The 229,314-nt window shown below is 72.5% G+C and carries 169 protein-coding genes and 3 tRNA genes (2 of these 172 cut by a window edge); 96 read left to right on the top strand and 76 right to left on the bottom strand.

The genetic code is table 11. The features are described from left to right. The 7 genes from WME75_RS12785 to WME75_RS12755 form a co-directional block, all read right to left on the bottom strand. Nucleotides 1-321, bottom strand: the start of a protein-coding gene (locus WME75_RS12785; RefSeq protein ID WP_437490114.1) for a roadblock/LC7 domain-containing protein. 333 nt of this gene lie to the left of the window's left edge; only the first 321 of its 654 coding nucleotides appear in the window; the start codon lies at nucleotides 319-321; the stop codon falls past the left edge of the window. After that, on the bottom strand, nucleotides 318-1,304 hold the full coding sequence (locus tag WME75_RS12780; RefSeq protein ID WP_437490113.1) for a foldase protein PrsA: 987 nt from the start codon (nucleotides 1,302-1,304) through the stop codon (nucleotides 318-320). The genes WME75_RS12785 and WME75_RS12780 overlap by 4 nt, the downstream gene beginning before the upstream one ends. Further along, nucleotides 1,301-1,483 carry a hypothetical protein gene (locus WME75_RS12775; protein WP_437490112.1) on the bottom strand — a complete coding sequence of 61 codons (183 nt, stop codon included), beginning with the start codon at nucleotides 1,481-1,483 and terminating at the stop codon, nucleotides 1,301-1,303. Before WME75_RS12775 ends, WME75_RS12780 begins: the two co-directional genes overlap by 4 nt. An 86-nt stretch (nucleotides 1,484-1,569) precedes the next feature. Then, nucleotides 1,570-2,406 (bottom strand): hypothetical protein, encoded by an 837-nt coding sequence (locus WME75_RS12770; protein WP_437490111.1) that lies wholly within the window; start codon nucleotides 2,404-2,406, stop codon nucleotides 1,570-1,572. Nucleotides 2,407-2,416: 10 nt separating this feature from the next. Next, a complete protein-coding gene (gene ttcA / locus WME75_RS12765) occupies nucleotides 2,417-3,268 on the bottom strand; it encodes a tRNA 2-thiocytidine(32) synthetase TtcA (RefSeq protein ID WP_437490110.1) in 852 nt (283 codons plus the stop codon). Nucleotides 3,269-3,271: 3 nt separating this feature from the next. Then, the gene (locus WME75_RS12760; RefSeq protein ID WP_437490109.1) at nucleotides 3,272-4,756 is read right to left on the bottom strand and encodes a leucyl aminopeptidase; all 1,485 of its coding nucleotides are present in this window, start codon (nucleotides 4,754-4,756) and stop codon (nucleotides 3,272-3,274) included. 261 nt (nucleotides 4,757-5,017) lie between these two features. Further along, nucleotides 5,018-5,944 carry a class I fructose-bisphosphate aldolase gene (locus WME75_RS12755; RefSeq protein WP_437490108.1) on the bottom strand — a complete coding sequence of 309 codons (927 nt, stop codon included), beginning with the start codon at nucleotides 5,942-5,944 and terminating at the stop codon, nucleotides 5,018-5,020. A 325-nt stretch (nucleotides 5,945-6,269) separates the two neighbouring features. Between WME75_RS12755 and fbp the strand changes: the two genes are divergently transcribed. After that, on the top strand, nucleotides 6,270-7,322 hold the full coding sequence (gene fbp / locus WME75_RS12750) for a class 1 fructose-bisphosphatase (protein ID WP_437490107.1): 1,053 nt from the start codon (nucleotides 6,270-6,272) through the stop codon (nucleotides 7,320-7,322). 65 nt (nucleotides 7,323-7,387) lie between these two features. On the opposite strand, the gene WME75_RS12745 is transcribed toward fbp, so the two are convergent. From WME75_RS12745 to nadC, 3 genes are all read right to left on the bottom strand, one after another. After that, entirely contained in the window at nucleotides 7,388-8,041 is a 654-nt protein-coding gene (locus tag WME75_RS12745; protein WP_437490106.1) for a radical SAM protein, read from the bottom strand. 119 nt (nucleotides 8,042-8,160) lie between these two features. Continuing rightward, a complete protein-coding gene (locus tag WME75_RS12740) occupies nucleotides 8,161-8,973 on the bottom strand; it encodes a biotin--[acetyl-CoA-carboxylase] ligase (protein WP_437490105.1) in 813 nt (270 codons plus the stop codon). Further along, the gene (nadC, locus tag WME75_RS12735; RefSeq protein WP_437494804.1) at nucleotides 8,970-9,821 is read right to left on the bottom strand and encodes a carboxylating nicotinate-nucleotide diphosphorylase; all 852 of its coding nucleotides are present in this window, start codon (nucleotides 9,819-9,821) and stop codon (nucleotides 8,970-8,972) included. The genes WME75_RS12740 and nadC overlap by 4 nt, the downstream gene beginning before the upstream one ends. 307 nt (nucleotides 9,822-10,128) lie before the next feature. Between nadC and WME75_RS12730 the strand changes: the two genes are divergently transcribed. The 3 genes from WME75_RS12730 (at nucleotide 10,129) to WME75_RS12720 (ending at nucleotide 13,484) form a co-directional block, all read left to right on the top strand. Further along, nucleotides 10,129-12,201, top strand: a complete 2,073-nt coding sequence (locus WME75_RS12730; protein WP_437490104.1) for a protein kinase domain-containing protein — start codon at nucleotides 10,129-10,131, stop codon at nucleotides 12,199-12,201. 33 nt (nucleotides 12,202-12,234) lie between these two features. Then, nucleotides 12,235-13,170, top strand: coding sequence for a hypothetical protein (locus WME75_RS12725; protein ID WP_437490103.1), 936 nt, complete (start codon nucleotides 12,235-12,237; stop codon nucleotides 13,168-13,170). A 110-nt stretch (nucleotides 13,171-13,280) separates the two neighbouring features. Then, on the top strand, nucleotides 13,281-13,484 hold the full coding sequence (locus WME75_RS12720) for a hypothetical protein (protein WP_437490102.1): 204 nt from the start codon (nucleotides 13,281-13,283) through the stop codon (nucleotides 13,482-13,484). 46 nt (nucleotides 13,485-13,530) lie between these two features. Here the strand turns inward: WME75_RS12720 and uvrA are convergent, their stop codons facing one another. From uvrA to WME75_RS12705, 3 genes are all read right to left on the bottom strand, one after another. Further along, nucleotides 13,531-18,870, bottom strand: a complete 5,340-nt coding sequence (gene uvrA, locus WME75_RS12715; protein ID WP_437490101.1) for an excinuclease ABC subunit UvrA — start codon at nucleotides 18,868-18,870, stop codon at nucleotides 13,531-13,533. A gap of 264 nt (nucleotides 18,871-19,134) precedes the next feature. After that, nucleotides 19,135-20,406, bottom strand: a complete 1,272-nt coding sequence (locus WME75_RS12710; RefSeq protein WP_437490100.1) for a collagen-like protein — start codon at nucleotides 20,404-20,406, stop codon at nucleotides 19,135-19,137. 13 nt (nucleotides 20,407-20,419) lie between these two features. Further along, nucleotides 20,420-20,779 (bottom strand): hypothetical protein, encoded by a 360-nt coding sequence (locus WME75_RS12705; RefSeq protein ID WP_437490099.1) that lies wholly within the window; start codon nucleotides 20,777-20,779, stop codon nucleotides 20,420-20,422. Between the two features lie 226 nt (nucleotides 20,780-21,005). Between WME75_RS12705 and smpB the strand changes: the two genes are divergently transcribed. The 3 genes from smpB to WME75_RS12690 all read left to right on the top strand — a co-directional run bounded on the left by smpB (nucleotide 21,006) and on the right by WME75_RS12690 (nucleotide 23,495). Further along, nucleotides 21,006-21,563 (top strand): SsrA-binding protein SmpB, encoded by a 558-nt coding sequence (gene smpB / locus WME75_RS12700; RefSeq protein ID WP_437490098.1) that lies wholly within the window; start codon nucleotides 21,006-21,008, stop codon nucleotides 21,561-21,563. Then, nucleotides 21,560-21,862, top strand: coding sequence for a hypothetical protein (locus WME75_RS12695; RefSeq protein ID WP_437490097.1), 303 nt, complete (start codon nucleotides 21,560-21,562; stop codon nucleotides 21,860-21,862). The genes smpB and WME75_RS12695 overlap by 4 nt, the downstream gene beginning before the upstream one ends. A gap of 157 nt (nucleotides 21,863-22,019) precedes the next feature. Then, nucleotides 22,020-23,495, top strand: a complete 1,476-nt coding sequence (locus WME75_RS12690) for a DUF362 domain-containing protein (protein WP_437490096.1) — start codon at nucleotides 22,020-22,022, stop codon at nucleotides 23,493-23,495. Here the strand turns inward: WME75_RS12690 and WME75_RS12685 are convergent. From WME75_RS12685 to WME75_RS12655, 7 genes are all read right to left on the bottom strand, one after another. After that, a complete protein-coding gene (locus tag WME75_RS12685; protein WP_437490095.1) occupies nucleotides 23,473-24,015 on the bottom strand; it encodes a hypothetical protein in 543 nt (180 codons plus the stop codon). The two genes, WME75_RS12690 and WME75_RS12685, sit on opposite strands and share 23 nt — an antisense overlap. Before the next feature lie 55 nt (nucleotides 24,016-24,070). Beyond that, a complete protein-coding gene (locus tag WME75_RS12680; RefSeq protein WP_437490094.1) occupies nucleotides 24,071-24,484 on the bottom strand; it encodes a hypothetical protein in 414 nt (137 codons plus the stop codon). A gap of 134 nt (nucleotides 24,485-24,618) precedes the next feature. Continuing rightward, on the bottom strand, nucleotides 24,619-25,383 hold the full coding sequence (locus WME75_RS12675) for a hypothetical protein (RefSeq protein ID WP_437490093.1): 765 nt from the start codon (nucleotides 25,381-25,383) through the stop codon (nucleotides 24,619-24,621). Further along, nucleotides 25,373-26,674 (bottom strand): ABC transporter ATP-binding protein, encoded by a 1,302-nt coding sequence (locus tag WME75_RS12670; protein WP_437490092.1) that lies wholly within the window; start codon nucleotides 26,672-26,674, stop codon nucleotides 25,373-25,375. The genes WME75_RS12675 and WME75_RS12670 overlap by 11 nt, the downstream gene beginning before the upstream one ends. Beyond that, the gene (locus WME75_RS12665) at nucleotides 26,671-27,333 is read right to left on the bottom strand and encodes a hypothetical protein (RefSeq protein ID WP_437490091.1); all 663 of its coding nucleotides are present in this window, start codon (nucleotides 27,331-27,333) and stop codon (nucleotides 26,671-26,673) included. Before WME75_RS12665 ends, WME75_RS12670 begins: the two co-directional genes overlap by 4 nt. A 261-nt stretch (nucleotides 27,334-27,594) precedes the next feature. After that, the gene (locus tag WME75_RS12660; RefSeq protein ID WP_437490090.1) at nucleotides 27,595-28,884 is read right to left on the bottom strand and encodes a formylglycine-generating enzyme family protein; all 1,290 of its coding nucleotides are present in this window, start codon (nucleotides 28,882-28,884) and stop codon (nucleotides 27,595-27,597) included. Between the two features lie 4 nt (nucleotides 28,885-28,888). Further along, nucleotides 28,889-30,334 (bottom strand): sigma-54-dependent transcriptional regulator, encoded by a 1,446-nt coding sequence (locus WME75_RS12655; RefSeq protein ID WP_437494802.1) that lies wholly within the window; start codon nucleotides 30,332-30,334, stop codon nucleotides 28,889-28,891. A gap of 351 nt (nucleotides 30,335-30,685) precedes the next feature. Here WME75_RS12655 and WME75_RS12650 point away from each other — a divergent pair, with 351 nt between their 5' ends. The 10 genes from WME75_RS12650 to cyaY all read left to right on the top strand — a co-directional run bounded on the left by WME75_RS12650 (nucleotide 30,686) and on the right by cyaY (nucleotide 38,906). Next, on the top strand, nucleotides 30,686-31,492 hold the full coding sequence (locus tag WME75_RS12650) for a tetratricopeptide repeat protein (RefSeq protein WP_437490089.1): 807 nt from the start codon (nucleotides 30,686-30,688) through the stop codon (nucleotides 31,490-31,492). Between the two features lie 145 nt (nucleotides 31,493-31,637). Then, nucleotides 31,638-32,852, top strand: a complete 1,215-nt coding sequence (locus WME75_RS12645) for a hypothetical protein (RefSeq protein ID WP_437490088.1) — start codon at nucleotides 31,638-31,640, stop codon at nucleotides 32,850-32,852. After that, nucleotides 32,849-34,099 carry a hypothetical protein gene (locus WME75_RS12640; RefSeq protein ID WP_437490087.1) on the top strand — a complete coding sequence of 417 codons (1,251 nt, stop codon included), beginning with the start codon at nucleotides 32,849-32,851 and terminating at the stop codon, nucleotides 34,097-34,099. Before WME75_RS12645 ends, WME75_RS12640 begins: the two co-directional genes overlap by 4 nt. 11 nt (nucleotides 34,100-34,110) lie before the next feature. Beyond that, nucleotides 34,111-34,689, top strand: a complete 579-nt coding sequence (locus WME75_RS12635) for a hypothetical protein (protein WP_437490086.1) — start codon at nucleotides 34,111-34,113, stop codon at nucleotides 34,687-34,689. Between the two features lie 147 nt (nucleotides 34,690-34,836). Beyond that, nucleotides 34,837-35,538, top strand: coding sequence for a winged helix-turn-helix domain-containing protein (locus tag WME75_RS12630; protein ID WP_437490085.1), 702 nt, complete (start codon nucleotides 34,837-34,839; stop codon nucleotides 35,536-35,538). A 3-nt stretch (nucleotides 35,539-35,541) separates the two neighbouring features. Then, nucleotides 35,542-36,915: a histidine kinase dimerization/phospho-acceptor domain-containing protein gene (locus WME75_RS12625; RefSeq protein ID WP_437490084.1), complete on the top strand. Its 1,374-nt coding sequence runs from the start codon at nucleotides 35,542-35,544 to the stop codon at nucleotides 36,913-36,915. Nucleotides 36,916-37,199: 284 nt separating this feature from the next. Continuing rightward, nucleotides 37,200-37,940, top strand: a complete 741-nt coding sequence (uppS, locus tag WME75_RS12620; RefSeq protein ID WP_437490083.1) for a polyprenyl diphosphate synthase — start codon at nucleotides 37,200-37,202, stop codon at nucleotides 37,938-37,940. 100 nt (nucleotides 37,941-38,040) lie between these two features. Continuing rightward, a tRNA-Arg gene (locus WME75_RS12615) sits at nucleotides 38,041-38,114 on the top strand. A 64-nt stretch (nucleotides 38,115-38,178) separates the two neighbouring features. Beyond that, complete coding sequence (locus tag WME75_RS12610) at nucleotides 38,179-38,460, top strand: hypothetical protein (RefSeq protein ID WP_437490082.1); 282 nt, start codon at nucleotides 38,179-38,181, stop codon at nucleotides 38,458-38,460. A 107-nt stretch (nucleotides 38,461-38,567) separates the two neighbouring features. Further along, nucleotides 38,568-38,906, top strand: a complete 339-nt coding sequence (gene cyaY, locus WME75_RS12605; protein WP_437490081.1) for an iron donor protein CyaY — start codon at nucleotides 38,568-38,570, stop codon at nucleotides 38,904-38,906. A 10-nt stretch (nucleotides 38,907-38,916) separates the two neighbouring features. On the opposite strand, the gene WME75_RS12600 is transcribed toward cyaY, so the two are convergent. Further along, a complete protein-coding gene (locus WME75_RS12600) occupies nucleotides 38,917-40,482 on the bottom strand; it encodes a hypothetical protein (RefSeq protein ID WP_437490080.1) in 1,566 nt (521 codons plus the stop codon). Between the two features lie 438 nt (nucleotides 40,483-40,920). On the opposite strand from WME75_RS12600, the gene WME75_RS12595 reads away from it, so the two are divergent. From WME75_RS12595 to WME75_RS12560, 8 genes are all read left to right on the top strand, one after another. Further along, nucleotides 40,921-43,128, top strand: a complete 2,208-nt coding sequence (locus WME75_RS12595) for a pseudouridine synthase (RefSeq protein WP_437490079.1) — start codon at nucleotides 40,921-40,923, stop codon at nucleotides 43,126-43,128. A gap of 223 nt (nucleotides 43,129-43,351) precedes the next feature. Continuing rightward, nucleotides 43,352-44,839 (top strand): HD domain-containing phosphohydrolase, encoded by a 1,488-nt coding sequence (locus WME75_RS12590; protein WP_437490078.1) that lies wholly within the window; start codon nucleotides 43,352-43,354, stop codon nucleotides 44,837-44,839. A gap of 2 nt (nucleotides 44,840-44,841) precedes the next feature. Next, nucleotides 44,842-45,690 (top strand): lipoyl(octanoyl) transferase LipB, encoded by an 849-nt coding sequence (gene lipB, locus WME75_RS12585; RefSeq protein WP_437490077.1) that lies wholly within the window; start codon nucleotides 44,842-44,844, stop codon nucleotides 45,688-45,690. A 187-nt stretch (nucleotides 45,691-45,877) separates the two neighbouring features. Beyond that, nucleotides 45,878-48,034: a hypothetical protein gene (locus tag WME75_RS12580; protein ID WP_437490076.1), complete on the top strand. Its 2,157-nt coding sequence runs from the start codon at nucleotides 45,878-45,880 to the stop codon at nucleotides 48,032-48,034. Between the two features lie 167 nt (nucleotides 48,035-48,201). Next, nucleotides 48,202-48,900 carry a hypothetical protein gene (locus tag WME75_RS12575; RefSeq protein ID WP_437490075.1) on the top strand — a complete coding sequence of 233 codons (699 nt, stop codon included), beginning with the start codon at nucleotides 48,202-48,204 and terminating at the stop codon, nucleotides 48,898-48,900. A 125-nt stretch (nucleotides 48,901-49,025) separates the two neighbouring features. Then, nucleotides 49,026-49,577 carry an outer membrane beta-barrel protein gene (locus WME75_RS12570; RefSeq protein WP_437490074.1) on the top strand — a complete coding sequence of 184 codons (552 nt, stop codon included), beginning with the start codon at nucleotides 49,026-49,028 and terminating at the stop codon, nucleotides 49,575-49,577. 78 nt (nucleotides 49,578-49,655) lie between these two features. Beyond that, nucleotides 49,656-52,643, top strand: a complete 2,988-nt coding sequence (locus tag WME75_RS12565; protein WP_437490073.1) for a hypothetical protein — start codon at nucleotides 49,656-49,658, stop codon at nucleotides 52,641-52,643. A gap of 69 nt (nucleotides 52,644-52,712) precedes the next feature. Beyond that, nucleotides 52,713-54,809 carry a S9 family peptidase gene (locus WME75_RS12560; protein ID WP_437490072.1) on the top strand — a complete coding sequence of 699 codons (2,097 nt, stop codon included), beginning with the start codon at nucleotides 52,713-52,715 and terminating at the stop codon, nucleotides 54,807-54,809. A gap of 111 nt (nucleotides 54,810-54,920) precedes the next feature. Here the strand turns inward: WME75_RS12560 and WME75_RS12555 are convergent, their stop codons facing one another. Next, nucleotides 54,921-55,664: a hypothetical protein gene (locus tag WME75_RS12555; protein WP_437490071.1), complete on the bottom strand. Its 744-nt coding sequence runs from the start codon at nucleotides 55,662-55,664 to the stop codon at nucleotides 54,921-54,923. Nucleotides 55,665-56,079: 415 nt separating this feature from the next. Between WME75_RS12555 and WME75_RS12550 the strand changes: the two genes are divergently transcribed. Together WME75_RS12550 and WME75_RS12545 are read left to right on the top strand one after the other, a co-directional pair. Then, complete coding sequence (locus WME75_RS12550; protein WP_437490070.1) at nucleotides 56,080-56,865, top strand: hypothetical protein; 786 nt, start codon at nucleotides 56,080-56,082, stop codon at nucleotides 56,863-56,865. Nucleotides 56,866-56,905: 40 nt separating this feature from the next. Next, on the top strand, nucleotides 56,906-59,149 hold the full coding sequence (locus tag WME75_RS12545) for a type VI secretion system Vgr family protein (protein WP_437490069.1): 2,244 nt from the start codon (nucleotides 56,906-56,908) through the stop codon (nucleotides 59,147-59,149). Between the two features lie 200 nt (nucleotides 59,150-59,349). On the opposite strand, the gene WME75_RS12540 is transcribed toward WME75_RS12545, so the two are convergent. Then, nucleotides 59,350-60,429 (bottom strand): hypothetical protein, encoded by a 1,080-nt coding sequence (locus tag WME75_RS12540; RefSeq protein WP_437490068.1) that lies wholly within the window; start codon nucleotides 60,427-60,429, stop codon nucleotides 59,350-59,352. 745 nt (nucleotides 60,430-61,174) lie between these two features. Between WME75_RS12540 and WME75_RS12535 the strand changes: the two genes are divergently transcribed. From WME75_RS12535 to WME75_RS12525, 3 genes are all read left to right on the top strand, one after another. Beyond that, nucleotides 61,175-61,308 (top strand) — tRNA-Ser (locus WME75_RS12535). 133 nt (nucleotides 61,309-61,441) lie between these two features. Then, nucleotides 61,442-63,037, top strand: a complete 1,596-nt coding sequence (locus WME75_RS12530; RefSeq protein ID WP_437490067.1) for a TROVE domain-containing protein — start codon at nucleotides 61,442-61,444, stop codon at nucleotides 63,035-63,037. Between the two features lie 181 nt (nucleotides 63,038-63,218). Further along, nucleotides 63,219-63,638 carry a DUF4150 domain-containing protein gene (locus tag WME75_RS12525; protein WP_437490066.1) on the top strand — a complete coding sequence of 140 codons (420 nt, stop codon included), beginning with the start codon at nucleotides 63,219-63,221 and terminating at the stop codon, nucleotides 63,636-63,638. Nucleotides 63,639-63,678: 40 nt separating this feature from the next. On the opposite strand, the gene WME75_RS12520 is transcribed toward WME75_RS12525, so the two are convergent. Then, complete coding sequence (locus WME75_RS12520) at nucleotides 63,679-64,698, bottom strand: hypothetical protein (RefSeq protein ID WP_437490065.1); 1,020 nt, start codon at nucleotides 64,696-64,698, stop codon at nucleotides 63,679-63,681. Between the two features lie 432 nt (nucleotides 64,699-65,130). Next, nucleotides 65,131-66,378 (bottom strand): aspartate kinase, encoded by a 1,248-nt coding sequence (locus WME75_RS12515; RefSeq protein ID WP_437494800.1) that lies wholly within the window; start codon nucleotides 66,376-66,378, stop codon nucleotides 65,131-65,133. Nucleotides 66,379-66,796: 418 nt separating this feature from the next. Between WME75_RS12515 and WME75_RS12510 the strand changes: the two genes are divergently transcribed. From WME75_RS12510 to WME75_RS12465, 10 genes are all read left to right on the top strand, one after another. Beyond that, the gene (locus tag WME75_RS12510; RefSeq protein ID WP_437490064.1) at nucleotides 66,797-68,005 is read left to right on the top strand and encodes an ATP-binding cassette domain-containing protein; all 1,209 of its coding nucleotides are present in this window, start codon (nucleotides 66,797-66,799) and stop codon (nucleotides 68,003-68,005) included. Between the two features lie 5 nt (nucleotides 68,006-68,010). Next, on the top strand, nucleotides 68,011-68,745 hold the full coding sequence (locus WME75_RS12505; protein ID WP_437490063.1) for an ABC transporter permease: 735 nt from the start codon (nucleotides 68,011-68,013) through the stop codon (nucleotides 68,743-68,745). An 8-nt stretch (nucleotides 68,746-68,753) separates the two neighbouring features. Continuing rightward, nucleotides 68,754-70,595, top strand: coding sequence for a GldG family protein (locus WME75_RS12500; protein ID WP_437490062.1), 1,842 nt, complete (start codon nucleotides 68,754-68,756; stop codon nucleotides 70,593-70,595). A 27-nt stretch (nucleotides 70,596-70,622) separates the two neighbouring features. Then, nucleotides 70,623-71,723: a DUF4340 domain-containing protein gene (locus tag WME75_RS12495; RefSeq protein ID WP_437490061.1), complete on the top strand. Its 1,101-nt coding sequence runs from the start codon at nucleotides 70,623-70,625 to the stop codon at nucleotides 71,721-71,723. Between the two features lie 343 nt (nucleotides 71,724-72,066). After that, nucleotides 72,067-73,881, top strand: a complete 1,815-nt coding sequence (locus tag WME75_RS12490; protein ID WP_437490060.1) for a fatty acyl-AMP ligase — start codon at nucleotides 72,067-72,069, stop codon at nucleotides 73,879-73,881. Then, complete coding sequence (locus WME75_RS12485; protein WP_437490059.1) at nucleotides 73,868-74,752, top strand: class I SAM-dependent methyltransferase; 885 nt, start codon at nucleotides 73,868-73,870, stop codon at nucleotides 74,750-74,752. The genes WME75_RS12490 and WME75_RS12485 overlap by 14 nt, the downstream gene beginning before the upstream one ends. Before the next feature lie 3 nt (nucleotides 74,753-74,755). Further along, nucleotides 74,756-75,007, top strand: coding sequence for an acyl carrier protein (locus tag WME75_RS12480; protein ID WP_437490058.1), 252 nt, complete (start codon nucleotides 74,756-74,758; stop codon nucleotides 75,005-75,007). Continuing rightward, complete coding sequence (locus tag WME75_RS12475) at nucleotides 75,004-75,882, top strand: acyl-ACP desaturase (protein ID WP_437490057.1); 879 nt, start codon at nucleotides 75,004-75,006, stop codon at nucleotides 75,880-75,882. The genes WME75_RS12480 and WME75_RS12475 overlap by 4 nt, the downstream gene beginning before the upstream one ends. Nucleotides 75,883-75,942: 60 nt before the next feature. Continuing rightward, on the top strand, nucleotides 75,943-77,256 hold the full coding sequence (locus tag WME75_RS12470) for a beta-ketoacyl-[acyl-carrier-protein] synthase family protein (RefSeq protein ID WP_437490056.1): 1,314 nt from the start codon (nucleotides 75,943-75,945) through the stop codon (nucleotides 77,254-77,256). A gap of 82 nt (nucleotides 77,257-77,338) precedes the next feature. Beyond that, on the top strand, nucleotides 77,339-79,495 hold the full coding sequence (locus tag WME75_RS12465; protein ID WP_437490055.1) for a thioredoxin domain-containing protein: 2,157 nt from the start codon (nucleotides 77,339-77,341) through the stop codon (nucleotides 79,493-79,495). Nucleotides 79,496-79,773: 278 nt separating this feature from the next. Here the strand turns inward: WME75_RS12465 and WME75_RS12460 are convergent, their stop codons facing one another. After that, on the bottom strand, nucleotides 79,774-81,546 hold the full coding sequence (locus WME75_RS12460) for an OmpA family protein (RefSeq protein ID WP_437490054.1): 1,773 nt from the start codon (nucleotides 81,544-81,546) through the stop codon (nucleotides 79,774-79,776). Nucleotides 81,547-81,784: 238 nt separating this feature from the next. On the opposite strand from WME75_RS12460, the gene rpmH reads away from it, so the two are divergent. From rpmH to WME75_RS12395, 13 genes are all read left to right on the top strand, one after another. After that, the gene (gene rpmH, locus WME75_RS12455) at nucleotides 81,785-81,934 is read left to right on the top strand and encodes a 50S ribosomal protein L34 (protein ID WP_437490053.1); all 150 of its coding nucleotides are present in this window, start codon (nucleotides 81,785-81,787) and stop codon (nucleotides 81,932-81,934) included. Nucleotides 81,935-81,944: 10 nt separating this feature from the next. Continuing rightward, complete coding sequence (rnpA, locus tag WME75_RS12450) at nucleotides 81,945-82,472, top strand: ribonuclease P protein component (protein WP_437490052.1); 528 nt, start codon at nucleotides 81,945-81,947, stop codon at nucleotides 82,470-82,472. Nucleotides 82,473-82,536: 64 nt separating this feature from the next. Further along, nucleotides 82,537-82,920: a membrane protein insertion efficiency factor YidD gene (gene yidD / locus WME75_RS12445; protein ID WP_437490051.1), complete on the top strand. Its 384-nt coding sequence runs from the start codon at nucleotides 82,537-82,539 to the stop codon at nucleotides 82,918-82,920. 155 nt (nucleotides 82,921-83,075) lie between these two features. Continuing rightward, on the top strand, nucleotides 83,076-84,857 hold the full coding sequence (gene yidC / locus WME75_RS12440) for a membrane protein insertase YidC (protein WP_437490050.1): 1,782 nt from the start codon (nucleotides 83,076-83,078) through the stop codon (nucleotides 84,855-84,857). Beyond that, complete coding sequence (locus WME75_RS12435) at nucleotides 84,850-85,407, top strand: protein jag (protein WP_437490049.1); 558 nt, start codon at nucleotides 84,850-84,852, stop codon at nucleotides 85,405-85,407. The genes yidC and WME75_RS12435 overlap by 8 nt, the downstream gene beginning before the upstream one ends. Before the next feature lie 304 nt (nucleotides 85,408-85,711). Continuing rightward, nucleotides 85,712-86,065, top strand: coding sequence for a 50S ribosomal protein L19 (gene rplS / locus WME75_RS12430; protein ID WP_436611162.1), 354 nt, complete (start codon nucleotides 85,712-85,714; stop codon nucleotides 86,063-86,065). Nucleotides 86,066-86,337: 272 nt separating this feature from the next. Then, entirely contained in the window at nucleotides 86,338-87,654 is a 1,317-nt protein-coding gene (locus tag WME75_RS12425; RefSeq protein ID WP_437490048.1) for an FHA domain-containing protein, read from the top strand. Between the two features lie 228 nt (nucleotides 87,655-87,882). Then, nucleotides 87,883-90,033, top strand: coding sequence for an FHA domain-containing protein (locus WME75_RS12420; RefSeq protein ID WP_437490047.1), 2,151 nt, complete (start codon nucleotides 87,883-87,885; stop codon nucleotides 90,031-90,033). Nucleotides 90,034-90,077: 44 nt separating this feature from the next. Beyond that, complete coding sequence (locus WME75_RS12415; protein WP_437490046.1) at nucleotides 90,078-92,378, top strand: protein phosphatase 2C domain-containing protein; 2,301 nt, start codon at nucleotides 90,078-90,080, stop codon at nucleotides 92,376-92,378. A gap of 153 nt (nucleotides 92,379-92,531) precedes the next feature. Beyond that, the gene (locus WME75_RS12410) at nucleotides 92,532-92,666 is read left to right on the top strand and encodes a hypothetical protein (protein WP_437490045.1); all 135 of its coding nucleotides are present in this window, start codon (nucleotides 92,532-92,534) and stop codon (nucleotides 92,664-92,666) included. Nucleotides 92,667-92,859: 193 nt separating this feature from the next. Beyond that, on the top strand, nucleotides 92,860-95,940 hold the full coding sequence (locus tag WME75_RS12405) for an FHA domain-containing protein (protein WP_437490044.1): 3,081 nt from the start codon (nucleotides 92,860-92,862) through the stop codon (nucleotides 95,938-95,940). 7 nt (nucleotides 95,941-95,947) lie between these two features. Further along, nucleotides 95,948-98,764, top strand: a complete 2,817-nt coding sequence (locus WME75_RS12400; protein ID WP_437490043.1) for a TonB-dependent receptor domain-containing protein — start codon at nucleotides 95,948-95,950, stop codon at nucleotides 98,762-98,764. Nucleotide 98,765: 1 nt separating this feature from the next. Beyond that, nucleotides 98,766-99,938 (top strand): hypothetical protein, encoded by a 1,173-nt coding sequence (locus WME75_RS12395; RefSeq protein WP_437490042.1) that lies wholly within the window; start codon nucleotides 98,766-98,768, stop codon nucleotides 99,936-99,938. A gap of 49 nt (nucleotides 99,939-99,987) precedes the next feature. Here the strand turns inward: WME75_RS12395 and WME75_RS12390 are convergent, their stop codons facing one another. From WME75_RS12390 to WME75_RS12365, 6 genes are all read right to left on the bottom strand, one after another. Continuing rightward, nucleotides 99,988-100,857, bottom strand: coding sequence for a PTS sugar transporter subunit IIA (locus tag WME75_RS12390; RefSeq protein WP_437490041.1), 870 nt, complete (start codon nucleotides 100,855-100,857; stop codon nucleotides 99,988-99,990). A gap of 5 nt (nucleotides 100,858-100,862) precedes the next feature. Next, nucleotides 100,863-103,058: a cation:proton antiporter domain-containing protein gene (locus tag WME75_RS12385; RefSeq protein WP_437490040.1), complete on the bottom strand. Its 2,196-nt coding sequence runs from the start codon at nucleotides 103,056-103,058 to the stop codon at nucleotides 100,863-100,865. Nucleotides 103,059-103,299: 241 nt separating this feature from the next. After that, on the bottom strand, nucleotides 103,300-104,913 hold the full coding sequence (locus WME75_RS12380) for an SDR family NAD(P)-dependent oxidoreductase (RefSeq protein WP_437490039.1): 1,614 nt from the start codon (nucleotides 104,911-104,913) through the stop codon (nucleotides 103,300-103,302). 76 nt (nucleotides 104,914-104,989) lie between these two features. Continuing rightward, entirely contained in the window at nucleotides 104,990-105,574 is a 585-nt protein-coding gene (locus WME75_RS12375) for a hypothetical protein (RefSeq protein ID WP_437490038.1), read from the bottom strand. Between the two features lie 111 nt (nucleotides 105,575-105,685). Continuing rightward, nucleotides 105,686-108,760 carry a DEAD/DEAH box helicase gene (locus tag WME75_RS12370; protein ID WP_437490037.1) on the bottom strand — a complete coding sequence of 1,025 codons (3,075 nt, stop codon included), beginning with the start codon at nucleotides 108,758-108,760 and terminating at the stop codon, nucleotides 105,686-105,688. A 227-nt stretch (nucleotides 108,761-108,987) separates the two neighbouring features. Further along, on the bottom strand, nucleotides 108,988-109,833 hold the full coding sequence (locus WME75_RS12365; protein WP_437490036.1) for a hypothetical protein: 846 nt from the start codon (nucleotides 109,831-109,833) through the stop codon (nucleotides 108,988-108,990). Between the two features lie 451 nt (nucleotides 109,834-110,284). On the opposite strand from WME75_RS12365, the gene WME75_RS12360 reads away from it, so the two are divergent. The 10 genes from WME75_RS12360 to WME75_RS12315 all read left to right on the top strand — a co-directional run bounded on the left by WME75_RS12360 (nucleotide 110,285) and on the right by WME75_RS12315 (nucleotide 123,259). Next, on the top strand, nucleotides 110,285-111,319 hold the full coding sequence (locus WME75_RS12360) for a hypothetical protein (protein ID WP_437490035.1): 1,035 nt from the start codon (nucleotides 110,285-110,287) through the stop codon (nucleotides 111,317-111,319). Between the two features lie 557 nt (nucleotides 111,320-111,876). After that, nucleotides 111,877-112,374: a hypothetical protein gene (locus WME75_RS12355; RefSeq protein WP_437490034.1), complete on the top strand. Its 498-nt coding sequence runs from the start codon at nucleotides 111,877-111,879 to the stop codon at nucleotides 112,372-112,374. A 90-nt stretch (nucleotides 112,375-112,464) separates the two neighbouring features. Beyond that, nucleotides 112,465-113,532 carry a hypothetical protein gene (locus tag WME75_RS12350; RefSeq protein WP_437490033.1) on the top strand — a complete coding sequence of 356 codons (1,068 nt, stop codon included), beginning with the start codon at nucleotides 112,465-112,467 and terminating at the stop codon, nucleotides 113,530-113,532. 45 nt (nucleotides 113,533-113,577) lie between these two features. Further along, on the top strand, nucleotides 113,578-114,930 hold the full coding sequence (locus WME75_RS12345) for an RNA polymerase sigma factor (RefSeq protein WP_437490032.1): 1,353 nt from the start codon (nucleotides 113,578-113,580) through the stop codon (nucleotides 114,928-114,930). A 234-nt stretch (nucleotides 114,931-115,164) separates the two neighbouring features. After that, nucleotides 115,165-115,959, top strand: a complete 795-nt coding sequence (locus WME75_RS12340) for an RNA polymerase sigma factor (RefSeq protein WP_437490031.1) — start codon at nucleotides 115,165-115,167, stop codon at nucleotides 115,957-115,959. A gap of 263 nt (nucleotides 115,960-116,222) precedes the next feature. After that, entirely contained in the window at nucleotides 116,223-117,290 is a 1,068-nt protein-coding gene (locus WME75_RS12335; protein ID WP_437490030.1) for a 3-deoxy-7-phosphoheptulonate synthase, read from the top strand. A 220-nt stretch (nucleotides 117,291-117,510) separates the two neighbouring features. Next, entirely contained in the window at nucleotides 117,511-118,818 is a 1,308-nt protein-coding gene (locus WME75_RS12330) for a hemolysin family protein (RefSeq protein ID WP_437490029.1), read from the top strand. A 306-nt stretch (nucleotides 118,819-119,124) separates the two neighbouring features. Continuing rightward, nucleotides 119,125-120,264, top strand: coding sequence for a site-2 protease family protein (locus WME75_RS12325; RefSeq protein WP_437490028.1), 1,140 nt, complete (start codon nucleotides 119,125-119,127; stop codon nucleotides 120,262-120,264). A gap of 206 nt (nucleotides 120,265-120,470) precedes the next feature. Further along, nucleotides 120,471-122,252 (top strand): MXAN_6577-like cysteine-rich protein, encoded by a 1,782-nt coding sequence (locus WME75_RS12320; RefSeq protein ID WP_437490027.1) that lies wholly within the window; start codon nucleotides 120,471-120,473, stop codon nucleotides 122,250-122,252. A 50-nt stretch (nucleotides 122,253-122,302) separates the two neighbouring features. Beyond that, entirely contained in the window at nucleotides 122,303-123,259 is a 957-nt protein-coding gene (locus WME75_RS12315; protein ID WP_437490026.1) for an alpha/beta fold hydrolase, read from the top strand. A gap of 60 nt (nucleotides 123,260-123,319) precedes the next feature. Here WME75_RS12315 and WME75_RS12310 read toward each other — a convergent pair whose 3' ends face one another. Continuing rightward, a complete protein-coding gene (locus WME75_RS12310) occupies nucleotides 123,320-124,063 on the bottom strand; it encodes a YqjF family protein (RefSeq protein WP_437490025.1) in 744 nt (247 codons plus the stop codon). A gap of 140 nt (nucleotides 124,064-124,203) precedes the next feature. Here WME75_RS12310 and dhaK point away from each other — a divergent pair, with 140 nt between their 5' ends. The 3 genes from dhaK to ptsP are packed head-to-tail and all read left to right on the top strand — an operon-like array spanning nucleotide 124,204 to nucleotide 128,303. Beyond that, nucleotides 124,204-125,205, top strand: coding sequence for a dihydroxyacetone kinase subunit DhaK (dhaK, locus tag WME75_RS12305; protein WP_437490024.1), 1,002 nt, complete (start codon nucleotides 124,204-124,206; stop codon nucleotides 125,203-125,205). 3 nt (nucleotides 125,206-125,208) lie between these two features. Then, nucleotides 125,209-125,856 carry a dihydroxyacetone kinase subunit DhaL gene (dhaL, locus tag WME75_RS12300; protein ID WP_437490023.1) on the top strand — a complete coding sequence of 216 codons (648 nt, stop codon included), beginning with the start codon at nucleotides 125,209-125,211 and terminating at the stop codon, nucleotides 125,854-125,856. After that, nucleotides 125,853-128,303, top strand: coding sequence for a phosphoenolpyruvate--protein phosphotransferase (gene ptsP / locus WME75_RS12295; protein WP_437490022.1), 2,451 nt, complete (start codon nucleotides 125,853-125,855; stop codon nucleotides 128,301-128,303). Before dhaL ends, ptsP begins: the two co-directional genes overlap by 4 nt. A 443-nt stretch (nucleotides 128,304-128,746) precedes the next feature. Here ptsP and WME75_RS12290 read toward each other — a convergent pair whose 3' ends face one another. The 3 genes from WME75_RS12290 to wecB form a co-directional block, all read right to left on the bottom strand. Beyond that, nucleotides 128,747-130,387 carry a pentapeptide repeat-containing protein gene (locus WME75_RS12290; RefSeq protein WP_437490021.1) on the bottom strand — a complete coding sequence of 547 codons (1,641 nt, stop codon included), beginning with the start codon at nucleotides 130,385-130,387 and terminating at the stop codon, nucleotides 128,747-128,749. 11 nt (nucleotides 130,388-130,398) lie between these two features. After that, a complete protein-coding gene (locus WME75_RS12285) occupies nucleotides 130,399-130,941 on the bottom strand; it encodes a Type II secretory pathway pseudopilin (RefSeq protein WP_437494798.1) in 543 nt (180 codons plus the stop codon). A gap of 350 nt (nucleotides 130,942-131,291) precedes the next feature. After that, nucleotides 131,292-132,410 carry a non-hydrolyzing UDP-N-acetylglucosamine 2-epimerase gene (gene wecB / locus WME75_RS12280; RefSeq protein WP_437490020.1) on the bottom strand — a complete coding sequence of 373 codons (1,119 nt, stop codon included), beginning with the start codon at nucleotides 132,408-132,410 and terminating at the stop codon, nucleotides 131,292-131,294. A gap of 196 nt (nucleotides 132,411-132,606) precedes the next feature. On the opposite strand from wecB, the gene WME75_RS12275 reads away from it, so the two are divergent. Genes WME75_RS12275 through WME75_RS12265 form a run of 3 tightly spaced genes read left to right on the top strand, consistent with a single transcriptional unit; the run spans nucleotide 132,607 to nucleotide 136,843 of the window. Next, nucleotides 132,607-134,370, top strand: coding sequence for a serine/threonine-protein kinase (locus WME75_RS12275; RefSeq protein WP_437490019.1), 1,764 nt, complete (start codon nucleotides 132,607-132,609; stop codon nucleotides 134,368-134,370). Then, on the top strand, nucleotides 134,367-135,413 hold the full coding sequence (locus tag WME75_RS12270) for a hypothetical protein (protein ID WP_437490018.1): 1,047 nt from the start codon (nucleotides 134,367-134,369) through the stop codon (nucleotides 135,411-135,413). Before WME75_RS12275 ends, WME75_RS12270 begins: the two co-directional genes overlap by 4 nt. Next, nucleotides 135,413-136,843 carry a hypothetical protein gene (locus WME75_RS12265; RefSeq protein WP_437490017.1) on the top strand — a complete coding sequence of 477 codons (1,431 nt, stop codon included), beginning with the start codon at nucleotides 135,413-135,415 and terminating at the stop codon, nucleotides 136,841-136,843. The genes WME75_RS12270 and WME75_RS12265 overlap by 1 nt, the downstream gene beginning before the upstream one ends. Before the next feature lie 126 nt (nucleotides 136,844-136,969). Here WME75_RS12265 and WME75_RS12260 read toward each other — a convergent pair whose 3' ends face one another. From WME75_RS12260 to WME75_RS12245, 4 genes are all read right to left on the bottom strand, one after another. Next, nucleotides 136,970-139,789: a cation-translocating P-type ATPase gene (locus tag WME75_RS12260; RefSeq protein WP_437490016.1), complete on the bottom strand. Its 2,820-nt coding sequence runs from the start codon at nucleotides 139,787-139,789 to the stop codon at nucleotides 136,970-136,972. A 255-nt stretch (nucleotides 139,790-140,044) separates the two neighbouring features. Then, the gene (locus WME75_RS12255; protein WP_437490015.1) at nucleotides 140,045-140,818 is read right to left on the bottom strand and encodes a class I SAM-dependent methyltransferase; all 774 of its coding nucleotides are present in this window, start codon (nucleotides 140,816-140,818) and stop codon (nucleotides 140,045-140,047) included. Then, nucleotides 140,815-141,765 (bottom strand): glycosyltransferase family 2 protein, encoded by a 951-nt coding sequence (locus WME75_RS12250; RefSeq protein ID WP_437490014.1) that lies wholly within the window; start codon nucleotides 141,763-141,765, stop codon nucleotides 140,815-140,817. Before WME75_RS12250 ends, WME75_RS12255 begins: the two co-directional genes overlap by 4 nt. 138 nt (nucleotides 141,766-141,903) lie before the next feature. Beyond that, complete coding sequence (locus WME75_RS12245) at nucleotides 141,904-143,208, bottom strand: glycosyltransferase (protein WP_437490013.1); 1,305 nt, start codon at nucleotides 143,206-143,208, stop codon at nucleotides 141,904-141,906. Nucleotides 143,209-143,293: 85 nt separating this feature from the next. Between WME75_RS12245 and WME75_RS12240 the strand changes: the two genes are divergently transcribed. Together WME75_RS12240 and WME75_RS12235 are read left to right on the top strand one after the other, a co-directional pair. Continuing rightward, nucleotides 143,294-144,940: an oligosaccharide flippase family protein gene (locus WME75_RS12240; RefSeq protein ID WP_437490012.1), complete on the top strand. Its 1,647-nt coding sequence runs from the start codon at nucleotides 143,294-143,296 to the stop codon at nucleotides 144,938-144,940. A gap of 282 nt (nucleotides 144,941-145,222) precedes the next feature. Continuing rightward, nucleotides 145,223-146,146, top strand: a complete 924-nt coding sequence (locus WME75_RS12235) for a DUF4123 domain-containing protein (RefSeq protein WP_437490011.1) — start codon at nucleotides 145,223-145,225, stop codon at nucleotides 146,144-146,146. Between the two features lie 24 nt (nucleotides 146,147-146,170). Here the strand turns inward: WME75_RS12235 and WME75_RS12230 are convergent, their stop codons facing one another. From WME75_RS12230 to xseA, 3 genes are read right to left on the bottom strand one after another with little or no spacing between them, the layout of a single operon-like run. Further along, entirely contained in the window at nucleotides 146,171-148,357 is a 2,187-nt protein-coding gene (locus WME75_RS12230) for an amylo-alpha-1,6-glucosidase (RefSeq protein WP_437490010.1), read from the bottom strand. After that, nucleotides 148,354-149,340 (bottom strand): shikimate dehydrogenase family protein, encoded by a 987-nt coding sequence (locus tag WME75_RS12225; protein WP_437490009.1) that lies wholly within the window; start codon nucleotides 149,338-149,340, stop codon nucleotides 148,354-148,356. Before WME75_RS12225 ends, WME75_RS12230 begins: the two co-directional genes overlap by 4 nt. Then, a complete protein-coding gene (gene xseA / locus WME75_RS12220) occupies nucleotides 149,327-151,060 on the bottom strand; it encodes an exodeoxyribonuclease VII large subunit (RefSeq protein WP_437490008.1) in 1,734 nt (577 codons plus the stop codon). Before xseA ends, WME75_RS12225 begins: the two co-directional genes overlap by 14 nt. Before the next feature lie 651 nt (nucleotides 151,061-151,711). Between xseA and WME75_RS12215 the strand changes: the two genes are divergently transcribed. From WME75_RS12215 to WME75_RS12205, 3 genes are all read left to right on the top strand, one after another. Then, a complete protein-coding gene (locus WME75_RS12215; RefSeq protein ID WP_437490007.1) occupies nucleotides 151,712-152,821 on the top strand; it encodes an IMP dehydrogenase in 1,110 nt (369 codons plus the stop codon). Between the two features lie 183 nt (nucleotides 152,822-153,004). After that, nucleotides 153,005-153,349, top strand: coding sequence for an SCP2 sterol-binding domain-containing protein (locus tag WME75_RS12210; RefSeq protein ID WP_437490006.1), 345 nt, complete (start codon nucleotides 153,005-153,007; stop codon nucleotides 153,347-153,349). Between the two features lie 198 nt (nucleotides 153,350-153,547). Continuing rightward, complete coding sequence (locus WME75_RS12205; protein WP_437490005.1) at nucleotides 153,548-154,741, top strand: CaiB/BaiF CoA transferase family protein; 1,194 nt, start codon at nucleotides 153,548-153,550, stop codon at nucleotides 154,739-154,741. An 89-nt stretch (nucleotides 154,742-154,830) separates the two neighbouring features. Here WME75_RS12205 and WME75_RS12200 read toward each other — a convergent pair whose 3' ends face one another. Beyond that, nucleotides 154,831-156,366 (bottom strand): hypothetical protein, encoded by a 1,536-nt coding sequence (locus WME75_RS12200; RefSeq protein WP_437490004.1) that lies wholly within the window; start codon nucleotides 156,364-156,366, stop codon nucleotides 154,831-154,833. 142 nt (nucleotides 156,367-156,508) lie between these two features. On the opposite strand from WME75_RS12200, the gene WME75_RS12195 reads away from it, so the two are divergent. Beyond that, the gene (locus WME75_RS12195) at nucleotides 156,509-159,358 is read left to right on the top strand and encodes a protein kinase domain-containing protein (RefSeq protein WP_437490003.1); all 2,850 of its coding nucleotides are present in this window, start codon (nucleotides 156,509-156,511) and stop codon (nucleotides 159,356-159,358) included. Nucleotides 159,359-159,368: 10 nt separating this feature from the next. Further along, nucleotides 159,369-160,448, top strand: a complete 1,080-nt coding sequence (locus WME75_RS12190; RefSeq protein WP_437490002.1) for a hypothetical protein — start codon at nucleotides 159,369-159,371, stop codon at nucleotides 160,446-160,448. A 43-nt stretch (nucleotides 160,449-160,491) separates the two neighbouring features. Here WME75_RS12190 and WME75_RS12185 read toward each other — a convergent pair whose 3' ends face one another. Continuing rightward, nucleotides 160,492-161,307 carry a uracil phosphoribosyltransferase gene (locus tag WME75_RS12185; RefSeq protein ID WP_437490001.1) on the bottom strand — a complete coding sequence of 272 codons (816 nt, stop codon included), beginning with the start codon at nucleotides 161,305-161,307 and terminating at the stop codon, nucleotides 160,492-160,494. A 240-nt stretch (nucleotides 161,308-161,547) separates the two neighbouring features. Here WME75_RS12185 and WME75_RS12180 point away from each other — a divergent pair, with 240 nt between their 5' ends. Next, complete coding sequence (locus WME75_RS12180; protein WP_437490000.1) at nucleotides 161,548-162,039, top strand: SMI1/KNR4 family protein; 492 nt, start codon at nucleotides 161,548-161,550, stop codon at nucleotides 162,037-162,039. Nucleotides 162,040-162,093: 54 nt separating this feature from the next. Continuing rightward, nucleotides 162,094-164,019 carry a serine/threonine-protein kinase gene (locus tag WME75_RS12175; RefSeq protein WP_437489999.1) on the top strand — a complete coding sequence of 642 codons (1,926 nt, stop codon included), beginning with the start codon at nucleotides 162,094-162,096 and terminating at the stop codon, nucleotides 164,017-164,019. 7 nt (nucleotides 164,020-164,026) lie between these two features. On the opposite strand, the gene WME75_RS12170 is transcribed toward WME75_RS12175, so the two are convergent. Then, nucleotides 164,027-165,019, bottom strand: a complete 993-nt coding sequence (locus WME75_RS12170; RefSeq protein WP_437489998.1) for a hypothetical protein — start codon at nucleotides 165,017-165,019, stop codon at nucleotides 164,027-164,029. Between the two features lie 164 nt (nucleotides 165,020-165,183). On the opposite strand from WME75_RS12170, the gene hisD reads away from it, so the two are divergent. Next, entirely contained in the window at nucleotides 165,184-166,569 is a 1,386-nt protein-coding gene (gene hisD / locus WME75_RS12165) for a histidinol dehydrogenase (protein ID WP_437489997.1), read from the top strand. A 163-nt stretch (nucleotides 166,570-166,732) separates the two neighbouring features. Here the strand turns inward: hisD and WME75_RS12160 are convergent, their stop codons facing one another. Then, nucleotides 166,733-167,662: a DUF4388 domain-containing protein gene (locus WME75_RS12160; protein WP_437489996.1), complete on the bottom strand. Its 930-nt coding sequence runs from the start codon at nucleotides 167,660-167,662 to the stop codon at nucleotides 166,733-166,735. A gap of 360 nt (nucleotides 167,663-168,022) precedes the next feature. Between WME75_RS12160 and WME75_RS12155 the strand changes: the two genes are divergently transcribed. Beyond that, nucleotides 168,023-169,102 (top strand): L-erythro-3,5-diaminohexanoate dehydrogenase, encoded by a 1,080-nt coding sequence (locus WME75_RS12155; protein WP_437489995.1) that lies wholly within the window; start codon nucleotides 168,023-168,025, stop codon nucleotides 169,100-169,102. 70 nt (nucleotides 169,103-169,172) lie between these two features. Here WME75_RS12155 and WME75_RS12150 read toward each other — a convergent pair whose 3' ends face one another. The 6 genes from WME75_RS12150 to WME75_RS12125 all read right to left on the bottom strand — a co-directional run bounded on the left by WME75_RS12150 (nucleotide 169,173) and on the right by WME75_RS12125 (nucleotide 177,782). Next, on the bottom strand, nucleotides 169,173-171,380 hold the full coding sequence (locus tag WME75_RS12150) for an ATP-binding protein (RefSeq protein WP_437489994.1): 2,208 nt from the start codon (nucleotides 171,378-171,380) through the stop codon (nucleotides 169,173-169,175). Nucleotides 171,381-171,487: 107 nt separating this feature from the next. Continuing rightward, nucleotides 171,488-171,889: a hypothetical protein gene (locus WME75_RS12145; RefSeq protein ID WP_437489993.1), complete on the bottom strand. Its 402-nt coding sequence runs from the start codon at nucleotides 171,887-171,889 to the stop codon at nucleotides 171,488-171,490. A gap of 4 nt (nucleotides 171,890-171,893) precedes the next feature. Continuing rightward, on the bottom strand, nucleotides 171,894-175,358 hold the full coding sequence (locus WME75_RS12140; protein WP_437489992.1) for a sigma 54-interacting transcriptional regulator: 3,465 nt from the start codon (nucleotides 175,356-175,358) through the stop codon (nucleotides 171,894-171,896). 276 nt (nucleotides 175,359-175,634) lie between these two features. Continuing rightward, nucleotides 175,635-176,498: a DUF2520 domain-containing protein gene (locus WME75_RS12135; RefSeq protein WP_437494797.1), complete on the bottom strand. Its 864-nt coding sequence runs from the start codon at nucleotides 176,496-176,498 to the stop codon at nucleotides 175,635-175,637. A gap of 5 nt (nucleotides 176,499-176,503) precedes the next feature. Continuing rightward, nucleotides 176,504-177,181, bottom strand: coding sequence for a nicotinate (nicotinamide) nucleotide adenylyltransferase (gene nadD, locus WME75_RS12130; RefSeq protein WP_437489991.1), 678 nt, complete (start codon nucleotides 177,179-177,181; stop codon nucleotides 176,504-176,506). Then, nucleotides 177,165-177,782, bottom strand: a complete 618-nt coding sequence (locus tag WME75_RS12125) for a hypothetical protein (RefSeq protein WP_437489990.1) — start codon at nucleotides 177,780-177,782, stop codon at nucleotides 177,165-177,167. The genes nadD and WME75_RS12125 overlap by 17 nt, the downstream gene beginning before the upstream one ends. A 194-nt stretch (nucleotides 177,783-177,976) precedes the next feature. On the opposite strand from WME75_RS12125, the gene WME75_RS12120 reads away from it, so the two are divergent. Next, entirely contained in the window at nucleotides 177,977-179,251 is a 1,275-nt protein-coding gene (locus WME75_RS12120) for a 2Fe-2S iron-sulfur cluster-binding protein (RefSeq protein ID WP_437489989.1), read from the top strand. A 51-nt stretch (nucleotides 179,252-179,302) separates the two neighbouring features. Here WME75_RS12120 and WME75_RS12115 read toward each other — a convergent pair whose 3' ends face one another. The 3 genes from WME75_RS12115 to WME75_RS12105 form a co-directional block, all read right to left on the bottom strand. Further along, on the bottom strand, nucleotides 179,303-180,034 hold the full coding sequence (locus WME75_RS12115) for a heme exporter protein CcmB (protein WP_437489988.1): 732 nt from the start codon (nucleotides 180,032-180,034) through the stop codon (nucleotides 179,303-179,305). 8 nt (nucleotides 180,035-180,042) lie between these two features. After that, nucleotides 180,043-181,974 (bottom strand): biosynthetic arginine decarboxylase, encoded by a 1,932-nt coding sequence (speA, locus tag WME75_RS12110; RefSeq protein ID WP_437489987.1) that lies wholly within the window; start codon nucleotides 181,972-181,974, stop codon nucleotides 180,043-180,045. Between the two features lie 226 nt (nucleotides 181,975-182,200). Beyond that, nucleotides 182,201-182,578, bottom strand: a complete 378-nt coding sequence (locus WME75_RS12105) for a hypothetical protein (protein ID WP_437489986.1) — start codon at nucleotides 182,576-182,578, stop codon at nucleotides 182,201-182,203. A gap of 211 nt (nucleotides 182,579-182,789) precedes the next feature. On the opposite strand from WME75_RS12105, the gene WME75_RS12100 reads away from it, so the two are divergent. Next, the gene (locus WME75_RS12100) at nucleotides 182,790-183,800 is read left to right on the top strand and encodes a CPBP family glutamic-type intramembrane protease (RefSeq protein ID WP_437489985.1); all 1,011 of its coding nucleotides are present in this window, start codon (nucleotides 182,790-182,792) and stop codon (nucleotides 183,798-183,800) included. A gap of 51 nt (nucleotides 183,801-183,851) precedes the next feature. Here WME75_RS12100 and WME75_RS12095 read toward each other — a convergent pair whose 3' ends face one another. Beyond that, a complete protein-coding gene (locus WME75_RS12095) occupies nucleotides 183,852-184,337 on the bottom strand; it encodes a hypothetical protein (protein ID WP_437489984.1) in 486 nt (161 codons plus the stop codon). 267 nt (nucleotides 184,338-184,604) lie between these two features. Between WME75_RS12095 and WME75_RS12090 the strand changes: the two genes are divergently transcribed. Both WME75_RS12090 and WME75_RS12085 read left to right on the top strand, forming a co-directional pair. Continuing rightward, on the top strand, nucleotides 184,605-185,294 hold the full coding sequence (locus WME75_RS12090) for a transglycosylase SLT domain-containing protein (RefSeq protein WP_437489983.1): 690 nt from the start codon (nucleotides 184,605-184,607) through the stop codon (nucleotides 185,292-185,294). Between the two features lie 209 nt (nucleotides 185,295-185,503). Beyond that, a complete protein-coding gene (locus WME75_RS12085) occupies nucleotides 185,504-186,892 on the top strand; it encodes a KamA family radical SAM protein (protein ID WP_437489982.1) in 1,389 nt (462 codons plus the stop codon). A gap of 157 nt (nucleotides 186,893-187,049) precedes the next feature. Here WME75_RS12085 and WME75_RS12080 read toward each other — a convergent pair whose 3' ends face one another. From WME75_RS12080 to WME75_RS12065, 4 genes are all read right to left on the bottom strand, one after another. After that, entirely contained in the window at nucleotides 187,050-188,300 is a 1,251-nt protein-coding gene (locus WME75_RS12080) for a helix-turn-helix transcriptional regulator (protein WP_437489981.1), read from the bottom strand. 277 nt (nucleotides 188,301-188,577) lie between these two features. Next, nucleotides 188,578-189,213, bottom strand: coding sequence for a hypothetical protein (locus WME75_RS12075; protein WP_437489980.1), 636 nt, complete (start codon nucleotides 189,211-189,213; stop codon nucleotides 188,578-188,580). A gap of 223 nt (nucleotides 189,214-189,436) precedes the next feature. Next, nucleotides 189,437-191,497 carry a MopE-related protein gene (locus WME75_RS12070; protein WP_437489979.1) on the bottom strand — a complete coding sequence of 687 codons (2,061 nt, stop codon included), beginning with the start codon at nucleotides 191,495-191,497 and terminating at the stop codon, nucleotides 189,437-189,439. Between the two features lie 191 nt (nucleotides 191,498-191,688). Beyond that, nucleotides 191,689-193,347, bottom strand: a complete 1,659-nt coding sequence (locus WME75_RS12065) for a hypothetical protein (protein ID WP_437489978.1) — start codon at nucleotides 193,345-193,347, stop codon at nucleotides 191,689-191,691. A gap of 223 nt (nucleotides 193,348-193,570) precedes the next feature. Between WME75_RS12065 and WME75_RS12060 the strand changes: the two genes are divergently transcribed. Beyond that, a complete protein-coding gene (locus tag WME75_RS12060) occupies nucleotides 193,571-194,899 on the top strand; it encodes a porin (protein WP_437489977.1) in 1,329 nt (442 codons plus the stop codon). A gap of 11 nt (nucleotides 194,900-194,910) precedes the next feature. Further along, nucleotides 194,911-198,564 (top strand): PHP domain-containing protein, encoded by a 3,654-nt coding sequence (locus tag WME75_RS12055; RefSeq protein ID WP_437489976.1) that lies wholly within the window; start codon nucleotides 194,911-194,913, stop codon nucleotides 198,562-198,564. 227 nt (nucleotides 198,565-198,791) lie between these two features. Here WME75_RS12055 and WME75_RS12050 read toward each other — a convergent pair whose 3' ends face one another. The 4 genes from WME75_RS12050 to WME75_RS12035 all read right to left on the bottom strand — a co-directional run bounded on the left by WME75_RS12050 (nucleotide 198,792) and on the right by WME75_RS12035 (nucleotide 205,647). After that, a complete protein-coding gene (locus tag WME75_RS12050; protein ID WP_437494795.1) occupies nucleotides 198,792-200,528 on the bottom strand; it encodes an OmpA family protein in 1,737 nt (578 codons plus the stop codon). A 572-nt stretch (nucleotides 200,529-201,100) separates the two neighbouring features. Next, nucleotides 201,101-202,678, bottom strand: coding sequence for an IgGFc-binding protein (locus WME75_RS12045; protein WP_437489975.1), 1,578 nt, complete (start codon nucleotides 202,676-202,678; stop codon nucleotides 201,101-201,103). Nucleotides 202,679-203,234: 556 nt separating this feature from the next. Continuing rightward, the gene (locus tag WME75_RS12040) at nucleotides 203,235-204,272 is read right to left on the bottom strand and encodes a cytochrome d ubiquinol oxidase subunit II (protein WP_437489974.1); all 1,038 of its coding nucleotides are present in this window, start codon (nucleotides 204,270-204,272) and stop codon (nucleotides 203,235-203,237) included. Next, complete coding sequence (locus tag WME75_RS12035; RefSeq protein ID WP_437489973.1) at nucleotides 204,262-205,647, bottom strand: cytochrome ubiquinol oxidase subunit I; 1,386 nt, start codon at nucleotides 205,645-205,647, stop codon at nucleotides 204,262-204,264. The genes WME75_RS12040 and WME75_RS12035 overlap by 11 nt, the downstream gene beginning before the upstream one ends. Before the next feature lie 146 nt (nucleotides 205,648-205,793). Between WME75_RS12035 and WME75_RS12030 the strand changes: the two genes are divergently transcribed. From WME75_RS12030 to WME75_RS12020, 3 genes are read left to right on the top strand one after another with little or no spacing between them, the layout of a single operon-like run. Then, nucleotides 205,794-207,104 carry a thymidine phosphorylase gene (locus WME75_RS12030; RefSeq protein ID WP_437489972.1) on the top strand — a complete coding sequence of 437 codons (1,311 nt, stop codon included), beginning with the start codon at nucleotides 205,794-205,796 and terminating at the stop codon, nucleotides 207,102-207,104. A gap of 40 nt (nucleotides 207,105-207,144) precedes the next feature. Then, the gene (locus WME75_RS12025; RefSeq protein ID WP_437489971.1) at nucleotides 207,145-208,170 is read left to right on the top strand and encodes a sensor histidine kinase; all 1,026 of its coding nucleotides are present in this window, start codon (nucleotides 207,145-207,147) and stop codon (nucleotides 208,168-208,170) included. A 23-nt stretch (nucleotides 208,171-208,193) separates the two neighbouring features. Further along, on the top strand, nucleotides 208,194-208,925 hold the full coding sequence (locus tag WME75_RS12020) for a response regulator transcription factor (RefSeq protein ID WP_437489970.1): 732 nt from the start codon (nucleotides 208,194-208,196) through the stop codon (nucleotides 208,923-208,925). 127 nt (nucleotides 208,926-209,052) lie between these two features. On the opposite strand, the gene WME75_RS12015 is transcribed toward WME75_RS12020, so the two are convergent. Both WME75_RS12015 and WME75_RS12010 read right to left on the bottom strand, forming a co-directional pair. Then, nucleotides 209,053-209,493, bottom strand: a complete 441-nt coding sequence (locus tag WME75_RS12015) for a hypothetical protein (RefSeq protein ID WP_437489969.1) — start codon at nucleotides 209,491-209,493, stop codon at nucleotides 209,053-209,055. A 129-nt stretch (nucleotides 209,494-209,622) separates the two neighbouring features. Next, nucleotides 209,623-210,090: a DUF3293 domain-containing protein gene (locus tag WME75_RS12010; protein WP_437489968.1), complete on the bottom strand. Its 468-nt coding sequence runs from the start codon at nucleotides 210,088-210,090 to the stop codon at nucleotides 209,623-209,625. Between the two features lie 274 nt (nucleotides 210,091-210,364). Here WME75_RS12010 and WME75_RS12005 point away from each other — a divergent pair, with 274 nt between their 5' ends. The 7 genes from WME75_RS12005 to WME75_RS11975 all read left to right on the top strand — a co-directional run bounded on the left by WME75_RS12005 (nucleotide 210,365) and on the right by WME75_RS11975 (nucleotide 218,656). Next, nucleotides 210,365-211,429 carry an ABC transporter ATP-binding protein gene (locus WME75_RS12005; protein ID WP_437489967.1) on the top strand — a complete coding sequence of 355 codons (1,065 nt, stop codon included), beginning with the start codon at nucleotides 210,365-210,367 and terminating at the stop codon, nucleotides 211,427-211,429. 10 nt (nucleotides 211,430-211,439) lie between these two features. Further along, complete coding sequence (locus tag WME75_RS12000) at nucleotides 211,440-212,186, top strand: ABC transporter permease (RefSeq protein ID WP_437489966.1); 747 nt, start codon at nucleotides 211,440-211,442, stop codon at nucleotides 212,184-212,186. Beyond that, nucleotides 212,186-213,877: a GldG family protein gene (locus WME75_RS11995; RefSeq protein WP_437489965.1), complete on the top strand. Its 1,692-nt coding sequence runs from the start codon at nucleotides 212,186-212,188 to the stop codon at nucleotides 213,875-213,877. The genes WME75_RS12000 and WME75_RS11995 overlap by 1 nt, the downstream gene beginning before the upstream one ends. Beyond that, a complete protein-coding gene (locus tag WME75_RS11990) occupies nucleotides 213,877-216,228 on the top strand; it encodes a DUF4340 domain-containing protein (protein WP_437489964.1) in 2,352 nt (783 codons plus the stop codon). Before WME75_RS11995 ends, WME75_RS11990 begins: the two co-directional genes overlap by 1 nt. Nucleotides 216,229-216,303: 75 nt before the next feature. Beyond that, nucleotides 216,304-217,215, top strand: coding sequence for an SH3 domain-containing protein (locus WME75_RS11985; protein WP_437489963.1), 912 nt, complete (start codon nucleotides 216,304-216,306; stop codon nucleotides 217,213-217,215). A 106-nt stretch (nucleotides 217,216-217,321) separates the two neighbouring features. After that, nucleotides 217,322-217,894 carry a hypothetical protein gene (locus WME75_RS11980; RefSeq protein ID WP_437489962.1) on the top strand — a complete coding sequence of 191 codons (573 nt, stop codon included), beginning with the start codon at nucleotides 217,322-217,324 and terminating at the stop codon, nucleotides 217,892-217,894. 420 nt (nucleotides 217,895-218,314) lie between these two features. Then, complete coding sequence (locus tag WME75_RS11975; protein WP_437489961.1) at nucleotides 218,315-218,656, top strand: hypothetical protein; 342 nt, start codon at nucleotides 218,315-218,317, stop codon at nucleotides 218,654-218,656. A 102-nt stretch (nucleotides 218,657-218,758) separates the two neighbouring features. Here WME75_RS11975 and WME75_RS11970 read toward each other — a convergent pair whose 3' ends face one another. The 9 genes from WME75_RS11970 to WME75_RS11930 all read right to left on the bottom strand — a co-directional run. Continuing rightward, a complete protein-coding gene (locus WME75_RS11970; protein WP_437489960.1) occupies nucleotides 218,759-219,244 on the bottom strand; it encodes a response regulator in 486 nt (161 codons plus the stop codon). 318 nt (nucleotides 219,245-219,562) lie between these two features. Next, a tRNA-Phe gene (locus WME75_RS11965) sits at nucleotides 219,563-219,635 on the bottom strand. Nucleotides 219,636-219,812: 177 nt separating this feature from the next. Further along, entirely contained in the window at nucleotides 219,813-220,760 is a 948-nt protein-coding gene (locus tag WME75_RS11960) for a hypothetical protein (protein WP_437489959.1), read from the bottom strand. Further along, on the bottom strand, nucleotides 220,757-222,814 hold the full coding sequence (locus WME75_RS11955) for a M1 family metallopeptidase (protein ID WP_437489958.1): 2,058 nt from the start codon (nucleotides 222,812-222,814) through the stop codon (nucleotides 220,757-220,759). The genes WME75_RS11960 and WME75_RS11955 overlap by 4 nt, the downstream gene beginning before the upstream one ends. A gap of 112 nt (nucleotides 222,815-222,926) precedes the next feature. Continuing rightward, nucleotides 222,927-224,327, bottom strand: coding sequence for a hypothetical protein (locus WME75_RS11950; RefSeq protein ID WP_437489957.1), 1,401 nt, complete (start codon nucleotides 224,325-224,327; stop codon nucleotides 222,927-222,929). Between the two features lie 34 nt (nucleotides 224,328-224,361). Next, nucleotides 224,362-226,191 carry a molecular chaperone DnaK gene (gene dnaK / locus WME75_RS11945; RefSeq protein WP_437489956.1) on the bottom strand — a complete coding sequence of 610 codons (1,830 nt, stop codon included), beginning with the start codon at nucleotides 226,189-226,191 and terminating at the stop codon, nucleotides 224,362-224,364. Between the two features lie 166 nt (nucleotides 226,192-226,357). Next, a complete protein-coding gene (locus tag WME75_RS11940) occupies nucleotides 226,358-228,091 on the bottom strand; it encodes a J domain-containing protein (RefSeq protein ID WP_437489955.1) in 1,734 nt (577 codons plus the stop codon). A gap of 83 nt (nucleotides 228,092-228,174) precedes the next feature. After that, nucleotides 228,175-228,777: a hypothetical protein gene (locus WME75_RS11935; protein ID WP_437489954.1), complete on the bottom strand. Its 603-nt coding sequence runs from the start codon at nucleotides 228,775-228,777 to the stop codon at nucleotides 228,175-228,177. Further along, a protein-coding gene (locus WME75_RS11930) for a hypothetical protein (RefSeq protein WP_437489953.1) crosses the window boundary here: on the bottom strand, nucleotides 228,777-229,314 show its 3' portion. 320 nt of this gene lie beyond the right edge of the window; 538 of the gene's 858 nt are visible here — the last part of the coding sequence; its start codon lies off the right edge, out of view; the stop codon is at nucleotides 228,777-228,779. Before WME75_RS11930 ends, WME75_RS11935 begins: the two co-directional genes overlap by 1 nt.

Genomic DNA, 229,314 nt, shown 5'->3' with positions numbered 1-229,314 from the left:
AGCGTAACCAGGCTGCAGCTGGCGAACGATGTAGCTCCGGCGATGGGCGCGCACCGTGAGCTGGCGCGGCACGCCCAGGGGTGTGCTCGCGATGTCGGCCAGCACGATCTGCCAGTGGGCCGCGGTGACCTTCACGTCGAAGGGCTCGAGCCGGCCCGCGTAGTCGATCGTCTCCCCCTCGAAGTCCACGAGCGCAGCGGCATGTGCGCCGGGGATCGCGCACAGGAGATCCTCGAGGATCGACGCGAACGAGGAGGGCGTCTGGTCGCGTGAAAGCCCGCACTGGCTCCGCTTACGAGCTCCGTTGCGCGAGGTGGTCATGGGTCTATCCGAACGAGCTCGAGCAACGCGTCGACGCCGCCGACGACCTTCGGCTCGCGCCGCAGCGCCTCGAGGAGCCTGGCCTGCGCGGCGCGTGCGCGGTCCGTCATGATCTCATCGCGCACAAGAGCGCGTCGCTCCTCGACGGGCACCACCTGCGACGGGATGCGCTCGAGGAGCATGATGATGTGCACGCCGAACGACGACGCGACCGGTGCGCTGACGTCTCCGCGCACATTCAACGACGACGCCGCCGCGCGGGAAAAATCGACGTCGAACTGCTGCGGCTCCGGGGTGAGCACGCGGCCCGCTGCAGTCACGGGAGGGAGCGCCTGCGCGACGACATCGAGGCCCTCGGCGGGGACGCTTTTCGCGGCGCTGATGAACGCGTCGGCAGCCGGATCGGTGGGCGGTTGCCGCGTCCCCGCGGCGCGCGGCGGCTCGGAGCGCCGGGCCACCTCGCGCGACGACAGCACCGCCGTCCGGATCGCGTCGGCGATCGCCCTCGCCTTGTCACGCGTGGCCTCGCCGGCGTCCGCCGAGAGCCTCACGACGGCGTGCACGGTGCGGTATCCCTCGGGACGATCGAGATCGAGCCAGTGCCGTTCGGTGGCGACGCGCAGCTCGTCGTCCGTCACCGGGCCGGCGCTCTCCGCCTCCTCTTTCAGTCGGTGAAGCAGGCGGCGGGCCAGCACCGCGCTGATGTCGCGCTGCACCTCGGGCTCGTGCTCGAGGCCGCGATCTCGTGCCTCGGCGGCAAAGAGCGCGTCGCGGACCACCGCATCCCGGGCCTGCGCGGGCGAGACGTGCTGCGCCGCCGCGATGCGGGCCACCGAGTCGACAGGGATGGCGACCGCGCCCACACGGGCCGCCACATCGGGCGGAAGCGGCAGCGCCCCCCGCGCGGACGTCGACAGAGCAGCCCAGGCCGCGCACGCGCACAGACACGCGGCGGCCGCGCTCATCCCGCGCACAGAGCTCACGCGCTACCTCCACGGGGACGAAGGATCTCCGTGGACGCCTTGAGCGAGAGCCCGCCGATCACCAGGAGGTAGACGGCCTTGAAATCCTGGCGATCGCCGAGGGCGTGGACCCCGAAGGCGAACGAGAACGCGGCGGCGGCGAGGAGCAGAATCGCGAAGACATCGACTGCACGGGACACGCGCGTGAGTGTAACGCGATTTGACACGGAACCGACGGGGATGCGCGGACGCTGCGGGCTGCGGCAGGCCACGGCCGGGCCGCTGCTCAGCGCAGCATCATCACCACCGCCCCCAGGACGGCGAAGACGATCAGGACCAGCAGCTGCCGGACGGCGCGGTGGCTGAGCCGGCGTGCGCCCGCCGTGTGTCGGCGGCCACGGGCGACCGCGACGCCGGCGGCCGCGGTGATCAGCGCGACGGCGCAGGCCACGGCGACAGCCTGGGCCAGGAGGGCGCGGTCCGGGTCCCGGACGCGCCATGCGAGCACGAGGATGGCGAGGCTCACCAGCGCGCCGAACGCGATGACCGCGACGGCGAGCGGAGGCAGGTGGGCCCGGGCCTGCAGGAGGGGGGCATCCGGGTCCGGCTCCGACTGGCGCCGCACATCCCAGCGATCGCGCCAGGAAAGCGCGAAGATTCCCCAGGCGATCCCGCCGATCGCCGCCCGGACCGGGTCGAGGCGGGACGGCTGAAGCGAAGGAGAGGCGAGCAGCCAGGTCAACGTGACGAGCGCCAAGAAGACAGAGATGCCGAGGTGCCGCGCCGCCCGGCGGTGGGACGCGGCGACCAGCGGCGCAGCGATGCCGCACAGGAAGGCGAGCGTGGCGGCGACGCTGGCGGATACCGGCGCGCCGCGGCCGAACCCGGCAGGCGCGACCGTGATCATCCAGGCGACGACCGCAGCCAGCAGCGCCTGCGGGGCGCCCCCATCCCCGAGACCCAGGCGCGCCGCGCCGGACGGCGCCGCCTCCGGGCCATCCGCGGCGGACGGCGCATCGCCCTCGCGCGCCACCGTTCCGCCGCGTCCGCCAGTTGCGGACGCGCCCGACTCCGCTTCGCGCGGAGCGCCGATCGAGATCGCGCCGGGGACATCCGTGCTCATGAGCGAGCCGCTAGGCCAGATTTCTCAGCAGGTTGCCCACGGGCAGCACATCCGGCGCCGGCGCGTCGACGCTTGCTTCGCCGCGCGCGCCCCCCTCTTCCCGGGCGACCTCGAGCCCGAGCCGCTTCCAGAGGCCCGTGTCGAAGAGGTGGCTCGGGCGCACGTTGCCGAGGGCGGCGAGCATGTTCTGCCGCGCCCCGGGGTGGCGCGCGTCGAGCTCGGCGAGGAGCCGGCTCACCGCCTTGCGCTGGAGGTTGTCCTGTGATCCGCACAGATCGCAGGGGATGATGGGGAAGCGCTCCTCCGCGGCGAACGCGGCGAGCTCGGCCTCGGCACAGTAGATCAGCGGGCGGATCACGACGTTGTCGCCAGCGTCGGAGATGAGCTTCGGAGGCATGGACTTCAGCTGGCCGGCGAAGATCAGGTTCAGGAGCAGCGTCGTCACGGCGTCGTCTCGGTGGTGGCCGAGGGCGATCTTCGAGCAGCCGAGCTCGCGCGCGAGACGGTAGAGGATGCCCCGCCGCAGGCGGGAGCAAAGGGAGCAGTACGTCTTGTTCTCGGGGATCTTCTCGGTGACGATCGAGTAGGTGTCCTCGGAGATCATCCGGAACTCGTGGCCGCCCGCGGCCATGTAGTCCGTCAGGAGGTGTCCGGGGTAGCCCGGGTGCCCCTGGTCGATGTTGACCGCGATCACGCTGAACCGGACCGGCGCGCGGCGCGCGAGGTCGACGAGGAGCGCGTGCATCGCGTAGCTGTCCTTGCCCCCCGAGACGGCGCAGAGGATCCGATCGCCGTCGGCGATCATGTCGAAGTCGGTGATGGCGCGGCCCATGGCGCGCGCGAGCTTACGGCGGAGTTGCACGGTTTAGCCGGTGAAGCCTTCGATGAGGCGGAGGAAGGTAAGCACGCCGTGGCCCGTCCCGCCCTTGGAGAAGATGCCGTAGGGCTTGCTCGCCATGGAGGGGCCGGCGATGTCCACGTGGATCCAGGGGACATCGCCCACGAACTCGCGCAGGAACAGGGCCGCGGTGATCGCCCCGCCCCAGCGGTCGGCCGTGTGCTTGATGTCGGCCCAGTCGCTCTTCAGGCCATCGCGGAGCTCGTCGACCAGCGGGAGCTGCCACATCGATTCGCCCGCGGCCTTCGCGGCGCTCCGGAGGCGCTCGGCGAGCTCCTCGCGGTTCGAGAAGAAGCCCGACACCGTGGGCCCGAGGGCCACGACGCAGGCGCCCGTGAGGGTCGCGTTGTCGACGATGAGATCCGGCTTCAGCGCGCGCGCATAGGCGAGGCAGTCGGCGAGGACGAGGCGCCCCTCGGCGTCGGTGTTGATGATCTCCACCGTCCTGCCGTCCAGGGAGCCGAAGATGTCCCCGGGCCGGTAGGCCGCGCCGTCAGGCATGTTCTCGGCCGCGCCGATGACGCCGTGCACCTCGACGCTCGGCTTGGCGGCCGCGACGGCGGCCATCAGCGCGATCACGTTCGCGGCGCCGCCCATGTCGCCCTTCATCTCTTCCATGCCCTGAGCTGGCTTGATGCAGAGGCCGCCGCTGTCGAACGTCAGCCCCTTGCCCACGAAGACCAGCTTCCCCTTCGGCTTCCCGGGGGGCATGTAGACCATGTGGACCAGCCGGGGCTCTCGCGCGCTCCCCTGCCCCACCGCCATGATGAGCTTCATGCCACGCTTGTTCAGCGCGGCTTTGTCGAACACCGTCACCTTGAGCCCGTGCTGCTTGCCGACGCCGACCGCGACGCGCGCGAGCGCCTCCGGGTAGACCTCGTTCGGCGGCTCGTTGACGAGATCGCGCGCGACGCAGATCGCCTCGCCGACCTGCTGGCCGAGCGCGACCGCGTCGCGCGCCGCCTTGCCCGCCTTGCCCTCGACGACCACCGTGCCGCGCGCGAGCCCGAACTTGGGCACGCGATCGCCGGTGAAGTAGCGGGTGAACCGGTAGGACCCGAGCACGAGCCCCTCGGCGGCGGCCCGCTCCGCACGCTCGACGCCGGGCGGCGCCACGACCGCGACGCTCTCGGCGCGCACGCCGTTCGCGAAGCGCGCCCCCTTCGCCGCGAGCACGCGGCAATCGATGTCGGTGAGCTTGCCGGACCCGAGCCCGAGCAGCAGCACGCGGCCGGGCTTCAGCGCGCCGTGCGTCGTGAAATCGATGCTCTGATCCTTCTTCCCCGTGAAGTCGTCACGCTTGACCTGGTGGACCACGGACTCGCCCAGCGCCTTCACGAGCCTCGCGAGCACGCCCTCACCCGTCGATGCGCCTTCGGGCACGCCGATGACGACGACGTCGACGGCGATGCTCAGCGGGTCTGACGAGGCGAGGTTCACTTTGATCGGCATGCGGTCTCCTGAGCCCGGATGGGGGGTGTTTCCAGCGCGGCATCTAATCACGAAGGGCTAACCCCGTCGACGTGGACGAGACCCGCGGGCGGTCGGTCCGAAGTGCGGAGGAGAGCGCTCCCGCGCGCAGCGCCGCTCAGGCTCCGCGCTCGGCGGCCGGCGGCGACGGGCGGCGAGGCGCCTCCGCCGCGACGCCTCGCGCGGCGACGCCGCGGACCACGGCCCGAGGGTCCCCGCCCCGAGCGCCGGATCGAGGGGGCGTCAGCGCGCCGCTCTGTAGATCTGGCTGACGTCCGAGAGGAGCTGCAGCGCCTCGGCGCGCGGGCGCTGGAACGCGTTGCGCCCCATGATCGAGCCGAAGGAGCCGCCCGCGGCCATCTCGCGCACCTCCTCGAGGACGGCGTCGGTCGCCTTGGACTCGCCGCCGGAGAAGATCACCACCCGCTTGCCGTTGAAGGTCGCCTGCACGACGTGGCGGACCCGGTCGGCGAGCGTCCGGATGGGGATGCCGTATTTCTCGTACATCTTTCTTGCCTCCTCCTGCTCGATATGAGCCGTCGGTGGCTTGACCTTGATGATGTGCGCGCCGAGCTGCGCCGCGATCGTCGCCGCGTAAGCGCAGACGTCGATGGCCGTCTCGCCCTGCTTCGACAGCCCGGCGCCGCGCGGATAGCTCCAGACGATGACGACCAGGCCCTTGCGCCTGGCCTCGAGGGCAATCTCGCGAAGGTCCTCGTACATGCGGTTTCTCGCGCCGGAGCCTGGATAGATCGTGTAGCCGACGCCGACACAGCCAAGGCGGAGCGCGTCCTCGACCGAGCCGGTCACCGCGGACAGGGGCTGCTCCACTTTTGCCAGCGTGTCGCTGTTGTTGAGCTTCAGGATCAGCGGCACCTGCCCCGCGAACCTGGCCGCGCCCGCCTGCAGCGACCCGAGCGGCGCCGCATACGCGTTGCACCCCGAGTCGATCGCGAGCTGAAAGTGGTAGTCGGGATCGTAAGCCTCGGGGTTCGGGGCAAACGATCGCACCGGACCGTGCTCGAAGCCCTGATCCACGGGCAGGATCACCAGCTTGCCGGTGCCCGCGAGCGCGCCGTGGTTGAGCAGCCGGACGAGGTTCGTCAGCGTGCCGGGGTTCTCCGAGGCGTACCAGGAGAGGATCTGCTCTACGCGGGAGGTGAGCGCCATGAATCACTCCGTCGAGGGTGTTACAGCCGGAACGCGAGGCCCCCCGGGGCGCGGGCCCGATCCGCCCTGCTCCGTGGCCCTGTGTCGGGGCCGGCGAACGAGCGGACTCGGGCCGTGTCTTCAGGATCTGGACGAACGTATCGAGCCGAACTCCCCGGTGGTCCAGCGCTCGGAGGATGTTGTGCGGAGCCGTCGGATACGCAATTCTCGGAGCTGCGCCGGTCGGCTCTCCAAGTGCACTCTCCAGGTGCAGTAGAGCAGCGGCGAGCGCGAGCGCGAGCACGTGGCGGGGCGGCGACGCCCTCGCCGACAACGCGGAGGGATCATGTCGCTCTCATCGGACCAACGGAACCTGAGCTGGACGCCGCCCGACGCGCAGTCACGCGTCGGGATCACGCTCGAGACGTACATCCTCGAGGGAATGCTCGGGTTCCCCTCGGCGACGGGGACGTTCACCTCCCTGCTGAACCAGATCGGCCTGGCGGCGAAGCTCGTGACGTCCAAGGTCCGGCGGGCCGGCCTCGCCAACGTCCTCGGGTACACGGGACAGACGAACGTTCAGGGCGAGGTCGTGCAGAAGCTCGACGAGGTCGCCAACGAGACGCTGCTCAGCGTGCTCGGGCGGCGCGGGCACTGCGCGGCCGTGGTGAGCGAGGAGCTCGGTGAAATGAGGCTCCTCTCCACGGACCCGCGCGCCAAGTACATCGTCGTCGTGGACCCGCTCGACGGCTCGTCCAACATCGATGTGAACATCTCGATCGGCACGATCTTCGGCGTGCTCCGCAAGAGCGACGCCAAGATGGGAGCCGATCCCTCGGATTTCCTGCGCCCCGGCCGCGATCTGGTCGCGGCGGGCTACGTGCTCTACGGATCGTCGACGCTGCTCGTCATCACCACCGGCCTCGGCGGCGTGCACGGGTTCACCTACGATCCAACCGTGGGTGAATTTTTCCTTTCTCACGAGAATATTCGGATCCCGGAGCGCGGCTCGACCTTCTCGATCAACGAGGGCCACAGCGCGGGGTGGTCCGAGGGCGTGCGCCGCTGGAACGCCTGGATCAAAGAGGAGAACAAGCACGAGGGGAGGCCGTACGGCGCGCGGTACGTGGGTTCGCTGGTCGCGGACGCGCACCGAACGCTGCTCAAGGGCGGCATCTTCGCGTACCCCGCCGATCGAGGCGGCCAGGGCAAGCTGCGGCTGCTCTACGAGGCGAACCCGTTCGCCTTCATCTTCGAGGCCGCCGGGGGCAAGGCGAGCACGGGGACCGATCGCGTCCTCGATCGGGTCCCGAAGTCGCTCCACGAGCGCGTGCCGCTCGTCCTCGGCTCGCCCCGCGACGTCGACGATTTCGAGCAGTTCCTGCGCGGTGAGCGCTGACGCTGCGAGAGAACGCCGCCACCCCTCACCGCGACGAGACCGCGTGGACGGGGCGGCCCTGCGCGTCAGACCCCCTGCGCGTCGGCGCCCCAGATCACCTTGTGGAGCTGGACCTGCACCCGGACGTGAAGGACGTCGTCGAGCACCCACTGGACGAGCTCTCTCGGCGCGAGCCTGCCCCAGACGCACGAGGCGAGCAGCGTCACGCCGCGCGCGTCGAGGCGGCGCTCGCGGATGGTGCCCCGCATCCACTCGTAGTCCGCCCGATCGGCGAGCACGAACTTGATCTCGTCGCGCGGCGTGAGGTGGTCCAGGTTCGACCAGCGGTTCCGGTGCGATTCCCCGGAGCCAGGCGCCTTCAGATCCATGATCTTGTGCACGCGCGGGTCGACGCGCGACACGTCCGCCTCGCCGCTGGTCTCGACCAGGACGGTGCGACCCGCATCGCAGAGCTCCGCGAGGAGCGGGAACGACCCGGGCTGGAGGAGGGGCTCCCCGCCCGTGAGCTCGACGAGCGGCGTGCCGAGGGCGAGCGCGCGCTCGAGGACATCGCTGCGGCCGATGCGCTTGCCGCTGTAGAAGGCCTGCGGCGTGTCGCACCAGGTGCAGCGCAGGTTGCACCCGGTGAGCCGGACGAACGTGCACGGCAGCCCGGCGAACGTCGATTCGCCCTGCACGCTGGCGTAGATTTCGTGGACGACGAGGGTGTCTTCTTTCAAGGAAGCGACGCCTCCGAGGAGCCTCGGGTCGATCCGGGCTGCTCCGCGCCGCCGGCGACCCGCGATGGGGCCGCAAGCTTTGGCCGCGCCGAGCGCGCAACGCAAGCGGCGCGAGGCGCTCAGCCGGTGATGACGCTGACCTCGCCCGCGGCCACCGCGCGGAGGACGCCGTCCTCGCCCCGGATCCGCAGGTGCCCCTCCGGATCGATCCCCGCCGCGACGCCGGCCACGCCGGCGACCTCGACGCGGCGGCCGCGCAGCCAGTCCATCCGCGCGAGCTCCTCGGCGAAAGGAGCGAGCTTTCCCGCCTCGAACCTCGCCGCGGCGTCGCCGATCGCCTGGAGCAGCTCCGCCGCGAGGAGCTCGCGCGGGACGTCGTCGATCCCGAGCATCGCGAGCGACGTGGCCCGCCCCGAGAGCTCCGGTGGGAAGCTCGACGCGTGGACGTTGAGCCCGACGCCGACGATCACGCTGCTCACGGAATCGCCGCGCAGCTGGGCCTCGACGAGGATCCCCGCCAGCTTGCGGCCCCCGGCGAGCACGTCGTTCGGCCACTTGAGACGCACCTCGGCGGCGGCGCCGTCGCCGAGGCGCGAGCGAGGCGCGAGCCGTGGACCGACGACCGACGCCACGGCGAGGCCCATGACGAGGGCGATGGGAGCGACGCTGCTCGCCGGCAAACCGGGGCGCAGCACCACCGACAGGTAGAGGTTCTCCCCGGGCGGAGAGTGCCAGGAGCGCCCGCCGCGCCCGCGCCCCTGCGTCTGCGCGTCGGCGAGGAACGCCGCCCCGTGCGGCGCCCCGGCAGCCGCCGCGCTCCGGGCGTCGTCGTTCGTCGACCCCGTCTCCGCCGCCGCGACGAGCGGCCTCCCGAGCGACGCGCCGAGGCGCGCGAGCTCGCGCTCGACGGCCTCCGCGTCGAGCCGCCTCACAGCGCGAGATCCAGCGCGATGTCGGCCGATCGCGCCGAGTGCGTCAGCGCCCCGACGCTGATGACGTCGATGCCCGCCGCGGCGAGCTCGGGGATGCGCTCCAGCGTGATCCCGCCGGAGACCTCGAGGAAGGGCCGGCCGTGCTGCGCCGAGCGGACGCGCGCGGACGCGATCTTGACGTCGGCCAGCGTGAAGTTGTCGAGCATGATGATGTCCGCGCCGGCGGAGAGCGCCTCGTCGAGCTCGCGGAGCGAGGCGACCTCGACCTCGATCTTCGTCGTGTGCGGGGCCCGCGCCCGCGCGCGGGCGATGGCGGTCGCGATGCCGCCCGCCGCGACGATGTGGTTGTCCTTGATGAGCACGGCGCTCCCGAGGCTGTCGCGGTGGTTGTGCGCCCCGCCGACGCGCACGGCGTAGCGCTCCAGCGCGCGGAGGCCGGGCGTCGTCTTGCGGGTGTCGGTGATGCGCACGCCGGACCCCTGCGGGATCGCCGCGGCATAGCGGCGCGCCTCGGAGGCGACGCCGCTCATCCGCTGCGCGAAGTTGAGCGCGGTGCGCTCCGCGCTGAGGAGCGTGCGCGCGAGGCCACGCACCGTCCAGAGCACGGCGCCGGTGTCGACGGCGGTGCCGTCCGCGACCAGCACCTCGCCCTCCACCTGCGGATCCAGGCGCTGGAAGACCCGGAGGAACACGGCCCCCCCGCATGCGACGAGCGGCTTGCGCGCCACCGCCTTCGCTGTCGCGCGCGCGGAAGCCTCGACACAGGCCTCGGTGGTGAGGTCGCCCCCCGCGAGGTCTTCTTCCAGAGCACGATCGATCAGGGCATCAAGCAGCGGCGCAGCCAGCACAGGCATCTCCTCGGCGCCGCACCCCGGCGGCGCTCCCAGGTATACTCGCTCCCGCACGCGCGCATCAGCGCCGTCGCACCTACCCGAGCCTGAATAACGCGATGCGTTAAATGGACTCGCGCCGGAGCGTGCGACCTCGGCGGCGAGCTGCCCAGGACGGGACCCCGGCGGAGCGGATGGGCCCCGCGGCGCCGAAAAGCGGTGCGGATTGCGACCATCACGACGCTGTGTCGCACAAATGGGGCTGACGTTCGTCTACCAGCCTGTGAGACTCTCCGAGCAACTCCAGCGCCCTCAACGGAGATCGATGCGTCCGCAGGCAGGCCAGGTCATCCACAACAAGTACCGACTCGTGCGCCTCATCGGCGACGGCGGCATGGGGAGCGTCTACGAAGCCCGCCACGAGGTGCTGGGGACGACGGTCGCCCTCAAATTTCTCCACCCCGAGCTGTCCCGCCGCTCCGGCCTGGTGCAGCGCTTCCTGCAGGAGGCGCGCGTCTCCGCGCAGATCCAGAGCGCGCACGTGGTCCGCGTGGTCGACGTCGACCAGACCGCCGCCGGCCTGGCGTTCATCGTCATGGAGTACCTGGAGGGGAAGACGCTCCAGGCCCTCTACGAGGAGCTCTACCGGGCCGGCATCCGGCTCGCCTACGCCGACGCCCTCGAGTACGCGATGCAGATCCTCGAGGGCGTCGAGGCCGCCCATCGCGCGGGCGTGGTCCACCGGGATCTCAAGCCGGACAACGTCATCATCACGAGGACGTCCAAGGGAGAGCCGCTCATCAAGCTGCTCGACTTCGGCATCGCCAAGCTGAAGGTCACGGGGGAGCTCGATCGCGGGCTCACGCGCCCGGGCGTGATCATGGGCACGCCCGAGTACATGGCCCCCGAGCAGGCCTACTCGGCCGACTCCGTGGACGCGCGCGCCGACATCTTCTCGCTGGGCGTCATCATCTTCGAGATGCTGGCCGGCCGCCGGCCGGTCGGCGGCGATGAGCCCCAGCAGATCGCGGGCGCCTACCTGTCGGGCCAGATCTCGCGGCTCTCGGACCTGGCGCCGGAGCTCGCGCCGGGCCTCTGCGCCGCCGTCCACCGCGCGATGGCGGCCTCGCCGCCCGATCGGTTCGCGACCACCGCCGAGCTCCGCAGCGCCCTCGAGCCGTTCGCCCGAGCCGCCCGCGCCCCGTCGGCGCTCACCCCCTCGCCGTCCGAGGTCAGCGTGGCGCGGTCGTCCGGGGCGGCCCTGCCGGCAGCCCTCGCGGCGCCCGGGATGCTCGCGGCTTCAGCGGCAGCGCCCGCGACCAACGCGATCGGCGACGGTCGCAGGAGCTCGGTCCCCAAGACGATCCCGCCCGAGGACGGCGGCGCGCACCACGCGTCGAGCGGCCCCCCGGGCGCGCTCGGGCCCTCGACCCCCATGGGCGGCTTCGCCTCGGATGCCCGGGGTCCCTCGGCGTCGGCTCCAGGGTTCACGCCCAGGCCAGAGCCCTCTTCCGGCCCGTACTTCGCCCAGGGCGGCTACCCCCCGGTCGGCCAGCCGGCGACCGTGAGCGCCGCGCCCTACCTGCCGCCGCATGGGGTGCCCGGGGTTCCAGCCACGAGCTACGAGCCTGGGCCGTTCGATGTAGCGCCTCGCCCAGGCGGGACGGCGGTCGGCAACGTGCCCTTCATGGATCGGAGCTCGGCTCCCGCCGGACCGTTCAACGGCGGCCCAGCGCCCGGCTACGGCGGCGCCTACGGGGGCGGCGGTATGCAGGGTTACATCCCTGGGACGGCGCCGATGGAGCCGCTGCCCCGGACCTCGCACGCCGCCTCGGCGCACGGAGCGAAGCAGCCCGCGCAGCGCGGGACCTCGCTGTTCACCATCCTCCTGCTCGCCACGGGGATCACCGGCGCCGTCGTGGGCGGCGTGTACATCGCCAGCGAGCTCGGCCGGGGAGAGCAGGCCGACGCGGGGCCGGCCATGCCGACGCTCCAGCCGACCAACACGGTGCCCCCGGAGCCCAGCCCCCCCGCCACGACAGCGCCTCCCGCCGTGGTGCCGCCCCCGGTCGAGACGCCGCCGGTGGTCGCCAAACCTCAGCCCCGGCCGACCGCGACGTCGACATCGAAGCCCCCGGCGACGCCGAGCGCGACGGGGACGCAGCCGACCACGCCGGCACCGACGACGCGCCCCAGCGCGACGTCGATCATCCCCAACCTGCCGCCCATCGTCATCCCGTCGACGTTCCCGTTCCCGTTCCCCGCGCCGACCAGCGTGCAGCCGCCGGCCGGCCCCCAGCAAACCCCCACGACGACGACGCCGACGTCGCCGACGACGCCGCCCACCACGCCGCCCAGCCGGCCGTCACGGCGCGTGATCATCGTACCGAACAACTGACTCGCCCGGCGCGGGCGGTAAGATGCGATCTCGATGAGCAACCAGAATAGCGGTCCGCCGCCCGGATGGCCTGCGCCCCCGAGCGGCATGTACGGCCCTGGCAAGACTGTGCCCGGCGAGCCTCCGCTCGCGGGGGTCAACTCGCCTCAGGGCGCCTTCCCCGTGCCGCCCGGCGCCGCGCCGCACGATCCAGGGGCCGCGGGCGCAGCCGTCCCGCGAACGATCGTCGAAGGCGGGAGCAACAGCGCGCCCCCGCCCGGCGCGCCGGGCCCTTACGGATCCCCGGCGGGCGCGTACGGCGCGCCGCCAGCGGGCGCGCCCGGGCCCTACGGCCCCGGCGCCACGGCGAACTACGGAGGCCCTCCCGGAGCAGGGGGCGCCTACGGGCAGCCGCCCCAGCCTCCCGCCAGCCCGTACGGCGGCTCGCCGTTCGGAGCGCCGGGCGGGCCCGGGGCAGCCGGCGCGCCGGGGTTTCACGCCGGCGGCGCTCCCGCGCTGCCGGGCAGCGGCGGGCTGTACTCGGCGCCGGTCCCCTCGCGGCCTCGCCCCAAGAGCTCCGGCCCGACGCTCGCGCTGATCGGGCTCGGCGCGTTCGTGGTCATCGGCGGCCTCACGACCGCCTTCTTCGTGATGCGCAGCGGAAGCTCGTCCGAGGACGTGACGGCGCTGCCGCAGGTCGACGCGCCGCCAGCGCCGGCGTCGGTCGCCGGCGATCCGGCACCGCCCCCGCCCGCGACCACGACACCCGAACCACCCCCGCCGGAGCCGGTCCCCGTGGCGGCCCCGAAGCCGCCGCCGCCGCGGGCGCAGCCCAAGCCGACGAACCCCACCACCACGCCGACGGTGCCGACGGTCCCATCGACCGCTCCGCCGACGACCCCGACGGCGCCCGCCGCGACGACCCCGCCGCCCACCCCTTCCGGGTCCTCGACGGGCCGGCGCAAGATCATCCTGCCCGGTCGGAATTGAGCTGATCTGCGCGGTCCGCCTCGACGCCGGCCGCGGCGCGGCGGCCGCGATCCGAGGCTTCCGCTCGAGTCCGCTTGACAAGGCGGTCAGGGTGATCAGCTTCCGACCTCATGAGCAAATCCGGGATCGCCGCAGTTCTGTCGTTCTTTATTCCGGGCGTTGGGCAGCTCTACAACGGCGCGTTCCTGCGCTGCATCTTCTGGCTGATCGTCACCCCCGGCCTGTGGATCGGCACGGGCGGGTGGCTCGGCTGGATCTGCCACCTGATCTCCGCCTACACCGCGTACAGGTACGCAAAGCGCTCCGACGGCTGAGCCGCGATCCGCGAGGCGGCGCGCCGGCCCGAGCCGGCGCGCCCGCTCAGGTCGCCTTCGCGAAGATCCTCTTCAGCACCTCGCCCGTCGCCGTCGGCTGACGGGCCACCTCGCGCGGGGTGCCCTCGGCCACGATGCGCCCACCACCCGCGCCGCCCTCCGGGCCCAGCTCGACCACGTGATCCGCGCACGCGATGACCGCCGGGTGGTGCTCGATGATCACCAGCGTGTCGCCGCGCTCGACCAGGCGATCGAGCACGCGGATCAGGCGCGCCACGTCGGCCAGGTGCAGGCCGGTCGTGGGCTCGTCGAGCACGTAGAGCGTCGGCTTGGGCCGCGCGCCGGCCGTCAGCTCCGCCGCGAGCTTGAGCCGCTGGGCCTCGCCGCCCGAGAGCGTGTGCGAGCCCTGGCCGATGTGGAGGTAGCCCACGCCGAGATCGCACATGGTCGAGAGCGGAGCGCGGATCCGCGGGTGGGCCGCGAAGATCTCGACCGCCTCCTCAGCCGTGAGGTCCAGGACGTCGCCGGCGGAGAGGCCGAGGTACCGCACGTCGAGCGTCGCCGGCTCGAAGCGCGCGCCGCCGCACGCCTCGCACGGGGTGGTCACGTCGGGCAAGAACGACATCTCGTGCGCGATGACGCCCTGCCCCTCGCACGTGGGGCACCGCCCGCCCGCGGCCGTGTTGAAGGAGAAGCGCGCCGGGCCGTAGCCGCGCACCTGCGCGTCGGGACAGGCGGCGTAGAGCTTGCGGACCTCGTCCCAGACGCCCAGGAACGTCGCCGGGATCGAGCGCGGCGTCCGACCGATGGGCGACTGGTCGACGGCCACCGCCCGCAGGATGCCCTTCGGCAGCCGCAGCGCCTTGTGCGGGCCCGGCTCGGGCGCCTCGAGCTTCAACGCGCGGCGCGCGGCAGGGTAGAGCACCTTCTGGATCAGCGTGCTCTTGCCGGAGCCGGACACGCCGGCGACCACCGTCATCCGGCCCGCAGGGATCCGGAGCGCGTCCCCCTGGAGGTTGTGCGCGCGGGCGCCGAGGAGCTCGATGTGCTCACGCACCGGCGGGCGCGCCGGGCGCGCGCTGAGCAGCGCGTCCTCACCGGCGAGCGCGCGAGCGGTCGGGGAGTCGGGGTTCGCGAGCACCTCGCGCGACGGCCCCGCGGCGACGATCCTGCCGCCCTTGCGACCGCCCGAGGGGCCGAGGTCGATCAGGTGATCCGCGGCGCGAATCGTGTCGGCGTCGTGCTCCACCATGAGCACGGTGCTCCCCATGCTGGCGAGCCGTCGCAGGTTGTCCAGCAGCCGATCGGTGTCGCGCGGGTGGAGGCCGATGGTCGGCTCGTCGAGCACGTACAGCGCCCCGGTGAGGCCGCTTCCGAGCTGCGCCGCGAGCCGCAGGCGCTGCATCTCGCCACCCGAGAGGGTGGACGCGCGCCGATCGAGCGTGAGGTAGCCGAGGCCCACCTCGCAGACGAAGTCGAGCCGGCGGCAGAGCTCCTTGTGCGGCGCCTCGGCGATCAGGGCGCGATCGCCCGTGAAGCGCAGGCTCCTCGCCCACGTGGCGGCGGCCGCGACCGATCGGCCCGACGCCTGGTGGTAACGCTCGCCAGCGAGGCGGACAGCCCGGGGGATCGGCGCCAGACGCGAGCCGCCGCAGTCCTCACACGGATCGGGCGTCGCGAGCGCGTCGTCGTCGAAGTCCGAGGCGCCCGTCCCCTCGCACGACGCGCAGCGGCCCTGCTTCGTGTTGAACGAGAACCAGCGGGGATCGAGCTCCGGGACGCCGACGCCGCAGCGCGGGCAGGTGCGCGTGGTGGAGAGCAGCTGCTCGCCTCCACGGCCGCCGGCGAGCTTCACCGCGCCCCGCCCGAACGAGAGGGCGCGATCGAAGAGCGCGCGATCGAGGGCGGACATGCGCCCCTCGTAGATCACGAGGTCGATCGAATGCTCGCGGCGCTTGTCGAGGCGGGGAGGGCTGTCGGTCGCGCACGGCTCGCCGTCGGCGAGCGCGCGGGTGATGCCGGCGCGGGCGGCGGCCGTGAAGACGTCGAGGTACGTCCCCTTGCGCGCCACGACGGCGGGGGCGAGCAGCGTCCGCGCGCCGCGCGTCGCGAGCAGCGAGCGGTAGACCTCGTCCGGCGAGCGCGCCTCGATGGGGACGTCGCAGTCCGGGCAGCGCGCCTCGCCGACCTTGGCGTAGAGCAGCCGCAGGTAGTGCGCGATCTCGGTCACCGTCGCGACGGTGGAGTTGGCGCCGGAGCGCGTGGTGCGCTGCTCGAGCGCGATCGACGGGGGTACGCCAGTGACGCGGTCGACGTCCGGCCGCGGCAGCGTGGGGAGGAACTGGCGCGCGTAGGGGGTCAAGGTCTCGAGGAAGCGCCGCTGGCCCTCGGCGAAGACCACGTCGAACGCGAGCGTGCTCTTGCCGGAGCCGCTCGGGCCGGTGACGACGACGATCTTGCCGTGCGGGATCACGGTCGAGACATCGGCCAGGTTGTGCTCGCGGGCGCCCTCCACCTCGATCCGCCGCCGGTCGAGCGACGCGCGCGCTGCGCCGTTGCCGCCACGTTTTCCGGGCTTCGTGGCGGCCGGCGCGCCGCGCCGCGGCCTTCGCGCGGGGCCATCGCCCCGAAGCGCGAACCACTCGGCCAGCGCGCCGCCGGTCCGCGTCGCCGTCGTGGCCACCTCCTCGGGCGTCCCCTCCGCGACGACGCGCCCGCCCTCGCTGCCCGCGCCCGGCCCGAGATCGATGACCCAGTCGGCCGCCGCGATGACGTCGAGGTCGTGATCGACGACGATCACGGAGGCCCCCTCGGCCACGAGCACGGAGAGGGAGGCGTTGAGGTGCTTCACCTCCTCCGGGTGCAGGCCGGCGCTCGGCTCGTCGAGGAGGAAGAGCGCGCCCGCGCAGGGCTCGCCGAGCGCGCGCGCGATCTTGAGCCGCTGCGCCTCGCCGCCGGAGAGCGTCGAGAGCGGCTGGCCGAGCGTGAGATAGCCGAGGCCGAGCTGCTTGAGCGGCGCGAGCGCCCGCCGGACCGCGGGCTCCCGCTCGAAGGCCGCGAACGCCTCGTCGATCGAGAGATCGAGCACGTCGGCGACCGAGCGGCCGTCGAGCTTCACCTCGAGCACCTCGTCGCGGAACCGCTTGCCCTTGCAGGTCGGGCAGGTCAGCGAGACGTCGGCCAGGAACTGCATCTCGATCGTCTCGCTCCCCTCGCCGGCGCACGCCTCGCAGCGCCCGAGCGCGACGTTGAACGAGAAGTGGCCGGGCCCGAGATCCCGCGCCGCCGCCTCGGGCCGCTCGGCGAAGAGCGCGCGGATGCGGTTCCACGCGCCGGTGTAGGTCGCGGGGTTGCCCCGCGAGGTGCGCCCGAGCGGCGCCTGATCGACGAGCGTGACGGTGCGGATGTCGGCGGTGCCCTCGATGCGCCTGTACAGGCCGGGCGCCTCGACGTCCTTGTATCCGCGCGCCCTCGCGACGTGCCGGTAAAGCACGTCGCTCACCAGCGTGCTCTTGCCCGAGCCGCTCGGCCCCGTGATCGCCACGACGACGCCGAGCGGAACGTCGACCGTCACGTCGCGCAGGTTGTTCTCGCGCGCGCCGTGGATCGCGATCTTCCCGCTCGGCGCCCGGCGCTCCGCGCGCGCCGAGGGCAGCGGGCTGCGCGCGTCGAGCCCCTCCGGCGGGCCGTCGAAGGTGACGCGCCCGCCCTGCTTGCCCGCGCCGGGGCCCAGCTCGACGACGCGATCGCTCGCGCGGATGACGAGGGGCTCGTGCTCGATGACGAGCACGGCGTTGCCGCAGTCGGCGAGCTCGCGCATGGCCGCGACGAGCGGCGGGATGTCCGTCGGGTGCAGGCCGACCGTCGGCTCGTCGAGCACGAAGAGCGCGCCCGTCAGCGACGTGCCGAGCGCCGCGGTGAGCGCGACGCGCTGCGCCTCGCCGCCCGAGAGCGTACGCGCCTGGCGAGCGAGCGAGAGGTAGCCCAGCCCGACGCGCTCGAGGTAGCCGAGCCGCGCGATGAGCTCGCGGCGCGCCATCTCCCCCTGGCCCGTCTGGGGGCGCTCGGCCTCGAGCCGCGCGCGCGCCTCGCGGAGCTCGAGCTCGTGCCAAGCGGCGAGATCGAGGCCGCCGACGCGGTAGAGGAGCGACTCGGGGGCGAGCCTCTTGCCGTGGCACGCGCCGCACACGTCGTAGGTGCGGTAGCGCGCGAGCAGCACGCGGACGTGCATCTTGTAGGTGCGCGTCTCGAGCCAGCGGAACCAGGCCTTCACGCCGGGGTACTTCCCCTGCTCCCACGTGCCCTCGCCCTCGAGCACGAGCGCGCGCTGCGCCTCGGAGAGGTCGCGCCACGGCCGGTCGGTGCGGATCTTGTTCCGCTCGCAGAACGCGCGGAGCAGCTTCCGCTCCCACGTGGTCGAGCGGCCGTTCCAGGGGCGGATCGCGCCGCCCGCGATCGACTTCGACGCGTCCGGGATCACCTTGTCGTAATCGATGCCGAGCGTGCGGCCGAAGCCGCGGCACGAGGGGCACGCGCCGGTCGGGGACTGGTACGAGAACAGCCCCGGGCGCGGCGGATCGAAGGCGCGCGCGCACGAGGGGCAGGCGAGCCCGCGCACGAGCCGGAGCCGCGTCGACCCCGCCCCGTTGCCGCCTGGCTCCTCGGCCTTGCGCTGCAGGTGGAGCGACGCGTCGCCTGCACCGCCCTTCCATGCCTCCTCGATGGCGGCGCCGAGGCGCCGGCGCTCCCGCGGGGCGACCCGGACGCGATCGACGATGACCTCGACCTTGTCGGTGCCGCTCATCGCCTCGGACGGGGCCACGCTGTCGAGGTCGCGCGCCTCGCCGCGGACGAGCAAGCGCCGGTAGCCGGAGGCGAGCAGCGACTCGCGCACGTCGAGGAACCGCTCGGTGCCCGCGACGGGGATCGGGTAGGTGACGAGCGCGGTCGCGCCCTCGTGCTGGCTCGCGGCGAGCTCGGCCGCGCGTGCGGGATCGGTCCGCGCGGCCGGCGCCTCGCAGGACGGGCAGACCGGCACCGCCTCGCGCGCGAAGAGGGCGCAGAAGTACGGCTCGAGATCGGCCATCGTGGCGACGGTCGACCGCGAGCTCTTGACCGGCGCGCGGCGGTCGACGGCGACGCCGGCCGCCACGGGCTCGAGCGCGTCGATCGGCGGCCGCTCGAGCCGCTCGAGGAACTGGCGGGCGTACGGGCTGAAGCTCTCGACGAACCGGCGCTGTCCCTCGGAGTAGAGCGTGTCGAGCGCGAGCGATGATTTGCCGGCGCCGGACACGCCCGCGATGGCCACGAGCTCGCCGGGCCGGAAATCGAGATCGATGCCCTGGAGGTTGTGCGTGCGGGCGCCGCGGAGACAGATGGATTGCATGGGAGGCGCTGAAGGGTGGGCCCCGCGGGATGGCGTCCGGGGTGGACGGGCTCCGCGTGAAACCGCGAGTGCTTAGCCCCCTTTCCACCCATCGTCGCGGACGATCGTACGTGGACAGCACGCAGAGGATGCGCGTCGCGGCATTGCGTTCTTCACCGCGGAATTATCGTGTCTTGTCGAGGTGCGCGCTCGGGATGACGTGGCGGAAGGCTCCGTGCGCTCCGGTCTGCCCGCTCTGCCCAGCGCGCCCGCCGAGCACAGCGGCTAGCCGCCGTTGACGAGGAGGAGCGAGAGATAGCCGTAGTCGTTGCTGGTCCAGTTCGGGCTGAAGGTCATGCCGCACATCCCGATGTTGTAGGTGCCTGCGTTGAGGCCGGTGATGACGGCGCTGAGCCCGAAGGACACGCGCGTGCTCGCGGGGACCCGGCCGCCTTTCAACCCAAGGCCGACCATCAAGATGTCGTCGAGCACCGGCGGGCCGGACGGCTGAGGATGAACCTGCTGGTAGCACATGAACAGGCTGAGGCTGTCCGCCGGCGTGGTGCCCGCTCCCAGGTACCGATGTGCGGTCGCGTAGATCGACTGGCTCATCGACGAGACCTCCACCTGGGCCGTCGGGCCGAAGAAGTCGACCGCTCTTCCAGCCGGGAGCGTGACGTGCGGGCCGACTCCGCTGACCATCAGCGAGAGCACCACCCCCTGTGGCCCGATCGGGCCAGCGGGGCCCGTGAAGCCGCGAGGTCCTTGCGGCCCGACGGGGCCCTCGGGGCCGATCGGACCGTCGAGCCCCTGGGGTCCGGCGGGGCCCATCGGACCTTCCGGGCCCATCGGGCCTATCGGGCCTTGGAGGCCCATCATACCGATCGGACCCATCGGTCCCTCCGGTCCCATGGGGCCGACCGGGCCTTGCGCTCCCGCTGCGCCCGCCGGCCCCGTGGGCCCTGCCGGACCCGTCTCACCGGCCGGCCCGGCGGGGCCATCCACCCCTTGCGGCCCCTGAAGCCCCGTCGGCGAGCCGACCCACTGCCCGTTCTCGTCGATCACCTGACCGCCGTTCACGGCGACCCCGCTCCCGTCGATGAGCACCGTGGTGCCGCTCTCGGTGTTCACCGAGATCGAGGTCGGCGTGATGTCGCCGTTCACGTTCCCGGCGAGGAGCGCGTACGGCACGCTCGCGACCGTCGCGCGCGGCTTCAGCTCGACGTCGTCGCCGACCGTGATGCCGAGGTACCGCTCGGCGCCGTTGAAGATCGCGCCCTGGAACGGGGTGATCGAGCCGAGGCGCACCGAGAAGAAGCCGTCGTCGAACGTGATCGAGTGGACCTCGCTCCAGATGGGGGTCGACGCGCCGCGATCGTCATAGAGGGCGAAGACGACATCGAGCGTCTCGCTGATGGGCGCGTTGCGCTCGTCGAAGAGCCGGCCCTGGTGGGTGATGGTCGCCGGCACCGCCGCAGTCGCGGTCCCCGCGCCCGCGACCGCGCCCGCCGCAAGGGCGGAAGCCATCATGCACCGCACGAACCTCGATGTCCTCATCACCAGATCCTCTTCATTGCAAGCTCCCGTTGGCTCCGATGAGCCCCCCCTGCATCCGAACCTTGGGCGAGGTCGACGCCTCCTGGTTCTGCGTCGGCTGGCCGAGCGTGAACACCATCCGGTAGCGCGAGCTCTTCGCGACCTCGCCAGCGGTCACCGTCTCGCTCGCCTCCACGCCCGCCGCAGCGTGCGCGGCCCCGCCCTGCCCCTCGCCGCCGCCGCCGCCCTCCCCGCCGCTGCCCGAGCTCACGGCTGCGCCCTGACCGCCGGCGCCGCCGGTTCCGCCGCTGCTCGCGGTGTAGGGAGCCTCGATCATCGAATCGGCGGCGCAGCTACAGCCGACCGCGGGGGTCAGCGCAGAGATCGTCACCATCACTCCGAGCCAGGCGGAAAAACGCAGTCCGCGATTCACTGAATCCTCCGGCCCGACAGCAAGTCGCGCTCGATAGAGCCATTGGACGAGCGGCGGCGCTCGGCGTCAAGCGACGGCGCCTCACCGCGCGCGGGGCCGGCAGCGGAGCGAGCCGCAGAGCGCCCCCCGCCGGCCCCGCGCGCGGTGAGGCGGTGGACAGGCGGCGGCGCGCGCGCTATGCGGCCGCGTGAGCCGCGCTGGGAAAGAGAAGGAACGCGAGGGAGAGAAGCTCATCGTGCGCAACAAGCGCGCGACGTTCGACTACACCCTCGACGATCGGTTCGAGGCGGGGTTGGTGCTGCTCGGCAGCGAGGTGAAGATGCTCCGCGAGGGCGCCGCCGAGCTGACGGACAGCTGGTGCGCCATCGAGCGCGGGGAGGTGTTCCTGAAGGGGGTCAACATCCCCATGATGTCCGGGGCCGCCTTCGGGCACGAGGCGAAGCGGCCGCGCAAGCTGCTGCTCCACGAGAGCGAGATCGAGGCGATCCGCAAGGGCGTGGAGCGGGAGGGCATGACCGTGATCGCGACCCGCCTCTACTTCAAGAACGGCCGCGTGAAGGCCGAGATCGCCCTCGCGAAGGGGAAGAAGACCGTCGACAAGCGCGAGAGCCTGAAGGAGAAGGACGCCGCGCGCGAGGCCCGCGCGGCGATCGAGCGCGCCCGCGGCGGCGGCGACCGCGGGCGCAGCCCGGCGCCCCGCGCGGCGCGCAGCGAGGAACGCCCCCGCCCGCGGAGGCCGGAATGACCTCGCACCTCACCTGGTCGAAAGGCGGCGAGGCGGAGCTCGTCGAGCTCGATGGCGATCGCGTGCGGCTCCGCTCCACCGCATCGTCGGCGCCGGGAGCGCGCGTCGAGGGCTCGCTCCGGTCGACGGGGACGGCGATCCGGCTGAAGGTGGCCCGGTGCCGCCTGCGCTCCCCCCACGAGCCCAGCGACCCAGCGCCGGCCGAGCGCATCTATGAGCTCGAAGGCCGGCTCATCGACGCGACGCGTGACGTCCGCGCCGAGCTCGCGCAGCTCGTCGGCGGCGAGCGTCCGGGCTGATCCGCGCTCGCGCCGACGAGCGTCCGGGCCGATCCGGACCGCGGAGCGAGCCGTCCGCCGCGGGTGTTGCGGTGATTCACCGCGACACTTACGCTGGCGGTCTATGAAGATCACGTCGCGCCCTCGTGTAATTTTGCGACGTTGCTCGACGTATGACGTGGAGAAGATCCGCAGCATCGTGCGCAGCGGGCTCGAGGAGCTGTCGCTCCGCCCGCGGGGCCGGACGCTCATCAAGCCGAACGTCGTCGCCTCCGGCGCGCACTTCCCGCACGCCTATACGCGGCCCGAGTTCATCGAGGGGGTGATCGGCGCGCTCAGGGATCGCGACGACGGGCGCGTGACCGAGCTCGCGGTCGGCGAGCGGTGCGGCATCACGCTCCCGACCCGCATGACGTACGAGGGCGCCGGCTACTACCCGATGTTCCGGCGGGCCGGGGTCAAGCACTACCACTTCGAGGAAGAGCAGCAGGTCGAGATCCGGCTCACGCACGAGGGCCGGCTGCGCGACTACGTGTTCACGCCGGAGCCCGTCGCGAAGGCCGACTTCTTCGTGAACTGCCCCAAGTTCAAATCGCACCCCTGGACCACCGTGACCTTCTCGATGAAGAACTACATCGGGATCCAGGACGATCGGCACCGGCTCATCGATCACGACCACCGGCTGAACGAGAAGGTCGCCGACCTCCAGTACATCGTGCAGCCGCAGTTCATCGCGATCGACGCCATCACCGCCGGCGAGGGCCGGATGCTCACGCCGTCGCCGTTCGACCTGGGCCTCATTCTCATGGGGAACAACCAGGTCGCGTTCGACGCGGTCTGCTGCCAGATCATCGGCGTCGATCCGAGGAGCGTCGAGCACATCCGCCTGGCCTCGGAGCGCGGCTTCGGCCCGATGAACCTCGGCGAGATCGAGATCACCGGGGACGTGACGCTCGAGGAGGCGAAGCAGAAGGCCAAGGGGTTCAAGGTGGGCCTCGTCCGCGTCGAGAAGTACTTCGAGGGCACCAACATCACCGCCTACGCAGGCTCGCCGCCCGAGCCCGAGCGCACCGACTACTGCTGGGGCGGCTGCCCGGGCGCCATCGAGGAGGCGATCGAGATCCTGCGCGAGTACGACAAGGAGTGCGACGCGAAGATGCCGCGGATGCACGTGGTGTTCGGCGCCTACGAGGGCCCCATCGACGCCAAGCCGGGCGAGAAGGTGGTCTTCATCGGCGACTGCGCGACGTACAAGGGCAAGATCGGCGATCAGCTGGTCAGCATCGACAGCCTGTACCGGGAGCGGAGCGCGCGGGACCCCTACACCGCGAAGCACGACGACGTGCTGGCGAAGATGGTGAAGGTGACGACCAAGCTCGCGATGGCCCGGAACGAGCGCGTCATCCGGCTCGAGGGTTGCCCCGTGAGCGTCGCGGAGCAGGTGCTCACGCTCGTCACGCTGGGCAAGACGAAGAACCCCTACTTCGCCGCCGATCAGGTGCTCGAGTTCAACAAGGCGTACGTCGCCTGGCGCGGGGCCTCGCTCGCCAAGCGCCTCTCCGGCAAGCCCTACCAGGTCCACGGGGCGTGCTCGCGCGGCGAGGCGGCCCCCGAGCTCCCGTCCGAGCCGCCTAGCCCGCCGGCCGCAGAGTGAGGTCGAAGAGGACCTCGAGCTCGTCCCGCACCTTGAAGGCGCCGAGCGGCCCCTTGACCTCGCGCACGCCGAGCGCAGCCAGCGAGAGCTGACAGCCCCCCGTCACGCCGACGGCCCCCTCGCCGCGATCGCGCGAGGACAGGCGCGCCGTCAGCGCGGCGCTCCCCGAGGCGCTCTGCACGCGCACGTCGGCGCGATCGCGCGCGACCCCCGAGGCGCGAACCTCCACGACCTCCGTGCCCCGGAGCACCTCGCCCTGGATGCGGCGCTCGATGTCGCGACGATCCCCGGACGAGAGCGCGTCCGGGTCGAGGCGATCGCCGCGAAGCACCCCCGCGACGCAGAGGCCGGCCACGCGGATCTCGAGCTCGGCCGTCCATGCATCGCCGTCGAGCCGCGCCCGGCCGCGCAGCTCCGACGCGGTGATCTCGAGGTCGTGCGCGAGGCGCGCGAGCATCCCGACGGCGCGGGTGCGGATCGTCAGACGGGACGCGGCAGGATCGAGGTGCAGCTCGTTCACGGGGCGGGGATCCTTGTCACCATGCGGGGGAGCCGGAGGACGAAGGCCGCCACGATCAGCGGCGCTTGGAGCGGCGTGGTCCGTCAGGGACGAGCACGTAGCGGCTCGATTGAGGCTCGGGCTGCCGGAGGAGCTCGGCGCGGAGCAGCGCCTCGGCGAGCCGCGCCTCGATGACCTCGTCCGTGACGCCGGGCTCCAGGGTCACCACCGCGGCCTGGACGTCGCGCGCCAGCGCGTCGAACTCCGCGCTGTCGAAGGCGTAGATGTCGTCGGGGAACAGGAGCGCGAGCGGCTTCCGCTCCACGGCCGTGTTCGTCAGCGCCGCGAGGTCGCTCTCGACGATGAGCATGACGCGGGCCCGCAGGCACATCCCCCTGCAGCGCGCCGCGAGCGCCTCCGCCGAGCCAACGAGCAGGACCGATCGAGGCGTATTGATCGCCTTGGTGGCGTCGTCGTCCTCGTGAGTCATTCCTCGAAGAGTACGTGAACGAGCGGATGAAGCCATCCCTCTTGCATCGCCGATGACCTCGCGCTCGGGAAGGAAGTCGAGCGGCCGGTCGCGGCAAGCTGGACCGAACGCCCTCGCCGCCCCGGCCCACAACGCTACTCCCTGCAGCGAGCGGACGCGGCGAGCACGAGAAGAACAGCGCTCAGCGCGAGCAAGCCGGCGCTCGCCGGCTGCCCGAGCCCGAGCGGCGAGGGACCGCCGAGGAGGTTCACGGCATTGCCCCGCGGCATCAGCGCGCCGACCACCCCGGCCGAGCCCCCGAACAGGAAGTCGGCCGCGAGCGGCACGAAGCGGCCGAGGCCGCGCCGGAGAAACGTCGCGCCGAGCGAGAACCAGCCAGCATAGGCGGCGCCGGTGAGCGCGCCGATCCACCCACTGAGGAGCATGTCTCGGATAAACGGCGCAGCGCCGGGGCCCCAGGCGGCCGCGACGACAACGACGGCGAGCAACGCGCCCACCAGAGCGGCGGTGAGGGCTGTGGCCAGAGCGATGCCGAGCGCGACATGGTGGGAGGAAGCGCCGAAGCGGGCCGCCGGCCAGGCCGCGTCACGCAGCGCGGTCCGATCGGCGGCGTCTGCGGCGAGGGCGAAGATCGTGATCGGCGTGACGAGGCGGAACGTGGCGAGCAGCGCCCGATCGACGGCCCCGGAAGACCCGAAAGCGACCTCGATGACCGCCGCCGCGGCGGCGAGCGCGACGCCGAGCCCGAGCGCCAGCAGCGGACGCCGCGCGCGGAGGCGGCTCAGGGCCATCTCCATCCCGAGCCGGACGCCCACCAGCGCGGGCGTCCTCCGATCGGAGCCCCCCGCCGCAGGAGACACAGGCTGCGCTGCTTCGACCGGGGCGCTCTCACCTCTCATGCTGGCGTCCTGTCCCCGTCGCGTGCGGCGAGCCGTCCGTCACCGGCGCGTCGGACCCGATCTGTCCGCCAGAAGCGGTGCCGCCGGGCGCCGCCGGCTGCATGTCTGCGGGCGCTGCGCCGGGCGGGATCGGGCTGAGCAGCGGCAGGCCGGGCGGCTCCTGGCCGGGTGGCGCCGGCGCGTCGAACGCCGCAACGGCGACCGGCCCCTGGGGCGGCGCGCCGGGCAGCGGCGCAGCGCCGGCACCCACAGCCGCGCCGAAGGGCCGGGCCGGGCGAACGGCGGCCAGATGCAGCGCGGTCGCAGCCCGCACGTCGTGCAGCGACGGGGCCGGGGAAGAGATCGCGATCAGCGTGACGTCCTCCCGGGCAGCCGCATCCAGGATCGCGAGCGCCGCCGCCTCCCGGTCCGCAGCCCGGATCCGCAGCGTCGAGGACGCCTCGACCGGCCCCTGCTCCCACGCGCCCGCGCGGACGGCGGGAGAGCCCGCGAACGCGGCGGCGAGCGCGCGAGCGCCGGGCGCGCCGGGCGCCCGCTCATGGACCAGCACGTGGAGCTCGACCTCGGCCCCCCCGGCGCCGGGCGCGGCCGAGCTCGGGGCGCCGGCGAGGCGCTCGCCGTCGCCGGGCTCGGTCCGGGCGACGACGCCGCGATCGAGCACGTGGATGCGATCCGCGAGGGCGCTCGCGTCCACCGTCGAGGACGTGATGAGCACGACGCAAGCGCCGTCCGCCGCGAGCGCGCGCAGGCGCTCGCGGACCGGCGCCGGCGACGGCACGGCGACGTCGGCGAACGGTTCGACGAGGCAGAGCAGGAGCGGCTGGGGCACCCCGAGGGCAAGCGACAGCTCGATCGCCCGGGCCTCGGCGAAGCTCAGCGAAGCCCTGCGGCGGGCGAGGAGCGGCGCGAGGCCGAGCGGCTCGAGCAACGCCGCAGCGCCGCTCGCGGGCGCGCCGCGGGCCCGGAGCGCCACGGACATGCAGGAGGCGACCGACGCGCCGTCGGGCAGCTCCGGGGCGATGGAGAGCACGCCGATCCGCGCCCGCGTCGCCGCGCTTCGGAACGGGTCGCGCCCCGCCACGAGGACGCGGCCGGCGAGGGGCGCGGCGCGCCCGGCGAGCACCTCGGCGAGGGCCAGCGTCCCGTCCTCCGGAGCGCCGAGGACCGCGTGCACGCCCGGGCCGAGCGCCGCCGCCGCGCCGAAGAGGCTCCCCCGGGGGCGCCCCGCCTCGCCGGCGCTGTCGCGCGCGCGCACGCCCTCGAGCACCACGATGGGCCCGCCCGGGATCATCCGGCGGGGGCCCCGGCCGAGCGGGCCGCGAAGGAGAGGAACGCGCCGAGCGCGCCCGGGATCGACCACCTGGAGTCGCCGGCGAGGTCGGCGAGGGCCCAGGGGACGAGGATCAGCGCCAGGAACAGGGCGCGCCCTCGCGCGCCGGCGATGCGGCCGCTCGCCGCGGCGAGGCCGCCGAGCGTCACGCCGGAGACGACGCCGAACAGGGCGAGCGCGGCGCCGAAGGCGAGGTGATGGAGGGCGAGCAGCGCCGAGCCGGAGAGGAGCGCCACGAGCGCCGAGAGCACGGCCAGCGGGAGCGCCACGACGCGCGCGATCTCCAGCATGGCGGCGAGGCTGCGCGCGCCGTGGAGCGAGGCCCGCGAGATCCCCCGCGCGGCGGCGAGCGCCTCGATGCCGTCGCGGCGGTCGGACGCGGGCCGATCGTGCGCCGCGGCGAGGGCGATGGGGCCGGCGGCCGCCCACGCGAGCCCGCGCGCCGCGGACCCGAGCAGGCCCTCCAGCGCCGTCGTCCCGTCGTCCAGCCGGAGCACGAGCGCCGTGACGCCGTACCCGAGCGAGATCAGCGCCGCCATGGCGAGGCCGAGCTGCCCGCCGCGCGCGCCGCGCAGCCGCGCGCATCCGAGCGCGACCGCGGCGCGCAGCGCCTTCCGCACGGCCGCGCGCCGCCGCCCGGGATCATCCGGACGCCTGCTCGGCGCATCGCGCGGTTCGGGATCGTGCGGGCGGGTCATCGAAGGGGGCGTGCGGACAGAGCGGCGGCGACGCGCGCCGCTAGCGCTGCCCTTCCAGGCGCGCGGGCGCAAGGCCAATGTGGCACGCGCCAGGGCGCGCCGTTGGAATGTGGTCGTCGCCGTACGCTGGCGCCACCCCCGCCGCGAACGGGGAGCCTCTGCGCGCAGCGGGAGCCCCCTGCCCTAGTCGAACGAGAGCCCGCGACGCCCCTTGTGCTTGCGCTTGCGCTCCTTGTCGGCGACGCCGATCTTCCCCCACTCGTAGGTGATGCGACGGCGGAAGACACCCAGCGCATCGCCGCCGTAGAGCAGGAGCTCGCGCGGCGAGTCCGTCTCCCCGATCGTGGGCTCCCAGAGGTCCGACGGGACGAACGCGAGCAGCGCGGGCGCGCTCAGGTGCATCCGCGCGATGAGGAGCCCGCACGTCGCCTTGTCGCCCGGCCGCGCTCGCTTCGCGCGCTTGCCACGCCCGCGCGGCCCCTCTTTGGCGCCGCCCGGGCGCACACAGCCGCCGCCGAGCACGAGTTCCTCGTTTCCCCGGGGGTGCCAGGTCCACATGCGCTCGACCTTGAACGCATCCTCGGACGCTCCGGCCTGGGCCGCGGCGCGCACCTCCTCCGGCGCGAGCTGCGCGAGCTGCGCCGCGACGCGCGCGTCGAGGAGCGGCTCCAGGCGGAGCGGGCGATCGCGCGTCACCTCGAGCACCACCTCGAAGCTGTTCACCTCCCCGGCGCAGCAGCGCACGCCGACCTCGGGGCGGCGCGTGTCCGGCTTGACGCCGCGCCCGTGGGCGCAGCGCCCCACGAGATCGCCCGAGGGCCCGTTGCCCCCGCGCAGCGTCACGAGCCCCGGCTTGCCGCTGTCCCGCTGCCACTGGCTCGAGGTCCACGTCCAGACACCGCCATGGAGATCATGCACCCCGAACGCGCTCACGCACCCGGCGTTCACCCCGTTCGGCGTCAGCACCCGGCTCTGCCCGGTCGCGCACACCGACGCCTTGTACGCGTCGCCGTACTCGTACGTGGTGTTCGCCGGCCCCTTGCAGGCCCGCTCGACCTCGAGCTCCGTGCAGAGGCGCTTGCCCTGCGCCTCGCAGAGAGCGCGCGCCTCGTCCTGCGTGATGTTCGTGGTCGGGATCGCGCCGACCTCGTTGGGGTACGAGAAGACGTCGATGTAGAAGCCGTGCATCACGACCTGCGCGCCCGCCATCTCCTCGTCGGCGATGCGCGGCAGCCGGTCCGGCGGCGTGCCCGCGATGAGCACGCCCTTCGGGATCCACGCCATGCCGGGGCGCGGCTCCGGCTCGGCCTGGCCCACGTCCCAGGGCGGCGCGGCGTCGAGGTCCACGTCCGCCCCAGGCGAGGCGCCGCCGCGCTCGCACCCGTGGGAGGCCGAGAGGACGGCGAGCGACACGGCGGCCGCGAGGGCCTTCCCCCTCGGCGTGCGGACGGAGCGCTGCTCGCCGGGGCCCACGAGGTCACTCGGGGTCGCGTTCGCGGAGGTTCAGCTCCTTCATCTTGAGCTGAAGCCCCTTGCGCGAGATCTTGAGGAGCCGCGCGGCGTGGGTGACGTTCCCGTGCGTCTGCTTGAGGGCGCGCTCGATGAGGTCGCGCTCCAGCTTGCTCATCGCCGCCTTGACCTGCTCCTTCAGGCCGTCGGGCGTCGACGGCGCGAGGGAGGTGTCCGCGGCCGCGGCCGCGAGCGGCAGCGAGGCGCCGGGCGCCAACGTGGCGCCGCTGCGGATCTCCTCCGGCAGGTCGTCGAGGCGGATGCGCGCGCCGTCGGCGAAGAGCAGCGCGCGCTCGACGACGTTCTCCAGCTCGCGGATGTTCCCCGGCCACGCGTGTGACGACAGGCGCTCGAGCGCGTCGGGCTCGATCCCCTCGATGCTCTTCTTGAGGCGCGCGTTGAACTTCGCGACGAAGTGGGCGCAGAGGTGGGGGATGTCACTCCGCCGGTCGCGCAGCGCAGGGAGCGCGATCGGGACGACGTTGAGCCGGTAGAAGAGGTCTTCGCGGAACGTTCCCACAGCGATCTCCCGCTTGAGATCGCGGTTCGTGGCGGCGACGAGCCGGACGTCGACGTGGATGGTCTTGATGCCCCCTACCCGCTCGAACTCGCTCTCCTGCAGGACGCGCAGGAGCTTCACCTGCATCTCGTTCGGGATCTCGCCGATCTCGTCGAGGAAGAGCGTCCCGCCGGAGGCGAGCTCGAAGCGCCCCGGCTTGGAGCCGACCGCGCCCGTGAAGGCGCCGCGCTCGTAGCCGAAGAGCTCCGACTCCATGAGATCCTTCGGGATGGCCGCGCAGTTGACCTTGATGAACGGCCGGTCGCGCCGGCTGGAGTTCTCGTGCAGCGCCCGCGCGACGAGCTCCTTCCCGGTGCCGCTCTCGCCGCTGATGAGCACCGTGGTCGGCGTGTCGGCGACCCGCTCGAGGATCGCGTAGAGCTCCTGGATCGGCGGGCTCTCCCCGATGATGCCGAAGCGGTCGGAGCCCCCGCGGGGCGGCGCCGCGGAGACGTCCCGCGTGGCGTCCGCGCTCGCGAGATCGCGGGTGCGGAGGGCCTTCTTCACGACGACGCGCACCTCGTTCTGATCGAACGGCTTCGTGATGTAGTCGAACGCGCCCGTCTTGAGCGCCTCGACGGCGTTGTCGACGGTCCCGTGCGCTGTGAGGAGCACGACGGGGCGCGAGGGGTCGTCGCGGAGCGCGGCCCGGAGCAGGTCCATGCCGTCGACCTTGGGCATCCGGAGATCGGTGATGACCAGATCGATGTGGTGCTCCTTCAGGAACGCGAGCCCTTCCTCGCCGTCTTCGGCGGTGTGGACCTCGTAGCCATCCCGGCCGAGCTGGGCGCTGAGGACCCGCCGGAGGTTCGCCTCGTCATCGACGACGAGGATCTGCTTCTTTTCGGGGAGCATCACAGGGCGAGACTAGCAGAACCGGCAACCGGGCAAGCGCCGTGACCGCCCCTCGATGCGCCAGGTGGGCCGCCGCGCGCGCGACGTGCGCGTCCTCGACGCCGCGCACCGCGCGCCGCGTGGTCGCGCCGACGGGCGCTCCGGGGCTCCTGCCCGCCGCCTCGCTCGGCCGCCCGTCCTGCCGGTCGACGGGCCGAACGCATTGCCCCGAAGTCCGCCGTGATTCCTTTTTCTCGCTGCCGGCGAGACGGATCAGTATGCTGCGCCCACTTCTCGTGGAGGGCGGCTCGGATGCGTGTGCTTCGGACTTGGCTGGTCGGTCTCGGCGCGGGGATGTTCCTCGCTGCGGGGTTGGCCGTAGCAGGAGATCCGGCCATCGAGTACCCCGAGTGCTACCGCACCGCCACGCCCGCGGACCTGGAAGGCGCCAAGGGCGCGCACAAGGCCGCCACGCAGTTCTACGAGCGGGCCGACTACGACCGCGCCATCCAGTACTGGAAGGACGCTTACCAGCTCGACTGCACGGCGCACCCCGTGCTCATCAACATCGCCAACGCGTACGAGAAGAAGGGCGACCGCGCCGAGGCGGTCACCGCGCTGGAGACGTACCTCGCTCGCACGCCGGACGCGAGCGACACCCAGACGATCCGGGACAAGATCCAGAATCTCAGGAACGCCATCCGGCCGGCGCCGACCCCGACCGCCAGCGCGTCCGCGTCGGCAGCCGTGCCGCCTCCGACGGAGCCCACCACCTCGGCGATCCCGAGCTTCCCCGTGGAGCCGCCGCCCCCTCCGCTGCCCCCCTATGGCTATGCCCCGTGGGTCGCGACGGGCGCCGGCGTCGTCACGCTGCTGGTCGGCGGGATCCTGACCTCGAGCGGCTTCGCGGACATCAGCGCCGCCGAGGACAGCTGCCCGTCGCGCATCAACTGTGAGCCGGACATGGCCGATCAGGGCAACCAGGGCCGCACCCACGCGACCGTTGGCGGCGTGCTCCTCGGGCTCGGCGCTGCCGGCGTCGCCGGAGGCCTCATCTGGGAGCTCGGGTTCAATCAGCCCCGGCCGGTCTCCGGCCTGCCTGCGCCCGCCGCCGGGGTCCGGCTGACCCCGGTCGCCGGTCCAGGTGCGGCCGGGCTTGGCGTGTCCGGCCGCTTCTGAGCAAGCTCCCCGGCGAGCCGCTGGCATCCGTGCGGGCGCAGGTGCGACACGGCCGGCTGCCCCGGCTCGGCGAGATTCGCCGGCACGGGAAACGAGGGATCGCCGGCGGACGAGCGATCGCCGGCGTATCGTCTACTCTTCTACCGTGCGCCTCCGCTCCTCCGCCCGCCTGCTCCTGACAAGGTGCTCTCGCAACAGGATCGCGCTTCCGGGCGCGCTGCTCGCCGCGCTGTCGGTCGCGGGGGCGGCGGTGCTCGCTGGCGGGCCGGCCCCGGCACCCGCGATCTCGCGGGTCGGTCGTCTCCTCGTGCCCCCGGCGCTCGCGGCGCCCGCACCGCGTCCCGCGGCCGCCAGGGTCGCGATCCTCGCGACCTCGCCGGGGGACGCCCGGACGACGCTCCACATCGCCGCCGTCGGAGGCGCCCAGACCGGCCCCGCGCTCGCCACGATCCGGCACCTGAGCGACGCGGCGGTCCGCGCCCGCGTCGTGCCGCGAACGCCGATCGTCGTCGCGACCGCCGACACGAGCCCGGCCCGCGATCGCTCGTTCAACGCGAGCCTCTTCCGCATCGAGCCGCACGCGGAGCCCGTCGCGCTCTGCGACGGCGTGGTGCACGCGAGCCGCCCGCTGGTCACCGCCGACGGGCGCGTCTTCGTCTCGCGCGGCGTCGCCGGCCCGGAGCCGCCGAGGGACGGCGACCTCGCGCGGCTGCGGGTCGACGCGCTCACCATCGACGAGGTCGACCTCGTCACCGGCGCGACGCGCACCGCGCACAGGCACACGGGCTACCTCGCCTTCCTCGCCGGCGAGTGGAACGGCGAGCTCGTCGTCTACCGCGTCTCCCCCGGATCGGCCGACATCGTCCTCGTCCACCCCGACTCCGGCGCGACGCGCGTGCTCGCCCCGTCGATCCCGCCGTTCGCGCGCGATTTCTCGATCGACGCGGCGACGGGCGCGCTCGTGTTCCAGGAGCGGCACGAGACAAATCCCCGCATGTGGGTCATCGATCGCATCGATCTCACCCGAGGCAAGCGCACCCGGCTCGAGGTGAGCGCGAGCAACGGCCTCGCCCCGCACGTCTGGCCGGGCGGCGGGCTCGCGTACACGCCCACTCGGGCCACCGGGCTCTTCCTGGTCGGCGCCCGCGCGACGGTCCGCGGCCCGCTCGGCGCCGGCGTCGACGCTATCCAGGCCGTCTCGTCGGACGCGGCGTGGGTGGCCGCGCTGCACACGAACCCCTCCGCGTTCGCCGTGCCGTTCGCGATCCACGTGGAGAGCGGGGAGGTCGCCGCGATCCCCGCGCCGTCCGGAGCGCGCATCGCCGTCGCCGGCTTCACCACCGCGAAGGAGGAGCCGTGAGGAGCCGCCTGCTCCTGATCCCGGCGGCGATCTCCGCGGCCGCGCTGGTCGCGCCGGCCGCGCGCGCGGCGTACTGCCCGTGCTTCACCGCGTCGAGCGCCTACAACGATCGCGGCTGCGCGATCGAGGCCGTGCCCGGGATCAACCCATCGGTCGCGGAGTGGAACGCCATCTTCGACCGCGTCTCGCTGGGCCCCGCGGCCTGGGGGGACGCCGGCCCGGCGACCTTCGACCTCGGCCAGGGCTGCAATCAACCCGAGGCGCCGCGGCAGATCCCCGCGGCCTTCCCCTGCGAGCTGCTGAAGGCGATCGCCATGCAGGAGTCGGGGTGGCAGCAGTTCTGCGAGCCGGACCGGCCCATGGACCAGGCGGGGGCGAGCTCGCGGACGGTCATCTCGTTCGACTGCGGCTACGGCGCCTCGCAGATCACGAGCGGCATGCGCAGCGGCGATAGCCCCGATTTCGATCCGCGCCGCGTGGCCGCCGACCCGACCTACAACGCGGCCACCGGCACGCACATCCTCGCGATGAAGTGGAAGGCCACGCGCTGCGTCGGCGACCGGCAACCGGCGATCGTCGAGCACTGGTACAGCGCCGTGTGGGCCTACAACGGGCTCTCGTACGTGAACAACCCGAACAACCCCAACTACGAAGCGGGGCGCGGCGTCTACGATCCGGCGATCGGCGGCGCGGTTCCGTACCAGGAGCGGGTGTTCGGCCGGATGGAGCACACAGGCGAGCGCTGGGAAAGCATCGAGGTCGCCTACCCGGCCCTGGGCGAGATCGGCGGCGGCGGCGCGCCGGCCGCGCTCTCCGATCCGCGCTGCGCTTCGCCGACGGACTGCACGCGCACGCGCCCCCTCCACGTCACGCGCTGCGCGGACGGCGGCGGCGCGGGCGGCGGCGGCGGCGGCAGCGGCGGCGCGGGCGGCGGCGGCGGCAGCGGCGGCGCGGGCGGCAGCGGCGGCAGCGGCGGAACAGGTGGCGCGGGCGGCAGCGGCGGATCGGACGGCAACGCTGGAGGGGCGCCCGTCACGGCAGGCCAGGGCGGATCCGGAGGCCCCTTGGACGACGAGGAGAACGACGGCGAGGCGACCTCGACGACGGTGGGCATCCACGGCCGGTGCTCCTGCGACGTGCCCGGGAGCGGCGCCGCCGCCGGCGCGGCGTCCTGGATGGCGCTCGGCTTCGGAGCGCTCGCCGCGGCGTGGCGGCGGAGGCTTCCGAGGCGTCGTCGCACGGACTAACCTCGCCGCTCATGCCACCTTCGCTCGGATCCGAGCTCATCGCAGCGTGGGCTGCCCGGCGTGGCCTCGCCTTCACCTCTCGCCCCGACGAGGCCTGGTTCCGTCGCTGGGAACCGTACGACACGATCGCGCCCCCCTCCGCCTACCTCTCCGCGTGCACGTGGACGGTGAACCCCGGGCACGCCGTCATCGCCGAGCCCTGGTACGCGGACGGCGAAGCCGAGCCGCTCGAGCGATCGCTGCTCGGCTTCGCGGCGCACCCGGCGCTCCAGCACCGCGCCGCGATGCGCGTCGGCGAGCATTTCCTGACCCGCGTCGCCTTCATCGAGAGCCCCCCGCCGCCCAGGGTCGTCCTCGACGACGCGCTCTGGGACGCCCACGTGACGACCTTCGCCGCCTCCCAGCGCGAGGCCGCCGCCGCGTTCCCTCCACGCTTGCGGAAGCTCCTCGCCCGCCGCGGCTTCCAGGGGCACCTCGAGCTCCGCCCCGGCGGGCTCGTTGTGCACTGCGCCGGCCTGCGGCCCATCCCCGAGCACTACGACCGGCTGCTCGGCATCGTGCGCGAGCTCGTCAACGCGGCGCTCCCGTGAACGCGAGGCGCCCGTGAGCGCCCCGCAAGCTCCCGTAATCCCACGTAATCCCACGTAAACACGCGTAAATACGCAGCCATGGGACAGCGCAGCCCCGCCGGCCAGCCCTGTCGACGCGTCCGCCGCGCCGTTCTAGGCTCCCCGATCATGGCCAAGGTCCTGGTCGTCGAGGATGAGCCGGCCATCGCCGAGTCCATCGCCTATTTCCTGCGCCGCGACGGGTTCGCGGCCACGGTCGCCACCACGCTCGCGGCCGCGGAGCGGGAGATCGACAAGGCGGACCTCATCATCCTCGACCTGATGCTCCCCGACGGCAGCGGCTTCGATCTCATCGGCCAGGTGCGGCGGAGCGCCGCGCGCGCCGCGATCATCGTCCTGTCGAGCCGCGACAGCGAGGCCGACCGCGTCGCCGCGCTCGAGACCGGCGCCGACGACTACGTGACCAAGCCGTTCTCGCCGCGGGAGATCGTCGCGCGGGTGCGCGCCGTCCTGCGCCGCGCCGCGCGACCGTCGCTGTCCGACGCCGCCCCCGCGCCGCTGCCGCTCATGGTCGACGAGGCCACGCGGCGGGCGCACGTCAACGGCCAGAAGGTCGACCTCACCCGCGTCGAGTTCGATCTTCTCGCCTGCATGCTCGCCGCGCCGGGCAGGGTGTTCACGCGCGCGCAGCTCATCGACCGGGTCTGGGGCGACGGGTTCGCGATCACCGACAGGACCATCGACTCGCACGTGAAGGGGCTCCGGAAGAAGGTCGTCGAGGCCGGGGGCGACGCCGACCTCATCGAGACGGTGCGCGGCGTCGGCTACCGCGTCACCGACAAGCCGAGCCCCACGGAAGGCGGCGGCTAGCTCATGGTGCGCCTCGTCGTCACCGCGGCGGCGGCGGTCTCGATCATCCTGCTCGTCGCGCTGTTCGCCTCCCGCCTCGTCCGGGCCCGGACGGCCGGGATGAGCATCCGGATGCAGATCTTCATCGCGCTCGGCGGCATCGTCGGCGCGTTCGCGTTCGGGCTCGGGCTGCTCGTCATCGATCGCATCGAGGCGCGCGCGACGCTGCTCGCCGAGGGCAGCGCCCGCGACGAGGCGGCCGCGTTCGCCGCCGTCGCCGCGATGGAGATGGAGGTCCGCGACGTCGACCTCGCGGCCGTGCGCGCGCTCGATGGCGAGGCCGACGGCCCCACCGCACAGAGCATCGCGCTGCTCGACCCGGAGGGGCGCGTGCTCCGGTCGCGCGGCGCCTCGCCGGGCGAGCCCGGCACCGTCTTCGTGACCGCGCCCATCGAGGTCCGCGGCCGGCGCGTCGGGAGCGTGCAGGTCGTGAAGCCGACCATCGTTGTGCAGCGGATGGTCGCCGACTTCGCCCCGCCGATCCTCGTGATCAGCACGGTGCTCGGCGCCGCGGCGGCGCTCTCGTCCTTCCTGATCGGCCGCACCATCGCGACGCCGATCGAGGCGCTCACCGAGTTCGCCGTGCGCGTGAGCGAGGGGGAGGTGCGCGCGGCGCCGCCGCCGGCCCAGGGCCGCGAGGTCCACCGGCTGACGCGCGCCATCGACTCGATGCGGCGCCAGATCGAGGGCCGCCCCTTCGTCGAGACGTTCGCCGCGGATCTCTCGCACGAGCTCAAGAACCCGGTCGCCGCGATCCGCGCGAGCGCCGAGGTGCTCTCGGAGGCGCTCGACGACCCCGAGGAGGCGGCCCGCTTCGTCGCGCGCATCCGCGAGGCGATCACGCGGATCGAGGCGCTCCTCGGGGAGCTCCTGTCGCTCGCGCGCCTCGAGGCGCGCGGCGTGGAGCAGGCCGCGGTCGTCGACCTTGTCGCGATCGCGCAGGCCGCCGCGGCGCGGGCGCGCGAGCGCGGCAGCCGCGTCGAGATCGACACGCCGAGCTCGGCGACCGTGCGCGGCGACGAGCTCTGGCTGTCGCGCGCGCTCGACAACCTGCTCGACAACGCCCGCACGCACGGCGATTCCGCGGCCCCCATCCAGATCGCCGTGTCCCGCCTGGGCGGACAGGTCGCGATCGCGATCCGCAACCGCGGCGAGATCGGGCGGCACGTCGCTGGCCGCCTGTTCCGCCGGTTCGTGACGACCCGCGCCGACCGGGGCGGCACCGGCCTCGGCCTCGCGATCGTCAAGGCGATCGCCGAGGCCCACAGCGGCTCGGCCGAGTGCACCCACCGCGGGCCGCCCGCGGTCGAGTTCAAGATCTCGCTGCCGGGGGCCTGAGCTGGTGAACCCATGAGCTCCCCCGCTTCGCCTCACCTCCCGGCGAGCACCTTGGTTTCCGGGAGGTTTCCCCGATTTGACGGTGCGTCAAATCGATGCTGCGAAGGCGTGGCCGGCGATCGGGCGGAGCGCACCGAGCGGCGCGCGCTAAGGTCGACGGACAGCGGCGCTTGAGCTCGCGCGCGCCATCCTCCACAGAACCTCCACAATCGCATCACCGTCGGCCCCCCCACCGCGCTCCTGCTCGGCGCAGAGTGCGTCGTCGTCCCCACCCAGGAAAGCCCATGACGTCCAGCACCCTCCCCAAGCACGTCGCGATCATCCTCGATGGCAATGGCCGCTGGGCAGCGGCTCGGGGCCTCGCCCGCATGCAGGGGCACCAGCACGGCGCGCAGGCCGTGCGCCTCTCGGTGCGCACCTGCCGCGATCGCGGCATCCCGTACCTCACGCTCTACGCGTTCAGCGTGGCGAACTGGTCGCGGCCCAAGGACGAGATCGACGCGCTGATGCGCATCTGCCAGGAGTTCGCCGAGGGGGAGCACGACGAGCTGATCCGGCGCGGCATCGCGGTGCAGGTGGTCGGCGACCTCGAGGAGATCCCGACCCCGACGCGGCGCGCGATGGAGAAGCTCGTGGAGGACACCTCGGGGGGCACCGAGATGACCCTGGCGCTCGCGCTGAGCTACGGTGGCCGCCGCGACATGGCGAACGCGATGCGCGCGCTCGCGGTCCGCGCGCGCGCCGGGCTGGTCATCCCGGAGGAGATCAACGAGAAATCGCTCCGCAACTTCCTGACGACCAGCTCGATGCCGGATCCGGATCTCATCATCCGCACCGGCGGCGAGAAGCGCCTCAGCGACTTCCTGCTCTTCGAGGCCGCGTACGCGGAGCTGTTCTTCACCGACACGCTCTGGCCCGATTTCGACGAGGCGACCTTCGACGAGGCGCTCGAGACCTACGCCCGGCGGCAGCGGCGTTACGGCCGGACCGGCGAGCAGGTCCGGCGGCTGGCCGCGTCGAGCTGAGCGGACATCGGCGGCGCGCCGCGCCCGTGCGCGCCCGCGTCGCTCGTGGCGCTCGATTCCGGGGCCGCGATGCAGTACGAAAGACGCGCTTGTCGTCCAAGCGCCCGTAGCTCAGCTGGATAGAGCAGCGGCCTTCTAAGCCGCGGGTCGCAGGTTCGAATCCTGCCGGGCGTGCCGAACGTCCTCGGTGCGTCGCTTGACGGTCCTGCCCGCAGCGGACCACCATGTTTCTGGAGTCATGGAAAAGCGGGGCGCGCTCGTGCTGGGAGGTCTGGTGCTGGGCGTGGCCTGCGCGCTCGCGGCAGGGCGGGTGCGCGCCCAGGTGGCCGCGCCGGGCGTCCCCGCCCCACGATGGGAGCAGGATTGCGAGCAGACGCACGGCGTGGAGGAAGCCCGCGCCGTCGCCAAGGCTCGCGGGGAGAGCGGCTGGGAGCTCGTGGCGCTGGACGCCGGCGTGATGTGCTTCAAAAGGCCGGCCCCGGCGCCTCTGAAGCCGGCCGAGCCCTGGCCGGGCTACTGACGCATCGGCGCGGCGCGCGGCGCGCCCCTGCCCGCCGTTCGAGGCGGAGCGGCCTCCCGAGCGCTTCCCCGTACCGCCGGGGCGCGCGCCGTTGTAAGCCGATCGGCATGAGCGGAGAGCCCCTGTCGGAGCGAGAGTTCGACGCCGTGGCCGATCGGTCGCTGGGCGCGCTGGATCGGGCGATCAATGAGATCCCCGACGGCGTCGAGGCCGACCTGCAGAGCGGCATCCTCACCCTGGAGTTCGAGGACGGCATCAAGTACATTGTCAACAGCCATCGCGCGGCGCGGCAGATCTGGATGGCCGCCGAGCGGGCCGCGTGGCACTTCGACTACCGGCAGTCCGAGGGCCGCTGGCTGGCGCAGAAGACCGGCGAGGAGCTCTGGAGCACGCTCGAGGCCGTGCTCTCGCGGAAGCTCGGCCACGCCGTGAAGCTCGATCGCTGAGCCCCGCCGCTCACAGCGCGAAGCGGATGCCGAGCGCTCCGAGCGGGCCCGTCACGGAGGCGCCGACCCGCAGATCGAAGGCGACGCGATCCCACGGGCGGAACGCGAGGCCGATCTCGGGGAAGAGGAGCCATGGATAGACGACCGGCTTCAGGCCCTGGGGTCTCCCTTTGGGACGGGTGAACCAGCTCGGCTCGACATAGCCGGGGTAATGATTCGCGTCGTAGTCGAGCTGATTGCAGTACCGGAAGCTCCCGGCCGGGTTGTTCGGTCCGCGGCACTTCACGTAGCGGTACGGGTCTCCCGGCGCGAAGGAGCTCTGGTCGCCGGGGACGGCGTCGCCCGGGTACGCCTGGGTCCGGTAGAGCTCACCCATGAACATCCAGCCCACGCCGAGGCCCGCCCCGACGCGGAAGGCGAACAGCTCGTCACGATCGAGCGGGATGTTCCAGACCAGGCGAACGTCCGCCTGGAGCGCCTGGAGATCACTCTCGATGATCTCGTAGTCGGTGTCGGGGTGCCCCTTCGGCTTGAACGGCGTCTCGTGCAGCCGGAAGCGCGCGTAGGCGACGGAGAAGACGAGATCGAACCGCCCGAGCCTCTTGGACAGCGAGACCTCTCCGCCGGGGAAGAAGGCATGCCGTCCCCCTTCTCCGAAGAGCTCGAACATGACCTGGGGGATGAAGAATCCCCGAAAGCCGGCGCCGAGCCACACGTTCCGCTGCTTGCGCACGTCCGGCGGCGTGGGCTCGGGCATCTCTACCGGCGGCTTCGCCTTCTCCTCGGGGCTCGCCGCGACGCGCGGCTTCTTCTCCGGCGGCTTCGTCGCCACGGGCTTCGGCGGCTTCTTCTCCGGAGGCTTCGTCGCCACGGGCTTCGGCGGCTTCTGCTCCGGCGGCTTCGTCGCCGCGGGCTTCGGCGGCTTCTTCTCCGGAGGCTTCGTCGCCGCGGGCTTCGGCGGCTTCTTCTCCGGAGGCTTCGTCGCCGCGGGCTTCGGCGGCAGATTCGTCGCGCCGGCCTTCGGCTTGAGGCGCAGCTTGATCACGCGCCGCTGCTTCTCCTTCAGCGAGATCTTCTGCGTGAGCACCTCGTACCCATCGGCCCGGGCGACGATCACCAGCCGCTTGCCGGGATCGAATCGCTGCGGTCTCGAGGGATCGCGGATCGCCGCGCCGTCGATCTCGACGACGAGCCCCTCGTAGGGCTCCACCGGCGCAACGACGAGCGTCGGGATGCGCCCGTCGAGCTGCGCTGCCTTCTTCTTGGCCGATGTGATGGCCGCGACATCGCGCGCGTTGTAACCGGGCTGCTTTTTCTCGCTCGCGACCGTGTGATAGATCTCGCTGGCCTTCAGCATGTCGCCCTGCTTCACGTAGCAGTCGGCGAGCGGGACCGCAGAGCTCGGGCGATGCCGCTGGCTCTCGGCGGCTTCGAGGAGCGGGATCGCCTGCTTGCATCGCCCGCCTCTGGCCGAGTTGATGCCCTGGTTCGCCTCCTTGTCGCCCGGCGCGGCGAGCGCCGCGTGAGCGAACAGCAGAGCCAGAACGCCGAAGAGAGAAGCGATCGGAAGACGCAAGAGGCGCTCAGTCTACCACCTCATCCGCGGCGCGCGCGGGACGGACGCGCCCTCTGCGGCCGCGGATGTCGCGAACGGCGCGGCGGCCCGAGGTATGGAGCAGCGCGAGGCGCCGCCCACATTGGCGCCTGCATCACCAGACGGCCGCCTTGACGGAGCGAGCGCGGCCTGGACGGCCCGCCGTCCGGGCAGATCGCGCAGGCCGCCGGGAAGACACGGGGCTTTGCCGGGATCCCGAGCGTCCCCCGGACGCGTCCCCGCAACGCCGAAGCGCTGCAGACGAAAAGCTCGACGGACTCCTCTTTACACCTTCGACGCTGACCGAGAGCCCCTGTAAGCTCCCCCGGAATGGCTTCCGGCGCAGGTATCGAAGAACCGCACGGGCTGGGCGAGAGCACCAGCGCAGAGGGATCGGGCGGCGGCGTTTTGTCCGGACCCGTGCGGCGCACACTGAAGGCAGGCGAAATCCCGAACACCCTGATCGAGTGCGGGCACTCGGTCGAGTGCGCGGGCTGTCCGCTCATCGCAGGTGATTACGCAGAGCAGCTCAGCACGAAGCGCGCGCGGGTCGTGTCCGCCGCCGCGCACTACCCGTCGCTCCAGCTGCTCCAGACGAGCCCGGTCATCCCGGCCGATCCGATCACCGGCTATCGCGGTCGAGCGAAGCTCATCGTCGCCCCCTCCGGCGCGATCGGGCTGTACGGCCGCACGGGGCATCACGAGGTCGTCGACATCCCTGGCTGCAGGGTCCTCGCCCCGGCCCTCGCCGCGGTGACCTCGCGGCTCCGCGAGCTGATCGCGTCCCCACCGCCGGAGGTCCGGCCGCTGCTCCTGCCGTACGATCCGACGAGGGGCGGCGTGCTCCGCGCGCTCGATCTGCGCGAGGTCCACCTCGCGCCCGGGACGCCGCTCTTCGCGGAGATGGGCGCGACCGAGGACAACCCGGCGTTCGTGCTGATCACGTTCGTCCTCCAGCGCGAGCGCGCGTGCACGCGCGACGAGCTGCGGGAGGCCGGCCGCGCCATCCGCCAGATGCTCCCCCGCGTCATCGGCATCGCGGCGAACTTCCACGACGCGGAGGCGCCGCAGATCCTCGGGCCCGAGACGATCGTGCTCGATGGCGTCTCGCACGCGGAGGACCGGATCGGGCAGACCTACCACATCGCCGCGTTCGGCTCGTTCGTGCAGGCGCACCGCGCGCAGGCCGCGCGCGTGCACGCCCTCCTGCTCCGCGAGATCGCGTCGCTCGAGAACGACGGGCCCGTGATCGAGGGCGAGGCCCCGATGGGCCCGGCCTCCCGGCGCAAGGAGCCCCCGCGCATCCTCGATCTGTACGGCGGCTCGGGCGCGATCTCGCTCGCCCTGGCCCAGGGCGGCAACCGGGTCCTGATGGTCGAGTCGTTCGCGCCCGCGGCGGTGAACGCGCGCGCCGCGGCGGAGGCGCAGGGGCTGAGCCAGCGCATCGAGGTGCGCACCGGCGACGTCTCGGAGATCGTGAGCTCCCTCGTCAACAGCACGGAGAAGTTCGACGGCATCGTGGTGAACCCGCCGCGCCGCGGCGTCTCCCCGACGGCGCGCGAGGCGATCGCGCGCCTCGGCGCGCCGCTGCTCGTCTACGTCTCGTGCGATCCGGACACGCTCGCGCGCGACCTCGATCACTTCTGCCGCCTCGGGTACTCGTCGACGGAGCTCACCCCGCTCGACATGATCCCGCTCACGGAGGAGATCGAGACGATCGCCGCCCTCCGGAGGACGCCCCCTCCGGCGCCGAAGGTCATCTACGACGACGACGACGTGCTGGTCGTCGAGAAGGGCCCGCACGAGCCGGTGGCCACGCAGCCCGAGTACCTCGGCTCGCTGCTCGCCCGCTGCGCCCGCATCCCCGGCAACACCACGACGCCCGTCATCGTGCACGCGCTGGATCCGGGCACGAGCGGCCTGGTCATGCTGGCGCGCAACGAGGAGGCGGCCGCGCGCTGGGGCGAGGCGCTCACGAAGACGGGGCGCCTCATCTACCTGGCCGCGGCCAAGGGCGTCACGCCGGGCAAGGGCGCGATCACCCGCGATCTCCGCGAGGGGACGCGCACGTACACGGCGCGCACGCGCTACCGCCGCCTCGCGGTCGCCTCGGGCCACTCGATCCTCCGCGTCATCCCGGACGGCGGGCGCACGCACCAGATCCGGCGGCACCTCGCCGCGATCGGCCACCCGATCCTCGGCGACGAGCGCTACGGCCACGTGCCCACGAACCGCTACTTCGAGGAGAAGCACGGGCTCGATCGCTCGTTCGTGCACCTCGTGCGCATCGAGATCGAGCACCCCCGCACCGGGGTGAAGATGATCATCGAGTCGACGCTGCCCGGTGATCTGCGCTCGGCGCTCGAGCGCTCGACCGGGCCGTCGGTCCTCCGCTTCCTCGAGCAGAAGCACGCCCTCGGCGAGCAGCGGGCGGTCGCCGTGCTGACGACCACCACGGACGAGCCCGCTCCGAGCAGCAGGATGATCCCGTTGCGCACCGAGGACTCCGAGTCCGCGCCGCCTCCCTCCATCCGCAGCCCCGGGCCCATCTCGATCCGCGTCCCGGATCTGGACGAGTCGCCCCGGACCATCCGGCACCCCATCGTCTCGACCGGCGACGAGGACTGAGCGGCCCCGCGCCGCGCGCGGGCAGGAGGCCGGCCGGCCGCCGCGGCCGGTGGCGGCGGCGGCCACCTCGCTCGCGGCGGCCGCCACCTCCCCGTAACGCCATCCGCCTCACCTGGGCGCCGCAGGTCCGTTGGACCTCATAGGGCGCGGGTCCGCCGGTGTGCCCGACCCGCCCACCTTGGAGCGATGGGTGGCGAGCGGATCTGGTAGGCTTGCCGGCCGCATGTCCACGTTTCCAGAAGACCGCCCTCGCATCCTCGTCGTGGACGACGAGAAGGTGATCCGCGACATGCTGGCCGACTTCCTCGGCATGGAGGGCTACTACGTCCGCACTGCAGAGGACGGCACCAGCGCGCTGAGCGAGCTCACGAAGGGTCACTACGACCTCGTGATCAGCGACCTCAAGATGCCGCGGATGGGCGGCATCGCGCTGCTGGACGAGATCGGCAAGACGGCGCCGAACGCGCTCACGGTCATCATGACAGGCTTCGGCACCGTCGAGACCGCGATCGACGCCATGAAGCGCGGCGCCTACGACTACGTGCTCAAGCCGTTCAAGCTGGACGAGGTGGTGCACGTGGTCCAGCGCGGCATCGAGAAGCAGCGGATGGCCGCGGAGAACATCCGGCTGCGCGAGGCGGTGTCGCTCTACAAGGTGAGCGAGGCCATCGCGGCGAGCCTCTCGCTCGATCAGGTGATCGAGACCGTCGCGGACAGCTGTCTCCACGAGGTGCGCGGCGATCTCATCTCGACGTGGCTCGACGACGGCGAGGGGAGCTTCTTCGAGCGGCAGCACCTCCGCGGCCCGTCGGTCCCGCCGGGGGCCGACCTCGGCCGGCTCGACCCGGCGCTCGTGCTCGAGCACTTCCGTCCCGAGGCGCAGCTCCTCGAGCAGGGCATGAAGGGGCTCAGGTTCTTCGCGGCGGAGCCGGCGCTGCCGCTCCAGTCGCTGGTCGCCGTGCCGCTCCGCATCCAGAAGCGGGTCATGGGCTTCGTCGCCGTCGCGTCGTTCACCCGGACGAAGCGCTTCGACGAGGGGCAGCGCAAGCTGCTCAGCATCATCGGATCGCGCGCCGCGGCGGCGATCGAGAACGCGCGCCTCTACCAGGACCTCCAGGCGACGTTCCAGCAGACGATCGAGGGCCTCGCCAAGGCCATCGACAAGATGGACCGCTACACCGCGGGCCACTCGGATCGGGTCGCCGTCTACGCGGTGATGCTGGCGCAGCGGCTCGGCCTCGGCCCGATCGAGATCGAGATCGTCCGGCAGAGCGCGCTCATGCACGACATCGGCAAGATCGGGTGCGTGCTCAACCTGAACAAGCCGGGCAAGCTCACGAACGACGAGTACGAGGTGTTCAAGCGGCACCCCGTCTACGGGCGCGACATCCTCGAGCCGATCAAGTTCCTGCACCCGCTCATCCCCGGCGTGCACCTGCACCACGAGCGCTGGGATGGGCGCGGCTACCCGCTCCGGATGCGTGGCAACGAGATCCCGATCATCGCGCGCATCATCTCCGTGGCCGACACATACGACGCGATGACGAGCGATCGCTCGTACCGCCGGGCGCTCCCGCACGAGGTCGCGGTGGCGGAGATCGAGCGGTGCTCGGGCTCGCAGTTCGACCCCGAGGTCGCCGCCAGCTTCACGACGCACATCGAGACGTACCGCGACGAGCGGCGAGCGCGCGGCGAGAAGGTCCCCGAGTAGCCATGCCGACCGACCCGCTCCGCGACCTCCTGCAGCCCGCGAGGGACCAGGTCGCCCCGCTCGGAGCCCCGAAGCCGCGGCGCGCGCGCGCCGTGTGGATCGGCCGGCGCCGCTACGCCCCGATCCACGATCTTCAGAAGCAGCTCGTCGAGGCGCGCGCGCAGGGGCGGATCGGCGACACGATCCTCCTCCTGGAGCACGACCCCGTCATCACGCTCGGCCCGCGGGCGAACCCGGAGAACGTGCTGCTCGACGCCGGCGCGCTGAACGAGCGCGACATCGACCTCGTCGCGACCGGCCGCGGGGGCGACGTCACCTACCACGGCCCCGGCCAGCTCGTGTGCTACCCGCTGCTCGATCTGCGGCCCGACCGGTGCGACGTGCGCAGGTACGTGCGGTCGCTCGCGGAGGTGATGATCCTGCTCGCGCGCGAGCACCACGTCGAGGGCGGCGTGGTCGACGGGATGATCGGCGTCTGGGTCGATCGCGCGGCGCCGGAGGAGTGGGGCGGCGCCGAGTGGGCGCGCGAGATCGCCAAGCTCGGCGCGATCGGCGTGCGCCTGTCGCGCTGGCTCACGATGCACGGCTTCGCGTTGAACATCGCGGTGGACCTCGAGGCGTTCGAGATGATCGTGCCCTGCGGCATCCGCGATCACGGGGTGACGTCGCTCCACCAGCTCACCGGACGGAAGCTCACCGTCGCCGAGGTCGCCCTCGCCAGCGCCCCGCAGCTCGCCCGAGGGCTCGATCTCGACGTCGCCCGCGTGGAGGATCTGTCGGCGGTCGCCGATCTCGCCGGCGCGCTGATCGCCCCGGAGGCCGTGGCCGGCGAGGGCCGGAGCGCTCGATAACGAGCGGCCGGCGGACGACGCCGCGCGATGGGCCGCGCCGCCGAGGCAGTGTCGCTCGGCCGTGCCGTGGGCTAAAAGCCGTCCCGTGCGCGCGCAGCCCACGACACGGCCCCGTGAAAGCGAAGGCTCCCTTGCGCAACGCGGCGCCTCGGCCGCGCGGCCGCGCGGGCGGCGGCCCCTCGCCCTGGTGCTCGCCACGGCGGTTGTGGCGCTGCTCGTGTTCGCGCTGCTCGCCCCCGTCGCGCTGGTCTTCGCCGGCAGGCGCAGCGCCGCGGCGTGCCTCGCGTCGATCGAGGCGCCGCGCGGCCCCGCGTTGCCCGACTGCCGGCCCGAGATCCGCTGGTTCGCGCTGCCGTCGCGCCTGCCGTGGACTTACCGGACGGCGAGCACGCTGGCCGAGGAGCTCGGCGTGCGCACCGCGGTCGCCGGGTACATCGACGCCGCCGTCGGCCGGCCGGCTCGCGCGGCGCTCGCCGGCGCGACCGGGGCGGTGGCGACGGCGGAGGCCGCGGTCGCCGCCGGCTCCAGGCGCATCACGTTCGACGAGCTGGGGCCCGAGGGCGGCGCGCCGAGCCTCGCGCGCGAGGCGGCGCGCCTCGGCGATCGCCGCACGCTCCTGGAGCAGCCGGATCGCTGGCCCGACTGGCACGCGCGCGTGCACACCCTCCGCGCGGCGCTCACCGAGGGCGACCTGCAGCGCGCGCTCGCGATCGCGACCGGCTACGCGGGGATGGACCCCCGCGACGAGGATCTGCGCACGACGGTCGCCGCGATCCTCTGCCTCGCCACGGGAGCAGAAGCCAAGCGTGGCGTCGACCTCCTGACGCTGACCCAGGACGACCGGGCATCGAAGCGCCACGCGGGCATGGTGCGCAACTGGGGCGAGGTCCGCGCCGTCCTGGTCGCCTGCGCTGCCCGGGCCGGCGTCGAGCCCCCGCCGATGCCGGAAGACCCCGAGGCCGGCCTGGCCGACGCCGTGGAAGCGCGGCTCGCGCAGCGCGCCCGCCTCGCCGCCGCCCGCGAGGACGCCGCCGAGGCGAAGCAGCACGCCGTGCGAGCGATCCGGGATCTGCTCGTCTCCGCCGCCGCGCTCGATCCGGACGCCCGCGGCGACCTGCTCGCCGTCGTGCTGGCGGAGGGCGGAACGCTCGACGCGACCGAAGCCGCCGCGCTCGCGCGGCCGGAGCCGGACGAGACCGAGGAGGCCGACGTCGCCGTCGGAGGCGCCGGAGCCGCCCCGGCACGCGGCGCGACCGGCGCTGCGCCGGCGCTGCGCGCGGGCTCGCTGCGCGCGCTCGACTGGCTCCCGGAGCGGGGGCTCGCGCGGCCCGCGATCGCCGGGTCGCTGCGCGCGCGCGCAGCGGCGCGCGCCGCCGAGCTGGCCGCCGACCCTCAGCTATCGCCGTCCGATGGCGACGCCCTGCGCGCCGCCGCGGGAGCCCTCGCGCTCCAGGCCGCCCGCGAGCTCGCCCTCGAGGGCGACGCGCCCCGGGCGCTCGACGCGCTGGATCGCCTCGGCGCGCTCGCCCCAGAGCTCGCGCCGGAGGCGGCGCGCGCGCTCGCTCGATCGAGCGTGTGGACCCTCGCCGGCGATCGCGATCGCGCGCTCGACCCGATCGAGCGCGTCGACCTCGCCGCGGCGCCGCCGGCCCTCCGCGCGGCCGTGCTCCTGCAGCGCGCCGAGCTCCTCGCCTCGCTCGGGCGCCGGCTCGAGGCCGCGCGCGCGGCCGTGCTCGCGGACGAGGCGGCCGCCGCCGCGCGCGCGGCGCGCCCCGGCGATGCGCCCTCGGGGCTCGCCGGGCTCGCGCTGCTCGACGCTCGCGCGCGGTGGACCCGGCTCGCCCTCGCCCTTCCCGGGGGCGGCTCACCGCTCCGGCAGGGCAGCCCGCCCGCGCTGCTGCCGGCGGACCTCTCCGCCGCCTGGCCGTGGGTCGGCTTCGCGCGCCCCGACGTCCCCTGGGCGCGCGACGGCCAGCCGGCGTTCTCGCGCGCGCTCGCCGCCTGGAGCGCCGCGCGCGACGCGCCGCCGCCCACGCGCCGCGCGCTCCGCTACGCCGCCCTCCGCCGCCGCGGCGACGCGCCGCCCGCGCTCGTCCCGTACGCCGCGCTCTCGGCGCAGCTGCTCGGCGACGGTGAAGGGGACGCCGAGGTGTGGCTCGACGCCTTCCTCGCGCTCGACGCCCCCCGCTTCTCGCTCCGGCACACCGCCTTCGCCCGGGCCGAGGCGGCGCGATGGCGCGGCGACGAAGGCAGCGCGGCCGCCTGGCAACGCCGGTACGAGGCCCTGCGCGCCGTGGCCTCCGACCCGGCCCGCGCCGAGATCGCGCGCTACCTCGGCCTCTGAGACCTGCGCGCAGAGCACCTCGCGCCGGGACGGACTCCACCGCCGGGGCGTTCCGTGGCATGCCTTGAACAACCTGGAGAGCACGTCATCGACCCGCTGGCGGTGGTGGTGCTCGGTTCCTACGCTACAGCCTGGCTCGCGAAGAATTGCTCGCGGGGAGAGTCCTCATGTGTCCTCATTGCGGAAAGAACGCGCCGGTCATTCACCGCGGGCTCGCTGCGTATTGCACCGCGTGCGGCCGGGAGCGCCTGCCCTTTGCGGGCAAGTCGGTCAGCCTGGCGGGGAAGCCGTCCAGGCTCGGCGGAGCTGTCGCGGGCGCTCTCGGCTGGCTGGTCCTCATCGGGGGCACCGGGCTGGCGCTTCTCCTCGGGCTGGGCTTGGCCGCGCTGTTCCCGGGCTCGATCGCCGGCCTCGCGATCGGCCTGCCGATCGGGTTCATCGCCCTGGCGCTCGGCGTGCTCCTCCTGATCGGCGGGCGGAAGCTCTCCCGGTCCGGGGTGAAGGCCTCGCGGGACGCGCAGATCCAGGCGATTTTCTCGCTCGCGTCGCACCGCCGCCGCCCGCTCACCGCGCAGGAGGTCGGCGTCGTGCTCGACCTGCCGGCGTCGGAGGCGGACACCCTGCTCACCGAGCTCGCCAAGGAGCGCCCCGACGACGTGGGCGTCGAGCTCGGCGACCACGGCGAGCTCCTCTACACCTTTCCGGGAATCATGGGGGCGGCCGGCGTCCGCTTCCCGCAGCCCTCGCTCCGCATCGATCCGAGCCACGGCGCGGCCGACCCCGCGGCGAGGGTCTTCACGGAGGAGTTCGAGGAAGAGGACGCGGGCGCGTCCCGCGCTCCCCGCCGCCGCGAGCAGCTCCGCTGAGGATGTCCCGTGGCCCGCATGCTAGCCTCGCGCCGCGCGCCCCTCGAGCACCCGGCGCGCGCCTCCATCGCCCTCGCTCCCTGGTTCGGCGCGGGGGCGCTCCGGGCTGCTCGCCGCCACCGACCATGAGATGCTCCCCTGCCGCCCCGCTGACCGCCGCCGCGCTCGCGCTCGTCGCGCTCCTCGCCCCCTCGCAGGCCGACGCCTTTGAACGGCAATGGCACGCCGGCGCCAGCATCGGGTACGCGCTCCTCGCGGACGGCGGAACGTACCCTGGGCTCGGCGGCGGTCTGCACGTCGCCTATGGGCTCACCGACGCGTTCAACGTGATGGCCGAGCTCGACACCGCGTCCCACCCGGGCGGCGATCTCATGTTCCTCGGCGCGTCGGCCGGCGCCGCGTACGTCATCGACATCCTGCAGTGGGTCCCTTACATCGGCCTCATGACCGGCGCGTACGACAGCGTGCGCCTCGCGCCCTGCGGCTCGTATGGCCAGCCGAGCTGCCACCGAGGGCAGTTCGGGGTCTCCATCCCGTTCGGCATCGACTACGCCTTCAACCGCCAGTTCGCCGCGGGCTTCGCCGGCAAGTACACGCTGCTCCTCCCCGGCGCAGGCGACGGCCCGGGGAGCTATTTCACGGCGTTCGCCCGCGCGGAGTTTCTCTGGGGCTACTAGCTCGCGCGTGACGTCCTTCGGAGAGATCGGGCGCAGGCGTGCGAGACCTCCGAGCGAGCGAGACGGAAGGAGCGGACCGTGGAACAGCTTTGGCAGCGTGTTTCTGAGGGCCAGCACACGGCCTTGCTCGACATCGTCCCCGGGGAGCCTCCGTCCCAGCTCGGGCTGCGCGTCCTGCGCGTGCGCTGCGATGTGCCGGAGGTGACGCTGGGGCCGCTGCACGAGGTGCGGACCCAGGTCGAGCGGCTCGTCGGCGGGGCGCCGCCGCTGCTCGATCAGGCGCGGAGCCGCGTCGTCTCGGGGCTGCGGCGCCGTCTCCTCGGCGATGTGCACGAGCGGAGGGTGGACGTCGAGCTCATCGAGAGCGCCAACCGCCTCGCGCAGCACACCGATCGCAGGTGGGCCATCGTCTTCGACGCCGTGGAGCTCGCCGACCACGCCACGCTCGACGTGCTGCGGCGGGTCGTCTCGCGCCCCGACGCGCTCCGGGTCGCGCTCGTCCTGTCCTTCCGCCTGCAGGCGCCCGCCGGCCCCGCCGGTGAGCTGCTCAACGCCGTGCGCGCCGGCTTCGGCGCCGACGCGATCCTCCGGCCGCCCGACGCCACCACCACGCTGACGAGCGTGACCGCGCCCCCGCCGCCGCCGCAGATCACGCTGCGCGAGCTGCCCGGCGAGGTGCTCCGGGTGCTCCGGGCCGGCGCGATCGTCGGCTCGGGGTTCGAGAGCGAGCTCGTCGCGGCGCTCCTCCGCGTCGATGCGATCGACGTGCTCGAGGCGCTGCAGCGCGCCGCGGACGCGGGCGTTCCACTCGAGGACCGCGGTGAGGGGCGCTTCCATCTGCCGCAGACGATCGTCGAGGCGCTCCGCGGGTCGATCCTCCCGTCGCTCGCGCGGCTGTGGCACCGGCGGCTCGCGACCCTCCTCAGCGAGGAGCCGATCGCGCCGGGCGCTCCGGCGGCGTACGATCCGCGCGCGGCGGCGGGCGCCGTCGCGCCCGACCCCCAGAAGAGCGCTGCCGCGGCGCCGGCGCACGCCGCAGCGCCGCCGACCCAGAACGTCGTCGCCGCGACCGCGGCCGTCGAGCGGCACCTCGCCGGCGCAGCGGGCCCGGGCGCGCCGCGCGGCGACGAAACGGCCGCGCGGGCGAGGCCCGGGGCGACGACGTCGCGCTCGACCGCGCCACCGTCGATGCCCGCCATCGCGACGCCGCGCACGAGCGGCACGATGCCCCCGCCGGCGGCCGCATCGCCGGGCGCGCCCACCGCCGCCGCCGTGCAAGTTGTCGAGAGCAGCGGCGCGGCGGCCGCCGACGAGCGGGAGAAGGGCGCCGACGCCGGATCGCTGGGAGCGCGCGGCGGGGTACCGCGGGCGGCGGAGACGCTCAGGCCGCCGCCTGCCGCCGCCCATGCCGGCGGCGCGCACATGAACAGCGCGCGCCGCGCGTACCCGCGCGTCGGTCAGGAGAGGTCCACGCCGATCGCGCCCGCCGGGCCGGGCAACCCGCCGTGGCCCTACGCCGAGCTGTTTCCTCGCAGCCCGGAGAGCCGCCGCCTCTCCGAGCCGCCCGAGTCCGTCCGTTTCGACGCCCCGCCCGACTCGCTGGACGCGCCCATCCCGGGGCCGGTGCGGATGCCCCGCGATCTCGCGCCCGGCGGCGCAGTCGGCCAGGCGGACGAGCCGGTCCTCTCGGTCCGTGGCGCCTCGCTGCGCGTCCCCGCCTCCCTGTCCGAGCGACCGCCCCCCGGCGGCTCCCGCTCGTCCTTCCCGTGGCCTGCGGCGCCCGACGCCGCGGCCGGCGCGCGCGTCGACCCCGCGCGCGCCGCGGCCGAATCCCTGCGCGCCGCCGCGCCGCTCGGCGTGTCCGTGCACCCGGCCCCGCCGGAGCCCGACCGCGCCGAGGCGGCGAGCGCCGCGGGCGCGCCGGTGCACGGCGCCGGACGCCGGCCCCACGACGCGCGCGCCGCAGCCCACCTCACCGAGGCCGGCGACCTCGAGGACGCGGCGCGGCGCTACCGCGGGGCCGCGGCGGAGGCAGCCGCCATGGGCGCGTATGCCCAGGCGCTGAGCTACGGCCAGAAGGCGCTCGCGCTGCTCGACGGCATGCCGGCGACCCCCGCGCGCCGGCGGCTCCGCGTCGGCGCGCTCGCGGGCATCGCCCGGGTGCAATGGCAGGCGGCCGGCCCGGACCCGGACTTCACGCTCGCGGGCGCGCTCGAGGTGCTCGACGTCGCGCGGGCGCTGCTCGCGCAGGGCGACCCGCCGGAGCTGCACGCCGAGGTCGCCGCGCTCATCGCGAGCGTCTGTTACGACGTCGGCGACATGGCCTCGCTGGAGCGCGCGCTGGAGGAGCTCACGACCGCGAGCCGCCAGCTGCTCGACGCCGGGGACGCGCTCGGCTCGGCCCGGCTGCTCAACGATCAGGCGGCGGTCTACGTGCGCATGGGCGATCCCGTCCGGGCGGCGCACCTCCTCACCGAGTCGCGCCGCGTCTTCGAGGAGCGGGCCCGGGTCGATCCGGTGGCGCGCGTCGAGCTGGCCGAGACGGACCACCTCTTCGCGCGGATCCCGCTCCACGTCCCTCCCCGGCCCGGGCGCGAGTCCGACGCCCTGTCGATGGGGCTCGACCACGCGCTCGCCGCGGAGCGCACCTACAAGCAGCTCGGGGATGGCCGGGAGCTCGCCCGGGTGTGGGAGACGATCGGCCGGCTGGAGCTCCGCAAGGGCCGCCTCGATCGCGCGACGCAGCGCCTCACCGCCGCGATCGAGGCAGAGGAGGCGCTCGGCGATCTCATCGGCCTGGCCCGCTCGACGGCCGCGCTGGCCGAGGTGCTCTCGGCGAAGGGGCTGCACCGCGAGGCGCTCTCGTTGCTGGCCGAGTCGATGGCGATGAACCTGGAGAAGGGCTCGCCGCTCGGGCTCGCGTACAACCGCCGCGCCCTGAACGCGCTCGTCCCGAACATCTCGCTCCAGGGCGAGGAGGCCGAGCTGCTGCGGAAGCTCGCGGCGCAGCTCGCGGCGGCGGAAGCGGCCCTCGGCCGCCTCAGGCTCCCGGGCGAGCCCGACTGAGCCAGCTCCCGGTCGCCGCCGCGGCCTTTGACCTTGCCGGCGCGCGGCCGCTCCGGCGAAATGTCCGACATGTCGTCCCCCTCGACGCGACGCTGGCGCCACGACGGCGCGCGGTTCTCCTTTCTCGGCCTCCTCGCCCTCTCCGCCGCGTGCGCGCCCGCCTCGTCGGCGCCTGCGCCGGCCGCGCCTCGGCCCGTCGCGCCCGCGCCGCCTGTGCCGTCGGTCTCCGCCGGGGCGCCGCGGCCTGCGCCCGCGCCGGAGCGGCCCGGGTACGAGGGCCACGGCGCGGCGAGCGTTTCTCCTGAAATCCTGGCACGTTACGCGCCGCCGCCGCTCCCGGACGACGTGTCGCGCCGGATCCAGCTGCTGCTCGACGTGCGCGCTCCTTCTGGCGGCGTCCTCGGGCCGGATGGCAAGGCGCTCTACTTCACCTGGACGATCACGGGGACGAGGCAGGTCTTCCGGCTCGACGGGCCACAGCGTTTCCCGCTGCAGCTGACGGGCGGCGAGGATCCGACGCTGGTGCAGGACGTCACGCCCGGCGGCGCGCACCTCGTCCTCTCGCGCGATCGCAAGGGCGAGGAGAACCCCGGGCTCTACTTGCAGGACGTCAAGGGAGGCCCGCTCCTCGCCATCCAGCACAAGCCCGGCGTGCAGACGCAGCTGCAGTTCGTCTCCGACGACGGGCGGCACGTCTATTACCGGGCCAACGACGTCAAGAAGGACGCGTATGCCATCTACCGATACGACATCGCGTCGAAGCAGCGCGAGCTCGTGTTCGATCGCGAGGGCATCTGGCGCGCCGTGGACGCCGCGGCCGGCGGCCGCCTGCTGCTCGCGAGGGACGTCGGCTCCAACATGAGCGAGTTCTACGAGTGGGCGCCCGGCGCGCAGGGCGCCGCGAAGGCCGATCCGGCGGCCGGAGCGCTGACTCCCCTCTTCGGGCAGGGCGAGCGCGAGGACTACAGGGCCATGTACGGAGCGGCGCCCGGCGAGGTCCTCGTGCTCACGCCGCGCCTCGGGGAGTACCGCCGGCTCTACAGCTGGAAGGCGGGCAAGCTCACGCCGCTCTCGCCGGAGCTCCCGTTCGACGTCAGCGCCTTCTCCATCGACCGGGCGCGGAAGAGGATCCTCTACACGGTGAATGAGCGGGGCCACACGCGGCTCCGCGCGCTCGACGCGAGGTCGCACCGCGAGGTCAAGCTCCCCGCGCTCCCTGCCGCGGATCATGTGGTGCCGGTCGCGACCACGCCGAATGGCCGGTTCACGACGCTGCTCCTGGAGACCTCGAGGGCGCCGGCGGCGAGCTATGTCCTCGACTGGACGACTGGCAAGCTGACGCAGTGGCACACCCCGAGCATGCCCGAGATCGCGCCGGACGCGTTCGCCGCGGCCACGCTGGAGTCCTATCCGGCGCGCGACGGGACGCAGATCCCGATGTTCGTGCGGCGCCCTGCCCGGTGCGAGCGGCCGTGTCCGGTGATCGTCCATTTCCATGGCGGCCCGGAGAGCCAGATCAGGGCGGGGTTCAGCGCGCGCGCGCAGATCTTCGTGGACGCGGGGTTCGTGTTCGTCGAGCCGAACGTCCGGGGGAGCGACGGTTACGGCAAGACGTGGCTGCACGCCGATGACGGCGCCAAGCGGCTCGACATCATCACGGACATCGAGGACGCGGCGAAGTTCGTCAGGGCGAGCTTCGGCCACGAGGGCCGGCCGCCGAAGGTCGGCATCTTCGGCGGCAGCTACGGCGGCTATTCCGCGCTGCTCGGCATGACGATGTTCGCCGGCGCCTACGACGCGGGCGCGGCCGTCGTCGGCATGAGCGACCTGGTGACGTTCCTCCAGAACACGGCGCCTTACCGGCGCATCCTCCGGATCTCGGAGTACGGTGATCCCGACAGGGACCGGGAGGCGCTGATCAAGCTCTCGCCGATCACGTACCTCGATCGGGTGAAGGCGCCTCTGCTGATCGTGCAGGGGGTGACGGATCCGCGCGTGCCGGCTGGCGAGTCGGTGCAGATCCAGCGGGCGCTGGAGGCGAAGAAGATCCCGTCCGAGCTCATCCTGTTCGCCGACGAGGGGCACGGGGCGCAGAAGCGGGACAACCAGGTGCTCCAGTACGGCCACCTCGTGCGGTTCTTCCGGACGCACCTCGGCGGGCGGTAGGCGCGTCTCCCTCGGACATCGGCCCTCCCGGCGCCGCGCCGCGCCGCGCGAGGAGCGCGCTCGCCTCGGACCTACCGAGTCGAGGCCTGCGAGGATGCGTGTCGGAGGCGGTCAGGCTCCGGAGGGGAGCGCTCCTGCGGCGCTGGGGGCCGGATCCTGCGCAGGGCTTTCCGGCTCGCCGGTGACGCGGGGCGCGTCGTCGGCGAGGTCGTCGAAGATCTGCGGCATCAAAGACACCTTGTCGTGGAGCCGGAGCACGCACTCGACGAGGAGCTTCGCGGCGCCATAGATGGTGAGCCACTCGGCGCGCGCGGCCTTCACCTCGGGGGTCATCGTGCGGCGGGCGAGCCGGGTCTTGCGCACGCTCCGGACGAGCGGCTCGAGGGCATCCCGGGAGCGCTTCAGCTCAGCCGTCCACGTCTCGTGCTCTGGCAGCTGACGCTTGCGCTGCTCGAGCACCTCGACCGCGTGCGCCATCGCCGCCGCGAGCTTCGCGGGGCGGCGGCGGAGCACCGTCGCGAGGGTCTCGCCCTGAAGGATGTCGCGGGCCAGCGCGACCCCGCCCGGCCGGGACGCGGCCTGCGCGACGAGGCGGCGCAGCAGGTCGCGGCCCATCGCGACCGGATCGACCTGGCCTCTCGTCGCGGTGCCGGGCGCGGAGGCCGTCACCGCGGCCGCGATCGCCGTCAGCCTCGCCGTGTGCAAGGCCTCCGTCGCGGCCTCGAGCCGCGCCGCGATGGCGCGCAAGGCCTGCTGGAAGCCCGCATCGATCGGCAGGACGAGCCGCCGGATCTGGGACGCGGTGAGGCGGCCATAGGGCTGGATGTCGCGCTGGTAGATGGTGGCGTCGGACATGGGGGCAGCTCCACCGCGGAACGGGCGGACCCAGCCAGAGCTCTCTACCCGAGGCGCGCGAGCGGCGGGAGAATTTCGTGGGCCGCGACGAGACAGAAGCCGGTCGGGTCGAGACACGCATGCGGGCGAGCGCCGGTGGGCAACCCACGCTGTCGAGGGCATCCAGCATGAGCGGAACCCCGCGCGGCGCCGGCGCTGCACGTTCCCGGGGAGGGCGACCGGGCGCCGTGCCGGTTCCGTGCGTCTTCGCGGCGAAGCGCAGCGGCGAGCGCGCAGCGGCGAGCGCGCGGCGTGGCGCCCGCCCGGTGCTGTGCGTTCTTGCGTCGAAACACGAGCATCATGATACCTGTCGTGGACAGCCATGGACGCAGCCGGCCTGGAGCGCGGCGGAGCGGCGGCGGGACAGACGACAGCGATGATCACGAAACAACTCAAGAGCCTGCTGATGATCCCGTCGCCCAACGCATCTCGCCCCCGGTCGCGCGCGCTGCCCCCCGAGGCGGCGGCGCACGCGCGCGCGGCGAAGCCCGGCGCGGCTCGCGCGGAGGCCTCTCTGCCCGAAGCCTCTGCGCCCCCCGCGCCGGGTGAGCCCCCCGCGCCGCGACCGACCGGCGACCCTGCCCCGCGTCGTGCGCCGGCGGTGCCGAGCTTCCTTCGCGCGGCGCCGGCCGACCCGGCGTCGCTGGTCCCGCCGGGCATGCGGAAGTTCACCGATCTTCGTGGCACGCAGCCCACCTCCGACGCCGCCTCCACCGCGCCCGTGCTGCCGTTCGGCCTCCCTGCGCCACCGCAGCCCGCGCAGCTCGGCGCAGCGATGGCCGAGGTGCCCAGAGGCATGCGCGGCTTCACCAGCTTGACCGGAACGCAGCCGACGTCCGGAGCGCCCGCGGAGGCGGCTTTGCCGTTCTCGTCCGGCGCTCGCGCCGCGCCCGCCGCGCCTCCGGGCGCCCCGCCGGCCCCGGCGCTCTCCCTGGAGCAGTACGCGTCCCTCTGCGCCGACCTCGCCGCCGCTCCCGCCGGCGCGGAGGCCCTCTTCGCGCAGTACGGGCTCAGGGACCCCGAGGCGCGCCGCGCGGTGGACGGCTTCTGGCGCGAGCGCCTGGCGCGCGACCCGGCGGAGCATCAGCGCTGGCAGGAGCTTTACTTGCAGCAAAGCGCCCGCTCTTCTCCCGCCGGGAAGGGCCCGAACGAGCCGAGATGAGCGCTGCGCCCGGCGGCGCAACCCCCGAGGAGACCCGACCATGGCCATCGACGTGCGCCTGACGTTCCCCACCTCCGGAGTCACCGGTTTCGAGGTCCACCAGCTCGACTACAGGGACGCGCTCAACGAGCTCTTCGAGCTGACGCTCGACGTGGTGACCACCGATCCGGAGGTCGATCTCTCCAGCGTGGTGGGCGAGGAGATCGTCGTCGAGCTCGACGGCGAGCCCTTTCTCAAGAAGGTCCACGGCATCGTGCGGCGGGTGCGGCAGCTCTCGGCGGAGCCCACCGGCGTGTCGCGCTACGAGCTCGCGGTCGTGCCTCCCCTGTGGCTCAGCACCCGGGCCGCGGATCACCGCATCATCCAGAACCTCACGGCGGACGACGTCTGCGAGGTCGTGGCGTCGGCGTACGGCGGCCGGATCCCGGCGCCGAGCTCGCTCATCGCCTCGCCGGATCGGCCGGCGCGCGAGTACCGCGTCCAGTACGGGGAGACCGACTTCGATTTCATGTTCCGCGCCCTCGCGGACGAGGGCCTCATCTCGTACTTCGATCACGGGTCCGGGAGCAGCGACTGGGTGCTCGCCGAGGACACGGCCTTCACCGACGACGGCGCGCCGCGGGTGCCGTTCGTGCCGCCGGCGGGCGCCGGGATGAGCGCGGCGGCGCCGACGGTCTCGTTCATCGCGATCACCTCGTCGATCGAGACGTCGATGGTCACGGTGCGGGATTACGACTTCAAGAAGCCGGAGTACGTCCTCGATCAGCGGGCCGAGACCTCGCAGAGGGCCTTCGTCCGCGAGGCGACGCTCGAGCGGTACGAGTTCACGACGAACAGGTTCACCGCCGCCTCCGAGAAGCACGGCGAGGCGCTGGCGAAGCGGTACCTGGAAGAGGCCCGGTCGGAGCGGCGGGTCTTCGAGTGCCACACGAGCTTCGCGCTCGGCGCCGGCGGCCGCTTCACGGTCGAGGAGCACCCGCGCGCCGACGTGAACGGCCAGCTGCTCGTGATCCGATCGCGCTGCACGGTGACGGAGGGGGCTGACGGGCACCCGGTGCGGCGGCACGTCCTCGTCTGCGTGCCTGCGGGCGATCCATGGCGTCCTGCGCGCCGGCCCAAGCCGCGCATCTTCGGCACGCAGACGGCCTTCGTGGTCGGCAACAAGGCTGGCGTGGACGAGATCGACGTCGACGAGCACGGCCGCGTCAAGGTCGAGTTCCGGTGGGATCGCCGCGACCTGCACGAGGGCAACCCGACCCGCTTCGTCCGCGTCTCGCAGGGCTGGGCGGGGCTCGACTACGGCATGGTGATGCTGCCGCGCGTGAACGAGGAGGTCATCATCGCCTACCTCGACGGCGACCCCGACGAGCCCGTCGTCGTCGGCCGCCTGCACAACGCGTGGAGCGTCTCGCCGCTCAAGCTGCCGGCGGAGAAGACGCGCTCGATCTGGAAGAGCAAGACGTCGCCCGGCGGCGAGGGCTTCAACCAGATCATGATGGAGGACAAGAAGGGCGAGGAGCTGCTCGAGCTCCACGCCCACCGCGACAACGTCGTCACGGTCGGCGCGAACCAGGGCGTGGACGTGGGCGGCGACCAGAAGATCCACGTCGCGGGCAAGCGCCAAGACCACGTCGAGGGCGCGGTCGAGGAGGACTACGACACCTCGTTGACGACGACCATCGGCGGCAAGCAGGAGACGACCGCCGAGGCCGTGGTCGAGCGCTACGCCAGCCAGGACACCGAGATGGCGGGCAAGAAGCACACGAAGGCCGGCGCCGTGGACGAGGACTTCAAGCGCCTCGAGACGACCGTCGAGGGGCTGCACAAGGACAAGTTCGGGACGCAGGAGCTCGAGGGCGGGAAGGTCCAGTGGAGGGTCGGCGCGCTCGACTGGGAGACGAAGGGGCTCAAGTGGAAGCTCAGCGAGAAGGCCTACATCGAGGCGCCGAGCTTCGTGATCGACGCGCCGGAGTTCAAGGTCACCAACGCGGGGAGCCACAAGGAGGTCAAAGGCGTCTGGGAGACGCTGGCCGCGGCGCACAAGGACACCACCGCGCACAAAGCGGCATTCCTCACGTCGGACACAAAGAGCGTGTACCACGAGTTCAAGGCCTTCGGCACGAGCGTCAACGCCGGGGAGGCAAAGTTTGACATCACCGGATTGAAGATCGACTTCGCCGGTTTCAAGCTCCAGAACAACGCTATCAACCTGAAGGACGTCGGGACCAAGATCGCCAAGAACGGCATCGTGTCAACGATCGCTGGTATCTTCTCGATCGCATGAAGCCGCCTTCCTGCGCATGATGCCGCCTTCCTGATCGCAGAGTGAAGCCCCCTATCTGCAACGACATGACTCCGAGGCGCTTCGCGCGACGAAACGACGCACCTCAGCGGCGATGCAGTGGCACGTAGCAAGTCTGAGTCCAGGACTAGCGCCATGCTCCAGCAGGCGCGGCAAGGTCAACTACTGCCCGAACGAGAGAATCATTCCAACGCAGTGGGCTTCGCCTCGACGTGGACCAGATCTGGCCTCCCCGGCACCGCCCATGCGCGGACCTTTCCGCCGTCGTCGCCGAGCTCGATGAATCGCGTGTTGGTGATGTGCTTGAGAACGGTGCGTCCGAGCACGGCGGCCGGCTGGTGCGGTGGTGTCACCAGCACGTCGGCGCGGTAGCCCTTGTTCCAAGGTGCACGGAGGCGACCGACGACCTCGTGTTCAGGGCGGCAAATGCGCGAGTAGCGCCAGTGCCCACGGAGCCAGAAGATGAGAGTGAGCGCAGCTGGAATGATGACGCAGGCCGCTGCGGCTGTGAAGTTGCGGAATCTCACGAAGCCGAGCGCGAGGAGTGTTATGCCGATGAGCCCCGAGATGCAGCCGACCGCTACCGCGGGCTCAATGAACCTGTCAGTGCTGGCCCGCGCCCGCCGCGGGTCGTCCATCACGTGCACGACGAGCCACCACCGCCTCTTGACGCGCGGCGGGTGCAGCGCAGCCCAGACCGCGTCCGGCAGCGCCACCCGCGCCAAGCAGTAGCCGCACGGCACTATCCGGCTCGACCCATCCGCCACGAGCGGCCCGCCGCACTGCGTGCAGGAGACGTGCACGGGCTCGCGCGGCCGCTCCTCGGCCACGGCCGGTTCGTCGCTCACGAACCCGAGCACCGGGCTATCCGGCGGCAACCACGGCGGCTTCGGCAGGATCGCGCGCCCCGCGCCGCACGCGGCGCACACGCAGCCCCCCTGCGGCGCCAGGCGCATCGGCCGCTGGCATCGCGGGCACGGCGGCGCGTCGTGGCCCCGCTGCCACTCGACGTGCGGCCCCGGCGGCGGCCCCCCCTCGCCCCACTCCGGCCCGTGCCGCAGGTACCCGTTCCCGAACTGCACAACGTCCTTCTCGACGCCGCGCAGCGCCTCGTCCCAGACCGGCGGCGGCAGCGCCGACTCCATGAGGCAGCTCGAGCAGCGGCACCGGTCGGTCAGCGTGTTGACCGCCATCGGCGCGCTGCAGTGGGGGCACGGGCTCAGGAGTTCGATGCCGGCAAACTCGACGGTCGCTGTGCTCATCCTGTCCTGGAGATCGACGGCGCGCTCGGGCGCGTTGCGCGAACTGTACACGAAGCGACAGCCCGCACGAACGCTGGCCGGCGCGCACCGCAACCTCGATCACGACACGCGATACTCCCCCTCGCTCCGCAGCCCCTGGGGAGGTCGCGACCCTGGCCGCCCCCTCGTCTCATAGCCCCCGCCCACGTCGCGACCTCTCCGCGCCGTCGAAATCATGCCCTCCGATGGGTCGCGACCTCTCCGCGCCGTCGAAATCATGCCGTGCGATAGGTCGCGACCTCTCCGTTCCGTCGAAATCATGCCGTGCGGTAGGTCACGACCTCGCAGTTCCTTCAAAATTATGCTGAGCCATCGGTCGCGACCTCTCCGTTCCGTCGAAAAGATGCGGCGCGCCCGGTCGCGACCTCCGCGCTCGCTCGTCACGAGCGCCCGCCACGGTCGCGACCTCACGGCCCCCTGCGACCCATCCGGCCGGCGCCGCGCCGACCCGCCCCCGGCCATCCGCCCTCCGTACGCCCAAGCCGAAGGCCCCACCGCACGCCGCCGGCCGGCGGCGGGAGCTCCGCCGGCCGCCAGTTCGCCCCCGCGCCCGTCGCGGTGAGCTCACCCATCTATCTCCCCATCTACAAATTTATCCTCCAGGATAGACCGCCCCCGCCTCCCGCGCTCGTCCCCCACGGCTCCCCGCGGAAAACCCCGCCCGAGGCCGCCTGGCATCGTCCCTGCAAGACCCCCCAGCGTCCACGCCAGAGTAGCTCAGCGGTAGAGCGCGCAAACAACTCCGGACGGTGTTCTCCGGCGCGATGAGCGCCGGTAGTGAGAACCGGGGTTACTTCCCTCCTAAGGACGAGGTCGCGGGTTCGAGTCCCGTCTCTGGCACAAGGGCGCAGCGCGGCAGTGAGCGTCACGGTTCCTTCGTTCAACCACGACCCACCCCGTGACCACCATTCTCCGCGCTGCGCCCGATCTCTCGACCCCTCGCCGCGCGTGCGTCGAGGAAGGAGGTGTCCTCATGGCTTTCTTTCAGCATCTCAAGCGCAAGGCTCAGCGCGACGGCGCCTCGCACCTGAACTGGATGGGCGGGCGCTCCTACGACATCGCCGATCCGCTGAAGCGCCTCCGCCTCGCGGCCGCGTCGTGCTTCTTCGGCGAGCCCATGTACTACCACCGCGAGCCGGCGGACCCGCGCCCGGCGAAGACCAGGAAGAAGGCGGAAGACCGCGCCCGGCTCTCCGACGCGGACGTGAGGCGCCTGCGCGAGACGCTCGGCGCCGTGGATCCGGCCGAGTGGCGCGCGCTCTCGCCGGCGGCGCTGATCGAGCGGGCCATCGACGAGGCGCTCGCGGCCGATCCGGAGGCGACGCTCGCCGAGGCGGCGCGGCTGCGCGAGGAGGAGCACCTGCGCACGACGCCCCAGGTCATCCTGGTGCGCGCGGCGAACACCGCCTCGGTGCGCGGAACCGGCCTCGTGCGCCGGTTCGCGCCGCGCATCCTGAAGCGCGCGGACGAGCCGGCGGTCGCCCTCGCGTACCAGCTCTACCGGTTCGGCAAGCCGGTGCCGAACGCGCTGAAGCGCGCGCTGCGCGACGCGCTGCAGCGCTTCGACGATCACGCCCTCGCGAAGTACCGCCTCGAGGGCAAGGGGAGCAAGACCGTGGACGTCGTGAACCTCGTGCACCCGAAGAGCCCGAGCGTCGACCGCCTCGCGAAGGGCACGCTCCGCGCGACAGGCCGCACCTGGGAGGCGATCGTCTCGGCCCGCGGCTCGAACCGGTGCGCGTGGCGCAAGGCGCTGCCGGCCATGGGCCACATGGCCCTGCTGCGCAACCTGCGCAACCTCATCGAGGCGGGCGTGCCGGCCGACGTGTTCCTGCCGAAGCTCGTCGCGACGGCCGCCGAGGGCAAGCAGCTGCCCTTCCGGTACTACAGCGCCTATCAGGCGGTGAAGGCCTGCGCGCCGGGCGCCGTGCTGGACGCGGTGGAGCAGTGCCTGCACCGCTCCCTCGGCCAGGTGCCGTTCTTCCCCGGGCGGGTGATGGTGCTCTCTGACAACAGCGGCTCGGCGCAGGGCACGACCACGAGCAGCCTCGGCACGATGCGGATCTCCACGATCGCGAACCTCACGGGCGTCGTGGCCGGGATGCGCGCCGACGACGGGCACCTCGGCGTGTTCGGCGACCGGCTGGAGAGCTTCGCCGTGCGCAGGAAGGAGAGCGTGTTCTCGCAGCTCGACCGCGCCGAGCAGATCGCCCGCACGATCGGCACGGCGACCGAGAACGGCGTGTGGCTGTTCTGGGATCGCGCGATCCGCGAGCAGCAGCGCTGGGACGCGGTGTTCGTGCTGAGCGACATGCAGGCCGGCCACGGCGGCCTCTACGGTACGCGACCGAAGGACTACGCGGACTTCGCCTGGAACAAGCAGTACATCGACGTGGCCAAGCTCGTCGCGACGTACCGCGCGCGCGTGCACCGCGACGTGCGCGTGTTCCTTGTGCAGGTCGCCGGATACAAGGACACCCTCGTGCCCGAGTTCTACGATCGCACGTACATCCTCGGCGGCTGGGGCGAGGGGCTCCTGCGCTTCGCCGCGGCGATGGCGCAGGCGTAGCGGCGCGCGCCGGGACCCTGCCGGGTCTCCGGCCGCCGCATTGACGGACGCGAGCGGCTCGGTGACAGTGCCGCCGCGGCGTGGCCCGCGGCGACCCTGATCCTCGGCTGGCCCCACGGGCTCGCCTCCCCTCGGCACGGGGGCCGTGGGCCTGCGCCCCCGCGGCGCGCCTCCCTTTCCCATGAAGACGATCAAGCCCCAGAAGCTCGGCCTCCTCCACAGGGTCTTCGAGGATGGAAGCGACTGCTATCTGTCGGTCACCGTCCTGGCCTTCTTCTCGTTCGACCCCGGAGCAGCCCTGCTGGCTCGGCGCGGTGGACAAGACACTCTACGTCATCGGCGACAGGACGTCATGGCCGCGCCGGCGCACAACCTGGCGACGACGATCCCGCTGACGAACGGGGACAACGCCGGCGTCGCGATGGGGGTCGCGTCGGGCACGGTGATGGGGCCGAGCCGCCACCTGACCGGGGCCTTCACGGTGCTGATCCGCGGGATGCCGGCGAGCAGGCTGACGAGCATGTCGCTCCAGAACAGCACAAACTGCCCGGGGATGAGGGTCGTGCCGAGCCAGGTGAAGGTGCTGATGCTGGCGCCGTGAGTGGGGTCGGTACAGCGCGCGAAGGGAGCGCGGTTACAGGTCAGGGGCACATCAACTCTTCCGCGATGCAGTCCTCGCTCGGCGGATCGATGTCCGTGCACTTGTTCGCCAGCTGCAAGCTCCAGATACAGAAGTTGTTATAAATGAAACCGTCGACTCGATTGAACACAACATTCACATTCGAGTAGACCGGTCCCTCGTGGCAAGCGCTCTCCGCGCCGCCGATGTAATACGTCTTGTTGCCCACCTGAACGAGCCCGCCCTCGGGTCCACTCTTGAGGTGAATATTCCCATAGGCCCCCGCGACGGTCTGCTCGCCCATGGTACCGGTCCGCAGCACCGGGGAGAGCGGTCCCTCCAGCCGGACCTTCACTCCGCCCCACGCGTGATGAAACGCCGTCTCGGTGGGTGAGCTGAGCTTCACCATCTCGTCGGCTGTGAGGACGTGGGGCTCAGGGACCTCGACACGACCGGTTCGCACGGCGCTCTTGATCCACTCGATCTGGAACTGCCCGATCGCGCTCTGAGGGATGAGCTCGGGGCTCGCGCTGCAATCCTGTTTACAGTTGCTTGCGTTCTCCGGCGGCTCGCTGGCGGAATCACACCTCAGATCGCCGCACGCATCTCGGCAGGACGAAGAGCTGAAGTAAGTCGTCTCACCAGCGACATCGAGCACGTCGCCCGGCGCGACGTCGTCAGGGAAAGGATCGCCCGCCGATGCGTCCTCCAGGCTCGGACAGACGGGCTCGCCGTTCCCGTCGGTCGCTGCTTTGCTGCGGGAGACCGCCAGGATGCCGGAGTTGGCCGCAGTCTTGTCGAGGCCCGGGCTGGAGAGAAACACCCCCCAGAGACAATCCCCGGAATTCGTATCACTGATGAAGAACTTCGGGCTCATCGCCACGACGCCCTTCAGCTCAACGACGGTGTCCCTCGGCACGACCTCGGTGGTGATCTCCTCGATCGTCACCACCTTCGCTGCCGGCAGGTCCTCCGCCCCTCCCCCTCCGCCAGCGCTCCCCGTCCCCGGCTCACCCCTGCTGCCGCCCTCGCCAGCGCTCACCCCCGCCCCCGCCCCCGCCCCGCTGGTGGTCCCTCCCGGCCCCCCGGGCCCCGTCGGCAGGCTGCTGTTCCCCTCGGGCTGACACCCGCCGGCGCTCATGGACAGCGCCACCACGCAGAGCGCGCCTCGCCACAGCAGCTCAACATCCCTGCCACGCATGCGAACCTCCACGACGACCAAAGCGGGGCGCATCTTCGTGCGCTACGGGCTCATCCGCGTCGTTCGGCTCGCTGCGGCGTACTTTCGTACGCCTCACTCGCCTGCCTAGCGGCTGAGCCCGTATCACACGAATCTACCCCCCGCTGTAAAGTAACGCCGTGCGCTCTCGGTGAGCGATCGCGACGCCATAACGCAACGCGCTGCGAGCAGCCTCACCGACCCTGTCGGCGGACCGCTCACCGCGAGCGCACTACGACGGTAGCACAGTTTTTGTCACGCTTTGGCGCCGAGCCCGAAGCCATCGTGCAGCACACGGACGGCGAGCTCAGCGTACTTCGTTCCGACCAGGCACGAGATCTTGATCTCGCTCGTGGAGATCGCCTGGATGTTGATCGCCTCCGCCGCGAGCAGCTGGAACATCCGCGCCGCCACGCCCGCGTGCGTGCGCATCCCGAGGCCGACAATCGACACCTTCACGATGTCCTCCTCGTAACGGATGCCCACCGCGCCCACGCCGCCGGCGACCTTCTCCATCACGAGCTTCGCCCGCGGAAGATCCGCCTTGCCGACCGTGAACGTCACGTCGGCCTTCACCTCGCCCGACGCGCCGCGCGCCTCGAGACCGTAGCTCGGGGCGTTCTGGATGATCATGTCGACGCTGATGTTCTCCTCGGCCAGCGCGCCGAAGATCTGCGCCACGACGCCCGGCTTGTCGTCGACGCCGACCAGCATCACCCGCGCCTCGTTCCGGTCGAGGGCCACGCCCGTCACCGTCACGCTCTCGAGCGACTGCTCCTCGCCGACGACCCACGTGCCCGGCACGTCCGAGAACGACGACCGCACGTGCACCGGGACACCATACTTCATCGCAACCTCCACGCTCCGTATCTGAAGGACCTTCGCGCCCAGCGAGGCGAGCTCCAGCATCTCTTCGTAGCTGATCCGCTCGATCTTCCGAGCCGTCTTGCAGATGTTCGGGTCCGTCGTGTAAACGCCGTCGACGTCCGTGTAGATCTCGCACTCGGCGCCCACCGCCGCCGCGATCGCCACGGCGCTCGTGTCGCTGCCGCCGCGCCCGAGCGTCGTGATGTTGCCCGCGTCGTCCACGCCCTGGAAGCCGGCGACCACCGCGATCTTGCCATCCGCCAGCGCCTCGTGCAGCCGCTGGGCGTCGATCGCCTTGATCCGCGCCTTCGTGTAGGCGCTGTCCGTCAAGATCTTCAGCTGGTGGCCGAGGAAGCTCCGCGCCTGGCCCCCCAGCGCCTGGATCGCCATCGCCATCAGCGCCGCCGAGACCTGCTCGCCGGTCGCCGCCAGCGCGTCCATCTCCCGCGCGTCAGGCACGGGCGCGATGTCCGACGCCAGCTTGAGCAGCCGGTTCGTCTCGCCGGCCATCGCGCTCACGATGACCACGACGTGATGACCGGCCCGCTGTGTGGCGAGCGCCCGCGCGGCCGCCCGCTGGATGCGCTCGATGGACCCGACGGACGTGCCGCCGAACTTCTGGACGATGAGGCTCACGCGAGGTGTGGCCAACTAGTCCAACGTGGACGCCCGGGTCAAGAGGAAATTCGATAGCTTCGCGGAGCTCGCGACAGCGCCGCAGAGCACGCGAAAACACCGCGGAGCAGACGAGCACAGCGCGCCCAGGACACGCCCAGGGAGCCCCCTCGTCACCCCACCCCGAGCGTGGAACCCCTGAACAACCACGCCCGGTGCAGGCCCGCCGGCCGGGAATAAACCCGCGGCTCAGGCGCTTCGGGTCGGCGCTGTTGACACAGATCCCCCCGTCGCTACGATGGCGCCGCCATTCGCCTGGGTAATGGGCGATCCAGGGCGCCACGACGGCGCGGCCGCCCGCCAGGGCGGGGGGGATCGCCCAGGGGCGAACCGCGGAGCACCCGCTCCGCTTCTCAAGGAACCATCTAAGGAGGTCATTTTGGCTAGCGATGTGATGATCGAGGCGAGCTCGCTGACCAAGCGCTATGGGTCGCTGCGCGCGCTCGACAAGGTGAGCTTCGAGGTCCATCGCGGCGAGGTCGTCGGCTTCCTCGGACCGAACGGGGCCGGCAAGTCGACGACGATGCGCATCCTCACCTGCTTCATCTCGGCGTCGGCCGGGACGGCGCGCGTTCACGGCTACGACGTCTTCGACGACCCGCTCGATGTCCGGCGCAAGCTCGGGTACCTGCCCCAGCGCGCCCCGCTCTACGGCGAGATGAACGTCTGGGAGTACCTGTCGTTCGTCGCCGACATGCGCGGGCTCGACCCGTCGCTCTTCAAGAAGCGGATGAAGGGGATCGTCGAGGTGTGCGGCCTCGCCCAGGTGCTCGGCAAGGACATCGGCACCCTCTCCCACGGCTACCGCCAGCGCGTCGGCCTCGGTCAGGCGCTCGTCCACGACCCGCCGATCCTCATCCTCGACGAGCCGACGAGCGACCTCGACCCGAACGAGAAGGCGGAGGTCATCCGCTACATCAAGGAGATCGGCAAGGAGCGGACGATCCTCCTCTCCACCCACAACCTCTCCGAGGTCGAGGCCGCCTGCGCCCGCGCCATCATCGTCTCCAAGGGGCGCGTCGTCGCCGACGGCCCCCTCGACGACATCCGCTCCAAGAGCGGGAAGGTCCGGTACGTGGTCACCGTCCACGAGAAGAAGGTCTTCGAGGGCGGCGAGGGCTACCGGTCGGGCGCGCGCAAGCCCCCGACGGCCCAGGAGGTCCAGGAGGCGCTCGCCGGGCTGCCCGGCGTCACGAGCGTCACCGAGCTGCCGACCGACGACAACGCCCACAGCTTCCAGCTCCTCGGCGCGCTCGGCGGCGACGTCCGGCCCGAGCTCTTCCAGCTCATCGTGCAGAAGGGCTGGCTCCTCCTCGAGATGCGGCGCGACTCGCAGAGCCTCGAGGACGTGTTCAAGGCGCTCACGCGCGGCGACGAGCGCAAGGACCGCGGCCGCGCCCTGATCACCGACGACCTCGACGACGAGGACAGCGCCGCGGACGACGAGGACGACGAGGACGACGAGGACGAGGACACCGCCGGCGACGAGAGCGACGAGAGCGACGAGAGCGACGAGAGCGACGAGAAGAAGAGCGACGGCGCCGACGACGGAGGCGCCGAGGAAGCGCCGGCCAAGAAGAAGGGCTGAACGGTATGAGCACCACCCTGACCATCGCGAAGCGGGAGTTCCGCTCCAACTTCGATTCCCCCCTGGCCTATGTCGTGATCTGCTTCGGGCTGATCGCGCTCGGCGTCATCTTCTTCTTCATGAACGGCGGCTTCTGGCAGGCGGACCGCGCCTCGCTCGTGCAGCTGTTCTCGTGGGCGCCGATAGGGCTCTCGTTCCTCATCATCCCCGTGATCACGATGCGCCTCCTCGCCGAGGAGAAGCGGAGCGGCACGCTCGAGATGCTGATCACCCTGCCCGTGCAGGACCACGAGGTCGTCCTCGGCAAGTTCCTCGGGGCGTGGGGGCTCGTCCTCGTGCTCGTCTTCTCGACCATCCTCTACCCGATCATGATGTTCATGTGGCCCTGGCACCTCGGCGCGCTCGACAGCGGGCCGGTGGTGGCGGGTTACGTCGGCCTCGTGCTCTACAGCGCGGCGGCGGTCTCGATCGGCCTCCTCATCTCGTCGCTGACCGACAGCCAGGTGATCGCCTTCTTCATCACCTTCCTGGTGCTCGCCTTCCTGCACGGCGTGGACAACTTCGCCGACTACGCCCCGTCGCTCTTCCGCGACGTCCTCTCCTTCATCAGCTTCGACACCCGCCTCACGCCGTTCGCGCGCGGCATGGTGTCCACCCGCGACATCGTCTTCTTCCTCTCGATCACCGCAGGCTGCCTCATGGCCGCGTTCAGGGCGCTTGAGCGCAGGAAGTGGGCGTAAGGATTACCATGGAACGCAAAGCCAAAGCCGCGACGCAGACAGGCGTCTATCTGGCCATCGTGGCCGCCATCCTCGTGGCGGCCAACGTCATCTCGCTCGGCGTCTACAAGCGCTTCGACATGACGAAGGCCGAGAGGTTCACCCTCTCGAAGGGCTCGGCCCACCTCGTCCGCGAGGGGCTCAAGCAGGATCTCCAGATCGACGTCTACGTCACCCGGGGGCTCCCGAAGCACGAGGCGTTCATCCAGGATCTCACCGACCTGATGAACGAGTACGAGCAGGCCTCGAACGGCAAGCTCCACTACGCGATCATCGAGGCGAAGACGGATGAGCAGCGCGCCGCCGCCAAGGAGGCGGGCCTGCAGGAGGCCGCGTTCGGCGAGGGGAGCGAGACCGGCCAGGACCAGGCGACGATCACCCGCGGGTTCATGGGCATCGCCTTCAAGTACGGCAGCGAGAAGGAGGCGATCCCGATGCTCTCGCCCGACCAGGGGCAGGGCCTCGAGTTCTGGATCACGAACACCATCCGGGAGATCCGCGACAAGGCGGACGGCATCGACACAAAGATCGGCGTCGTGACCGGCAAGGACGAGATCAAGCTCACGGACCCGAACCTCGTCGCGTCGCAGGGCGGCCGGGGCGGCCCGTCGATGCGGGCGCTGCTCGAGCACCACTTCCCGTTCTACAAGTTCGAGGACGTCGACCTGAAGGGCGGCGAGGCCGAGGTCAACAAGGAGCTCGCCGGCCTCGTCATCACGCAGCCGGGCAAGGAGTTCACCGAGAAGGAGCTGCGCCGCATCGACCAGTTCCTGATGCTCGGCAACAAGTCGCTCGCGGTGTTCGCCGGCGCGGTGAACCTCAAGGCGTCCGACCCGTCGATGAAGGCGACGCTGAACACCTGGGGCCTCGAGAAGCTGCTCGACGGCTACGGCGTCGAGATGAAGAAGGAGGCGATCCTCGACTGGAGCCGCTCGATGGCCATCCCGGTCCAGACGCAGTCGGGCCAGGTCATGTGGTTCCGCGCGCCGGGCATCCTCCAGCTCCAGGAGGACAGCCGCTTCGAGGAGAACGAGCAGATCCTCGACTCGTCGTTCCCCGGCTTCTTCCGCCTCCCCGAGCTCGCCTTCCCCTTCCCGTCGACCCTCGTGCCGCACCCGGAGAAGCAGCCCGAGGCGACGATGAAGGTCGTCGCGCGCTCGACCCCGAACACCACGGTCGACACGTCCGAGACCATCGACATGAAGTTCTCGGCCGACTGGAAGCCGAAGGGCGAGCACGCGCAGCGCGCGATCGCGGTGACGGTCGAGGGCAAGCTCAAGAGCGCCTTCGGCGGCCAGGAGGGGCTCGGGATCAGCGCGCCCGCGGAGAGCGCGGACCGGAGCCGGATCCTCGTGCTCTCGGCGTCGCAGTTCCTCGCGAACCCGTTCGCCCGCGCCGGCAACGCGCCCCCCATGCCGCCGCAGATGCAGATGATGGGCGGGATGGGCGGAGACGAGGATCTCCTGATGCTGTCGCAGCCCTACGCGCAGAAGTACCTGACCGCCACCATCCTGACGTTCAAGAACACCCTCGACTGGATGGCGGGGGACAGCACGCTGCTCGCGGCGACCGCGAAGATGTTCGGTGACACAAACCTGACCTACGCCGACATCGAGAAGCCGAAGCAGGACGCCGCGGACGACGAGGCCACGATGGCCAAGAAGACCGAGGAGTACCGGGCGCAGCGCAAGACCGTGCAGCAGCGCGTGCAGTGGACGCTCACGCTCCTGCCGGCGGTCTTCTTCGCCGCGTTCGGCCTCGTCCGGTGGCGGCGGCGCGAGAGCGCACGCGAGAACATCACGCTCGACTGAGCCAGGGCCCCCTGGGGTGAAAGAGCCATGAAGACCGAGCACAAAATCTACATCGCCTTCGTCGTCCTCGCGCTCCTCGGCGTCGGCGTGTACCTCACGCAGAAGCGGCAGAAGGACGAGCTCGCCGCGCACTCGGTGACCGCCGCTTCGGCGGATCTGCCGAAGGTCGGGGTCTCGAAGGAAGACGTCGAGAAGATCACGAAGATCTCGATCAAGAACGCCGACAAGTCCGACGTGACGCTCGAGAAGAAGGGCGAGACGTGGGAGGTCACGAAGCCGGTGAACGCGAAGGCGAACTCGGCGAACGTGCGGAGCCTCCTCGACAACCTGAAGGAGCTCAAGCTGAAGGAGGTGATCGACAGGACGAGCGGCACCTACGGCCAGTACGAGCTCACCGACGAGAAGGCGCTCCACCTCGTCGCGCACAAGGGCGACGAGAAGGCGCTCGACCTGTACTTCGGCAAGAGCGGGTCGCGCGGGCAGATGGCGCGGGTCGAGGGCACGGACGGCGTCTACGTCGCGGGCGGCTACTCGAGCTACCTCTACACGCGGGAGGCGAAGAACTGGCGCGAGAACTCGATCCTCAAGTTCGAGGACGAGAACGCGATCCAGGTCTCGGTGGAGAACAAGAACGGCCTGTTCAGCTTCTCGAAGAACGACGACAAGTGGGCCGGCACGTTCGCGCCGCGCGACAAGAGCGGCAAGCTCGGCGCGGCCTCCGCGAAGTGGGAGAAGTTCGACGAGGCCAAGGTGAAGGACCTGCTCCGCGCCTTCAAGGGCCTCGGCGCGGAGGACTTCGGCGACGGCAAGTCCGAGGCCGACACCGGGCTCGACGCGCCGACCACGAACGGCGGCATCATCACGATCAAGCTCAAGGACAACGCGGGCGATTTCACCATCAAGGTGGGTAAGACCGCGAAGGCGTCGAGCCGCTACGCCGTGAAAGAAGGCGGCGACGGCACGATCTACGTGCTCTCGTCGTGGTCGGCCGACTGGGCCCTCGCGGACCCGAAGCGATTCGAGAAGTCCGAGAAGAAGGACGACAAGCAGGGGGGCAATCCCCACGAGGACGAGGCCGCGGGCCACATGGGCATGCCGGGCATGCCGGGCATGGAAGACGGCGAGTAGCCGGCGACATCGCGCGTGAGATAAGGGAGGCGCCGGGAGACCGGCGCCTCTTCGCTTTTTGTGCAACGACGTGGCCTGCCGCCCGGGCCACGCGAATTCCGATTCGCACACGGGGGGCGATGTGACGAATATTCGACGCACTCTGCGCACGGATTTTCGTCACCCAGGACGCCCGTGTCAGGCTGGCCATGCGCCTGAATGGCCAAATCAGGCCTAAACCCTGGACTCCATTGTTTTCTGTTTGCCCTGGCCCGATTTTCGCTTATGGCTGCGCTCACTCAAGCCAGGGGCGTCCTTGTCGGACGGACACCTACGTCCGGTCGGCCTGAGCCAACAGAGAGCCATGCGAACGTTCGTCGAAGTTCTCCAGCAAAATTCGGTGCACGCCGATCGAGCCATCCGGTTCGTTCGCAGCTCGGGAGAGGAGCGGACGATCAGCTACGCCGAGCTCTGGCTCGAGGCGCGGCGCCGGGCCTACGCGCTTCGCAAGCTCGGGCTCGCCAAGGGCGACCGCGTGGCGCTGATCCTGACCGAGGCCGACGAGTTCGTCCTGACCTTCGTGGGAGCGCTCACGGCCGGCATCGTCGCGGTCCCGATGTATCCGCCGCAGTCGCTGGCCAAGCTCGAGGCGTACAGCGAGACGGTGCAGCACATCCTCGCGGCGTCCGGCGCGAGCGTGCTCGTCACGAACGAGCAGCTCAAGGAGATGATCGACGCCTACCTCGCCTCGAGCAGCGAGGGCCGAGCCGCCCTGCCGGGGCTGCGCGTCGTCCTGGAGCGCGACCTGCGCGAGCCCGAGGGGTTCGACGCGTCGGACGAGGCGGAGCCCTGGCGGGTGTCCCTCGACGACCTCGCGTTCCTGCAGTTCACGTCGGGGAGCACCTCGCGGCCCAAGGGCGTGATGGTGACCCACCGCAACCTGACGGTGAACAGCCACGCGATCATGTTCGACGGGCTGCGCTCCACCCCGGAAGATCGCGGCGTCAGCTGGCTGCCCCTCTACCACGACATGGGGCTCATCGGCTTCGTCATCGCGCCGCTCTACGCGCTCGTGCCGGTGATGTTCCTGCCGACGACGGCGTTCATCCGCCGCCCCTCGCTCTGGCTCGACGCGATCCACAGGTTCCGCGGCACGATCACCTTCGCCCCGAACTTCGCCTTCGCCCTCGCGACGCGCGCCGTCACCGAGGCGCAGGCGGGCCAGTGGGACCTCTCCTGCCTGCGCGCGCTCGGGTGCGGGGCCGAGCCGATCCAGGCCGACGTGCTCGGCGCGTTCCTCGATCGCTTCGGCAAGCACGGGCTCCGCCCGGAGAGCATCCTGCCCTCGTACGGCATGGCCGAGGCCACGCTGGCGATCACCTTCAGCGACCTCAAGGCCCCGCTCACCACCGACCGCGTGGACGCGAAGGCGATGCAGGCGGGGAAGGCGCGGCCCGCGAACGGCGGCGCGTCGCTGGAGCTCGTCTCCTGCGGCCGTCCCCTCCCCTGCCACGAGCTCGCCATCGTGGGGCCCGACGGCGCGCCGCTCGGCCAGCGCGAGGTGGGCGAGATCTGGGTGCGGGGCCCGAGCGTCGCCGCCGGCTACTTCAACGAACCGGAGGCGACCGAGGCCGCGTTCGGAGGGGGCTGGCTGCGGACCGGCGATCTCGGCTATACGGTCGCCGGCGAGGTGTACCTCTGCGGCCGCTCGAAGGATCTCATCATCCTCGGCGGCAAGAACTACTTCCCCCAGGACATCGAGCGCGTCGCGTCCTCCGTGGAGGGGGTGCGCGACGGCCACTGCGTGGCGTTCTCGTGCCTCACCGCGTCGGGCGCCGAGCGGGCCGTCGTCGTCGCCGAGGCCAAGCGCGGCGCGGACGGCGTCGTGCAGGCGATCACCCAGGCCGTGCGCGCCCAGATCGGCGTCCAGCTGTCCGAGGTCGCGCTCATCAAGCGCGGGACGCTGGCGAAGACGTCGAGCGGCAAGGTGCGGCGCCGCGAGATGAAGCGGCGATTCGAGGCCGGCGAGCTCGAGGTCGCCTCGGACGTTGACGAGGGCATCACGCCCTCCCCCCATGCCGAAGCGGTCCGCACGAGCGGAGCGGCGGCGCGAAACGAAGGGGGCCGCGCGGGCGGCGCCCCGGCACGTGTCGAAGGAGTCATCGATGGGATCCAGTAAGGCCGAGGTCGAGGTCAGCTACGACGTCTCGAACGAGTTCTTCAGGCTGTGGCTCGACGAGCGCATGAACTACACGAGCGCCGTCTACGAGTCCCCCGAGCAGTCGCTCGAGGCCGCGCAGCTGAACAAGCTCCGGATCCTGTCGGACTTCGCCAAGGCGGGGCCCGAGAGGAAGGTCCTCGACATCGGCTGCGGGTGGGGCGCGGCGCTCGAGTACGTGGCCACGACGCGCGGCGTGAAGCGCGCGGTCGGCGTCACCCTGTCGACCGCGCAGGCCGCCGAGGTGAACGCCCGCAAGCTCCCCGGCGTCGAGGTGGTCGGCGGCGACTTCCGGACCTTCGCGACGTCCGAGCGGTTCGACAGCCTCATCTCGATCTGCATGATCGACCACCTGTGCTCGCCGGAGGAGGCGCGTCAGGGCAAGGCGATCGACATCTACCGGGCGTACTTCAAGAAGGCCTGGGAGCTCACGAACAAGGGCGCCTGGTTCGGCCTCCAGACCATCCTCCGCAACCGGACGCCGCGGATGACGCCGTGGGGCGGGCTCCCGGCCGGCACGCGGAAGGACCTCGAGGACATCTACTTCGTCACCCGGGAGATCTTCCCCGGCGGCCTGAACCCGCGGCTAGAGGACATCATCCAGGCGGCGAACCCCTACTGGGAGGTGATGCAGGTGAACACGCGGCGCGAGCACTACCAGCGCACCACCGCGGAGTGGCTCCGCCGGCTCCGGCTGAACGAGAAGACCATCCGGTCGACGTGGGGGGACAAGGTCTTCGACGACTACGATCGTTACCTGTCGACGTGCGTGAACGCGTTCGACAAGCACTACAGCTCCCTCGCTCAATACGAGCTTCGCAGGATCGACTGAACCATGACGGACAAGACCAATCTGCTCGAGATGTTCAAGACGGTGGCCGCTCGCGTGGACAGGCGCGAGTTCCCCAGCGTCACCGCGACGTCGGTGATCACGGAGCTCGGCATCGACTCGCTCTCGATGATGCAGATCGTCGGAGAGATGGAGACCGAGCTCGGGATCATGATTCCGGACGAAGATCTGGTCGAGCTCATCACCGTGGGCGACCTCTGCAAGAAGGTCGGAGAGCGGCTGGAGGCGGGCGCATGAGCCGGCTCGAGGAGAAGATCTTCCAGGAGTACATGACCTTCTTCGAGAAGGCGGAGCGCGAGCGCCGCTGGAACCTCTTCGAAGACATCCCCTGGGACCGCGTGAACAAGGACGCCAGCGAGGAGCTCGCGCTCTGCGCGGAGACCTTCTGCTCGGTCGAGATGTACCTGCCCGACTACGTGTCGAACGGCATCAACCTCGTGCGCAGCTACTTCGGCCAGGCGTGGTTCCAGGCGAACTGGGCCTACGAGGAGTCGAAGCACTCGCTCACGCTGATGCAGTACCTCCTGCGGTCGGGCAAGCGCACCGAGGAGCAGCTCACCGATCTGCAGCACCAGCTCTTCACGAAGAAGTGGGATCTCCCGTTCCACACGCCGCGGCAGATGACCTTCTACGGCTGCGTGCAGGAGATGGCGACGTTCGTCATCTACGTGAAGCACCGGGAGCGGGCGGCGGGCGAGAACGACGAGTGCCTGCGGGCCGTCTACGACTACATCGCCCGCGACGAGATCGCCCACTGCCGCTTCTACCAGAACGTCATCAAGGTGCTGCTCGAGGAGGACCGGCAGGGGACGCTCGCCGACATGGCGCACGTGTTCGCGAACTTCGAGATGCCGGGCGTCGGGATCGTCCCCGATTACGACTCGCGCATCCTGAAGATGCGCGAGGCCGGCGTCGATCGGAACGTGTTCATCCAGAAGGTCTACATGCCGATCCTCAAGTACCTCGGGGTGGGCCGGCACGAGATGCTCGCCGCCCAGCGCGCCGCGCTCGACCTGCGCCACGGCGGAGAGCGCCGTCGCGACACGTCGATCGAGGGCCTCGCGGTCGCTCCCAACCCGAACGACGCCGGCCCGCAGGCGCTGTCCGCCTGAACCGTCCCCCGGCCCGCCCTGAACCCTCTCCCCCTCCCTGAAGCGAGCACGAGCAGTTTGATGCGAAGGCGGGTCGTCGTGACCGGGATCGGCGCCGTATGCCCGCTGGGCAACGACGTCGATACCACCTGGCAAAACCTCCTCGCCGGCCGGTCCGGCGTGGACTTCATCCGCGATTTCCCCGTCGACAAGCTCCGCAGCGACATCGCCGCCAGCGTGAAGGGGTTCGACGTCGGAAAGTACCTGTCGCCCAAGGAGGCGGACATCTACGGCCGGGTGACTCACCTGAGCCTCGCGGCCGCGGTGGAGGCGCTGCGCGAGGCGGGCATCGCCCCGATCCAGCGCGCCCCCGCCGCGGACCACGAGGCGGCGGAGGGCGCGCAGGCGCCGGGCGGCTCCGCGGCGCCTGCCGGCGGCGGCCTCGACCTGACCCGGATCGGGTGCCTGATGTCGACCGGGATGGGCTCCGTCGATATCTTCGAGGAGCAGATCGCCCGGAGCGCGGCGCGCGGCCCGAGGGCCGTGTCGCCTTACTTCATCCCGGGCGTCATGCCGAACGGCGCGGCGGCGCTCATCGCCATGCGCTACGGGCTCATGGGGCCGTCGTACAACCTCGCGAGCGCGTGCGCGACGGGCACGCACTCGATCGCGACCTCGGCCCTCATGATCGAGGCGGGGGAGGCCGACGTGATGGTCGCGGGGGGCGCCGAGGCCGCGACGCGGCTCAACACCGTCGCGGGGTTCGGCAACGCGAAGGCGCTCGCCAGGGCCATCGACGGCGACCCGACGCGCGCGAGCCGCCCGTTCGACCGGCGGCGCCACGGCTTCGTGATGGGCGAGGGCGCGGGCGCGCTCGTGCTCGAGGAGGAGCAGCACGCGCGGGCGCGCGGCGCGAAGCCGCTCGCCCTCGTGGCCGGGTTCGGGATGACCACGGACGCGCAGCACCTCACGCGGCCGCACTCGACCGGGCTCGGGCTCGCGCTCTCGCTGGAGCGCGCCCTCGCCAGGGCGGGCGTCGCGCCGGAGGCGATCGGGTACATCAACCCGCACGCGACCTCGACGCCACAGGGCGACGCCGCCGAGGTGCTCGCGCTGCGGCGGGTCTTCGGCGAGCGTCTCGCGCGCATCCCGATCTCGGCGACCAAGTCGATGATCGGGCACCTGCTCGGCGGCGCCGGCGCCGTGGAGACGATCGCTGTCGTGTGCTCGCTGCGCGACCAGCTGCTGCACCCGTCGATCAACGTGGATGAGCTCGATCCGGATTGCTCCCTGGACGTCGTGCGCGAGCAGCGCTCGGTCGACCTGCGTCACGCGGTGAAGTGCTCGGCGGGCTTCGGCGGGCACAACTGCGCCCTCGTGCTGGAGCGGGTGTAGCCCCAGAGCGGGCCTGGACCACGCGCCCAGCCCGCTACGGCCCGGCTGGCGGTCCCCTTCGCACGGCGCTAGGTGGGGCCCCATGGCATCCCCCATGAACCGGCTCGCGAGCGAGCCGTCGCCGTACCTCCTGCAGCACGCGCACAACCCGGTCGCGTGGTACCCGTGGGGGGCCGAGGCGCTCGAGCTCGCGCGGCGCGAGGACAGGCCGATCCTCCTGTCCATCGGTTACGCCGCCTGTCACTGGTGTCACGTCATGGAGCGCGAGTCGTTCGAGGACGAGGCGATCGCCCGGCGCATGAACGAGCTCTTCGTGAACATCAAGGTCGACCGCGAGGAGCGCCCCGACCTCGATCACATCTACCAGCTGGTCGTGCAGCTCATGGGCCGGAGCGGCGGCTGGCCGCTGACGGTGTTCCTCACGCCCGACCAGCGGCCCTTCTTCGCGGGCACCTACTTCCCGCCGAAGGACCAGCACGGCATGCCCGGCTTCCCGAAGGTCCTCGACGCGGTCGCCGACGCCTACAGGAGCCGGCGCGGCGAGGTCGAGCTCCAGGCGAAGGAGATCACCGAGGCGATCGAGCGCGTGCAGCGCGCGCCGGCGACCGCCGCCGCCGGGGCGGCGAGCGCCGTCGAGACCGCCTCGTCGGAGCTGCTCCGGCGCGCGTCGCGGCAGCTGCTCGCGCGCTTCGACAACCGCCACGGCGGCATCGGATCGCGGCCGAAGTTCCCGAACACGATGTCGCTCGACGTGCTGCTACGCCGCGGCGTGCTGGAGGGCGACCGCGTCGCGGCGGAGAGCGTCGAGCTCACGCTGGACAGGATGCGCGACGGCGGCATCTGGGACCACCTGCGCGGCGGCTTCCACCGCTACTCCACGGACGAGCGCTGGCTCGTGCCCCACTTCGAGAAGATGCTCTACGACAACGCGCTCCTCCTGCGCCTGTACGTCGACGGCTTCCGCGCGTTCAAGAAGCCGATCTACGCCGAGACGGCGCGCGAGATCGTGGGCTACCTGTTCGCCGAGATGCGCGCCCCGGAGGGCGGGTTCTACGCGTCGCAGGACGCCGACTCCGAGGGGAGCGAGGGCAAGTTCTTCGTGTGGACGCTCGACCAGCTGCGCGCGGCGCTCGGCGAGGATCAGCTCGCTTACGACGTGGCCCGCCTCGTCTTCGGCATCACGGAGGAGGGCAACTTCGAGCACACCGGCGCGACGGTGCTCTCGCAGCACCGCACGCTGGAGCAGGCCGCGGCGGTCGTCGACGCGGGCGCCGGAGAAGGCTCCGCGGCGCACCTCGATCGCTGCCGCGAGGCGCTCGCGCGCGCCCGGGCCAAGATGCTCGCCGCGCGCGAGGCGAGGCCCCGGCCGGCGCGCGACGACAAGGTGCTCGCGAGCTGGAACGGGCTGCTCCTCGGGGCGCTCGCCGACGCGGGCCGCGCCTTGGATGAGCCCGCCTGGGTGGACGCCGCGGCGCGCGCCTTCGCGGTGCTCGAGCAGAAGCTCATCCGCGGCGGGCGCGTCGGCCGGTACCTCAAGGACGGCGCGCCCGCGGGCGCGAAGGCGGAGGGCGGCGGCGCGGCCGCGGGCGACGTGCGGCCGGGGTTCCTGGACGACCAAGCGTACCTCGGGAACGCGGCCCTCGACCTGTACGAAGCCACCTCCGATCCGCGCTACGTCGGCGTCGCGCGCGCGATCGCCGACGCGATGATCGCGCACCACTGGGACGACGCGGCGCGCGGGTTCTTCTTCACGCCCGACGACGGCGACGCGCTGATCGCGCGCACGCAGGACATCTACGACCAGGCCGCGCCGTCGGCCGTCTCGATGGCGGCGCTCCTCTGCCTGCGCCTCGCCGAGATCGCCGACGAGCGCTACCTACCGCCGGCGGAGCGGCAGCTCGAGGCCCTCGCGCCGGCCGCCCTCGAGAACCCGTTCGGGCTCGGCCAGACCGTGTGCGTGCTCGACCGCCTCGCGCGCGGCAGCGTGACGGTGGTCGTGGTCGGTGAGGCGGGCTCGACAGCGGCTGGAGATCTCGCGCGCGAGGCGTTCGGGACCTACCTGCCGAACCGGGCGGTCGTCGTCGTGGATCCGGCGCGCCCGGAGACGGCCGCGGCGGCGCGGGTCATCGCCGAGGGCAAGCCGGCGCGCCCCGGCGTGGCCGTGGCCTACGTCTGCCGCGGCCGAACGTGCTCGGCCCCGGTGACAACGCCGGCCGAGCTCAGGGCTCTGCTGGGGTAGCGCGGCACGCGCCGAGCTCGCACGGCCCGCGCGCCGGAGCGCTCGTGCAGGAGCAGCCGGACACCGGGCCGGGCGCGTGGGTTTGCGCGCACCCGCGTCCGACGCCCTCGGCGCGGGCCTCGGTCGGCGAGCAGACCTCCACGTCCAGCTTCGCGTCGGCGTCGAAGTCCGTGACGAAGGTGCAGCTGCAGCGATAGGGCGTGCCCTGATCCGGGCGGCACGCGGCGGCGAGGACTGCACACAGCAGAGCTCCCGCGCGCGCCGCCCGGCGCTGGCATCTAGGGCGTGACCGTACCGCCACTGTTGCCGCCGGTGTTGTTGCCGGAGGCCTTGCCGCCCGTGTTGCTCTCCCGGATGTGGAACTCGACGCGCCGGTTCTTCTGGCGTCCAGCCTCGGTGTTGTTGTTGTCGATCGGCCGCCGCGGCCCGAAGCCCGCCGCCGTGAGCCGGGCAGGGTCGATGCCGCCGCGCTCGATGAGGTAGGTCCTCACCGAGTGGGCGCGATCGTTGGAGAGCCGCTCGTTGAGCTGGTCAGGCCCGCGGTTGTCCGTGTGGCCCTCGATCGCGACGAGCCCGATCTCGGGGTTCACCTTGAGCAGCCGGACGACCTCGTCGAGGATGCCGTAGCTGCTCGGCAGGATCCTCGCGCTGCCGGTGGCGAACTGCACCTGCTTCAGGATCTGGATCTCGCTCGATCCCGTGATGCGGCGGATGAACTGCGGGCAGCCGTTCTTCGCCGGCTCGGTGCTCGGCTCGCCCGGCTCCTTGGGGCAGGCGTCCTTGGCGTCCGGGATCTTGTCCTCGTCGGCGTCGTCCTCCGGGCAGCCGTCGGCGTCGTTGATCTTGTCGAAGTCCTCGGCCTCATCCGGGCACTTGTCGCTGACGTCGGGGATGCCGTCGCCGTCGCGGTCGGGCAGCGCCGGGCAGCCGTCGCTGGAGTTCGGCGGCTTGTTGTCCTCGGGATCGGTCGGGCAGAGGTCGATGTCGTCCGGGTAGCCGTCCTTGTCCGTGTCCGCGGCGCGCGGCGGGGGCCCCTTGAAGCGCGCGCCCGGCGACATGGGCTCGACATCCGAGATGCCGAACGCGTAGCCGAGGACCCCGGTCATCCGGAAATCCGGCGCGTAGCCGCCGGTGAGCCGCGTTCCACCGCCGACGCCGAGCCACGCCTTCTTCCGCTGGTCGAGGGCGAGCCGCCCCTCGGCCATCCACTCGAGCGGGGTGTTGTCCCCGGTGAACGTCGTGTCCCGACCGAGGCCGGTCGACCCGAAGATCTGCGCGCCGAGCCGCAAGGTCCCGTTCCGCAGCGGCACGAAGCCGCCGATACCCCACCGCCACTCGTGCGACACGTTGAAGTCGTTGAGCGAGGCGTACGGCCGGAACTGCACGCCGGTGTTGAGAACGAAGAACATGGACCTGAGGTCGATCTCGCCCGAGAGCCCGATCAGCGTGCTCGTGCTCTTGTCGCCGGCGAACGAGAACCTGTGGCCCGTCGGCACCCACGCGGCCGCGTTGACGCCCAGCTTGAAGAAGCGATCGTCCGAGCGGTACAGGACCGCCCGCGCCTCGAGCCGCATGTCCATGATCGCGGCGCTCGACGGGCTCGCCGCGTCCTGCGCGCCGGCGATGCTCGCGTCGTTCGTCTGGTTGCTCGTCTGCAAGCCGACGAACGGCAGCCCCACTTGGACGCTGAAGCGGTCGAGGAACTCGACGCCTCCGTTGAGGTACCCGATGAGCTGCGACGACACAGGCGCGCCGTGCTCTCTGCTGAAGCGCTGCGCGGAGCGCTCATCGTTCAGCATGTTCTCGATCCGGAAGGGATTGAGACCGAAGCCGAGCCCGAATTGCCCGAAAAAGCGCGTCTCCGGCGCCACCTGCGGCCTCCAGAGCGCGATCGAATCCTCGGGAGCGCCGGCCATGTAGAGCCGGTCCAGGTAGAACGTCCTCGTCTGTGCGCTGGCAGGGAGCGCGCTCAGGAACAGTGCTCCCGCCGCAGCAGCGCCCAGCGCGCGTCGTGTGACGCCCCGCGCAGCCGCGTGCTGCTTGTCCCCCACATGTCCTCCGGTGCGCGTCAAATTCCCTCCTGTGACCCGTCTAGAACGGCCGTCGCGGTCGATCGGAGGCTACACGCTAACCCAGGTACCTAGAAAGGTGAGAGAGAACGGCGAACCGAGGCGGCGCCGCGTCGTCTGGTGTTGACCTGAGCCGAACGCCGTGCTTTCTTGCGCGCCCGCTTGACGTGCGGCCAGGTCGCCGCCGTTCGCGGTCCAGAACGCCAAGGGACCACCAGCCATGAAGCGCACCTACCAGCCCCATAACACCCGCCGCGCCCGGACTCACGGCTTCCGTGCGCGTATGGCGACCGCCGGCGGTCGCAAGATCATCAACAACCGCCGCCGCAAGGGCCGCGCCCGGCTCTCGACCACCATCTACAAGAAGTAACGCGGGCGTGATGGCGCCAGCGCCCCCGCGCTCGTCGGCGTCCTCCCCCTCGTCGTTCCCCCGCGGGCGCCGCATCCGCAAGCGGACCGATTTCGTTCGCATCCAGAACGGCGGTCATCGCGTCAACACCCGGCACCTGCTGCTCCTCGTCGCGGCCCCCATCGACGCGCCCGCTCGCGGCATGAACCCTCGCGGCGCGGAGAGCGGCGCGGCGCCCGCTCCCGTACCGAGTGCGCCTCGGCTGGGCCTCGTCGCCTCGCGCAAGGTCGGCGACGCCGTGGCCCGCAACCGTGCGAAGCGCCTGCTCAGGGAGGCGTTCCGGAGGTTCCCGGAGCTCTTCCCGGAGCGCGTCGATATCGTGGTGATCCTGCGCACCGGCGCCGGCTCGCTCGGCCTCGACGACGTGCTCGCGGAGCTGCGCAGCGTGGTCCCGGTGCTCCGGCGCAGGGCACGGGACGCGCTCGCCGCCGCGCCATCCCTCGCCGGCGCGCCCGCGGCTGCGGACGAGCGCGGCGCAGAAGATCCGCCCGCCCGATGACGAGGCTTACCTTGCGCCGTGGTGCGCTGAGCCCCAAGCTCCCCGCTCACTCACGGGTCACCGCATGCTGGCGAAGCTCCTCCTCGCGCTGATCCGCGCCTACCAGATGACGCTCTCCAGGGTCATCGTGGCGTTGATGGGCCCGGTCTGCCGGTTCGAGCCTTCCTGCTCGCGCTACGCCGCCGCCTGCATCCTGGGTCACGGAGCGCTTCGGGGGAGCTTGCTTTCGCTCAAGCGACTGTGTAGGTGTCACCCGTTTCATCCGGGCGGGTTCGACCCTCCGCCACCACCTCGTCTTCCCCGTGGCGCGGCGGCTCAAATGCCGACGCAACGGGACGCTGACCCGCGGGATACGGCACGCTGTTCGGCTACTGGCACGGAGCTCGCCTCGTACGCCTCGCCCCCTCGGCGAGCGGGCTTCAGCGGCCGGGTCACTCTCATGGACTAATCCCGCTCGACCATCGACAAGGCCCCGGCGGCACGGCGCCCGACAAGCCGCGGAGCGAAGCCCGTCCGAAGCGACGCTGGGCAGCCTCGTGAGGCGTCACGAGACGCCAGCAGCGAAGGGCGCGGCTCGAGATCCTGGGATCGACGAAGGACTTCATGGAACGCAGCAATATCGCCAAATGGCTGTTCCTCGGCCTCGCCATCATCCTGTTCATCCAGTTCGGCAAGCCGCTCCTCTTCGGTGAGAGCGCGCAACAGTTCCAGCCGCTCGACGTGAACGACAGCACCGCCCCCGCGGAGCGCGCCCCCGCGGAGGCGTGCGTCATCGACGGAGATCGGTTCAAGGCGGAGCTCTCCACGCGGGGCGCTTCGGTCCGGCACCTCTGGATGACCGACCCGAAGTACACGACGGGGAACGGCGAGCGCAGGCCGATGGACCTGGTCACGACCTCGCTCGAGTCGCGGATGCCCCTGAGGACGGACCTGCGCCTGCCGGGCGGCAACACGCAGCAGGTGCCGTTCGACGACCTCGACTGGAAGCTCTCGGCGCAGGACGGCAAGAGCTGCACCTTCACCTACACCGACGACACGACGAAGCTCACGAAGGTCGTCGCCGCCTCCGGGCGCCCTTACGAGCTTTCGCTGCAGGTGACGGTCGAGAACGTCGGCCAGGAGCCGCGCAAGCACCGGTTCGCGGTCGAGCAGACCTCGTGGCGAACCCAGAAGGAAACCGAGGGCCACCTCGGCCTGCTCTCGGAGTGGATCACCGAGACGGTCGCCGCGACCGAGCAGACGACCGAGCGGCAGCACCCCGACGCCTTCGAGCCCAAGGACTTCGAGGACAAGGAGTTCACCGCCGAGCGCTGGCGGCGCACGCCGGGCAACGCGCGGTTTGCCGCGGTCGCGAGCAGCTACTTCAGCAAGATCGCGATCCCGCTGGAAGGGCCCGGGAAGCCCGTGGCCGAGACGCAGATCGAGGAGATCTGGGACACGTCGAAGTTCCAGCAGAAGGGCAACGACCCGACCTTCGGGCACGTCTACCGCGCGCGGCTCGCTTACCCGGAGCACGAGCTCGCGCCCGGCGGCGCGGTGACCTACAAGGTCCTCTCCTTCACCGGCCCGAAGGAGCGCGACCTGCTCGCCGCCGTGGACCACGGAGCGAGCGAGGTCATCAATCTCGGCTGGTTCTCGCCGATCGCGAAGCTCCTCGTCTCGTACCTCTATGTCCTCTACGGCGCGGTGGGCAGCTGGGGCTGGGCGATCGTCCTGCTCACCATCACCGTCCGGCTCCTGCTCTTCCCGCTGAGCATCCAGCAGATCAAGAGCGCCGCGGCGATGCGCAAGCTCAAGCCGGAGATGGATGAGATCAACGCGAGGTACAAGGACGACGCCACCCAGCGCGGCCTCGCGATGCAGGAGCTCTGGCGCAAGAACAAGGTCGCCAACCCGGTCATCGGCTGCTTCCCGATGCTGCTCCAGATGCCGGTATGGTTCGCCCTCTACACCGCGCTCCAGACCGCGGTGGAGCTCTACCACACCCCGTTCGGCCCCGTGATCCCGGACCTGTCGGCCCCGGGCAAGTACTTCATCATCCCCATCGTCCTCGGCGCCTCGAGCTTCATCCAGCAGAAGCTCATGCCCCCGCAGGGCGACCCTGCGCAGCAGAAGATGATGCTGTACCTGATGCCCGGCATCTTCACCGCCATGATGCTCTTCCTCCCGGCCGGCCTCGGCGTTTACATGCTGACCAACACCTGGCTCGGCATCGGCCAGCAGTTGCTCGTCGAGCGGTACCTGAAGGCGAGGGACGAACGGGCCGCCGGTATCGAGGTGCGAGAGATCGCGAGCGCGGAGCCCCAATCCGCGACGAAGAAGACTCCGGGCGACGACAAGTCGGCGCCTGCTCTCGGAAAGGGAAAAGCACGTGTCCGTGGATAGTGAAGCTGCCGAAAGGGGAATCGACGCGGCGGATGTCGATGCAGAGGCGCAGGGCGCTGGCGACGCGGCCGAGTTCGAGGAGGACGGGCGCGCCGACATCGCGCTCGACTTCGTCATCGATGTGCTCGCGTCGATGGGCATGGACTGCACCGTCGACCTCCTCGAAAACGAGGAGGAGGATCCGCCCGAAGAGATCCGCCTCGAGGTCGAGGGGAAGGACGCTGGTCGCGTGATCGGCAAGAAGGGGCAGACGCTCGCGGCGCTGCAGTTCCTCGCCAACCGCGTGATCAACCGGCCGGGCAAGAAGCGGCGCCACGTGATCATCGACGCCGAGGGCTACCGGCAACGCCGCGAGGACACGCTCTCGTCCATGGCGCGCCGGCTGGGCAAGCAGGCGGTCGAGGAGGGCAAGATCATCACGTTCGAGCCGATGAACCCGCAGGACCGCCGCGTCGTCCACCTGGCCCTGGCGAAGTTCCCCGGCGTCGTCACGAAGAGCGACGGCGAGGGAGAGGCCCGCCGCGTGCAAATCATCCCCGTCCGCCGCTGAGGCAGCGAGCTCGCGCGCAGAGCAGCGCGAGAGCGCGCAGATGCGCCGTTGCCGGCGTTGACACCGGATCGCCCGCATGCATAATGCCGCACCTCTCCGGTACCCCCCGGGGAGGTGCGCGGGCCGAGCTCGCGCCCATGCTCCCGGAACCGCGACCGGGCCAGCATCTGCGTCATGGCGTGAAGCACCGGGCCGCTCGCGGCCCCCGCTCCGCCGGATGCAGTCCACAAACGGCGGCGGCCCTGCCCCCTTGAGCACCGGCCCGCGAAGACGGATCCCCGACCCTTTGAAGGATTGACCGACCATGCAGACCTCGAACATCCTCGCGAAGATCGAAGCGCCCCTGTTCCGCGAGGGGATCCCGGATTTCCGCGTCGGCGATACGGTGCGCGTCCACTATCGGATCGTCGAGGGCGAGAAGGAGCGCATCCAGGTGTTCCAGGGTGTGGTCCTGAAGCGCCACCGCGCCGGGGTCCGGAGCACTTTCACCGTGCGCAAGGTGAGCTTCACGGTCGGTGTCGAGCGCATCTTCCTCCTCCACAGCCCCCGCATCGACAAGGTCGAGATCGTCTCGCGCGGCGTGGTCCGCCGCTCGCGGCTGTTCTACCTGCGCGGCCTCGCCGGCAAGGCCGCCCGCGTCCGCGACGCGAAGGATTGATCCGCGCCGGCCGGCGTCCCGGCCACGCGAACAGACGCAGCGCGCTCCCGCAGAGCAGATGGCAGCTGGCTCCGAGCGCGCGCGCCGGCGCGTTCATGGCGCAGCGCTTCAGCCGGCGCAGCGCCGAACAGCGCTGCTTGCAGGCGTGTGCGAGCCGCATTGTCGGCCGCCAGCAAGGATCCGCGCATACTTCTTCTTGATCCTCGGCCGAGCGCCCACGGTATGCTCGCGGCGGCGGCGCCGCGGCGCCGCGAAACCCGAGAAGGATCACCATGCTCTGTCCGCGTTGCGGTGCGCCCGCGACCCCCGCCGATAAATTCTGCGCTGTGTGCGCCTCGCCGCTCGCTCCCTCCGGGCCCGGAGCGTTCGGGGCGCCGCCTCCCCCGCCGCCTCCTCCTCCGCCGTTTCCTGCCCCGGGCTTCGGCTCGCCCCCTGAGCCTCCTCTCAACTTCGGCTCGCCGAGCGGTGGTTTCGGTCCGCCTCCGCCGGTGCCCTTCGGGGCTCCTCCTGGTTCGCCCCCCGGCTTCCCGCCGGCACCCGAGGGCGGCTCGTCGAGCTTCGGTCCCCCGCCGCCCTTTGGGTCGCAGCCCGGTGGCTACGGCGCTCCCCCGCCACCTCCTCCTCCGCTGCCGCTGAAGCCGCCTCCGTTCCCGCCCGAACCGCCGATCTACGGCGGGCAGGGCGGCAGCGGCGGCTATGGCTCGGCCCCGAGCTTCCCGGAGCAGCAGGGCGGCTATCCCGGCCCCCCGATCCCGCGGACCGGCTTCGGTCCTCCGCCGCAGCCGCAGGGCGCGCGCTGCGTGCAGGGGCACGCGATCCCGGCGGGCGGCTCGTTCTGCATGGAGGGAGGCCACCCGATCGCCCTCGACGGGATCCACATGAGCGGCGACGCCTTCAATCAGACGACGCACGCGCCCAACCAGCCAGGGCCGTCCGCGCCGCCGCCCGTGCAGCAGGGGGGCGGCATGGGCGGCTACCCAGGGCCGTCCGCGCCGCCGCCCGTGCAGCAGGGGGGCGGCATGGGCGGCTACCCAGGGCCGTCCGCGCCGCCGCCCGTGCAGCAGGGGGGCGGCATGGGCGGCTACCCAGGGCCGTCCGCGCCGCCGCCCGTGCAGCAGGGGGGCGGCATGGGCGGCTACGGCGAGCCTCCTTCGCTCCAGCAGCACATGCCCCAGCCGGCGCCGCCGCCTCAGTACATGTCCGCCCCTCCGGCTGTGCACCCGCCCACGCCGGCGCCGCCGCGGCCCATCGGGCAGGACCGGCGCGCCCTCGCCGGCTTCCTCGTGAGCTTCCAGGACGACCCGCTCGGCCGGTTCTGGCCGCTCTGGCAAGGCAAGAACGTCGTCGGCCGCGCCGAGACAGGACAGAAGGTCGACATCGAGATAGCCCACGGAACGACCTCCACCCACCACGCGACGATCGAGGTCGACAGCGGCCGGCTCGTCCTCGCCGACCTCGGCTCCACCAACGGGACGTTCCACAATGAGGAGGCGGTCGGCTTCCAGGGCCGACGAGAGCTGCGCGATGGCGACAAGATCCGCTTCGGCGGGTTCAGCGTCATCCTGTTCAACGTGGCCACGCGGGCCTGACGGGCCCATCGCACGAGGAGAGGCGTTGCCGAGTCTGGCCCCCTTCCCCCGCGACGTTCCACCGGCACCTGGCGCCCCGGTCAGGCTGCGTGAAAACCAACCGGATAGCCGCCGCCAGCGCGCGTCGGCCGCCCCGCTCGCGCGGGGAGCGCTCCTCTGCTCCCTCGCGCTCGCTGGAGATCCCCACGCATGACTCCCTCTCATGACGCGACTCGCCCGATCCACTCCATGAGCGCCTCCGCCCGTCGCGGCAGGCGCGGGGGCAAACCCCTCCGCTGCGCTCCGCTGCTCGCGCTCGCGGCCGCTGTCCTCGCGCTCCTCGGCGGACCGCGCCGCGCCGAGGCCGCGCCCGAAGCGCACCTGCTCCGCATCGACCCGCGCGCGAGCACCGCGGACGGGTCGCCCGTGCTCACGACCGTGCTCGAGGTCGTGCAGAGCAAGCGCCTCAGCGACATCACCCGCACCTGCGCCGCGCTCACGGGCGACGCGAACCTCGACTGCGTCTCCGACGCGATCGAGCAGCCGTCGGCGCTCTACTCGTCGTTCGACTTCCCGGACAAGAACGCGATCTTCTCCGTCACGGTCGACGGCACGGACCTGCCGGCGAAGTTCGAGTCGAAGGCCCGGTGGGGCGACAGCGCCGGGCAGCCGGGCGTCGGCACGGCGTGGCTCATCCTGATCGACGCCGCGTCGAGCATGGGCACCCGCTTCGACGAGGCCAAGGCGGTCGCGAGCGCGTTCGTGAACGCGATGCAGCCGAACGACATCGTCGACGTGATGTTCTTCAACGATCGCGGCGTCGTCGAGGACTCGAAGTGGGTGAGCAACAAGCAGACGGCGGCGCAGGCCATCGGCGGCGTCACGCGCACCTACCCGACGCAGGGGCGCACGCGCCCGCTCTTCACGATCATCAAGAACGCCGCGACCGACGCGTTCAAGGAGCTCGGCAACGCCGGCCAGGGGGTCCCGGTGCCGATGCACCAGGCGCTGGTCGTCCTCTCGAACGGCGCCGCCGGCGCCGACCCGAGCTCGACCGCCGCGGCGTCGAACCTGCTCCGGGACTACCTCACGAAGGGGCGGTTCCCCGAGAACAACGACGTCCTGCCGAAGACGCCGGTGCCCGTCATCTCGATCTGGTTCCCGAGCCGGCTCGTCGAGGAGTTCACCGCGAACGCCCGCGAGTTCATGGAGGGGATGGCGAACACCGAGATCGGCGGCTTCTTCAGCGTGGTGCGCGACGGCCAGCAGCGGCGCGCGGCCAACATCGTCAACGCGATCCGCACCCGCTTCAACAAGATGCACATCGTGAAGTGGCGGGTCTCGTGCGTCGCTCCGAGCATCACGCAGACGTTCAAGCTCGCCTTCATCAACACGGATCCGCCGATCGCGGGCGACGCCACGTTCCAGAACGTCCCCGTCGGCATCGATCCCACCGTGTGGCCGCTCGACATCGACCGGGACGCGACCGATCGCGCCGCGAAGAAAGCGCCGATCTACCCCGGCAGCACGATCAAGATCTTCGGTAACTTCTGCTGGGGCGGCAACGCGCAGCGGGCCGAGATCTACATGGTCCCGAAGAACCAGGCCGCGCCGCAGTCGCTGCAGGGCGGGAACATCGAGGACGCGAGGAAGGCCCAGCGGACGCTGATCGACAGCGGGATGCGCGGCAAGGCGGTCTCTGCCGGGGACAGCGTCGTCGAGTTCGAGCTCCCGGACACGGACAAGTTCCTCGTGGGCAAGGGCGACCAGATGACGGCGCGCCTCATCGTCTACGACAACCACGCGCGGCGGACGAGCGCGGTCACGGCCGACAAGATCCTCACGCTGAAGGCGAAGGAGGCGCCGCTGCCGTACCTGCTCATCGCCGGCGTCACCTTCGGCGGCGTCGTCATCGTGCTGCTGCTCGTCTCCATCTTCCGCGGCGGCAGCGGCGGCGGCCGGCGGCGCGGCGCGGCGGCGGCGGCGGCGCCCCCGAGGCCCATCGTGGCGGGCGGCGGGGCGCCTCCGCCCTACGCACCCGCGCCGCCTCCGCCGGGCGACTTCGGCTATGGCGCCGGGCCGATGATGGCGCCTCCCCCGGGCGGCGTCAGCCGGGCGACGCTCTCGGGCGCGGCGGGCATCTTCACCGTGCACCCCGGCGCCGAGGTGCGCGCCGGGCGCGACGGCGCCTCGTGCCTGATCGCGCTCTCGGAGCCGCGCGTGTCCGGCACCCACGCGAGCGTGAAGCTCGAGGCCGGCCAGCTGTTCGTGCGGGACGAGGGCTCCAACAACGGGACCTATGTGCACGGTCAGCGCGTGGCCGCCGGCGTCTGGACGCCCGTGCCGCCCGGTGCCTCGTTGCGGTTCGGCCCCGTCGAGTTCAACGTCCGTTTGGAGTAGCGTGTCCGGGGCCCCCGGCCTCACGCCCCAAGCGACGCCCCCCCATGATGCCCCCGACCGAGTCCTCCCCGCACCTCAAGATCGAGTTCGCCCAGGCCAGCGATGCGGGTCGGGACCCGAACAAGCAGGTCAACGAGGACGCGTGCGGCTACGCCGAGACCAGGTTCGGTCACCTCTGCGTCCTGTGCGACGGCATGGGCGGGCACTACGGGGGCAGCGAGGCGAGCCGCACCGCCATCCAGACCCTCTTCGAGGTGATCGAGCAGACGCCGGCCGCCATCGATCCGAGGGCGGCGCTCAAGGCCGCGATCGAGGAGGCGGGGCGCCGCGTCTATCAGCTGGGCGGGCCGGCGGAGAACCGCGTCCGCCCGGGCTCGACCGTCGTGGCGATGGTCCTCCACGGTGGCGGCGTCGACGTCGCGCACGTCGGCGACAGCCGCGCCTACGTGATCCGGCGCCAGCAGATCTACCCCCTCACGCGCGACCACTCGATGGTGCAGGGGATGGTCGACGCGGGCATGATCACGGAGGCGCAGGCGATCGGCCACCCCGACGCGAACAAGATCACGCGCGCGCTCGGGATGAAACCGGAGGTGGAGGTCGAGGTTCGACCCGAGCCGATGGAGTTGTACCCGGGCGACGTGCTGATCCAGGCGAGCGACGGCCTCACCGATCTCGTGCTCAGCGGGGACATCCTCGGGTGCACGCGGCAGGCGCTCGCGTCGGGCTCGATCGATCACGCATGCAGGATGCTCGTGCAGCTCGCGAACCACCGCGGCGGTCACGACAACATCACCGTCCAGATGGTCCGGGTGATCGAGACGGGCAGCCGCTCGCTGACGATCGCGCACGGGCCGCCGGGGGCGGGCGGCGACGGCGACGGCGTCGACCAGGCGCGCGCTTCGGGCCCTCAGGAGACCGTCGCGATGACGCGCCTCGAGGGGGCGGCGAGCGTCCCGCAGAGCGCCGCCGATGCGCTGCTCGCCCACGGGCACGGCGCCCCGGCGCCGGGCGTGGCGACCGCTGGAAGCGCGCCTGCTGCAGGCCCGGCGTCCCCCAGCAACGCGACGACCGTGATCCCGACGGGCACCACCGGCGCGCCCGCGCTGCATCCGGCGTCCGCCAGCGACGCGATGACCGTGATCCCGACGGGCACCACCGGCACGCCGGCGCGGCGTCCGGGGTCCACCAGCAGGGCGACCACCGCGGACCCGACAGCCGCCGACGGCGCGACCGCCCTGGCCTCGATGGCCGCCGGTGGCGCGACCGCCGCGGCCGCGACGGCCATCCACGGCGTGCTCGCCGTGACCCCGACGGCCACCGACGTCGTACCCGCGCTGACCCCGACGGCCACCGACAACCCGCCGACCGTGGCGCCAGCACCCGCCCACCGCGCGTCGGCGCTGCGCCCGACAACCGTCGACAGCGCGCCGGCGGTGCGCCCGACCGCCGCCGACCACGTGCCCGCCGTGGCGCCAACGATCGCCCACGGCGCACCGGCGGTGCGCCCGACCGCCGCCGACAGCGCGCCTGCCGTGAGTCCGACAGCGATGGATTCCGTCCACCCGCTGCCCACGACCGTGCCGGGAGGCCCTGCGCCGATGCCTCACGCGTTCGCGCCCGATGCGCGCGCCGTGCTGTCTCCCCTTCCGCTGAGCGCTCCCGCGGCACCCGCACCTCATCCGATGGTCCATGGCGCGCCGCCTCACCCGGGCGCCTTCGGCGCCCCGCCTCACCCTGGCGCCGCCTACGGCGCGCAGCCTCCGCCGGGAGCCTTCGGCGCCCCGGCCCACCCGGGCGCCGCCCTGGGCCCGCCTGGCGCCGCCTACGGCGCGCAGCCTCCGCCGGGAGCCTTCGGCGCCCCGCCTCATCCCGGCGCCGTCTACGGCGCACAGCCTCCGCCGGGGGCCTTCGGCGCCCCGGCTCACCCGGGCGCCCCGCCTCATCCCGGCGCCGTCTTCGGCCCGCAACCTCACCCGGGCGCCTTCGGCGCCCCGCCTCACCCGGGCGCCGCCTTCGGCCCACCGCCCCACCCGATCGACCAGGACGCTCCTCCCGCTTCGGTCGCCTTCTCGGGGCACCACGCAGCGGCGCCGGGCGGTCCCCCTGCCGCCGCCGCCCCGCACCTCGCCCCTGCCCCGCCTCACGCACCTGGCTATGCCGCGACCGGACCGCGCGCCCTTCCAGCGCCGAGCTTCTCCGGGCCCGTGTCCTCGTCCATGGCATCGGGCGTCCCGAGCACCGTGCGCGCCTCGCGCGGCGTCTACATCGCCCTCATCGCCTCGATCTCGCTCGTGATCGTCGTGCTGGTCGCCCTCCTTATCTGGAAGCTCGCCCCCGGCTGAGCGCGACGACGCGACGACGCGACGACGCGACGACGCGACGACGTCCCCACGCACCAACAGGAACGGATGACCGCCGCGCGACGACCTCGGCCGCGGAATGCAATTGAAGAAGGACCAGATTCCGGATTAGCCTAGCTCTCCGGAGGTTCCTCCATGCCTGGAGATCAAGAGCTCGAGTACGGACACGACATGGATGGCACGCCCACGGAGATGGACGACGAGCCCCCGTCGACCCGTATGCCCTCCCTCGAGGAGGTCCGCGCCGGCTTCATGCTCCTCGACCTGTGATGCGCGGAGCCGCCCGGCTCCCGGCCGTCACGACGCTCCGCTCTGAAGCTCTCCTCGCCCAGCAGACGAAATCCTCCCGCCGCGCTCGTCACGCGTCACCCGACACGCGCTCCCTCTCGCACACGGCCGCGCGCAGCGCAGCGTCGCGCCGGGCGCCACGCGCCTCTTTCCTTGCTCTCCCCAACCGCCTGTGGTGAAACGCGGCCGCATGATCCCGGGGCTAGGTAAACAAAGCATCACGATCGGCAGCGCCCCCACCTGCGATGTGGTGCTCGTCGCTCCCGGCGTCCTGCCCGAGCACGCGCGCATCATCAACCACGGTGGTGGCAAGCTGCTCTTCGCCTGCGGTCAAGGGCCTGCATCGGCGAACGGGCGGCCCCTCGCGCCGGGAGAGCAGCTCCCGTTCGACTTCCGCACCCAGTTCGTCGTCGCGCAGACGCCGGTGCCGCTCCACCACCCGGCCATCACGCTGATGATGGCGTCGCCCGGGTCGCTCGCGCCCGCGCCCGGACAGGTCGTGATCGGGCGCGACCCCACGCGCGCCTCCCTCGTGCTCCAGCACCCGAGCGTCTCGAGCCAGCACGCCACCGTCACGCTCGATCGCATGATGGTCATCGACCACAACTCGACGAGCGGCACCTACGTCGGCGCGCAGCGCATCGCTCCCGGCGCGCCGACGCCGATCGATCCGCAGGGCGCCGTCGCCTTCGGGCCCGTCCCGGTCCAGATCAGCCTGCTCGTCCAGCTCGCTCAGGCGGCCCGGCAGTCGGCGCTGCCCGCCGCGCAGGGCGCCATGGCCGGCACGAGCGCCCTGCCGCCGCAGCCCTCCGGCGGCTACACGCCGTCGCAGCAGCCCATCGCCGGGAGCTACGCGCCGCCGCCGCAGCCCGCCGGTGGCTACGCGCAGCAGCCCGCGCAGGCGGCGTCGTCCTTGCCCGCCGCCGGCGCGCCCGGGCGGAAGAACAAGACGGTCCTCGGCCAGCTCGACTTCTCCGGCGGCGGGTCGAACGTCAAGCGGATCGGCCGCACGCCCGACAACGACATCGTGCTCGCCCACCCGCAGGTGTCGAGCCACCACGCCCTCCTGCACTCGATCAACGGGCAGCTCTACGTCGAGGATTGCGGCAGCGCCAACGGGACCTACGTCCGCGGCAACCGCATCGCGCCCGGCCAGAAGATCGCCGTGCAGAGCGGCGAGAAGATCTACATCGGGCCCATGCCCCTCCAGATCGAGATGGGGGGCGCAGGCGCGGTCGAGGTCATCCAGGAAGCGTACTCCGCCGATCGCTGGGCTGGGCGCCCGCTCTACGAGATCGAGGCGTGGAGCCTCGCCCTCCAGGTCCCCGACAGGGACAACCCCCAGGAGCAGAAGACGCTCCTCGACAACGTGTCGTTCAAGGCGCTGCCGGGCGACATGATCGCGCTCATGGGGCCGTCGGGCGCCGGCAAGACGACGCTCCTGCTCACCCTGAACGGCTACCTGCCGCCGACGAGCGGCGTCGTCCGCATCAACGGCGAGGACCTCTACAACATCTACGACACGCTCCGCGGCTCCATCGGCTACGTGCCGCAGGACGACCTCGTCCACCCGGAGCTCACCGTCTTCGAGGCGGTCCGCTACAGCGCGAAGTTCCGCCTCCCGCCCGACTACACCGAGGCCGAGATCGACGCGCGCGTCGAGCAGACCATCACCGATCTCGGCCTGGAGGGCGTCAAGAACCTCCAGATCGGCAAGCCCGAGAACAAGATCCTCTCGGGCGGGCAACGCAAGCGCGTCAACATCGCGCTCGAGCTCGTCACCGACCCGGTCATCCTCTTCCTCGACGAGCCGACCTCGGGCCTCGCCGCCGACGACACGACCGCGCTGATCACCCTGCTGCACGACCTCACGAAGGCCACCGGCAAGACGATCATCATGACGATCCACCAGCCGGCGAAGGACGAGTTCGAGAAGTTCAGCCACACGCTCATCCTCGGCTACGGCGGCATCCCGATGTTCTTCGGGCCGACCCAGCCCGACGCGTACCGCTTCTTCGGCAGCTGGAAGGAGCGGCACGGCCAGCCCAACGACGTCGACAACCCGCGCGACATGTTCGAGATGCTCGCCTTCCGCGAGCGGCCCATCTTCGACCAGCTCCGCGCGCGGGACCCGAACGCGTCGCGCGGCGAGGCCAGGCGGCTCGCGGCCATCGAGTGGCGCAAGGAATTCTTCAGCGACGCCAACCCGACGTACCGGCGGATGTACTCCGGCCGGCGGGAGATCGGCACCGGGCAGGGGCAGCGCGGCATCCCGGCCGGCCGCGCCACGACCAAGGGGCAGCTCGGCCTGCTCCTGTCGCGCTACTTCAAGGTGAAGAAGCGCGACCTCGGCGGCACCCTGATCATGCTCCTCCAGGCCCCGATCATCGGCATCCTCCTCGCGATCGTCTTCGGCGGGCAGGAGAAGGCGATCCCGGCGTGGTGCCTCGGCGCCCTCCAGGAGCTCGGCCGCCGCGCGGGCGGCGCGGATCAGAGCACCGACGTCATCAAGGGCATGGAGGTCACCACCGACCACACCGCGGCGATCTTCTTCCTCGTCGTCGCCGCGGTCTGGTTCGGGACCTCGAACGCGGCGCGCGAGATCGTCAGCGAGCGGGCCATCTACCTCCGCGAGCGCATGGTCAACCTGGGGCTCGTCAACTACGTGCTCTCCAAGTACCTGCTGCTCGCCGGGTTCTGCCTCGTCCAGTGCAGCATCCTGCTCGCGATCGTGTTCTTCACCCTCGGCTTCCACGGCGGGATGCAGGCGTTCGCCATGCAGCTCGCCGCGCTGACCGCCACCTCGCTCAGCGCCGTCGCGATGGGGCTCCTCCTCTCCACGGTGGTCGCCTCGTCCGAGGCGGCCATGGCGCTCACGCCGATCGCGCTCATCCCCCAGGTCGTCCTCGGCGGGCTCATGGTGCCGATGACGACCGTGCCGCACCTCCGGCCGCTCATGTACATCATCCCGGCGCGCTGGGGCTTCGAGGGCGCGATCGCGCCCGAGCGCCTCGCGACCGCGGAGTCCTCGGCCTGGGTCATCGATCTGCACCGCACCGACACGAGCTCCGCGGACTTCATCGAGGGCGGCAAGTTCAAGTGCGCCATCGCGCAGATGGCCGCCGACAACTACGCGGGCGCGTGGGGCTTCACCACGTACGATCAGACCTGGATGCCCTACGCGGTGCTCTCCGGGATGACCCTCGTCCTCCTCGTCACGCTCTGCGTGGTGCTCAAGCGGCGCGACCCGGTGTGACCTCGTGATGACGCAGGAGCCCGCCTCCGCCCTCACCGATGTCGGCCCCCTCCCGCACCCGCGAGGCCACCGCGGGCCGGGCGCCGCGGCGCTCCTCTCGCTCGTGCTCGCCGCGCTCTCGCCCTCCGCGGCGCGCGCGCAGCAGCAGGAGCAAGGTCGGCAGGAGCCGCAGGCGCCCGCGGGCCCGACGAGCGTGCCCCGGGGCCAAGGCGGAGCGATCGTCACGCCCCCTGCCCCAACGGCCGCGCCGGCGGGCCGAGCGACGCCGCCGCGGGCGCTCAACTACACGGCCCCGGCGTACCCGCCGGAGGCCGAGAGGCAGGGGCTCGAAGGGTCGGTGACCCTGCAGCTCGACATCGATCGCAACGGGCGCGTGAAGCAGGCGGTCGTCGTCGAGAGCGCGGGGCACGGGTTCGACGAGTCGGCGGTGGCCGCGGCCCAGCAGCTCGAGTTCGAGCCGGCCCGCCGCGCCGATGGCACCCCCGCTGCGGCGCGCATCCTGTACCGCTACTCGTTCACCCTGAAGACAGCCGCGCCGCCGCCCGCCGCCGGCGAGCCGGCGAGGCCCGCCGAGAACCTCCGCGGCACCGTGCTCGCCAGCGGCGGCGACGTCCCGCTCGCCGGCGCCACCGTCTCGGTCGCGCGCGTCGCCGGCGCGCGCGCCGCCGGCGACGCCGCGGCGCCGGAGCTCACGACCGACGAGGGCGGCGCCTTCGTCTTCGTCGATCTGCCGCCGGGGCGCTACAAGGTCACCGTCGCCGCGCCCGGCTTCGAGCCGCTCTCCGTCGAGGAGGAGATCTCCGCGGGCGAGCAGATCGAGGTGAAGTACCGGCTCCTGCCCCGCGGCGAGGGCCTCGAGGTCACGGTCCGCGGCGACAGGCCGCCGCGCGAGGTCACGAAGCGCACGCTCGAGCAGCGCGAGATCAACCGCATCCCCGGCACGAACGGCGACGCGCTGCGCTCGCTCCAGAACCTGCCCGGCGTGGCGCGCCCGCCCACCCTCGCCGGCCTGCTGATCGTGCGCGGCTCCGGCCCGCAGGACACGCAGACCTTCGTCGACGGCACGCAGGTGCCGCTCATCTACCACTTCGGCGGCCTCTCCTCGGTCGTGCCGACCGAGATGCTGGAGAAGATCGACTTCTACCCCGGCAACTTCAGCGCCAAGTACGGCCGCGTGCAGGGCGGCATCGTCGACGTCGCCCTGCGCTCACCCAACGAGGACGGCAAGCTCCACGGCCTCGCGCAGATGGACCTCATCGACGCGCGCGTCCTGCTCGAGGGGCCCGTGCCCTTCCTCGAGAACACGCGCTTCATGGTGGCGGGCCGGCGGAGCTACATCGGCGAGTCGTTCGGCCCGGTGCTCGAGGCCGCGGGCGCGGGGGTGACGCAGGCGCCCGTCTACTACGACTACCAGGTCCTCCTCGAGACCGAGCCGACGCCCTCGTCGCGCCTCCGCCTCACGTTCTTCGGCTCGGACGACGCCCTCGAGGTGCTCCTCAGCGACCCGGTGCCCAACGAGCCGGCCCTCTCGGGCAACGTCGGGCTGCACACCGCGTTTCAGCGCCTGCAGCTCCGCTACGATCACGAGCTCACCGACCGGGACCGGCTCGACGCCGTGCTCGCGATCGCGCGCGACGACGCCGATTTTGGGATCGGGCCGATCTACTTCCAGCTCGATCTCAAGACGCTCTCCGGCCGCCTCGAGTACGTGCGGCGGCTGTCCAAGGGCGCGGTCTTCAACGCGGGGCTCGACGTCTTCGCCGGCCTCTACGCGGTGAACCTCCGCGCCCCCGCGCCGAGCCGCCCCGGCGAGCCGCCGAACCAGCCGTTCTCGACGCGCGCCCTCCAGGAGGTCTCGCGCGACGGCGGCTTCTTCTACCCCGCGGCCTACGCCGAGCTCGAGCTCGCCCCGAGCCCCCGGGCGAAGATCGTCCCGGGGCTGCGCTTCGACTACCAGGACCTGAACGAGCGGGCCACCGTGAGCCCGCGCGTGAACGGGCGCTTCGACGTGGTCCAGGGGTTCCCGCGGACGACGGTGAAGGGCGGCGTCGGGGTGTTCCACCAGCCGCCGCAGTTCCAGGAGGTCATCCCGCCGCTCGGCAACCCGGGCCTGAAGTCGACCCGCGCGCTGCACTACGCGGCCGGCGTCGAGCAGGACATCACCCGGAACATCGAGGCGTCGGCCGAGGGGTTCTACAAGCAGCTCGACGAGCTCATCGTCGGCGTGAATCGACCCGGGTCGATCCAGCTCGACTACCAGAACGTCGGGTCGGGCAGGGTCATCGGGGGCGAGTTCCTGCTCAAGTACAAGCCCGACGATCGCTTCTTCGGCTGGGCCGCCTACACGCTGTCGCGCAGCACGCGGGTGCCCGGGGTCGGCGAGGCGGAGCGGCCCGTTTCGTTCGATCAGACCCACATCCTGACGGTGCTCGGCAGCTACCGCCTGGGCGACGGCTGGGAGTTCGGCGCGCGGTTCCGCCTGGTCTCCGGCAACCTGGTCACCCCCAACGTGTGCAACGTCAACGCGCAGAGCTGCGACCCGTACCGCACCAACGCGCTCTTCTACGCGCCCACCGGGACCTATACGCCGATCCCGTTCTCCGGCCCGAGCAGCGAGCGGCTCCCGCCGTTCCACCAGCTGGATCTGCGCCTCGACAAGTCGTGGAAGTTCAAGAGCTGGCAGCTCTCGGCCTACCTCGACGTGCAGAACGTCTACAACAACGCGAACAGCGAGGCGATTCAGTACAACTACAATTATACCGCCCGACAGTACGTCACAGGGCTGCCCGTGTTGCCGAGCTTCGGGCTGCGAGGAGAGTTCTGAGATGCGATCGACGCGAGCGGTGGGCGGCGCGGTGAGGCGCGCCGGCGCGGATCGCGGGCGCAGGTGGCGGCGCGCGGTGCTCGGGACGCTCGCGCTGGGCGCGCTCACCGCGCCGGCGATCTCGTCCGGGTGCGTCGCGGGCTTCGACCCGCCGAGCCTCGTGAACGGGCTCCGCGTGTTCGCCGTGGTCGCCGACGTCGAGACCCAAGAAGGAGAGCCGGAGAGCTCTTCGTACGCCTCCCCCGGAGCTCAGGTCACCTTCAGGATCCATTACCAGGATGGGCTCGGCGGCCCCGAGGAAGGGTCGCGGCCGGTCTCGGTGTACTGGTTCGGCGGGTGCGAGAACCCGATCGGGGACGACTACTACGGCTGCTATCCGGCGTTCGCCGAGCTCGCCGCGAAGCTCGAGGAGTGGGAGGAGGCGCGGAAGGACGACCCGACGATCCCGATGCCCGATCTCAACGGCGTGCGTCCCGGCTTCGGCGACACGTACACGATCACGATCTCGGACGACATCCTCGAAGGCCGCGAGGCGCCCGCCACGGGGGGCCCGCGGTCCGGGAGCGCCTACGTCTTCTTCGTCGCCTGCACCGGGACGCTCGGCGTCGTGGAGGACCAGGGCACCGGGCGCGCCGGGACCTTCCCCGTCGCCTGCTTCGACGCCGGCGGGCGCCGGCTCGGCCCGGACAGCTTCGTGGCCGGCTACACGCAGATCTACATCTTCGAGGACGGCCGCACGAACGCGAACCCGGAGATGCTGGGGCTCACCCTCGATGGCGAGCCCTTGCCGGAGGACTTCGCCGAGATCCCCAACGTCGATCGCTGCCCCATCGGCCGAGAGGAGCGGCGCGAGGCGGGGTGCAGCGCGGAGGATCCGTTCACCGCGTGCCACGCCTACGAACTCGACGCGATCATCCCCGACAACGTGGCGGAGGACGATCCCGACGCGAAGCAGCAGGACCTGAAGGAGATCGTCTGGGTCGACTACTTCACCGATCTGGGCGACCTCGACCGGGGCATCAAGCTCGTGAGCGACGCGGCCAAGGGGGACCTCGGCGACCACGCCGTGAAGTGGATCCCGCCGGCGGAGCCGGGCATCGCCACGCTCACCGCGGTCCTGCGCGACGCGCGCGGCGGCTCGTCGGTCGTGCAGCGCCTCGTCCGCGTGAAGTGACGGCGGGCGTCGGGGCGTGACGCGCGCGCCGCCGAGGGGACCGCCTCCGTCACCCGCAGCCGGCCTCGAGCTGCGCGAGCAGACCGATGAGCTGCTCGGCGTCGCGCGCTGCGCACAGCACCTCGGCGGCGTTGTGGCTGGCGAGCCGGGCGACCTGGGCGAGCAGCTCGAGGTGCGCGCGGCCGCTCTCGCCGCAGACGAGGACGACGAGCAGCCGGAGCGGGGCGCCGCCCGGCGTGGGCACCGCGAGCGGCTCGGCCAGCGTCACGAGCACCGCCGCCGGGCAGGCGCCCGGGACGATCGCGTGCGGGACCGCGACGCCGTTGCCCAGCGCCGTCGACGACTCACGCTTGCGCGCCATGATCTCCTGGGCGAGCGCGCTCGCCGACAGCGCGCCGCCGGGGGGCGCGAGCCGGGACGCCGCGACGTCGATGACGTCCTCGATGTGCGCGCACGAGAGGTGCAGCACGATGCGCTCGGGCGTGAGCAGCCCGCTGAGGCGCCGCGCGGGCGCCACGCCGAACGGCGCGCTCGCCGCGAACTCGGCGTCGATGAACGCCTTGACCCGCGCGAGCTGCGGGCCGCTGAGGTTGCGGCGCGCGAGCTCGACGAAGAGCGCGTTCGCCGCCGGGACGCGCTCGAGGTAGCGCGAGACGAGCGGCTCGACCTGGTGGCCGAGCTCGAGGAGCACCGCCGGGGGCAGCTCCAGCGCGCCCGCGATCGCCGTGAGCCGGTCGGGCGTGGGGATGGCGTCGTGCCCGTGCTCGACGCGGCTCAGGTACGCGCTGGAGACGCCGATGCGATGCGCGAGCGCGCGCAGGCTGAGGCCCGCCTCGACGCGGAGGAGCCGCAGCGCGGCCCCGAACTCGGCGAGCACGCGCGCCCGCGCGGCGCTGTCAGCGTCGGAGATCGCCGGCATGGGGCTCAGGAGCGATCGGCCTCGGCCGCGAGCGCGGTCGAGAGGAGCTGCGGGGCGGGCGCCGGGGCCGGGGCCGGCACGGCGGCGGGCTCGTAGCACCGCACGACGAGCAGCGAGGTCGGGCACCCCTGGATGACGTGCTCGGCGCGGATGCCGAACCGGCGCTGCGCGAGGCCCCACTCGGTCCCGACGCCGACGAGGACGAGATCGTAGCCGCGCCCCGCCTCCTCGAGGGCCGCGTCCGCGGGTGAGTCGTGCTCGACCACCTTGAGCACCACCCTGGACTTCCGCAGCGCGCCGCCCTCCTCGCCCTCGAACACCTCGTCGACCGCCGCCTGCGCGCCGAGCGCGTCGTCGGACCTGCGCTTCGGCTTGACCACGTGGAGGATGGTGACGTCGGCGCCGACCTGCTGCGCCAGCCGGCGGGCCAGCGCGAGCGCCGCCTTGTCGTGCAACGTGCCGTGGAACGGCACGAGCAGCTTGCGGACCGCGGTGAGCCCGCGATCGATGAGCACGCCGACGTCGGTGCGGGCGCCGCGCATGACCTCGTAGACGGTGCCGCCGAGCACGGTCTGGCTGAGCAGCGGCTTGTGCCACCCGACGAGCACGAGGTCGGCCTGCTTCACGTCGGCGACGTTGCAGATGTCGTGGCTCGGCTTGGGCGAGACGAAGGAGAGCGGCCGGACGTCGGCGCTGAGCTCCTTGGCCCGCGCGAGGAGCGGCGCGAGCGCGGCCGCCCCGTGCCGCTCGGGCCCCTGGTCGAGGTAGAACGAGCCGCGGTCGGTCGGCGGGATGAGGCGCAGGGCGTAGAGGCGCCGCGCCTCGGGGCCGTGGCCGGCGAGCGCGCTCGCGAGCGTCACCATGCCGGGGCCGGAGCGCTCGTAGGAGACGCACATGAGCACGGTGAACACCTCTGCCGCCGTGGGCAGGGGCGTCCGGTCCGGCACGTCGGCGAGCTCCTTGGAGAGCTCCTCCGGCGGGTAGACCCAGCGCAGGAGCGGCGTGGTCATGAAGGTGGTGACGAGCGCCATGAGCACCATCATCGTGAACAGCGTGGGCGAGATGATGCCCAGATCGAGCCCGAGGTTCAGGACGATGAGCTCCATCAGGCCGCGCGTGTTCATGAGGATGCCGAGCGCGCTGGCCTCGCGCCAGCGCAGGCCCGTGAGGCGGGCGGCCACGGCGCTGCCGCCGAACTTGCCGACGCAGGCGACCACGATGATGAAGCCGCACATCAGCCAGCCGTCGGCCGAGTTGAGCAGCCCGATGTGCGTGCGCAGGCCGCTGTAGGCGAAGAACAGCGGGAGCAGGAAGACGACGGCGAAGTCCTCGAGCTTCTCGGCCAGGCTCTGCGCGAAGCCGGTGCCCTTCGGCATGATCGCGCCGAGCATGAAGGCCCCGAACAGCGGGTGGATGCCGATCATCTCGGTCGTCCAGCTCGACACGATGAGCAGGAGGAGCGTGATGGCGACGAGGTCCTGCGAGAGCCCTTCCTTGTTCGCGCCGCGCTCGCCGAGCCGGGCCAGGAAGGGCCGGACCACGAACATCATGCCGCCGATGTAGACGAGGGCAAAGACGGTGGTCCAGACGGCGCCCACGAGCCCGGTGGCACGCGCGATCGAGACGACGAACGCGAGGATGCACCAGGCGGTCACGTCATCGACGGCGGCGCACGTGATCGTGAGGGCGCCGACCTTCGAGCGCAGGAGGCGCCGCTCGGTGAGGATGCGCGCGAGCACCGGGAAGGCCGTGATGCTCATGGCCACGCCCATGAACAGCGTGAACGACATGAACGGGACGGAGGTGTCGGAGAGCCGGGGGTACAGGTAGAGCGCGAGCAGCCCGCCGAGCGCGAACGGCACGACGATGCTCGTGTGGCTGATGATGACCGAGGCGTGGCCTCGCCCGCGCAAGAGCTTCGGGTCGAGCTCCAGCCCGATGAGGAACATGAAAACGATGAGCCCGACCTCGCTCACAAGCTTCAGGAGCGGCAGCGACTCCGAGGCGAACAGGGCCGCCGATGGTTCGGGAAACACCCAGCCGAACAGCGAGGGGCCAAGCAGGATGCCCGCCGTGACCTCGGCGACGACCATCGGCTGCCCCAGCCGGCGGGCCACCATGCCCACGAGGCGCGCGCAGGCGATGATCAGGAAGGCCTGGATGAGGAAGCGGGTCAGCGGGGTGTGAATCAGGCTCTCCATGGGAGCGCTCCCTCCTCGTAAGTGTTAAGTTATCGCTTATCAGCGGCCCATCTCGGCTGTCAAGAATTGAGACGCGCGGCGTCAAACCGCCGGGGCGCGCCGGCGAAGACGCGCCGCCCGGCGCGTCAAGCGTGCCGCGCGGACGGCCGGTCGAGCCTCTCTCGAGCTGTTCGGCGCCGGGCGCCTCTCGCCGGCGGCCGGGCGGGGTGGGGCAGCGCCCTGGCGTGGGCGGCGGCGGCGCTCACCAGTCGGTCGGCATGTAGTCTTTGAGGAACTGGCCGTAGAGGTGCTGGCCGCTCAGGAGCCCGGAGAAGATGGGGTCGCAGATGCGGGCGGCGCCGTCGACGATGTCGAGCGGCGGGTGGAAGCCGTGCTCCTCCAGCTTGCGGGCGGCGAGCGTCGCGGGGTCCTCGTCCGTGACCCACCCGGTATCGACGCTGTTCATGAAGATGCCGTCCTTCGCGTAGTCGGGCGCGGAGGTGCGCGTCATCATGTTGAGCGCGGCTTTCGCCATGTTGGTGTGAGGGTGCCTGTCCGTCTTGTAACGACGGTAGAACTGCCCCTCCATCGCGGAGACGTTGACGATGTGCCTGTCGAACGTCGGGTGTCGCACCATGAGCGGCTTCAGCCGGGAATTCAGCACGAAGGGGGCGACCGCGTTGACGAGCTGGACCTCGAGCAGCTCGACGGTCGGGACCTCGGCGAGGGTCAGCCGCCAGCTGTTCATCGTGCGGAGATCGACCTGCTGGAGATCCGCGTCGTAACGGCCTCTGGGGAAGAGCACGCCGTCGAGGGGCTCGTCGCCGGGGCCGGGGATCTGGGAGAGCAGCGCCGGCTCGCGAAGGCCGGCGGCGGGGTCGCCGCCGGCGACGAGGGGGAGCTCGCCGCGCTCGCGGAGCGCGTCGTAAGCCCGGAGCGACGGCTGCGCGACCTCCGGGAGGGCGTGGACGGGCGCGGTCTCGCCCTCGATGAGGTGACCGTAGAAGCCCGGCGGGCGCCGGACGGTCTGGCAGGCGTTGTTGATGATGAAATCGAGCCGGTCGAGCGTGTGGAGGAGGTGCCGCGTGAAGCGTTCGACGCTCGGCGTGTGGCGGAGATCGAGGCCGTAGATCGAGAGCCGCGAGGCCCAGCCGTCGAAGTCGCGCTCGGACGCGAAGCGGCGGGCGGCGTCGTGCGGGAAGCGGGTCGTGACGATCACCCGCGCGCCGGCGCGGAGCAGCAGGATCGCCGCCTGATAGCCGATCTTGACGCGGGCGCCGGTGACCAGCGCGACGCGGCCGTCGAGCGGGGCCGTCTGGCTGCGCTTGCGGTAGTTGAAGTCGCCGCAGGGGCCGCACATCGCATCGTAGAAGAAGTGCAGCTTGCGGAACTCGACCTTGCAGACATAGCACTTGCGCGGCTTCGCGAGCTCCGGCGCGCCGCGCTCGCCCGGCGGCGCGGGCTCCTCCGCGGGGGGCAGCTCCTGCACGAGGGGCGGCGGCAGCGCGGGGGCGGCGGGCGCGGGGGGCATGGCCAGCGACGGGGCGTCCGGCGTGCGGAACACCGGCTCACGGCGGGCGGCGCGGATGCCGACCGCGTCGAGGAGCGCGGTGTCCGCAGACCGCTGAGCGCGCCGCTCGCTCTTGCGGAACGCCCTGGCGAGCTCGCGCTGCTCGGCGCGCTCGGGGCGCGAGACGCGGCCGGCGGCGAGGAGGAGCCGGCGGCGGTCCTCCGCGCTGATCGAGGCGAGCTGCGCGCGGTCGTCGACAAGGGACTCGAGCACCCGCAGGCAGGCGTCGAGATCGGCAGCGGTGAACGGCCCGCCTGCGCCGGCGGCTTCGCTCTCGGAGCTCATCGAAGCGGCGGTGCATAGCATGCGGGCGCGCAGGCGCGAACCGGCGGCCGAGCGGCCACGGGGGACCGCACCGGCGAGAGCCCGGGCGCGCGGAGGGTCAGCGCTGGTAAGGGCAAGGCTCGCCGCCCTCGCCGGCCTCGACGGGAGCGCCCGTCGCGGCGTCGACGGTGAGCGTGGTCGGGAACTCCTGGCCGCCCGGTCCCCGCGACGCCTCGGCGACCGAGAGGGAGAGGGCGTTGCCGGAGCGCTTGAACGCTCCCTTGCGCTGGACGATGCCCGACCAGACGCACGCCACCTTCGGTGGACAGGGCGAGACGCGATCCTCTGCGGTGAAGCTGCCGCCCTTCGCGAAGGCGAGCACGCGCTCGTATTTGCGGGGGCCGCACGCCGCGGACCTCCACGTGCCGAGCAGCGGGTCGTCGCCGCCGGGCCCCGGGGCCGCGGTCGGCGCCGTCGTGGTCGGCGCCTGCGTCGTCGGTCCTTGCGCGGTCGGCGCCTGCGTCGTCGGCGCCTGCGTCGTCGGTCCTTGCGCGGTCGGCGCCTGCGTCGTCGGCGGCTCGGAGGGCTCCGCGGGCGAGGCCGGTGGATGCGGCTCGGGCGCCGGCTCTCGCGGGCTGTTGACGGTGCACGCAGCGAGCGACGTGAGCAGCGCGGCGAGGGGAAGGATGACCGTTCGCATCATGGCCGCTCATCCCATGGAGGCTCAACCCTCGCAAGCCGGCGACGTGACCTGCACATGACGCCGGACGCGCGACGAGCCCCGGCGAGGCGCGCGCTCCCCCCCTTGCTCGCGCTACCCCAGCAGCGCGAGCAGGTCGTCCCGCGTCAGCGAGACCGCCCTGTCCGCCTCGCCCAGCGCGGCGCCCGCGATCGCGCGCTTCCGATCCTGCAGCGCGAGGATCCCCTCCTCCACCGTGTCCTTCGCGACGAGCCGGTGGACCAGCACAGGGCGGTGCTGCCCGATGCGGTGGGCCCGATCGGCCGCCTGATCCTCGACCGCCGGGTTCCACCAGGGATCGAGCAGGAAGACGTGATCCGCCGCGGTCAGGTTCAGGCCGGTGCCGCCCGCCTTGAGCGAGATGAGCATCACCGGCGGGCCGCCCGGCGACTGGAACGCGTTGACCACCCCGGCGCGGTCGCGCGTCGAGCCGTCCAGGCGGTTCCACGGGATCCCGGCCTCGGTGAGGTGCGGCTCGACGAGGTCGAGCAGCGAGGTCCACTGCGAGAAGACGAGCGCCTTGTGGCCGCCCGCCACGCACTCCTCCAGCGCCGCGAGCAGCCGCATCACCTTGGAGGAAGGCGCGCTCCGCAACGCCGCCGCCGCCGCCGCGTCGGCGGGGCCGGCGCTCGACCCCGGGATCAGCGCCGGGTGGCAGGCCGCCTGGCGCAGGCGGAGCAGCGCCTCCAGCGCCGCCATGACGCTCGCCCCCTGCGCGAGCCGCTCCACCACGTCCTTGCGCGTCGCCGCGCGCACCGCCTCGTAGAGCTCGCGCTCGGGCTCCTCGAGCTCGCAGTAGAGCACCATCTCCGAGCGCGGCGGCAGCTCGGGCGCCACCTCGCGCTTCATGCGCCGCAGCACGAAGGGGCGGATCTTCTGCCGCAGCTCTGCCGCCGCGCCGGCCGCGCCCTCGGCGATCGGCCGGCCGTAGCGCTCCTGGAAGGCGCCGCGCCCGCCGAGCAGGCCGCGGTTCGTGAAGTGGAGCAGGCTCCAGAGCTCCTCGAGCCGGTTCTCGACCGGCGTGCCGCTCAGCGCCACGCGCAGCTCGGCGCGGAGCGCGAACGCCGCCCGCGCCGCCTGGCTGTCGGGGTTCTTGATCGCCTGCGCCTCGTCCAGCACCACGATGTCCCACGCCTGCGCCGCGAGCAGCTCGACGTCGTTGCGGAGCACGGCGTACGTCGTCAGCGTGACGTCGGCCGCGGGATCGAGCGCGCGCCGCGCGCCGTGGTAGATCGCGAACCGGAGGCCGGGGCGGAACCGCCGGATCTCGTCGGCCCAGTTGTGCACGACGCTGCGCGGGCACACGACGAGCGTCCGACCGCGCACCGCGCAGAGCGTCTGCAGCGTCTTGCCGAGCCCCATGTCGTCGGCGAGCACCGCCCCGAGGCCGGCGTCGCGCAGGAACGACAGCCAGTCGACGCCGCGGCGCTGGTAGGGGCGCAGCGTCGCGGTCAGGTCGGCCGGCAGCGGCGCCTCCGGGAGCGACGCGAAGCCGTCGAGCAGCGGCATCAGCTTGTCGAAGCCGGACGGGCGCGGGTACTCGATCTCGTCGCACAGGGCGGCCAGCGCCGGGAGCGCCGCCGGCGGCACCTCCTTGTCGTCGCGCCGCGCCGCGAGCAGGTCGGCGACGCGCGCGCCGTACTTCTCGAGCCACGCCGCGGGCAGCGGCGCCCACCCGCCGCCGAGCAGCGGCACGAGCGGCAGGCCGTCCTGCCACGCCCGGATCACGGCCGCGGCGTCCGCGCGCTTCGGTGGCGCGCCGGCGGCATCGCCCTCCTCGCGCCCCGTCGAGAGCTCGAACTCGACGTCGAAGGCGCGGTCGTCGACGACGAAGCGCGGCACGAGCTCGGCCTTGCCGAAGAGCTCGCCGCGCGCCTCGGCGAAGGCGCGGGCGTCCCACGCCTCGAGGCGCGAGGCGAAGCGGATCGCCTCGGCGCCGTCGAAGTCGACCCGGCGGCCCGGGATGAGGTGCAGCTCGTCGCGCAGCCGGATGAGCAGCACGCGCTCCGCGGCCTCGTCGCGGACGGGCACGGGGCCGGACAGGTGCACGAGCCGGCCGTGCTCGATGCGCGCCTCGGGCGGGTCGCCGTACACGAGGCTGGGCACGACCGACAGCGTGTGATCCTTCTGGCTGAGCTCGAGGAGGATCCGCGGGCGGGAGGCGCCGCCCGCGCGGGGCAGGCGCTGGCTCTGGACGGTGATCGGGACGCGCTTGGTCAGCTCCGGCAGGACCTCGGTCACGAGCTTGCCGAGGTCGCCCCGCGAGAAGACGCGCCGGAGCGGCAGCCGATCGAGCTTCGGGCCGGTGAGGTCCATCTCCCGGAGCAGGTGCAGCGTGCCTCCGCACCGGACGACGCCCGACGCGATCACCTCGCCGATGCGCGGGTCCCGCTCCACGACGAGCGCCACGCCGTCGTCGTGATCGCGCACCGTCGCGCGGGGGCCGATCGCCTCGCTGGAGATGCGGACGGGCGCGCCGTCGAGCTCCACGTCGGCGACGCCGGCCAGCGCGGCAAAGAGCTCGGGCTGGCGATCCGAGGGGAAGTAGCCGTGCTGCTTGGTGCCCACGAGCCGATCGACCGCGAGGTCCTCGTGCGTCGGATAGAGCTCGGGCAACCTCGGCCCCGGCCGCTCGGCCCCCACCGGCGCCCTGACGGCGCGCCCGGCGAGGCTGGCGAGCGAGATCCGGAGCGGCTCCTCGGCGCCGTTCGCGTGGACGATCATCCGCTCGAGGGCGAGCACGAGGCCCTTGCGCCGGAGCCGGTACCGCAGCCGCGCCGCCGGAGAGGGCACGGCCGCGGCGCCGCCCTGCGCGGCCGGCTGGCCGGGCGCGGCTGGCTGGCCTTGCGCCGCCGGCTGGCCTTGCGCCGCCGGCTGGCCCTGCGCCGCCGGTTGCGCGAGCGCGATGACCGCCGCGGCGGCGTGGGCGCAGGGGTCGACCTTCCCGCCGCAGTCGCACGTCCACTCGGCGTCCGCGGGGTAGAGGGTGACGGTGGGCGCGACGGGCTGGCCGGCGGCCTTGACGCGGACCACGACGGAATCGCCGCGGTCCTCCCGGCCGAAGGCGGCGCCCTCGCGGGCGAGCTTCACGCCCTGGGACCAGAGGCCCGGAAGACAGGCTTTTCTGATGGCTTCGAGAAGACCCTGCACAGCGACTCCAGACGCCGACGACCTGCCCTGGCGGAACGCGCGCACGCGCGCTCGCCGGGGACCGGCGCCACTTCTTGAGAATGTACACAGGAAGACGGAGAGGACGGGAAGAGGCTCGGGCGTCTTTTTCCGCCGCCTCGTCTTCCAGATTCCAGGAGCTTGCCCTGCAAGGGCGGGGCGCTGCTGTAGCAGGAATTCGCACTGCGCGTGGCTTGACGCGACGGGCTCTACCGGCGCGTCAGGTGCTCGCGGTAGCGCGTCGTGAGCTCCATCCAGCGCAGGGTGAGGATCGGCTCGCGCTCGAGCCGGTCCTGCCAGCTGCGATCGACGGCCTTCCACAGGTCCCGGTCCGCGATGCCGTGGCGCAGCAGCGCCCGATCGAACGACGACGCCAGCCCGACCGACGACTCGGCGCAGAGGGCCGCGTACTGCTGCAGGCTGAGCGAGGGCAGCGCGCTCCGCTTGCTGGGCACGTCCTGCTCCGAGGCCGGCTCGCGGGCCGCGAGGCCCGACGGCGCGGGCGCGGCCGGCGCCGTGCTGGCCGTGCCGGGCTCGCCGGGCGACCGCCGGAGGGTGACCCCCGACCCCGCGTTGCCGCCGTCGAGCTCGATCAGCTCGGTCTCGTTCGGGGGCTTGATCGAGGGCAGCGGCATGGCCCGCGGCACCGCGACGGGCTCGGCGGCCTCGCCCTCCGAGGGGTAGCCCTTCCCGTTCGACAGGGGGACGATTGCGGACAGCGGCGGCGAGGCCGCGCGCCTCGGGGGTACGGACGACTCGCCCCCCCGGGCGCCCCGCCGCGAGCCGGGGCGCTCGCCGTCGGGCGCCGCGAACGACAGCACCGGGCCGGCGTCGGTGATCTCCATCTGCAGGACGATCTCGCCGTCCTTTCCGCGGACGATCAGCCGATCGCCCGCCACGGCCGCCTCCATCTCGTAGCACCGACCCGACGAGAGCAGGACGATCGCGGACGGGACCGGCGCGCCGCACGCCGCCCCCCGCGAGCCGATTTCTTCCTGAGGACGGGGCGCCGCCTGATGCAGCGCGGGCTCGGTATCCGGTGGATCCCCACTCATCAGGATGCAGAGCCTAACGCAGCAAGCGCGCGCTCCGCGAGCGCTTTCAGCCGCCGCCCGGCAGCGATCGGACGCTAGGCAACGAGGGGGAGCGCGGCTCTCCGCCCGGGAACCGGAAGGCGCGGCGCACCGCGTGCCGGCCACCAACGACGTCGTTGCGTGTGTTTGCGCGTGTTTGCGCGTGTTTGCGCGTGTTTGTGCGAGGTCGCGCGCGGCCGCTGAGAGCTTACGTGATGCGATGAACCTTCATTTCACAAAACGCGTCGCTGCGCCCAGCCACCCCGCGCAGCTGACAAAAACTGCCCACCTTCACGAACACGTAGAATTCGCCAGCCGGCTCCGTAATGCGTCCCGCAGCGTCATTCCTCGCATTACCCGGATCGATTTCGCCTGGAACCTCCGGATCTGTAGTAAGTCGAGGGCTGCGAGCTTCGCCCCAGAAGGAGGTCTCATGAAGAGGACCGATCTCGCGCTTGCGCTGCTGTTCACCGCGTGCCTCGTAGGTTGCGAGATGCTCGGCGGCACGACTCACCAGACGTGCGCGGAACAATGCAGAACGGCGCTCGACCCCGACGCGTGCATAGTGAAATGCGGCACATGCGCCGGCCTGTGTGTCAACCCGGCTCCAGAGGGCTTCGACGGCCCTGCGTTGCTCTGGGTGGGCAGGACGGTGGATGAGCCACAGTGCCCTGCCAACGCCCCGAGCACGGTGTACGTGGGACACAAGAGCCCTGATATCCCCTTCGCGTGCGACCCATGTCGGTGCAGCGAGCCAGCGTGTGCCCTGTCCGACGACCTCAGGACGGCCGCCTCGCTGAGGTGCGATGGAGCGGAGCTGGGGCAGCAGGACGCCCGGGACATCCTGAGCGGCACCTGCGTGGTGCCCAGCGAGGCTCTGGCGAGCGATCGCAAGTCGCTCCTGCTGGGCTCGCCCCGGATGAGCTCGTGCGAGCCCAGCATCGAGCCCCCTCCGGTGCCGCTCCTCGTCTCGCGTTGGTATCGCTCCGGAAAAGCCTGCGCGGGCACCCTCCCGGAAGATACCTGCATCTCTCCGAAGACGTGCGTTCCGGCCGCGGAGGAGGAGCAGCAGCAGAACTTCTCGCAGTGCATCATGCATCTCGGCGAGGGCGAGGTGACCTGCCCGCAGGACTATCCGGAGAATGTCGTCCTCTACAACAGCCTGAGAGACGAGCGCCGCTGCACGCCGTGTGCGTGCGACCCCCCCGAGGGTGGCGCGTGCTCTCTGATACTCCTTTCCTTCCGGGACGAGGCGTGCAGCGAGGTGCTCACCGCCGGCGTGGCGTCGAGCAAGAACGCGGGCTGCCTCACGCCGGTCCCCGGGGTCCAGCCCAAGAGCATGAAGGCGGTCTGGCACGTCAACAACCCCGGCCGCTGCGAGCCGCGAGGCGGGGAGGTGGACGGCGAGATCATCCTCACCGGTCCGACCACGTTTTGCTGCCAGACACGTCCGGACGAGAACAAGTGACGGCTGACCCCCCTCGCCAAGGACGCGTCGTCGGTGCCGCCCCGGGCGCGACCCGGGCTCCCCCTGAACCAGGGTCGGGCACAACCAGACCCGATGGCACGGCGAGAAGATCCTGAGTGCGGGGTTCGACTGACCTGACAAAAATTCTCTCGATAGAGAGAAATAAACAAACCAGAACGCAATGGGTCACCGAGCGATCTGACACGCGCACAAAAGCCTTTACGTGCGCTCCAAAGTCAGTATCTACAGGATCACAACGTGGGAGCGGCGACGTCAGCCCGCCTCCGCCACGCGGCAGAGGTGCACTGTCCCACGGGCGCCGGAGACGTTAGGGAGGGGGGGCACATGTCGGGGTGGTGCGTCCGGATGGGAGGCAGCGGGGTGCTTCGGGTCGAGGTGTTCCCTCCGCGCGATGCGGCACAGATCCCGCCCTAGCCGGGACGCCGATGCTACGCGCCGGTTGCGCCGCCATGGTCGCTGTCTTCCTGGCAACGACCCCGGTGCATGCCGATACGCCTCGGTCTGAATCGCGACGGGAGACGCAGGAGGGAGACGACATGTTGCGAGGCGAGATCTCCGCGTCGCCGCTGCTCGCGGTGGGCCTCCTGCCCGCGCTCGCCGGAGGGGCCTCATTCGCCACGACGTTCCGCTGGCCCAGCCTGTCGATCGCCGTCGAGGCGCGCATGCTCACCGCCCTGACGGATGCCTTTGCGGACGGCGTCGTGGTCCACGCGAGCCTGGCGATGCCGACGCTCGACATCTGCGGCCATCGCGGGGTCCTGTCGGTGTGCGCCGTCTTCGATGCCGGCGAGCTGCAGATCACGAGCGACCCCGGCGTCGGCATTCAGGCACGAAAGCCCTGGGTCAGCTCGATCGGGCTGCGGGCCGCCGGGGACTGGCGCTTCTCCGAGCAGCTGTCGTTGCGCGGGTTCGCCGAGCTGCACACGAACCACAGCCGCCCGTCGCTCTGGGTGAACGGCAGAGAGGTATGGCGGGTCCCACCGCTCTCCGGGGTGATCGGGTTGGGGCTCGTGCTCCCCGTGGACGCCTTCTAGCAGAGACACCCTGGTCGCTCCTCGATGGGGCGCGGCCGATTCGTCGTCGGCACTGGACTGAACGAACGGTCATCACCCGCGATGAGCACCATGTCAGCAGCTTCATCAGGAAACACCGGGGCCAGGGCGGCGACGCCGGGGCGACCGAGGGGCCGGGGGCCCGCGTGGCTCGTCGCGGCGGCCGCGGTCCTGCTCGCGCCCTGGCGCGCCGGCGCCGCGCCGCCCCGCGCCGCGGTGCAGCTCGAGTACCGGCGCGCGCCGGGGACCGAGCGCTGTCCGGACGAGGGGCTCTTGCGCGAGGAGATGGCCAGGCAGCTCGGCTACGACCCGGTGGAGCCCGATGCGGATTTGCAGGCCAAGGCGCTTGTTTTTCGCGGGCCGGGCAGGGAGGTGCACGCCGCCATGGAGCTCCACGACGCCGAGGGCTCCATCACGTGGTCGCGGCACCTTGTCGCCTACAACGACGACTGCAGGGAGCTTGTCATGAACATGGCGCTCTCGCTCCGGGTCGCGCTCGATCCGAGCCTGAACGTGCAGCCCGCGCCCGCCCCGCTCCCCGAGCCCGCGCGTCCGGCCGAGGCTGCGGCCAGCGCGCCCGTGCAGCCCGCGTGGCCCAGGATCAGCGTCGGCCTCGCCGGCGTCGTGGTGTTCGGGAACCTGCCGGACACGACCGCCGGGACGGCGCTCCACGTCGCGCTCCGCTATCCGTCCTTCTCGCTCGGCCTCGAAGGCAACGTCCATTGGCCCAGCACGGCCCAGGTCGACGGGGACAAGCTCGTCTCGACCTGGTTCGCGGCGGCGAACGCGATCCCGTGCTCCCAGATCCGTCGCCTCTTCGCCTGCGCCTTCGTGTCGATCGGGGTCGTGAAGAGCTCCGGCATCCACATCGAGCTCGTCAACACGCCGTCGCTCTGGCTCGCCACGGGGCCGCGCGTCGGCGTCGAGATGCCGCTCTCCGATCGGATCAGCGTGCAGCTCTATGGCGATCTCGTGCTCCGACTCACGGAGCTCCGCATCGAGAGCCTGTCAAGGGTCCTCTGGACCCCGCGGGCGCCCGGCGGGCTCGTCGGTCTCCGGGTGGACGTGAACCTGAGCCCGCGGCGCGATGCGCCCGCGCGGCGCGTTCCCCCTGCTCGGGGCACGGGGGCGCCGCATTGACCAGCTTCGCGACGGCGACGTCGCCGCGCTCGAGGGGGAAAAGAAATGGGGTCACCGTCACGCAAGAGCACGTCCGTGGAGCCATCCCACGCCATCATGCTGAACATCGCCGAGGAACATTTCTCGTTCATCGCCCGCTACCTCGCCCGCCTCGGGGTGCGCGCGCAGGACATCGAGGATGTCGCCCAGGAGGTGCTCGCCGGCGCCTACCGCGCGCTGCCGCGGTTCGATGCGAGCCGGGGCAGCGTGCGGTCCTGGCTCATGGGGATCGCGACCCACCAGGCGTCGAATCATTTCCGGCGGGCTCACCGCCGTCGCGAGCGTCTCCGACCGTTCGACGATCTCGCGGAGCTGCCCGACGCCACCCCCGACTCCGAGCAGCGCGCCATCGCGAGGGACCGGCGCTGCGTGCTCGACCAGCTGCTCGAGGAGCTGCCGATGGAGCGCCGCTGCGTGTTCGTCGCCCACGAGCTCGAGGAGATCGAGATGGCCGAGATCGCCCAGCAGCTCTCGATTCCCCTGAGCACCGCGTGGAGCCGGCACCGGCTCGCCTGGGTCGACCTCGAGGCGGCGAGGCGTCGCTGGCAGGCGCGTCATCGCGGCCGCGGGCTCGCGCTCATCCCCTTCAGCGCCGGCGCGCTCGTCCAGGAGGCGCGCGCGGGTCGCGAGGTCGCGCGCTCGCTGCTCGCGCGGATCTACCGCGCAGCGCGCCGCGCGCTCTCGCCGCAGCGGCTCGCCGGCGGCTCGGCCTCGCGCTCCGGCGCGGCCGGCGCGCTCCACGCCGCCGCGGCCGTCGCGGTCCCGCTGGCCGCCGCCGCCGCGGTCGTCGCGATCGCGCTCGGCGCGCTGCGCGCCGCCTCGTCCCCGGCCTCCGCCGGCGAGCGCGCCGCGACCTCCCCCACCCTGGCCGCCATCGCGGCGCCGCAGGCGCAGTCCGCCGCTGTCGCGCCGCAGGCCTCCGCGCCGCCGCCGTCCGCGGGCGCCGCGCCGCCTCCGCCCGGCGCAACTGCCGCGGCGGACGCTTCACGGGACCGCGGAAGCGCGGGCGCCCCGGGCGCTGTCGTCGGGCTCTCGCCAGCGAGCAGCGCAGCGCTCGCCGGCAGGAAGGCCGCGATCCGTCCGGCCGGCGGCGCTGCCGTGCCCGCCGCGAGGCGGGCCGTTGCATCGAGCGACGAGGAGATCGCCGCGGAGCGCGCCCTCATCGACGGCGCGATCACGGCGTTCTCGAAGGGCCGTTACGCCGAGGCGAACCGCCACCTCATCGAGCACCGGCGGCGTTTCCCTGCGGGCCGCCTCACCGCCGAGAGGAACGCGGCGCTGCGCGCGCTCCGCGCCAGAGCCACAGCCGTTTCAACCTCGCCGGCGCTCCAGCGCGATGCTCCGACGAGAATGAATTGAACCGCCAAGCCGCCAGGCCGCCGAGAAAAGAGATCTCCGGGTCGTCCTGCCGTCCTCGGCGCCATGCCGATTCCCTTCCTCCTGTCCGCCACTCCACATGCGGCCCGGCGCTTCCCGAGCTGCCGAGCTGTGCTCTCCCGTCCATGGCGCTTCGGGGTGCGCACAGGAGATCATTTTTGAGAGGAGGATGGCTTTTTTTGAGATGGGGGATCGGGTCCTCCTAATTAAGCGAGCATGGGACAATTGAACCACACGCTCGCTCCGTCGATGCCGCTGGACAGACAGCGCGCCTTTGTCCGGCTCTTTCGGGGGAAGACCTACGACTCCGTATGGAATTGGCTGAAGCGGCTCGGGGTCCCACGCCGCGACCGGCGCGACATCCTCCAGGATGTCTTCCTCGCCGGATACCAGAGCTTCCCCACCTACGATCCGCTCCGCGCGCGGCCGGAGAGGTGGCTCAACAGGATCACGGTCCACGTGGCCGCCCACTACCGCGACCGGGCACACCACCGGCGCGAGGAGCTCTCCTCCGGCCGGGCCCCGCGGCGCGTCGCCGACGAGCGCCCGAACGCCGAGGAGCAGATCGACGCGGAGCAGACGCGCTCGCTCATCCTGTCGCGGCTCGGGTCGCTGCAGACGGAAGAGCAGCGGATCCTCATCGAGCACGACATCGAGGGCGTGCCGATGGCGACGGTCGCCGAGCAGCACGGGATCCCGCTGTCGACGGCGTACAAGTGGCGCACGCGCGCGATCGCCTCGCTGCGCGCGCTGATCGAGGAGCCCCGCGCCGAGCACAAGCGAAAGCGACCGCCGCGACCGGCGGGGAGCGACGCCGGGGAGCCCGCCCCGCGGCCGGCGAAGGCCGCACGGCCGGCGAAGACCGCGCGACGGGGGACGGCCGAGCGAGCCGCCCGCGCGACCGCCGCGAGCACGAAGCAGCCGTCGGTTCCCTGCCGCATTCCCCCGCGCAGCGCCCTGCTCCCCCGGCGCTCGGACGCCGAGCAGGCGCGCCCGCCCGCGAGCGCATGAGCCGCGAAGGCCGCCGGCGCCGCCGGAGGCGCGCCCGCGCCGGCCCGCAACCGCGCGCCCCGGACGCCCCTGCCGCGCTCGAGCACCCGCGAGACAAATCTTCAAGCCGATCGGAATTGTTCGGTGCCGATCAGTCCCGGTCAGCACCGGCCGGCACCGAATTGATCGGAACGGACCGGAGCCGATCCGGACCGAGAAAGCGCTTCCGTCCCACGCGTGGGTAGTCGGGGCATATCGCATCGCGCTATGCTGGAACCTCAACGATGTACTACTCGACCGACGACCTTCGTATTGCAGGGCTCAGGCCCCTGATCCCCCCCGCGATCCTCATCGAAGAGATCCCCGTCAGCCCCGCCGCTTCCGAGACGGTGGCGTTCACGCGCAGGGCCGCCGAGCGCGTGATCTCGGGCGAGGACGACCGGATCATCGTGGTGGTGGGCCCTTGCTCCATCCATGACCCCAAGGCCGCCCTGGAGTACGCGGCGCGGCTCCGCGAGGCGCGCGACCGGCTGAGCGACGACCTTGTCGTGATCATGCGCGTGTACTTCGAGAAGCCGCGCACCACGGTCGGCTGGAAGGGGCTGATCAACGACCCCGACCTCGACGGGAGCTTCTCGATCAACAAGGGGCTCCGCGTCGCCCGAGGGCTGCTCCGCGACATCGCCGAGCTCGACCTCGCGAGCGCGACCGAGTTCCTTGACACGATCTCGCCGCAGTTCATCGCCGATTTCATCTCCTGGGGCGCGATCGGCGCGCGCACGACGGAGAGCCAGGTCCACCGCGAGCTCGCCTCCGGCCTCTCCTGCCCCGTGGGCTTCAAGAACAGCACGGAGGGCGACGTCCAGATCGCGGTCGACGCCGTGCGGGCCGCGCGCGAGGCGCACCATTTCCTGTCCGTCACGAAGCAGGGCATCTCGGCGATCGTGGCGACGCGCGGCAACCCGGCGTGCCACGTGATCCTGCGCGGCTCGCAGCGCGGGCCCAACTACGCGCCCGAGCACGTCCGCGATGCGGCCGAACGCCTGACCAAGGCGGGCCTGCCGCACCGGCTGATGGTCGACTGCAGCCACGGCAACAGCCAGAAGGACCCGGCCCGCCAGCGGATCGTGGCCGAGAGCCTGGCCGACCAGCTGCGCTCCGGCTCGCGCGACCTCCTCGGCGTCATGATCGAGAGCCACCTCGTCGGCGGCCGGCAGGACCTCGCGCCGGGCAAGCTCCCCACCTACGGCCAGAGCATCACCGACGCCTGCCTCGGCTGGAACGACACGTTGCCGGTCCTCGAGCTCCTCGCACAGGGGGTGCGGGACCGGCGGGCCAGCAAGGCGGCGTGACCCCGCCGCGCCCAGCGCCGCCCGGCGCGCGCGCTTGTTCCTCTCAAATAATTCCATCTTGAGCGCAATTTTCGGCTAGCGGCGCGGCTCCGGCTGTCCGCCGGGCCGCGTCCGCTGCGCGCTCCGCGCCGCTGCCGCGCCGGCGGGCGACGCGCTATGTCCCCGGAGCCCCTCGGAGGGAGACGTCATCCTCTCGGAAATCCTCATCATCCTGGCCCTCGTGCTCGTGAACGGCTTCTTTTCGGGCGCCGAGATCGCGGTGGTCACGATCCGCAAGACGCGGCTCGACCAGCTCGTGCAGTCGGGGAGCGCCCGTGCGCGCGCGGTGAAGCGCCTGCGGGGCAACCCGGAGCGCTTCCTCGCCACCGTGCAGATCGGCATCACCATCGTCGGCGCGACCGCGAGCGCCTTCGGCGGGTCGACCCTGGCGAAGGACCTCGCGCCGGTGCTCCGCGCCGTGCCGTGGATCGGGGACGCGGCCGACGAGCTCGCGCTCGCCGCGGTGGTCGCGCTCGTCTCCTTCCTCTCGCTCGTCCTCGGCGAGCTCGTCCCGAAGTCGCTCGCGCTCCGCAGCGCCGAGCGGTACGCGCTGCTCGTCGGCGCGCCGCTCCGCGGGCTGTCGTCGCTCGCCCGCCCGCTCGTGTGGCTGCTCACGGCGAGCTCGAACCTGGTGCTGAGGCTCTTCGGCGATCGAACGAACTTCGTCGAGGCGCGCATCTCGCCCGAGGAGATCCAGCAGATCGTCGACGACGCCGCCGAGGCGGGCTCGGTCGACAAGCGCGCCGGCGAGATCGCCTCCCGCGCCCTCGATTTCGCCGGGCTCACCGCGCTCCAGGTGATGCTCCCCCGCCTCCGCGTCGTGGCGCTCCCGCGCGAGACGACCGCCGAGGAGGCCCGGCGCATCGTGCTGGAGCACGGCCACACGCGGATGCCGGTCTACGAGGGATCGAACGACAACGTGATCGGCTACGTCACGATGCCGGAGCTGCTCGCGCTCCTCTGGGGCGACGGGGAGTTCTCGCTGGAGAGCATCCTGCGCCCGGCCTATTTCGTCGTCGCGTCGATCCCGGCGGTCGACCTCCTCGCCGAGATGAAGCGGCGCCGGCTCCAGCTCGCCGTCGTCGTGGACGAGCAAGGCGGCATGATCGGCATCGTCACGATGGAGGACCTCGTCGAGGAGCTCGTCGGCGAGATCTTCGCCGAGAACGAGGCGCACCCGCCCCCCGCCGAGACGATCCGGCGCGAGCCGGACGGGTCGGCGCTCGTGCCCGGCGACATGCCGGTCCACGACCTCAACCGGCAGCTCGAGATCGAGCTGCCGGACGACGTGCGCTGGTCCACGGTCGCGGGCCTCTGCATGGGGCTCGCCCGGCGCATCCCCGCGCCCGGCGACGTCCTCAGGACCCCGGGCGGGGTAGAGCTCCACATCGTCGACGCGAGCCCCCGGCAGATCCGCACGGTGCGGGTCCGCATCCCGCCCCCGGCGCCGGTCGAGCCCGAGGACGAGGAGCTGCGCGGCGCGGGCTGAGCGAGCGCGGCCCGCCTTGCTCGGGCGCGCTCTCCCGCTCGATGTTCCCGCGCAAACACCTCGCCTCGAATGCCCGGTGCGAAATGCCCCGCTGCGGCGAGGCGCCGCGGAGACACGCCGCTCGCCCGGCCCGCCGCCGCCGTGAAACCCGGTACGCGCATTGCTTCGCAGGTCCAAGGATCGTCGAGCAGGCATCGAGAGATCTCATGACCAAGCGACCCGGCCGCACCGCCAGGCGCGCGCGGTCGTCGGCTTCTCCCGCGCAGTGACGCGCCGCTCGCGCGCATCCAGCAGGAGCCAGACACCATGAAGTGGTCATTCAGGGTCGCCCGGGTCGCCGGTATCGACGTCAACGTGCACGCGACCTTCGGCCTCATCGTCGCCGTCGGGGCGCTCCAGTGGAGCGACCGCCACGGCGCCCGGGGTGCGCTGTTCGGCGCCGCGCTGATGCTGGCGCTCTTCGCCTGCGTGGCCCTGCACGAGCTCGGTCACAGCCTCGTGGCCAGGCGCTTCGGGCTGACCGTGCGCGAGATCCTGCTCCTCCCCATCGGCGGCGTCGCGATGTTCGCGGGTCGCCCGCGGAAGCCGCTCCACGAGCTGCTCATCGCGCTCGCCGGCCCCGCCGTGAACGTCGTCCTCGCCGCCGTCCTCCTGGTCGTGACCGGCGCGCTCGGCGTCCTCTCGGAGCTCCCCTCGCTCGGGGCGGGGGCGAGCCCCTCGCTGCAGACGGCGCTCCTCTGGCTCCTCGGCGCCAACGTGGCGCTTGCGGTCTTCAACATGATCCCGGCGCTGCCCCTCGACGGCGGGCGCGTGCTCCGGGCGGGCCTCTCGATGGCCATCGGCCCCGCGCGCGCGACGGCCGCGGCCGCCGCGATCGGGCAGGTCCTCGCCGTCGCCCTGTTCGCCGTCGCCGTGCTCTCGGGCCACCTCGTGCTCGCCTTCATCTCGGTGCTCGTGTTCTTCGGCGCCACCCAGGAGCGGGCCACGGAGCGCGCGAGGTCGATCCTCGGCGGCGTCTCCGTCGGGCGGGCCTACAACCGCCGGGCGATCGCGCTGTCGCCCTGCGACCGCGTGAGCGACGCCGCCGAGCACATCCTCACGACGTACCAGACCGACTTCGCCGTCCTGCTCGAGGGGCAGCCGATCGGCGCCCTGACGCGGGCCGACGTGGTCCGCGCGCTCGGCGAGGGCGCGGGCAACGCCTATGTCGCCGGGGTCATGCGGCGCGACGTCGCCCGCGTGAGCGCGGACCGCTCGCTCGACGAGGTCATGCACCTCATGTCCGAGAAGAGCACCCCTGTGGTCGCGGTGTACGACGGTGAACGATACCTGGGTCTCATCAGCCAGGACGACATCGCCGAGGCGCTCACGCTGCTGCAATTCCTGCCGGCCTCGCGCCTGGGCGGCGCCGCGTCGCCGGCAGCGCCGCGCACGCAATTTACGTGACGCCCTGACGCCGCGACGCCGCGACGCCGTGACGCCGTGACGCCGGCCTGAGGCGAGCGAGGCCGTCGCGACGCGGCGCGCGCCGGCGAGATCCGCGCGCGGGATGAGGCTGCAAGCATTGACAGCCTGGAAGGCCATCAGCGTATCCTCCCCGCTAGCTCCTCGTTCGACCCCCCGTCGCCGGCATCTCTGCCGAGGGAAGGCTCATGAAAAAGGTCAAATCGCGCTTCAGGCTCGCGCCGACGTACACCCTGCTCTGGCTCGTCGCGGCGGCGCTCGCCTCCGTGGCGTCGTGCTCGGACGGCGGCCCTTCCACGGCCCAGTGCGTCGCTCCGGAGACGGAGTGCGACGGCATCTGCATCAACACGAGCACAAGCTCGAGCCACTGCGGCGCGTGCGGCACGGTGTGCGCGAGCGGGCAGACCTGCAGCGCGGGCGCGTGCGTCTCGGCGTGCGAGGGCGGCCAGACGGCGTGCGGCGACGCCTGCGTCGACCTCGCGAACGACGAGGCGCACTGCGGCAGCTGTAGCGAGGCCTGCGCGGAGGGGCAGACCTGCCAGGACGGCGCCTGCCAGGCGGACGGATGCGCCGGGGGGCGCACCGACTGCGACGGCGAGTGCGTCAACACCGCGTCCGACCCGGAGAACTGCGGCGCGTGCGGCGCCACGTGCGAGGAGGGGGAGTCCTGCGAGGCCGGCGCCTGCCAGGCCGGCGGGTGCTCCGACGGGCTCACCGACTGCGGCGGGGCCTGCGTCGACGTCGGCAGCAGCGAGTCGCACTGCGGCACCTGCGGGACCGAGTGCAACGACGACCAGACGTGCGTGGACGGCGCGTGCCAGGGCGGCTGCGGCTCCGGGCTCACGACCTGCGGCGACGCCTGCGTCGACGTCCAGACCGACACCGACAACTGCGGCGCCTGCGGGACCGAGTGCAACGCCACGCAGGTCTGCCAGGCCGGGATGTGCGCGTGCACGGTGGGCCCGGGCCATGACCTCGGCGACGCCGTGCCGCAGTTCGTGAACGCCACGACGGCCGGCCTGCCGAACTCGTACGCCCCCTCGTGCGTGTCCGCGAGCTCGAGCGAGCGCATCTATTCGTTCACCGCCGCGACCGCGGGCGTCTACTCCTTCGACACGAGCAACTCCGGTTACCAGGTCGTCCTCGCCCTGCTCGACGCCACGGGCTGCTCCGAGCTCGCCTGCAACGCCGACCCGAGCGCGATCGTCACGGCCGACCTGGCCATGGGCCAGACCGTCTACATCGTGGTCGACGGCGCGGACGGCCAGGCGGGCACGTTCGAGCTGCACGTGACGCGGGCGAGCGCGCCGAGCTGCCCGGCGGGCACGCTCGCCCCCTCGGTGCCGCAGACGATCACCGGCAGCACGGTCGGCCGGCCCAACAGCGTGCGGCCGACCGCGTCCACGTGGTGCCGCGACGCGAGCGCGCCCGACGCGGGGTACGCGTTCACGGCGCCCGTCTCCGGCGACTACGTCTTCGATACGTACGGGTCCGCGTTCGACACGGTGCTCCACGTGCGCGACGCCACGTGCCGGGGGACGCAGCTCGCGTGCAGCGACGACACGGTGGTCGAGCAGTCCGAGGTCACGGTGACGCTCACCGCGGGCCAGACGGTCGTGATCGTGGTGGACGGGTCAAAGGACGCCAACTCGGGCGCGTTCACGCTCAACGTCCAGCGGGCCGTCCCGCCGCCGGTGTGCGACGGCTCGGGCGAGTGCGGGGATGGGAGCTCGGGGTGCGTCCGGTGCGCGGTCGAGGGCAACTGCGCCGACGAGATCGCGGCCTGCACCGACACCCTCGAGTGCATCCAATTCGTGGACTGCCTTGTCACGTGCGGCACGGCCGCCTGCAAGGCGGCCTGCATCGAGGCAGACCCGGCCAGCGCCGCGCTGTACGACACGTACACCGCATGCATCTTCTGCTCCGAGTGCCCGAACGACTGCAGCGGCGAGGTCGTCACCTGCCCGTGAGCGGCGGCGCGAAATAGAACGATCTCGGTGGCCGTGGTAGGAGCGCGTCGATGCGGCGCATCCTCCTCCACGGCCATTTCTGGACGATCGCTCCGTGGCTCAAGCATCAGCTGCGGGCCCCGCCGCTCCCCCCGTCTTCCCCCGTCTCGGTGCACGTCGACGAATCGCCTGCCGGGCCCGTCCGGTTGCTCGGCAGGGTGCGCCACCGGGAAGGCGCGACCTCGATCCTCGTCGTCGTGCACGGCCTCGGCGGCACGCTGGAGAGCCACTACGTGGTCGAGGCCGCTGCGCAGGCCGAGCGCGCCGGCCTCGCGTGCCTGCGCATCAACCTGCGCGGCGCGGGGGGCGACGGGGCCGATCTCTACCACGCCGGCCTGTTCTCGGATCTGCACGCCGCCGTCGCGTCGCCCGAGCTCGAGCGGTACGAGCGCGTGCTCCTCCTCGGCTACTCGCTCGGCGGGCACATCGCGCTCCGGTATGCCGCGTCCGGCGCGCTCGACGCGCGCGTGCGCGCCGTGGCCGCCATCTGTCCGCCGCTCGATCTCGAGCAGGCCGTCGCGGCGATCGACCAGCCGGAGCGGTGGATGTACCGCTGGCATGTGCTGTCGGCGCTGAAGGCGATGTACAGCGCCGTCGCGTCCCGCCGCGCCATGCCCCTGCCCGTCGGGGAGGCGCTCGCGATCCGCACGATCCGCGAATGGGATCGGCGCATCATGACGCCGCGGTTCGGTTACCGGAGCGCGGAGGCGTATTATGCGATCGAGAGCGTCGCCCCGCGCCTCCGCGACCTCGCCGTTCCGTCGCTGATCGTCGCGACGGAGGCCGACCCGATGGTGCCGCTCGACACGGTGCGACCGGCGATCGAGGCCTACCCGCGCTCACCGCTGCTCGACGTCCAGTGGCTCCGGTTCGGCGGGCACGTGGGCTTCCCGCAGACGCTGAGCCTCGGGTTCGGGGCCGCGCCGGGCCTCGAGGCCCAGGTCATCCACTGGCTGGAGAGCCACTGACGCGCGAGCGCGCGTCCCGCCGCGCCGCGCCGCGCCACGCCGCCGCGCGCGGCGACCGCGTCACGCCGGCGGCGCGACGGGCTTCAGCGCATACACGTCGACGTCCACGCCCGGGCTGTAGAGCACGTGCGGGGCCCCCTGGGGGGCGGGCAAGCCGGCCGCGGCCACGACGCTCTCCTCGACGTGGCTCACCTCGGCCCGGTGGAGCGGATAGGGCGCGTGATGCACCTGCCCGACCTTGAGCGCGCCCCGGCCCGCGGCGAACAGCAGGTAACGCTCTACAAGAAAGTGCTCGAACGTCCCCGGCGCCGCCGCGCCCCCGTCGATCGCCGCGCCGACGCGATAGCGCGCCTCGAAGCGCGCGGGCACCGGGCCGGGCCAGCGCCGCTCGCTGCGATAATGGACCTCGCCGTCCCTCGATTCGAGCGCCATCGAGGCGTGGTGATAGGGCAGGTGCCAGCCGGCGCGGGCCACGAGGACCGCGAGGGCCTTGGCCGCGTCCAGGCTGAAGAACCACACGCCCGGGTCGCGCCCCTCCCGGTGCACGTAGGTGCGGACGTTGAGCTCGTGGAAGTTCGAGATCCCCGGCACGCTCGGCGACCACCAGGGGCTGACGTCGCGCATGGTGAAGGCGACGACGCCGACGTAGGCCCTGCCCTCGAACGTGTCGATCTCGAGCGCCGGCGGCACGACGACGCGGAGCGCGTCGACCGGCGTCTCCCAGTGGAGGAAGAGCAGATCCCTCCAGCGCTGGAAGCCCGCCGGGCGGCCAGCTGGGCGGAGCGTGGGGGCGAGTCGGTCCATGGCGCTCGCAGCGTAGGACAGCGCCGCGGAAAGATCTCCTCTCGCGGCGGGCGATGGCCTGGGGATATCCTGCACCCGGAAGCCGACGGGAAGCCGACGGGAAGCGGACGAAGAGCGGACGAAGACGGAGCGGAGGCAGGATGAAGAAGCTCATCAATGCGCCGGACGATCTGGTCGGCGAGGCGCTCGAGGGCATGGCGCTGGCCCACGCCGAGCTCCTCCGGGTGAACGCCGCGCCGCTCTTCGTCACGCGCGCGGAGGCGAAGGGCAAGGGCAAGGTCGCCCTCCTCTCGGGCGGGGGCAGCGGTCACGAGCCGCTGCACGCCGGGTTCGTCGGGCGCGGCATGCTCGACGCCGCCTGCCCCGGCGCCGTGTTCACGAGCCCGACGCCCGACCCGATCTTCGAGGCGACGCGGGCCGTCGACGCCGGCGCCGGCGTGCTCCACATCATCAAGAACTACACCGGCGACGTCATGAACTTCGAGATGGCCGCCGAGCTCGCGCGCGAGGCCGGGCTCCAGGTCGAGGGCGTGATCGTGAACGACGACGTGGCGGTCGAGGACAGCCTCTACACGGCCGGACGGCGCGGCGTCGGGACCACCGTCCTCGCCGAGAAGATCTGCGGCGGCGCCGCCGAGGCCGGTCGCCCGCTCGGCGAGGTGGCGGCGCTGTGCCGGCGGGTGAACGCGCACGGCCGCAGCATGGGGATCGCGCTCTCCGCATGCACGGTGCCGCACGCCGGCAAGCCCTCGTTCGAGCTCGGCCCGGGCGAGATGGAGGTCGGCATCGGCATCCACGGCGAGCCCGGCCGGCGGCGGGCCCCGCTGGAGCCGGCGGACCGCGTGGCCGAGATCCTGATGCAGCCGATCCTCGACGACCTGCCGTTCAAGCCGGGCGACGACGTGCTCCTGTTCGTCAACGGCATGGGCGGGACGCCGCTCATCGAGCTCTACGTCGTTTACCGCAAGGCCCACGCGATCGCGCGCGAGCGCGGCCTCACGGTCGCGCGCAGCCTCGTCGGGTCGTACATCACGTCGCTGGAGATGGCCGGCGTGTCGGCGACCGTCCTCCGGCTCGACGAGGAGATGGTCCGCTGGTGGGACGCGCCGGTGCACACGCCGGCGCTCCGCTGGGGGGCCTGAGCCATGCAGACCCTGAGCGGCGAGCACATCGCGGCCTGGATCGAGAGCGCGGCCGAGGTCATGGAGCGCGAGAAGATGTTCCTGACCGAGCTCGACGCGCCGATCGGCGACAGCGACCACGGGACCAACATGGCGCGCGGCTTCGCGGCGGTGCGCGCCCGGCTCGGCGGCCTCGATCGCGGCGACGTCGGCGCGATCCTCAGGGAGGTCGGGATGACGTTGCTGTCGACCGTCGGCGGGGCGAGCGGGCCGCTCTACGGCACGCTGTTCCGCGACGCGGGCCAGAGGGCGGCCGGCGCCGCGGCGCTCGACCTCGCGGCCCTGGCGGGCTGCCTCGAGGCGGGCCTCGACGGCGTGAAGCGCCGGGGCAAGGCGTCGCCCGGCGACAAGACCATGGTCGACGCGCTCGGCCCTGCGGTCGACGCGCTCAAGGCCGCGCTGAGCGCGCCGGGCGCGGCGGACGGGCCGCTCGGGGACGCGCTCGGCCGCGCCGCCGAGGCGGCGCGGGCCGGGGCCGAGGCGACCGTGCCGCTCGTCGCCCGCAAGGGCCGGGCGAGCTACCTCGGCGAGCGGAGCGCTGGGCACCAGGACCCCGGCGCCACGTCGTGCTGGCTCTTGCTGCGGAGCCTGGCCGCGACGGCAGGCGCATGAGCGGGGCGGCGGGCCGCGTCGGGCTCGTCCTGGTCTCGCACAGCCGCGCGCTCGCCGAGGCCACCGAGACGCTGGCGCGCCAGATGACCGGCGAGTCGGTCGCCATCGCGTGCGCGGCGGGCACGGGCGACGGCGGCGCCGAGCTCGGCACCGACGCGACCGCCATCGCCGCCGCGATCGAGCGCGTCTGCGGGCCGGCCGGCGCCGTCGTGCTGATGGACCTCGGCAGCGCGATCCTGAGCGCCGAGACGGCGCTCGAGCTCGTCGACCCGGAGCTCGGCTCGCGCACGCGCCTCACCGGCGGGCCGATCGTGGAAGGCGCGGTCGCCGCCGCCGTGCGGGCGGCGGCGGGCGGCACGCTCGATCAGGTCGCCGCCGACGCGCGGCAGGCGCTCGAGCCGAAGGCCGCGCAGCTCGGCGAGGCCGAGGGCGCCGCGACCGTGACGGCGGCAGCTGCGACCGCCGCCGTCGCTCCGGCCGTGACGGCCGACGTCGCGATCGCCGATCCGAGCGGCCTGCACGCCCGCCCGGCCGCGCAGCTCATCGCGCGCGCGGCGAAGCTCGACGCGGCGATCACCCTGGAGAACGTGACCGCCGGCCGCGGCCCGGTGGCGACCTCGAGCCTGATCGCGCTCGCCTCGCTCGGGGTGCGCCGCGGCGACGTGCTGCGCGTGCGCGCGACCGGGCGGCAGGCGGCCGAAGCGGTAGAGGCGCTGGCGGCGCTCGTGCGGCGCGAGGCGCCGGCGGGCGCGGCGGCGGCGTCCGCGGCCTCCGGCCTCGCCATCCCCGTCGCGCCGGGCGTCGCGCTCGGGCCCCTCGTGCGGCTCGTGCGGTCGACCCCGGAGGTCCCCGAGACCACGGTCGACGATCCCGCGGCCGAGGCCGAGCGGCTGCGGCGGGCGCTCGAGATCGCGGCGCAGGACCTCGGCAGCGCGCTCCGCGGCAGCGACATCCTCGACGCGCACCAGGCGCTGCTCTGCGACCCGGCCCTCGTCGGCGCGGCCCTCACGCGCATCGAGCGGGAGCGCCGCAACGCCGCCTGGGCCTTCCGTCTGGCCATCGAGGCCGCGGCCGCGATCTACCGGCAGCTCGACGACCCCTACCTGCGGGCGCGCGAGGCGGACGTGCACGACGTGGGCGACGCGGTGGTGCGCGCCCTGCTCGGCGGCGCCGCGGCCACGGTGCCCGACGGGCCGCCGGCGATCGTCGTGGCCGACGACCTCACGCCGTCGGAGGCCGCGCGGCTCGACGCGGCGCGCGTGCTCGGGGTCATCGACCGGCGCGGCGGTCCCACGTCGCACGCCGCCATCCTGCTGCGCGGCGCCGGCATCCCCGCGGTCGCGGGGGCGGCGGCGCTGGTGCCCGAGGCCGGCGGCGCGCGCGCCGGCCTGGATGGCGCGACCGGCGAGGTGTGGCTCGACCCCGATCCCGGGACCACGGTCGAGATCGAGCGGCGGCAGGCGGCCCTCCGGGCGTCGCGGCGGCCTCCGGGCGCCCGCGACGGCCGCGTGCGCCTCGCCTGCGGTCGCGAGGTCGAGCTGTGGGCGAACGTGGCCGGCCCCTCGGACGCGCGCGCCGCGCGCGAGGCCGGGGCCCTCGGCATCGGGCTGCTGCGCACCGAGATGCCGTTCCTGGGGCGCGTGGACGAGCCCGACGAGGACGAGCAGGCGGAGCGGCTCGCGGAGATCTTCGCGGTGTTCGCCGGCGCGCCGATCGTGGTCCGCACGCTCGACGCGGGCGGCGACAAGGCGCTGCCCTACCTCGAGCTCGACGCCGAGGCGAACCCCAGCCTGGGCGTCCGCGGCGTCCGCCTCTCCCTCGCGCGGCCGGCGCTGCTCGAGGCGCAGCTCCGCGCGATCCTCGTCGCCGGGCGCGGCCACGACGTCCGCGTCCTGGTCCCGATGGTCTCGACCGCCGCGGAGGTGGGCGCGGTGCGCGCCGCGCTGGAGCGCGCGCACGAGGCGCTCTCGGCCGCGGGCAGGCCGCACCTCTGGCCCGTGGCCACGGGCATCATGGTCGAGGTCCCGTCGGCGGCGCTGATGGCCGAGCGCCTCGCGCGGCAGGCCGACTTCTTCAGCATCGGGACCAACGATCTGACGCAGCACACGCTGGCGGCCGAGCGCGGTCATCCGCGGCTGCATGCGCTCGCGGATCCGGCGCACCCGGCGGTGCTGCGGCTCGTGCGCGCGGTGGTGGAGGCGGGGCACGCCTCGGGGCGTCCCGTCTCGGTGTGCGGCGAGGCCGCCGGCGATCCCGGCGTCGCGCCGCTCCTTGTCGGCCTCGGGATCACCCGGCTCAGCATGTGCTCCTCCGCGTTCGACGCGGTGGAGGATGCGCTCGCCGGGGCCTCGTTCGCCGAGCTCGCCGCCGTGGCCGAGGACGCGCTCGCGGTCGACGACGCGGCGGCGGCCCGCGCCGCCCGCGCGGCGGCGCGACGTCCGGGCTGACGGCCGGCGGGGTGGAGGCCGGATTTGAACATGAAGGCGGGGAGGCGCGAAGAAAAGATCAATGATCTTCCTGCCTTCCCGCCTTCATGTGAATCACTCCGGGGCCCATAGGGCCACCGCCGGCGGGGCGGGGGCGGGGCGGGGGCGGGGCGGCCAGACGTCTGAGCACGCACCGCCGGATACCGGGCCAAGTACCGCCGGATACCGGGCCAAGTACCGCCGGATACCGGGCCAAGTACCGCCCGATGCCTGGCCAAGTACCGCCGGATACCGGGCCAAGTACCGCCGGATGCCTGGCCAAGTACCGCCGGATGCCTGGCCAAGTACCGCCGGATGCCTGGCCAAGTACCGCCGGATGCCTGGCCAAGTACCGCCGGATGCCTGACCAGCCCGGCGCCGCCTTCCGGAGCGCTCCGCGCCGCGGGCGCCAGCGCGCCCCTTCGCTACAGCGCCCCTGCCGGCGGCGCGCCCTCGTGCGTGGAGCGGGCGGTGGCGTCCTCCGCCGGCTGCGGCGCGCCGACCGGGTAGCCGAGCAGGCACGTGCCCTCGCCGGGCAGCTCCGTCGCCGGGTCGCACTCGGCGAGCTCCCAGCCGCGCGCCTGCTCGGCGTCCGTCCCGGAGAGGTCGGCGCCCCGGAGGTTCGCGGCGCTCAGATCGGCGCCCTCGAAGGTCGACTCCATCAGGGCGGCGCCCGAGAGGTCCGCCCCGACGAGGCGCGCGTTCCGGAAGCTCGCCTGGGTGAGATCGGCGCGGGAGAGGTCGAGCCCTGACAGGTCCCGCCCGTCGAAGCTGCGGTGGCCGCTCCGCGCGAGCAGGCGCACCGCGGCGGACCGATGCGCGGCGTCGCCCGAGGAGAGCGTGGCGCGCAGCCGGAAGACGGCGAGGCGCGAGGGGTCCAGGCCGTGGACGAGCGTCGCGGCGAGCGCGGCCAGCACGAGGCGGGCGCCGAGGGAGCGCGCGGCGCCGCGCTCGGCGCCGAAGGGCGGCAGCGCGAAGGTCAGGAGCGCCGCGCCCAGCGCGCCGCCGGCGTGCACGGCCCAGAGGAGCCCGGGCGGAGGGAGCTTCGCCAACGCGACGGCGGCCGCCAGGACGAGGAGCAGCGCGCCACCGGCGAGCGCGAGGCGGAGCTCGAGCGAGCGCGCGAGCAGGGGCGCGTCCGGCGCCGGGAGTGGGCCCGCGCCTACGGCGGCGCGGCGGACCGGCTGCGGCTCGGCCGTCTCGCCGGCGCGGCGCGAGGCCCCGGCGGCCGCGCCGGGGCGAGCGGCGTCAGGCGCCGCGGCCAGCCGCTGCGAATCGGGAGGCGCGGACATCCGTTGCGATGACGGTGCCGCGGACATCCGTTGCGATGACGGTGCCGCGGACATTCGTTGCGATGACGGTGCCGCGGACATTCGTTGCGATGACGGTGCCGCGGACATTCGTTGCGATGACGGTGCCGCGGACATTCGCCGCGAGTCCGGCGCTGCCTCCAGCCGCTGCGAGTCCGGCGCTGCCTCCAGCCGCTGCGAGTCCGGCGCTGCCTCCAGCCGCTGCGAGTCCGGCGCCTTTGCCGGCGCGGTGGAGCGGCCCCGCTCCGCGCTCGCGGGGTGCGCGTCCGCGCTCGCGAGCGCCTCGCGGAGCGGCGAGGCGAACGACGCGATGTCGTCGAACGACGCGCCCGCGCTCGCGAGCGCCAGGATGGCCTCCAGGTCGAGGCCGGAGCGCGCGCACGCCGCGGAATCGACGCGCGCGCCCGCGAGCGAGCTCGCCGACGAGAACGAGCGCGGGAGCTTGGTCCCGCGCAGATCCGCGGCCGTGAGCAGCGCCCCGCCGAGCAGCGCCCCCGAGAGATCGGCCCATCGCAGGTCGGCGCCGGTGAGGTCGGCGTTGACGAGCGACGCGGCGTCGAGCCGCGCCCCCGCGAGGTTCGCGCCGGCGAGCTTGGCCCCGTCGAGGCGCGAGCCCGCGAGGTTCGCGCCCTGGAGATCGGCGCAGAGCAGGTGCGCGGCCGCGAGGTCCGCGCCCGGGAGCTCGATCGCGGTGCCCTCACCGCCGCGGCGCGCCGAGAGGGCGCCGAACAACCTGTGCAGCGCTGCGGTATCCATGGCGGCGCCGCCTACTCATCCGGGTCGATGGTGCCGATCGCGCTCGCGAACACCACCTGCCCGTCCTTCATGTAGCCATCCAGCGCGAACCACGCGTGTGTGCCGTCGGCGTCGAGATCGCCTCGCGCGTAGGCGGCCCACCGGCGGTCCGGCGGCACGTCCGCCGGCCACGGAGAGGCCGACACAGGCATGGGAGAGCCGCCGAGTCGATATCGATACTGGTACGACTGAGGGTGGCTGATCTCGAATCCAAGGCACGTCCAGCCCACCGTCGGGCTCCCTGTGTTGTAGTCGACACCCGGGCGGGGATCGGGCTGATACTTGACCCCCTGGACGCGATAGAACGCGTTCGGCACCGTGACCGCATCGCTGCACAGCGGCTGGGCCGCCGTGCCATCCGAGCGCGCCTGAAGGCGATCGGCCGAAGCGACAACGGCCCTGGCGATGCCGCCGATCGTCTGCTTGGCCTCGGCCGACTTGGCGAGCACCAGATACTTGGACACCCCCTGCGTCGCCAGCGCGGCCAGGAGCGCCACGAGCCCGCCCGCGAGCATCACCTCGACGAGGGTAAACCCTCGTCGACCCCGCCCCCGAGATGCCCTATCGACTTCAACTCGGAAGATCCTTACCACGATACACCTATATCCGGACGATGGTTCGCTGAACAGCCATAAACCTGGGCGATAGGCCACAGCAAACGCTGTTTGGTCGGGTGTTGTGGGGAGCGCGGTCTCTCAGGCGGCGCGCATCCCACGTAGGCCACGTAGGCCACGTAGGCCACGTGAGCAGCGCCGCGATGCGGCGGCGAGCGCGCGTGGTGCGCCCTGCGCCCGGAAGCGAGCGAGCCGTTCGGAGCGGCCGTGAGCGCAACGGATGGGAGGTCGGCTCAGGCCGGGAGGTCGGCTCAGGCGCGCGGGCCGGCGGTCTTGGGCGGCGGGTCCCCCGCGAGGAAGGCTTCCAGCGCGTCGGCGATGCGCTCGCCGGTCTTGCCGTCCCACCCTTCGGGCACGGTGCCTCGCTTGCCGCGGCCGTCGAGGATGGCGTCGACCTCGCGCGCGATGAGGGCGGCGTCGAGCCCGACGACGATGTTTGTGCCCTGCGTCACGGTGACCGGCCGCTCGGTACCTTGACGCATCGTGAGGCACGGGATCCCGAGCGCGGTCGTCTCTTCCTGGATGCCGCCGGAGTCGGTGGCGACGAGCAGGGCATTGCCCATCACGGTCACGAAATCGTCGTACCCGAGCGGCTCCATGATCCGGAGCCCCGGGGTCTCCCGGAGGCGCGACGACAGCCCGAACGACTCGGCGCGCGCGACCGTGCGCGGGTGGACGGGGAACACGGTCGGCAGGCGCTGCGCGATCGCGGTGAGCGCGTCGAGCGTCTCGGCGAGCCGCTCGGCGCTGTCGACGTTGGCGGGGCGGTGGAGCGTCGCGATCGCGTACTTCTTCGGCTCGAGGCCGAAGCGCGAGAGCGCGTCGGTCTGCCGCTTGAGGGCGTAGTGGACCGAGTCGATCATCACGTTGCCGACGAACCGGATCCGCTCCGGGGCGATGCCCTCGGCGAGCAGGTTGGGGCGGGCATCGTGAGAGGGCGTGAGCAGGAGATCGGAGAGCTGGTCGGTGAGGACGCGGTTGATCTCCTCGGGCATGGTCCAGTCGCGCGAGCGAAGGCCCGACTCCACGTGGACGACGGGGATGCCGAGCTTCGACGCCGCGAGCGCGGCGGCCAGGGTGCTCGTGACGTCGCCGACCACGACAACCACCTTGGGACGGTGCTCCATCAGGTCGGCCTCGGCGCCGACGAGGACCGCGGCCGTCTGCTGGGCGTGCGAGCCGCCGCCCGCCTTGAGCGTGTGATCGGGCGTCGGCAGGCCGAGGTCCCGGAAGAACACGTCGCTCATCGTCGTGTCGAAGTGCTGGCCTGTGTGGAGCAGCCGCATCGGTAAGGCGCGCGCCTTGAGGGCGCGGCAGATGGGGGCGAGCTTCATGAAATTCGGGCGCGTCGCGGCGACGAGGTAGATCATTTCGACCGAGGAGCATGCCGCGGTATGCGGCGCGGCACCAGCGTTTTGAGGGCTCTCCAGGAGCGTGCCGGGGTGGCATCGCGTGCCTAGCGTGACTTGCGTGACTCGCGCGTCTCGCGTGACTTGCGCGTCTTGCGCCCTCGCCGCCGCGCCGATAGCCTGCCCGTGCCGAGCCCGTCGCCGCCCAGGCAGCGCCATGAGCATGCCAGACGATCTTCCGCTTCAGACAGGCGACATCCTCAAGGGAAAGTACCGTATTGTCCGGGTGATCGGCGCGGGCGGCATGGGCGCCGTCCTCGAGGCGCATCACCTCGTCCTCAACCAGCGTGTCGCGATCAAGGTCGTGCTCCCCGGCGCGGCGAAGCGCGCCGCGAGCGTGGAGCGCTTCCTGCGAGAGGCGCGCGCGGCGAGCAGCCTGCGGAGCGAGCACGTGGCCCGCGTGCTCGACGTCGACACGCTCGACGGGGGCCTGCCCTATCTCGTGATGGATCTCCTGGAGGGCGCCGATCTCTCGGACCGGCTCCGGTCGGAAGGGCGCCTGCCGGTCGAGGAGGCGTGCGAGATCGGCGTGCAGATCTGCGAGGCGCTGTCCGAGGCGCACGCGCGCGGGATCGTGCACCGGGACATCAAGCCGGGGAATCTCTTCGTCGTGCGGCGCGCCGACGGCAGCCCCCTCGTCAAGGTGCTCGACTTCGGCATCGCCAAGCACATTGGGCCGGCGGAGGCGATGAGCGCAGACAGCCTGACGAGCCAGGACGCCCTGGTGGGCTCGCCGCTCTACATGTCGCCCGAGCAGATGCGCTCGTCCCGCGCCGTGGACACGCGCAGCGATCTCTGGTCGCTCGGCGTCGCGCTGTACCAGGCGCTCTCCGGCAAGCTGCCGTTCGAGGCCGAGACGTTCGGGGAGCTGATCCTCTGCGTGATGCAGGAGCGCCCCGCGTCGCTGTCGTCCCTGCGCGCGGAGGTGCCCGAGGCGCTGAGTCGAGCGGTGATGAGGTGCCTGGAGCGAAGCCCCAAGGATCGATGGCAAGACGTCGCGCAGCTCGCGGCCGCGCTCGCGCCGTTCGCCCCGGCGCGGTGCCGGCCGCTGGTCGGGCGCGCCGAGGCGACGCTCGCGGCGAGCGAGCGCGCGCGCCCGGCCCTGGCGCACGGGCAAGCGCCGGCGGTCGGCCCTGGCGCTGCCGCGGGCACGCCGCTCGTGGCCTCCGCGACCCTGCCGGCCGCTTCCACCTTGCCGGCGGCTGCCACCCTGCCGGCCACCCCGCTCGTCTGCGCCGCGGGCACCCCGCCCGCCGACTCTACCCAGCTGCTGCTGGCCGCGGCGGGCGCGCGAGCGGCGGACCCGGGGCAATCCGTCGCGTTGCGCGACGCCGGCGATCCGGCGGCCGACCCCGGTTCCACGGGCGCGTCCGCGCCGACCATGACGCAGACGGCGGCGCCGTGGTCGGACAGCCGGCGGCCGCCGGAGGGGCGAGCGCATCCGCGCTGGCTGCAGCGGGCCGGCGCCGCCTCGGTGATCGCGGGGCTGGGCGTGGCGGCGCTGCTCTGGACGCGCCAGGAGCCGGCCGCCGAGACCGAGGACACGGCCGCGGCCGCGCCACCGCCGTCTCCGGCGCAGGCTTCGCCTGAGCCGCTCCCGCCGCCGGCCGCGCCCGAGGCGGTCCGAGCGCAGCCTGCGCTCGCCCCGCTCCCGCCGCCGCACGACCCTGCAACGGGATCGTCCGCCGCCGCGCTCGCGGGTTCGACCGCTCCCGAGCCGGCCGACCTCACGGCTGCACCGGTCGCTGCGACCGCATCGCGGCCCCGCAGCGCCCCCACCCGCGCTGGAGCCTCCCCTCGCGATGCGCGCACCGCTGCGCCACGACCCGCCGCTTCCGCCTCCCCTTCCGCTTCCGCCTCCCCTTCCGCAACCGGCGCGCCGGCGGGCGACGGCGTCCCCAACTACGGTGGGCGCAAATGAGCCGGCGCCGCGCGGCAAGGCTGGGCGCTGCCGCGCTCGCGATCGCGGGGGCGCTCGCGGCCATCCCGCGGCCGACGTACGCGCAGGCGGGCGGCGATGCCGCGGCGGCGGAGGTCCTCTTCGAGCAGGCGATCGCGCTGATGAGACAGGGCAGCTACGAGCAGGCGTGCCCGCGGCTCGCGGAGAGCCAGCGGCTCGACGCCGGCGTGGGCACGCTCCTGTACCTCGCCGCCTGCTACGAGCGGCTGGGCAAGACCGCGAGCGCATGGGCCACCTACCGCGAGGCGGCCGACGCGGCCCGCCGCCACGGTCAGGCCGACCGCGAGCAGAAGGCCCGCGAGGGCGCCGCCGCGCTCGAGGCGCGGCTGACACGGCTGCTCGTCGAGGTCCCCGCGGGCAGCGCCGCACCGGGGCTGTTCGTGCGGCGCAACGGCCAGGAGCTCGCCCAGGTGCTCTGGGGGTCGCCGATGCCGGTCGATCCGGGCGCCTACACGGTCGAGGCGAGCGCGCCGGGCAGGCTCCCGTGGTCGACGACGGCGGCGATCGACCCGGCCAGCGGCACCGTGACCGTCACCGTACCGCCCCTCGAGGCGGCTCCGCCGCCGCAGGGCGCGGCCCCCGCGGCGCCCGCGGCCGCTTCCCGGGGCGCCCCAGCCGCGCAGACAGCGCCGCCTGCGCGCCCCGCGCCTCCGGACGCGGCCGGCATGCCCGCGCAGCGGCTCGTCGCGCTCGTCGCGGCCGGCGCCGGCGTGGTCGGCATCGGGGTGTCGGTCGGCCTGGGGTTCGAGGCACGGGCGCGCTTCCAGGACGCGGGAGCGCACTGCGACGGCGACCTCTGCGACGACGCCGGGATCAAGATCCGCGGCGACGCCATGGATCTGGCGCGGGCCGGCACCGTCGTCTTCCTCGTGGGCGCGGCCGGGCTGGCGACGGGCGGGGTCCTCTGGTTCACCGCCCCGTCGCCCGACGCGGGCGCCGGCACGCGCCCGGCGGTCCAGGTCGGCCTGGGGCCGCTCGGCCTCTCGCTCGGAGGACGATTCTGATGCGCCCTGCCGGCCCGGCGCGCTTGCTCGTGATGGTCGCGGCGCTCCTCGGCGCAGCGGGATGCGACGTGGTCTTCGGCATCAGCCCCGGACAACCAAGGCCCTCCAGCGGCAGCGGGGGCCAGGGCGACGGCGGCGGCCAGGGCGGCGGCGGCCAGGGCGGCGGCGGCCAGGGCGGCGGCGGCCAGGGCGGCGGCGGCCAGGGCGGCGGCGGCGGCCAGGGCGTGCTCGACGTCGCGGGCCGCATCACGTCGGACACCACCTGGACGTCCAGCCGCCCTCCCCGGCTGCGCGCGCCCGTCGTGGTGGAGGCCGGCGCGACCCTCACCATCGAACCGGGAACGACCGTCCTGGCCGACGAAGGCAGCCTCCTCGCCATCAAGCCCGGCGCGCGGATCGTCGCGAACGGCACCCGCGAGGCGCCGATCGTGCTCACGAGCGCGCGCTCGCCGCGGAGCCCCGGCGACTGGGGCGGCCTCGTGCTCTGCGGCAAGGCCCGCATCAACGCCCCGGAGGGCAAGAAGATGATCGGCTCGTCGCCCCGCTCCCTCGATCTGGTCTGCGGAGGAGAGGACGACGACGACGACAGCGGCCAGCTGAGCTTCCTGCGGATCGAGTTCGCCGGCGAGGACGTCCGCGAGGGCGAGGACATGGCCGGGCTCGAGCTCGTCGGGGTCGGACGCCGCACGTCGATCCACCACGTCGAGGTGATTCACGTCACGGACGACGGTGTGTACGTGGTCGGCGGCACCGTGGAGATGAAGCACATCCTCGTGGTCGGCGGGAACGACGACAGCTTTGACTGGGAACACGGCTGGCGCGGCAAAGGACAGTTCCTCGCCGCGCTCAGGACGAGCTTCGACTTTCACGGGAGCGGGATCGAGGGGGACGATCCGGGCGACGACCCGGAGCTCGTGTCGAGCCCCACGCTGTACAACGTCACCCTCCTCGGCAACCTCGACGCCGACTCCGACGGCGCCGGCATCGAGCTCGCCGGAGGGACGCGCGGACAGCTGCACAACGTGCTCGTGGCCGATTTCGAGAAGGCGGGCGTCCAGGTCCTCGATCAGGCGACCGCCGCGAACATCGCGCCGCGCGCGCTCGACATGACCCATTCCATCCTCGCGAACGAGGCCAATTTCGACAACCTGAGCAGCGATCCCGAGGCCGACGATTACGATGAGGAGGCGTGGCTCCTGTCCGTGGATCCCGCGCGGTGGAACCGGCAGGAGCGCTCCTCCGGCCTCGGCATCCGGTCGCGCTGGTGGCTCGATCTCGACCTGTCGCTCGAGCCGGGATCGCCGGGGCTGCAGGGCGCCGCGCGGCCCCCGGAGGGCGACCCGTTCTTCGATGCCACGGCGAGCTTCGTCGGCGCCTGCGGCGAGACCTGTCCGGGCTTCGAGGGCTGGACCGCGTTCCCCGTCGACTGAGCGGCCGGCGCCCAGGTCCTCCCCGCGCGCAGCCTCGATGGCGCGATGATCTTCGCCGCGCAGCGCGCGCGGCGCGGCGGCGCCGGCCGCACCTCGTGCAGCCGGCGCTTCCGGTCTCTTCCGGCGCTAGGCGCCGCGGTTCGCCATCGCGCCCGCCACGCCGCGCACGTCGGACGTCGGGGTCCGGCGCTCGCGCTCCGCCGTGCGCCGCGCCCGGCGGAGGCGCCACCACCGCTCGACGCTCATCACCGGCAGGATCGTCATCGCCACCAGCGTCGACCTGACCCACGCGTCGAGCGGGAGCGGCGCCGAGCCGAACAGCGTGTGCATGAACGGCGCGTAGACGAAGCAGAGCTGCAGCGCGAGGAGCGCGCCGATCCCGACGTAGATCCACGGGTTCGAGAAGAGCCCGATCTTCAGGAGCGAGTCGCGCAGCGACCGGCAGTTGATCACGTAGAAGATCTGGAACAGCACGACCGTCGTGACGGCCGCGGTCTGGGCCTCGCGGTAAGCGACCTCCGAGACGACGCCGCCGCGCACCACCGTGAAGTACTCGTACAGGAAGAGCCCGATCGCGCCCGCCGCCATGAGCACCGCGACGATCGCCGTGCGCACGAGGACGAACCGGCTCAGGATCGGCTCGCTCGGATCCCGCGGCGGACGGCTCATGACGTCCTTCTCCATCGCCTCGAACGCGAGCGGCAGCGAGAGCGCCACCGTGGCCACAAGGTTGACCCAGAGGATCTGGACGGCCGTGATCGGCATGAGCGGCGCGCCGCCGAGGACGGGGAAGGTCATCACCGCCACGAGCAGGATCAGCGCCTCACCCAGGTTCGTCGGCAGCACGAACGCGAGCGCCTTGACCAGGTTGTCGTAGACGCGGCGCCCCTCCTCGACCGCCGCCTGGATGCTCGCGAAGTTGTCGTCCGTCAGCACGACGTCGGCGGACTCCTTCGACACCGCCGTCCCCGTGATCCCCATCGCCACGCCGATGTCCGCCTGCTTCAGCGCCGGCGCGTCGTTCACGCCGTCGCCCGTCATGGCGACGACCTTCCCCTGGGCCTGCAGCGCCTTCACCAGGCGGAGCTTGTGCTCCGGCGCCACGCGCGCGAACACGTTCGTCGACGCCACCGCCGCGCGCAGCTCGTCCTCCGAGAGCCGCGCGAGCTCGGTGCCGTTGATCGCCCGCCCGCCTTCGGCCACGATCCCGAGCTGCTCGCCGATCGCCCTCGCGGTCGCCAGGTGATCGCCCGTGATCATCTTCACGGTGATCCCGGCCGCGTGGCACGCCTTGATCGCGTCGATCGCCTCCGGCCGCGGCGGGTCGATCATCCCCTCGAGGCCGAGGAGCGCGAACCCCTCGGCGAGGTGCGCCTCGTCGAGCGACGCCGCGCCGCGGTCCGCGGGCCGCGACGCGACGGCGAGCAGCCGCATGCCCTGCGCCGCCATCCGCTCGACCTGCGCCATCACGTGGGCGCGCTCCGCCTCGCCGATCGCGACGCGGCCGAGCACCGCCTCGGGCGCCCCCTTCATGAAGATCACCCGGTCTCCGCCGGGCGCCTCGTGGAGCGTCGCCATGAGCTGCAGCTCGGACGAGAACGGGACGGCGTCGACGCGGGGGTACTCCCGCCGCGTCGCGCCGGCGTCGACGCCGAGCTTCTGCGCCGCGACGACGAGCGCGCCCTCGGTCGGGTCGCCCTCGATGCCCCAGGCGTCGCCCTCGCGCTTCATGCGCGCGTCGTTGCAGAGCATCCCCGCCCGGAGCAGCGCGCGCACCGCCTCGGGCGCCTCGCCGGCCGTCGCGCCGCCGCGGCGGAGCTCGCCGACCGGCGCGTAACCGACGCCGGTCACCTCGAGCGTCTCCCCGTCCCCGGCGGCTCCGGCCGGAGGCGTCCACAGGGCGCGGACCGTCATCTCGTTCCGGGTCAGCGTCCCGGTCTTGTCGGAGCAGATGACGCCCGTGCTGCCCAGCGTCTCGACCGCGGGCAGCTTCCGGATCACCGCCCGGCGCCGCGCCATCCGCTGCACGCCGATGGCGAGCGAGATGGTGATGATCGCCGGCAGCCCCTCCGGGATCGCCGCGACCGCGAGCGAGATGCCCGCGAGCATCGCGTCGACCGGCGGGTAGCCCCGGAGCAGCGCGACCCCGACGATGACCAGCGCGACCGCCACGATGGCGATCGTCAGCACGCGGCCCACCTTGGCCATCGAGCGCGTGAGCGGCGTCTCGATCTCGGTCGCCTCGTGGAGCATCGAGGAGATGCGGCCGAGCTCGGTCGCGGCGCCGGTGGAGATGACCACCGCGGTGGCCGTGCCGCTCGTCACGAGCGTCCCGCCGAAGGTGAGGTTCTTGCGGTCGCCGATGCCGGCGTCCTCGGGGACCACCGCGACGTGCTTGTCAGAGGGCACCGACTCGCCGGTGAGCGCCGACTCGTCCACGCGGAGGTTCTTCACCGAGAGCAGCCGCGCGTCGGCGGGGACCTTGTCGCCCGCCTCGATCACCACCACGTCGCCGGGGACCACGTTCGCCGCCGGGATCGCGCTCCGCTGACCGTCGCGCACGACCGTGGCCGTCTGGGGCACCATGTCGACGAGCGCCTCGATCGCCTTGCCCGCGCGGAACTCCTGCACGAAGCCGATCGCCGTGTTGAGCACCACGACCGCCAGCACGACCGCGCCGTCGATCGCCTCGCCCATGGCCATCGCCAGGGCCGCCGACGCGAGCAGCACGTAGATGAGCGGGTCGTTGATCTGACGGAAGAGCAGCTTGAGCGCGCCGTCGCCCTTGGCGCGCTGGATCACGTTCGGCCCGACCGCCTCGAGCCGCCGGGCGGCCTCGCTGTCTGCGAGGCCCGCCTCGGCGCTCTCGATCTTGGAGAGCGCATCGCTGGCAGACAGGTTGTGCCAGGCGATCGCGGCCGAGGGTGGGAGGACGCGTTGGGACATGGAGTCATCTCCTGCGGTGTGCAGCTGCGCTGTGCGCGCCGCGCTCACGGGCTATGGCAGCTTCGTGCCACGTGGTTTGCACGTGGCAGCGGCGTTCTCGGCACGTCCCATGCCAGCGCGTCACCGGGCTGTTCAGCATTCCGGTCATCTCGCACCCTGGAATCGCGGGGGGCCTTTTCACCCCGGTGGGGAATTTTGCCCCACTCCGGGACACCGCGCATCGGGCCCGCGACCGGCGATCGTTGCCCCGCGGCGCTAGCCGCGCGCGTAGGCGAAGGTGCCGTCGATGTTGAACAGGCGCGTCGCCTGGACGAGCTCGGCCACGGTCACCCCGAAGCGCTGGACGAGCCGGTCCGCGATCTCGCGGCGGAGGAGGTCCCTGCGGAAGACGCGCAGCGGGCGCGGGGCGAAGTACCCCTCGAGCTCCGCGAACGTCAGGCGCTGGTACTCGGCGGTGCCAGGGACGGGTCGCCGCGAGACGACGTCGTAGAAGAAGAAGATGCCGCCCGGCCGGAGCAGGCGGAGCGCCTTCTCCATGAGGCCGCGCTTGAGCTCCGCGTTCGTGACCGACGACAGGACGGCGAACATCATCACCATGTCGAAGGGACCGCCGAGGTCGGCCTTCAGGAAGTCGCCCGCGACGAAGCGGATGCCGGCGAAGCGCGAGCGCGCGAGCTCGGCGCGCTCGGCGACGAGATCGACGCCCGTGAGGCGCGACGGATCCGCGCCGAGCTCGACGAGCCACGCGAGGTTGGAGCCCGATCCGCAGCCCACGTCGAGCACGGACATCTCGCGCAGCGCCTCGGGCGTGCGCACGCCGCACTCGAACAGCGCCTCGCGCACGCGGCGCTGCCGCTGCCGCGCGACGAGGTACGGGTGGGCGTTGAGCAGGCTCGCCCAGGAGCTCGCGGGCAGAAAACGCTCGGTGTAATGCCGGTTGATCGCCTCGAGATCCCGCTCGAAGCCGCTGTCGTCGGCCATCCGCCCGCCTCCCTCTCCCGCGCGCGCCCCGCCGGCCTGCGCCGTCACGGCTTCCCCACCGCCCACGCCGGCAAGCGCAGGACCCCCCAGCGCACCGCCTTGAGCAGCCCGAGCGCCACCGTCTGCTCCACCGTGCGCGGGCGCTGCGGCTTCCGCCGCGCGAGGTAGTCGTCGAGGTAGCGCAGGAACTCCGGGTCCGGCTCCATGCCGCCCACCGCGCGCCGGATGCCCCGGTACTTGCGCGTCTTCCAGATGAAGTTTTCCCAGCTGTCGAAGTAGTCGTGCCGCATCAGGAGCTCCGGCACGTAGACGACCCGCATGTCGGGGAGCGCCCTGGCGATCCGGTAGACCAGGTAGACGCCCTCGGCGCCGTAGAACTGGTCCGGAAAGCCCCCGGTCTCCAGGTAGATGCCGCGCCGGATCGCCATGTGGCCCTCGGTCGCGAGGACGTCGTCGATCATGTCGTCGCCGCGGTCGTAGTGCCCCGCGAGCGTGCAGAAGTAGGGGTGCTCCTTGGGGATGATCCGGCCGCGCATCGCGGCGATGCGCGGGTCCTGGAAGACGCGGCAGACGACCTCGACGAACGTCGGCGCGATCAGGCCGTCGTCGTCGATGAAGGCGACGTGCTCGCCCCGCGCCCAGGCGATGGCCGCGTTGCGCGCGGCGTTCAGCGGGATGCCGTCGGTCAGGCGGAGCTCGACGTCGACGAGCGGGGCGGAGCGCGGCCGCAGGTGCTCGATGCCGCCGCTGTCGGCGAGCAGGACCTCGAACGGCACGTCGAGCGCCGCCGTCTGGCCGCGCGCGTGCTGGAGGCACTCGATGAGGTAGTCCTTCGCCTTGTAGGAGATGATGATCAGCGTGAGCTTCGGCGACGGGACCTCGCGCCGCACGATGAGCTCCTTCACCTCGGGCGCGTACTTCGCGCGCCACGCCTCCTGAAGGGCGCGCTCGCCCTCGGGGAGCCCCGCTCGATCCTTGGGAAGATGGTCAGGCATCGAGGGCTCGCATGCCACGGGGGCCGCCGCGCAGGCAAGGATGTCGAGCGGGCGTCGCTCGGGATGAGGACGGCGCCGCGCGCCGCGTGCGCGGCGTCGCTCGGGATAAGGACGGCGCCGCGCGCCGCGTGCGCTGGGTCAACCGCCGCCGCGCGCCGTGACGTCCTCGAAGAGGCGCGCGAGCGCGCCCGCTGTGGCGCGCGCGCTCAGGCCGGAGAGCGCTTCGTCGTCGGGCTCGACGAGCGGACGCCCGGCCGCGCGCGCGTCGACGGCGTCCTCGACGCGGCGCTCGATCGCCGCGGCGTCGCCGGCCGCATGCGTCCAGCCGAGGCGCGTCGCCTCGAGGATGCGCGCGACCTCGGGGGACGGCGAGACCGCGAGGATCGGCGCGCGCGCGAGGAGATAGTCGTAGAGCTTGCCGGGCAGCAGGTACGGCTCGTCGCCGAAGCCGATCAGCAGCGCGAGATCGGCGCCCGCGACGAGGCCGAGCCCCTCGGCATACGGCAGGACGGTGCGGTGCTCGATCAGCCGCGACACCCCGAGCTCCTCGGCGAGGAGGAGGTCGCTCTTCGCGACGCGCCCCAGGTTGAGCAGCCGGATCGCGCCCGGGCCGAGCGACCTCCGGCGCGCGACGGCCGCGAGCGCGCGGACGAACGGCGCGAGGGTGCGCTCGCCGTAGCAGTTGCCGAAGTGCACGAGCGTCACCGCCCCGTCGCGCCGCGGCGCGACCGCCGCGTCCGGATCGAAGCCGGTCCGGATCGACGCTACGCGGCGCGCGATGCCCCGCGCGGCGTAGGCATCGCGGGTCATCTCGGACGTCACCGTGAACGCGGCGGCGGCGCCCACCGCGGCCCGCTCGACGAGCGCAACCGCGGCGCGGACCCACGCGGGCCGCATCCCGCGCATCGGACCGAACGACCACGGATCGCGGAAGTCGGCGACGACCGGGCGGCCGATGGCCCTGCCGGCCAGCACGCCCGCGAGCACCGTCGCCCACGGCGCCCCGCTCGCGAAGATCACCTCGGCGCCCACCTCGCGGGCGAGGCGCCCGATGCGGGCCGCGAGGGCCGGGATGCGGCCCGCGTCCGGGCCGATCACCGGGACGTAGCGGAGCTCGGCGGCGACGCGCGCGAGGCCCCTCTGGCGCGCGACCTGCCGCGGCGCCTCGGTCGGCGCCTCCACGGTGCCGTCGGAGCCGAGCGCGCGGCGCGGCATGCGCGCGAGCTCGGCGTCCGTGAGGTAGTCGCGGCGCACGTCGCACGCGGGTAGAAGATCGGCCTCCGCGAACGACGTATCCAGCCGCTCGCCCGGAGGCGGCCTGGCCGTGAGCACCGTCGCCGCCCAGCCGTGCTCCGGCAGAAATTTTGCGAAACGGTACGCGCGCTTACCGCCGACGCTGAACCGCGGGGGGAAGTAGTAGCTCACGAGGAGCGCGCGCCTCATCGCCGCGCCTATATCACGGCCGAGCAGGGCGCCGCGCGCCGCCGCGGGAGGCGGCTCCTGCCCGCGCATGTGCTACCGAGCCGCCATGCGGGACGAGCAGCCCCCCCCGGCCGAGCCGAGCGCGCCCCCGCCGCGGGCGCCGGAGGCCACGGGGGCTGCGCCGGCCGCGCCGGCCGCGCCGACCGCGCCGGCCGCCAGCGACGCGCCGTCCCCCGCCGAGGCGCAGGGCGCGTCGCTGGCCGACCGGATCGGGATGATCGTCGGCGGGCAGTTCGTGAACACGCTCATCGGGCTCGTGCAGGGCGTCGTCGTGGTGCGGCTGCTCGGCAAATCCGAGTACGGCGTGCTCGCGTTCGCGACGATGCTGTTCATGACCGGGCGCGATCTCGCGCAGCTCTATCTGCCGGAGTCGTTCCTCTATTTCGCGCCCAAGGTGACCCGCCCCGAGCTCAAGGGGCTGGTGCGGCAGAGCATGCTCCTCCTGCTCGGCCTCGGGGCCCTCTCCGCGCTCGCCTTCTCGGCCTTCACCCTCGTCCCCGGCGTCTTCCTCGACGGCCGCCAGGGGGTCACGCAGCTCCTCCTGCTCATCGGCCTGATGAGCATGATCGCCTACCCGGCGAGCGTCTTCGGCCCGCTCTTCATCGCCACGAACAACCACCGCAAGTCGGCGGGCGTCGCGCTGCTCGTCACGCTCTCGAGCGCCGCGGGCGCGATCGTCCCCGCCGCGCTGGGGTGCTCGGTGATCTGGATCCTGGCCGCCCAGTGCGCGGCCCAGGCGCTCCGGCTGGGGCTCTCGTACCGGCTCTACGCGCGGCTCTTCCGGGACGTCGCCGCGGCCCCTTTCCCCGGCGGCGTCAGGGCGCAGCTCGCCTACGCGCTCCCGCTCTCGGCGACCCGCTTCGCCGGCCTCTTCAACCAGAAGCTCGACAAGTTCGTCATCGGCCTCTTCTTCAGCGCGGGGCTGTACGCCGAGTTCTCCGTCGGCTCGCAGGAGGTCCCGCTCGTGGGCGTCCTCGCCTACTCCGTCGCCTCGACGATGCTCCCCGACCTCGTCGCCCGCGTCGAGCATGGGTCCACGCGCGCGGAGGGCGCGAGGAGCGCGATCGCGCTGTGGCACTCGGGGATCCGCAAGACGACGCTGATCGTGCTCCCGGTCGCGGCGTTCCTCCTCCTCTTCGCCGAGCCGCTCATGCGCACCGTCTACGGCGACGCCTACGCCGGCGCCGCCGTCCCGTTCCGCATCTACTCCGCGCTCCTGCCGCTGCGCGTGACGGCGTACGCCATCCTGCTGATGGCGTTCGGGAAGACATCGATGATCCTGCGGATCCAGGTGCTGTGCATGGCGTTCAACGCCGCGGCAAACCTGGTCCTCCTCCCCACGATCGGCATGGTCGGCGCGCCGCTCTCGGCCGTCCTGACCCAGGCGCTCGGGATCGTCATGACGGTCGCCGCCATCGCGCGCTTCTCCGGCGTCGGCCTGCGCGGCGTCTTCCCGTGGGGTCACTACGGGCGCGTCGCGGCCACCGCGCTCGTCGCCGCGGCGCCGCTCACCGCGTTCCTGGTCACGGGCGCGGTCGACGAGCGCCCCGCGCTCTGCCTCACGGTCGGCGCCCCGCTCTACGCGGGGCTCTACCTCGTGGCCGCGTGGGTCACCGGCGTGCTCGCCCCCGAGGACCGGGCGTTCGTCGCGCGCTGGCTCCGCCTCGAGCCGCTGCGCAGCCGCCATGGCTGAGGCGCCCGCGAGCCCCGCGCCCTCAGCGTCGGCGCGGGGGATAACCGATCGATCGACCGGGCCGCTCGAAGCACGGTCGTCCACGGTCGCTGTCTCGGGCGGCAAACAGCGGATCCGGACGTGGAATCCGCGCCGGCAGCCTGGAAGAATGGGCAACCTGGAAAGGTGGGCAGTCGTCCGTTCGCGCCTCTTGTCGTTCCCGGCTTCGTGTGGATTTCCCGCCGATCGGTGTTCTAGGCTTACTCGCCGGCCTGATCGGCGCCTTGTGCGATGGAGACGACCATGAGCGAAGACCAGGAAGCAGGATTCGTTCTCCAGGTCATCTCGGGCCCCATGGCCGGACAGAGCGCGCACATCCCCGGCAACCGCCCGCTGCTCGTCGGCCGCGCGCCCGAATCGGACCTCTCGATCACGAGCGACGGTGAGCTCTCTGCCCTGCATTTCTCGGTCGAGCAGATCGACGGCAGCTACCTGCTCCGCGACCTGGGGAGCCGCAACGGGACGCAGGTCAACCGCGAGCGCGCGCGCGAGGTGTCGCTCCGGGACGGCGACGAGATCCGCGCGGGGGCGACCCTGTTCGAGGTGGTGCGCCGCGAGCCGAACCGCCGCTGCGCGCCGACCCGGCCCGCCCCGCCCTCGCGCCGGGCGCGGAGGACCGAGCTCGTCGCGACGGGCGCGCCGTTCACCGCGTCGGCGCGGGCGCGGCTCCGGCAGGAGCGCTCGCCGCTCTTCGCGGTGGTCGACGCCGCCCGGGACCCGCGCATCCGGCTGCTCCTCGGCAACGCGGGCGAGCAGACCGCCTCGCTCTATACCGGCTTCCAGGGCGAGATCCTCGCGGACGTCGGCCCCACGCTCGTGCGCCTCCCGCACGGGTCCACCCTGCTCGACGCGCTTGTCGACAGCGGCTGGGGCGCCAGCTGGGGCGTCTTCCTGACGAGCCACCGCGCGTTCGGCGACGTGCGGAAGCACCTCCGCCGGTTCCTCCTGGTCGAGAGCGGCACGGGCAAGCAGCAGTACTTCCGGTTCTACGACCCGCGCGTGCTCCGTGGCTTCCTGCCGACGTGCGGTCCGCGAAAGATCGAGGCGCTGTTCGAGGAGATCGAGGCCTTCGCGTTGGAGGCCGAGGATCCGGGCAAGCTGCTGCGCTTCACCGCGCAGGGCGGCAAGGCGATCCGCGAGGAGTCGACGCTCGAGCGCGAGGGCTGACGGCGCGCGGCGCGGGCCAGGCGCTCAGCGCGGCGCGCCCGAGGCGCCGCCCGGGTCCTGACCGGGCAGATCCCAGGCGAGCACGCGCAGGAGCTCCGCCACGCTGAAGGCCTGAGCGAAGCAGCCGCCGGGGTGGTGCGGCGGCTCGCCGGACGCGACCTCGGGCACCTGGCCGATCGCGATCTCGTTGGCGGCCGCGGAGGTGACCAGCCTGTGGAGCAGCGGGATGACGTGCTCGCCGAGCGCGGAGAAGTGCCGGGCCGCGCGCACGTAGAACCCGAGCAAGAACGGCCAGACCGTGCCCTGGTGGTAGGCGTTGTCGCGCGCCTCGGGGACCCCCTGGTACCGGGCCACGTAGGCCGGGTCGGCGGGCGAGAGCGAGCGCACGCCGGCGGGGGTCAAGAGCTCCAGACGGGCCCGCTCGAGCAGCAACGCGGCCTGCTCCGGCGTGAAGCAGGCGGGATCCACCGCCACGGCGATCACCGCGTTGGGGCGGATCGAGGCGTCGCGGAACGCGCCCTCGCCGTCCGCGTGCTCCGAGATGACGTCGTACGGGTAGCTGGTCGCCTCGCACCAGAAACGGCCGGCGAAGCCCCGGCGCGCCGCGCGCGCGGCCGCCTCCGCGCGCTCCGCGAGGCGCTCGTCGCCCGCGGCCCGCGCGAGGCGCGCGAGCGTCTCCGAGCCCTTCGCCCACAGCGCCGTGAGCTCGACCGGGCAGCCCGCGCGCGGCGTGACCGCGCGGCCCGCGACGCGCGCATCCATCCATGTGAGCCCGTCCATCGCGCCCTCGCCGCCGCGGCCCGCGGCGAAGAGGCCGTCGGCCGTGATGTGGATCGCGTTGCGGGTCCCGCGCAGGGCGGCCTCGAAGGCGTCGCGCAGCGCGCCGAGCAGCTCGCCCGTGACGAACGGGTGCGTGTCGCCGATCGCGTCGGCGAGCAGGCGGGCCGCCTCGAACAGCCAGAGCGTCGCGTCCGCGGTGTGGAACTCCGCGGGCTCGCCCGCGTCGGGGAGCCGGTTCGGCACGAGGCCGTCCTGCATGGCGTCGATCAGCGCGCGGAGGACGCGGATCGCCCCCTCGGTCTTGCGCGGCACCAGGTAGAGGCCGGGCAGGGCGATGAGCGCGTCGCGGCCCCACACCTCGAACCAGGGGTAGCCCGCGACGACGCCGGGCCGCGCGGCCGCGTCGGCGCGGAACGTCTCGGCCGCGATGGTGAGCCGCCGCTCCAGGAGCGGCCGCCGGGGCCCGGGGTCCTCGGCGCGGATCGCCGCCCTCGCCGCCGCGAGCAGGTCCTCCGGCTCGTCCTCGGGCAGCGCGCCCACCGCCACGAGCAGGTGGACGGGCTCGGCGCCGATCACCGTCTCGAAGTGGCCAGGCGTCCAGAGATCCTCGAGGAAGTCGAGGCCGCGATCCTGCTCGCCGAGATACTCGAAGCGGCGCCACCAGTCCTGCGAGCCGACGAACGTGCCCTGGTACCGGAAGCAGATCCGCGGCAGCGCGCGGTTCGGCTGCACCCGGACCTCGCCGGTCGACGGGCGGTCTCGCCCCGAGCCGGGCGCGCCGCGCGGCGCGCCGGCGCGGAGCTCGACCTTCTGGGAGATGCCGCCGTTCTCGCGGAGCAGCTGGTGCATGTGGCGGGCGGCGAGGAGCGGGCGCAGCGTCAGCATCACCGGCTCCGCCCCGCTCCAGGCATAGCGCAGGACGGCCGCGTTCTCGCCGCGCACGAGGCCGAGCGTCACCTCGATCTCGCCGCCCGGCAGGGCGTACGCCCAGCGCGGGAGAGGATCTTGATCGAAGCGCTCGAGGTAGAACGAGCTGATCTCGGGGTCGATGCCCGGGAACTGGTGCTTGGCGAGGTCCCACCGCGGCCACGACGCCCGGCGCTCGGCCGGCGCGCCCTGCTGCCGGATCGGGCGGACGCTGGCGTCGACGTGCGAGAGCATCACGTGCCGGCGCCGCGGCGGGTCGAGCGCCGCGACGAGCAGCCCGTGGTAGCGACGGGTGTGCATGCACGCGATCGTCGAGCTCGCGTAGGCCCCCGCGCCGTTCGTGTGCAGCCACTCCTTGCGCGCGATCGAGAGCTGGCCGCGCACCTCGACGTGCGGCCAGGGCGAGGCGTGCTCCCGCGCGGCGCCCTGGGCGCGCGACGCCGCGGGCGTGGACGAGAGCGCGTCGTGAGGCGGAGCGTGCCTCCGGGATCCGTCAGAGCTCATCGACCGCCGGTGGCCTTCCTGAGCGAGTCCTCGGCGGCGGCGCGCATCACCTCGACCGGCGCCGGGAGGCCGGTCCAGAGCGTGAAGGACTGCGCCGCCTGGCCGACCAGCATCCCGAGCCCATCGGACGCGCGGAGCCCTCGCTCGCGCGCCATGCGGAGGAACGGCGTCACCGGCGGGTTATAGACGACATCGTAGAGGCACGCGCTCGGCGAGAGCGAGTCCCACGGGATGATGCTGGTGACCTCCTCGCCCGGCGGCCCCCCGAGCATCCCGGCGCTCGTGGCCTGGATGATCAGGTCGGCGGCGACGGCGAACTCGCTCCAGTTGAGCCGCAGCGCCACCGAGGACTTGCTGCTGATCGACCGCTCGGTCGGGATCGGCCAGGGGGCCGTGAGCGCGCCGAGCTCGGACGCGCGCTGCCCCGCGGGCGACTCCAGCATCGCCTCGGTGCTGGTCCACGACCGGGTGGTCACGCTGATGAGGTGGTAGCCGAGCAGCTTGCAGGCGGCGATCGCCGCGAACGCCGCGCCGCCCGCCCCGATGATCAGCGCGCGCTGCCGCGGGCTCGCGATCGCGCCGTGCCGCCCTTCCGGATCGTCCCCCTGGGGCGGGTCGGATCGCAGGAGCAGCGAGAGCTCGTCGCGGAGCGCGAAGACGTCGGTGTTATGCGCCGCCACGCGCCGCGATTCGGTCGCGCAGAGGACGTTGGCGACGCCGACGTCGGCCGCGCTCGAGTCCACGTCGTCGACCATCGACATGATCGCGCGCTTGTGCGGGATGGTGACGTTCGCGCCCGCGATGAGGCCGCTCCGGATGTCGCTGACGAAGCGCGCGAGCTCCGCGCCGGTGGGCACGTCGAACGCGCTGTAGATGTGGGGCAGGTGGTGGGCCCGAAACGCGGCCGAGTGCATGGCCGGCGAGACCGAGTGGCCCACCGGGTGCCCGACCAGACCGAACATTCGCCGCTCAGGGTTCGACATGATGCCTTTCCTCCGGGCCGGCCTCTGCTCCGCCCTGCCCCGCCGAGACCTGGCCGGAGGCGCCCGCGCGACCGGAGGTCGGGGCGCGCTCGTCGGCCGCGAAGCCGAGCCCGAGCTGCTCGCACGCGGGCGCGCCGGGCTGCGCCCTGCCGCGCCTCGTCGCGCGGCCGGTCGCCGGAGCGCGCGGCCCGCCGCTCTGGCGCGCCGGCGGGGCGGGCGCCGCGGCTGGCGCGGCCGCAGCGGCTGGCGCGGGCGCCGCGGGCGCGCTGCGCTCGACGAGCGGCTCGTCCGGTCCTGCCGTGGCCACGACCCGCGCGAGCAGCGCGCCGTGGTGAACGCGCACCGCGATCGGATCGCCCGGGGCGACCTCGCGGTGATCGCGGACCGCGCGCCCCGACGCGTCCGTCGCGATGGCGTAGCCCCGCGCGAGCACGCGGAGCGGCGACATCGCCTCGAGCCGGGCGACGTCGCTCGCGAAGCCCTCCCGCAGGAGGGCGACGTGGCGGCGGGTGGCCGCGGTGAGGCGCACCGACAGCGGCCTGAGCGCCCCGCGCGCGCCGGCGAGCACCGCGCGCGGGTGGCGCGCGGCGAGCCTCCGCTCGAGGCGCTGGAGCCCGGCGCGGTCCTCGACGACGATGCGCTCCATCCGGCGCCGGAGCCTCGCCACGGCGTCGTCGATCCGCTGCTGCGGCTCCGCCAGGATCTGCGCGGGCGAGCCGAGCCGGGCGCGCTGCCGGTCGAGGTCGGCCCGCGCGGCCCGGAGCCGGTGGGCCATCGCGCGGCGCATGCGGGCCTCGAGGTGCTCCAGCGCCGCGCGGCGCGCGGCCGCGTCCGCGACGAGCATCTCCGCCGCCTGCGAGGGGGTGGCGGCGCGCGCGTCGGCGGCGAGGTCGGTCAGCGCGACGTCGATCTCGTGCCCGACCGCGCTCACGATCGGCACGCGCGCGGCCGCGACCTTCCGGACGACGATCTCCTCGTTGAACGCGCTGAGGTCGTCGGCGGAGCCGCCCCCGCGCCCCACGATGATCACCTCGATGCCCGGAAACTCCTCGAGCAGCGCGATCGCGCGCACGATCCGCTGCCCCGCGCCGGCGCCCTGCACCGGCGTGCGCGCGAGGATCAGCCGGGCGGCGCCGCGGCGGAACGCGACGGTCACGATGTCGTGGATCGCCGCGCCGTCGCCGCTCGTGACGACGCCGATGATCCGAGGATCGACCGGCAGCTTGCGCTTGCGCTCCGGCGCGAAGAGCCCCTCGTCGGCGAGCTTCTCCTTGAGGCGGAAGAGCGCCTCGAGCAGCGCGCCGCGGCCGGCGAGGCGCGCGTCGTCCGCGCAGAACTGGAGCCGGCCGCGCGGCACGTAGACCGTGGCGCGGCCCGTGAGCACGACGCGGGCGCCGTCGGCGAGCAGCTTGCGCGCGCGCGGCGCGGCGGTCCGATACATCACGCAGTCGATCGCCGCCTCTTCGTTCTCGTCCTTGAGCGTGAAGTAGGCGTGACCGCTGCCCACGACGCGCAGGCCCGAGATCTCGCCCTCGACGCGCACGTCCGCCGTCGACCCCTCGAGGATCCGCTTCAGCCGGCGATCCAGCTCCGCGACCGAGACCACCTCCGGCTCGGCGCCCCTCGGGCGGCGCGAGGGTGGCGGGCTCGTGAGCTCGCGCGGCTCGGCTGCGGGAAGGGCCGCAAACGAGAGCTCGGGCGTGAGTTCGCGGCGCTGCACAGGGCAGACCTACCCTTTTGCTCGGCCTGGGGAAAGACTCTCGCTGGCCTGATCCTGCGTCAGGCCTCGAGGATGAACACGAGGCTCCAGGTGGCGCACCCCATCACCGAGTGGACGACCGGCGTCCGGATCGCGCGGTGTCATCACGCGCATACGGCGCGCCGTCACCGAGCACGCCGTCGCGGGCATCAGGACGAGCCTCCTCTTTCACGGGAATCTCCTCTCGCACCCTGAGTTCCAGGCCGGTCGCTGCGACACGGGCTTCATCGCCGAGCCTCGGCGGAGCGCTGCGGCCCACCGCGACTCCCGCGCGAGAATGACGCGTCGCTCGCCGCCGCCCGCGCCGTCGGCCACGGGCGCGCGGTCTGGCGCTTTGGCGCGCCGCTCTGCGCGGCGCGACACCTCGCGACGCGCCGCCGAGCGCGGCGCGACACCTCGCGACGCGCCGCGCTCAACGGACCGACGACCTCCGAAGCCCGGCGCGCCCGGACGTTCCCGGTCAGCGCACTGCCTACTACGCAGCGCGTCGCCCCAAAGTCTCCTCTCGCTCTGGCCCCGCTCAATGCTATTCTACGCCCAACTTTCGGCTGGGGTGGAGGTGTGATGGGACGCGAGGCGAAGGGCCAGAAGGACCCTCTTGGGTCCGTCGCCATGCTCCCACCGATCGAGGCACGCGCGCACGAGCCTCCACCTGCGACAGGCTGGCCGGCCGCGCAGCGCCCGGGCGAGCCGGCGAGCGACGACGCCGTGATGCCTTCCCCGGAGACGCAATGGTTCGACGCGACCGCTCCCGACCCGGCGCCGTCGCGGGGGGTGGGCGCTCGACGGCTCTGGTCGATCCCGCTCCTCGTGGCTGCGCTCGTGGTGGTCGCGACCGCGCGCAGCGTGATGGTCCGCGCGCTCTTGCCCGTCGCCCTCGTCGCGGCGGCGGTGGCGCTGCTCGCGCGGGGGCGGCGGCACCTCCTGCCGGCCGCGCAGGCGAGCCGGCGCGGGCTGAGCCTCGACGGCGATCAGCTGCTGCTCCGGGGCAAGGGCGGCGCCGGGGAGCACGTGCTGCTCACGACCCGCGAGCGGTTCGGCGTGACGCTCCTCGCGACGCCGCGCCGGGATCGCATCGTCGCCCTGCTCAGCTCCAGCGCCGGGATGTCCTGCGTCGGGGCCACCTTCGACGGCCCCGCGCGCCGCACCTTCGCCGCGCTGCTCGACCGCGCGTCCGTCGTGGGCTCCGACGACGTCGGGCTCGAGGCGATCGGCCCGGACGGCCAGCCGATCTCGCTCGGCCCCCCGGTGCTCGCCGCGCTCCTCGAGGAGCTCACGCTGCGCTCGCCCGGGTGCCTCGATCGCTTTCTCCTGACCGACGCGCGCGGCGCGACGCTCCTCCTCGACAGCGGGGAGCTCCGCGCCGGCGGTCGCGTCTTCGATCTGACCGCGCCGCTCGAGTGGCGCGCGTTCGTCTTCCAGGAGGCGCTCGGGCAGGCGATCGCCGTGTACCAGGGGACGTGGGTGCGTCAGGGCACGAGCGAGGTCTTCCTCGTCTGCCTGCTCCCTGCGATGACGCCCGCGCTCGACGGGCTGGGGAAGTCGCTCGGCCCGCTCGATCGCGGCGCGCTCCGCGATCTCCGGCTGATGCAGGGCATCCCGGAGAGCCCGCCGCCCTCCGATCAGCGCGTCGCCATCGATCGCCTGCTGATGGTCCCGATCCGATCCGCGCTGGACAAGGCGCCCCGACCCGCCGCGCAGGCGCCGCGCGCGCGTGCATGAAAACGCTTACCAGGCGCGTCCTGACGGCGCGACAAGGGGATAGCGATAGACGTGCCCTGACGGTGCGATGCGAGCGCGCTCCAGCGTCGGGCTTCGCTTGACGCCCGCGCGCTGGCACGGGTAAACCGCGCCGGTACCCAGAGGTTGAGTCACCACGTCCCCTACGAGATCCGGAGGCGATCCATGGCCGTCGATATCCAGAGACTGTTCAACGAGGAGCTACCTGCTGCCCTGGCGAAGAATTCCGACGCGGCCAAGCAGCTCGGCGGGAAGTACCAGATCAACGTGACGGGCGAGGGTGGCGGCGAATGGCTGATCGACCTGTCCGACACCGGGCCCAACATCGCTTCGGGCAGCCCGGGCGGCGCGGATGTCACGATCTCGCTCAGCACCGAGGATTTCCAGAAGCTGCACGAGAACCCGCAGGCCAACTCGATGCCGCTCTTCTTCGCGGGCAAGCTGAAGGTCGCGGGCAACCAGATGCTCGCGATGAAGCTCCCGAAGCTGTTCCAGCTCAACGCGGGCTGATCCCGGCGTCGGCGGAGCCCCGCCGTCTCCTTCCGGCGTCGCGCCCGGCGCCGGCGACGGGCTGCTGGTGAGTCGCAGCCCCTGCATTCACCTCCCCGACCTCGAGGTGCCCGCCTCACGCCGTGGGCGCGGACGCGACCGGCCTTCTTCGGTGCTCCTCCTCGACCCCTCTCTCGCGCACCACAAGAACGACAGGCCATGCGCCCGCTCACCGATACGCGCATCCTCGATCTCTCGAGGCTCCTGCCGGGCCCCTTCGCGACCCTCGTGCTCGCGGATCTCGGCGCGACGGTGGACAAGATCGAGGATGTCGCCGGCGGCGACCTCCTCCGGCAGCTCCCCCCGCAGATCGCCGGTGAATCCGCGGCGTTCCAGCTCCTGAACCGCGGCAAGCGCAGCGCCCTGCTCGATCTGAAGAAGCCCGAGGGGCGCGACGCCTTCCGCCGGCTCGTCGCGACGTATGACGTGCTCTTCGACCAGTTCCGCCCGGGGGTGCTCGATCGGCTCGGGGTCGGTCACGCGGCGCTCTGCGCGGACAACCCGCGGCTCATCGTCTGCGCGCTGACCGGCTACGGTCAGACGGGCAGCCTGGCCACGCGCGCGGGGCACGATCTGAACTACGTCGCCCGCGCGGGAGTCCTCGGCGCGCAGGGGCCCGCGGAGGGCCCACCGCAGGTGCCTGGCTTCCAGGTCGCCGACGTGAGCGGCGGGATGTGGTGCGCGATCGCCATCCTCGCGGCGCTGCGCGAGCGCGAGCGGACCGGGCGAGGCGCGGTGCTGGACATCGCCATGACCGACGGCGCGCTCGGCTTCGCCCTTCCCACGCTCGCCGCGGCGCTCGCGGGCGGCGACCCCGCGCGCAGCAGGGAAGCGGCAGCGGAGGGGGCGCGCGGAGCGGGCGACGAGCCGCTCACCGGCGGGCTCGCGCCGTACAACACCTACCTTTCGAAGGACGGGCACGCGATGGCCCTCGCCGCGCTGGAGCCGAAGTTCTGGGTCGCGTTCTGCGACGGCGCCGGGATCGAGCCCGACCTGAGCGCGCTCGTGCCCGGCCCGCACCAGGCCGCGCTCAAGCGCAAGGTCGCCGCGGTCTTGCGGGGAAGGACGCGCGCCGAGTGGGAGGCGTTCGCCGCCGAGCGCGACTGCTGCCTCGAGCCGGTGCTCGATCCGGGAAGCGCTCCGGCCGATCCCCACCTCGCGTCGCGCGATCTCCTGTTCGAGATCGCCTCGCCGCGCGGCCCGATCCCTCAGCTCAGGACGCCCGTCACGCCGGCAGGCGTCGCGTTCGCGCCGGCGCCCCGCGCCGGAGAGCACACGCGCGCCGTCCTGCGCGACGCGGGCTTCTCGGACGACGAGATCGACGCGCTGATCCGCGCCGGCGCGGCGCGCTGAGGATCGCGCGCCTCGAAGAAGGTCGATCCGCACGCCGAGGACGCGCGCACCGAGCGCTCGCAGAGGCGCCCGGCGCACTTCCTTTCGCGTCAGATCTTCTTCAGCTCGTCCACGAACTCCCAGTCGGCGATGAGGTGCTTCTTGAGCAAGAGCGACAGGAGCGCGGCGAACATCGCCTCCCAGCGCACGTTGTTGCCGAGGATCTCGCTCGCGTCGGCGCCGTGCGAGACGGCGCGGAGCGCGGAGACGAGGTCGCGCGCGGTGAGGCCCGGATCGTCCGTCGTGAGCGGGGGCGGTGGCTCGGACTGGGCCGCGGCCCGCGGCGCCGGGGCTGCTTGCCGCGGCTGCTGCTGCTGCTGCTGGGGCTTGGTCCCGCGCGCGGGGAGCGTGATCGTCGTCCCGTCGAGGAGGGTGAGCGAGACCATCCGCCGGCGACCTCGGCCTTGCGGCGCGGGGATGTTGCGCACCTCGCGCTCGCTCGGGGGTTCCTCGCCGTGGTCCGGGGCGCTCTCCGGGACGGTGCGCGCCGCAGCGCTGGCACGCCCGAGCACGGCGCCCAGGAGCGCCGCGGCCGGCGTGCTCGACGTCGGCGCCGCGTCGGTGCTCGGCGCCGACTCGCTGGCGGGCGGCGTCAGCGGTCCCGGCGCTGAGCTGGGGCGCAGCGTCTTCCGGCGCTCCGACTGCGCCGACTGCGCGAACTGCGCCGGCTGCGCGGCCTGCGCCGCCTGGGCCGCCGCGAGCAGCTCGGGCGACGGCGCGACCTTCAGCGTCGGCCGCGAGCGCTCGTCGGGACGGCCGCGGATCTGCCGCTCCTCCGGCCGCCCGCGGATCTGCCGCTCCTCCGGCCGCTCGCGGATCTCCCGCTCCACGGGCCGCGTCGCGGGGCGAGGCGGCTCCCACGCCAGCTCGTCCTCCATGACGCCCATCTCTGCGGCGTCGATGTCGGAGGTCTCGATCGCCGGCACCGCGTCATCGACAAGCCGCGCCCCGGAGCGGAGCGCGGGCCGCGTCAGCAGCAAGGGCTCCGGCGTCGACGACACCTCCTCCGAGTGCCTGGCGCTATCCGGCGCTCCGGAGAGCTCGGAGGAAGGCGGCGGGTCGACCGGGCGCGCCCGCGACGGAGGCTCGTTCGCCTGGGCCGGCTGCGCCGGCGCTGGCGGCGGCACCGAGCGAGCGCGCGCCCCGTAGTAGACCCGGATCGCGTTCCGGATGTCGCTCGGCGGGGCGATCATCGCGCGCACGGGCAGGCCGGAGAACGCCATGCACTCCTTCATGCCGTCCTCGTTGGTCGGATCGTCCATCGCGACGTAGAGCGTCTCGCCCTGGTTGCGGACGTGGCGCACGTAGATCGGGACGAGGCAGTAACGCTCGGCCACGTCGTGCGGCACGAGGTTGAGCAGCTGCCGCGAGAACTCGATGTGCAGCAGGGAGACCCAGGGGACAGCGAGCTGGTGGGACAGGATCTGCGTCAGCTGGGTTTCGTTGATGAGACCTTGCTCGACGAGGAGTGTCCCCAACCGCCGGCCGTCCGTGCGCTGCTGCTCCAGGGCCCTCTCGAGGGCGTCCTGGGTGATCATCCGCGCGTCGACCAGGAGCTGACCGAGACGTAGGCGAGGCGTAACCATCGCGCCCGAGGTTACCCCAAGTGGGATCCAGGACCTAACAGACGACTGGACGAGCCCCCCCGCCCCCCTCCCGGCGAGGCCGCAGGGGCCGGGGGGAGACCGCGACTCCAATCGCTATCCCGAACGTGGTAAGGTCCCGCGCGTGTCCACAGTGGTCTGCCCGCAATGCGCGAATCCGTGCGAGCAGGCGCACAAATTCTGCCCGGTCTGCGGCTTCCCCATCTCGGAGTTCAACCGGACGTCCGACGATCCGCTGATCGGGACGACGCTCCCAGGCAACTACGTGATCCTGGAGCTCGTCGGGGTGGGCGGCATGGGCCGCGTGTACAGGGCCGAGCAGAAGGCCCTGGGGCGCACGGTGGCCGTCAAGATCATCCACCCCCACCTGCTCGGGGACGAGAGCGCGTCGGTCCGGTTCATCACCGAGGCGCGCGCAGCGAGCCGCCTCAACCACCCGAACTCGGTCGGGGTCATCGACTTCGGCAAGAACGGCGGGCAGCTCTACCTCGTCATGGAGTTCCTGCGCGGGCGCGACCTCGCCCGCGTGGTCTACGAGGACGGCCCGCTCCCCTTCCGCCGCATCGTCGACGTCCTCTGTCAGGTGCTCGCGGCGCTGGCCGAGGCGCACCACCTCGGCATCATCCACCGCGATCTCAAGCCCGAGAACATCGTGCTCGAGAAGATGCGCTCGGGCGGCGACTTCGTGAAGGTCGTCGACTTCGGCCTCGCGAAGATGAAGCAAGAGGTCACGACGACGAACATCACGAGCCCCGGCATCGTCTGCGGGACCCCGGACTACATGGCCCCGGAGCAGGGCCGCGGCGACCCGATCGACGCGCGGAGCGACCTCTACGCGTGCGGCGTCATCCTGTTCCAGCTGCTCACCGGCCGGCTCCCCTTCGAGGCGGAGTCGCCGACGCAGGTCGTGCTGATGCACCTCTCTTTGCCTCCGCCCGACCCCGCCCTGATCGCGCCGGAACGCGAGATCCCGGAGCCGCTCGTCGAGCTCACCCTGCGGGCGCTCGAGAAGGACGCCGCGCGGCGCTACCAGACCGCGGACGAGTTCTCGGCCGCGCTGCGCGCGGCGGTCGGGACGTTCGACACGCCCTCCGGCCGCTTCTCGTTCGCCGAGGCGACCGTCATCTGCGCCGCCTGCCGCGCCATCGTGCCGCGCGGCCAGAAGTTCTGCGGCGAGTGCGGCGCCAGGATCGGGCAGCCGCACTCGCCGGCTCCGGCGCCGCGCGCCGCGGCGGGCGCGGCGCCCCCGACCGCGCGGCGCGATCGCGCGCCTTCGGCCCCCCCGCTCCCGCTGCCGTTCGCCGCGCGCGAGGAGGATCTCGCGTGGCTCGACGCCTGCCTCGCCGACGTCGAGGGCTCGGTCGTCGCCGCGCGCATCGTCGGCGATCACGGCGTCGGCAAGACCCGGCTCCTCCGCGAGTTCCTCGACGTCGCCGCGAGCCGGGGCGACATCGTGATCCAGACCGGCCCGGACCCGTGGAGCGCCGAGGTCGGCTACTACGCGCTCCGCTGGGCGATCGCCGGCCTCGCCGAGCTCCCGTCCGACGGCGGCAACGCGTCGAACTGGAACGGCGCGACGCCGGAGGCGCGACGCGGGCTGCTCGAGATCTTCGGCAAGGGTGACCGCGCGACCGACGTGCGCAGGAACGCCTGGAACAAGCCGGCCGTGGGCGGCCTGTCGCCCGACGATCGCCGCTTCATCGCCGCGGAGGCGCTGCGCTGGGCGCTCTCGCGCGCGCAGCAGTCCGCCTTCCCGCACCGGGTATTGCTCGCGGTCGACGATCTGCACGCCGTCGACGGCGCGAGCCGGAACGCCTTCGCCGACGTGATCGCGGAGCCGCCGCTCGCGGCGCTGCTCATCGTCGCCAGCCACACGCCCGGCTTCGAGCCGGAGTGGGGCGGGGCCGTGCGCCCGCTCGGCGGCCTGCCGAAGGACATCGCGCTCTCGCTCCTCCGGAGCAGCATGAGCCTCGATCACCGCGCCGCCCGCAAGACGCCGCAGAGCACGGGCGGGGCGCGGCCGTCGCCGCGGCGCGAGCCCGCGGACGGCGCGGCCGATCAGGCCGCGCTGGGCCTGCCGCCGAGCGCGACGACCCCGGCCGGCCTCGGCGGCGAGGCCGCGACGGTGCCGCCGCTCTACATCGACCAGCTGGTCCGCTACACCCTCGAGGGGGGCAGCGATCCGCCCGCGCGGATGGCCGATCTGGTCGCCGCGCGGATCGAGCGGCTGCCGCAGGACGCGCGCCGCACGCTGCAGGCGCTCACGGTCATCGGGGACGCGGCGGATCGGGCCACGCTGCAGCGCCTGCTCCCGGACATCCGCGCCTTCGACGATCTGCTCGGCAAGCTCGTCGCGGCGGGCATGATCGAGGAGCACGCGAGCGGCATCCGCACCGCTCACCCGCTGCTCCGTGACGTGACGCTCGCGACGATCCCGGCCGGCGTCCGGCGCGATCTGCACGCCAAGGCGACGTTCGATAGCGCGGGCGACCCGCTCGCGCTGCCGCTCGAGGTGCAGGCGATCCACGCCTACCACTCGCAGAACGCGTTCGTCGCGCTGATGCTGCTCGAGCAGACGGCGGATCGCTCGGCCGCGCGCGGGGACACCGCCGGCAGCGTGCTCGCGCTGCGCCGCGGCCTCGATCTGGCGCGGCGGGAGATCTTCCGGGGCGAGCTCGACGATCCGGTGCGCGCCGTCCTCATCTTCAGCCGGAAGCTGGGCGAGGCGCTCGCGCGCGCCGACGATCTCACCGACGCCGACGGCGTGCTGCGCGAGGCGCTCGACCTCGCCGGCCCCGGCGGCCCCGACCGCGCGCTCGTCCTGGGCGCGCTCGCGCACGTGGCGCACCAGCGCGAGCGCACGAGCGAGGCGTCGATGTATCTCCGGGAGGCGATGGACCTCGCCCGGCAGAGCGCCGACAGCGACGTGGTGCAGTCGCTCGACAAGATGCGGCGCGAGTGGATGGCGCGTTGAGCGAGAACCGGTGAACAGCGAGGAGCGAGCGCAAGGGTCCCGATCTCCGGCGAACGCAGCGGCGCCCGCGGCGCGCGCGCCGTTCATCGCGCGGTGGGACCTCGACAAGACCTACCTCAGGACGGACTTCGAGACGCTGCGCGACCTCGTGCGGACCGCCATCGAGCGGCCCGATCAGAAGCGCACCGTGCCGGGCGCCGGGTCGCTCCTGCGCGAGCTCGGCCGCGCGGGCGTCGAGACCCACATCCTCTCGGGCAGCCCGGAGCAGCTCCGCTCCCGCATCGAGCAGAAGCTGCGGCTCGACGGCGCGCGCTGGGCGTCGCTCACGCTGAAGCCCAACCTGCAGAATATCCTCCGGCTGCGCTTCCGCGCGCTGCGCGGGCAGCTCGGCTACAAGCTGCCCGCGCTGCTCCAGCGCCGCTGCGAGCTCCCGAGCCAGCGCGACCCGGACGGCGCGCTCATCCGCGAGGTGCTCCTCGGGGACGACGCCGAGGCCGACGCGTTCGTCTACTCGCTGTACGCCGACGTCTGTGAGGGGAGGGTCACCCCGCTGGAGCTCGGCGAGGTGATGCGGCTCGGGCACGCCTACGACGACACCATCCTCGATGCGACCCGGTTCGCGAGCTACGTCGAGAAGGGCCCCGTCGTCGAGCGCATCCTGATCCACCTCGATCGGCAGTCATCCCCCTCGGATTTCCGGATCTTCGGCGACCGGGTCGTCCCCTTCTACAACTACCTGCAGGCGGCCTTCGTGCTCCACGAGGACGGCCGGATCGCCGCGCACGCCGTGCTCCGCGTCGCGCAGGATCTTGTCGTCGCCCACAACTTCGACAGCGTCGCGCTCGCGCGGAGCTACGTCGACCTGTCCCGCCGCGGGCACGTCTCGGGCAAGGGCATCGCGTCCCTCGAGGCCGCCTACGGCGAGCTCGCGCAGCGCAGGGCCGCGGGCGCGAGCGACCTCGGCGCGATGGTCGCGGAGCTCACGCGGCTCTGCAGCGATCTGCGCCCCGCCATGAGCCGGCCGCACGCCGCCATCGACTACCGCGCGCTCGCCGCCGGCCACAACCGCCGCTCGAAGCGCGGTCGCTGACGGCGCGCGCCGGGCGCGGCGCGGCGCGGCGATGGCCGCTCGCTCACAGCCAGGCGTTGTTGAGGATCTCGCCGACGCCGCCGGCGCCCGGGACGATGTACTGGATGGCGTTCAGGCCGCGCTCCTCGTCCCAGTGCGTGCCTGGCTCGGTCTTGAGCACGCGCGCCGGCGAGAGGCCGCGATCGAGCCGGAGCGCGTAGATGATGGCGTCCGGGTGGGCCTCGGTGACGCGGCGGATGTACTCGGGCGTCACGATGAGGTGCATGGCGACGCACTTGGCCGGCCGCCCCTCGAGCGCGGTCTTGTAATACGTCAGGGCGCTGACCATCGACGAGCCGGTGGCGCCCATCGGATCGGGGAAGAGCACGTGGCGCCCCTCGACGTCGCGCCCGATCTTGGCGTCGTGCCAGGTCGCGCCGATGACCTCGCCCTGCTCGTTCGTCTGCCGGCTCATGAACAGGTGATCCTGCCGCACGAGCGCGGGGTCGAGGACCTCGTTCAGGAGCTCGTAGACGACCTGGGAGGGCATCGTCCCGGCGCGCGCGATGCCCACGGTGACGACCTTTGTCGCGCGGGACAGCGCGGCGCCGCGATAGATGGCCTCCGGATGGGACGAGATCATCCGGGTCGGGACGTCGACGCGGGTGCGCTCCAGCTCGGTGGCGAGGACGGCGCGCGCCAGGTTCTGGTAGAGAAAGCCGACGAGACGCCCGACATCGGGCTGAACCGTTTCCGGGGAGCACGCGCGAGCCAGCAGAGTCCATGCGAGCGGATCATCGAGAAGGTGCACGCCAGGACCGTATCGGTGCGCAATTTCGGGGGGCCGGAATCGACTCTCAGCGTACGCAACGTCGACCATCGTTTTTCTGTTACACTACCTGGCCCGGCGCGGGGTATTCCTCCGGGTGCGCACCGGTGCTCTCCCCGGGAGCGAAGCGGTTTTCGAAGCGATGAGGGCGCCCGCTCAGCGGGCTGTCCGGTGGACTTGCAAAGGAAGGGATGTTCGGTGGATAGCGACCTTGCCGAGTCGGTTACGGCGCTCAAGGATGCCTTTACCCGAAGAGGTATCGCCGCGAGGTTCGGAAAGGCGGCTCCGGCGGTGGTGGAAGAGCTGCGCAGGACGCTGCGCGTGCCCGCCAGGTACCGCGCTTTCCTGCAGGAGGCCGACCCGCTCGATGTCGAGACGGTGACTCCGGTCGAGCGCGTACGCCTCATCCCCTCGGAGAAGCTCACGGCCGAGCAGCAAGCGAGCGGCGGCGACAGCTCCCTCGCGGGCTGGCGCAAGAGCTGGATCCTCATCGCGCGCAGCGCCCTCCTGGGAGACCCTTACTTCCTCGACATCTCGAAGCTCGACGCCGAGGGAGACTGCCCCGTGTTCACCTGCATGACCGGGATCGACGCGCTCAAGCCGGAGCTCTGCGCGTCGAGCTTCCAGCAGTTCCTCCGCATCCTCGCGACCTCGATGGAGGTCGCGTCCGGCTTCGGAGAGAGCGGCCTCGACGACGACGACGAGGCCATCTTCCGCGAGACGCTCGCGCCGAAGATCAAGACGATCGACTCCGCGGCCCTCCGCGCGGGTCACTGGACATGACGTGGCGTCCACGGCGCGCTGCTCGCGGGCGCCGTGGATCGAGCTGACCGTGCCATGGCCAGGTGCCCGGTTTGCAGCGCAGAGAACCCGGACACTGCCCGGTTCTGTGTGGCGTGTGGCGCGCCGATCGCCGCGAAGAACCCCGGCGCGGCCCCCTCGGCTCCCCCTGCGCCCGGCGCGCGGGCGACCGTCCCTGCGCAGCCGCTGCTGGAGGCGCTGCTGCCCGAGGACCCGGCGCGCCGGGTCAGCCTGCCGGCCGCCTTCGGGGCCGGCGGTGCGAACGGGCCCGGCGCGGCGCCGCACGTCGTCCCGGCGCCGCTGGCGGGCTCGCTCCCGCGGCGCCTACCGGGGGGTCACCTGCCGGCGGGGACGCTCGTCGATCAGAAGTACGTGGTCGAGCGGGTGCTCGGCGAGGGCGGCATGGGGGTCGTCTACCTCGCCCGGGACGTCCACACCGGGCTGCACGTCGTCCTGAAGGCGGTGCGGCAGGAGCTCGGGCACCGGCCCGACGTGCGCGCGCGGACGCTCGCCGAGGGCCGCGCGCTGGCGCAGATCGATCATCCGAACGTCGTCCACCTGAAGGCCGTCGTCGCGGAGCGGGACGACCTCTGGCTCGTCATGCAGTACATCGACGGGGAGAGCCTCGAGCAGGCGCTCGCCAGGTATGCCGACGAGCGCCGGCCGATGCCGCTGCCCGAGGCGCTCTCGATCTTCCGGCAGATCGCCTCCGGCATCGCGGCCGCGCACCGCGAGGGGGTGATCCACCGCGACCTCAAGCCGGCGAATGTGCTCCTCCGCGGCAAGGACGGCGTCGCGAAGGTCACCGACTTCGGCATCGCCAAGGTCGAGGCGGACGCGCTCGCGGGGCGCGGGATGACCAAGGGGATCATCGGATCGCTCTATTACATGTCGCCGGAGCAGGTCCTCGGGCGCCGCGATCTCGACAAGCGGGTGGACATCTACGCGCTCGGCGTCGTGCTCTACGAGATGCTGGTCGGGCGGGTGCCGTTCGACGCCGAGAGCGACATCGAGATCATGCGGCTGCACGCGGAGGTGCCGCTCCCCAGGGTCAGCGCCGTGCGTCACGACGTCCCTCCGGAGCTCGACGCGTTCCTGCAGAAGGCGTGCGCCAAGGACAGGGCGGATCGCTTCGCCAGCTGCGAGGAGATGCTCGCGGCGCTCGACGCGACCGCCCGCCCTGCGCCGCCCGTGACCTCGGCGCCGCTCGGCGTGTCGAGCCGCCCGCCGCCGCCGCCCGCCGCCACGAGAGTCGACGAGGTCCGCGACGTGGCGCGATCACCGTCGGGCGCGGCGCTGGCGAGCCGGCCGGCGGGGTCGCAGCGGGCGCGGGGCTCGTGGCTCGCGATCGGCGCCGGGGCGCTCGTGATGTTCGGCGGGGCTGCGGCGCTGCTCGCGCTGGGCGTGCTCGACAGGCCGCGCGACGGCCGCCGGAGGGGCGCCTCGCTGCAATCGCGCCCGGCAGCCAGCGCGAGCAGCGCCGCCGCGGAGGCGAGCGCGGAGCAGCCGCAGCCGTCGCCGCTCGCCGGCCTGATGGGCCTGTGGGTCGGCAACGGGCGCGAGCTCGAGGCCGTGCTGGCCGGCGAGGCGCTCGAGTTCCGGGTCCGCCGCCCGGAGCAGTTCACCCCGCAGGACTATGCGGAGGGCGAGGCCCGCTTCTCGTTGCGCGCGATCCCCGGCGAGAGCGGGGTGTTCGCCGTGGAGGACCGGCTCCGCTTCATCGCGCCCGAGTCACGCCAGTTCGATCCGGCCCGCTCGCGCGGCACCTGCCAGGACGTCCGCAGCGACGTGGAGGGCCGTCCCCTGCGCGCGAGCTTCGACGGGACGCGCCTGAGCGTCGAGTTCGCGAAGATCGAGCCAACCACGAGCAACTTCGTGATCGAGCGCGGCAGGGTCGTGAGCTGCGTCGGCCTCAGCGCGCTCCCTGCCACGCGCGTCGTGAGCACGCTGTCGAGGATGTGAGCCTCGTTCAGAGGCCGCCGACGGCGGGCACCGGTTGCGGCTTTCCGGCGTGGATGACCGCGCACCGGACGGTGGTCGACGACGTCGGCGCGCTCGCACGCCCGCCCCCGAGGACGAGCGTGCCGAAGATGTTGCGCGCCGCGGCATCGACCTCCGCGGCGCCGCGCGGCGGAACCGGGTTCCCGCTCGCGTCGAACACCGTCACGGCCTGCACGACGCCGCGGGCGATCTCGCCCTCCGGGAAGGACATCATCACCGTGATGCGGACGTAGGCCGACGCGCCCTCGACGATCCCGAAGCTGTGCGGCTTCTTCGCGAAGGCTCCGCAGAAGCCGCTCGTGCCCATGCCGCCGTTCGGGCCGTAGTTCGCCGACGCCCACTGCCCGACGTTGACCGTGAGCCCGCTGTCGCCCGAGCCCTGCGCGTACTGGACGCACTGAGCGAGCGCGGGGTCCCAGATCGCGCCCGTCGGGCATCGCCCCACCTTGGCGCAAGCCTGACCGGTCCAGACCTCGTCGCGCGCGCAGGTCTGCGAGAGCGGGACGCACGCGGCGGTCGGGCCGTCGACGATGAGCTCCTGGCCGGGCGGGCATCCGAGCTTCTGCCCGGCGCCGATGGCGACCCCGGCGTTGGTCGCCACCTGCTCGCGCGACACGCAGAGGCCTGTGCTCTGGTCGATCTCGTCGCCTGGCCGGCAGCGGTCGGGGGCGCACCCGCCGGCCTCGTGGTGGCGACCCACGCCGCAGTAGGCGTTCGCCGCCTGGGGCGTGAGGCACTGGCCCGCGATCGCGAGGTAGCCCTTCAGGCAACGGCAGCGGTTCTGGTTTGTGTCGAAGGCAGCTCCGTCGCTGCACGACGAGATCGAGCAGCGGCAGCTGCTGCCCTGGCAGATCTTGAGGAAGCAGGAGTTCTCCGGGCACCCGATGAGGACCGCCGGCGCGAGCGCGAGCAGCACGATCGAGAGCGCGGTGGGGGCGAGGCCGAACGAGCCGGACCGCATGGGGTGACCCTACCCGATCCGCTCGGGCCGGGAAACTCGCGGGCGACGCGCGGCCGTGCGCGCAACGCCCCGCGGGCGCGGCCGACGTACCGGCGGCCGGGGTGGTGTGGTACGGGGTGTCGCCGTCCGCGCGGAGATTCCGCCGCGCCGGTCCACATCAAGCCATGCTGCCCATCTACATCGAAGGTTCGCCTGAGTTCGATTCCACCCTGTCGGCCCTGCGCACCCGCGGCACGGGCGATCTCGCGAACGTCACGCCTGCGGTGACCGAGATCATCGACAACGTGCGGCGCGGGGGCACGTCCGCCGTCCTCCGCTACATCGAGACGTTCGAGCGGAGGACGTCGAAGGCGCTCGTCCGCCATGCGGGGCCCGAGGCGGAAGGCGGCTTCGGCGGGGCCGAAGCGCTCGCGCGGCTGCCGCCGGACGTCCGCGCCGCGCTCGAGACCGCGGCCGCGAGGATCGCGCGTTACCATGAGCGCCAGCGCGACGCGGGCGACCTCGGGCCCGCGGACGCCGCGGCGAACGGGCCCCCGCTGCAAGCCGGCTTCAGCTACGAGGAGGAGGGCGTCCTCCTGGGCATGCGCGTACGCCCCCTGCGTCGGGTCGGCGTCTACGCGCCGGGCGGCAAGGCCCGCTACCCCTCGAGCGTGTTGATGTCGGCCATCCCCGCGCGCATCGCCGGCGTGCGCGAGATCGTCCTCGCGAGCCCGTCGGCCGACGACGCCACGCTCGCCGCGGCGCACCTCTCCGGCGTGACGACCCTGCTCGACTCGGGGGGAGCGCAGGCGATCGCGGCCATGGCCTACGGGCTCCCGGAGCTCGCGTCGGTCGACAAGATCGTGGGGCCCGGTAACGCCTATGTCGCCTGCGCGAAGCGGCTCGTCTTCGGCGACGTGTCGATCGATGGCATCACCGGGCCGAGCGAGATCCTGGCGCTCGCCGATGACACCGCGGATCCGCGGCTCGTCGCGGCCGATCTGCTCTCACAGGCCGAGCACGACGAGGCGTCCTACGCTCTCCTCGCGACGACCTCGGCCCAGCTGGCGGAGGCGGTCGCGCGCGAGCTCGACGCAGCGCTCCCCGAGCTCACGCGGCGCACGATCGTGCAGGCGTCGCTCTCGACGCACGCCGCTGCGCTCGTCGTCGGCTCGCGCGCTCGCCTCGCCGAGGTCGCGGATCAGCTCGGGGTCGAGCACGTCGCCTTCCACGTCACCGACCCCGAGGGGCTGTTCTCGGAGATCGGCACGCTCGGCGCGGCGCTGCTCGGCAGCCTCACCCCGGTCGCCGCGGGCGACTACCTCGCGGGGCCCTCCCACGTGCTCCCGACCGGGGGCTCGGCCCGCTTCGGATCGCCGCTCGGGGTCTACGACTTCGTGATACGCGCCAGCCTCATCCGTTACTCGAGCGCGGCGCTGCAGGCGCAGGGCCCGACCATCGAGAAGCTGGCGCAGACGGAGGGCCTGCAGGCGCACGCCCGCGCCGTGTCGCTCCGCCTCGCGATCGCGGCCGAAGGCGCGGCAGCGAAGCGCGGCGCGCCGCAGTCCTGACGCCTCGCGCTGCCGTCGAGCGCGCCGCGCCCACCGAGGCGCGGCGCCTGGAGGGCGGCGTGGACGCTTCGAGCACGCGCTAGCTCCTGCGCCTGGCTCGGCGCGCCCCGTTCCCCTCGGCGGCAGACGCGTGATCGCCCGCCGCCCCCTCGGGCGCGCGGGCTCACTCGACGCGGAGGTAGCCCCCGTTGATCAACTTCATCACGGATTGCGCGGTCTCCAGGTCCGTCGCGGGGCTCTTGTTGAGGACCATCGCGAGGTGCCCGTGGTTGTAGACGACCTGGAGGACGTCCAGATCGACGGGCGAGAGATCGCGGAGCAGCGGCTTGAGCGGCTGGGGAATGACCAGGCGCGCCGACAGATCCGGGAGCTGGTGGCGGATGTTGTTCAGCTCGTCGATCTGCCGGAGCCCCTCCATGAGGAGCTCCTGCACCGTCGCGCTGATCTCGCCGGTCATGACCCGCTCCTCGGCCTGCTCCAGATCGAACGTCCCGCCGACCCACGTGAGGATCCGGTAGACGCTCTTGAGCGGCGGGACGTCGGTCAGATCGTTGATCGTCGCAAAGGTCACGATGCCCTTGCGCAGGTAGATCTTGCCGACGTCGTCGTCGGAACGGACGACGAGGACTCCGCTCTTCTTCGATGTGCCGAAGAGCTGAAGCAGATCGGGGAGCGGGATCTCGTCGATCGACCCGGACATCGACCGGGTCTGACCGCTCCTGAGCGAGGGCTCGTCCATCCGGCGGCGCGCCGGGGGCGCGCTCGGATCGGTGGAGACGACCTTGAGGATGCTGGTGCCGATGAGCACCCGATCGCCCTCCTTCAGGGTCGTCTTCTTGATCTTCTCGCCGTTGACGAACGTGCCGTTCGTCGAGCCGAGATCCTCGATCACGATCTGCTGTTCGGTACAGGCAATCCGGGCGTGGCGCCGGGAGACCATGTCCTCGACGAGGACCATGTCGAGGTCGCTGGAGCGACCTACGACGATCTCCTGCTGCTCCCCGAGGGGGAACTCGCCGCCTTGGTACTTCCCGGAGATGAAGCGCAACGCCAGTTGCCGCGTTGCCGACACCTTGGGAGCGTGGTTATCCATCGCAGGGGGAGTAGAAACCTTCGGGCGCTACGCGAGCGCCAGCAGGGGGCAAAGTCTAGTTTCACCGAGCAAAGATGGTCAAGAGATCCGGGTGGTTCTTTCAAATGAGTTGGCTCGTTCGTCCTAACGCAGCGCGCTGCATCCGGCCCTCCCCCCTCCTTCCCCCCTCCCCTGAGCCCCCTCGGACGCCCGCCCGGGCAGCGCCCGAAGGGGGCGCAAATGCATCCAAATCTGCGGGAAACAGGCCGCTTCGCGTCGCCCGGGCGGCCGGCTTCGGGGTCTTTCCTGGCGAGGCGCCGGGCGGCCTCGGCGCCGGAGACAGCGGCCGCTCGGCTTATTGCCCTTGCTTTCAGGCCCGGCATGTTGAACGGCCTCGGCGTGAGCTCCGAAGCGACGCAACGCACCCTTGCTGCAGGCGATCCGCTGGGCACGCATCGCGTGCTCGATCCACCGGGGGCCCTGCCGCAGCCGGCAGAGCGGCTGGACGCCGACGCCTCGCGAAGCTTCGAGACCGAGCTCGCCGTCGATGTGGAGACGCTGAACATCGACGCAGCGAGCTTCCGTCAGATGGAGGATGCCTCCGGCAGCCCGGACGGCGTCGCGCGGCTCGTCCTCGAGACCGTGGCGCGCCGTGGCAAGCAGCACAACCCGGTCACCGGCTCGGGCGGCATGCTGCTCGGCGTCGTGCGCCGAGTCGGCTCGCTGGCAGCGCACCGCGGCGTCTCCGTCGGCGACCGCATCGCGACGCTCGCGTCGCTGTCGCTGACGCCGCTCTCGCTCCGCCGGATCGTCGCCGTGCGGCCCGCGTCCGCGCAGATCGACGTCGAGGGCACCGCGATCCTCTTCGCGTCGGCGCCGCTCGCGCGGATGCCGACCGACATGCCCGAGCGGCTCGTCCTCGCGCTGCTCGACGTCGCGGGCGCGGCGCCCCAGGTGGCGCGCCTCGCCGGCCCAGGCGACACGGTGGCGGTGCTCGGCGCGGGCGGGAAGTCGGGTCTCCTGTGCGCGGCCGAGGCGCGGCGCCGCGTCGGCCGCGGCGGGCGCGTGATCGGGATCGAGGCGTCTCCGGGGTTCGCCGCCGACCTGCGCGCGCTCGCGCTCTGTGATCACGTCGCGGTCGCCGACGCGCGCGACCCCCTCGCGGTGCGCGACGCCGTGCTGCCGCTCACGGGCGGCGCGGGCGCCGATCTCACGCTCTCGTGCGTGAACGTCCCCGGGGTGGAGCTCAGCGCGATCGTCGCCACGCGCGACCGCGGCAAGACGTACTTCTTCGCGATGAGCACGAGCTTCACCGCCGCCGCCCTCGGGGCCGAGGGGATCGGCAAGGACGTGGACCTCTACATCGGCAACGGCTACGCGCACGGCCACGCCGATCACACGCTCGCGCTCGTGCGCGAGCACCCCGCGCTCGCGGCGCTCATGTCGTCGCGCTACGGCTGAGCGCACGCGGGGGCGCAGCGCGAACCGGCGCGCGCGGCTCGGCGCCGCCGGAAACACCGCGGCGCCGGCTTCAGCCGGGCCGATTCTGAGCTGTCGGCTCGCCCGCCGAGGGCGCCGTCGCCGGCGCGCCCAGCTTGTCGACGGCGGCCGGGAGGATCACGGCGAAGGTGCTCCCCTTCCCTTCGTACGAGCGGACCTCGATGCGGCCGCCGGCGCTCTGCGCGATGCGCTGGCTGATCGACAGCCCGAGCCCCGTCCCCTTGTCCTTCGTGGTGAAGAACGGCAGGAAGATGTTCGCGAGCACCTTCTGGGAGATGCCCGGGCCGTTGTCGGTGACGTTGAGCTCGACGAACGGCTCGTCCGAGCCGGAGCCGGGCCGCGTGCCGCGGCCGAAGCGGACGCGCGTGGAGATCACCACCTTGCCCCGACCCTTCATGGCCTGGACGGCGTTGCGGAACAGGTTCATCAGCACCTGCCGCAGCTGCTCGGGATCGATGGCGACCCGGGGGAGATCGGGATCCAGCGTGACCTCGACCTCGAGCTGGTCGTTCCTGCGCTCGATCGAGAGCACCTGCAGGGTGCGGCGCACGATCGCGTTCACGTCGGTCGGGACGACCGAGCCCTGCGCCGGCCGCGCGAGATCGAGCACCGAGCCCACGACGCGGTCGAGCCGATCGACCTCCTCGAGGATGATCCCGATGAACTCGCGCGACGCCGGGTCGATCTGCGTCTCCGGCACCGGATCAGCGAGCAGCTGCGCCGCCCCCTTGATCGCGCCGAGCGGGTTCCTGATCTCGTGCGCGAGCCCGGCCGCCATCTGGCCGAGGAGCGCGAGCCGGTCTCGCTCCTTCATCTGCGCGTAGAGGCGCGAGTTCTCCAGGACGACGCCGATCTGCGCGGCGAGCGTCTCGAGCAGGGTCAGCTCCTCGGGCGAGAACGCGTCGCGCACGCGGGAGTCCGCCACGACGAGGAGCCCGATCGGCTCGCCCTGCTCATCGCGCGCGCACAGCACCACGCCCGAGCAGAGGCTGCCGAGCACCTCGGCCGCCGCGAGCACCGCGTCCTCGGGGACCTGGGGCCGCACCTCCGTTCGCCTCGCGAAGTTGCCGTCGTCGTCCGCGTCGCTGCGGCTGCGGCGCGCCCGCCGCTCGCGCGCCTCGCGCTCGAGCTCCTCCATCGCGAGCGGCCCGCGATCGAGGCGATCGAGCAGCGCCCGCGCCGTCGCCACCTCGATCCGCTCGGGGACCCGCGGCCCGAGCGAGGTGAGGCGGTCGAAGCCGCTCCCGTCCTGATCGCGCAGGTAGAGCGCCGCCGCCGTGACCCGGCGCGACTGCTCGAGCGCGCTCATCACGATCGAGCCCATCTCCTCGACCTCGAGCGTGTGCACGAGACGACGCCGCGCCTCCGCGAGCGAGCGATCCAGATCGAAGCGCTCCCGCAAGAAGACGCGCTGGAGCTGCTCCTCGACGCGCTCGCGCAGCGGATCGAAGAGCACCAGGATCACGATCGCGGCGAGCACCGCGTTCAGGTACATCGTGTTGAAGCCGCCGATGAACGTGAGCAGGAGATAGAAGATCAGCGCGATCAGGAACGCGACCGCCGTGGCGACGAGCAGGCGCGCGAGCATCTCGTAGGCGTCGAGCAGGCGCTCGTGCCGCAGGGCCTGGGCGAGGAGGAACAGGAACACGATCGAGAGCGCCGCGCCGACGGGCGGCGGCTCCGCGCCGAGGAACCAGGCGAAGTCGGCGACGCTGGCGAGCGCGGCGAGCGCGCCGATCACCACGAGGAACCGCACGCGCCGCTGCGTCGCGCGCGAGGAGCTCTGCTTGCCGCGCTGGCCGAGCGTGTACAGCCCCGCGGTGAGCAGCGCGAAGACATAGAGGAAGATGCAGCCGCGCGTGAGCCAGTCGAGCCACGAGCCCGGCTCCCGGCTCATCAGCGCGAGGATGAACAGCGGGATGACGAGCACCCCCGCGAACCGGAGCAGGCGCGAGCGCCGGTCCCCGTCGTGGGGGATCATCGCCTCGAAGAGCTGCAGCGCGAACTGCGGGAGCAGCACGGCGAGGATCGCCGTGAAGCGCTCCCAGATGGAGGCCTGAAAGAAGCCGAAGAGCGACTGGGAGAGGTACCAGAGCCCGACGTCGGCGGCGAAGGCGGCGAAGAAGAGGTGGACTCGCCGGACGCGGCCTCGCAGCAGCGTCGAGGCCGCGATGGCGAGGGCCAGGGCCCCGCAGACCAGGGTCGTCCGTGTGCGGAGATCGATCCCGAGCGGCGCCACGCGCGAAGGCTACCGCAGCGAGCCGCGCGGCAACCCCAAAACGCGCCGGGGCGCCGCGGCGCCGGGCGCGGCGGCGCGGCTACGAAGGCGCGACCCCGGCGCGCGGCTCAGCGCGTCCCGTCGCTCTCGGACGAGGTCTTGTCGGAGCCGTCCGTGCTCCCCTGGGCGTGCCAGGGGAGCGGCTCCGGCATGTGCGAGTCCTTCGACCGCGCGTACGTGCGGGTCCGCGAGCTCCCCTCGCCGGCGGACGGATGCGCCGCCTCGCGCAGCCTGAGCTGCGGCCGATTCGCCGGATCGACGACGGGAGCGTCGGCGTCGCGCTCGACGTTCTCCCCGTCAGCGCCCCATCCAAGCGCCTCGTCGGAGGTCATCGAATCGAGCTCACTCCACGCGTCGCTCGCCTGCTCGTCGCGCTCCCCGGGCGCGAGCGCACACCCCGCGAGCAGCACAGGGGCGGACAGCGCAAGCGCGAGGCCCCCGGACAGCCAACCCCTCCTGCAACGTCGCATCACTTCAGTCCTCCGACGTCCCGCCAAAGCCATACTGTTTCACAAGCTGGGAAAGACGTGGTCTCTTCATACCCAAGAGCACCGCGGCGCGCGTGATATTCCCGCGACTTTCGTCGAGCGCCCGGGCGATACACTCGCGCTCGATCTCGCGCTTCATGTCGCTCAGGCTGACCCCTCCTCGGACATGCGCGTACGCGAGCTCCAGCGGCGTGCGATCCATGGGCATCGACGGGGCATGAGACTCAGGCTCCACCCGCTCCGGCGCCGATGAGCGGGGACCGCTCGACGGCTCGGCGGCAGGAATAGCAGGCTGCATGCCATGCCTCGATGTCGCCGGAGCGCTCGCCGGCTCCAGGGCCTCGAGGACCCGCAGCCCCTCGACGTTCGCCGTGAAGTCCTCGAGATCGATCACCTCGCCGTCCGCGAAGATCGCCGCGGCGCGCAAGGCGTTCTCGAGCTCGCGCACGTTGCCCGGCCAGGCGTGCTGCGAGAGGGCCGAGACGGCCCTGCTGGAGAGGCGCTTCGGCGCGGTGCCGCGCTCGGCGGCGATCCGCTCCAGGATCGCCGCGGCGATCATCGGCACGTCGCGCGGCCGCTGCCGGAGCGCCGGGACCTCCAGGACGACCTGCTGGAGGCGATAGTAGAGATCTTCCCGGAACTCGCCCCGGGCGACCATTGCACGCAGATCGCGGTGGGTGGCGCAGAGGATCCGGACGTTGGCGCGCAGCGGGGTGACACCCCCGACCCGCTCGAAGGTCCTGTCCTGCAGGACGCGGAGCAGCGCGACCTGCGTGCGCGGCGAGATGTCGCCGATCTCGTCGAGGAACAGCGTTCCTCCCTCGGCGATCTCGAAGCGCCCGCGACGGCGCGACGCCGCCCCGGTGAACGCCCCCTTCTCGTGTCCGAACAGCTCCGAGAGCAGCAGCGTCTCGACCAGGGCGGCGCAGTTCACCTTGATCAGCGGCCCGCCACGCCCGCTCGCCTCGTGAATCGCCTCGGCGACGAGCTCCTTGCCGGTGCCGCTCTCGCCGTGGATCAGCACGGTCGCGTCGCTCGCGCCGACCTTCTCGACCTGGTGGAGGAGGCTGAGCAGCGCGGGCGCCGTCCCCACCAGCCGCTTGATCGCGGGGGCAACGGCCGACGGCCGGTGCGCGCGCGCGGCGACCCGCGCGCACCCGGAGCACGCGCTCGATCCGCACAGCTCGCACCCCCTCGGCTCCGCCTCGGCGGCGATGCGCGCGCACACCTCCAGCCGGGCGAGCTCCGCGAAGGTCCGGCGCGCGAGGTACCTGCGCGCGATCTCGGGAGGGAGCGAGGCGGCGATGCGATCGCGGAGCAAGGTCGCCGCCGCGAGGTGCGATCCCGTGGCCGCGGCGTCGTCCGGCGCGCGCGGCGGCCGGCCCCCGGACGCCGAGGCGTGGTGGAGCAGCACGTGCGCCTCCAGGGCGCGCTCGCGGCCGTGGTCCTTCCGCGAGAGCGCGAGCGCCTCGGCGGCGAGCTGCCCGAACGGCTCGCCGGCGGCACGCGCGCGCAGCGCCTCGAGCAGCGCGACCTCGGCGACGTGGCGGTCGGACTTCGCCTCGGCGCGCGCCGCCTTGATCATCTGCGCGGCGAGCAGGAGGTCGCCGTCGTCGAGCGCGATGCGCGCCGCGACGGCGTAGCACTCGCCGAGCTTCGGACCGGCGCCGTACGTGAAGGCGGCGCGGAGCTCCTCCCCGGCGTCGTGGGTGCGGCCGCGCTCGAGGTGGATCTGCGCCGCGACGTAGGCCACGTGCGTGATCCACACGCCGGGGATGCCAGGGCCGGAGACCTTGCGCGCGAACGCGAGCGCCTGCTCGGCCTCCTCGATGAGCCCGAGCTGGAGCCGGATCTCCGCGAGGTTCGCGATGAGGTTCACGAGCGCGACCTTGTCGCCGATCTTGCGGAAGATGCCGATCGCGCGCTCGAAGAGGCGCAATGCCTCCGGGTACTCGTGCTTCAGGTTGGCGATGACCGCGAGGTTCGTCAGCGCGTAGCCGGTCGCCATGCGCTCGCCGCGCCGCTCGCCGTCGTCGAGCACCGCCGCGAGCATCGCGCGCGCCTCGTCGAGCCGGCCCCTGGAGAGCAGCGCGATGGCGCGGTTCAGCCGGGCGCGCAGCTCGCTCACGTGCTCGCCGGCGCGCGCCGCCTCCCACGCGTCGGCCGCGAAGTGCCGCTCCGCCTCGGACCAGGCCTGCTGCGTGAGGAGCAGCTTGCCGAGGATGTTGCGCGCCTGGAGGCGCGTCACCGTCTCGCCCGCGCCGGCGAGCCCCTCCTCCGCGTGCGCCTTGGCGGCCTCGAGATCGCCCGTCTTGCAGCAGAGCTCCGCCATCTCCACGGCGCCGCGCGACCGCTCCGCGGGCGTGGCCGCGGTGGCCACCGCCCGCGAGAGCACCATCGCGGCCGTCGTCAGGTCGCCGCGCGCGCTCGTCGCGCGGCCGTGCACGAGCAGCGCGGCGAACGACTCCCCCTCGAGCATCGCCGCCGAGGAGAAGTCGATCGCGAACTCGACGTCGCCGAGCCGGAGCGCGAGCTCCGCGGCCCGGAGCAGCCGCTCGCCGGGAGGCGAGCCGGACAGCGATTGCATCGATCGGGCCCAGCGCCGCCAGAAATCGGCGCGCGCCGACGGCTCGCCGACCGAGGAGATCGCGAGCGTCGCCGCCGCCTCGGCGCGGTCGTCCCGGCCCAGCGAGGCGAAGAGCTCGCTCGCGCGCAAGAGGCTCCACGGATCGGACGACAGCTCCTCGAGCGCCTCGGCGACCGCGAGCACGTCCTCGGGATCGGCGCTGGCCGGGTCGACGGCCGCGCGCCGCGCCGCCACCCACCCGCGCTCGTCGGCCTCGATCAGCCCGAGGGCCGCGAGCTCCTCGCCGGCGAGGGGGCGCACGACGGCCCCGGACCCCTGCTCCGCGCGTCGCGCCGCGAGCAGGCCGAGCTGCCCGGTCGGCCAGGGCCGCTGGCTCAGCGCGAGCCGATCGAGCAGCCGCTTGGCGTCGCGGCTCGGCTGCTGTTGCAGGGGGCGCGGCTCGGCCGGCGCGGCCAGCACGGCGGAGCACCAGCCCTCGAGCGCGTCGAGCCGGTCGAGCTTCGCGACGACCCGGCGCTCCGCGTCCGCCGCGAACGCCTCCCAGAAGCGGTGCAGCTCGTCGGGCGACGCGATGCCGTCGATCGTGATCGCGCTCGTCCACATCCGCCTCGCGGCGTCGCTGCACACGATGACCAGCGCGGAGCTCGACCCTTCCACGATGAGGCGGGAGACCTCCTCCAGCACGAGGCTCCCCCAGCTCGTCGGCTCCCCCTCGGAGACGAGCAGGAGCGCGCCCTGCGCGGCCGCGCTGATGCCCTGCGCGACCGCGGCCGGGTCCGCAGAGGCGACCCCGCAGCGCAGCGCAAGGTCGCGCCAGGGATCCCGATCCGCGGCATGCGCGGCCGAGATCAGCGAGCGCCCCACACCTCGAGCGCGACGCGCGAGGTGGGAGCAAACCGCATCCAGGATCGACCGCTGTCCATGGACGTGGAGCACCCCACGCGACGCGGCGTCACGAACGCGCTCGTCGAGCGCCCGGAACCCCCCGGCATCGCTCGTCGTGGCAGAGAGAACGCAGGCTGCGGCAACAGATCCCAAGGCAACAGAAGCGTACCTCTCCGCTGGACGTCGCATCAATGGATCCCGCCGTTAGCCATCGATAAGCGCGTGCCGCACCAAAAGAATTTTTCAATGTAACTGCTAAGTTCCGTCCAGTACCTGCTGAATTGCGTCGAACGCGTCCGGAGGTGCTTCGCCCAGGGCGCGCGCCAGCGGGAGCTGCGTCGCCGCGGCGGCGACATAGAAGGGCACGAGGTGCGGCGCGAGCCGGCGGAGCGTCTCGAGGTGCCGCGCGACGCCGGCCGCGTCGCCGCGACGCACGGGCCCTGTGAGCGCGTCGGGCACGCCGAGCACCTCGACGTTGTCGGCGACCGTGCGGAGCAGCGGGCCGAGCATCTCGGCGGCGGTCTTCCGCTCGACGCCGGCGCGCTCGAGCAGGTCGACCCCGGCGGCGGCGAGCGCCGCGGCGCCGTTGGCGACGAGGCCTGCGGCGGCGTGGTAGGCGACGCGGTCGAGGCCGGAGAGCGTGCGCGGCGCCATCCCGAGGCGCACCCCGAGCGAGCGCGCGGCGCGCACGGCGGCGGGATCGCCGTCGATGTGGAGATGGCCGCGCTCGAGGAACGGCGCGAACGCCGGCGAGGCGAACGAGATCATCGGGTGCATCTGCGCGACGGCGACGCGGCGGCCCCGCACCGCCGCGAGCGCCTCCGGGCCGAGCGCGCCGGCGCAGTGCACCACCGCGGCGTCCCTGTGGCCGACGAGCCTCCGGTCGCGCAGCGCCTCGGCGCAGGGCCCGATGTCCCGATCGCGCACGGCGAGGATCACGAGGTCCGCCTCGATGGGCTCCGCCGGCAGCCCGTCCCGCGCGGGCCGGAGGGTGACCTGCAGCCCCGCGTCGCGGCTCGCGCGCGCGAGCCCGCGGCCCACCTTGCCGCCGCCGTAGATGAACACCTCCGGAAGGGCGCTGTCGTCCCGGTGAATCGGCGACGGGCGCGTGCTGTCCATCTCGCTCACGGGCCGCTCCCGTAAAGGCCATGCGCGAGCGCGTAGTCGAGCACGGCGCGCGGCACGCGCTGGCGGACGCCCTCCAGATCGCCCGCGGCGAACGCCCGGCGGATCTCGCTGCTCGAGATCTGCGGGAGCAGCACGTCCGCGGGGCGCAGGGGGTCGGCGCGCAGGTGCGGGCGAGGATCGATCGCCGCGGCGTCGAGGCGCTCCGCGCCGGTCGCGGTGAAGCCGGAGCGGCCGAGGACGATCGGCGGCGCGAGCTGCTCGATGCGGTCGAAGCGGTGCCACCGCGGGAGATCGGGGAGCACGTCGGCGCCGACGAGCAGGCGCATCGCCCAGTCGGGGTGCGCCGCGGCGAGGTGCTCCAGCGTGCGCAGCGTGAGGCTCTCGCCGCCGAGATCGCGCTCGACGGCCGAGACCGACACGCACGGGAGCCAGCCGAGGGCGAGGTGGCACATGGCCAGACGATGCTCGAACGGCACGAGCTCCTTGGAGAAGGGGTGGCGGTAGACGGGGACGACGAGCACCTCGTCGACCGGCGCGACGGAGATCGCGTAGGTGGCCGCGAGCACGTGCGCCACGTGAGGCGGGTTGAAGCTGCCCCCGAAGATCGCGACGCGGCGCGCCTCGGGCGCCACCCCGGGCGTCGCGACCGCGTGCGCCTCAGCCGTGCGAGCCACCTTGAACCCGCAGCTTGGGGCCGGCCGCGGACGGGCCCACGATCTCGCGCGCGGTCACCGCGCCGCTCGCGTTCATCACCTCGATCCGCACCCCGCCCTGCCCGTCGTCGAGGAGCGCCCGGCCGCCCTCGGAGCCGATCGGCCCGGGAGAGAAGAACGTCCGCGGGCCGACCTTCTTGATGAGCGGCTCCGAGCTCTTGCCGAAGACGAGGAGCGACGCTGCGACGATGTCCTCCTCGTCGAGCGCCGCCTTGTCGAACACGAAGAGCGCGACGCGCCCGTCCAGGATCTCGATCGTGCGCTGGCCCGGCGGGAGGCTCATCAGCACCTTGAGGCGCAGCCGGGCCCGCTCGGACGCCACGAACGCGTCGAGCTGCTCCGGCGTCGCGGTCGCGCAGCGCGCGGCCCGATCGAACAGGGCGCCCTCGGTGGGGTTCGCGCCGACCAGGCTCTGCGCCCAGCCCTCGACGACCCGATCGAGGGCGTCGTCCTCGGCGACGTAGATGACCCGCTCGGCGTGGCCTTCGTCGAGCAGGTGCTGCGCGCCGCGAGCGAGCGCGGGCAGATCACCCTGTGCAGGGCCGAGGACGCCAAGGCGCATCGGTCACAGCATAGATCAGCGCGCGATGCGGAGGGCACCTTCTCCACTCCGCGCGCTCGCGCCGGTGACTCCACCGCTCCTGCTCTCTTCTCCCCCTGCATCTCCCGGCACCGCGGTCGCGCCGCGGTTCCTCTCCCCGCGGTTCCGTGGCCATGGCGCGCGCGCCTCCGGCGCGCGTCTGCTAGCGTCCGCCCATGTTTCGGCGAGGTCGCGCGCTCCAGGATCCGGTCACCATCACCCTCGACGGAGCGGACGTCCCGGCGGAACGAGGAGAGCCCCTGGCCGTGGCGCTGCTCGCCTCGGGGCGCGTGACGCTCGCGCGGAGCCCGAAGCTGCACCGCCCCCGGGCGCCGACCTGCCTGCGCGGAGGCTGCGACGGCTGCCTCGCGCGGGTCGACGGGGTGCCCAACGTGATGACCTGCTTGCGGCCGGCCGCCGGCGGCGAGCGCATCGAGGTGCAGAACGTGGTGGGCTCGCGGCAGGCGGACCTGCTCCGGGTGACCGACTGGTTCTTCCCGCAGGGGATCGATCACCACCACCTGATGGCCGGCGTCCCGGGGCTGTCCGGGGTCATGCAGTCGATCGCGCGCAAGCTGGCGGGGCTCGGCCGGCTGCCGAGCGCGGCGCTCCCGCCGGAGCCCGCCGCGCGGCTCGACCTGGACGCGGCGGTGATCGGCGCCGGGCCCGCCGGCGTGGCGGCGGCCTCGGCGCTCTCGGCGCGCGGCCTCCGCGTCGCGCTGATCGACGACGCGCTCACCCCTGCCGGGTCGCTCGCCGGGGCCCCGCGCCGGGCGGCGGAGCTCCTCGCGCGACACCCGCTCGACGGGGTCCGCGTGCTCTGCCGGCACGTCGCCGCCGGCGTTTACCTCGGCGAGCTCCTGGTCGCCGGCGACGCGGGCGCGACCGTGATCAGGGCGCCCGCCCTGGTCTTCGCCACCGGGGCGCACGACGGCGTCGCGGCGTTCCCGAACAACGATCTGCCGGGGGTCTTCTCGGCGCGCGCGCTCTGCCGGCTGCTCGCCTGCGGCGTCGAGCCGACCGGCCCCGTCGCCATCGCGGGCGAGGGCTTCTGGGCCGGCGAGCTCGCGAGCGCCCTCGCCGGCCGCGTCGCGGCCCGGATCCCGCTCGCCGCGCTCGCCGCGGTGAACGGGATCTCGCAGGTGAAGAGCGTGACGGTGCGCGACGCGCCCTTCGCCCCCGACAGCCCGACGAGCGACCTCAAGGTGGTCGCGCTCGCGGTGGACGCGCCGGCCGCGCCCTCGTTCGAGGTCGCCGCGCAGGCGGGCGCGCGCGTCGAGGTCGACCCGCGCGCGGGGTACGCCGTGAGGGTCGACGCGCGCGGCCGGGCCGGCGACGGCGTGTGGGCGCTCGGCGAGTGCACCGGCGCCGCGCTCGATCTCGACGGCATCGCGCTGGCGGCGAAGACCCTCGCCGACGACGTGCTCGCGGCGCGCAGCGCGGCCGCCTGAGCCTGCGATCCGCGGCGCGCCGCGAGCCCCCCGGCGCGGCCGCGCGGCAGGTCAGCCCTCGATGATCAGATCGAAGAGGCCGACCCCGCCCGCGATGAACACGACGTCGAACACGCCCATGAGCGCCACGTAATCGGTGAGCTCGCCGATCGTCGCGCCGCCGAAGAGCTCCCGCGTCCCCGCGACCGCGGCGAGCAGGGTGGGCGCGAGCAGCGGGAAGAGCACGCTCGCGAGCACGAGGTCACGGGCGCGCGTGCGCACGGTCATGGCCCCGAAGAGGGTGCCGCTCGCGGCGATGCCCGGCGTCGCCGCGAGGCAGAAGAGCGCGAGCCCCGCGCCCGTCTCCGCGAGATCCACCGCGAAGAGCAGCGCCGCGACCGGGATGATGATCGCCTCGACCGCGAACACGAACACGCAGAGCCCGAGCGCCTTGCCGGCGAAGAGGGCGCTCCTCGCGATCGGCAGGACGAGCAGGCCCGCGAGCGCGCCGTCCTCGCGCTCCCGCTGCCACGTGCGGCTCAGCGCGAGCACCGACGCGAACGCCACGCTCACCCAGATGACGCCGGGCGCCACCTGCTCGGCCGCGTCCTGCCCGGCGTAGAACGCGAGCGACGCGATCACGGCGACGAGCACCGCGAAGAAGCCGCTCGTGGTGACGATCTCGCCCGTGGCGAGCTCGATCGCGAGGTCCTTCCGCGCGACGAGCATCGCCTGACGCACCCACCCGGGCCGGCTCCGGGGGAGCGACGCGGGGCCCGCGGGCGCCGTGGTGTCGGAGAGCACGGAGCGGCTCAGAGGCTCAGGTACGTCTGGTCCTTGAGCCCCCGCTCGTAGTCGGCGAGGAGCCGCATGCCCTCCGTCGGCTTGAGGAGGTCCTGCTTGATGGCGCCATCCACCTGGGCCTTCACCTTCCCCACGAGATCGCGGTTGTCGTACTGGGTCATCGCCAGGACCTCATGGATCTTGTTCCCGGCGATCGTCTCCTCGATGTAGTACCCGCTGTCCTCGTCCTCATCGAGGAAGACGTGCACCTCGTTGACCCGGCCGAAGAGGTTGTGGATGTCGCCCATGATGTCCTGGTACGCGCCGGTCAGGAAGATGCCGACGTAGTACGGCTTGTCGCCCGAGATCGGGTGCAGCGGGAGCGTGTCCTTCACATCGTTGAGATCGATGAACTTGCTCACCTTGCCGTCGGAGTCACAGGTGATGTCGACGAGCGTGCTGTCCACCGCGGGGCGCTCGTTCAGCCGGTGGATCGGCACGATCGGGAAGAGCGCGCCGAGCGCCCAGTGATCGAGCAGCGACTGGAACACCGAGAAGTTGCAGATGTACTGATCGGCGAGCTGCTTGCGGAGCTCGCCGAGATCGTCCGGCACCTCCTCCGGATCGAGCTCCGACGCGATCTTCTGCATGCTCTCGGCGATCTCCCAGAAGAGGATCTCGACCCGGGCCTTCACGTCGAGGTTGAGCAGGCCGAGCTCGAACATCTTCTGCGCCTCCTCCTTGATCTGGAGCAGGTCGTGCCACGACTCTCCGAGGTTCGGCCCGGAGATGTTGTCCTTGATGTAGAGGAGGTTCTGGATGAGCTTGTGCTCCTCGGTCTGGATGTCGATCGGCGACATCGGCGTCTTCTCGATCGAGCCGAACGCCTGGACGACCAGCACCGAGTGGTGCGCGACGATCGCGCGGCCGGACTCCGAGACGATGTTCGGGTGAGGCACCCGCTCCTCGTCGCAGATGTCCGCGATGTTGTGCACGATGTCGCGCGCGTACTCCTCGACCGAGTAGTTCATCGAGGAGTGGAAGGTCGAGCGCGAGCCGTCGTAGTCGATGGCGAGCCCGCCGCCGACGTCGATGTACTCGACGCGCTGCCCCATCTTGCGGAGCTTCGCGTAGTAGCGCGTCGCCTCGCGCACGGCGCGCTTGATGATCAGGATGTCGGGCACCTGCGAGCCGATGTGGAAATGGAGGAGCTTGAACGAGGCGCTCATCCCCGCCTCGTCCATGATCCGGATCGCCGCGAGGATCTCGGCGGTGGAGAGCCCGAACTTCGCGTTCTCCCCGCCCGAGGTCTTCCACTTGCCCGCCCCCTCGGTGAGCAGCCGCACCCGGAGCCCGATGATGGGCTCGACGTTCATCTCCTTGGCGACGCGGGTGATCATCCGCACCTCGGAGAGCTTCTCCGCGATGAGGATCACCTTCTTGCCGAGCTTGCGCCCGATCAGCGCCGTCCGGATGAAGTTCTCGTCCTTGTAGCCGTTGCAGACGATCAGCGACTCGGGGTCGGTATGGACCGACAGGCCGGCGAACACCTCGGGCTTCGAGCCGACCTCGACGCCGTAGTGATAGGCCCTCCCCGCGTCGAGGATCTCCTCCACGACCTCACGGAGCTGGTTCACCTTGATCGGGAACACACCGCGGTACGTCCCGCGGAACTTGCTCTCGGCGATCGCCTTGTTGAAGGCCTCGTTGAGCGACCGCACCCGGTGGTGGAGCAGGTCCTGAAAGCGGATCAGGAGCGGCGTGCGGAGCCCCTGCTCGAGCGCGGCGTCCACGACGTCGCGGATCGCGATCTTGCTGCCGCGCTCCTGGAGCGGCGCGACCGTGAGGTTGCCGTCCGGGCTCACATCAAAATAGCCGCGACCCCAGCGGTCGATCATGTAGAGCGACTTGGCGTCTTCCGTGGTCCAGTCGCCGGTCTCGGTCTCGTGCGCGCTGCTCACAGTCGTTCTCCTTGGCGGGGCTCGCGGCGGGCGACACCCACCTTTCTGGGAGGGCCCAAGAGGGGCTTCTGGCTCATCAGGGGGACGTCAGATCGTCGGTCCGACGCTGGACGGCTGGACGCCGCGCGCTGGCGACGCGGCTCAATTACGATAGGAACGCCGGACCTTCAAGGGCAGGCAGCCCGATGCGATCCGGCATGGACGGTGCGCTCGACGAGCGGGTGGCTCAGGCCTGGGCCTTCGGGGTCGCCGAGGCTGCCTTCGCCCGCTTCGAGGCCGACTGGTAGAGGTCGTAGAGGCGCGGGACGGGGTACGTCTCGAGGCGCTTCCTGTACCCCTGGTCCTTCGACCGGTTCAGGACCGTCAGCGTCTCGTCGATGAGCTTCGCCCGCGTCCCGAACTTCTCCTTCACCGTGCTGAACGTCGCGTGGAGGCGGAGGAGCTTGGTGTTCGACACGTGGTCCAGACCCTTGGACCCGCCCCGATCGGAGCTGACGCGCCCGAGCCAGAGGTCCTCGGTCGCGAACCCTTTCACGGCCTCGACGAGCTTCGCCTTGTCGCCGAAGCGCTCCTTCACGATTGCAAGCGGATTTTTGCTGGCCATTGCTGAAACTCCCACGGGCAGGCGAGGCCTGCACCGGACATGCGCGAGATGACTCGCACGGCATTGAAGAGGGGGCGCGATCTAGCAGAGCGGCCTGGGTCACCGCAAGGGCGCGTCGCGGATGGCCTCACGGGCGGCGGAGGGCGCGCCGGCGGCGGGGCCAGCGCGCCACCGCTGTGCTGGGCCACGGATCATGGTACAGGGCGCGCCGATGCTCAACCTGGGGAGCTGGCTCGTGGCGCTCGTCGACCGGCTCCGGCCCCTCCGGCCGCCCTCGGACGTGGGCCCCCGCCTCGCCGAGCCCGCTTCGGCCCTGGCGAGCACCCTCCTCAAGGCGCTTTTCCCGGTCGTCGCGTTCATCGCGCTCGCGCCCGTCCTCTGGCTCTTCTTCCGGCGCACCTGGCGGGAGCTCGACGTCGAGGCCCACGAGCACCAGCGGCGCACCCTCGCCGCCGGGGGCTACGACCGCCGCCCCGCCGTCCTGTTCACGATCACCGCGGTCGTGCTCATGCTGCAGCAGTACTACGGCGGCAGGGCGGTCTACGACGAGCACATCCGGCCGTGGCTGCGCGAGCTCGAGCTCGCCCAGACGCTCTCGCCGGGCGGGGTGATCGTGCCGATCTCGCTCCGCCGCTACGACGAGCTCTACAGCTACGTGTGGTGGTCGTTCACCCGCGTCTTCGGCTACGTGGCCATCCCTCTGGGCGCGTGGAAGCTCTGCTTCCCCAAGGACAGCCTGCTCGACATGGGGCTGCGCGTCCGGGGGCTCGCGAAGCACGCGTGGATCTATGGGCTCTGCCTCGCCGTCGTGGTCCCGGCGGTGTTCGTCGTCGCGAGCGCGCCCGACTTCGGGAGCTACTACCCCTTTTACAAGCAGTCCTCCCGCTCCTGGTTCGACCTCATCGCCTGGGAGGCGATGTACTTCGCTCAGTTCTTCGCGCTGGAGATCTTCTTCCGCGGCTTCTGGCTCGCCGGCCTCCGGCGCACCCTGGGCTCCGGCGCGATCTTCGCGATGATCGTCCCCTACTGCATGATCCACTTCGGCAAGCCGTACCTGGAGGCGGCCGGCGCCGTGGTCGCCGGGATCGCGCTCGGCTCGCTCGCGATGCGCACGAAGAGCATCTACTCGGGCTTCCTTGTCCACGTCACCGTCGCGCTGCTGATGGACCTCGTCGCGCTGTCGAACCGCGGCGCGCTGCCAAAGTCGTTCTGGGGGACGTGACGCCGGCGACGGGGACGGCGAGGGGGACGCCGCCGGCCCTCGCGCGGCGGCTCAGCCGAGCGTCCGGGTCAGCTTGCGCATGATCTCGGCGCGGCTCCGGTCCCGGATCTCGCGCCGGTAGAGCGCCTCCAGCGCGACGGCGGCCGCGCGCGCCGCGTCGCGGTGCTCGCCGTCCCAGGGGAGCACCGCGAGCCGCCGCCAGAGGATCTTCTCCAGCAGCCGGGGCCGGCGCCTGGACAGCGCGCCGCTCGCGAGCTCGATGACCCGGGCGGAGGCGGGGTCGGCGCGCATCGCGCGCACGAAGAAGCCCACGGCGGCGGTGACGCGGCGGCCGCTGCGCATCGCCTGCACGCCCGCGTCGCACAGCGCCTCGGCCCGCTCGCGCGGGGTCGTGGCGCGCCGCGCGCGCTCCCGCGCGGCCTGCACCTCGGCGCTCAGCGCGTCCCGGCGCCGCCGGGCAGGGCGCATCTTGACCACGAGGAACAGGATGAAGAGGGCCGCAACCCCCGCGAGCACGTGTCGCCAGCCGATCTCCATGGCGTCCGCCTTAGTACAGCGCCCGGAACGTGCTCACCAGCGCGAGCTTCCACGCAGACGCCGCGGCGCGGCGGACGGCCTCGCGGGGGGCTTCCCCGGAATGACGCCGCGGACCGAGGCGTTCACCGCGACGCCGCGTCCCCGCGGCGCTCGTCACGACACCGCGCCCCCGCGACATTCGTCACGACGCCGCACCGCGACGTTCCTTTCCGCCGCCACGGTGCGGTTTGCGCGAGCAGGCGATCCCAACCTATGCTGAGCCGAGAGATGCCCGTCCAGTCGTCGACCTCCGGCTCCTCCGTTCGCGTGCCCCTGCGGGCCCTCGCCGCCGCGCTCGGGCTCGCTGCCCTCGCGCTGCACCCGGGCAGCGCGCTCGCCGATATCTTCACGTACACCGACGCGGACGGCACGGTGCACTTCTCGAACCGCTCCGCCGGCGACGCGCGGTTCAAGCTGTACATCAAGGGCGACGGGCGCCGCTCCTCGACGCGCCCCGGCGTGACCCCGGTCGCCCCGAGCGACAAATCCCTCGAGCGCTTCAGCCGCTACGACGCGTGGATCCGGCAGGCCGCGGCGCTCTACCAGATCCCCGAGGAGCTCGTCCGCGCCATCATCAAGTGCGAGAGCGACTACGATCCGCGGGCCGTCTCGCCCGTCGGCGCCCAGGGGCTGATGCAGCTGATGCCCGAGACCGGCCTCCGCATGCAGGTGCGCGACGCGTTCGACGCGCGAGAGAACATCTTCGGAGGAACGCGGTACCTGCGCATCCTGGCCAACCTCTTCAACGGAGATCTCGATCTCACCATCGCCGGATACAACGCCGGTGAAGGGGCGGTGATGCGGTACGGCGGCATCCCGCCCTACGCGGAAACCCAGGCCTATGTGACGCGCGTGCGGACCTACTATGCGCGCTACCGAACCACCCGGGATACAACGGTGGCTTCCATCGAGCCCTGATCGGCTCGCCCGCCGCACCGCCCTTCCGCCCGCCAGCCAGAGGCGCCGCTCGACAGCGCAGCGCACACCGCCCCCGACGGGGGTACCGCGATGCTACGATCCCAGGAACCGCTGCCGCAGCCTCTCCCCGGGCAGGCCCCGGGAAGCACAGGCGCACGCGGCCAATCTCCTGACGCTCTCTCTGCTCCGCGCGGGCAAGGGTTCACGACATGACGACCACCTCGAGCCTCATCGAACTCACAAAGCGAAGCCCCGACATCGCGACCCTCAAGCCGCCGGTGGATCCGGCGTCGCTCCAGCACACGAACCTGCTCGAGGTGCCCGACTTCCGGAGGATCCCGGCGTACGCCGACGTGACCGACGAGCAGTTCATGGACCACCGGTGGCAGGCGAAGAAGTCGATCACCCGCCCGGACAAGCTGCTCGACACGCTGCGCGGGATGGTGTCGGACGACTTCATCCGGGACGCCACCGAGGGCTTCGCGCACGCGCCGATGAGCGTCCGCGTCTCGCCGTACATGCTCTCGCTGATCGACTGGAGCGAACCGTACAAAGATCCGCTACGGACGCAGTTCATCCCGCTGGCCTCGCGCTTCCTGCCGGATCACCCGAAGCTCGGGCTCGACTCGCTGCACGAGCGCGCGGACGCGCCCGTCCCCGGGCTGACGCACCGGTACGCCGACAAGGCGCTGTTCCTCCCGCTCGACACCTGCCCCGTGTACTGCCGCTTCTGCACGCGCAGCTACGCGGTGGGCATCGACACGGAGGAGGTCGAGAAGACCCACTTCAAGGTCGACGAGGAGCGGTGGAAGCGCGCGTACGCGTACATCGCCTCGCGCCCGGAGCTGGAGGACATCGTCGTCTCCGGCGGCGACGCGTACAACCTGCGGCCGGAGCAGCTCGGCGCGATCGGCGAGACGCTCCTCAGGATGCCGAACATCCAGCGCATCCGCCTCGCCACCAAGGGCCCGGCCGTGATGCCGCAGAAGATCCTCACCGACGACGAGTGGATCGACGCGGTCACGCGCACGGTGGAGCTCGGACGGAAGCTGCACAAGGAGGTCGTGATCCACACGCACTTCAACCACCCGAACGAGATCACGGGCGTCACCCGCGACGCGATGAACAAGCTGTTCGAGCGCGGGATCACGGTCAGGAACCAGTCCGTGCTGCAGCGCGGGGTGAACGACACGCCCGAGACGATGAAGCTGCTGGTGAAGCGCCTGGGGCACCTGCACGTGCACCCCTATTACGTCTACATCCACGACCTCGTCCGCGGCGTGGAGGACCTCCGGACCACGCTCGCGACCGGGCTCATGATCGAGAAGCACGTGCGCGGCTCGACCGCCGGGTTCAACACGCCGACGTTCGTCGTCGACGCCCCCGGCGGCGGCGGCAAGCGCGACGCGCACTCGTTCGAGCACTACGACCGCACGACCGGGATCTCGGTGTTCGAGGCGCCGAGCGTCAAGCCGGGGCAGCGGTACACGTACTTCGATCCGATCGATCAGCTCCCGCCCGAGGGGCGCGGCCGCTGGGCGGACCCGGCGGAGCACCAGAAGATGATCGACGAGGCGCTCCGCGCATCGCCGCGCTGAGGCGGCGCGCGCGCACGGGCGGAGGAGGAGCCGCGCGCAACGAGCGCTCGCGCGCGGGCTCCAGCGACCGATGAGCCGGATCGAGCCACCTGCCAGCCACGGCTCCGGCAGGCGGGCTCGCGCGCGGCCCTAGCCGCAGGCGGGCTCGCGCGCGGCCCTAGCCCTCGGCCGGCGGCGCCTCGGCGTAGCGGGCGAGCGCGCCGGCCAGCTCACGCTTCACGCGGTCCACGAGGTCGGGCGGCTCGACAACGCGGGCGGTCTCGCCGAAGCCGAGCACCCACGTCGCGAGCTCCGTCATGTCGCCGATGTGCATCGTGAGCCGCACGCCGCCGCCGGGCAGCGGCGTGATTTCCTGAGAGGGGTGCACCTTGCGCGTCCGAACGAACTCGGTCACGCGCTCGTCGAAGTCGATCACGACGCGCCGCGGCTCGCCCCCGCGCCAGATGCCGAACTGGCCCTGGAAGTAGTCGTCGATGGAGAAATCAGGGGGCAGCTCGAACCGCTCGGTGACGGCGCACTCCGTGTCGCGCATGCGATCGAGCAGGAACGTGCGCACCTCGCCGCGGCTGACGTGGAGGCCCACGCAGTAGATCGCGTCCTTGTAGAGGACGAGCGCGTACGGGTGGATGAGCACCCGCTCCTCGCGCCCGTCCCGCGAGCGGCGGTAGCGACACCGGAGCGGGCGCAGGTCGGCGACGGACTGGAACAGGTCGTCGAGCTCCTCGGTCCGCGCGGCGTAGTCCTTCGGGGCGAACGGGAGATAGAGGAAGCGCTCCTCCAGCCGCGCGTCGGCGACGCCGGCGTTCGGGCCGCGCCCCGGCCTGCGCGCGACGCCGAGCAGGCGCTGGGCGGCGAGGTCGATCTCCTCGAAGAGGGTCGAGCCGCGCATCGGCTCGAAGAGCCGGCGGGCGGCGAGCAGGGCGTACGCCTGCGTCCGCCGCACCTCGACGCGCCGGGGCGCCTCGCTCGGGGACAGCCGCCAGAGGCGAGGGCCGCCCGGGCGCGTGGCGACCGACACGAGGTCGAGCTCGCGCTTGACCTCGACGAGGTAGCGCCGGAGCGAGCGCGGCGTGACGTTGAGCTCGCGCGCAAGCTCGTAGATCGTCAGGCCGGCAGGGTGCTTCTGCAGCAAGCTGCGCAGCGAGTCGAGCCGCCGGTGCTGCGTGAACGGGCCGCGCGGCCGGCCGCGCTGCGCGCCGCCCTTGGCGTCATCCTCGTCGTCCTCGTCGTCGTCCTCCGGCGCAGGTGGCTTCTTCGAGTCCGGCGCAGGCGGCTTCTTCGAGGCGGTCGCAGGAGAGCTCGCGTCCGCCCGTGCAAGGGCCGCCGGGGGGCGCACGCTCGGCGGAGGCGGGGCCGCCGTGCTCGGCCTGGCGTCGAGCGCCGCGTCCCCCGTGAGCCGCGGCGTCACGCCCGCACGCGGCTTCGAGGGCGGCAGCGCGCTGCTGGAGAACGGGTCGGCTGCCTGGCCGACACGGGCGCGAGGCGCGCTCGCGGCCCCGCTCGAGCCGCCGGCACCCCGCGCGCGAGTGGGCGAGGTGGCCGGCGCTGGGGCACCCCCGGGGCCTGTGCGAACAGCGCGCGCCATTGGCTCAGCGCTCTATCGCATCACCCCCGCCCATCCAAGATGTTTGTCCCGCGCTCCGCCGGCCGGGCGGCGATCGCCGCCCGCGCGCGCGGCGGACGGCTCACCAGGGGCGATCGCGCATCGTCTTCTTGTATTGCTCCTTGTAGAGGTCATGGCACTGCTTGCAGCTCGCCTTCGCGCCGTCGATGTCGCCGGCCTTCGCCTTGGCGGCGCCGGCCTTCGAGATGGCCCCCCAGCTGCCCATGCCGGGCGGCGGCTTGCCGGCCACGTACTGGAGCGCCGCAGCGATCTTCGCGCCGTCGCCGCTCGAGGTCGCCGAGGCCATCGTGCTCTTCATCCAGGCCTGCATCGGACAGAGCTTCTGGCCCTTCGCGCCGCATTCGACCTTCTTCTCGCCCGCCTGGGCGGCGCCGGTCGCCGCCGGCACAGCGGCCGCAGCTGCGGCCGCCGCGGCCGTCGCCTTCGGCGCCGCCGCAGCGGCCGTCTCCGCCGGCGCGGCCGCCGCGACGGCCGTCTCCGCCGGCGCGGCGGCCGTCGGCTCGACGATGTCAGCGGCCGGCGCGGCCGTCGTCGCCGCCGGCGCGGCCGTCGTCGCCGCCGGGGCCACGCTCTCGGTCGGCTTGCCCTCGGCCACCGCCCCCGGGGTCGTCGCGTCGCTCCCCTTGCTGTCGCAGCCAAGCGTGGCGAAAGACAGGCTCGCGAGCAACAGCGCGAGCGGCGTGATCGTTCTCCTCATGCAGTCTCCTTGGGTGATGAACAGAAGCGCTCCTTCGAGCGCGAGCGAGGGATGCGTGCCGCGGTCCCCGGCTCGACGCGCAGTGTAATCGGGTCGCCGTCCGTCCGCTGCGTTCGCGCGCTCTCTGGCGCCGCCGGCCTCGAGGCCGTCCCCGAGGCGCCGCCGCGCGAGGCGATGTCCCACAACGCCCCCGATCTCCGCCGGCCAGACCGCGCTCGGCGCCTCAGTCGCGTGTGCCCGGCGTCGCGGCAAAGGCCGACCACCGGAAGTTGTCGAGGAGGGCAACGGAGTCGTTCCACGGGTCCCCGGTGTCCCAGAGCACGAAGCGCAGCTCCAGGATCTCTCCCGGGCTGACGTTGCCGTTCATGACCAGCCAGCCGGTCCCGCCGCCGGCGCGCTCGCTCGTGCCGCACCAGCCTGGCTCGCTCGGAGGCTGGGCAGGAGGCCTCGTGATGTCGAACCCCGTCCCGAGGAGCTGGCCGATCCCCGCGCAGGTGGTCGTCGAGCCGGCGTTGGCGCCGCCGCCGCACCCGGTCGGCCCGTTGACGCACTGGGTGAAGAGCCCGGTGCCGCCAAACGCGAGGTTCACACCCAGCGGATAGACCGACCCGCCGGCCGGCGGCGGGTCGTAGAACGCGAGGTTCTTGTCCGCGGGGTTCGGCGTCTCGCCCGGGAAGGGGTCGAACGTCGAGTCGAGCAGCCCGAGGAAGAAGTCGTTGAACGCGCTGCACACCCACTCCGGATATTCGGACGAGAGGAAGAACGTCGAGACGCTGAACGAGCTCGCGTTCGTCGGCGCGCGCACGCGCAGCCGCAACATCACGGGATCGTGGGCCGTCGTGCCGCCCTGCGGCTCCGGACAGCCGGGCGCGTTCGGGAGGTTGTCGCCGTTCGCCTCGAGCCAGTCCGCGGGCACGCCGCTCGACGTCCCCATGTCCTGGCCTCCCTGGAAGGGGGCGAAGCTCGGCCTCGTGTTGTTCGGCGACGCCTGGGCCGCGGCCACGCCCGTCGAGAGCACCGCGAGCCGCGCGCCCTGGAGCGGCAGGATGCCCGAGCCAAAGCCGCGGCGGATCGACCGCTGGGCCGCCGCGGGTGTGCCGGTGCCGTCGGCGCGGCGGAAGCTCGCGGAGAGGACGCCCCACCTGCGCTGCGCGGGCGACGACGGGCTCGCCGTCGTTGTGGCGCAGAGATCCATCGCCTTCGCGTAGTCGAGCGCGGTCGCCGAGTCGCTCGCGAGCCCCTCGTCGCAGGGAGAGGCGTTGTCGACCGTGCCGTCGCAGTCGTCGTCGACCCCGTTGTCCGCCACCTCGAAGGCGCCGGGGTTCACGAGGGACGGAGAGCCGCACCTGTCCGACGTGGCGTCGCAGCAATCGCCCTCGCAGCTCGTCCACCCGTCGCCGTCCTGATCGGGTGTGTTGTCGACCGCGCCGTCGCAGTCGTTGTCGATGCCGTCGGCGCACGCGTCGAGCTCCGGCAGCACCTGGTCGAGGCACGGCCCCCAGCCGAGGCCGCTCGGCCTGCAGGTGGAGACCCCGGGGGCGCAGGGAGCGACCCCCTCGGTGCCCGGCGGCCCCTGGTAACACGCCCTCGTCTCGCCCGGCGTGCACGAGCAGGGCCCGTCCGCCGCGACGTCGCGCTCGCACCCGTCCGCCGGGTCCTTGTTGCAGTCGATGAAGCCGCTGTCGCAGGCGCTGAGCACGCACCCGCCCGCGACGCAGGCGCTCTCGCCGTGCGCGAGCTCCGGACAGGCCCGACCGCACACGCCGCAGCTCTGCGCGTCCGTCTCGAGATCCCGGCAGAGCCCATCGCAGCACGCCGCGCCGCCGTCGCACGGGCGCGTCGCCGAGCAGCCATGAGCGCACTCGCCCTCTCCGGTGCACAGCGTGCCAGGAGGGCAGTCGCCGTCCGTGACACAGCCAACACAGGTGTGCTGCTCCGGATCGCAGAGGAGCGGAGCAGGGCAGTCGCCCTGGGATTCACATCCGGCCACGCAGCGCTTCGCCTCGGGGTCGCACACCTGGCCGGCCGGGCACGCGTCAGGGCCGGGCAGACACGCGACGCAGCTGCCCGTCGCGCGGTCGCAGCGCGGAGCGCTCGGGTCCGCGGCGCAGTCGGTCGGACAGTCGACACCGCCCTCGCCTCCGCCGCCCCGGGGGACGTCGGGGGCTCCGGTGGCGGTGCAGGACGGCGCCACCCCGGGCGCGAGCGCGAGCCCCGCCAGGGCGGCGAGCCCTCCAGTCCAGGCCAGCGGGCGGCGACGGACAGCGCGGGTTCTTGTCGGCATCGGCGAGCGGCTCCCCTCCGCGGGCGCGGCGCCCCCGAGGGGCGCCTGACCGCAAGGATCGTAGAATACCCCGCCGGCGCCCCGGACAACGGCAGATCCGCGGCGAGGGGTCGCGTCGCTGGACGGACGATGACGCGCGCGCGGCGCGGAGCAATCGGCTGGGCCGAGCGGAGGTGCGACCGAGACGTCGGTCAGCGCGTGCGCTCGTACAAGGTGAAGGCGCCCTCGCGCTCGATCCGGCGAAACGAGGTGCGCGCCGCGGTGAACACCGGCTTCTCCGGCCGCTCGTTGCGGAGGATCACGTAGTCGTACGCGACGCCGTGGACATCCGGGTTGAACCACTCACCGCGGTTCGACGGCGGCGCGGGGAGACGGCGCTTCAGCTTGAAGGGGAACCCCACGTTGTGCCAGCCATCCGCGCTGAAGCCGCCGCGCATGACCTGCACCCACGAGGAGAAGTGGTTCGTGCCCTCGATGATCAGGGCCTCGTCGGTCCGGGGGGGCAGCGACACGAAGAGGACCTCTGCGCCCGGCGGGATCCGCCCGACCATGCGGGCAAACGGCGCGACCCGCTCGTCGAAGCTCGCATATTTCTCCGAGAGGTGGAGCGGAAGCACGAGCGCGACCGCCGCGGCGGGGACCATCAGGAGGCGAGAGAGGCCCCGGAGCGGCGCCGTGATGGACAGGAATCCGAAGAAGCAGATGAGCGGCGAGAAGCGCCCGCTCACGAACCACCAGTCGAACGGGCGAGCCAGGTGCAGCGGCACGAGAAAATAGCAGACCACCATCGCCGCGCACAGGACGAGGGAGCGGTGGTGGTGCAGCCGGCCGAGAGGCGAGCCGGCAGGCGGGGCTGACGCGCGCGTGGGGAGGAAGCCGAAGCGCCCAGCGAAGCTCCAGAGCGCCAGCGACGACGCCGCCGCGAGCAGCACCCAGAAGAGCTGGGTGTCGAGATCGCCCGATACCGAGTTGAGCGTGTACTCGGGGAACGAGCGGAGCATCTCGTGCCAGGGCACCCAGGCGCCCTGGAACCGCGGGCCGCTCCGCAGATCGACCATGGGGCTCTCGAAGGCGACGAGCTGCCAGACGAGGAGCGCGGCGGCGGGCGCGAAGAGCGGCAGCGCGCCGGCGATCCGCGACCCCCGGGGCAGGTAACAGAGCATCAGGACGGCGACGCAGATGTAATAGCCAAAGAGGATGAGTGGATGGCTGAGGCCGCAGCCGACGCTGAGCAACACCACGGCGGCGGCGCGCCCGCGGCTCGGTCGCTCTAGATAGGCGTCGAGCGCGACGACGCCGGCGAGCAGCAGCGCGATGCCGACGAGGAACGGCAGGAAGCCGCACGCCCAGGAGAGGCTGAACGCCAGCGGGAAGGTGAGGAGCGAGAGCCACGGGCTGCGCCGCGTCCGGTGGGCCCAGCCGAGCGCCGCCGAGGGGATGGCGAGCACATAAGCGGAGAGCACGATCCGATTCGCGGCCTCGAGATCGACGGCGTGAGCGATGAGGTGCGTCAGGACGTGATAGGCGCCGTAGGGGGCCGGACGGAGGCTGAGCTCGTAGAAGTCCTGGTAGCGAGTCCACGGCGCATCGAAGTGATGCCAGATATGGACGGCCGCGAGGTGATTCGGCAGATCGAGCAAGGGCAGGAAACGCACGCGCCATATCGGCACGACGGCCGCGACGGCGAGGAGCGCGAACGCCGCGATGAAACCGCGATCGCGCGCCCAGCGCGCCCCTCGCCGCGGCGCGGGGGGATCCGTCTCGCCGGCGCGCCGGCGTGACACGGAGGCGGGCGCGCCGACCCCGGGCGTGAGGTCGCTGTCGGGCGGGCTCGAACCGGGCATTTCCATGAGAACGGTGGCCCTCCCCTGCCCTTCGCGTGCGGCGCGAGGTGCGGGCAGGCCCGCGAGGCGATGCGAGCCTTAGCACAGGACGCAGCGCCGATTGCAGCGCCGCGTGTCTTCCTCTAGTTTCCCGGGCACCTCGCCAGGCGGACACGGCACGCGATGACACCCACTGGCCATCCGGAGCGGCACGGGGCGCTCCACGCAGCCCTCCAGGAGACCTGAAGCCATGAGGCATCTTGCTTGCGTCGCAGGCTGCGCCGCCGTCCTGCTGGCCCTCTCCTCGCCGCGCGCGCAGGAGCCCGAGCCCGCCGCCGAGGGGCCCGCCGCCGAGCGGTCGACGCCGGCCGAGACGCAGGCAGCAGGCGACGAGCCGGCCGGCGAGCCTGAGCGCGCGGAGACGCCGGCCGACCGCCCGAGCGCGCCGGTGGGCCGGCGGCCGCCGCGGGAGACGCCGGCGCCGATCTCACCGGCGCCCGCGAGCAGCGATGTCCTGGCGCCAGGCTTCCGGGAGCGGATCCGCGTCGCGATCGGGCCGCTGGAGCTCGCGCCGATGGCGCTGCTCGCGCTGCAGGTCGTGCCCTACGTGGGCGACGACGCGCTGAACCAGGCAGGGGACAGCGCCGAGCAGCCCGGCTTCCGCCTGCGCCGCGTCCGCGCCGGGCTGCGCGGCGACGTCGCGGGGCTCGTCCAGCTCGCCATCTCGATGGATCTCGCCGGGGGCGACGACGAGACAGCGCGCATCCACGAGGCGTGGGGCGGCGTGACGGCGGCGCGCGCGCTCGAAATCTACGCGGGCGCGCGGACCGTGCCCTTCTCGCGCTCGGCGATGACCGGCGCCGGCGACGGGGCCCTCACCGAACGACCGCTCGCCGTCCGCGCGATGGCCCCGTTCACGCAGGTCGGGATCCAGGCCGAGGGCCACTTCCAGGACCGCGCCTTCAGCTACCACGCGGGCGTCTACAACGCCTTCCAGCGCGCCGATCAGTTCTACGCAGGTCACGCCGAGAGCCTCGCTCCCCTCGGCAACCGCTTCGAGGGGATCGCCGTCGCCGGCAGGCTCGCCGCCGAGCCGCAGGGCCCGCTCGGCCGCGCCCTCCAGGACGTCGCCCACTCGCCCTTCCGCCTCGCGGCCGGCGCCGACGGCTTCTTCAGCGACGGCGGCGCGCGCACGCTGTACGGCGCGAGCGCCGATGTCCTGCTCCACGCCGCGGGGCTGCACGCGCTCGGCGAGGTGCTCTGGACCGGGGCGAGCCCCAAATCGGTGCCCACCCAGCCGATCGCGCAGGTCACGTCGGTGTCGTCGCTCGCGCTCGTCTTCGAGGCAGGTTACATGATCATCGCCCGGAAAGTCGGTGTCTCGGGTCGGGTGGAGTGGATCGATCCCAACGCCGATGTCGAGGACGAAGGCGACAACCTCGTGCTCACAGGCGGCGTGAGCTACCACGCGTTGGACGATCTCGTGAAGGCGCAGCTCGAGTACACGCATCGTGAAGAGCTCGGCGGGCTGTCGCTCGCGAACGACGCCGTCATCCTGCAACTCCAGCTCTCGCTGTAGGGGAGATCGCTGTGCGGCGAACACACCGCTGGTTCACGAGGATCGCGCTCCTCCCGCTCGCCGCCGCCGCGCTCGCCGCCCCCGCGCTGCCGAGCTGCGGGGGCGACCGGCTTCTCCGCGCGAAGCGGATAGAGCAGCGGGCCGAGCTCGTCGGCGGCCCGGTGGCGATGGCGGACGTCGGCGACTTCCTGCTCGAGAACGACCAGATCCGCGTGGCGATCCTCGGCGGGCGGGACTCGCCTGGGCCCGGGATCTTCGGAGGCGCCATCGTCGACGTCGACCGGCGGCGCGGCCGGATCGGCGAGGAGGGCGGACAGGGGCGCGACCGGTTCGCCGAGATGTTCCCGCTCGCCAACCTGATCGTGCCCGACCCCACGGCGACCGACGTCTCGGTGCTCGCGGACGGCACAGACGGCGCCGAGGCCGCGATCCGCGTCGAGGGAGACGGCGAGTTCCTGTTCGAGGCGATAGGCCTGCTCCGGGCGCAGGAGGACCTGCTCGGCCTCTTCTTCCCCGACGTCCGCTCCAGGATCCGCTTCCGCACAGACTACGTTCTTCACCCGGGCGATCGGTTCGTGACGGTGCGCACGGTGCTCTTGCTGGACGACCGGCCGCCGCCCGGCTGCGAGCCCCAGAGGAGCTGCGAGGCGTGCCCGGACGGATACAAGCAGGACTCGGGCGGCTGCTTGACCTGCGCGTGCAGCGACGTCCTGCCGCTGGAGAACGCCACGGCCCCCGTCTCGGTGCTCGGCGGCGTCCTCGGCGCTCCGCTCGACGAGGCGCAGCAGGAGGCGTCGCGCCGCGCCGGCATCGTCGCCGGAGACTTCGTGTTCTTCGGCAACCAGAACGACGTCTTCGCGCCCGGCGCGGGCTTCGACGAGGACACGGCGGTCCAGGACGCCTGGAACGCGGGGCGGAACTCGTTCCAGGCGCCGCTCACGTTCGACTTCGTGGCCGCGGCCGGCGGGGACGTCAGCTATGGTTACTTCACGAAGGCGCAGGCGGGCGCGGCGCCGCCTCTGGTCAATGTGCCCCTCTTCGCGAGCGCGGCGACAGCGTTCGTGTCCGCCAGCCGATCGTGCCTGTTCAGCGAGGACGACGACGCGGCGTGCGACGCGCATCGCGCGTTCAGCTACGAGCGCTACCTGGCCGTGGGCGACGGCGACATCGCGAGCGTGACCGACGTGATGCACCGGCTCCGCGGGACCGCCACGGGCACGGTCAGCGGCCACGTGCTGTGGGAGAACACCCTGGAGGCGGTGCCGAACGCGCGGGTGTTCGTCTTCTCCGATCCGGATCCGTCGCGGCCCTTCGGCTCGCTCGACGAGCTCACGGCGGCCAACCGGGAGGCGCGCGGCGACGTGGGCCTCATTGACGAGATCGACGCGGATCTCGGCCTCGACCCGTCCGAGGACGGCGACTTCCGGGGCGCCCTGCCGCCCGGCAGCTACCTGCTCGTGGCGCGGAACGCGGCGGGGACCGCGACGTCGGCGCCCGTGCGGGTGAGCCTGCGGGCCGGAGAGCAGGTCGCTGTGTCGCCGCGCCTGCCCGCGCCGGCGACGGTGCGCTACCGCGTCGCGGACGAGGCGGGCCAGCGGATACCGGCCAAGCTCGCCTTCGTCGCGCTCGACGACGCGGGGCGAAGGCTCTCCGGCGACGGCCGGCGCAGGGTCTATCTCGGCGACAGCCGGCTCGGGAACGGCAACCGCGCCATCGAGGTCACCGCCACGGGCGAAGGAGAGGTCGAGATCGAGCCGGGGCGATACCAGATCACGGTGTCGCGAGGCATCGAGTACGGGATCGACGTGGAGCGCGACGTGACGCTCGCGCCGGGGCGCGCGTTCCAGCTCGACGCCACGCTCGTGCGCGAGGTCGACACGACCGGGTGGATGTCGGCCGACATGCACCTGCACTCCAGGCCGAGCTTCGACAGCGGGATGCCGCTGCCGCGGCGGGTCGCCACGGTGGCGGCGGAGGGCGTGGAGCTCGCGGTGTCGACCGACCATGACGTCGAGACGGACTACCAGCCGACCGTGCGCGCGCTGGGGCTCGCGCCGCACCTCGCCACGGCGATCGGGGCGGAGATCACGACGCTGGAGCAGGGGCATTTCATCGGTTTCCCGCTCGAATACGACGAGCTCGACGTCCCGAGCCACGGCGCGCACGACTGGACGTGCGAGCCCGGCGGGACGATCCTCGACGCCATCCGCGCCTCGGGCGACGGCACGGTGGAGCCGCTGACGATCGTCGCCCACCCGCGCGACGGCTTCTTCGGGTACGTCGAGCAGCTCGGCGTCGACACCTACACGATGGGCAGGACGCCGACGTTCCTCGAGGGGAACAACCCTGTCTTCCGGACCGCGAGCTGCGAGTTCGATGCCATGGAGATCATCAATGGCAAGCGGTTCGATCTCGTGCGCACGCCGAGCCTGGCCGAGGTCGTCGACTGGAATCGCTGCCTCGCGCGGCTGAACGCCGCCCGGAGCGCCGCCGAGATCGAGGCGGCGTGCGCCGAGGTGGCGGGCTGGCTGCGCGCGCCTTGCGCGCCTCCCGGCACGTCGATGCCTGGGGCGGGCGGCGCCTCCGGCTCGCCCTCGGGCGCCGCCGTCGCCATCGCCATGGCCGATTGCAAGCGTCGCGCCCGGACCGAGCTCGCGTGGGCGCTCATGAAGCGCGTCCTCGCCCGAACGCCCGACGAGCAGGAGAAGAACTGGAGCTTTCCCGGCGCGACGCCCGAGAGCCAGGAGCTCTGCGGGCCCGCCGCGCTCGGCGACGGGCCGGTCGCCGCGGAGGCGCGCGATGAGCCCTGCACGTACCGGGCGGGCCAGGTGGACGACTACTTCCGTTACCTCGAGCGGGGCTTCGTTCCGGCGCAGATCGCGAGCAGCGACAGCCACGACGGCTCGAAGGAGCCGGGCTTCCCGCGGACCTATTTCCGCAGCGCGACCGACTCCCCGGCCGCGCTCGAGACGCCGGCCGCGGTCGAGAGCCTGCGGGGCGCGCACGCCTTCTCGACGTACGGCCCCTTCATCCGGGCGACGATCGGCGGCAAGACCTATGGTGAGGTGGCGACGGCGAGCGCCGGGAAATCGAGCGAGCTACTCTTCGATGTCCAGACGGCGAGCTGGTTCGGCGTCGATCGGGTGGAGATCTACCTGAACGGCGCGATGATCCGCTTGCTGGAGCCGGACATGCCGCCGAGCGCGCTCGTGGACGTGCGCGGCAAGGTCACCTTCACGGTGCCGGAGCGCGACTCCTGGGTGGTGATCATCGCCATGGGGCTCGAGGACAGGAACCTCATGAGCCCTGTCTCCCTGGATGTTCCGTTCGGAGAGATCCAGCTCTCGCGGCTGGCGAGCGACGCGTTCGGCAAGATCCCCGCGATCAATGCCCTGTTCGCGCCCACACCGACGGTGCCCGACTGGTCGCCGGTGCCGCCCTATGCGGTCACAAACCCGATCTACATCGACGTCGACGGCAACGGCCGCTACGACGCTCCGCTGCCGAGGCCCGACTTCTGCTCTCGTCCGTGCGATCCGGGCGTCCTCGATCCGGAGCAGTGTCCGGCGCAGCAGGACTGCCTGCTCGAAGAGGCCGTCTGCGGCTTCCCGATCCCCGGCAAGTGCGACCATCGCCGCCCGGCGCTCGGGCATCACGACGACTGAACGCCGGTCGGGCGGCGCGCACCCGGAGGGGCCGCGCGAGCGACACGCCCGCAGCGCTCTCCGCGAGAGCGGCTCTCGCGCGAGCGACACGCCCGCAGCGCGCTCGCCCGGCCAGGACGAAGCCTGCGGGCTCGCGGAGATGACGTTTGCATGCACATGGCGAGGCACGTGCATGCAAACGTCGGTTGATCTCGGCGGAGAGCCGGCCGGCCGCTCCGGCCGGGAGCTTAACGGCCCTCGATCGACTGCGACTTGATGTGGAACTCGACGCGCCGATTGCGCTGCCGGCCTTCCGGCGTGTCGTTGGCGACGAGCGGCCGGCGGGAGCCGTAGCCCACGGAGGTGAGCCGCTCCGACTGGATGCCCTTGTTGACCAGGTAGACCCTGACCGCGATCGCCCGGTTGTGCGCGAGCCGGTCGTTGTAGTCGGCGGTGCCCTGGTTGTCGGTGTGCCCTTCGATGCTGAGCAGCTTGATCTCCGGGTTCGCCTTGAGCAGCCGCTCGACCTCGTCGAGGATCGGATAGCTCTGCGGGAGGATCCTGGAGCTGTCGAACTCGAACTCGACCTGCTTCATGATCTCGATCTCGGCCGAGCCCGTGATCCTGCGGATGTAGTACGGGCAGCCGTTCTTCTCGGGATCGTCGACGACGACCTGCCCCGGCTCCTTCGGGCACTTGTCCTGGGCGTCGGGGATGCCGTCCTGGTCCGCGTCCTCCTCGGGGCAGCCGTCGCGATCGTCGATGCCGTCCTTGTCCTCGGGGTCATCGGGGCACTTGTCGACGACATCGGGGATGCCGTCGCCGTCGCGATCGGGCATGTCCGGGCAGCCGTCGCTCGGCTTCGGCTGCTTGCCGTCCTCGGGGTCCTCCGGGCAGAGGTCGATGACGTCGGGGTAGCCGTCGCCGTCGGCGTCCTTCTCCGCCTCGATGACGTAGTTGAAGCCGGGCGAGCGGGCGTTGGAGTCCGCGATGCTGAACGAGTAGCCGACGATGCCGACCCCCCGGAAATCGGGGGCGTAGCCGCCGCTCAGCCGGGTGCCCACGCCGGCGCCGGCGTAGAGCGCCTTGTCCTTGGTGAGGGCCATCCTGCCGTTCAGCTGCCACTCGATGGGCGAGGCGTCGAGCTCGCCGAACGTGTCCTTGAGGAGGCCGAACGAGCCGAAGACCTCGGCCCCGAGGCGGATCGTGCCGTCGCGCAGCGGGACGTAGCCGCCGACGCCGTACGTGAGCTCGCTGCCGACGCGGAGCTCGTGGAGCTGCACGGGCGGCCGGATCGCGACGCCGGTGTTGAGGGTGACGAGGAAATCCGTGAAGTCGTACTCGGCGCCGAGGCCGAACGCGCTGCTCACGGTCCGGTCGCCGCCGAAGGAGTAGTTGTTGCCGATGGGCGCGAAGACCGCGGCGGTGAGCCCCAGCCGGAAGCGGCGCTCGTCGAGCTCCAGCGCGACGAGGCGCGCCTCGAGCCGGAGGTCCATGGGGTTGGCGGTCCTCCGGTTGACGCACTGGTTCAGGCCGAGGGACGGATCGGGGTGGCAGGTCTCGTTGCCGTCCTGGAAGACGACGATCGGGAACGAGGCCTGGAGGGCGCCGCGGCCGAGGATCTCGACGCCCCCGCTCAGGTAGGTGATGAGCTGCGAGGTGACGGGCCCGTCGCCGTCGAGGTGCTCCTCGACGGCGAGGTCGTCAACGTAGTTGTCGTTGCGGAGCGGGTGGACCGACACGCCCAGCCCGAGCTGCCCGAAGATGCGCGTCTTTTCCCCCATGTGGGGGCGCCAGACCCCGATCCCGTCGTCGGGGGCGCCGGCCATCCTGAGGCGATCGAGGTAGAAGGTCCGTTCCTGCGCGCGCGCGGCGGAGGGCGCAAGCGCGACGAGGGCCGGTGCGGCCAGGGCTGCTGCGGTCAGCGCGCAGCGAAAGCGCGACCGGCGTCGCGGCTTACCACCCGGCAGGGTTCTTCGATCCATCACGGTGAGCTGTCCTCCAAGCAACGCTCGAAAAACGAGGTTGACGCGAGCGTTCCGCCGCATGCGGGCCGGCGTCCGGGCGGGAGATTACTCGGGCCGGGGGAGGATGTCTCCTGGGTCGAACCAGGAGGTGCGAGAAGCCCCCCGGGACGGGCGCGGCTGTGTCCGGGGCGGGGGTGCGGGGGCGGTGGAGGCGGGCGGGGATTTCCGCACCGGCCGATGGGGAGTAGCGCGGGCGCATCGTGAGGGCGGAGAGACGGCTGGTGGTCTCCGCGCGGGCACGTGAACGGCGCTGATATGGGTGGCGGCTGGGCAGATGAGCTGCGGCCGCTGCTGGGCTTGATAACCACTCACGTCGTCAGGCTCGAACATCACCTCGTTCGAGCTCTGTCCGAACTGGCGACCCGCGGCACCATAAAACTCACTGTACCAGTCCAGCGTTGAACACTTCGCCAAATAGACGAAAGCGCCTGGATTGCACACGCAAAATCCAGGCGCTCATGCACGCAAAAATCCAGCACGAACGATGAATTACATACGACCCCTACACGGCCGAGGTTACACCTGCAGCATCACCGAGGGGTCGGAGGAATCTTGATCTCGTTGATCGGCTGAAAACCTGCACCGGCAGGATATGCATAGGACACTTGGAGTGTGTCACTCGTCGCGCCCCATCCCCAAACTGTCACGCCAAAAGGCAGCTCACTTGACATCACATGGCGACCATTGATGCAGTCCCCGGCCCCCTGGAAGTCTCCGCTCACAAGCGGTACTCGCGTATACTCGTAATCACCGATCGGCTCCCACCCCGCGAGAACTCCCATACACTCCAGAGTCACGTCCGCGAATTTACCGTCAAACTCTGAGCGAGTTCGCACAACATTCAAACTGGTTTGCGGGTACGTGGGATCTGTGTAGAGGACATAGTAATTCAGGAATTGAGTCGGCGGTATAACATTGACCCATTCCGGATCGCCTTCCCCTTCAAAGCGCGACCCGCCTGTCATGTAACCACCGAAATAAAATGGATGCTCTCCGTTCTGGCTCTTCACCACGAACGGTCCCGCCGCATTGAATGCGAAGACCTCACCAAGGCGAAGCACGTCGGGAGCCCCAGCCGGCTTTGACGGCTCCCAGGTCAGCTCCGTACCGTCGACCATGCCCACGAGACGCCACGGCGGAGCCTCGTCGCTGCCCCCCATTCGCCCTTCGTACCGGACCGCCACATACTCGTTCCCCGTCGCTCGCACCGGTGCAATCTGCTGATGCGCCGAGTCGCAATCTTTGTCTTCCAGAGGGACATACATACAAGAGGACGCCCCGAACACTCCGATTGGCTTACTCGACTCTATGGGGCTTCCCGTCAGCTCCGCCTCTTGGGAGATCTGCAAGAACTCCCCCTTGTTCAGGGTGTATGTCACTGGCGTATCTTTCGTAGCAGAGGCGACGACCGGGGCGTCGGGCGGCCCCGCACCCACGATGTCTTGATTGGGAAGGATCGTCACCTGAGTATCGTCTTCATGAGCGACAATCTCCAACGACGGCAATCCAGTAGGCGGATCGTCCGAGTGAAGATCGGACATCGGGAACGCGTTCACAGCAACGTAGTTCGTATCCCACGAACTCGTAGGCAACAACAACGTCGCCGATGTATAGCTAGTCTGCCCTCCGCCGTACGGAGCGATTTGATAGGCAACAACAGGATAGTCCGTTGTTATATGGAACGCCGAACCGCGCCCGGTCCCGGCGACGCCTGTTTCGGTGACTACCGCTGGGGTCTTCGGGCACGCGAGCAGTCCGCCGTTCCTGCGCGACAGGAACAGAACAGCGACCTCGCCAATACCAAGTCCTACGGCCGGATCGTAGGCCGTATACGTGACATTCGCTCCCTGACCTTGCGGGATGAAGGCAAAGGTATCAACGGGCAACGCTTCACCGTTCCGCTCCACGGAGATCTTTACTTCTTTCTCCCAGGTATTCGCGATGAATGCAGCGAAGCAGGCGCCCTGCGCCTGTGGCCGCTGCGCCGTCTTCAGCGCCCAGAAGTCGCACCCATACGAGCTCTTCGACTTCTCCGCTGCCTCGCACGGGTTGGGTACGCACGCCGCGTTGACGCACCCCTCGTCCGGCCCGCACGTGCCCAGCGTCACTCCATTGCAGCTGATGATCCTCTTCAGATCGTTGGAGCACGTCGGGTCGCACTGCCCTCCCTCCCCGAAGGTCCCCGTGCTCCCCGCCTCCCCGCCCGCGCCGCCGGCGCCGCTGCTGCTGCTGCCCGCCCCGCCGGGACCCGAGCCGCTGCCGGTGAGCTCTCCACGGTACGAGTCCGAGCACGCGGCGAACGAGCCCGTCACACCGGCTGCCGCTGCAAAAACCCCCACAATCGCGTGTCGACGGTATCTAGCTATGTTCGCCATCTCTACAGGGCTCCTTCCCCCACAAGCATCCTGAAAACTTTGCGACTGCGAGCGTAACACGGTTCGACCGCCCTGGGGAGGCTCGCGAAAGCGCAGGCGATTTTTCGGCGGCCTCATGAGAGAGGGTTGCAGGTTTCAGGAATGCAATGCGCGCCCGACCTCGCACCCTCTCCCTCTGGCGCCCGGACGGACAAAGAGGCCCTGTTCAGCGAGCCGTCCTCGCACCCCTCCTTGGTAGGACGAGGTGGTCCGTCGATTTTGAATCCCGCGACTTCCACGCACCTCACCCCTACTCCCGCTCATGATCGTCATCGCTGTCCGACGCCGCCCCCGCCCGGCCGCTGCCAAAGACGCGGAAGAGCACGTACAGCGATGGGAACAACAGCACGAAACCGACGCCGAGGACCCAGACAAGCAATCGCAACGTCCTCGGGTTCGCCGCTGCCCCCGCGAGCGTCACGTCCGGCACCACAAGGAACGGGTACTGCGAGGCCGCCCACCCCAGCAGGATCAGCGTGACCTGCGCCGCGGCCGCAAAGCGCGCCAGACGGAAGCGGCGCGTCCACAGCCCGAAGAACGCCGCGGTGGCCGCGACGCCCGTCGTGAGGTGAAGCGGCCACGTGATCGGATGATCCGTCAGCCCCTCTCGGATGAGCGGGGCGCCCCGGAACGAGGCCGCGAAGGACGCAAGCGCGAGCGCCGCGACCACGCAGCCCGAGACGAGCGCCCGCCGCCGGAAGTCGTCGACCAGCGCTGGCTCCGCCGCCTCATTCGTCAGGTAGACCGCCGCGAGGAACGCAAAGAGCGCCAGCGCGAACAGCCCGACCACGAACGGAAACAGGGAGAGCCACGGCGCGAAGAAGCCGCTCGTCACCACCCCCGACGCCACCCGGATCTGCCCCGACGCCACCGCGCCGACGATCATGCCGAGCAGCACCGGCGCGGTCACGCTCGCGAGCGAGAAGACGAGCCCCCAGCGCTTCTGCCGCCGATCGCGCCGCGAGTCGTAGCTGCGGAAGCTGAACGCCGAGCCGCGGAACACGACGCCCACGAGGAACAGCGTGAGGGGGACGTGCAGCGCGACCGAGATCGCCGCGAACGCCGGAGGAAACGCGGTGAAGAGCAGCACCACGACCAGGATGAGCCAGACGTGGTTGGCCTCCCAGATCGGGCCGATGACCCGCTCGATGAGCGCTCGCTGCTCCTGCTTCCGCGGGCCGGAGGCGAGGAGATCCCAGACGCCCCCGCCGAAATCCGCCCCGCCGAGCAGCGCGTACAGCACGAGCGCCACCACCATCACCCCGCCAAGGAGCCACTCAACGACCATCGGCCGCGCCTCCCCCGAGCGGGCCCGGCTCGCCGCCGCCCGTCGCCCCGCCCCCGCGCGGTCCGCCGCCGCCCGTCACCGCGAGCGGCGCCGCGCGGAGCTGACGCACGAGCAGGTAGACCACCACGACGCCGAGGAAGACATAGAGCGCCGTGAACATCCAGAAGGGCGCCGCGAGGTGCGGGAACGGGGTCACCGCGTCGCGCGTGCGCATCGCGCCCCGCACGATCCACGGCTGGCGACCGAACTCTGTCACAAGCCAGCCGGCCTCCATCGCCACGATGCCGAGCGGGCTCGCCAGGACCGCCGCCCAGAGGAACGGGCGCTGATCCGGGATCCCCCGCCGGCGCAACGCGAGCCCCGCCGCGACCACCGCGAGCAGCGCCATCGCGGAGCCCGCGCCCACCATCACCTGAAACGAGAGGTGCGTCGCCGTCACCGGCGGCCACTCGTCGCGCGGGATCGCGTCGAGCCCGGGCACCACCGCGTCGGGATCGGCGTGCAGGAGCATCGACAGCCCCCCCGGGATCTCGAGCGCGTAGTCGACCTCGCCCCGCTCCACGTCGGGCAGGCCGCCGACGAGCAGCGGCGCGCGGGCCGAGGTCTCGAAGTGCGCCTCCATCGCAGCGAGCTTCGCCGGCTGCCCCTTGCCGACCTGCACCGCCGCGAAATGGCCGACGAACGGCTGAGCCAGCGCCGTCACCCCGGCGATCGCGAGCGTCACCGCGAACGCCTTCCGGAACAGCGGGCTCCTCGGGTGCCGCAGGAGCACCAGCGCGTGGATCCCCGTCATCACGAACGCGGTCGCCTGATAGCACGCGAGGATGCCGTGCAGCGTCTCGTGCTTCCACGGCGGGCTGAACATCGCCGCCAGCGGGTCGATGTCGGCCGGGCGACCGTCGACCATCGTGAACCCGGCAGGGTCGTTCATGCACGCGTTCACCAGGATCACGAAGAACGCCGAGAGCGCGCCGCTCAGCGCCACGAGCGCGCCCGAGAGCAGGTGCAGCTTCGGCGGGAGCTTGCCGCGCCCGTAGAGATAGATGCCGAGGAAGATCGCCTCCGTGAAGAAGGCGAACCCCTCGAGCGAGAACGGGAGCCCGATCACCTCGCCGAACGTCCCCATGAAGCTCGGCCACAGGAGGCCGAGCTCGAACGAGAGCACCGTCCCCGAGACGGCGCCCACCGCGAACAGGATCGCCGTCCCCTTCGCCATGCGCTTCGAGAACTCGAGATAGTCGCGATCGCCCGTCCGATGCCAGAGCGCGTCCGCGATGACCATGATCAGCGGCAGCGCCACCCCGGCGGCCGCGAAGACGATGTGAAATGCCAGCGAGAGGCCCATCTGGGCCCTGGCGTAGAGCAGGCTGTTCATGAGGCCCCGTACGGCTCCCTTCTGCAGTGCGACCGCGACCGGCTCCGTGTCCGCTTTCCTGCGGGGGCGGCCCGCGCGCTCTCACGGACAATAGGGAGGCTCGCGCCGGGGACAAATAGGGGTGAACCCGGCTAAGCTTCAGGCCAATGCAGACCCTTGTCGAGCTCGTCGCGAGGAAGCGTGACGGCGGGCGGCTGTCCGAGGACGAGATCGCGCGGCTCGTCCGCGCCCTCGGCGACGGCGAGCTCGCCGACTACCAGATGAGCGCGCTGCTCATGGCCATCTTCTTCCGCGGTATGGACGACGCGGAGACCGTCGCGCTCACCCGCGCGATGCTCCACTCGGGCGACGTCCTCGACCTGTCCGGCGTGCCTGGCCGCAAGGTCGACAAGCACTCGACCGGCGGCGTCGGCGACAAGGTCTCGATCTGCCTCGCCCCCCTCGTCGCGGCCTGCGGCGTCCCCGTCCCGATGGTGTCCGGCCGCGGCCTCGGCCACACGGGCGGCACGCTCGACAAGCTCGAGGCCATCCCGGGGTTCGACGTGGCGCTCGACGTCGGCGCGTTCGCGCGCATCGTCCGCGAGGTGGGGACGTGCATGATCGGGCAGACCGAGCGGATCGCGCCCGCGGACAAGCGCATCTACGCGCTGCGCGACGTGACGGCCACGGTCGAGTCGATCCCGCTCATCGTCGCCAGCATCCTCTCGAAGAAGCTCGCGGAGGGCATCGACGCGCTCGTCCTCGACGTCAAGGTCGGGCGGGGCGCGTTCATGAAGACCCAGGACGACGCCCGCGCGCTCGCGACCGCCCTCGTGCGCGTCGGGACCGCGGCCGGCAAGCGCGTCTCCGCGCTGCTCACCGACATGAGCGCCCCGCTCGGGCGCACCGTCGGCAACGCCATCGAGACCCGCGAGGCGATCGAGGTGCTGCACGGCCGCGGGCCGGGCGACCTCGTCGCGTGCACGCTCGCCCTCGGGGAGGAGATGCTGATCGCCGGCGGCGCCGCGGCGAGCGCGGCCGAGGCGCGGACGAAGCTCGAGGCCGCCATCGCGAGCGGCGCCGCGGCCGAGGTCCTCGCGCGGATGATCGCCGCCCAGAAGGGCGATCCGGCCGTGGTGAACGACCCCGGCCGGCTGCCCGCCGCCCCCGTCGTGGTCGACGTCGCGACCCAGGACGAGGGGTACGTCGTCGCCGTCGATCCGCTGGAGATCGGGCTCTCCGCGGTCGCGCTCGGCGCCGGGCGGACGCGCGCCGACCAGCGCGTGGACCCCGCCGTGGGCATCGAGCTCGCCGCCGTGCGCGGCGATCACGTGGACCGCGGGGCGCCCCTCGCCCGCATCCACGCGCGCCGGGCGGACGACGCGCGCGCCGCGGCCGATCGCGTCCGCGCGGCCTTCCGGCTCGGCCCGGCGCCCGCCGAGGCGCCCGCGCTCGTGCTGGAGCGGATCGACGCCTAGGCGGCTCGCGGCCGCCGCGCCGCCCAACTAAGCTGCCGTCATGCGAAGCCCGAGACGCGACCTCACCACGCTCGGCTACCGGCGGATCATCCAGCTCCTCGTCTACCTGGTCATCGTCCCCGGCGTGCTCCTGTCGGGCGTCGGCTTCCTCCTGCTCGTCCTCGGCGAGGCCCAGTACAACCTCATCATGGGGATCCTGGTCCTCACGTTCTGCGGGACGCTCGCGACCGGGGTCATCCTCGTCTGGGTCTTCCTCCGGCGCGAGCGCAACCTGTCCGAGCTCCAGGCCGATTTCGTGTCCAAGGTCTCGCACGAGCTGCGCACGCCGCTCACGTCGATCCGGATGTTCACCGAGACGCTCAAGCTCAGGCGCGGCGACGCGCACAGCGAGGATCGCTGCATCGACGCGCTCACCAAGGAGAGCGCCCGCCTCCAGCAGCTCATCGATCGGCTGCTCGACTGGGGGCGGATGGAGAGCGGCCGGCGCGTCTACGAGCTCTCGGAGCACCACCTCCGGCAGGTCGTCGACGAGGCGATCCACGCCTTCGAGCCGACCCGCGAGAAGCGCAGCGTCGAGCTCGACATCTCCGTCGACGCGAACCTGCCGCCCGTGTTCTGCGACCGCAGCGCGCTCGTCGACGCGATCGTGAACCTCCTCTCGAACGCCTACAAGTACGGCGGTCAGCCGAGGACGATCAGCGTCTCCGCCCAGGTCCACAACCGGTCGGCGCTGATCACGGTCCGCGACAACGGCAAGGGCATCGCCCGCAAGGAGCACAAGCGGATCTTCGAGAAGTTCTACCGGGTCGACGACCTCCTCGCGCGGCAGCAGGAAGGCTCCGGGCTCGGGCTGTCGATCGTCAAGCACGTCGTCCGGGCGCACAGGGGCAGGATCCTCGTCGACAGCGAGCCCGGGAAGGGCAGCACGTTCACGCTCGTGCTCCCGCTCCGGGGCGCGCAGAGGGCGAGCGCCGCCCGGAGACACCCGCCGGACGCCGCGCACAACGTCGCCGCAGCGCACCCCGGAGCGGCGGAGCAGGGCGCCGGAGCGAACGCGCCGCGGTAGGCGCGGCTGTCTCCGGTCCGGACATGAACATGCTAGAGGTCGTGCTCAGCATGACCCGGAACCCTCAAGCACCGGCGCGGACCGTCCTGCTCGTCGAGGACGATCCCAGCATCGCTATGGGTCTCGAGATGAACCTGACCGCCGAGGGCTACCGCGTCATGGTGGCCGAGGACGGCGAGCGCGGGCTCGCGCTCGCCCGCGCCGGCGGGATCGACCTCATCATCATCGACGTGATGCTCCCCCGCCTGAACGGCTTCGAGCTGCTGCGCATCCTCCGCAACGAGCGGCGCACCCTGCCGGTGATCATGCTGTCCGCGCGCGGCGCCGAGATGGACAAGGTGATGGGCCTCGAGCTCGGCGCCGAGGACTACATCACGAAGCCGTTCAGCCTGGCCGAGCTGCTCGCCCGCGTGAAGGCGGTGCTCCGGCGCGACGCGATCGCGCGCGCCGACGGGGCGCAGCTGCGCGCGGGCGACGTCGTGATCAACGCGGCGACGCGCGAGGTCCGCCGCGGCGAGGAGCTGCTCGAGCTCACGGCGACCGAGTTCGACGTGCTCCTCTGCCTCGCCGAGGCCGGCGGTCGGGTCCTGTCCAGGGAGCAGATCCAGGCCAAGGTGTGGGGCCCGACCCACCACGGGACCCCGCGCACCATCGACAACTTCATCCTCCAGCTCCGCAACAAGCTGGAGGAAAACGCGACCTCACCGCGCCACATCCTGACGGTGCGCGGCGTCGGCTACCGCTTCGTCCCCTGATCGCTCGGCGCGCCCGCCAGGCCGCGCGCAACCTGCGTGCGCAGGCGCGTGTCCCAGGCGGCACGTGGGCCTCGCGGGCGCCGCGCGCGCGGGAGCCCCGCCGGGGGCCCCCGGCGGGCGCGGCCCTTCAGGGCGCCTGACAGAACTTGTTGATGTTGTCGACGAGGGGATCTTCCTGCTTGATCGCCTTCTCGATCGCGGCCTGGGCCGTGTTGCTCTTCTCGGCGTCGTTCGCGTCCGCCGACGTCGCGAGATCGCGCGCCGCCCTGGCGACCTCCTTCGCCATGGCCTGGTACTCGCCCGAGAACTTCTGCAGCTCCGGGGTGGTCAGCTTCACCTGCGCCGCGTCGGCCGCCACCTTGTCCATCGCCTCGGCCATCGCCTTGAGCTCGCTCGACCCGCCCTGATCGGCGCCGGTCTTGGTGCCCTTCTCGATGCTCTGGACGCCCTTGTTGATGACCTCGATGAGCGCGTTGCACTCCGAGACCTTGTTCTGGCCGCAGCCGCCAGCGCCGGCGACGAGCCCGAGCGCGGCGACGAGCGCCGCGAGGGTGACCTGGGTGCGCATTCTGCTGTGTCTCCTCATGTGGTGAGCGAGGCCGATCCGCCCATCCCTGAACGCCACGGCATGAACCCACATTTTGCGGGTATGTTTCAACATGGAATCGGCGTCCGGCGTCCGCGGACGCCGCGCCGGTCATGACCGAACCCGCCAGTTGCCCTGGAAAGTTCGGCCGATGTCGTCAGCTGTCGGATCCGTGATGATGAGCTCCGGCCGGCCGCCTTGCGCGAACACGATCGTGTTCTGCCGGAAGACGCGGCCGAAGGCGATCGCCTCGTCCCGGTCCATGCCGTGGACGAGCCAGGCCGGCTCGCGCCAGATGCCCTCCGGCTCCGCCTCGGATCCGACGCACGGCTCCACCCGGTAACATCCGAGGATCAAGAGATCGCGGAGGACGTGGTGGCGCTGATCGTTGACCCGGCGGGGGATGAGCATCGAGCGCGGGTTGTAGGCGGTGAGCACGGCGAACTTGCGGGTCAGGAGCTCGGGGAGCCCGGCCTGATCCTGGACGATCTCGCCGTCGAGCGAGACGCGCAGCGTCCCCGCCGCCGTGGGGAACTCGTAAATGGTCGAGAAATACGACCGGAGAAGCGTCTGATCCATCGTGGAGCGGTGGGTGTGAGGGGGCCGCGGCGCTCGGCGCACCGGGTGCGTCGCCTTGCAGAGGGGCCCGTGGCGTGAGCGCCCGGGCCGCCGGGCGCGACGGCGGAGGGTTACCAGAGACGCGCGGCTCTGGCTACTCGCCGGCGTCCCGCGCCGGCGAGTAGCCAGAGCCGCGCGGAAGCCCGGCGCGCGCTTCCCCTGCCCCGCCCGGTGCGCTAAGCGTTCCGCGCGATCGCTCGGCCTGCCCGCGCGCGGCGCCGACCGCCCTGACCCCTTGCGCCCTGATGTCCCGATGATCGAGGTCGAGCACCTCTCCAAGTCCTACGGCCCCCACCAGGCGGTGAGCGATCTCTCCTTCCGGGTGAGCCAGGGCGAGATCGTCGGGTTCCTCGGGCCGAACGGGGCCGGCAAGAGCACGACCCTCCGCATCCTCGCGGGGTTCCTCGGCGCGACCACCGGCCGGGTGCGGGTCGCCGGCCACGACATCGCCGAGGACCCGATGCGCGCGCGGGCGTCGCTCGGGTACATGCCCGAGACCTCGCCGCTCTACCCGGAGATGCGCGTGGCGGAGTACCTCGCCTTCCGCGCCGAGCTGAAGCTCGTGCCGCGGCGCGCGCGCCGCGACGCGGTCGCGCGCGCCCTCCGCGACGCGCGCATCGAGGACGTCGCGAGCATCATGATCGGCCACCTCTCGAAGGGCTACCGCCAGCGGGTCGGCCTCGCGGACGCGCTCGTCAGCGACCCGCCGCTGCTCATCCTGGATGAGCCGACGGCGGGCCTCGATCCGAACCAGATCCGCGAGGTGCGCGCGCTCGTGCGCCGGCTCGGCCCGGGCCGCACGGTGCTCCTCTCGACGCACATCCTCTCCGAGGTCGAGGCGACGTGCACGAGGGCGCTCGTGATCGCGCGCGGCAGGCTTGTCGCGGAGGGCTCGATCGACGAGCTCCGCGCGAAGCGCCGCTCGTCCGGCGTGCGCGTCGCCGTGCGCGGCGCGGCCGACGCGGCGCTCGCGGCGGCGCGCGGCGCGGCGGGGGTCCGCTCGGCCGAGGCGGAGTCGGCCGGCGACGCGGCGCGGCTCACGGTCGAGTTCGACGCCGGCGCCGACGCGGGGGACGCCACCGAGCGCCTCGTGAGCGCGCTGGTCGGCGCGGGCCTCGGGGTGCGCGAGCTCGTCCCCCACGCCCCGTCGCTGGAGCAGGTGTTCTCCGAGCTGACCGCCACCGACGACGCGCAGGGCGCAGCCGGGGAGCCGGGCGCGGCGGGCGATGGCGACGGGCCGCGGCCGGCGGCCCGGAAGAAGGGGAGCGCGGCGCGGCGCGATGAAGGAGCGGCGCGGTGAAGGAGCGGCGGTGAGGGGCTTCTGGCCGATCTTCAAGCGAGAGCTCTTCTCGCTCTTCGTGACGCCGCTCGCGTGGGTGCTGATCACCACGTTCCTGCTCGTGCAGGGCGTGCATTTCTTCCTGATCGCGACCCAGTTCGCGGGCGAGGTGGAGCTCTCCGCCGACACGGGCCCGGTGCAGGTCTTCTTCGGCCAGACGATCCTGATCTACCTGCCGCTGCTCTTCGTGTGCCCGCTGCTCACGATGCGGCTCTTCGCCGAGGAGCGCCGGAGCGGCACCATCGAGGCGCTCCTCACGGCGCCGGTGGGCTCCGCCGGCGTCGTGCTGGCGAAGTACGCCGCGACGCTCGTGACGTACGTCGCGATGTGGGCGCCGACGCTGCTCTACGTGGTCCTCATCGCCCGGACGGGCGAGCTCGACTGGCGGGTCGTGGGGTCGAGCTACCTCGCCATCGTCGCGGTCGGCGCCGGCTACCTCGCGATCGGGACGATGACGAGCGCGCTCACGAAGAGCCAGCTCATGGCCGCGGTGCTCAGCACGATGGCGGTGATGGGCCTGTTCATCCTGGGCATCGGGGAGTTCATCTTCCCGGACGGCCCGGCGCACGAGCTCTGCGCCTACGTCTCGGTGTGGACGCAGATGAACGACTTCTCCCGCGGGGTCGTCGACCTGCGCCGGCTCGTGTTCGACGGGACGGTGATCGCGCTGCCGCTGTTCGTGACCGTACGCGCGGTGGACGCGTGGAGGTGGGGCTGATGGGCGAAGAGCGGCCCGATCGCGCTCCGCCGGGAACTTCGCTCGGCGAGAAGCTCTCGACGAGCGTCGGGATCATCGCGGCGATGGTGCTCGCGGTGCTCGTCAACCTGCTCGTCGCGCGCCACTACAAGCGCTGGGACTGGACGCAGGGCGGCCTGTACACGCTGAGCGACGCGACCGTCTCGACGCTGCGCGCGCTCGAGGAGCCGATCCGCGTCTATGTCCTGCTCTCCGAGGCCGACCCCCTGACGCTCTCGGTGCGGCACCTGCTCGACGCGTACCGGGCCGAGACGACGCGGCTCGAGGTCGACGTGACCGATCCCGACCGGCGCCCCGCGGAGTTCCTCGCCGTGCAGCAGCGCTACGGGGTCGTCGCGGGCAAGACGGAGGACGGGCGAATCGTCACGGACGCGGCGATCATCGTCGCGCGCGGGGACCGCCCCCATTTCCTCACCGCGAGCGACCTCGTCGAGGTCGAGGACGAGGACGACCTGCGGGCGCGACCGCGGCTCGAACAGGCGCTGACCGGGGCGATCCGGAGCGTCCTCCGCACCGATCGGCCGAGGGTCTGCTTCGCGAGCGGCCACGGCGAGAAGTCGATCGAGGTCGGCGGCGCCGGCGGGCTCGCGGCGCTCAAGGACCGGCTCAACAAGAACAACTACGAGGTCGTGGCGCTCGGCGGCGGCCGCGGCGGTCACGACCACGGCGACGACGGTCACGACCACGGCGACGACGAGGAACCCGGCGCCGCGCCGAAGGAGCCGGCGCCCGAGGTCGATCTCGGCCGCTGCCGGGTGCTCGTCCTCGCCGAGCCGAGCCAGCCGGTGCCCCCCCGCGACGTCGCCCGCTACCGCGCGTTCATCGAGCAGGGCGGCAGCGCGCTGCTCGCGCTCGGCCCGGTGCCGGACGAGAGCGATCAGCGATACGTGGATCTCGGGCTCTCCGGCCTGCTCGCCGTGGCGGGCGTCGAGCTCCGGTCGGACTTCGTGTTCGAGCTCGACCCGAAGCTCCGCTCGACGCAGGGCTTCGGCGAGACCTTCTCGCCCCTCGTGAGGCCGCACCCGATCACCGAGGGGCTCGTCAAGGCGGCCGATCAGGGGCTCGGCCCGGTGCTCACGGTGGCCAGCTCGCTCGCGCCCACGACGAGCGGGCCCGTGGCCCCGGCGCCGCTGCTCGTCACGAGCGACAGGGCCTTCGGCATGGTCGATTTCTTCGGCTGGGCCCGGGATCCATCCGAGCCGCAGCCGCGCGACGGCGATCACCGTGGGCCGCTCACGGTCGCCTACGCCGCGGAGCTGCCGAAGCCCGCGGGGTCCAGCGCCGCGCACGGGCCGCGCGTCGTGGTGGTCAGCTCGCCCAGCGCGCTCTACGGCGCGAACTGGCAGAGCCCCGAGCTCCGCGGGACGGCCGTGTTCGTCGAGAGCGCGCTGTCCTGGCTCGCCGCGAGCCCGCCCATGCTCGACATCCCCGACAAGCCCGCGGTCACCGCGGGCCTCCGGCTCAGCGAGGACTCGCTCGCCGGCATCTTCCGCTACGTCGTCGTCTACATGCCGCTCGCCGCGGCCCTCCTCGGCCTCGCCGTGCACCTCGCGCGGCGCGGCTCCGAGCGCCGCCCCGGCGACAAGGGCGGCCCCGGCTCCCCCGCCGGGCGCGGCTCACCGGGCGGGACCGAGCGCGAAGGCGCGTCGTGATGCGGCGCCTCCGCGGGCACGCGACGACGCTGATCCTTGTCGCGCTCGCCGCCGCGGCGGCCGTCGCGCTCCTCGTGCTCGACCGGGGCTCGGTGTCCACCGACGAGGCCGAGCGCCGCAAGAAGCACCTGTTCGAGGCGTGGCGCGCCGACGAGATCACCGAGCTCACCGTGACGATGGCCCCGCCCGGCGCGCCGCCCGCCGCGCAGCAGACGGCCCGGCTCACCCGCGGCGACGTCAGCGACGCCGGCCAGCGCCCGTGGAACGTCGAGATCGACGGGCAGCGCTACCCCGCCGACGAGCCCACGGTCGACCAGCTCCTCGGCACGCTCGAGTTCGCGACGGCGGAGCGCCGCGTCTCCGAGGAGGCGAGCGATCGGGCCGCCCTCGGCCTGGCCGCGCCCCGGCTCACGATCGCCCTCACGATGGGCTCGCGCCGCGAGCGGCTGCTGCTCGGCGGCAGCGCCCCCACGCCGCCCGGCGCGGTCTACGCCGAGGTCGCCGGCCGCGGCGTCTTCGTCGTCACGAAGCAGCTCGCCGCGGCCCTCGACGTGCCGCCGGATCGCTTCCGCTCCCGGAGCTTCGTCCCCTACGTCCCGGCCGAGCTCTCGGGGCTCACGCTCGACGGCGAGGGCGGATCGCGGCGGTTCGTGCGCGCCCCGTGGGGTGGCGGCCGCGGCGCCGGCTTCCGCTTCGCCGAGGGCTCACCCGAGGGCAGCGGCGTCCGGGTCAGCGCGCCGGCGCTGGATCTCGTGCTCTCGGCGCTCGGCCGCATGCAGGCCGAGGCGTTCCTCTCCGAGGAGGAAGCGGCGCAGGCCGCGGCCTCCGGCGGCCCCAGGGTCACGCTGACGCTCCTGCCGAGCGATCCCTCGGCGAAGCGCGGCGTGATCGACGTCGGCGGCGCCTGCCCGGGCAAGCCCGACCACGTCGTCGCGGCGCGGCTCGAGCCCACGCGCGCGGCCGCCTGCGTGCCCGCGAGCGTGCTCGACCCGCTCACCGAGGAGGCCGCGCGCTTCGTCGATCTCGCCCTCGTCGCCGCGCCGCTCGACGAGGTCGCCGAGGTGAAGCTCGCGGCCGGCCAGCGCGACGCGCGCTCGCTGGAGCTCGCGCGCACCGGCAGCGAGTGGCACCTGCGCGCCCCGCAGGACCGCCCTGTCCCGACCGAGACGGGCCGCGCCCTTGTGCAGGCGATCCTCGGCGTCCGCGCGGCGCGCCTCCTCCCCGCGGCGAGCTCCCCGAAGGCGCTCGGCCTGGATCCGCCGCGTGCCACCCTCCGCGTCGTCTCGACGCCGGCCTCGGCCGGCGAGGGCGAGCCGCAGGAGCGCATCGAGACGCTCGAGATCGGCGCCGAGCAGGCCGGCGTCGTGCACGTCCGGCGGCTCGAGGACGGCGCGATCGCCGAGGTCCCGGCCCCGTCCGCCGGCGCGCTCCTCCCCTCCGAGGTGTCGCTGCGCTCCATGGAGGTGTTCGATTTCGCGCCGGATCAGATCAGCGCGCTGCGGATCGAGCGCCCCGGCCTGGTCCAGCGGCTCCGCCGGACGGGCGAGGGCGCCTGGCAGCTCGTCGCGCCGAGCGGCGTGGGCCTCGCGGCCGACGGCGGGCTCGCGGACGAGCTCGCCGGGCAGCTCGCCGGCCTCAAGGCCGAGCGCTGGGTCGCCGCGGACGCCGGCCAGAGCTACGGGCTCGGCGCGCCCCGGCTGGTGGTGGAGGCCGAGCTGACCGCCGCGCCGGAGCCGGGCGCGGGCGCCTCCGGCGCGGCGGCGCGCGCGGCCCGAGTGGAGCTCGGCGCGCACGCCGGCGCAGGCTCGTTCGCGCGCGCCGGCGACAGCGCCGCGGTCTTCGTCGCGCCGCCGGCGCTCGAGGCCGCGGCCGGGCGCCTGCTGCTCCGCCGCGACGTCTTCCTCGTCCCCCCTGAGGACATCGCGCGGGTGACGCTGGCCCCGCGGGACGGGAAGCCGGTCGTGCTCGAGGGCTCGCCGCACGGCTTCACCGTCATGGGGGCGGCCGACCCGGCGAGCGCCACCGCGACCGCCGCGCGCGTCCGGGACGCCCTCGCCGATCTACGCGCCGAGGGCGCCGTGGCCCTGGGCCAGCCGGAGCGGCAGCACGGCCTCGGCCCGCCGCGGCTCCGGGTCACCATCGAGCTTGCCCGGCCGCAGGCCGCGCCGGCGGGCGAAGGCGGCGCGAGCCCGCCGCGCTCGTCGGAGGGGTCGTTCACGATCGCGATCGGCGCGGGCGACGCTTTCCGCGGCACGAATGTCTTCTATGCCCGCCGCGACGGCGTGAGCGCGGTCTACGCCATCGCGCAGTCCAGGGTGCGACCGCTGCTCGAGGCGGCGGGCGTCGACTGACGCGGGGCTGAGCGAGCGGACTATTTCGTACTATTTCGTTCTGGCGGCGCACCTGTGCTACGCGACGTGGTGGACATGGCGAAGGCGGACATGGCGAAGCGGCAGCGCCCGCTGGCGGTCGACATCCCCCGTCCCGGCGATGAGCAGCCGGTCTGGTCGCGGATCGGGGTGATCGCGCTTGTGGGGTTCGTCGTGGGCGTCGCCTGGCCGAGGCTCGCCGGGGTCCGCATCGGCCCGAGCGTCCCCGGCGACCCCAAGGCGACCGCCGAGGCCGCGACAGCGGCCGCGCCGCCCTCCCCCGCAGCTGCCGTGCCCGGGACGGCGGAGCCCGACGCCAGGCCGCCGGAGCCCGCGAAGAACCAGCAGCAGGTCGTGGTCGGCCCCGGCAGGATCACGCGCTGCTCGGACAAGAAGAACAAGAAGATCGAGGACTGCGGAGAGCTCCAGTTCGATCCGATCGCGCTGCCCCGGCTGAAGGAGCTCGCCCAGTGTCCGGCGGCGCTCGGCGTCGACGGCAAGCTCCCGATCGGCTTCGAGCTGAATTTCGAGAAGAAAGAGGTCCAGGTCGTCAAGGGAAAGAAGGCGAGCCTGCCCTCCTCGACGATCAGCGGCATTCTCCAGTGCGCCGCGCGCGAGTTCTCGAACGTCTCCCTCGAGGAGGTCCCGCACAAGTACCCCCGCTACTCCCTCGTGTACACCGCCACGTTCCATCCCCCGGGCGTGCAGGCGGAGGCCGCGAAGGCGGAGGCCGGCGGCGAGGCGCAGGAGCCGGCCGCCGGCACGACCACGAGCGAGAGCGCCGCGAGCGGCCTGGCCACGGTCAGCTGGGACACCGCGCTCGTCCGCGGGGTGCCCAAGGAGGGCGATGTGGTCATGCGCCTCGTGCGTGGGACGCGCGTCAAGCTCGTTGGCCGGCAGAACGACTGGTACAAGGTCGAGCACCGGGGCAAGACGGGCTGGATCTACCGCGGCGCCATCGGCCTTTAGCCAAGCGAGGCGCGAGCCGGCGGGCGCGCGCGGGCGGCGTCAGACGCGGATTCAAGGCCAGCGCCCGGGCGAGCGCGCGTCGGTTCGCGTAGAATGGCGGGGTCCGATGACGCGCAAGCTGTCGCTCCCGCTGATTCCCCTGGGCCGATCCGCGGGCTTCGCGGCGGCAGACGCCGCGAAGCCCACGGTCGACGCGGTGCGCGAGCGCCTCGGCGGACGCGCGTCGACCGAGTCGGGTGTGGGTGAGCTGGTCCTCCTCACCACCGCCGCGAGCAAGGCACTGCCCGGGGTGGTCCTCTTCAGGCGTGGCGCCACGGTCGACGTGTGGGTTGCCGTCCCGGAAGCAGCATCATCCGTCCAGGACAAAAACAAGCCCTCTGTTTCTGTGCGATCCATGACCCACCGGGGCCTGGTTCACCGCGCCCGCACAGCGGACATCGCGCCGTTGCGCGTCCCTGCGCCGGAGTCGCTCATGGCCGTCGCTGCGGATGCGCGCGTCTTTGCCGCCCTGAGCGAGGGCCAACGCATCCGGTTCCAGGACGGCGGCGAGCTGGCGGAAGGCACGCTGGTCGAGAAATGCCGCTTCGGGGGCCTGGTGCAGCGCGACGACGGGGGCATCGTCGGCGTCGGTTTCCGCCGGCTCTGGCCGGCGCAGGCCGAAGGCGCCACGCGGAACTGAGCAGAACCGAACCGAGCGCCGCGAATCGGCGCGGGGATCGAGCGAAACGGAGCTGAACGGGAGTCAAGCGGCGCTCAGCGGGGCCGAGCGAGAGCGGCTCCGGGAATATCTGCATGAGCGGGGTTCCCGTGATCAATACCGCTCGTCGCCGGCGCGGCATCATCCGTCGAAACACGGGGCGGGCACATGATGCCTGGCAACTGCCGAGTCGTCGCGCGGCACCGCTGGCGTAGCGCGGCGCGGGCAGCGAATGCGCCCCGGAGGCATACGGAATCACGCGCGACCGCGCGCAACCCCGCGGGGACGCCGCCGAGCGCGCCCGGGACGCCGAACGTGCGGCTTGTACCTCCTCCCCGAACGCGATAGACAAGCCACATCATCGTAGCTCGCGCGCCGCGCGACCAGGTTGGAGGTACAACTTTGAAGCTCGCTTGCTCGTTCACGGTCGCCCTTGCGCTCGCCATGCTTCCGGGCTGCGGGGCCTCTATCTCGGGTCTGTGCGAGGACATGTGCGATTGCACCGGAGACTGCAGCCCGGACGACGAAGACGACTGCGTGGACAACCTCGAAGACGCCGAGCGCGAGGCGGCGGCGGAGGGCTGCGAGGAGCAGTTCGACGAGGCCCTCTCCTGCGTGGATGACGAGTTCGCGTGCCGCAGTGACGCGGTCGACGTCGATGGATGCGTCGATCAGGTCGAAAACCTGAGCGGCTGCGCCGGTATCCAGACCGGGCTCAAGTTCTGGGCCGCCATCACCGAGTGAGGGCTGACCGCGCCGCGCGCCTGTCCGCGAGGAGGCCTGGTTCGGCTCCCGGAACCCTGTCTCCGCCTCCCCGGTCACGCGCCGGGGTGGCTGAGAGGGGCCTTATTCGCCGAGGTGGGTGCGGACCTTCATGAGCAGCAAATCGCCGTCGAAAGGCTTGATGAGGTAGTCGGTGCACCCGTTGGCGAAGCCGATCTTGATGCTCGTTTGATCGCTCCTCGTCGTCATCATGATGATCGGCACGGTCTTCGTCGCGTCGAACGCGCGAAGCCATCTGCAGGCCTGGAAGCCGTCCATCGCGGGCATGACGACGTCCATCAGGATGAGATCGGGGCGCTCCGCCACGGCCTTCGCGATCGCCTCCTTGCCGTTGCGCGCAATGACGATGTCGTAGTCGTCCGCGCCGAGCGCCAGCTGCTGTGACAGCAGCGAAGTCAGCGAGTCGTCGACGACGAGGATCTTCTTCTTTCGAGCCCCCTCGGCGGCCTGGTTACCAGGCGCGGACGGCCGGCTCCGCGGCGCCGAGTCGGAAGCGGAGGCCGTTTCCGGAGAGCTCTTTCGCGAGGAGTCGACACGACGATCGGCCATGAGGGAGCCTCCATGAGGAGGCGCCGTTCCCTAGGGCGCCTCCGGAGTGTTCAGGTTGCAACGAGTGGTCCCCCCATCAGCTTACCAGGATCGCTACCGCACCGGAACCAAGTTCCACTGTCACCCGATGTGGCCAAACCCGCGAAAGTACTCCTGAACAGACCACCGCGCCCTCGCCTGCGGCCAGCTGGCGTCTGGCCGAGAGGCGGAATCGCCCGGGCGTCCACGACAACGGCTGAGCCGCGTCGAGCGGAGGAGCACACAAGAGCGTGAGTAGGGGGCGCGGCGGCGCCTGCTCGCCGGCACAAGAAAGAATAGTGCCCAGGGACGGAATCGAACCGCCCACACGAGGATTTTCAATCCTCTGCTCTACCAACTGAGCTACCTGGGCTTGCTGCGGGTCCCGCGCTTACGCCGAGACGTCGGTCACGGGCGGGCTACGTTACGCGGATGTAGACGTAAGTCAAAGGATTTCTGCATCCCGAGCTGCTCGAGCCTCGTTGGAAGCCCAGGAGACGGCGGTGGTTTTCGGCGCAGCCACCTCCGGCGCGGCCGCAACGCGGAGCCGTCATTCGGCGGTGTCGTCCGTCCCCGTGCGCTGCGCGGGCGCGGAGCGATCGACCAGCCGGAGGGCGGCCGCGAGCCACGAGGCGCGCAGGTAGGCGGCGGCCGCGAGCGCCGCGAGCTGCGCGGCGAACGCGGCGGCGACGCGCGGGCCCGTGCCGACGCCGGCGAGGTGTATCCCCCACGCCCCGCCTGCGAGCGCGACGGCGGCGAGCGCGCCTCGAGAAGCCGAGGCCCAGGCGGCCGCGAGCGGCGCGGCGCACAGCGCGTCGAAGCCCCTGGCGACGGCGGTGTAGAAGCCCCGCTGCTCGGCCACGAGGGCGGCCCGCGCGAGGTCGTGGAGCAGACCGATGGCCACGACGTGCACCAGCGCGACCGCGGCGACGGCCGCCGCCGCGAGGTCGCGGCTGCGCGGCAGGGCCAGGAACGCCTCGCAGAGCTGCATCCCGGGGAGCAGGACGAGCGCGGCGGCGGTGACCTGCGCCGCGAGCGCGACGCCCCAGAGCAAGGCGAGCGGGCCGAGGGCGCGCGCCGCGCGGCCGCCCAGGGCCTGCGCCGAGAGCGGCCCCGCCTGGCTCAGCGCGGCGAGGAGCACCGCGAGCGGGATCAGCCCGAGCGCGGCGGCGAGCAGGGCGCCCACGCCGAGCTGCGCCGCGAGGGACGCGGCGGCGAGCGCCCCGAGGCGCCCGAGCTCGCCGAGCATCAGCCCGCCGGGATCGAACAGGATCGCGTCGCCGCGCGGATGATCGCCGACGACCTGGGCCGCGAAGACGGACAGCGGCGCCGCGACCACGAGCGAGGCGAGCGCCCGGTAGCCGAAGTAGAGCGCGATCGCGCCGGGCCGCTCGTGCGCGGCGGCGCGCCGCGCGGCAGGCCGGGCGCGCGGCGGATCGCCCCCTGCGGCCGCCATCGAGCCCGGAACCATCGCGCCCTCCTCCGCCGGCTCGCTCATGGCCCGAGGAGCGTGAGCGCGAGCCCCACGGCGAAGCTCGCGCGCGAGAGCACGCTGGGCGCGAGGAGATCCGGATCCGCCCGGCGCGCGTTGTTCGCGAGGTCCTCGTCGAGCAGCACCCGGTGGTCGGGGTCGATCACCACGGCGACCAGCGGCGAGGCGCCGGCGTAGGGGATCCGGGCGACGCTCTCGTGCGCCTGCCACCGGACCCGCTGCACGCCGCCGTCCTCGCCGTGCAGCGCGACGTCGACGGGGAGCACGAGCGAGCCGCGGCGCCGCACGACGGCGTGGCCGTGATAACCCGCTCCCTCGTGGCCGCCCTCGCCCGGAGCGGGCTCCGCGCCGCCTGCGGGCCACGAGTGGAACGTCGCGACCGTGTAGTCGACCCACCCGCGCTCGAAGAGCCCGGCGCGGAGCGCCTCGGCCGCCCCGTCGCCCACCTCGCGGCGCACGGCCTCGAGCAGCGCCTCGGGGCCGGGGTGACGGAACCGGTTCTCGCGCGCGTAGCGGCCCACGGCCCGGCGCACGAGGTCCTCGCCGTACACGCCGGCGAGGGTCGCGAGGAGGACCGCGGGCCTTCCGTACGCGAGGCCGGCGTAGTCCGCCCCGTCCACGAAGCCCGTTGCCGGCTGCGCGACGGCGCCGTTGTGGCCCGACGCGAGCGCGTCGGCGCGGTACTGCGTCCGGAGGTCGATCTCGAGCCCGAGCAGCCGCGCCGCCGAGCTGTCGCCGTAGCGCGCGCGGAGCGCTTCGGCCTCGGCGTAGGTGGTGAGGCCCTCGTCGAGGAACGGGTAGCGGTGCTCGTTGGTGGCGACGAGGCCGTAGAACCACTGGTGCGCGAGCTCGTGCACCGTGACCGCCTCGACGAAGCGCACGCCCACCACGGGCCAGAGCCAGCTGCCGCCGGTCGTGATGAGCGTCGGGTACTCCATTCCGCCGGCCTCCTCGGCGCCCTCCGGCGGATGCACGATCGTGAGCGTGCCGTACGGGTAGCGGCCGAACGCCGCGCCGAAATGCGACAGGCCGAACCGGGCCAGGTCGATCTGGAGAGCCGCCTCGCGCTCGCTCCCCTCGGGGAAGAGGCACCGGATCGCGACGCCGTCGTCGGTCGTCGCGCGCATCTCGCGGAAGCGGTCCCACGCGGCGAAGGCGAAGTCGTGCACGTCCTCCTGCACGAACCGGCGGATCGCGCGGCCGTCGAGCCGCCGCTCTTCCACGAGCCGGCCGGTGGCGCCGACCGCGACCCCCTCCGGTACGTCGACGGTCACGTCGTAGGCCCCGAAGTCGGCGTAAAACTCCGAGAGCCGATGGTAGGGGAAGTGCGCCCAGGTCCCGTCGGGCTCGAGGCGAGCGATCTTCGGAAACCACTGCCCCACCATGTGAAAGCTCCCGTAGTGGCCCGTCCTGAGCGCGAGCGACGGGAGGTGCGCGTCCCAGGCGAGATCGATCGTGATCGCGTCGCCTGGAGCGACGGGCCGCGGCAGCTCCACGCGGATGTCGGTCTCGTCCTCGGGATCGCCGGGCGTCGTGGGGTTCCCCTGGGGCCAGACGTCCGCGCCTCCCATCTCGCGCACCGCGAAGCGCTTCACCTGGATGTGTCCGTAATCGTACAAGATTTCGTTGCCACGAAAGCCCCCGATGGCCGACCGGAGGAACACGGTGCGCTCGCTCTTGAAGCCGTTCAGGTAGAGATGGACGAACAGCTCGCGCTGCGGCTCGCGCGACGCGTTCCGCCAGACCAGCGTGCCCTCGCCGCGCATCGTGTGCTGCACCGGATCGAGGCTCGCGCGCAGCGTGTAGCTCGCGATCGGATCGGCGTGCGCCGCGAGCTCGGCGTCGGCAGGAGGCGCCGGCGATGGCGTGACGCGGGCGGCGTCGACAGCGGCTGCGGGGCCGGCTGCGGTGGCGCCCGCGGCGTCGACGGCGCCTGCGCGAGCGGCCGGCGGCGGCTGCGCTGGAGCGCCGCGCGCGATCGTGGCGACGAGGGACGCACCCGTGCGGCCGGCGACCAGCGCGAGGAGGAGACCGACGGCGGCCTGGAGAGCCGTGCGCACCGGTGCAACCTAGCGAGCCAGCGCCATCGCGGAAAGGCGCGTCAGCAGGCGCCGCGGCCCGCCCGGCACGATTCTCGAGGCGGGGACCGGGGATCTCAGGCGATCCCGGCGCCTACACGCCGCAGACGATCCCCTCCTGCACGAGCTCGTACAGGAGCCGCAAGGCCTCGAGCGTCTGCATGCCCGAGACGTCGAGGATCTCGTCGATCGAGCTGTACCCGTCGATGCACGACAGCAAGAAGCCCGCGCGGTGATCGAGGTTCAACGAGCGGAGCTGGTCCGGCGACACCGCGAGGCGGAGCACGCGCGAGCCGTCGCCGAGGCGCGACTTGTACATCTGCCGCAGCATCTCGACGCAGCTGTCGGCGTACTGCCGCGCCATCAAGTCCTTCGGGTTCTCCTCGATCAGGCCCTCCGCGAGGACGAGCGCGCCCCCGAAGTCCCCCTGATCGAACCGGTGCTGCATCTGCTCCCGCGGCCCCTGGATGCTCAGCTGGGGCTCGGTCGCCCGGGAGTGAACCCCCTTGTCCACCCTCGCAGCAGCCGCCGGCGCGCGATCCGTCTCGAGCCGGCGCGGCGCGCGCTCCGTCTCGAGCTGGCGCGGCGCGCGATCCGTCTCGATCCGGCGTGGCGCGCGCGCCCCGCCCTGCGTGTCGCCGGAGACCCGGTACGAGGTGGAGCCGGCGAGCGCGCCCGTCCCGCCGCGGAAGGCGGGCTCGTCGTCCTCCACGATCAGGCCGTACCGGAGCGTGCCGGGAGGCGGCGTGACCGGCTGCTCATCCATGGCGAGGCCCGGCTCCTCGAAGCCGAGATCGAGCCGGAAATCGATGCCCAGCGACCCGCCGTCCTCGGGGCCGTGTCCGCGCCCCCGCGCGCTCTGGGGGGCGTGAACGTCCCGCGCATCGACCGGAGGGCCACCGAAGACGTCGATCTCCCCGAAGCTGTGCGGGTACGCCTGGCCCGGCTCGCGCAGGAAATCGTCGAGGTCCGGCCCGATCTCGTGCTCCCCCTCGAGCGATCCGAAGCCCATCCGGCCGCCAGGCCGTGACGGGACCCCGGGCTCATCGCACTCCAGGCCGAGCCGCGCGGCCTCCAGGCCGAGCCGCGCGGCCTCCAGGCTGGACGGGCCGTGCTTGCCCGAGAAGCTGCTGCCGGGCGGCGGCTCCCAGGGGATCGTCTTGCGCGTCGGCACGGGCGGGTACCCCTCCGGAGGCCCCTCGGGCGGGCGCGGCCGCTGGGCGGTGATCTCGGAGCTCGAATGAGAGCGACGGGTCATCATCTTTGCCACGTATTCGCTGACCGGGATCGGCGGCGGAAGGGTGATCTTGCCCTCGGCGTCCGGCTGCGGCGGCAAGCCGGAGGGCGGGGTCGCCATGCGGGGTGAGCCCTGCCCCTCGCGCGTTAGCGCGATGCGCGCGAGGATCTCCTTCGAGGCGACCGGCTGGGTGTCCTCGAGCTCGTCCACCTCATCGTGCCCCCAGGAGGAGTCCAGGGTCTTGGAGTCAGGCGGCACCGACCGCATCGTCTTCCCTCATCGCGACCACCGTTCACCCCTGTGGCCTGGCTACGACACCCTTGAACATCCGGTGGGTGCGCGAGAGCGCCTCCATCTGCTCCTTGACCGCGGCCGCGTCGCGCCGGCCGATGGCCTGGCGCGAGCGGTCCACGATCCCGCGCGCCTTGCCGATGGCGTCGCGGCCGAAATCGCTGGACGCCACGATCTGCTCTACCTGCGGGAACATCCGCTCGATCTCGGCGATGAGCTTCTCGGCCTCCTGCCGGACGCCCTCGAACTGGTCGCTCACGCGGCGATCGACGAGGTACTCCTTCGCCGCCTCCATCATCTCGCCGACCTCCTCCTTCGTGAGGCCGCTCGACGCGGTGACCTGGATCGACTGCTGCTGGCCCGTCTCCAGATCCTTCGCGCTCACGGAGACGATGCCGTCGCTGTTGATCTCGAACGTCACCTCGATCTCGACCTGGCCCTTCGGGGCGCGGCGCAGGCCCGTGAGGATGAACTCGCCGAGCAGCTCGTTGTCGGTCGCCTTCTGGTGCTCGCCCTGCATGACCAGGATCTTCACCGCGGTCTGGTTGTCGCGGCTCGTCGTGAAGATCTTCGACCGGCTCGTGGGCACGGTGGTGTTCTGCGGGATGAGCTCCTCGAAGTTCGACCCGAAGGTCATGATGCCGAGCGCGTGCGGCGTGACGTCGAGCAGGATCATCTGCTTCGTCTCATCCACGAGCGCGGCGCCCTGCACCGCCGCGCCGAGCGCGACCACCTCGTCGGGGTGCACCCCCTTGCACGGCTCGCGCTCGAAGAAGTCGCGCACGGCCTCCTGCACCCGCGGCATGCGCGTCATGCCGCCGACGAGCACGACGTCCTCGATCTCGTCGCGATCGAGCCGCGCGTCCTCGAGCGTCTGGCTGCAGATCTCGACGCACCGCTCGACGAGGTCCTCGCACAGCTCCTGCAGCGTGACCCGCGAGAGCGTGCGCTGGAGGTGGAGCGCCTCGTTGCGCGCGCTCGAGATGATGAACGGCAGGTTGATCTCGGTCTCCAGCACGCTGGACAGCTCGCACTTCGCCTTCTCGGCCGCGTCCTTGAGCCGCTGGAGCGCCATCCTGTCCTGCCGCAGATCGACGTCGTGCTGCTCCTTGAAGCCCTGCACCAGCCAGTCGATGACCCGCGCGTCGAAATCCTCGCCGCCGAGGAACGTGTCGCCCGCGGTGGCGATGACCTTGAAGACCCCGCCCGCGCCGATCTCGAGCACGGAGATGTCGAACGTGCCGCCGCCGAGGTCGAACACGGCGATCGTCTTCTCGAAGTTCTTGCCGAACCCGTACGCGAGCGCCGCCGCCGTCGGCTCGTTGACGATGCGGATGACGTCGAGCCCCGCGATCTGGCCCGCGTCCTTCGTCGCCTGCCGCTGGTTGTCGTTGAAGTAGGCGGGGACGGTGATCACCGCCTTCGAGACCGGCTCGTTGAGGTAGTCCTCGGCGAACAGCTTCATCTCCTGGAGGACCATCGCGCTGATCTCGGGGACCGAGTACGTCTTGTCGCGCAGCTGGATGCGGACGTCCCCGTGCGGCCCCTCGACGATCTTGTACGAGGCAGTCAGGATCGCGTTCTTCACCTGCGGGGACGACCACTTGCGGCCGATCAGCCGCTTCGCGGCGTAGACCGTGTTCTCGGCGTTGGTGATCGCCTGCCGCTTCGCGATGTGCCCGCAGAGCCGCTTGCCGGCCTCGGTGATCGCGACCATGGACGGCGTCGTTTTGTACCCACCGCGATTCGGGATGACGGTCGGGACGCCCTCCTCGACGATGGCAACGCACGAGTTCGTGGTGCCAAGGTCAATGCCGATGACACGCTCCATCGATGCCGCTGCTCCTCTTGTGATCTTCGGCTAGTGATCTTCGGCCCGAACGGCCGCCGAGGTCACGATGCTAGACCGTTTCGCGGAGCCGAGCGGGCCAATCGTGCTCGGCCCCTTCCGAAGGCGCCGCCCCCGGCCCGATCGCGGCCGGCGTCGCCGGGCGGCGCTAGACTTGCTTCCCGTACGCCTTGGCCTGCTCGCGCGCTTGGGCGATGAGGCCGCGCAGCCGGGCGTCGTTCCCTGCGAGCTCGGCAGCGCGGTCGAACTCGCCGGTCGCGCTCTTCGTGAGCCCCGCGGCCGCGTACGAGAGCGCGAGCGTCAGCCGGTACTCCACCGAGGTGGGCACGAGCTCCACCGCCCGCCGTGCGAACTCCACCGCCCGCCGCGTGTTCTCCCCGGCCTGGAGCGTCGCGTGGGCGACCCGCTCGTGCGCGCCAGCGTCGTCCGGGCGACCGTTGCACACCTTCACATAGCTCAGCGCCGCATCGACCCAGCGCCCGGTCTGTGCCTCGTAGTGGGCCTGCTTGAGGTAGCCTTCCGCCAGCGCCACCGCCGCGAGGCGCTGCACGTCGGCCGACGCGCTCTGGAGCGCGGCGTCCTCCGGCGCGAGCGACGCGGCGATCCGGAACGCGTTGGCCGCCCCCGCGTAGTCGTTCCGGTCGAGCGCGGACCGAGCCGCCTCGGCGTGCCGCGCGATCTGGTTCCGGAGCGCCTCGTTGCGGGCGGAATCGTAACGCGCCTTGAGCACCTCGACCGCCCTCATCGACTCGGGCGATCGGACGCCGCCCGGGACCCTCGACACCGCCACCGCGGCGGGCGCCGTGACCGCCGCTGCGGAAGGCGCCGTGGCCGCCGCTGCGGCAGGCGCCGGGGAGGGCGCGCCCGCCGGAGCGCGCCGCAGGCCTCCGGTGAGCTTGCGCGCGAACGTCTCGCGCCGATCCTTCGCGCTGGGAGCGGGCGCGGCGGGCGAGCCGACCGCCGCGCTCCGCGCCGGCGCGCCTCCGTGGTCCGGCGAGCTCGCCGCGTAGGACGGCTGCGCCGGCGCCGCTGCGCGCGTGAACGCCGCGGCGGGGGCCTGCTCGGGGGGTGGGCGTTCGGAGGAGTAACGTCCGGGCGACCCGGCCACGTCGTGCGGATCGGCGAACGCAGCGCGCACCGAGGCGTCGACGGCGGTGGAGATGGTGGTGATGTCGCGGGGCGTCTGCTCGATCAGCGCCGCCATCGCCCGGTTCTTGTGGGTCTGCTCGAGGTACCCGTCGTACTCGGCGCGCCGCTGCTTCGACGTCAGCGTGTCGTGCGCCAGCGTGATGCGCGTGAAGAGGGCCTCGATCTTCTGCTTGTACGAGCCGAGCTGCTTGCGGAAGTAGGTGTCCGGATGGAACTCCGGCGCGAGCTGGTAATAGGCGCTCTTGATCTGCTTCTTGTCCGCCTGGTCCGAGACGCCGAGCAGCGCGTAATAGCTGAGATCCTCGATCCGATAGTAGAGGTCGAGGATCCGCCGCTTCCGGTCGGGGGCGAGCTCGACCGGCTCGTCCAGCTCGGCAGGATCGTAGAGCGGCAGGGAGTCCACTTGCTGGAGCGCGTCGCGCCCGAGCGGGACGGACTCGCCCCCGGACGACGTCGGCCGCTCCGGATCCGCCGCGGCCCCACGCCGCGCAGCGTCGGCCGCGCCCCGCGGCGGAGGCGGGCCAGAGGGCTCGCCGTCCAGGAGGATGGCGCCGAAATCACGCAAGCGGCGCAGCGCCTCGACGGTGTCGCCGTGCGACATGCCCGTGATCAAGGACAGATCCCGATCGGTCAGGACGCCGTCGATCCGCGACAGGAGGAACGCGTCCGCGGGTTTCAGCGGGAGCGACTTGAGATCGTACCCGGGTTTCGGCCTTGGTACACGGAGCGTCATCGAGTCGGGCAGCGACGCCCTCCCGCCGAGTCTAACGAGGAACGCGCGCCCGTCGCAATTGGAGACCACGGCCGGGGCGCGCTTCAGCGCGGCTTTTCCTGGGCGCCCTTCAGGGCCTCGGTGATAACGTGATCCTGGATCGAGATCGCCCGCTCCAGCAGGCCGACCGCGCGCGCGCGGGCCTGCGCCGCCGCCGCGCGATCCCCCTTCTCTTCCAGCGCCTTCGCGCGGCGCTCCTCGACCACGCCCGCCACCTCGTAGAGGTGGCCCTCGTAATGAGAGGGCGCCGGCGCCAGCCTGAGGCCCGCGTCGATGTCGCGCGCCGCGGCGTCGAACTCGCCGGCCTCGCCCCGGAGCTCCGCCAGCCGGGCGTAGGTGTCCGCCGTCACCTCGGCGACCTCCGGCGGCGCGCCCGGCGGCCTCGGCGCTGCGATGATCCCCTCGATGGCGCGGATCGCGGCGGCGCGATCGCCCGCGCCGAGCGCCACGTCGGCGGCGTGGTGCGCCGCGCGCGCCCTGGAGAGAAAGGCGAGCAGCGTGGGGTCGACGATCTGCGCCGGAGCGCACGCGCACGCCGGATCGCTCGGGGCCGCGCCGGCGCGCGCCCTCTCGTCGTCGCGGGCGCACCCGAGGTGCGCCGCTGTGAGGAACCCCAGGCAAGCGACGACGAGGCGAGCGCTCCGCATCAGCGCACCCCCCACGCCGCATAGCGGTTCTGGCGCAGATCGGACGCGCGCGCGGCGGCGATGCGATCGATCCGCTCCGTCTGGCCGCCCTCCCTCGGGAACGGCGCGACCGGATCGAGGAGCGCGGTGGTCGAGCGCGCCTCGATCAGCGAGGGCAGCGGCGCGGCCGCCGCGGACGGCGCGCCGTCGTCGCCGGGCGCGCGCGCGACGGAGGCGCGCTCTTCCCGGATCTGGCCGAAGATCAACGCCGCGGCGGCCGCCGCCGCGGCGAGGGTCGAGAGCGCCGCCATCGTGACCGGCGCGATGCGCCGGGCGCGATGCGCGGGCGAGGCGCGGAGGGCCCCCTCGACGAGCGCGCGGTTCCGGAGCTCCGCGAGCGGCGCCGGACGCCACGCGGCCCGGAGCGCGACGGCGAGCTCCGCGAGCTCGTCGCGCGCACCGGGCGAGGCGAGCTCCCCGTCGCCGCCGGAGCCGCCGCCCCGCCCGGGCCCGCCCCAGCCGGCGGCCCTTGGATCGAGCGCCTCCCGCAGGCGCTCG

Source organism: Sorangium sp. So ce1014, from assembly GCF_051521505.1.
Lineage (GTDB): Bacteria > Myxococcota_A > Polyangia > Polyangiales > Polyangiaceae > Sorangium.
This window is presented reverse-complemented; position numbering and strand designations above follow the sequence as displayed.

What these genes read in the sequence shown, in the direction of transcription:
- WME75_RS12590 (WP_437490078.1), top strand. Translation starts at nt 43,352, where the DNA reads ATGTCCACGTTTCCAGAAGACCGCCCTCGCATCCTCGTCGTGGACGAC.
- WME75_RS12015 (WP_437489969.1), bottom strand. Translation starts at nt 209,493, where the DNA reads ATGCGCACCCAGGTCACCCTCGCGGCGCTCGTCGCCGCGCTCGGGCTC.
- WME75_RS12285 (WP_437494798.1), bottom strand. Translation starts at nt 130,941, where the DNA reads ATGCTCGCGGGCGGGCTCGTGGCGCTCCTGGCCGCGCTGGCGACGCAG.
- WME75_RS12575 (WP_437490075.1), top strand. Translation starts at nt 48,202, where the DNA reads ATGTGTCCTCATTGCGGAAAGAACGCGCCGGTCATTCACCGCGGGCTC.
- WME75_RS12025 (WP_437489971.1), top strand. Translation starts at nt 207,145, where the DNA reads ATGCGAAGCCCGAGACGCGACCTCACCACGCTCGGCTACCGGCGGATC.
- ptsP (WP_437490022.1), top strand. Translation starts at nt 125,853, where the DNA reads ATGAGCGGGGCGGCGGGCCGCGTCGGGCTCGTCCTGGTCTCGCACAGC.
- WME75_RS12465 (WP_437490055.1), top strand. Translation starts at nt 77,339, where the DNA reads ATGGCATCCCCCATGAACCGGCTCGCGAGCGAGCCGTCGCCGTACCTC.
- WME75_RS12610 (WP_437490082.1), top strand. Translation starts at nt 38,179, where the DNA reads ATGGAAAAGCGGGGCGCGCTCGTGCTGGGAGGTCTGGTGCTGGGCGTG.
- WME75_RS12260 (WP_437490016.1), bottom strand. Translation starts at nt 139,789, where the DNA reads ATGTCCCAACGCGTCCTCCCACCCTCGGCCGCGATCGCCTGGCACAAC.
- WME75_RS12040 (WP_437489974.1), bottom strand. Translation starts at nt 204,272, where the DNA reads ATGGTCGTTGAGTGGCTCCTTGGCGGGGTGATGGTGGTGGCGCTCGTG.
- dhaL (WP_437490023.1), top strand. Translation starts at nt 125,209, where the DNA reads ATGCAGACCCTGAGCGGCGAGCACATCGCGGCCTGGATCGAGAGCGCG.
- WME75_RS12225 (WP_437490009.1), bottom strand. Translation starts at nt 149,340, where the DNA reads ATGTCGAACCCTGAGCGGCGAATGTTCGGTCTGGTCGGGCACCCGGTG.
- WME75_RS12050 (WP_437494795.1), bottom strand. Translation starts at nt 200,528, where the DNA reads ATGGATCGAAGAACCCTGCCGGGTGGTAAGCCGCGACGCCGGTCGCGC.
- WME75_RS12755 (WP_437490108.1), bottom strand. Translation starts at nt 5,944, where the DNA reads ATGGCGCTCACCTCCCGCGTAGAGCAGATCCTCTCCTGGTACGCCTCG.
- WME75_RS12105 (WP_437489986.1), bottom strand. Translation starts at nt 182,578, where the DNA reads ATGGCCAGCAAAAATCCGCTTGCAATCGTGAAGGAGCGCTTCGGCGAC.
- WME75_RS12400 (WP_437490043.1), top strand. Translation starts at nt 95,948, where the DNA reads ATGACGCAGGAGCCCGCCTCCGCCCTCACCGATGTCGGCCCCCTCCCG.
- WME75_RS12710 (WP_437490100.1), bottom strand. Translation starts at nt 20,406, where the DNA reads ATGAGGACATCGAGGTTCGTGCGGTGCATGATGGCTTCCGCCCTTGCG.
- WME75_RS12205 (WP_437490005.1), top strand. Translation starts at nt 153,548, where the DNA reads ATGCGCCCGCTCACCGATACGCGCATCCTCGATCTCTCGAGGCTCCTG.
- WME75_RS12720 (WP_437490102.1), top strand. Translation starts at nt 13,281, where the DNA reads ATGAGCAAATCCGGGATCGCCGCAGTTCTGTCGTTCTTTATTCCGGGC.
- WME75_RS12670 (WP_437490092.1), bottom strand. Translation starts at nt 26,674, where the DNA reads ATGATCCCGGGCGGGCCCATCGTGGTGCTCGAGGGCGTGCGCGCGCGC.
- WME75_RS12250 (WP_437490014.1), bottom strand. Translation starts at nt 141,765, where the DNA reads ATGCCTGACCATCTTCCCAAGGATCGAGCGGGGCTCCCCGAGGGCGAG.
- WME75_RS12355 (WP_437490034.1), top strand. Translation starts at nt 111,877, where the DNA reads ATGTTGCGAGGCGAGATCTCCGCGTCGCCGCTGCTCGCGGTGGGCCTC.
- WME75_RS12185 (WP_437490001.1), bottom strand. Translation starts at nt 161,307, where the DNA reads ATGGTCGACGTTGCGTACGCTGAGAGTCGATTCCGGCCCCCCGAAATT.
- WME75_RS12170 (WP_437489998.1), bottom strand. Translation starts at nt 165,019, where the DNA reads ATGCGGTCCGGCTCGTTCGGCCTCGCCCCCACCGCGCTCTCGATCGTG.
- WME75_RS12095 (WP_437489984.1), bottom strand. Translation starts at nt 184,337, where the DNA reads ATGGAGATCGGCTGGCGACACGTGCTCGCGGGGGTTGCGGCCCTCTTC.
- WME75_RS12200 (WP_437490004.1), bottom strand. Translation starts at nt 156,366, where the DNA reads ATGGTTACGCCTCGCCTACGTCTCGGTCAGCTCCTGGTCGACGCGCGG.
- WME75_RS12090 (WP_437489983.1), top strand. Translation starts at nt 184,605, where the DNA reads ATGCCCGTCCAGTCGTCGACCTCCGGCTCCTCCGTTCGCGTGCCCCTG.
- WME75_RS11940 (WP_437489955.1), bottom strand. Translation starts at nt 228,091, where the DNA reads ATGACGCTCCGTGTACCAAGGCCGAAACCCGGGTACGATCTCAAGTCG.
- WME75_RS12485 (WP_437490059.1), top strand. Translation starts at nt 73,868, where the DNA reads ATGGGATCCAGTAAGGCCGAGGTCGAGGTCAGCTACGACGTCTCGAAC.
- rnpA (WP_437490052.1), top strand. Translation starts at nt 81,945, where the DNA reads ATGGCGCCAGCGCCCCCGCGCTCGTCGGCGTCCTCCCCCTCGTCGTTC.
- WME75_RS12625 (WP_437490084.1), top strand. Translation starts at nt 35,542, where the DNA reads ATGGTGCGCCTCGTCGTCACCGCGGCGGCGGCGGTCTCGATCATCCTG.
- WME75_RS12395 (WP_437490042.1), top strand. Translation starts at nt 98,766, where the DNA reads ATGCGATCGACGCGAGCGGTGGGCGGCGCGGTGAGGCGCGCCGGCGCG.
- WME75_RS12655 (WP_437494802.1), bottom strand. Translation starts at nt 30,334, where the DNA reads ATGCTCCCCGAAAAGAAGCAGATCCTCGTCGTCGATGACGAGGCGAAC.
- WME75_RS12545 (WP_437490069.1), top strand. Translation starts at nt 56,906, where the DNA reads ATGGCCATCGACGTGCGCCTGACGTTCCCCACCTCCGGAGTCACCGGT.
- WME75_RS12275 (WP_437490019.1), top strand. Translation starts at nt 132,607, where the DNA reads ATGAGCATGCCAGACGATCTTCCGCTTCAGACAGGCGACATCCTCAAG.
- WME75_RS12760 (WP_437490109.1), bottom strand. Translation starts at nt 4,756, where the DNA reads ATGCCGATCAAAGTGAACCTCGCCTCGTCAGACCCGCTGAGCATCGCC.
- WME75_RS12215 (WP_437490007.1), top strand. Translation starts at nt 151,712, where the DNA reads ATGCTCCCACCGATCGAGGCACGCGCGCACGAGCCTCCACCTGCGACA.
- WME75_RS12490 (WP_437490060.1), top strand. Translation starts at nt 72,067, where the DNA reads ATGCGAACGTTCGTCGAAGTTCTCCAGCAAAATTCGGTGCACGCCGAT.
- WME75_RS12125 (WP_437489990.1), bottom strand. Translation starts at nt 177,782, where the DNA reads ATGCGCCTTGGCGTCCTCGGCCCTGCACAGGGTGATCTGCCCGCGCTC.
- WME75_RS12540 (WP_437490068.1), bottom strand. Translation starts at nt 60,429, where the DNA reads ATGAGCACAGCGACCGTCGAGTTTGCCGGCATCGAACTCCTGAGCCCG.
- WME75_RS12085 (WP_437489982.1), top strand. Translation starts at nt 185,504, where the DNA reads ATGACGACCACCTCGAGCCTCATCGAACTCACAAAGCGAAGCCCCGAC.
- WME75_RS11970 (WP_437489960.1), bottom strand. Translation starts at nt 219,244, where the DNA reads ATGGCCGATCGTCGTGTCGACTCCTCGCGAAAGAGCTCTCCGGAAACG.
- WME75_RS12100 (WP_437489985.1), top strand. Translation starts at nt 182,790, where the DNA reads ATGCTCAACCTGGGGAGCTGGCTCGTGGCGCTCGTCGACCGGCTCCGG.
- WME75_RS12415 (WP_437490046.1), top strand. Translation starts at nt 90,078, where the DNA reads ATGATGCCCCCGACCGAGTCCTCCCCGCACCTCAAGATCGAGTTCGCC.
- WME75_RS11995 (WP_437489965.1), top strand. Translation starts at nt 212,186, where the DNA reads ATGGGCGAAGAGCGGCCCGATCGCGCTCCGCCGGGAACTTCGCTCGGC.
- WME75_RS12235 (WP_437490011.1), top strand. Translation starts at nt 145,223, where the DNA reads ATGAGCGAAGACCAGGAAGCAGGATTCGTTCTCCAGGTCATCTCGGGC.
- WME75_RS11960 (WP_437489959.1), bottom strand. Translation starts at nt 220,760, where the DNA reads ATGAGCGAGCCGGCGGAGGAGGGCGCGATGGTTCCGGGCTCGATGGCG.
- WME75_RS12350 (WP_437490033.1), top strand. Translation starts at nt 112,465, where the DNA reads ATGTCAGCAGCTTCATCAGGAAACACCGGGGCCAGGGCGGCGACGCCG.
- WME75_RS12725 (WP_437490103.1), top strand. Translation starts at nt 12,235, where the DNA reads ATGAGCAACCAGAATAGCGGTCCGCCGCCCGGATGGCCTGCGCCCCCG.
- WME75_RS12770 (WP_437490111.1), bottom strand. Translation starts at nt 2,406, where the DNA reads ATGAGCACGGATGTCCCCGGCGCGATCTCGATCGGCGCTCCGCGCGAA.
- dhaK (WP_437490024.1), top strand. Translation starts at nt 124,204, where the DNA reads ATGAAGAAGCTCATCAATGCGCCGGACGATCTGGTCGGCGAGGCGCTC.
- WME75_RS12335 (WP_437490030.1), top strand. Translation starts at nt 116,223, where the DNA reads ATGTACTACTCGACCGACGACCTTCGTATTGCAGGGCTCAGGCCCCTG.
- yidD (WP_437490051.1), top strand. Translation starts at nt 82,537, where the DNA reads ATGCTGGCGAAGCTCCTCCTCGCGCTGATCCGCGCCTACCAGATGACG.
- WME75_RS12730 (WP_437490104.1), top strand. Translation starts at nt 10,129, where the DNA reads ATGCGTCCGCAGGCAGGCCAGGTCATCCACAACAAGTACCGACTCGTG.
- uvrA (WP_437490101.1), bottom strand. Translation starts at nt 18,870, where the DNA reads ATGCAATCCATCTGTCTCCGCGGCGCCCGCACGCACAACCTCCAGGGC.
- WME75_RS12475 (WP_437490057.1), top strand. Translation starts at nt 75,004, where the DNA reads ATGAGCCGGCTCGAGGAGAAGATCTTCCAGGAGTACATGACCTTCTTC.
- hisD (WP_437489997.1), top strand. Translation starts at nt 165,184, where the DNA reads ATGCTGCCCATCTACATCGAAGGTTCGCCTGAGTTCGATTCCACCCTG.
- cyaY (WP_437490081.1), top strand. Translation starts at nt 38,568, where the DNA reads ATGAGCGGAGAGCCCCTGTCGGAGCGAGAGTTCGACGCCGTGGCCGAT.
- WME75_RS11935 (WP_437489954.1), bottom strand. Translation starts at nt 228,777, where the DNA reads ATGCGGAGCGCTCGCCTCGTCGTCGCTTGCCTGGGGTTCCTCACAGCG.
- WME75_RS12160 (WP_437489996.1), bottom strand. Translation starts at nt 167,662, where the DNA reads ATGGATAACCACGCTCCCAAGGTGTCGGCAACGCGGCAACTGGCGTTG.
- WME75_RS12145 (WP_437489993.1), bottom strand. Translation starts at nt 171,889, where the DNA reads ATGCGACGTTGCAGGAGGGGTTGGCTGTCCGGGGGCCTCGCGCTTGCG.
- WME75_RS12480 (WP_437490058.1), top strand. Translation starts at nt 74,756, where the DNA reads ATGACGGACAAGACCAATCTGCTCGAGATGTTCAAGACGGTGGCCGCT.
- WME75_RS11990 (WP_437489964.1), top strand. Translation starts at nt 213,877, where the DNA reads ATGCGGCGCCTCCGCGGGCACGCGACGACGCTGATCCTTGTCGCGCTC.
- fbp (WP_437490107.1), top strand. Translation starts at nt 6,270, where the DNA reads ATGTCGCTCTCATCGGACCAACGGAACCTGAGCTGGACGCCGCCCGAC.
- WME75_RS12675 (WP_437490093.1), bottom strand. Translation starts at nt 25,383, where the DNA reads ATGAGAGGTGAGAGCGCCCCGGTCGAAGCAGCGCAGCCTGTGTCTCCT.
- WME75_RS12470 (WP_437490056.1), top strand. Translation starts at nt 75,943, where the DNA reads ATGCGAAGGCGGGTCGTCGTGACCGGGATCGGCGCCGTATGCCCGCTG.
- WME75_RS12210 (WP_437490006.1), top strand. Translation starts at nt 153,005, where the DNA reads ATGGCCGTCGATATCCAGAGACTGTTCAACGAGGAGCTACCTGCTGCC.
- WME75_RS12240 (WP_437490012.1), top strand. Translation starts at nt 143,294, where the DNA reads ATGCGGGACGAGCAGCCCCCCCCGGCCGAGCCGAGCGCGCCCCCGCCG.
- WME75_RS12060 (WP_437489977.1), top strand. Translation starts at nt 193,571, where the DNA reads ATGAGGCATCTTGCTTGCGTCGCAGGCTGCGCCGCCGTCCTGCTGGCC.
- WME75_RS12340 (WP_437490031.1), top strand. Translation starts at nt 115,165, where the DNA reads ATGGGACAATTGAACCACACGCTCGCTCCGTCGATGCCGCTGGACAGA.
- WME75_RS12680 (WP_437490094.1), bottom strand. Translation starts at nt 24,484, where the DNA reads ATGACTCACGAGGACGACGACGCCACCAAGGCGATCAATACGCCTCGA.
- WME75_RS12385 (WP_437490040.1), bottom strand. Translation starts at nt 103,058, where the DNA reads ATGGAGAGCCTGATTCACACCCCGCTGACCCGCTTCCTCATCCAGGCC.
- WME75_RS12320 (WP_437490027.1), top strand. Translation starts at nt 120,471, where the DNA reads ATGAAAAAGGTCAAATCGCGCTTCAGGCTCGCGCCGACGTACACCCTG.
- WME75_RS12065 (WP_437489978.1), bottom strand. Translation starts at nt 193,347, where the DNA reads ATGGAAATGCCCGGTTCGAGCCCGCCCGACAGCGACCTCACGCCCGGG.
- WME75_RS12135 (WP_437494797.1), bottom strand. Translation starts at nt 176,498, where the DNA reads ATGGACAGCACGCGCCCGTCGCCGATTCACCGGGACGACAGCGCCCTT.
- WME75_RS12070 (WP_437489979.1), bottom strand. Translation starts at nt 191,497, where the DNA reads ATGCCGACAAGAACCCGCGCTGTCCGTCGCCGCCCGCTGGCCTGGACT.
- rpmH (WP_437490053.1), top strand. Translation starts at nt 81,785, where the DNA reads ATGAAGCGCACCTACCAGCCCCATAACACCCGCCGCGCCCGGACTCAC.
- WME75_RS12375 (WP_437490038.1), bottom strand. Translation starts at nt 105,574, where the DNA reads ATGATGCGAACGGTCATCCTTCCCCTCGCCGCGCTGCTCACGTCGCTC.
- WME75_RS12020 (WP_437489970.1), top strand. Translation starts at nt 208,194, where the DNA reads ATGAACATGCTAGAGGTCGTGCTCAGCATGACCCGGAACCCTCAAGCA.
- WME75_RS12555 (WP_437490071.1), bottom strand. Translation starts at nt 55,664, where the DNA reads ATGTCCGACGCCACCATCTACCAGCGCGACATCCAGCCCTATGGCCGC.
- WME75_RS12315 (WP_437490026.1), top strand. Translation starts at nt 122,303, where the DNA reads ATGCGGCGCATCCTCCTCCACGGCCATTTCTGGACGATCGCTCCGTGG.
- WME75_RS12425 (WP_437490048.1), top strand. Translation starts at nt 86,338, where the DNA reads ATGCTCTGTCCGCGTTGCGGTGCGCCCGCGACCCCCGCCGATAAATTC.
- yidC (WP_437490050.1), top strand. Translation starts at nt 83,076, where the DNA reads ATGGAACGCAGCAATATCGCCAAATGGCTGTTCCTCGGCCTCGCCATC.
- WME75_RS12365 (WP_437490036.1), bottom strand. Translation starts at nt 109,833, where the DNA reads ATGAGTGGGGATCCACCGGATACCGAGCCCGCGCTGCATCAGGCGGCG.
- WME75_RS12035 (WP_437489973.1), bottom strand. Translation starts at nt 205,647, where the DNA reads ATGAACAGCCTGCTCTACGCCAGGGCCCAGATGGGCCTCTCGCTGGCA.
- WME75_RS12635 (WP_437490086.1), top strand. Translation starts at nt 34,111, where the DNA reads ATGCCACCTTCGCTCGGATCCGAGCTCATCGCAGCGTGGGCTGCCCGG.
- WME75_RS12030 (WP_437489972.1), top strand. Translation starts at nt 205,794, where the DNA reads ATGCAGACCCTTGTCGAGCTCGTCGCGAGGAAGCGTGACGGCGGGCGG.
- WME75_RS11980 (WP_437489962.1), top strand. Translation starts at nt 217,322, where the DNA reads ATGACGCGCAAGCTGTCGCTCCCGCTGATTCCCCTGGGCCGATCCGCG.
- WME75_RS12420 (WP_437490047.1), top strand. Translation starts at nt 87,883, where the DNA reads ATGAGCGCCTCCGCCCGTCGCGGCAGGCGCGGGGGCAAACCCCTCCGC.
- wecB (WP_437490020.1), bottom strand. Translation starts at nt 132,410, where the DNA reads ATGATCTACCTCGTCGCCGCGACGCGCCCGAATTTCATGAAGCTCGCC.
- WME75_RS12695 (WP_437490097.1), top strand. Translation starts at nt 21,560, where the DNA reads ATGACCTCGCACCTCACCTGGTCGAAAGGCGGCGAGGCGGAGCTCGTC.
- rplS (WP_436611162.1), top strand. Translation starts at nt 85,712, where the DNA reads ATGCAGACCTCGAACATCCTCGCGAAGATCGAAGCGCCCCTGTTCCGC.
- WME75_RS12325 (WP_437490028.1), top strand. Translation starts at nt 119,125, where the DNA reads ATGAAGTGGTCATTCAGGGTCGCCCGGGTCGCCGGTATCGACGTCAAC.
- WME75_RS12360 (WP_437490035.1), top strand. Translation starts at nt 110,285, where the DNA reads ATGAAGAGGACCGATCTCGCGCTTGCGCTGCTGTTCACCGCGTGCCTC.
- WME75_RS12155 (WP_437489995.1), top strand. Translation starts at nt 168,023, where the DNA reads ATGTTGAACGGCCTCGGCGTGAGCTCCGAAGCGACGCAACGCACCCTT.
- WME75_RS12705 (WP_437490099.1), bottom strand. Translation starts at nt 20,779, where the DNA reads ATGGTGACGATCTCTGCGCTGACCCCCGCGGTCGGCTGTAGCTGCGCC.
- WME75_RS12075 (WP_437489980.1), bottom strand. Translation starts at nt 189,213, where the DNA reads ATGAGGAGAACGATCACGCCGCTCGCGCTGTTGCTCGCGAGCCTGTCT.
- WME75_RS12345 (WP_437490032.1), top strand. Translation starts at nt 113,578, where the DNA reads ATGGGGTCACCGTCACGCAAGAGCACGTCCGTGGAGCCATCCCACGCC.
- WME75_RS12390 (WP_437490041.1), bottom strand. Translation starts at nt 100,857, where the DNA reads ATGCCGGCGATCTCCGACGCTGACAGCGCCGCGCGGGCGCGCGTGCTC.
- WME75_RS11985 (WP_437489963.1), top strand. Translation starts at nt 216,304, where the DNA reads ATGGCGAAGGCGGACATGGCGAAGCGGCAGCGCCCGCTGGCGGTCGAC.
- WME75_RS12530 (WP_437490067.1), top strand. Translation starts at nt 61,442, where the DNA reads ATGGCTTTCTTTCAGCATCTCAAGCGCAAGGCTCAGCGCGACGGCGCC.
- WME75_RS12560 (WP_437490072.1), top strand. Translation starts at nt 52,713, where the DNA reads ATGTCGTCCCCCTCGACGCGACGCTGGCGCCACGACGGCGCGCGGTTC.
- dnaK (WP_437489956.1), bottom strand. Translation starts at nt 226,191, where the DNA reads ATGGAGCGTGTCATCGGCATTGACCTTGGCACCACGAACTCGTGCGTT.
- WME75_RS12265 (WP_437490017.1), top strand. Translation starts at nt 135,413, where the DNA reads ATGCGCCCTGCCGGCCCGGCGCGCTTGCTCGTGATGGTCGCGGCGCTC.
- WME75_RS12525 (WP_437490066.1), top strand. Translation starts at nt 63,219, where the DNA reads ATGAAGACGATCAAGCCCCAGAAGCTCGGCCTCCTCCACAGGGTCTTC.
- WME75_RS12630 (WP_437490085.1), top strand. Translation starts at nt 34,837, where the DNA reads ATGGCCAAGGTCCTGGTCGTCGAGGATGAGCCGGCCATCGCCGAGTCC.
- lipB (WP_437490077.1), top strand. Translation starts at nt 44,842, where the DNA reads ATGCCGACCGACCCGCTCCGCGACCTCCTGCAGCCCGCGAGGGACCAG.
- WME75_RS12230 (WP_437490010.1), bottom strand. Translation starts at nt 148,357, where the DNA reads ATGAGCTCTGACGGATCCCGGAGGCACGCTCCGCCTCACGACGCGCTC.
- WME75_RS12550 (WP_437490070.1), top strand. Translation starts at nt 56,080, where the DNA reads ATGATCACGAAACAACTCAAGAGCCTGCTGATGATCCCGTCGCCCAAC.
- WME75_RS12495 (WP_437490061.1), top strand. Translation starts at nt 70,623, where the DNA reads ATGAAGACCGAGCACAAAATCTACATCGCCTTCGTCGTCCTCGCGCTC.
- WME75_RS12500 (WP_437490062.1), top strand. Translation starts at nt 68,754, where the DNA reads ATGGAACGCAAAGCCAAAGCCGCGACGCAGACAGGCGTCTATCTGGCC.
- WME75_RS12290 (WP_437490021.1), bottom strand. Translation starts at nt 130,387, where the DNA reads ATGGATACCGCAGCGCTGCACAGGTTGTTCGGCGCCCTCTCGGCGCGC.
- WME75_RS12310 (WP_437490025.1), bottom strand. Translation starts at nt 124,063, where the DNA reads ATGGACCGACTCGCCCCCACGCTCCGCCCAGCTGGCCGCCCGGCGGGC.
- WME75_RS12410 (WP_437490045.1), top strand. Translation starts at nt 92,532, where the DNA reads ATGCCTGGAGATCAAGAGCTCGAGTACGGACACGACATGGATGGCACG.
- WME75_RS12570 (WP_437490074.1), top strand. Translation starts at nt 49,026, where the DNA reads ATGAGATGCTCCCCTGCCGCCCCGCTGACCGCCGCCGCGCTCGCGCTC.
- WME75_RS12270 (WP_437490018.1), top strand. Translation starts at nt 134,367, where the DNA reads ATGAGCCGGCGCCGCGCGGCAAGGCTGGGCGCTGCCGCGCTCGCGATC.
- WME75_RS12010 (WP_437489968.1), bottom strand. Translation starts at nt 210,090, where the DNA reads ATGGATCAGACGCTTCTCCGGTCGTATTTCTCGACCATTTACGAGTTC.
- WME75_RS12120 (WP_437489989.1), top strand. Translation starts at nt 177,977, where the DNA reads ATGTTTCGGCGAGGTCGCGCGCTCCAGGATCCGGTCACCATCACCCTC.
- uppS (WP_437490083.1), top strand. Translation starts at nt 37,200, where the DNA reads ATGACGTCCAGCACCCTCCCCAAGCACGTCGCGATCATCCTCGATGGC.
- WME75_RS12245 (WP_437490013.1), bottom strand. Translation starts at nt 143,208, where the DNA reads ATGAGGCGCGCGCTCCTCGTGAGCTACTACTTCCCCCCGCGGTTCAGC.
- WME75_RS12175 (WP_437489999.1), top strand. Translation starts at nt 162,094, where the DNA reads ATGGCCAGGTGCCCGGTTTGCAGCGCAGAGAACCCGGACACTGCCCGG.
- WME75_RS12380 (WP_437490039.1), bottom strand. Translation starts at nt 104,913, where the DNA reads ATGCTATGCACCGCCGCTTCGATGAGCTCCGAGAGCGAAGCCGCCGGC.
- WME75_RS12505 (WP_437490063.1), top strand. Translation starts at nt 68,011, where the DNA reads ATGAGCACCACCCTGACCATCGCGAAGCGGGAGTTCCGCTCCAACTTC.